Here is a 230686-nt window from a genome sequence, read left to right on the forward strand (position 1 = left end):
GATGGTCCGCGAGGGCTTCTCCGTGCTGCTCGGCGCGATGCCGGACATCGAGGTGGTCGGCGAGGCGGTCAACGGCCGGGACGCGGTCGAGCGGGTCCGCGAGCTTGCCCCGGACGTCGTGCTGATGGACATCCGGATGCCGGAGATGAACGGGATCGAGGCGACCCGGGAGATCGTCGCGGCGGACGACGCCGCGAAGGTGCTGGTCCTGACGACGTTCGACCTCGACGAGTACGTGTACCAGGCGCTGCGTGCGGGAGCCTCGGGCTTCCTCCTCAAGGACGCCTCGGCGCGCCAGCTCGCCGACGGGGTGCGGGTGGTGGCGGCCGGGGAGGCGCTGCTCGCCCCCTCCGTGACCAGGAGGTTGATCACCGAGTTCGCCAAGCTCGCGGATGCGCCCAGGCTCTCGGCCACGGCGCAGGCGGCGTACGGCGACCTCACCGACCGGGAGACGGAGGTGCTCGTCCTGATCGCGCAGGGCCTGTCGAACGCCGAGATCGCGACGCGGCTGTTCGTCGCCGAGTCCACGATCAAGACCCATGTGAGCCGGATCCTGGTGAAGCTGGGTCTGCGGGACCGTACGCAGGCGGCGGTGTTCGCGTATGAGGCACGGCTGGTCACGCCCAGGTGATCGGGGGGTGCGTGCGGTGGTCCGATAAGGGCTGTCGGTGGAGACGGCCCTGGTCAGGGAGGGGCGGGTCGGGCTAGCGTCCGTTCATGGCAGCTTTGGAGACTCCGCAGGCCTTCGACCCGTGGGACCCGGCGTTCTTGGCGGACCCGTACCCCGTGTACGAGGAACTGCGTGCCCTTGGCCGGGTGCAGTACTTCGAGCCCACCAAGCAGTGGCTGGTCCCGCATCACGCGGACGTGTCGGCGCTGCTGCGGGACCGCCGCCTCGGGCGGACGTACCAGCACCGCTTCACGCACGAGGATTTCGGACGCACGGCGCCGCGGCCGCAGGACGAGCCGTTCCACGTGCTCAACGACAACGGGATGCTCGACCTGGAGCCGCCGGACCACACGCGGATCCGGCGGCTGGTGTCGAAGGCGTTCACGCCGCGCACGGTGGAGCGGCTCAAGCCGTATGTGGACCAGCTGGCCGGCGAGTTGGTCGGCCGACTGGTCGCGGCCGGCGGTGGTGACCTGCTCACCGATGTCGCCGAGCCGCTGCCGGTCTCGGTGATCGCCGAGATGCTGGGGATCCCGGAGTCCGACCGGGCGCCGTTGCGGCCGTGGTCGGCGGACATCTGCGGGATGTACGAGATGAACCCGTCGCAGGAGACGGCGGCGAAGGCGGTCCGGGCGTCGGAGGAGTTCACGGAGTATCTGCTGGGGCTGATCGAGGCCCGCCGCAAGGAACCGGGTGAGGATCTGATCTCGGGCCTGATCGCCGCGTACGAGGAGGGGGAGCGGCTGACGGAACAGGAGATGATCTCGACCTGCGTCCTGCTCCTGAACGCCGGGCACGAGGCGACCGTCAACGCCACGGTGAACGGCTGGTGGGCCCTCTTCCGCAACCCCGGTCAGCTGGCCGTCCTTCGTGCCGACCACTCGCTGGTTCCTACGGCCGTGGAGGAGCTGATGCGGTACGACACCCCGTTGCAGCTGTTCGAGCGCTGGGTACTCGACGATGTCGAGATCGACGGTACGACCATCCCCCGCGGCTCCGAGATCGCCATGCTCTTCGGCTCCGCCAACCACGACCCGGCCGTCTTCACCGCCCCGAAGGAGCTGGACCTCTCCCGAGCGGACAACCCGCACATCTCCTTCAGCGCGGGCATCCACTACTGCATCGGTGCGCCGCTGGCCCGTCTCGAACTGACGGCTTCCCTGCGTGCGTTGCTGGCTCAGGCCCCGACGCTCAGCCTCGCCGCCGAGCCGCAGCGCAAGCCTGCCTTCGTCATCCGGGGGCTGGAGGGGCTCAGCGTCGTGCTCTGACCCGTCGGCCGAGGGCCCAGAGTCCCAGTGCGGCAGCCACCCCGCCCAGAACCATCAACGGCAGCTCCGCGTAGACCACACTCCAGTCGGGCCCTTGCTCGAACCGCCGGAACCGTCCCTGCAAGCCGATGGTCCATACCGCCAGCCCCGCCCCCGCACCGACGACGGCGATCAGACATCCGCCGGCGGCCTGCATCCGTTGCCCCATGCCTGTCATGGACGTGTGGCCGGGGGCTCGGGGTTCCCGGGGCACCCGCGGCCAAGGTGAATCGCGTGGGTGAATCGCTGCTGCTTGACGTCTACGGTGTCACGGACCGAGGAGGTCCGTCGGGAAGGGCCTTGTACGAGTGACTCGACGTGAGGTCGGCCGTTGGGTGCGTGCGTGCTGACGTCGACGATCTCTTCCCAGTGCTCCTCCGCCGGCGTGCTCGGCGGACCGTCCTGAGCGAAGGCAGCCATCCGCACTTCGCACATATACCGGTGTTGATTCCCGTGCGGATGACGGCACCCTGCGTCATGGGCGCGGCGAGGCCGTTCGACCAGTCGGCCGTCTCGATGGCGACTTCCCAGCTGTCCATGACGCCGAAGATGGCCTCGTTGACGAACACGTTGTGCGTGGGGGTCATGGCGGATCTCCTTGCTCGTCCCACGGGTCGTGGCGCGCAGGCGCCGCATCGGTCGCGGGGCGGTCATCCCCGGATACGGGAGGGTAGGGCGGGGTGGGAGTAAAAATCCTCAGCCGCTCAAGTCCCGCCTCCGCAACGCCCCCAGCCCCGCCCCCGCCAGCGCTACCGCGACCCCCGTCAGGATCAGCACCGGCGTCCAGGCCATCTCCCCGCCCGGCAACTTCGGAAGGTGCCCGAAGGGGGAGAGGTTCATGACGGTCTGCGGCATGTTCAGGGCGGGGCCGATCCAGCCGAGGAGGAGGGCGAGGCCGGCCGCGGCCCAGGCGCCGGGGGCGAGTTGGGGGGAGAGTCCGTACAGGAGGACGGCCAGGGCGCCCAGGGTCCAGATGGCCGGGATCTGGACGAGGCAGGCGCCGAGGATGGGGCCGAGATCGGCGCCGTACCCGAGGCCGAGGCCGAGCCCGCCGAGCAGCATGATGAGGACGGCGCCGCCGAAGGCGATGACCAGGTGGCCGGAGGCCCAGCGCAGTCGGCCGACGGCCCCGGCGAGGACGGGTTCGGCGCGCTGCGAGGTCTCCTCGCCGTGCAGCCGTAGCACGGAGGAGACGACGTACAGCGCGGCGACCATGCCGAGCATCCCCACCATCGTGGCGAGGAACGCGTCCGTGATCCCGGTCTGCCCGCCCATGCGTTCGATGATCTCGCGGGTCTTGTCGTTGTCCCCGACGAGATCAGCCGCCCCCTTCGTCATCCCGCCGAAGGCGGCTCCGGCGGCCAGGAACCCGAGGCTCCAGCCCAGCACACTGCCCCGTTGGAGCCGCCGGGCCAGCCCCCCTGCGCTGCCCAGGCGTCCCGCCGCGGGTCCCGGCCGGGTGGGCAGGAAGCTCATGCCGACATCGCGCCGCCCGGCGAGTTCGTACGCGACCGCGCCCTGCACGGCGCACGCCGTGACGAACAGGAGCAGCACCCACCAGTGTTCGTCCGCGAAGGCTCTCATCTCCTCCAGCCAACCCACCGGCGAGATCCAGGTCAGTACGGACGAGCCGTCGGTCGTCGCCGAGTCGCCGGCCGCCTTCAGGACGAAGGCCGCGCCGAGCAGGCCGCCGGTCAGCCCCTTCGCGAGCCGCGCGCTCTCGGTGAACTGCGCGACGATCGCCGCCATGGTCGCGAAGACCATGCCGACACCCGCGACCGCGAGCCCCAACGCCAGTGCTCCGGCGCCGCCCTGGCCCGCCAGGCCGCCCGCGATCAGCAGCGCGAGCGCGCCGTTGGCGACGAACGCCGCCAGCAGCGCCGCGGTCAGCGGGGCGCGCCGCCCCACCATCCCGGCGGAGAGCATCTCCTGCCGCCCGCTCTCCTCCTCGTCACGGGTGTGCCGTACGACGATGAGCAGGCTCATGATCCCGGCGAACACCCCGGCGTAGCCGCCGATGCGCCAGGCGGTGAGCCCGCCGAGCGAGTCGCTGAACACCGGTCCGTACGTGGCGCGCAGGGAGCTGCTGGTGAGCATCTGCTGTGCCACGGCGGCGCGTTCGGGCGGGGTGCCGTAAACGGTCTCCAGGGAGTTCGGCATGGAGAGCACCAGCAGGGCGATCACGCCGACCCAGAGCGGGATCATCACCCGGTCGCGGCGCAGCGCGAACCTCAACAGGGTTCCGGTGCCCGCCAGTTGGTCGGATCCCCCGGCCCGTACCGCGAACGCCGATGTGGTGGTGGCGGTCATCGTGCCATCGCCCTCTCCGAAGCGTGTACGTCCTCCTGGTAGTGCCGCAGGAACAACTCCTCCAGCGTCGGCGGGGTCGAGGTGAGTGACCGTACGCCCGAGTCGGTGAGGGAGCGCAGTACGGCGTCGAGCTTGTCGGTGTCGACCTGGAGCTTGACCCGCCGGCCCGTGACGTCGAGGTGGTGGACCCCGGGCAGTGCCGCCAACCCGCCCGGCGGGCCCGCGAGTTCGGCGGTGACGCTGGTACGGGTGAGGTGGCGCAGGTCGGCGAGCGAGCCGGTCTCGACGGTCCGGCCCTTGCGGATGATGCTGACCCGGTCGCAGAGTTCCTCGACCTCGCTGAGGATGTGTGAGGAGAGCAGGATCGTCCGGCCGCGGTCGCGTTCCTCCTCCACGCAGGCCTGGAAGACCTCCTCCATCAGCGGGTCGAGGCCGGAGGTCGGCTCGTCGAGGATCAGCAGGTCGACGTCCGAGGCGAAGGCGGCGACGAGGGCGACCTTCTGCCGGTTGCCCTTGGAGTACGTGCGCCCCTTCTTGGTGGGGTCGAGTTCGAACCGTTCGACGAGATCGGCCCGGCGCGTCCTGTCGAGGCCTCCGCGCAGCCGCCCATACAGGTCGATGACCTCGCCGCCGGAGAGGTTGCGCCACAGGGTCACGTCTCCGGGGACGTAGGCGATCCGGCGGTGCAGTTCGACCGCGTCCGCCCAGGGGTCGCGGCCGAGCAGGTGCGCCGCGCCCGAGTCGGCGCGCAGCAGGCCGAGGAGGATCCGGATGGTGGTGGACTTGCCGGCACCGTTCGGGCCGAGGAAGCCGTGCACCTCACCGGTCTCGACGTCCAGGTCGAGGCCGTCGAGCGCGTGCGTCCTGCCGAACGACTTGTGCAGTCCGGACACTTCAATGGCGCGGTTTGCCTTCGTCATGATCCAGCTTTCGTCATCGCCGTGATGCAGCCTCCGTCACGATTCAGAACGTACGCTTCTTTCAGAAATTTGTGAAGTTAAGGAAACGTATGAACGGCCGATACACTTGAGGGTGGCGCCTGAGCAGGGGAGATGATCCAGGGATGACCGAATCCAGCGGAGCCGGACGGGACCCGGAGGCGGTTTCGAAGTTCGTCGAGGGATTCGCGGCGCAGCTCGTCGAGGCCGGGATGACGCGTATGCCGGCCCGGGTCTTCGCGGCGCTGCTCGCCTCCGACGCAGCCACCCTGACCTCCGCCGAACTCGGCGAACAGTTGCAGATCAGCCCGGCCGCGGTCTCCGGTGCGGTGCGCTACCTCGCGCAGGTGCACATGGTCTCGCGCGAGCGTGAACCCGGCTCACGGCGCGAGCGCTACCGCGTGCACAGCGACCAGTGGTACGAGGCGCTGACCAACCGCGAGGCGATTCTCAAGCGTTGGGCATACGCGCTGCGCGAGGGCGTCGAGAACCTCGGCGCCGACACACCCGCGGGCCGCCGACTCGCCGAGACCCAGGCCTTCTTCGAGTACCTCGACGGCGAGATCGCGCTGATGATGGACCGCTGGCGCGTCCACCGTGACAAGACCTTCGGCCCGGGCTGAACCACCCGCCCGGGCCGAAGGTCGTTGAACTCCGTTACGGAGCTTTGCCGTTGAGCGCCCGTCTCGGTGTCAGACCCGGTTCCTGCGCCGGACCGCGAGCACCAGCGCGCCGCCGATCAGCAGCGCGCCCGCGCCCGAGGCGGCGGCCGCGAGCACGGCGCTGCTGCTGCCGGTGGCGGCGAGGGAGCCGGTGTCGTCGGCTGTGGCGACCGTCTGCGTCCCGGGGGTGTTGCCGCCGGTCCCGGTTGCGCCGGACGGCGAGGCCGAGGCGCTGGGCGTCGGGGTACCGCCGGCGCCGCCCTCGACCTCGACCTTGATGGCCGCGGTGTCGTTGCCGTGCGTGTGGTCGAACGTCATGGTGTTGCCGTAGGCCGTGGTCGCGCGGGCCTCACCGGTGCTGGTCGCGGCGTTCGTGCGGATCCGCAGACCGAACTCGAAGGATCGGGTGTCCCCGACGGCGAACTCGGTGGGGCGGGGGTTGCAGATGTACTGCGGTGCACCCGGCGTCTGTTCGCCGGTACCGGACTGCGCCTCCGCGTTCCACACGCTGCAACGGTCGGGGATCTCCTCCGCCTTGGTCCCGGTGGGCACGGTCACCAGCAGCGCGGGCTGGTCGTCGCTGGCGTTGTAGCCGACCCAGCCCGGGCCTTCGTTGCTCAGGGAGACGGTCACCTGCACCAGATCGCCCGGTTCGCCCTCGGTGGTCTCGCCGCCCGCGACCATGTCGGCGGTGTTGTCGGCGTCGATGTGCTGCCGGTCGATCGCTGTGCCGTCGGTGGCCGCGTCTCCGGCGGCGACGAGGGAGAGCGCGGGACCGTCACCCGACGGTGCGGTGAGGCCGGCACCCGACAGGGGCAGCGCCTCGTGGCTGAAGTACTCGAACAGGGCCTGCTCCGTCACGTCCAGCCCTACCGGCTGATCCAGCCGGTAGCTCTTGCCGGGCTCGATGACCGTGTCGAACGTGCACAGCGCCTGTTCCGTCAGGCCGTAGGCGTCGGCGCTCTCCGTGGAGTACACGCAGTTCGAGAAGCGCTCCGCGTACGCGAGGCCGATGGTGGTGCGCAGTCGCAACCGCACTCCGTCGGAGGGCAGGGTGCCGACGTTGCTGATCGTGACCGGGTTGTCGATCGTGGACCCGGGCTTGTCGCCCTTCCGGGTCGCCAGTCGGTTGACCGTCAACTCGGTGGTGCCCACGGTCACCTTCGCGGTGGTGGAGACCACGGTGCCGTTGGAGGACGTGCCGCTGAGCGTCACCGTGCCGGTGGTGCCGAGCGGGGTGCCGGGCTTGGCGCTCAGGCCGATGAGTGAGCCGGCCGCTTCGCCCTCGGGGACATCGCGGGCGGGCCAGGTGTAGATGTGGTCGGCCGGTACGGGCGCGTCCGTGGTGACCCAGTCGATGACGTTGCTCAGGTCCGCGCTGATGGCGACGTCCTCCGCCGTACCGGGACCGTCGTTGGTAAGGCCCCAGTTCACCATCGCCGGGTCGTCCGTGGTCGGCGGCACGGGCAGTCCCAGGTCGTCGTCCTGGAGATGGATGCGTACGACCGGGCCGTCGGCGGCTTGGGCGGACGTTGCGGGCAGCCATACGGCGATCGCGGCCGTGAAGACTGCCAGCGCGGCCCCGACTCGGTGCCGGCGGTGGGTCACGGTGGCTCCTCTCGGCGGAGCGCCCGTCGCCCCTGCCATGCCACTGAGACACCTCAGGGACGCGAATGGTTGCCCGGGAGTTCACCATCCTGCCGACGTCACATCAGTCACTGGTACCGCACCGGCCACCGGCAGCCCCCACCCCTACCGCTCCTTGGTCTCCTCCAGCACCGTCCGCCCCAGCAGCGCGTACCGTTCCGGAGCACGTCGCTTCAGATAGGTCGCGTACCCGAGGCCGCCCACCGCGACCAGCGCCACGATCCACGGGGTCGCCTTCAGGACCAGCGAGCCGGACTCCGCCCCCGCCGCCGCGCCCATGTTGGAGAGCAGCAGGACGACCACGCCGAGCATCGCGAGGCCGCCGATGAGGGGGGCGGTGAAGGTCTTGAACCAGTGCCTGCTTTCGGGGTGGTGGGTGCGGAAGTAGGCGAGCACCGCGAAGGAACAGACGGCCTGGACGACCAGGATGGCCATGGTGCCGAGGATGGCGAGGAGGACGTACGTACCGGTGTACGGGTCCTTGCCGGCGATCCAGAACGCGCCGATCAGGACGGCGCTGACGACGGACTGGACGAGACCCGCGATGTGCGGGGAGCCGTGCTCGGGGTGGGTCCGCCCGATCGTCCGCTGGAGCGAGGGCAGCACACCCTCGCGCCCCAGGGCGTACATGTAGCGGGCGGCGCAGTTGTGGAAGGCCATGCCGCAGGCCAGCGAGCCGGTGATCATCAGCCACTGCATGACGTCGACGGCCCAGTGGCCGACGTACCGCTCGGTGGGGTTGAAGAAGAGCGCGAGAGGGTTCGAGGAGGAGGCGGCGGCGACCGCTTCGGTCTCGCCGTTTCCGATGATGGCCATCCAGGAGACGAAGACGTAGAAGACGCCGACACCGAGGACGCTGATCATCGTCGCCTTGGGGATGATCTTCTTCGGGTCGCGCGACTCCTCGCCGTACATCGCCGTCGACTCGAAGCCGACCCACGACCAGAAGGCGAAGAAGAGGCCGAGGCCGGCGCTGGTGCCCTGGAAGGCGTTGACCGGGTTGATGGGACCGAAGGTGAAGCCGTGCGGGCCGCCGCCGTGCAGGGCGACGGAGATCGCCATCGCGGCCAGCACCGTCACCTCGGTGGCGAGCAGCACGACCAGCAGCTTCTCCGCGACCGAGACACCGAACCAGGTACCCGTGGCGTTGACCACGAGCATCACGATCGCGAACGCCCACCACGGGATGTCCAGTCCCGTCTGGTCGTTCAGCGTCGTCGTGGCGAAGGTCGAGAAGATGCCGATGAGCGCGGGCTCGAAGACGACGTACGCGAAGGTCGCGAGCAGCCCGGACGCCAGTCCGACGGTGCGGCCGAGACCGTAGGAGATGAAGCCGTAGAAGGCACCGGTGGACGTGATGTGCTTCGCCATCGCGGTGAAACCGACCGCGAAGACGGCGAGTACGGCCATCGCGACGAGGTAGCTGGCGGGGGCGCCTATGCCGTTGCCGGCGGAGACCATGAAGGGCACGTTGCCGGTCATGGCGGTGATCGGGGCCGCGGTGGCGACGGCCATGAAGACCACGCCGAGCAGGCCGATCGCGTTCGGCTTCAGCCGGTGGACGGTGCCTCCGGAAGCCTCGGCGGTATCCGGACCTCCGGGGGCTACGCCCTCTTGAACCGCCATGGGGTGGCCCCTCTCCTCGATCACTGTCTGCTGGTCACTGCCCGCTACTGCTCGTGCTCAATGGGCCGGAATCCTGCTGGCCGAATGATTCGCCCCGCAGGTCGGGGCGTTAAATGTTTGTCAAATAGACCTTTAGACCGGCTGAGGATCGAACGTCTGCGTAAACTCTCCGGCCTGCCATGGACCCCGAGTCCCGGCCCTTCGTACGGTCGCCGACATGACCACCTACACCGCGGCCCTCGGCGGCCGGAGCTACCGGTTCGACGGACTGGCCCGGCTGCTCGCCGCCGCGAGCCCCGAGCGGTCCGGCGACCGGCTCGCCGGTCTGGCCGCCGAATCCGCGCAGGCCAGGGTCGCGGCGCGGTGGGCTCTCGCGGATGTGCCGCTCGCACGGTTTCTCGCCGAGCCGGTGATCCCGTACGAGGACGACGACGTGACCCGGCTGATCGTGGACACGCACGACGCGGCGGCCTTCATGCCGGTGGCCGGGCTCACGGTCGGCGAGTTCCGGGAGTGGCTGCTGTCCGCGACGGCGGACGCCGCGGCCCTCGCCGCCCTGGCTCCCGGTCTGACACCGGAAATGGTCGCCGCCGTCTCCAAACTCATGGGCAACGCCGACCTGGTCGCCGTCGCCCGCAAGGTGCGCGTGGTCACCGCCTTCCGCTCCACCATCGGCCTGCCCGGCCGCCTGGCGACCCGCCTCCAGCCCAACCACCCCACCGACGACCCGGCGGGTGTCGCCGCGGCGCTCCTGGACGGACTCCTCCTCGGCTCCGGCGACGCCGTCATCGGCATCAACCCGGCGACGGACAGTCCCAAGGCGGTACGGGATCTCCTGGACCTCCTGGACGGTGTGATCGCCCGCTACGACATCCCCACCCAGTCCTGCGTCCTGTGCCATGTGACGACGAGCATCGACCTGATGGAACGCGGCGCCCCCGTCGACCTCGTCTTCCAGTCCATCGCCGGTACGCAGGCCGCGAACGCCTCCTTCGGCGTCACCCTCGGCCTCCTCGACGAGGCGCAGGAGGGCGCGAAGGCGCTGGGCCGGGGCACCGTCGGGCACAACGCCCTCTACTTCGAGACCGGCCAGGGCAGCGCGCTGTCCGCCGACGCGCACCACGGTGTGGACCAGCAGACGGTGGAGGCACGCGCGTACGCCGTGGCACGCCGCTACGACCCCCTCCTCGTGAACACCGTCGTCGGCTTCATCGGCCCTGAGTACCTGTACGACGGCCGCCAGATCCTGCGGGCGGCACTGGAGGACCACTTCTGCGGCAAGCTCCTCGGCCTGCCGATGGGCCTGGACATCTGCTACACCAACCACGCCGACGCCGATGACGACGACATCGCGACCATGCTCACGATGCTCGGCGTCGCGGGCGCCTCCTTCGTGATCTGCACGCCGGGCGGCGACGACATCATGCTCAACTACCAATCCGCCTCCTACCACGACGCGTTGTACCTGCGCGAAGTGCTCGGCCTGCGCCCGGCACCGGAGTTCGAGGCGTGGCTGGAACGGATCGGGCTCCTGGACGGCACGGGCGGCATACGCGATGTCTCCGGCACGGCCCATCCCCTGATGACGATCGGCAAGGAGCTGGCGGCGTGACGGATTGCGAATCCCTTGCTGGGAGTGGGCGGCGTGACGGGTTGCGTATCCCTTGCTGGGAGTCGGCGGCGTGACGGGTTGCGGATCTCTTGCTGGGAGTGGGCGCCTGTGATGGGTTGTGGATCAGTTGCTGGGAGTGGGAGCGCATGACGGACCGTCAATTGGCTGAGCTGGTACGGGCCTTGGTGGCGCCCGAGTCCGACGCCGCGATGTGGGCCACCCTGCGCCGGCACACCCAGGCCCGGATCGGCCTCGGCAGGGCGGGCTCCGCCCTGCCGACACGGCACCGTCTGGAGCTCCAGGCCGCGCACGCCGCCGCGCGGGACGCGGTGCACTCACCGTTCGAACCGGAGGTGGTGGCGGCCGCGCTGACGGGAGTTCCGACCGTACGGGTCCGGAGCGCCGCCCCCGACCGGCTCACCTATCTCCAGCGCCCCGACCTGGGCCGCCGTCTCGACGACCTCGACCGGGCCCATCTGCCCCGGGACGACTGGGACGTGGCGTTCGTGGTCGCCGACGGGTTGTCGAGCCGGGCCGTGCACGAGCACGCGGCGCCGGTGATCCACAAGACCACCTCGCTGCTGCCCGGCAGCTGGCGAGTCGCCCCGGTCGTCCTCGCCGAGCAGGCCCGGGTGGCTCTCGGCGACGACATCGCCCACGCGCTGGGTGCCGCGATGGTTGTCGTCCTCATCGGTGAACGCCCCGGTATGTCCGCGGCGGACTCGCTGGGCGCGTATCTCACGTACGCCCCCGTGCCGGGCACCACGACGGACGCCGACCGCAACTGCCTCTCCAACATCCGGCCGCCGCTGGGGCTGTCCCATGCGGGGGCTGCCGCCAAGCTGGCGGCGCTGATGCGGCGGGCGCGCGAGCTCGGGGGGACGGGGGTGGCTCTGAAGGACGAGTCGGACGGGGTGACTGCAAGCCTTTAGCCCGTCCGGCGTTTGAGGACGAGGCCGTCCAGGCCGAAGCGGGGGTCTGGGGGCGGCAGCCCCCAGGAACAAGGGACGGGTAGGGGCGGAGGGGGCGAAAAGCTCCACCGCCCCAGCCCCCAGAAACAAGGGACGGGCAGGGCGGCGGGGGCGAAAAACTCCACCCCCCCAGCCGCCCGCGCCGCCCACTCCCTCACCCCGCCGGCAACGTAAGCCCCCAAGCCCCCTCCCACACCACCCACGTCCGAGTCCGCACCGGCCCCCCGACCACCGCGTCCGCCCGATACCGGAAATCCGCCCCGGAGACGGTCACCCGTCGCCCCACGACCCGTATCGGCGCGACCGCCGCCCCGACGGACACCGGCCGGATCTCGACCTCCGCACCACCGAGAACCCCCGGCGTCACGGAAACCGACTCCACGGGCTGGTCGAGGTCGACGAGGAGCACCCCGTCGACCTCGACCCGCAGCCGCGAAGGCCGCGCGTGCTCGGGCGCGGGAGCGGCGACAAGACGCCCCGGCCGCGAGGCGAGCGTGCGGACCAGCGACTGGCAGGTCCGCAGCCAGGGCGGCCGGACGGCGTCCGACTCCTCGGAGACGGAGAACGGGACCGCGCCCGGAGAGGGCAGGGCAACCGACGGAATCCGCAGCGCCCCCACCACCACCCCGTCACTGTCGTCCACCAGCAGATCCATGCGCCGCTCCACCCCGTCGAGCACGGCGCGAGCCGCCGCGACGGCCCCCATGGGCACCCCGAGCGACCGGGCGAGCGACAGCACACCCCCCACCGGCACGAGGGACACCGCGCACGCCCCCAGCGCCCGCTGCCGGTGCAAAAGCGACACGGCACGCAGCAGCGCCCGGTCGTCCCCGACGACAACGGGCCGCCGGGACCCCCGACGGGCGAGCACACGAGCAAATTCCTCAGGCCCGGCCGGGAGGCACACTTTCGTGGCCGCACCCGCGCTGAGCACGTCTTTTGCGATCCGTACCGACTCACCGTCACTGCGATGGGCGACCGGGTCGATGACCACCAGGAGCTGGTCGGAAGGCGCCACCTCGGTCATGCCTCGCTTCCTCGGGTAGCATCTTTGTGCAAGAGCCCCTTGCGCTATTGCGCCAGGGGCTTGGTCTATTCCGGGGCATCCGGTCCGAAGGTCGCGGCCAAAGAAGGTCGCCGGCATACGCAGCCGTGCACACACATCGGTCGCGTACGTCCCCGACCTTGGACATGCCCCGCCCGGAAGGGGTGTACGCGCGTGCCCGCACTTGTGCTGCTCGGTGCTCAGTGGGGTGACGAAGGTAAGGGAAAGGCCACGGACCTGCTCGGCGGTTCCGTGGATTATGTGGTGCGCTACCAGGGCGGCAACAACGCCGGCCACACGGTAGTCGTGGGCGACCAGAAGTACGCCCTCCACCTTCTCCCTTCCGGAATCCTCACACCGGAGTGCACTCCGGTCATCGGAAACGGAGTCGTCATCGACCCGTCGGTCCTGTTCTCCGAGCTGAACGGACTGAACGAGCGAGGCGTCGACACGTCCAAGCTCCTGATCAGCGCAAACGCGCACGTCATCACGCCGTACAACGTGACGGTGGACAAGGTGACGGAACGCTTCCTCGGGAAGCGGAAGATCGGCACCACCGGACGTGGCATCGGCCCGACGTACGCGGACAAGATCAACCGCGTGGGCATTCGCATCCAGGACCTGTACGACGAGTCGATCCTGACGCAGAAGGTCGAAGCGGCCCTCGACGGCAAGAACCAGCTCCTCACCAAGGTCTTCAACCGCCGCGCCATCGAGGTCGACCAGGTCGTCGAGGAACTGCTGACCTACGCGGACCGCCTCAAGCCGTACGTCGCCGACACCGTGCTGCTCCTGAACAAGGCGCTCGACGACAACAAGGTCGTCCTCTTCGAGGGCGGTCAGGGCACGCTGCTCGACATCGACCACGGCACGTATCCCTTCGTCACGTCCTCGAACCCCACCGCGGGCGGCGCGTGCACGGGCTCGGGCGTCGGCCCGACGAAGATCAGCCGCGTCATCGGCATCCTCAAGGCGTACACGACCCGGGTCGGCGCGGGCCCGTTCCCGACCGAGCTCTTCGACGCGGACGGCGACGCGCTGCGCCGCATCGGCGGCGAGCGGGGCGTCACGACGGGCCGCGACCGCCGCTGCGGCTGGTTCGACGCGGTCATCGCCCGCTACGCGACCCGCGTCAACGGCCTGACCGACTTCTTCCTCACCAAGCTGGACGTGCTGACCGGCTGGGAGGAGATCCCGGTCTGCGTGGCGTACGAGATCGACGGCAGGCGTGTCGAGGAACTCCCGTACTCCCAGACCGACTTCCACCACGCGAAGCCGATCTACGAGACCCTCCCGGGCTGGTCCGAGGACATCACCAAGGCGAAGTCCTTCTCCGACCTCCCGAAGAACGCCCAGGCCTACGTCAGGGCCCTGGAGGACATGTCCGGCGCCCCGATCTCCGCGATCGGCGTCGGCCCGGGCCGCGACGAGACGATCGAGATCAACTCGTTCATCTAGTACGGCGGTTCATCCAGTACGGCTGGTACGACTGTTGGACGCGCCCCCGGTTAGGCTTCGGCCGACCCGGGGCGCGGTCGTCGCCCCGACCGCCAAGGGGGGTCGACCAGATGACCGCGCCGTTTGAACCACCGAAAACGATCCCGGTGCCACGCCGCGTCCTGATGGTGCTCTGGACACTTTGGTTGAAGGCTGGGCGCTGTGTCCGTTGAGTTCGCCACCTGCACTTACCAGTATCGGCGGGGCCCGGTCGTCCTTGACAGGCTCAGCTTCGCCTTCCCCGCGGGCCGCACCGTGTTGCTGGGGCCCAACGGTGCGGGCAAGACCACGCTTCTGGCTCTTGCCGCCTCTGCCTTGAAGCCTCGGTCGGGCACCGTCACCTTCGCGGGACTAGACCCCGCCGTGCGGTCCCAACTGCGTGGCTATCGGCGCCAGGTCGGTTGGATGCCCCAGCAGATCACTCCCGTTCCCGGTATGACGTGCCAGGAACAGGTTGCCTATGCCGGGTGGCTCAAGGGCATGTCACGACGTGACGCGTGGGACGGAGCCTTGGAGGCACTCGAGCGCGTGGGGCTCGCCCAAAAGGCAGGCCAGCAGACGGCATCGCTGTCCGGCGGACAGTTGCATCGGGTCGGCGTGGCCCAGACGCTGGTGCACTCTTCTCGACTCGTTCTGATGGACGAACCGACAGCGGGTCTCGACCCCGCGCAGCGGGGCACGTTCCGGAAGGTCGTCGAGCAGCTCTCCGAGAGCGCCGACGTCGTCGTCTCCACACACCAGACCGAGGACCTTTCCGAGGTCTATGACCACGTCGTCGTCCTGTCGGACGGGATGATCCGATTCAGCGGTACCGTCAAGGAGTTCTACGCCCAGGCCCCGAACGACACGGCGGCGGGCCGAATTGCGGACGGCGCCTACGCGGCTGTTCTCGGCGGGGGCGAAGCGTGGTGATGTTCCGCCTCCACCCACGTGCCAATGCGGCTGTTCTCGTCGCTCCCCTCCTTCTTGGCATCGTTGTCCTCTACGTCTCCTCGGACTACGTCGCCGGGGATCTGGACGGCTACTGGACCGCGGCCACCGCCAAGGCGGCCTCGGCTCTGAACTTCATCGCCCCGGTGACCGCGGCGTGTGCCGCCTGGGAAGCCGGAAGACTCCGCCGCGCCGGAATCGGCGCCGCGACCCCGACCCGTAACGGATGGCAGATCGCCGTAGCGTCCCTCGCGCCGGTCGTGCTGCTGGGTTTTCTCGCCCTCGCGGCGGCACTCGCCGTAGCCCGCCTGCACATGGAGTCGGCTCCGGGGTGGCCGGATGCCCGGATCCTCGCGTCGGCCGGCGTCATCCTGTGCGCCCATGTCATCGCCGGATACGCGATCGGAATGTGGCTGCCCCCGGTGGCCGCCGTCCCCGTGGTGCTGGTCGGGGACTACTTGTGGAACGTGTACCCGCCCGCGCTGGAGCCTCTGTGGCTGCGCCATCTCACTCGGCCGGCCTCCGGCTGCTGTATGAACACCTCCGCAGCCGACCCGGGGGGCATCGTGGCACCTGCCCTCCTGGCTGTCGGCCTGGCCGCCGTGGCCCTCGCTGCCACGGCTGCTTCCCGGCACGCACCCCGTCTGGGGAGCCTGCCCAGATCCGTCCCGTACTTGGGGGCCGCACTGGCGGTGATCGCTGCCTTGGCCACCACTGCTGAGGGTGTCAGCCTTGTGGACAGACTCGGCCCGGATGCGATCGAGGCGCGTCCGCTGTCTGATCTGGTCTGCGCCAACCCCCAGGGCACGCGGGTGTGTGTCTGGCCCGAGCACGCGCCCCGTCTCACCGAGACGGCCCGTACCGTGAGCGCGGCGGTCGAACGCCTCCGTCTCGTCGGAGTGACGCCACCGGATGTCATCACGGAGAGCAGCCAGCAGCCCGGGCAGAAACAGTGGACGGTCACGGTCAGGCAGGATCCCGGCTTCACCAGCCAGGACATCATGACCAGTCTCATCGCCGATCTCACCGTGGTCCTGGTCAACAGCCCACACAACGAGGGCAACGCGAACTGCCCGGTGGACCCGGCCAAGGCCGCACAACAGGCGTTCGACTCCCAGGATGAGCTCAGCAACTGGCTTGCCGTGCGGGCCGGTATGAGTCCGCAGGAAGTCCGCCTCCGCTCCGACCCACGGACCTGGGAACCCGTCGGACACGTCCTCGACTCCAGCCTGACCAGCCAGAAGGATTGGTACCGCGCCACCCTCATTAGGGTGCGGTGCATGCCGCGATGACATGGTGGCTCCACACGCGGCGCGTGACGCTGCTCATGATCGTCACAGTCGGATTCTGGGCCGTGACCCTTGTCCTGGGAAACAGCAGTCTGCCGCTGCCCCAGCTGGGCGGGGCGACATCGGCGAACGTCCCGTTCATCCTCTTCGCCCCACTGGCGCCGGCCATTGCCCTGAACGCGTGCTACGGCACGCCCACAGCCATCGAGATGACAGCGCTACGACGAATCGCCGCTCTCGATTCCCTGCTCGCCGTCGCGATGGTGGTGGTAACGGCCGCTGTGGCAGCCCCGGTCACGGCAGGATGGATCAGCGGTTTCGATGAGTCCACAGTCGAGTCGGCTGTCCGGAACCTGGTCTGTTACACCGGGCTCGCCCTCATCGGCAGAGCGGCTCTCGGCACCCACGCTTCAACAGTGATTCCGACGCTGGTCGCCTTGGCCGTCTCAGTCTTCGGCTACGGACCGGAACAGGCAGCCCACTGGTGGGCGTGGCCTGCGGCGGAATCCTCCGACCTGCTCTCCTGGGCGGGATCCGCCGCCCTCCTCTCGATCGGCCTGTATCGCACGGCCCAAGGAGACTTTCCCCGCCGTTCGTGAAGGAAGGGGCACAGCACCGCTGTCATCTCAACCGCGGTCGGCGAGAAAGGCGGTCCAGGCTTCGCCGGAGACGGTGAGGTGGGGGCCGCCGGGGTTTTTCGAGTCGCGGATGTGGATGGTGTGGGGGCAGGTGGCGACCTCTACGCAGTTGCCGCCGCCGTCGTCGCTGTACGTCGACTTGTGCCAGTCGAGGGCGACTTCCACGCAGTTGCCGCCGCTGCTGTCGCTGTAGCTGGACTTGAACCACCGCAGGGTTCCGGTGCGGGTCATCGTTCTTCTCCTGCCAACCGCTCGATGAGGCTCAGTGACTCGTCGGGACTGAGCGTCTGTGCGCGGATCTTCGCATAGCGGTGCGCCAGTTGGGACACTTCCGGCGGATCGCTGACGAGGATGCCCTGGTCCTCGATCTCCATGTAGACGACGTGGTCGTGCTCCTTGGTCACCACGAGCTTCATGGCGCCACGAGCGCCCGCGTACGTTCCGCGCAGCCCGCGGTCCAGCGGCAGCACCTGCACACAGACATTGTCCCTTGCGGCGTCCTCCACGAGCGAGCGCAGCTGCCCGCGCAGGACCTCCCAACTGCCGAACGGCCGCCGCAGCACACTCTCTTCGAGGATCAGCTCGATCATCGGGGCAGGCTCGCGCTCGAAGAGCCGCCGGCGGACCAGCCGCGCCTCGACCAATTCCTCCCGCTTCTGCTCGGACACCGGCGGATAGCCACCGCCGATCAACGCTCGCGCGTACTCCTCGGTCTGGAACAGGCCGTCGACCACCAGCGTCTCGTACGAGGAGATCGTGACCGCCCCGGCCTCCAGCTCCGAGAAGCCACGGAAGCGCGACGGATACTTCTCCAACAACACGAACCTGCGCGCCTTCTCGAAGACCCCGAGCCCGCTCCCGATCGTCTCCTCCAGCTTGACGAGCATCTTGTCGCTGGCGGGCTGTGCGCAGGTCTCCATCGCGCTGATCGCCGAAGCCGTGTAGCCGGTCTTCTTGCCCAACTCCTCCTGCGACAGCTGATGTTTCTCCCGCAGTGCCTTCGACAGGGCGGCCACCATCTGGGCCGTACCGCTCGCTCCCGCTTTGTTCTCCGTCCGCGCCATCGCGGTCACCCCCGGAACTCGACCGACCTCAACCGAACTCAACCGGACACAACTGGCCTTCAGTGCCCGCGTCGATACGCACACCGTTCCCGATGGTCGACGCAGAGTCATGGAAAACGCTAGCTCCGCCTGCGGAAACTGTCCCCATGGATACACAAAGTCACGAAACAAACCTCGACGAGCCCCCATTCATCCCTGACTGGATCCCGGTCACCGGCATCCAACTCCGCAAGGCGGGCGTCCAGTTCGACGCGGTCCGGGTGGACGGCGACGAAGGCCGAACCCTCGCGGACACCCTCGCGCGGATGACGGGCGGTGACCCCGGCCCGGTGGTCGAGGAGGCGAACGGGCGCCGGGCGGTGTACTTCCTGGTCCCGGTCGGCAGTACGTCGCACCGGGCGTGGCCGGACGGAGTCACCCGCCTCACCGCCGGCCCGAACCACGTCTCGTACGTCCCCGTGCCCGCCCTCAGCGGGCAGACCTGGCCGCTGAGTTGGCGCCATCGGCCAGGCGCCGACGGCCGCCTCGTACACACGCTGCTGCTGCGCTCCGCGCTCCAGTCGCAAGAGTGGGCGTACCTCACATAACGGGCATAGGCTGAAAACGCAAACGCACGTGCGTCGACTGGAGAAGTCGATCAGAAGAAGGTGAGTGCGATGCGCGTCCTGCTCAAGGCCACTCTCGACACGGAGAAGTCGAACGAAGCGATCCGCAGCGGCAAGATGCCGGAGCTGATCAAGGAGATCCTGGACCATCTCAAGCCAGAGGCGGCGTACTTCGCGCCTTTGGACGGCAGCCGAACCTGCCTCCTGGTCTTCGACATGAAGGACAGTTCGGACCTGCCTCCTGTCGGTGAGCCGTTCCTCACCCAGTTCAACGCCAAGGTCGAGATCAGCCCGATCATGAACGCCGAGGACCTTCAGAAGGGCCTGTCCCAGCTCCGCTGACCGCGGGGGCGTCCGATTCACCCCCAGGGATGAAGAACGCGAACTTCCACCTGGGAAAAGGCAGTTGCGGCTTGCTTTCGTCGCTGTGCGTGCCCATAGAGTCACGCCAACGAAACGCCCCCGCGGTGCGCCAACACCCGGGGGCTCGGCACCAGGAGTAAGCCGGAGCTCCCAATGCGCATTCATCGTACGACGCCCACGCGCGCCTTTTCAGTCTTCGCGAACGCCCTCCTCCGCGACCGGAGCATCTCCTGGTGCGCGGTCGGCGTACTGACGTACCTCCTGAGCCTCCCGAACGGCGCCCGCGCCACCATCCGTACGCTCGCCGAGCAGCGCAAGGAAGGGCGGGCGCGGATCGCGGCCGCCCTGCATGAGCTGGAGGAATCCAGGTATCTGCGGCGGGTGCTGCACAAGAACCCGGAGAGCGGCCAACTCTTCACCGTGTACGAGGTGTTCGACACTCCGTACGACGACGAACCACCCTCGGGTGAACCCGAAAAAATCCAGAACCTGGCCTCCGGTGAGTCGGAATCCGCCGCCTCGGGCCCGCTCCCTTCGGGAGAAAAAACCAGGGAACAAGAACCTCCCTCCCCGCCGACGTCGGAGTCGGCAGCGGAGCCGACGCTGACTCCGACGTCGGAGTCGGCACCGCCGCCGCAGAGCGAGCGCACCGCGCTCGCCGCGAAGCTGCTCGGCTCGCTCGGCCGCGCCGAACCCCGGCTCGCGCTCGGCGCGGCGGAGGCGTTGCGGCTCGCGCCGCTGGTGGAGGAGTGGTGGGAGCGGGGCGCGAGCAGCGCGGCGGTGCGGGCCGCGCTGACGCAGGGGCTGCCGTCCCCGGTGTACTCACCCCGGGCTCTCCTCGAGGATCGCCTGCGCCGCAAGCGCCCGGCCGGCGTCCCCGAGTCGGCAGGGTCTCCGGTCACGACCGTCGAGATCCGCAGCACCGTCGAGATCCGCAAACCCGGCGCGCCCGCCTACCGGGACGCCGCGCGCCGGGGCGGCGCACTGGCCCGCGCGCTGCTGAGCGGGCGGGCGGCGCCCGCGTAGGCCCACCAGGACTCCCGGCCGTGCGTCCGTGCGGCCGGGTCGCTCAAGAGAAACGGAGTGTCGATGACCGTCACACTCGTACGCCCAGAGGTGGTATACCGCGAGTATACTTTCCTCATGGCTGACACCACGCTCAAGGTCGACCCCGCTGTCCGAGACCGCCTTCAGGAGCTGGCCCGGGAGCGCGGGATCAGCATGCGGGACCTCGTGGCGGAGCTGGCCGGGGCCACGCCCACCAAGGAAGAGCTGCGCAAGCGGTACGAGGAGACCAGGGCATACGTCGAGGAGCACTTCCTCGGCAGGCCCTACACGGAAGAGGACGAGAAGGCCGGCGAGAAGCTGTGGGCCGACCTTGAGGCGGGGCGTATCGGGGAGGTCCAGTGACGGACGAGGACAGGTACCCGCTGCCGCGTGCCGTCATCTTCGACGACACCGCCGCGCTCGCGCTGGGCGCGGGGAACAGCATGGCCTCCCGGCTCGTCGTCGAGGCCGAGAAGGATCCGGCGCTGCGGGTCTACATCCCGGCGCTCAGCCTGGCCGCCGCCGAGCGTGAACGGGCGGGGGTTGCCGAGCATGTCGGCGCACTGCCGTCGGTCAACATCGAGGGGCTCGACTTCGCGGCGGCGACCGCCGTGGGCAAGCGTCTGCGGACGGCGGCTTCCGGGGACGAGGAACAGAGCGGCAAGGACGAGCCGGACTGGAGTGGCGCCCATGTGCTGCACCTCGCCCTGCCCACTCTCGAGTGGCCGCGTGGCCGTCCTGTCCTGACCCGGACGCCCACCCGGTACCGGGGCACGGGGATCCGGACGATCCGCATCGTCGAGCAACGCTGACGGCTGCCGACGGATGGTGTGGTGCGGTCCAGGCCGCTTACAGCCCGGACCGCACCGCACCACGCCGCCTCAACTGAAGATGATCATCGACCCCTGTGCCAGGCTGCGCGTCGCGGCCGCGTGCAGGCCCAGCCAGACGTGGCGTTCGCGGGCGAAGGGGCTGGCGTCGTAGGGGGCGGGGGCCGCCGGTTCCTCCAGGTCCGTGGGGGCCATGGGGGGCTGGGGGGCGGCAGGCGGGTTGGCCGGGTCGATGCCGATCGACTGGGCCACGAATTCGAGTTCGCGCAGCAGCGTCTGGGAGGAGCCCAGAGGGCCGCCGCCCGCGAGGAGTTCGTCGTTGGCGAGAGGGTGCGGGAAGTCCACCGGGACATACGCGCCCGCGTGGTCGTAGTGCCAGACCAGGTGCGACTGCTGGGCGTTCGTCCCGAACATCTCCAGCAACTGCTCATAGTCGCCGCCGAGTTCGTCCACGGGCGTCACCGCGAGGCCGCACATCTGAAGCAGGTACGCACGGCGCAGGAAGTGCAGGGCGTCGTAGTCGAACCCCGCGACCGGGGCCACGTCGCCGGACAGGCCCGGCATGTACGCGTACACAGGGACCGGCGGGAGTCCTGCCTCCGCCAGCGTCTTGTCGTACAGCGCGAGTTCTTCGGCGAAGGGATTGTCGGGGGTGTGGCACAACACGTCGACAAGCGGGACCAGCCACAGGTCACAGGCCAACAGACGGCTCCTCTAGCTCTTGGTGTGCACGGTGGTCAGGGAAGCGTAATGCGCGCGGCGGTCTTGGTCAGGCCCCCGAGCGCAAGTTGGCTTCCCGGTGGCGGCCCGGGCGGGTCCCGCTCCTCAGTGCTGCGCCCCCCCAAACCCCCGATCGCCCGAAGGGCTCGTCCTCAAACGCGGGACGGTCAAAAGATCTCCGGCCGCGGGCCGCGCAGCCCCCTCATTCGGCGGCGGGGCGCGTCACTCGGCGCCCGGGAGATTCACCGGGCGGCCAGGCGCTCGATCAGCGCGAGCGAGTGCGCGTTGTACGACGTCACGATCGCCTGCGCCTCGGCCGAGTCGCGGCGGGCGAGGGCGTCCACCAGTTCCGTGTGGGCCGACCACAGATGGCCTTTGAGGTCGGCCACCTCGCGCAGGTGCTGGACCGCGCAGGCCCAGGACTGGATGCGCAGCCGGTGCAGGAAGTCGGCGAGGTAGGGGTTGCCGAAGAGGCCGCTCAGCTCGCGCCAGAAGCGGAGGTCGTAGCCGATCAGGATGTTCAGCTCGCCGGCGGCGGCGGCGCGCTGGGCCTCCTCGCCGCGGCGGCGGACGCCCGAGAGGGCGGCGGTGATGCGGGGGTCCTGGGGCCGGGTCATGACGCCGACGGTGATGGAGCGGAAGATGCCGTCCGTGACGAGGCTCCGCGCCTCGATCATGCCGCGGTAGTCGGCCGGGGAGTACTCGTGCACCCGGAAGCCGCGGTGCTGGTCCGCCTCCAGGAGGCCCTGCGCCGACAGGTCGACCAGGGCCTCGCGGACCGGGGTCGCGGAGACGCCGTACTGCTCGGCGATCTCCTTCACCGTGAACGCCTGGCCCGGCTGGAGGCGGCCGGCCAGCACCTCGTCGCGGAGCGCGTCCGCGAGCTGCTGGCGCAGGGTGCTGCGGGTTACGGCGCCCTTGGCGCCGGTGCCGGGCATGGTGTCGGGCTCCCCTTGTCGCGTATGTCTCGGAGTCAGTCACCATACGCCGTGGGGGGTGAGGGGAGAGTTCCTCGCCCCCTCCGCCCCTACCCGTCCCTTGTTCCTGGGGGCTCTGCCCCCAGACCCCGGTATCGCGCTGAACGCGCTCGTCCTCAAACGCCGGACGGGCTGAAACGGGGCGGCGGGGGCGACTGCATCCATCAGCGGCTCCGCCGCGGGCCACCCCTCACACCACGTACGCGTCCGCCACCGCCAGCGCCTCGTCCAGCACCGCGAGCCCCTCCTTGGCCTCCCCCTCGGTGATGTTGCACGGCGGCACGACATGGGTGCGGTTCATGTTGATGAAGGGCCACAGGCCCCCCGCCTTGGCGGCGGCGCCGAACGCGGCCATGGGCGCGTTGTCCGCCCCGGTGGCGTTGTAGGGCACCAGCGGCTCCCGGGTCTCCCGGTCCCGCACCAGCTCAAGGGCCCAGAAGACCCCCGTACCCCGCACCTCGCCCACGCTCGGATGCCGCGAGGCAAGCTCGCGCAGCCCGGGCCCGATGACCGTCTCCCCGACATACGCGGCCTGGTCGACGATCCCCTCCTCCTCCATCACGTTGATCGTGGCGACGGCGGCGGCACAGGCCAGCGGATGCCCCGAGTACGTCAGCCCACCGGGGTAGGGCCGCCGCGCGAAGGTCTCCGCGACAGCCCCGGAGATGGCGACACCGCCCAGCGGCACGTACCCGGAGTTCACGCCCTTCGCGAAGGTCATCAGGTCCGGTGTCACGCCGTAGTGATCGGCGGCGAACCACTTGCCCGTACGCCCGAACCCGGCCATCACCTCGTCCAGGATGAAGACGATCCCGTACCGGTCGCAGAGCGTGCGCACTCCGGCGAGGTAGCCCGGCGGCGGCGTCATGATGCCCGCCGTACCCGGAATCGTCTCCAGGATCACGGCCGCGATCGTGCCCGGTCCCTCGAAGGCGATCGTGTCCTCAAGGTGCTGAAGCGCCCGCTCGGACTCCTGGAGCTCGGTCTCCGAGTGGAAGGGGGAGCGGTAGAGGAAGGGCGCCCAGAAGTGGACGACACCCGCCGCGCCGGTGTCGCTCGGCCAGCGTCGGGGGTCGCCGGTGAGGTTGATCGCGGCGGAGGTGGCGCCGTGGTACGAGCGGTAGGCGGAGAGGACCTTCGGGCGCCCGGTGTGCAGTCGCGCCATCCGCGTCGCGTTCTCGACGGCCTCCGCACCCCCGTTGGTGAAGAAGATCTTGTCCAGATCACCCGGGGTCCGTTCGGCGATCAGCCGGGCCGCCTCCGAACGCGCCTCCACGGCGAAGGCGGGCGCGAACGTGACCAGGCTCGCGGCCTGCTCCTGGATCGCGGCGACGACCTTCGGGTGCTGGTAGCCGATGTTGGTGAAGACGAGCCCACTGGTGAAGTCCAGATACCGCTTGCCGTCGAAGTCCCAGAAGTACGACCCCTCCGCACCGGCGACGGCGAGCGGGTCGATGAGCTCCTGCGCGGACCAGGAGTGGAACACGTGCGCACGGTCCGCGGCCTTCACGGCGGCGCCGACCTGGGGGTTGGGCTGAGGGGTCATGCGGCGAGCGTAAATGTCCACGGTACGGGCGCGACATCGGCGTCTTGTCTGCGGTCGGGGGCTTTCCGCGACAGTCTGTCGGGCTTCGGGCTTCGGAGCTTCAGGGCTTCGGGGCTTCGGAGCGAGGAAGCCCCTCGGGATTTATTGACAGCATGCTGTCGAAATGACAGCATGCTTACATACTCACTTGCGTACCCGGTCAAGGAGGAGCGATGAACCGCAGCACGCCTGAGGTCAAGCCGTTCGAGCCGTTCAAGCCCGTCCACCTCGCCGTGTACGACACCTACGCCGACTGGGAGACCGGTCACACCACCGCCTACCTCGCCCGCGCCGGCCGCGAGATCCGTACCGTCGGCCCCACCCGGGAGCCCGTGACGACGATCGGCGGCCTCCGTATCCAGCCCGACCTCGCCCTCGACGAGCTCCGGCCCGAGGACAGCTCGCTGCTGATCCTCACCGGCGCGGACCTCTGGACTGAGACATCAGCCGCTACCGCGGCGGGCGGCGGCGACCTCGCCCCCTTCGCCCGCAAGGCCCGCGCGTTCCTCGACGCGGGCGTCCCCGTCGCCGCCATCTGCGGCGCCACCGCCGGTCTCGCCCGCGAAGGCCTGCTCGACGACCGCGCGCACACCAGCGCCGTGTCCTTCTACCTCGCCGCCACCGGATACAAGGGCGGCGAACGGTACGTCGACACCGACGCCGTCACCGACGGCAACCTGGTCACCGCGGGCCCCACCGAACCCGTCGCCTTCGCCCGCGAGGTCTTCGGGCTCCTCGGTGTGTACGAGGGCGAGGTCCTTGACGCCTGGTACCGGCTCTTCCACGACTCCGACCCCGCCGCCTACGCCGTACTCGAAAAGGCCGGGCAGTGAGCCGAGCGCGCCAGGACCTGCTGAGCCGCAGCGCACTCGGCGTCTTCCGGCTCAACGGACAGTTCCTTTCCGTGGCCGAGGAGTTGGCCCGGCCCGCCGGACTCACCGCCGCCTGGTGGCAGGTGCTCGGCGCGGTGCTCCGCGAGCCGCTGCCCGTCTCCGGGATCGCCCGCGCGATGGGCATCACCCGCCAGAGCGTGCAGCGCATCGCCGACCTGCTGGTGGCCAAGGGGCTGGCCGAGTACCTCCCCAACCCCGCCCACCGCCGCGCCAAACTCCTCACCCCCACCGAGGAGGGCCGCGCCGCCATCACCAAGGTCGGCCCCGGCCACGCGGACCTGGCCGACCAACTGGCCGAGGCCCTTGGGGAGGACGAATTCGCGGAGACCGTACGGGTGTTGGAACGCCTGTCCGCGACCCTCGACGCCATGACCACGAACAGCGCTCGGGATGTCACAGAAACGGAACACCCCGTTACGGAACCGTAGACACCGCCCCGCCCACCTCCCCGTACGACCGCACTATCCTCAGGCTGTCGCACTGGTACGGGGGAGGGTGGGCGCAGCCATGGACAAGCTGGGAGCGGGGGATCCGCAGCGCATCGGCGCGTATCGGCTGCTGGCGCGGCTCGGTGCCGGCGGGATGGGGCACGTGTATCTCGCCCGGTCCGACCGGGGGCGTACGGTCGCGGTCAAGCTGGTGCGCAAGGAGCTCGCCGAGCAGGAGGAGTTCCGGGCGCGGTTCCGGCAGGAGGTGCTGGCGGCGCGCCGGGTCGGCGGGTACTGGACGGCGCCCGTCCTTGACGCGGACACCGAGACCGAGATCCCCTGGCTGGCCACGGGTTACGTCGCGGGTCCCACCCTGCAAACCGTCGTGGGCCACGACCACGGGGCCCTCCCCGAGCGGTCGGTACGCATCCTCGCGGCCGGGCTCGCCCACGCACTCCAGGACATCCACGCCGCCGGGTTGATCCACCGGGACCTCAAGCCCTCGAACATCCTCGTCACCATCGACGGGCCCCGCGTCATCGACTTCGGGATCGCGCGCGCCCTGGAGACCGTGACCGAGAGCGGCCTCACGCGCGCCGGCGCGCTCGTCGGCTCGCCCGGGTTCATGGCCCCCGAGCAGGTCCGCGGTGACCGCATCACGGCCGCGTGCGACGTGTTCTGTCTGGGCTCGGTCCTCGCGTACGCCACTACGGGCGCCCTTCCCTTCGGCAGCGCCGACTCCGGTGCGCACGCGATGATGTTCCGCATCGCGCAGGAGGAACCCGACCTGGAGGGGATCCCGGAGGGCCTCGTCGACCTCGTACGCGCCTGCCTGCACAAGGACCCCGCCGCCCGGCCCGGCCTCGGCGAGATCCTTGAACTGTCCGGCGCGCAGGACACCGTCTCGGACGGGCGGTCGCGCGATCCCTGGCTGCCGAGTGCTCTGGTGGCTCAACTCGGGCGGCATGCCGTGCAGTTGCTGGACACGGAGGACCCGGACGAGGGGTCGGGGTCGGGTGCCCCGACGACACGACTGGGACGCGTCCCGGCCGCCCCGGCGTCGACTCCGGCTCCGGCCCCGACATCGGCTCCGGTACCGGCTCCGGACCTGTCCAAGCCGCCGAGGTTTGCGACTCCTCCCCAGACCCCTCCGGAGCACGCCCCCGCCCCGTCCGACGAAGGCCCGATCCCGCCTCCGCCGGGAAGGCCGACTCCCGTGGAGCACCAGCCCACGATGATCGCGGGTACGGGTACGGGCCAGGCGTCGCCCCCGCCAGCTCCGCCGACCACCCCGCACCCCGCGTACGGCTATCCCCAGCAGCATCCCCAGCCGTACCCGCATCCGCAGCCGTCGGCGCCCCCCGCCCAGGCCCCGCACCCCGCGTACGGCTATCCGCAGTCGGGCGGCTGGATCCAGCCGCCCGGGACAACACCCCCGTACGGCCCCGGCCCCGGAGTTGCCCCCTTCTCGCCCTTCGCCCCCCAGCCCGACCGCTCGGGCAGAAGCAGTCGCTCCACGGCGGCCCTGATCGTCGTGGCGCTGGTCGTCGCGCTCGGCGCGGGCGGCTCCGTCTACGCGCTGATGAGCGGCGGCGGAGGCGACACGACCGACGACTCCAAGCGGTCGCCCGACTCCAGCGCGCCCGTGACGTCCGGCCCGGCCACACCCGAGCCGTCCGCCACCACGGCAAGCGCCTCGCCGACGACGCAGGCACCCGAGGGCGGCGCGATTGCGGAGGTGTACCTCGGCACCTGGAGTTCCGGCATAGACAACGACTCGGGCTCCAACACCCGCCAACTGGTCATCCAGCAGGGCGAGGTGGGTGACACGGTCCTCTCGCTCACCGCGGACGGCCCGGCCGGCAGCGGCACGTACCACTGTGTCTTCCAGGCCGCACTGGCCAAGACCCCGACCGCCGACGGACCGCTGGAGATCGGCCCCTCCGAGGTCACCGTCGGCGAACCGGCCACCGCCTGCTCCCCGGGCGCCGCCTCCGAGGTCACGCTCCTCCCGGACGGCAGCCTGCGCCGCGTGAACACGGACTCGGGCGAGGCGCTGACGTACACGAAGAGCGGATGACGGCGCCTCAGTAAGTTCACCTGGCGTCTTCCGGACGTTCCCGCTTCGCGCCGTACCGTTTCCGCACCATCGGGCTCGGGGGAGTGGCTCAAGTGGAGTGGCTGAGCGCAGAGAATGTGGTGGCTGTCGGGACCGCCGTGATCGGTGTCGTCGCCTCCGCCGTGATGGTCTGGTACGAGCGCCGGATACCGCGCCGTAAGCGCATCGGCTACCGGGTGCAGATGGACAACCCGGTGGGCGACGACGTGCGTTCGGGGCGCGCGAACGTCCGGCAGGGATGGTTCGACGAGGCGCCCGGCATGGCCGACGCCACACTGGTACTGCTGCGCATAGAGAACGACGGCTCGCAGAGCATCGCGGGCGACGACTACACGAGCCGTGAACGGCACGGTCTGACCGCGGTGTTCACGGACCGCACCATCCGGGGCGTGTCCGTCACCCAGCCGCCCGGCACCGACCATCTGATGGACCACTTCACCCGTGCCGCGGGCCTCGCCTACGAGGGCAACACCCTGCTCATCCCGCGCGTCCCGCTCAACCGGGGCGAGCACTTCAAGCTGCTGGTGCTGCTGTCCGGCGGCGACGTGGGGTCCCCGATACGGATCATCGGCGGTATCAGGGACGGCGAGGTCCGGCCCAACCGCAGTACGACACCGGACGACCGGCCGCCGCTGTTCAGCCGTGCGGCCCGGCTGATCACCGTGCTGCTGACCGTGTGCGTCGTGACGCTCGCGCTGATCGTCGTGATGCGGGACGACACCCGGCCTCCGATCGGATGCGAGACGGGCAGCCTGACGGTCACCGGCTCGACCGCCTTCGCGCCCGTGATGCGCGAGCTGGCCGAGAGGTACCAGGACGACTGCGAGGGCGCCGACATCGCGGTGGACGCGCACGGCAGCCAGGCGGGCATGCGCGAGCTGGACACCGCCGGAGCGCAGTCCAAGAACGGTTCGCCGCCCGTTATCGCCCTCTCCGACGGGCCCAAGCCGAGCGGACTCGACAAGCTGCGCGAGAACCGCGTCGCCGTTTCGATCTTCACCCTGGTCGTCAACGACGAGATCCCCCTCATGAACCTCTCGATCGACGACGCACGCCGCCTCTACCGCGGCGAGATCAAGAACTGGACGGAGCTCGGCGGCCCCGACCTGCCCGTCCTCCTCGTCAGCCGGGACGCCAACTCCGGTACCCGGCAGGTCTTCCAGCGGCGCGTTCTCGGGCGCGGCGAGATCGCGAACTCCTCGCTGGACTGTGTCCACAAGGACGACCCGACCGCTCTGGTCGTGCGCTGCGAACTCGACTCCACCGACCAGGTGTTGAGCACGGTGGCCAAGCTGCCCGGCGCGGTCGGCTACAGCGAGCTCAACAGCGCCAACGACTACGACGGCCTGCACCGGATCGGGCTCGACGGACACGACGCCTCCGTCGAGGACCTCGAACACGGCACCAGCGAGTATCCGTACCGCGAGATCGAGTACGCCTATACCTACGGCGCCCCGCCCGCCGACTCCCTCGCCTCCAGCTTCCTCACCTACATCAGGGGCGCCGGCCAGGACGTGATCCGCACGCACGGACACCTGCCGTGCGACACCCCGGTGGGGTTGAAGATCTGCGGTGCGGGCTGAGCCCGGCTGTCCCTCAAGGGCCGCCTCGACGCCCCCTTGCCCGAGGCTTGTCGCGTACACAACCATTGCGGTGGCAGCCCAGCGGTTGACCTGAGCCCCAGGAGGACGCATGCGCCACAGCAGGAGATCGATCCTGACCGCGACGGCAGCGGGTGCGGTGACGCTGGGGGCGACGGCGCCTCCGGCGCAGGCGGCTTCCCCCGGCCCCGATTCCGGCTCCCGGCCGCCCGCGACCGCCCAGCCTCCCACTCGCGAACTCCACGCCCTCCTCAAGGAGATCGACCGCGCCCGCATCGAGGCGACCGTCCGCAAACTGGTCTCCTTCGGCACCCGCCACACCCTCTCGTCGCAGGACGATCCGGTACGGGGCATAGGCGCGGCGCGCGACTGGATAGCGGCCGAGCTGCGGACGTACGCGGCGGGCTCGGGTGGCCGGATGACGGTCGAACTCCAGTCGTACATCCAGGAACCGGCATCCGGTGTCCCCGCCCCCACCCGCATCACGAACGTCGTCGCGACCCTGCGCGGCTCGGTCACACCGGAGCGCGTGTACGTCGTCTCCGGCCACTACGACTCGCGGGTCACCGACCTCATGGACGCCACTTCGGACGCGCCGGGCGCGGACGACGACGCGTCCGGGGTGGCGCTGGCGCTGGAACTCGCCCGTGTGCTGGCCAGGCGTCGCCCCGCCTCGACGATCGTCTTCGCGGCGGTCGCGGGGGAGGAGCAGGGCCTGTACGGATCCACCTACATGGCGCAGCAGTACAAGGCGGCCGCTGTGGACGTCCAGGGCATGTTCACCAACGACATCATCGGCAGCTCCACCGGGGACGACGGCACGCGGGACCCGTACACCATCCGCCTCTTCGCTGAGGGCGTGCCCAGCTCCGAGACCCCGGCACAGGCCGCGACGCGCCGCTCGGTGGGCGGTGAGAACGACTCTCCCTCCCGCCAACTGGCCAGGTTCGTCAGGGATGTCGCTGACAACGACGCGACCGGGATGCACGTGCGGGTCATCTACCGCCGCGACCGCTACCGCCGGGGCGGCGATCACATCCCCTTCCTCGAACGCGCCTACCCCGCCGCCCGTTTCACCGAACCCGCCGAGGACTTCGCCCACCAGCACCAGGACGTACGCGTCGACGAGAACGGCCAACAGTTCGGCGACCTCCCGGAGTTCTGTGACTTCGCGTTCATCACGCGGGTCGCGAAGGTCAACGCGGCGGCTCTGTGGACCCTGGCCCAGGCCCCGGGAACCCCGCGCGACGCGAAGATCATCACGTCCACCCTGACCAACTCCACCAAGCTGGTGTGGACCCGCGGCACCGAACCGGACCTCGTCGGCTACGAGGTGGTCTGGCGCGAGACGACAGCCCCCGAGTGGACCCACGTGATCCCCGCGGGCGACGTGACGACCCACGAGGCCGACCTCTCCAAGGACAACGTGTTCTTCGGCGTACGGGCGGTAAGCCGGGCGGGGGCGAGAAGCCCGGTGGCGTTCCCGGCACCGCAGGTGTAGAGCTTTCAGCCCGTCCGGCGTCTGAGGACGAGCCCTTCGGGCGACCGGGGGCCTGGGGGGCGGAGCCCCCAGGCACGGGACGGGCAGGGGCGGAGGGGGGCGGGAAAACACCCCACCCCTCACCGCGGCTCCGGCGGCCGCTGCCGAGGCATGTTCGGCCGCGTCCCCGGCGGCAACGGCAACCGCCCAGGCGGTGCCCCCTCGGGCCGGGGAGACCCGGCCAGGGCCGACTGGATCCCCATCGGCGCCGAGCCCGTGCGGAACTCCACCATCCAGTCCGCCGTCTCGGCCCGCACCAGCTCCGTCACATCGTCCGAGAACCGCCGCAGAACCCCAAGACACCGATCGGCGGCCTCACTGGCCGTCCCCTCCGTCGGCCCCAGAACCTCCCGCACACTCTCGGACGCCCAGTCGAACTGGAGCACCTGAAGCCGCCGCTGCACCGCCTGAGCCGTGGCCACGTCCCTTATCCACCCGGACGTCACCCCGAAGAACCGGTCTCCCGCGACGCACGCGCCCGCGAGCAGCAGCGCCAGATACCCCCAGAGGGCCACCCCGCCGACCACGCCCGTGAGGTCGAGCAGCGGCAGCGCGGCCCCGGCGACAGCGCCCAGCGCCGCCCCGCACCGCAGCAGCCGCGCCCCGTGCCGCTTGCGGACCCGGTCCGTGAGATACCAGGAAGCGGTGTCGAGCGCCCCGCGCTCCACCCACCGGTACAGCTCGTCGAGCCGCTCCGCGGGCTCGCCCCAGTCCCCGAGCGGAAACGGCCGCCCGGTCAGGTCGCCGCCCGGCCGGGCCCCCGCGGCGCCGTCGTCGCGCCCGCCCGGCCCGCCCCGGCCGTCCTGGGGCGGCCCCTCGGGCTGCATCTCCGGCTGGCTCACCCGGCACTCCCTACTGACGACGGTGATGACGTTCCGTGACGCCACGTGACGCATGATGCAGGAGCGTCGCACTCTTCTTACCGCCCAATGGGTGGCGATGGCCCTGGTTTCACCGCTTTTCTGATCGGAAGTGGGGCTTGATCAGGTATAGGCTTCCGGACCGTCTCACTCGAAAGAGTGCTTGAGCGACGGGCCCGCGGACCACGTAGGCTCGTGCCGAGAGGGAAAACCCCGTACTCGCAGCCGTACTCGAAGCGGTATGACAACCGCACTCACAGCCGTACGAAACCAGGAGCTGATCGTGATTCCCGGTGGTGGCCAGCCCAACATGCAGCAGTTGCTCCAGCAGGCCCAGAAGATGCAGCAGGACCTCGCGAACGCGCAGGAGGAACTCGCGCGCACCGAGGTCGACGGCCAGGCGGGCGGCGGCCTGGTGAAGGCGACGGTGACGGGCTCCGGTGAGCTGCGGGCCCTGGTCATCGACCCGAAGGCCGTCGACCCGGACGACACCGAAACCCTCGCGGACCTGGTCGTCGCGGCGGTCCAGGCGGCGAACGAGAACGCGCAGGCGCTCCAGCAGCAGAAGCTCGGCCCGCTCGCCCAGGGGCTGGGCGGCGGCAGCGGTATCCCCGGCCTGCCGTTCTGAGACAAGGCGTGCCGATTGAGACACGGCATGCGGTTCTGAGACGTGGCCTGCCTTTCTAAGAAGGGCAAGGGCCAACTACGGTACGTACGTACCGCCGAAGCACGCACGTGAGGGCCCAGGAAAGGCAGTCCGTTGTACGAAGGCGTGGTCCAGGACCTCATCGACGAGTTGGGGCGACTCCCCGGCGTCGGTCCCAAGAGCGCGCAGCGGATCGCTTTCCACATCCTCCAGGCCGAGCCGACGGACGTCCGCCGTCTCGCGCAGTGCCTGATGGAGGCCAAGGCGAAGGTCCGCTTCTGTGCGACCTGCGGGAACGTCGCGCAGGAGGAGCTGTGCAACATCTGCCGCGACCCGCGCCGCGACCTGTCGGTCATCTGCGTGGTCGAGGAGTCGAAGGACGTCGTGGCGGTGGAGCGCACCCGCGAGTTCCGGGGCAAGTACCACGTCCTGGGCGGCGCGATCAGCCCGATCGAGGGTGTCGGCCCTGACGACCTGCGCATAAGGGAACTGCTGGCCCGTCTCGCCGACGGTGTGGTCACGGAGCTGATCATCGCCACGGACCCGAACCTGGAGGGCGAGGCCACGGCCACGTACCTCGCCCGCATGATCAAGCCAATGGGCCTCAAGGTCACCCGCCTGGCCAGCGGCCTCCCGGTGGGTGGCGACCTGGAATACGCGGACGAGGTCACGCTCGGCCGCGCCTTCGAGGGGAGACGACTCCTAGATGTCTGACGCCACGCTTCACGCGACCAGCCAGGACCCGGACGACTTCGTGGTCCAGATCGCGGACCAGGTGGAGAGTTTCCTGGTCGCCGTCTCCGAGGTGGCGAAGGGCGACGAGCCGGACTCGGCGGTCCCCTTCCTCCTCCTGGAGGTCTCCCAGCTCCTGCTGGCCGGCGGCCGCCTCGGCGCGCACGAGGACATCCTTCCCGACGAGCGCTACGAGCCCGACCTGGGCCCGGAGCCCGACGTGGACGACATCCGCGAGCGCCTGGCGGTGATGCTGGAGCCGATCGACGTGTACTCGGAGGTCTTCGACCCCTACGAGCCGCGCAAGGCCCCGGTCCCGGCCCGCATCTCCGACGACCTCGCCGACGTCATCGCCGACCTCCGCCACGGCATGGCCCACTACCGCGCCGGCCGCACCACGGAAGCCCTCTGGTGGTGGCAGTTCTCCTACTTCTCCAACTGGGGCTCCACCGCCTCCGCCACCCTCCGCGCCCTCCAGTCCGTGGTCGCCCACGTCCGCCTCAACCAGCCCCTGGAAGAACTGGACGGCCTCGACACCGACCAGGACCTCGGCGAGGAAGCCCTCGCGGAGGAGGCCGGCAAGGTCATGGCGGAGGAGATCGCGGAGCCGCTGGGGCTGCGGACGGTGCAGTAGCGGTCGTCTTTGATGCGCTGAGGCCCGACCTCCCGATCTCAGATCAGCGCGAGCAGCCGCCCCGCCTCCACGTAAGGCGCCGTAGCCGTCGGTTCGCTGTACCAGCGCAGCGGCCAGGTGTTCCCGTCCAGCGCCGGGATGCCGATGTACGTGAGGGTGAGCGTGCTCCTCCCGCCGAACTGCTGCACGCCCAGGGGCCAGTCGTGCCGTCGCACATCCCCCGGAGCGAGCAGGAAGTACATCCACCGGTACCCGGTCGTCTCGCAGATGATCGGTCCCGCGTCACCATCGGTCGTGTCGATGAGCCGCCCGGCGACCCGTTCCCCTCGGGGGCCCTCGATTCGTACGGCGTCGAAGTAGACGCCGGTCACACGGAGTTGATGCCCGGAGGCGGGGATCCAGTCGGGCGGGTGAATTGCGTTCGTCATGGTCACACGGTGACAGTCGCGAGGCTACGCTCGGTAGTGACCGAGGGGATACACGCCGGGGTGTATCAGTCGGAGGTGGCCGCTGTGTCAGTCCAGTACAACTCCGCTTCGCCGGCGCCGATCAACTGGCGCTACAGCGGCAACCAGTTGAAACGCTGGCGCACCAAGGCGAACGTGACCCGCGAGGAGCTGGCCGCCGCCTCCAATTATTCGCCGGACACGATCAAGTCCATGGAGCAGGGCGTACGGATGCCGACGCCGCGCGTGCTGGACGTGGCCGATGAGTTGTGCCGGGCGGAGGGGTTACTCAGTGCGGCCAAGGAGTACCTCCAAAGGGAGAAGTTCCCAGCGCGGGCGCAGGACTACATGCAGTACGAGCACGAGGCAATCAACCTTTGGTGGTACGAAGTCGCCCTGATCCCAGGGCTGTTGCAGACCGAGTCCTACGCGAGGGCTCTGATCGGCAACCACACTCCAACCCTCGACGAGGAGATCGTCGAGGAGCGGGTTATGGCGAGGCTGGAGCGCCAGGGCATCCACACGCGTAAGCCGTTGGCTGCCTGTAGCTATGCGTTGTACGAGGCAGCACTGCGCGGACCGTACGTGCACAAGGAGCAACTGCTGCACCTCTTGGAAATGGCGAAGGTGCGCAACGTCTCTATCCAGGTGTTGCCCTACGGCAGGGCCATGACCGCCGCGCTCCACGGACCGATGGTGCTTCTGGAGACCAGGGATCACGAGCGCTTCGCCTACACGGAGGCCCCGTCGACAAGCCAGCTGACCTCTGACCCGGCAGTCGTCAGCGCGCAGACCGAGCGGCTTAGCATGATCCGCATGATGGCCCTCGACCCTGACGAGTCGGCCCGCTTCATCGAGCGGATGGTGGATGAGCTATGAACGACGAGCTGAAGTGGTTCAAGGCCAGCTACAGCGACGGTGAGGGCGGCGCCTGCGTCGAAGTCGCTCTCCCTGCACCGACGATGACGATCCACGTGCGCGACTCCAAGGTCCCCTCCGGCCCCGAACTCCGCATCGCGGCCCCCGCCTGGACCGCCTTCATCTCCGCAGTTCACCCCGGAGCTTGAGCCCCGGGACCCGAGCTCTTCCCATGGGTTCCGGGGGAGGTTCGCCTGCAACCTTCCCCCACCAGCCCCTCACGTTCGCCACTCCGGCACGTCATCATGGACGTATGAGCTCAAAAGCAGTGCTGTGGACCGGGATTGGGCTGTGTGCGGCGGGGGCCGTGGGACTGGTCGTCGGGGGTTTGCTCGACGTCGATGCGGCTGATCCGTGGGCGAGTGTGGCGGGAGGGGCCGCGGGGCTGGTGGGGCTTGCGCTCACGTTGTACGTGCTGGTCATGCCGTCGTCGGCGCCCGCGGCGTCCACGTCTTCGGTGACCGCTGGTGGTGAGCGGTCCGTTGCCGCGGGCGGGAGCATTGGATCCGCGACTACCGGAAACGGCACCGCGGCCGCGACTCCACCGGCCATGCCCGGTCCGCCACCGGCCCCCGGCGGGACCGTCACCGCCTCCGGTGAGCGTTCCGTCTCCGCCGGCGGTGACATCGGCAGCGTGTCGACGGGCGACGCGTGAGCGGCGGTTCGGTGGAGGCGTCCGGGGAGCGGTCGGTTGCCGCGGGCGGGGACATCGGGCAGGTGGTGACCGGGGACTTCGTCACGCTGGCCGAGCGGGCGACGGTGTTGCCGGCGGAGGCGTTCACGCTGGGGCCCTGCACCTTTCCGGTGCGGAACGTGCCCCCGCGGGGTGCGCAGTTCGTCGGGCGGGCGCGTGAACTCGCCCTGCTGGACGGGTCGTTCGGCGCACCCGGCGGCGTGGTCGTGCATGCCGTGCACGGGCTGGGCGGGATCGGGAAGTCGACGCTGGCCGCGCACTGGGCGAGCGGCCGGGCGGCGGACTTCAACCCGGTCTGGTGGATCACCGCCGAGTCCCGGACCGACGTGGAGGCGGGCCTTGCCGCCCTCGGCCGTGCTCTTCAGCCCGCCCTGGTCGACCTCCTGTCCGAGGACGCCTTCCGCGAACGTACCCTCCAGTGGCTGGCCGCCAACGACGGCTGGCTGCTCGTCCTCGACAACGTCTCCGACCCTGCCGACATCCAGCCCCTGCTCGCTCGGGTGCCGGGCGGGCGCTTTCTGATCACCACCCGCCGGGGCGCGACGAGTTGGCGGGGGATCGCCGAGCCGCTGGACCTCGACGTGCTCGAACTGGCGGAGGCGGTCGAACTGTTCACGGGCGTCCACCGGGGACGCAACGCGGGTGTCGAGGAGCTGTGCCGCGAACTGGGGTGCCTGCCGCTGGCGGTCGACCAGGCCGCCGCGTACTGCCGGGAAGCGGGGATCACTCCGCGCAAGTACCTGAAGCTGCTCGCCAGTTATCCCGCGGACATGTACGCGGCCACGGCCGAAGGCGGTGACGCGCAGCGCGCGGTGGCCCGCGTCTGGCGCATGACGCTGGACCGGCTCGGTGACACCCCCGAGGCCCGGATGATCCTGTTGGTCACGGCCTGGTGGGCGCCGGACGGCATTCCGCGTACGTACCTCGAACCGCTCGGGAGCCCGCCCCAGGTCACCGAGGCGATCCGGCGTCTCGCGGCCCACAGCATGATCACGCTGCGCGGCGACGGCACGATTTCGGTGCACCGGCTGGTGCAGGCGGTGGCGCGCACGCCGGAGCTCGCCGGGGCGCACCGGTCTCCCCGGCTCGTCGACGCCGGCCGCGAGATCGCCGTACGGCTGCTGGAGGACAGGGAGGCGGCGGACGAGGAGGACGGCGAGCCGGTGGGCTCCCATCGCGTCTGGGCGACGCACGTCGAGGCTCTGGCGTCCCGGTCCGCACCGGAGACGGACACCGAGGTGACCGCGGAGCTCTACGGCACCGCCGGGGTGCAGTACTCGCTGGACGGTCACGGCGTCCGCGGGGTGACGCTGTGCGAGCGGGCGGCGGACACCGCCCTGCGTCTTTGCGGACCGGACCACGAGAGGACCATTGCGTCCCGGAGCCGGCTGGCCCTGAGCTACCGGGCCGCGGGGGAGCTGGACCGGGCTCTCACCCTGATCACGCAGGTGCTGGCGGACTCCGAACGGGCGCTGGGCCCCGATCACCTACAGACCTTCGAGGCTCGTGGCGTCACGGCCGACATGCTCGCGGCGTCCGGCGACCATGAGCGCGCGCTGACGCTGGCCCGCGAGAACGCCGAGGCTGCGGCGCGGGTGCTGGGTGAGGATCACCCCGAAACCCACGACGCCCTGCTGACGTTGCGCTCCATCCAGCGGGACTCCGCCAAGGAAGCGGGAACGGAAGCGGGAACGGAAGCGGGAACGGAAGAAGGAACGGAAGAGGGAGGGGGAGGGGAGCAGGAGGGGGACACCTTCGTTCGTACCCTCACCGACCAGCTCTCCCGTGCGGTGGCGACGTTGGGGGAAGACCATTCCACCGTCTCCGACCTGAGGATGGAGCTTCTCTTCGCGTTGCGGAAGGCCGGTGAGATCGACGAGCCCCTCAGGCTGGTCGCGGAGGCCGTGGCCGTGAACCGGAGGATCCTCGGTGACACCGGCATGCCGACCCTGCACGCCCGTGCTCTACAGGTCGTGCTCCTGCGGGCGGCCGGGGACGAGGCGCGTGCCCACGCGCTGGTACCGGACATCGTGGCGGACATCGAGAGCGCACTCGGCGACGGCCCGTTCGCGGGGACGCTGCTCAGGTCGCTCTTCCCGCAGCCCACTGAGCCTCCCGAGCCACCGGCGCCGTCGGCGGCGCCTCCGGCGTCCCCCGAACCTCCCGCAGCAACTCCGGCATCGACACGGGGCTTTACGAGTTCACCGTGAACCATCACTCCGCTCTGCTTCCGCCCGTGGGCTGACCGTCACGGTGGGCCGCGCCGGCCGGGACTCCCGCTGAATCCCCGGGAAGTCTTGGCCATGCGCTGATCGTTTCCTGGGCGGGTCTTTGCCTGCACGAGAGGAAAGTGGAACCGCTCCCGGAAGGCACCAAGCGGGAGCAACTAACTTAACCTGCACAGGAGTTGTGATGCGTCACATACGGACTCGCGCGGCCATAGCCGCCGCCGCGGCCCTGATCGCCGCGGGCACCATCACCGCCGGTGTCAGCACGGCCAGCCCTGAGGCGAAGAGCACCAAGCCCACCACGGCGGAGATCGCCGGCCTCTTCGACGGCTGGAGAGCCGCGCTGGCGACGGGCGACCCGGAGATCGTCGCCGACCGGTACGCGAGCGACGCGGTGCTGCTCCCCACCCTCTCGCCCGAAATCCGTACGGACCGCGCGGGGATCGTCGACTACATGACGAGCTTCCTCGCCAAGAAGCCCGTGGCCTCGAAGGTCCAGACCGTGATCAAGGTTCTCGACAACAACGAGGCCATCGACACGGGGCTTTACGAGTTCCAACTCACCGACCCCGATACCGGCGTGGTGAGCACGGTCGAGGCGCGCTACACGTTCGAGTACGAGAAGCTCGACGGCCACTGGCTGATCGAGAACCACCACTCCTCTCTGCTGCCCGCCGCAAGCTGACCGCCCCGCACAGGCCGCTCCCGACCCCGGTCGCGTTCCGCAACGTAAGGCCACGGTCCCGCCGTCGTCGGTCATTGGCTGTTTGACGATGGCGAGGCCGAGACCGGAGCCGGAGCGCCCGGTCAGGCCCTGGCCGCGCCAGAAGCGGTCGAAAGCAGAAGCGCTCGAAGGCGCGGGACTTGTCCGCGTCCGACATGCCGGGGCCTGGTCGAGGACCGCCGGCTCCACCGAGTCGGCGCCCGCTGACACCCGTAGGTACGGTGATCGTGGTGCCGTCGGAGGACACCTCCAGGGCGTTGGAGAGCACCTACTCGGCACCTCCGCCGCGGACACCTTCGGCTTGGAGTCCTCCGCCGCGGACACCTTCGGCTCGGACACCTCCGCCTCGGGCACCCTCGGCTCGGATACCTCCGCCTCGGGCACCCTCGGCCCGGGCGGACATGAGCAGGCCGTTCACCAGGCGGCCCATCCCGTACCGCCTCGGTAGTCGCCTGCTCGCCTGCTCACCTGCTCCACATCCTCGTGTACGAAGAAGCCGCCGACTTCCGCCGCAGCGCGCTCGGGTGTGACGCGGCGCACTTTCCGAATGGTGGGTCCCGGCCGCGGGCAGGTGCCGTGCGGAGCGGCCGGAGGACTTCGCCGACCTGACGGACCGGGTGATCACTTCGTGGGCGGGACATCTCACGATGCGATACCCCGGAGGGGAATTCCGGCCGCTCGTTAGACTGAGCCGACCGCAGTTGTGCGGTGCAGAGACGGATTGATCGAGGAGCGCACGTGGGCCTTGTCGTGCAGAAGTACGGAGGTTCCTCCGTAGCCGATGCCGAGGGCATCAAGCGTGTCGCCAAGCGAATCGTGGAAGCGAAGAAGAACGGCCACCAGGTGGTCGTGGTCGTTTCCGCGATGGGCGACACGACGGACGAACTGATCGATCTCGCCGAGCAGGTGTCTCCGATGCCCAGCGGGCGGGAGTTCGACATGCTGCTGACCGCTGGAGAGCGGATCTCCATGGCGCTGCTGGCCATGGCGATCAAGAACCTGGGCCACAGCGCCCAGTCGTTCACAGGCAGCCAGGCGGGTGTCATCACCGACTCGGTCCACAACAAAGCGCGGATCATCGACGTCACGCCGGGCCGTATCCGTACGGCGCTCGACGAGGGCAACATCGCCATCGTCGCCGGCTTCCAGGGCGTCTCGCAGGACAAGAAGGACATCACCACGCTCGGGCGCGGCGGGTCCGACACGACCGCCGTCGCGCTGGCGGCGGCCCTCGACGCCGAGGTGTGCGAGATCTACACCGACGTGGACGGCGTGTTCACCGCCGACCCGCGGGTGGTCAAGAAGGCCCGGAAGATCGACTGGATCGCCTTCGAGGACATGCTGGAGCTTGCCGCCTCCGGCTCCAAGGTGCTGCTCCACCGCTGTGTGGAATACGCGCGCCGCTACGACATCCCGATCCATGTGCGCTCGTCCTTCAGTGGACTACAGGGCACCTGGGTCAGCAGCGAACCGATTCAGCGAGGGGACCAGAAGGTGGAGCAGGCCATCATCTCGGGTGTTGCGCACGACACCTCCGAGGCCAAGGTCACGGTCGTCGGCGTCCCGGACAAGCCCGGCGAGGCCGCCTCGATCTTCCGCGCGATCGCCGACGCCCAGATCAACCTCGACATGATCGTGCAGAACGTGTCCGCGGCCTCCACCGGCCTCACCGACATCTCCTTCACCCTCCCCAAGACCGACGGCCGCAAGGCCATCGACGCCCTGGAGAAGGCGAAGGACGTCATCGGCTTCGAGTCCCTGCGCTACGACGACCAGATCGGCAAGATCTCGCTCGTCGGCGCCGGTATGAAGACGAACCCGGGTGTCACGGCCGGCTTCTTCGAGGCCCTGACCCAGGCCAACGTGAACATCGAGCTGATCTCGACCTCCGAGATCCGCATCTCGGTCGTCACCCGCGCCGACGACGTGAACGAGGCCGTGCGCGCCGTGCACTCCGCCTTCGGCCTCGACTCCGACAGTGACGAGGCCGTCGTCTACGGAGGCACCGGACGATGACCGTCCTCGCGTACGACCTGTACGACTCGTACGGAGGTACGGGCCGCTGATGGCCCGTACCGGTGCCCATACCGGGGCGCGGACCGAACGGCCGACGCTCGCGGTCGTGGGTGCGACCGGAGCCGTCGGCACGGTGATGCTCCCGATCCTGTCCCAGCACGCCGACATCTGGGGCGAGATCCGTCTCATCGCCTCTCCGCGCTCGGTCGGCCGCAAGCTGGCCCTGCGCGGCGAGGAGGTCGAGGTCGTGGCCCTCACGGAGGAGGCCTTCGACGGGGTCGACGTCGCCATGTTCGACGTACCGGACGATGTCGCCGCCCGGTGGGCGCCGATCGCCGCCGCCAAGGGCGCGGTCGTCGTCGACAACTCCGGCGCCTTCCGGATGGACCCGGACGTGCCCCTCGTCGTACCGGAAGTGAATCCGCACGCGGCGCGCGTCCGTCCGCGCGGGATCATCGCCAACCCGAACTGCACGACCCTCTCCATGATCGTGGCCCTCGGCGCGCTGCACGCCGAGTTCGGGCTCCGCGAGCTGGTGGTGTCCAGCTACCAGGCGGTGAGCGGGGCGGGCCGCGCGGGCATCGACACCCTGCGCCAGCAACTGTCGCTGGTGGCGGGTACGGAACTGGGGACCAAACCCGGTGACGTACGGCGTGCGGTCGGGGACAACACCGGGCCGTTCCCGGAGCCGGTGGCGCTGAACGTGGTGCCGTGGGCCGGGTCCCTCGCCGAGGACGGTTTCTCCTCGGAGGAGATGAAGGTACGCAACGAGTCCCGCAAGATCCTCGGGCTCCCCACCCTTCCCGTCGCCGTGACCTGCGTACGCGTCCCCGTCGTCACCACGCACTCTCTCACCGTCCACGCCCGCTTCCAGGGTGAGGTCACCGTCGCCAAGGCGCGGGAGATCCTCGCCACCGCGCCTGGTGTCGTGCTGTTCGACAACCCGGCCGCCGGTGAATTCCCCACGCCCGTCGACGTGGTGGGCACGGACCCGACCTGGGTCGGACGGGTACGCCGCTCGCTGGACGATTCGACGGCACTCGAACTGTTTGTCTGTGGGGACAACCTGCGCAAAGGTGCCGCATTGAACACGGCGCAGATCGCGGAGCTCGTGGCGGCGGAGATCACGCGGGCCTGAGTTCTGCGTTCTGAGTGTCCGGAAGTCGGAATCCTGGTGGCGACAGAAGGATTCGTTTGTAGGATCTGTGTTGGATGTGTGGTGCGAGCATCCGGATGGGCGCGCCGGTCTTCAGGTGACCGGTGGGTCTGGTTGGGCACGCCGGTCTTCAGGTGGTCGGTGGGTCCGGAGGGGCTTTCCGGTGTTCGTGTGGCCGGTGCGGTCGGCCGGATGTGTGGTGAGGGTAATGGTCCACACCACTTGAAACGAGTCATCAAGTCGTTCGAAGATTTTCCTCCCCGTCCTCCGCAACCGTGCGGAGGGCGGGGAGCGTCTTTGCGGTCGCCGTTCAGGGGTGGTCGGACGTCGCGGTAAAACGGGACATAGGGGATGAGCTGGTCGCATGAGGGCATTTGACGCATTGTCAAAAGGGGTGCCTGACGCAAACGCGACGCCTGATGCGTACAACCCTGGCGGGGGGACGCGTGTCCAACTGGCGTGGCAGAGGTACTCGATTTCACAGCGGTACAGACAAGGGGCAGCGCCCTGCGTCCGCCCCGCCGACTCCGTGGCTCCGGTGCGCCCGGTGGCATGCCGGTGATCGCGCCCATGCCTTCAGCGCGGCCCACCCGCATTCCGGACCAGCGCGACGGCGCCGAGGACAGCACGGCCGCCGGAACCACCGTCGACCATCTGACCGAGACCTACCGCGCGCACTACCGCTCGCTCCTGGGTCTCGCGGCACTCCTGCTCGACGACACCGCCTCCTGCGAGGACGTCGTCCAGGAGGCCTTCATCCGGGTGCACTCGGCGCGCAAACGCGTCCGTGACCCGGAAAAGACGCTCGCGTATCTGCGTCAGACCGTGGTGAACCTCTCGCGTTCCGCCCTGCGTCGGCGCATCCTCGGTCTCAAGCTCCTCTCCAAGCCGATGCCCGACATGGCGAGCGCGGAGGAAGGCGCCTACGACCAGTTGGAGCGCGACGCGCTGATCAAGGCGATGAAGGGACTCCAGCGCCGCCAGCGCGAGGTCCTTGTCCTGCGCTACTTCGCCGACATGACCGAGGCCCAGGTCGCCGAGACGCTCGGGGTGTCGCTGGGATCGGTCAAGGCGTACGGCTCGCGCGGTATAGCGGCGCTCCGTGTTGCCATGGAGGCGCCGGTATGAGTGGGTACGACGAGCAATGGCGTCCCGGGGAACCCCGGCGCCCCGAGGACGAGCACAAGCAATCGCATGCTGGGAACGGAATTGTGAACCACGGCCCCGAAACACATGGCCGCGACGGAGCCGGCCCGGAGGAACGGGGCTCGGAGGAACGGGGCTCGGCGGGACTGGGCTCGGGAGGGCTCGGTCCTGACGGACCCGCCTCCGGAGGACTTGGCTCCGTAGGGCAGGACCTCGAAGGGTTCGGTTCGGACGAGCAGGTGCTGCGGCTGTTGCTGCGCCAGGCCGTTCAGGAGATCGAGCCCACCGACGGAACCCTGGACCACCTGCGCCGTGCGGTGCCGGTCAGGCGAGCTCGCAAGCGCCAGGCCGTGGTCGGCATGGCGGCCGCCGCGCTCTTCATCGGCACCGCGGTGCCGGCTCTGCTGCACGTCTCGAACGCCTCGGGATCGAACGACAATCCGTACATCGCGGGCAGCAGCTCGCAGACGCAGGGCGGCTCCGGCGAGGGCAAGACCGCGGACGGGGGGGAACGCGCGGTGGGCGGTTCCTCCGGCACGGCCAGGGACCCGGGCAAAGGAGGCACGACGAGCACGCCGGAGGCGAGCAAGGACGCGGGGAGCGAGGCAAGCACCGGTGGCACCGACGAGACGGTGCCCTCGACGCTGAGCGCGCCCCTGTGCACCGCGGCCCAACTCGGCGGGGCCACCAGCAGCCTCGGCGACCCGGACTCCACCGGCACGGTCTACGGCTCCTTCGCCGTTTCGAACGTCTCCACCACGGCGTGCGCGGTCAGCGGGGCGGGCAGCGTGGGCACCGCCACGCAGGGCGCGGCGGACTCCGCCAAGGTCAGCGTGGTGAACCACGTGACGGGCGACGCGGCCACCGGCCTGCCCGACCCCTCCACGGAGGTCACCTCGCTGGTACTTCAGCCGGGCACCTCGTACGTCGTGAGGTTCGCCTGGGTGCCCTCGGAGACCTGTCCGATCACCAGCGAGCCCTCGCCGGACCCGAGCCCGACGGGCGAGGGCACCACCGGCGGCACCTCCACGGACTCCGGCGGCGCCTCGACGCAGATGGTCACGGAGGACGGGGCGACCGACGGCAGCGTCACCGTCTCGCACACGGATCAGACGGGTACGGCCACGGTGGCCACGACGATCTCCAACGCGTGCGCGGGCACGGTGTACCGCACGGGGGTGCTGGCGGCCGGCGGGACCTGAGCCGGCTCCCACGGGTCTTCGCGAAGGACTGGGGTGAGGACTGAGGACCGGGACTGAGGACCGGGACTGAGGCAGGCCTACGAGACCGGTGCGACTGTGGACCGGGGAAGGTCTACGAGACCGGTGTACGGGCGGTGGTGTCCGGTACCGGCTCCTCGGCCGGGACATCCCGGTCCGGGCCCGGGTCCGGGAGCAGGCCCAGTTCCGAGTCCCGCGCGAACTCCACCTCGCGGCGCAGCAGCCGGAACCACATGAAGAGCACGAAGCCCGCGAAGACGAACCACTCACCGGTGTAGCCGAGGTTCTGGAACGCCTTCAGGTCCAGGCCGGTGTCCTGCGGGGCGGTCGCGGGCACGGCCGTCATCCCGCTGTCGGCCTTGTCGAGAGTGATCCACGCGTCGTACACCTTGTACGGCACCAGGTTCACCAGCGACGCCGCGCTGATCGCGCCGGTCTGGCCCTCGGGCAGCCCGCCGACGGCACTCACCCCGTTCGACCCCGGGCTCTCGGACGCCTGGAGCGCGCCCGTCACCGTGACCTCGCCGCTCGGCGGGGCCGGGACCTTCGCCGGGTCCGCTTCGCCGGGCAGCCAGCCCCGGACGACGGGGAGCGCCCTGCCGTCGTCGGTCCGCAGCAGCGTCAGTACGTAGAAGCCCTGCTTGTCGTCCACGTCGCGGTCCGGCACGAGCAGTTGGTCGGCGTAGTGGCCGGTCGCGATGGCCTGGTTGCCGGACGTGGTCTTGTCCACGGGGAGCAGCTCGGCCAGCGGCCGCGGCGCTTCCGTCTTCGCCGCCTCGACCTGCTTGTTCGCGTCCCTGCTGCTCTGCACCCGGTCCTCGAACCGCCCCAACTGCCAAGAGCCCATGAAGATGCAGAAGGGGATGGCCAACAGCACGAAGACGTTGATCCCCCACCAGCGGGGTGTGAGCAGAAACCGGTACACGCCTTCAAAGGTACGGGGCGGCGGGGCGGGGCCGGGCGTCGGGGTACGGCGCCGTTTCGCAGGACGGCGTCCACGATGCCGGGAAGTTATCCACAGGCTGGGGACCCCGGCAGCGGATTGCCGGGTGGGGCAGGCACTATGGGGCCATGACTGAGAGCAACGGGCCCCTCCAGGGGAAAGCGACCGCAGCGCAGGACGGATCCACGCCGGACTGGGAGAAGCGCTTCAGGGCGCCGCGGGTGTCGCTGCCGGACTGGGCGGAGGACGCACCGCACCGCTCGCTGTTCGTCTCGAACGCGACGGGGACGTATGAGCTGTATGCGTGGGACCGGGCGACGGGGGAGCAGCGCCAGGTCACGGACCGGGCGAACGGCACGACGGACGGGGTGCTCTCGCCCGACGGCGAGTGGATCTGGTGGTTCGACGACAAGGACGGCGACGAGTTCGGTATCTGGCGCCGCCAGCGCTTCGAGGGTTCCGACGCCTCCGGCGGCCCCGACGAGCCCGCGGCTCCGGGCCTTGAGCCCTCCTATCCCGGGGGACTCGCGATCGGCCGGGACGGGCGTACGGCTGTCGTCGGGCGTTCCACCGACGAGGACGGCTCGACGATCCATGTGGCCAGGACCGGCGAGGACCCTGTGGAGATCTACCGCCACCGCGAGTCCGCGGGCGTCGGCGACCTCTCGCACGACGGCTCGCTGATCGCCGTCGAGCACACCGAGCACGGCGACGCGATGCATTCGGCGCTGCGGGTGCTGCGCCCGGACGGTTCGCCGGTCGCGGAGCTCGACGACACCAAGGGCGGCACGGTCGAGCTGGGCCTGGAGGTGCTGGGCTTCGCCCCGGTCGACGGGGACACGCGGCTGCTCATCGGGCATCAGCGGCGCGGCCGTTGGGAGCCCCTGGTGTGGGACGTGGCGACCGGCGAGGAGACGGAGCTGGCCCTCGACCTGCCCGGCGACGTGGGCGCCGAGTGGTATCCGGACGGCTCCGCACTGCTCGTCGCCCACAGCTTCGAGGCCCGCAGCGACCTGTGGCAGTACGACCTGGCGTCCCACGAGCTGATCCCCGTGCCGACCCCGCCGGGCTCGGTGTCGGGGGCGACGGCCCGGCCGGACGGAGCGGTGGAGTACCTGTGGTCGTCGGCGGCCGAGCCGTCGCTGGTCCGCTCGACGACGGGCGCCGTGGTCCTGGACCCGCCGGGCCTGAAGTCCCCGGGATCCGTCCCGGTGGAGGACGTCTGGGTGGAAGGCCCCGGCGGCCGCGTCCACGCCCTCGTCCAGAAGCCGGCGGGCGCCAGTGGCCCCCTCCCCACGGTCTTCGACATCCACGGCGGCCCGACCTGGCACGACAGCGACTCGTTCGCGGCGGGGCCGGCGGCATGGGTGGACCACGGGTACGCGGTGGTGCGGGTCAACTACCGCGGTTCCACCGGGTACGGGCGTGAGTGGACGGACGCGCTCAAGCACCGCGTCGGTCTCATCGAGCTGGAGGACATCGCGGCCGTCCGCGAATGGGCGGTGACGTCCGGGCTCGCCGACCCCGACCGGCTGATCCTCACCGGCGGTTCCTGGGGTGGGTACCTCACGCTTCTCGGCCTGGGTACCCAGCCGGACGTCTGGACCCTCGGTATCGCCGCGGTGCCGGTCGCCGACTACGTCACGGCGTACCACGACGAGATGGAGGCGCTGAAGGCCATGGACCGTACCCTCCTCGGTGGCACCCCGGAGGAGGTCCCGGAACGCTTCGCGGCGTCGTCCCCGCTGACATACGTCGACGCGGTGAAGGCGCCGGTCTACATCTCGGCCGGGGTCAATGACCCCCGCTGCCCCATCCGCCAGGTCGAGAACTACGTCGACCGTCTCGCCGCTCGCGACGCCGTCCACGAGGTGTACCGCTACGACGCGGGCCACGGGTCCCTGGTCGTGGACGAACGCATCAAGCAGGTCCGGCTGGAACTGGACTTCGCGGAGCGGCACCTCGGCGGGTAGCGGGCGGATTTTTCGCCCCCTCCGCCCCTTCCCGTCCCTTGGTTCTGGGGGCTGCCGCCCCCAGGCCCCCGCTTCGGCCTGGACGGCCTCGTCCTCGAACGCCGGACGGGCTGAAAATCTTCAGCCCGTCCGGCGTTTGAGGAGCGGGGTCTGGGGCGGAGGGGGCGAAAAAACCACCCCCACCCCCACCCCCCTCATGCCCCCGCCCGCTCCCGAGCCCGCCTCCCCAGCAACTCCGCCAGCCCCCGCCGCGTCGCCGCCAGCACCACCCGATCCTCAGCTCGCAGCACGTAGGTGGAGGGAAGGTCCCACACCAGCCCAGAGGACGACCGAGGGGACCTCGGCGACGACGGGGGCCTGGCGGACGACGCGGGCCGCGGGTCGGTGTCCAGCGCGAGCACCCGCCACGCCCCCGCCCGAAACGCCTCCCCCACCGTCCGCCCCTCCAACTGCGCATGCCCGCCCACATCCAGCGCCGCGAACAGCAACACCCGCCGCTCCACCGGAATCGCGCCGAGAATCTGCCGCCCCATCATCGCCCCGGCGAACGCGGGCGCCGCCAGATGGGACACACTCCGGCTCCGGGTGAGAGCACCCGGATGCGCGGCCCGCAGCGTCCGGTACACGGCGGTCGCGAAGTCGTCGTCGTACAGCCGAAGCACCACCCGCAGATCGGGCCGCACGGTCCGGGCGTACAACGCGGCCTCCAGATTCGTCGTGTCCGCGCTGGTCAACGCCAGCAGCGCGTGGGCCCGATGGATCTTGGCGGCCTCCAGTACCCCTTCCTGCGTCACATCACCGAGTACCACAGGCACCCGCAAGCGTCGGGCCAGCGCCAGCCCCCGCGCCTCGGGGTCGGCCTCGACGCAGACGACAGGAATGTGCAGCTCACGCAGGCGCGCCAGGACGCGCGTGCCGATCTTGCCGACCCCGAGCAGCACCACGTGCCCGGAGAGACCGCGCGGCGGCCTCCGCAGCGCGGACCCGCTGCGGAAGGTGCCGAGCGCCTCAAGGACGGCGGCGAGGAGCACCGGAAGGAGCAGCAACCCGACGAGCCCGGAAAGGAGTTGAAGGACCTGCTCCCCCATCGGCCGCCCGATCGCGGGGTCGTTGATGCCGAAGAGATCGAGCAGCGTCAGATACGTGGCATGCAGCGGATGCTCCCCGGTGACGAACATCGACGCGACCGCGAGGCCGATCACACACGCCACGAGCCCCGCGAACGACCACCGCAGCCGCCGCGACATCAGCGAGCCGAAGGGCACGACGCTGCGTCCCGGGGACGAGGAGGGCCCGGAGTACGAGACGGTCTCCAGTACGACCGTGCCGCGCCCGGTGGCGGCGGCGATCGCACTCTCGTCGGGCAGCAGTCGGGGCCCCTGCGCGCCACTGCTCTCGGACCCGTCGGCGCCCGCGGGATCGCTGGCGGTGGCGGACAGCAGCGCCAGTGTGCACAGCCCGGGGTCGGCGACCTCTCCGGGAGCGGGCGGCGGGCGTTCCACCGCGCGCAGCATCAGCCCGTCGGTCTGGACGACCTTGCTGGTGCCGGCCACGGCGGTCGCGGCCAGTGCGGGCGCGGCGGTGTCGGCGTCGGACAGGACGGTGGTGGACGCGTCGAACCCCCCGGTGTCCCCGCCCTCGCCGGCGGCGGCCAGTGCCGAGGCCTGGTCGAGGAGGGCCTCGATGTGCTGGCCGAGGCGCCGGTTGTAGAGGCGCAGGACCAGTCGGATCCGGGGGTTGAGCCGCCGGGCGGTGAGCGCGGCCCGGATGTTCCTCTCGTCGTCGTCATGGACCAGCGCCAGCGCGGCGGCGCGCTCGACTCCCGCGTCGGAGAGCACCGCCTCGGTGAGCTCGGCGGCCTCCAACACACGCTCGGTGCCCGGGGGTTCGGCCGCCCGGGCGTTCGCCGGATCGCCGTTCCCGGCGGCCCGGTTCACCGCCGCGGACACCCGGTCGAACAGCGCGGTGGTCCGCGTCCGCCCCACCACCGGCGGAAGCACGCTGCGATGGGCGGGCGGCACGACCAGGGTCACCTGCTCCCCGTACACCGCGCGCAGTTCGGCGGCCAACCGGTGCGCCAGGGCGTCGTCCCCGGACACGATCATGTGCGCGGTGACGTCAGTTGACGAGCCCGATGAGCCCGATGAGCCCGAGGGGCGCGATGTGCCCGGTGCGTTCGATGCGTTCGATGCGCTCTGAGACGGAAGGTTCACCACGGGAGAGAAGACTGCCTCACCTGTACGAGCGGTTCCACCAGGCCTGCCGACGACGACCCCGCACAGAAGGGGCGACACCAACGCGGCATGCCGAGGCCGAGGGCGGTACGCGTACGGCGACGGGCTTCAGGTTCGTCGACCCGGGTGCTGTGGTGGACGCGGCAGGTCTGTGACGGACGTACCGACGAGGAGCGGTCCGGTGGCGGCTGTCCCCGTACCTCAGGCCCGGGCGCGGGCAGTCAACTCCTGCTCCCGGCCGCCCGCGACGGAGACGATGTACTCCCGCAGCCCCTCGGCGTAGAGCCGCATGTTCTTGTACGCGATGTCGGTGGCCGGGTAGCGGCTGGCGAACTGGAGACCCTCGTGGACCCGGGTGAGCCAGACGCACACCTGGTCGCCGTACGAGATCCGGATCAGCCCGTACGCCTTCAGCTCCTGCCACCGCTCCGAGCCCGGGGTGGCGCGTGAGTCGACGAGCGAGACGATCGAGTACAGGTCGGGGGAGGTGGGCCGGAAGTCGGAGCCCAGCAGGCGGAGCACGCGGGCGATGGGCATCCGCGACAGCGGCCGGCTCTCCCGCAGTGCGGCGCGGACCATCCTCAGCGCGCTGTCGAAGTCCGTCGCGCGGGCCACCGGAATCTCGATCGGCGCACCGCCCACGTACCAGCCCATCGAGTCCGACCACGTGGACTTCGCCCGGGTGTGGAACGGCACGACGGTGCGGTACACGTCCTGCCCGCCGATCTCGCGGACGATGAGGGCGGTGGCCGCGAGGATGCCGACCAGGCTGCCGCCGTACGGGCGACAGTAAGCCTCGAAGGCCGCCGCGTCCGCGTCGTCCGCCAGCATCTCGTGCATGAACTTCTGTGCGGGCAAGGGTCCTTCGGGGTCGAGGCCGAGGTCGACGGGGAAGCCGGGCAGTTTCCCGTCGCACTGGGCGATGAACTCCCGCCAGCGGGCGACGATCGCGTGCGTGTCGTCGATCCGGTCGGCCTGCGCGCGCTCGATCGCGCAGAAGTCGACGTAACTGGCGACCGGTGCCGTGTCCAACGCGCGGCCTTCGAGGCCGGCTTCGTAGAGTTCGTGGATCTCGGCGGCGATGCGTTGGAGCGAGTACGCGTCGACGTTGCTGTGGTCGAACGCCATGTAGACGCTCGCGCCGTCCTCCCGTACGACCGCGGTGTAGATGAAGTTCGGCCAGCTGAGCGCGTCGGCCGCGACGTCGAAACGGTCCTGTAGGTACCGGGTCAGCGTGGCCGCTTCGGCGAAGTCGCCGACGTCCTCGCGGTGCAGGGCGACCGCGTCGGCGTCCAGCGTGAACCGGCGCATGTCGTCGCCGACCCAGCGGAACCCACTGCGCAGCGTCTCGTGCCGAAGGGTCCAGTCCCTCAAGGCGTGTTGGAGTACGTCGAGATCGACCTTTCCCGGGATGTCGAACGCGGTGCCCAGCCAGGTGGGCACGAACAACCCGTCCTCTCGCACTGTTCGTGCCGTCCGGACATGCGACTCCTGCACGTACGCGGGTGGTCGGCCGTCCTCCGGCAGTTCGGCCGCTGTCTCGACGGCCTTCGGATGCAAGGTCCACTCCACGAGACATCCGGGCCGGATCTCGCAACGCTGGATGTCGGTCAATCGCACAGAGCTCTCCGTTCGCATGCCCTCGGGATGCTGACAGGTCAGTGGAGGGGCGGACACGACTGGACCAACGATTCGGATGATCGGAAAGAAACGCCGTGGCCGAGCGGGAGGTGAACGAGCGGGCTGACCAGTGGATATGGAGAGGGCGTCGAGGAGGGCCCGAGCCGTGTGGGGGCGCGAGGAGATCAGAGCCGTGTGGGGCGTGGGCCCTTGCTCTTGCTGTCGGGGGAGTGGTCGCCTAGCCTGGATCCGTGAATCTGATGGACCGTCAGATTCGCCGGATTCGAGACGAGGATTCGACGGGCAGGGACAGTCAGCAGGGGGTAGGACGTGGTCAGTACCGAGAGCGGCACCGGGGACCTTCCCAGGGTCATCAGCGTGGACGACCACGTGATCGAGCCCGCGCACCTCTTCGAGACATGGCTCCCGGGCAAGTACCGCGACCTGGGGCCGCAGCCCTTCACCGCCGGTATCGGTGACCTTCAGTACGTCGGCGGGAAGTACCGGTTCACCACGGACCCGAAGGGCCAGATGACCGACTGGTGGAGGTACGAGGGCGAGGTCTTCCCGTACAAACGCATCATCGCGGCCGTCGGCTTCTCACGGGACGAGATGACCCTCGACGGCATCACGCGCGAGCAGATGCGGCGCGGCTGCTGGGACCCGAAGGCGCGCCTGGAGGACATGGACCTCAACCACGTCGAGGCCTCGCTCTGCTTCCCGACCTTCCCGCGGTTCTGCGGACAGACCTTCGCGGAGGCCAAGGACAAGGAGGTCGCGCTCGCGTGTGTCCGCGCCTACAACGACTGGATGGTCGAGGAGTGGTGCGGCGACAGCGGAGGGCGGCTGATCCCGCTGTGCCTCATCCCGCTGTGGGACGTCGACCTCGCGGTCGCGGAGATCAGGCGCAACGCGGCCCGTGGCGTGCGGGCGGTGACCTTCAGCGAGATCCCGACGTACCTGGGGCTTCCGTCGATCCACTCCGGCTACTGGGATCCGTTCTTCGCGGTGTGCGAGGAGACCGGGACCGTGGTCAACATGCACATCGGCTCGTCGTCCCAGATGCCCGCGGCGTCACCGGACGCACCGCCGGCCGTCCAAGCCTCGCTGAGCTTCAACAACGCCATGGCGTCGATGATGGACTTCCTCTTCTCCGGGGTCCTGGTGAAGTTCCCGCGCCTCAAACTGGCGTACAGCGAGGGCCAGATGGGCTGGATCCCGTACGCCCTGGAGCGCGCCGACGACGTGTGGGAGGAGCACCGGGCGTGGGGCGGGGTGAAGGACCTGATCCCGGAGCCTCCCTCGACGTACTACTACCGGCAGATCTTCTGCTGCTTCTTCCGCGACAAGCACGGCATCGCGTCCATCGAGACCGTGGGCGTGGACAACGCGACCTTCGAGACGGACTACCCGCACGTCGACTCGACCTGGCCGCACACGAAGGAGGTGGCGGCGGACCATGTGGCCGGGCTCTCCGCAGAGGTGACGTACAAGCTCTTGCGGGGGAACGCGATCCGGATGCTGCAACTTCCGTTTGACCAGGGCAAGTAGACGGCGGGGCGCGCCGTCGATTCAGTTGATTGCCCGGCCGATTCAGTTAATTGCCCGGCGGGCAGTCAAGTGGGGAAGCCGGAAGTCCGCCGGCTCCCGACCGGCTCGTCGGCCCGCTCCCAGGGACGGCGCCCCCTGGCAACTGGAGTACAAATGAAGGTCTCCGTCGACCGCGACGTCTGCTACGGCTCCGGCGACTGTGCCCACCGAGTCCCCTCCGTCTTCGCCCTGGTGGACCCCGGGTACGGCTCCGTCCTGCCGGGCCGCGAGGACAGCGGCGACGATCCACAGGTCCGGGAGGCGGCCGACTGGTGTCCATCCCAGGCCATCGTGATAACTGAGTAGGACCCGGGGCGCCGGGCTCCGCCGGTGATCCGGGACACCGGGCTCCGCCGGGACCTCGGAGGATCGGCGCGCTACGGTTTCCGCCGGACCTGCGGAGAGGTGAGCGGATGAGCAGTCCCCTTTCGGAGACCCTGGTCACCCTCGGTCGCGGGTATGTGCGTGGCGCCCCGGGCTCGTTCGGCAAGGCGTTCCTGGCCGCGCGCCTCCTCAACCCCCACCTGAGGGAGCATCCGCGCCGCAGGGTCGTCGAGACGCGCTTCGGCGCCCGGTTCGCCGTGGACACCCAGGATCTGATCCAGCGGTATCTGTATCTGTTCGGGGTGTGGGAGCCGCACCTGACGAGCTGGCTCCAGGGCCGGTTGGAGCCGGGGGACGGTTTCATCGATGTCGGAGCCAACATCGGTGTGTTCAGCGTGCTGGCCTCGCAACTCGTGGGCGAGGAGGGCCAGGTGGTCGCGATCGAGGCCTCGCCGGTGTTCCACCAACGGCTGTTGCAGGAGTCCCGGCTCAACGGGTGCCGCAACCTTCGCGCGGTCAACGCCGGGGTCTCGGACAGCCGCCGGACGCTGACGTTCGTGCTGGCGAGCTCGCGCAACATGGGGGCGAACAGCATCGTTCCCTACGACGGCCCGGCGGAATCCACGTTCGAGATCGAGGCACGTCCGCTGCCCGAGCTGCTTGACCCCTCAGAGGTCGCCAGGGCCCGGGTGATCAAGATCGACGTGGAGGGCGCGGAAGGAAAGGTCGTCCGCGGCCTGGCACCCCTCCTGGACAGGCTCCGGCCGGACGCGGAGATCTCGATCGAGGTCACGCCCGACCGGATGGCTCAACTCGGCGACTCGGCCGATGAGTTGATGAAGACGATGGTCGGCGCCGGTTTCCACGTGTACCGGATGGAGAACGACTACGCCTCGTACAGCTACCCGCGTGCGCTGAGCGGCACGCCGCGTGCTCCGGTGCGCCTCCGGGGGCCGCTGCTCGGCGAGAGCGACCTGGTCTTCTCCAGGCGCGATGTCGAGGTGCTGGGCTGAGGGTCGGGCCGTGGGGTTTTTCGCCCCCTCCGCCCCTGCCCGTCCCTTGTCTCTGGGGGCTGCCGCCCCCAGGCCCCCGCTGTCGCCCCCGGGCCCCCGCTGTCGGCCTGGACGGCCTCGTCCTCAAACGCCGGACGGGCTGAAGACCTCTAGCGCCGGCCAGGGGCGGAGGGGGCGAGGAAACACCCCCCGGGGCCCCCTCCCCCTCCCCCTCAGCCGGAGGCCGGGAAGCGCCAGTCGAATGAGGCCAGCGCTCTGGCCCTGGCCTCCACCACGGCCATACGGGCTTCTCGTTCGGCGGGGTCGATGTGCGAGGCCTGTCCCGTCGCCTGGCCTTCCCACTTCCGGTAGAGGAGTCCGACCTCCTGCGAGAACCATCCCCGGCTGACGGCGTTCAGCGCGAGGAGCAGACCGGTGTCCTCGGAGGCCGGCAACGCCATCCACCCGCCGAGCGCGAGGACCAGGTCACGTCGTACGAAGAGCGAGGCCGGGTGCACCTGCGCGCGGAAACCGTTCGACTTCCAGAAGTCGAGCACGGCCCCGCGCTCGACCGGTCCGTTGTCGGGGTCGCCCGGAAAACCGGCGGTGGAGCCGTCGGGAAGGAAGTCCAGGGCCCGGGAGGTCGCCCACCCGAGGGTGCGGTCACCTTCGAGGGCGGCCAGGTCGCGGGCGAGTACGCCCGGAGCGAGCTGGTCGTCGGCGTCCAGCACCTTGACGTACTCGCCGTCGGCATCGGCGAGGGCAAGGGTCCGGGCGATGCCGGGGCCGCCGGGACGGCCTTGGCGGCCCTGGCGGAAGGTCACGCGCGCGTCCTCGGGCACGTGTGGGGCGACGGCGTCGGTCCGCCCGTCCTCCTGGATCACCCAGTGCCACTCCCAGCCGTCCGGGAGCTCCTGTTGGCGCAGCGACTTGTGGGCCTCCGGCAGGAAGCGGGCCGAGGGCCCGTGGACGGCGGTGACGATGATGATGCGCCGGCTCACGGCAGCGGTCACCACCTTTCCGGGGGAGTGGTGAAGAGAGGCTCCGACTCGGGCCTCAGCCTATGACCTCCTCCGGAGGTCCTGGTGAGTGAAAAATTCACGCGGAGGCTGAATTCTTTCGGAGATTTGTTCTGAAATTGATCGGTGACACGCGAGATCGAGGACAGCGGCAGCGACCGGTATCGAAATTCATGGTCGACATGGAAGAACCCGATCGCTGGAGACGGGGGATGCACCAGCGATCGGGTCGGGCACCAGCTTAACAAGGGTCATTGAGGAACGGGAGCCGACTGCGCCACCGTATTGAGGAGTTGTGATCGGGATCACGTGGCACGGCCGGTCTCCGGAGCGTCGGCCGGTGCGGCTCCGCTACTGGTCACACGGGGGATCGTACGAGAGGCGCGGTAGATACTCATGCCATTTCGCCGATGTCAGAACACCCCGAGTGGTCAAGCAAATACGGTGAATTGCCTCGTCGACGTCGAGGTCCCACAGCCGGACGGTATCGGCGCCACTCGATACCCCGAGCATGTGGCTTTTGGGACTGAACGACAAGAAATTGCCCGTCTTGGCGTTGGGGCTCATCGATTGACCGATGGGAGAGGCATCGGAGGGGTCGGCGACGTTCCAGAGCCGGACCGTGTTGTCGTTGCCGCCGCTCGCCAGGGTGTGGCCGTCCTGGCTGAACGTCAGTGACACGACGGCTTCGGTGTGACCGGTGAGGGGCGAGCCCAGCGGCGTTGTCCTGAGGGGGTCGGCGACGTTCCAGAGCCGGACCGTGTCGTCGTCGCTGCCGCTGGCCAGCGTATGGCCGTCCGGGCTGTAGGAGAGCGCGTTGATGGGGCCGAGATGCCCGGTGAGCGGTGCGCCGAGCTGGGTGGCGTGGCGGGGGTCGGCCACGTTCCACAGCCGGATCGTGTCGTCCGCGCTGCCACTGGCGAGGGTGCTGCTGTCCGGGCTGAAGACGAGGGAGTTGACGTAGCCCTTGTGGCCGGGGAGTGGCTTGCCGAGCGGGAGGAGGTGGGAGGGGTCGGTGGCGTCCCAGAGCTGAATGGTGCGGTCCTCGTAGGCGGTTGCCAGTGTGCGTCCGTCCGGGCTGAAGGCCAGCGTGTCCGGGCCGGCGAACCGTGTCCGCAGCTCGACGGGCCCGTACGAGACGGGCCGGGACGGGTCGGTGACGTCCCACAGCTGTACGGCGCCCGCCGTCAGGGCCGCGAGGGTGCGGCCGTCGGGGGAGAACGCCAGTGAACGGACCTCGGTCTCCGCGGGAGTGAGCGCGTCGCCCAGTGCCGCCGGCCGGTCGGGGGGCGCCACGTTCCACAGCCGGACCCTTCCGTCGCGCGCGGCCGTGGCCAGCACCTGACCGTCCGGGCGGAAGGCGCCGATTCGGCCGATCATGTCCGACGTCGGGATCGACCACAGGCGGACCTTGCTGTCACCGCTCCCGGTGGCGAGCGTGCGGCCGTCGGGGCTGAAGCCCAGGGCGTACATCTCGCCGCTGCTCCCCGCGAGGGGCTCGCCGACCTGCGAGGGGTAGGCCGGGTCGCTGACGTTCCACAGGCTCGCCGTACTGTCCGCGCTCGCGGCGGCGATCATCGTCCCGTCGGGGCTGAAGGCCACCGACCAGATGGGACTGGTGTGGCCGGTGAGGGGCGAGCCGAGTTGCGCGGCGTGCCGGGGGTCGGCCACGTCCCACAGTCGGACGGTGTTGTCCGCGCTGCCGCTGGCGAGCGTGCGGCCGTCGGGGCTGAACGCCACGGAGTGCACCAGGTCCGTGTGCCCGGTCAATACCTTGTCGATCCGCTTCGCCCGGCGCGGATCGGCCACGTCCCACAGCCTGACCGCGTCATCGTCGCCGCCGGCCGCCAGCGTCCGTCCGTCCGGACTGAAAGCCACCGAGCGTACGGCGGCCGTGGCACCGGTCAGTTCACCGAGCTCCTTCGCGCGCGCCGGCTCGCGCACGTCCCACAGTCGTACGACGTGATCCTCGTTGGCGGAGGCCAGCGTCTGTCCGTCCGGGCTGAACGCGAGCAGGTAGATCGTGCCGCCGTGGCCGGCCAAGGGCGCACCGAGCGGCTGCGGGTGGCCGGGATCCCGTACGTTCCACAGCCGGATCGTGCCGTCGTCGGAGGCACTGGCCAGGGTGCTGCCGTCAGGGCTGAAGACCGCGCTGCTCACCCAACTCGTGTGTCCGGTAAGGGGTTTGCCCAGTTGCTTGGGTCGCGTCGGTTCTGATACGTCCCACAGCCGTACGGTCCTGTCGTAGCTGGCGGTGGCCAGGATCCGCCCGTTCGGACTGAACGAGGTGAGGTAGACCGCGCCGGTGTGGCCGAGGAGCGGTGTGGCCAGCGGTGCGTTCACGATCGAGATCAGCCGGTTGTTCGCACCCTCGTCGTCGGGCCGCAAGTGGTGGGCTACCAGATCGAGTTGAGCGGACAGCGAGGGGTCCGTGTACTGCACGCGATCGGCTTCTGCGACCACCTGCTCGAACACCGCGTCGTTGCGCTGCTGCCAGGCGACCACCGCCGAACCGACGGCCAGCATCGCCAGGACGACCAGAGCCGCCACCGCGCCGCGGCCGATCCAGACCGTGCGCTTGCGCAGCCTGACCGAAGCGGCCAGGAACTCCACCGCGCTCCGCGTGAGGAAGGTGTCCCCGGCGGACTTCGCCCAGGCACGGGCCTGTTCGAGACGCGAACCCCGGTAGAGGAGTGAGGTGTCGCGGCTCGAACCCTCCCAGGCCCTGCCGTCCTCCTCCAGCCGCTGACGCAGCAGGTTGCTGTTCTTGTCCTCGTCGATCCAGTCGCGCAGGCGCGGCCAGGCGTGGAGCAACGCCTCATGGGTGATCTCCACGGTTTCCGCGTCGAGCGTCACCAACCGCGCCCGGACCAGCGCCTCGAGCGACTCCTCCGTCTTGCCGGGGTCCGTCGACTCCGCCGCCAGTTGACGCCGCGTCCCGCGTCTACGGGTGGCCTGCGTGTCCTCGCCGAGCCGGACCAGCCGCAGCAGGAGCAGTCGTGCGGCCGTGCGAGCCGCCGGGTCGAGACCGGACCAGGCCCGCTCGGCGGTCGCCGCGACCGCTCCCTGGATGCCGCCCGCCGCGCGATAGCCGGCCAGCGTGAGCCGTCCCGCCTTCCGGCGCTGCCAGGTGGCGAGCAGGGCGTGGGAGAGCAGCGGCAGCACCCCCGCGTCGTGCGTCCCGCGGGGGCCGTCGGCGCTCAGCTCGCGGACGATCAGCTCCGCGAGTCCCGGTTCGAGTTCCAGACCGACGGCCCTGGCCGGGCCGGTCACCGCTTCGCGCAACTCCGCGGTGGCCAGCGGCCCGAGCACCATGTGGCGGTGCTGGAGCGCGTCGGCCAGTTCGGGATACCTGAGGCACTGCTCGTAGAAGTCGGCGCGTATGCCCAGGACCACGAGCACCGGGGCGGGGTCGTCGGGGTCGGCGGGCGAGCAGGCGGCGTGCAGGACCTGGATGAACGCGCGCCTTTGCGCTTCGTCGGAGCAGAGGGTGAACGCCTCCTCGAACTGGTCCACGATGAGGACCGGACGGCTGCCGTCGGCTGCCTCGCGTCGGGCCCACGCCGTGACGGCTTCGCGCACGCCGTGCGCGAAGCGCCGAGTGCCGGGGTCCTTGGCCGCCGGTTCCTGCGTGGGGGGCACGACCTGCGCGAGCTCGGGGATCCGGTCGGTCAGCTCCGCGAGGGGATCGCCTCCCGGCACGAGTTGCAGGACCACCCTGGCCGGGCTGTCGTCGTCGCGTGCGCCGTCCCGAAGTGCGGGCACCAGGCCGGCGTTCAGCAGGGAGGACTTACCCGCCCCCGAGGCACCCACGAGCATGACCAGGCCGCCCGTGTCCTCCGCGGCGCCGAGCTGAGCGATGAGGGCGTCCGTACTCCGCTCGCGGCCGAAGAACCACCGCGCGTCTTCCTGACGGTACGAAGCCAGTCCCCGGTACGGGCACACGCCGACGCCGTTCGGGGCTTCGAGGCCGGACTGCTCATCTCCCTCAGCCGATGCCGCCGATGCCGCTGACGTCGCGGCTGCCGAGGCGCGGTCGCCGACGGGGTCGGCCAAGGCCTGCTCCCACAGCCGCTGCCACTGGACGAGGTCGTACAGGCCCGGCGACACCGGCGCGGACCGCGAGCGCCGTGCCTCGGGGATCAGGATTTGCAGCACCGACGCGAGGGCGGCGAACTGGGCGGGCACGTTCCTGGCCCGTCGCCAGTCGCTGATGCGCTGCGCGGACACCCGTACGGGCCGCCCCTTTTCGTCGATCCGTTGCAGCCGTACGACCGCCTCGGCCACGCGATTGAGGGGAGGGTTGCCGGCTTCCCTGTACAGCAGGGCCAGACGCTCCGCGAAGGCCGTGCGTGCCCCTGAGTCGGAACTCAAGGCCTCCACCCCTTACTTTCCCCGCACCTGAACATCCGGACCGGAAAACTCACCTTATATGGCTGACCTGCGGTTACGTAATCACGCCGGTACCGGAACCTCCTCGTCGGCGGTCACAACTGGCAGGATCACGCTGCACCGACGAAACCACCTCGCACCACCCGGACAGGCCACCAGCACGGCGCTCGGAGAGCACCTCATGACGCTGCATGTTTTCGGTCAACTTCGCTTGGACTGACGAGACGGCGCAGAACACCTCGTCGCGTGGCCCGAGAGACCCGCGAACCGCCATCGCACCGACCACGGGCCCGCCCCACTCCTCGATCCGCGCCGGCACGCCACCACGGCAACCCGGCTCGGATCCACCCCGCCCGCACCGTTCGGTACCGGTCCCCACGTGGGGAGGGACCGGTACCGAACGGTGCGGCATTTCGAGCTCGGGCAAGGAGAGGAAACCGGCGATCGCCTGTCCTTGCGTGAGCGCGTCCAGCGAAGTCCCGCGAAAGAACACGACGTGACGTTGGCGTCCTCGCGGTGTGTGAGTGGTTCGTGCAACCAACTCTTTGTCGCGAAGCGACTTGGGTGGGGGTGCTTCCTCGGGGCGGTGGGGCCGCGGGCTGCTGGAATGGTCCGGGGTGTGCGTGGGCGTTCGCCGGTGTCCGTCGGCGTCGTCACGCAGTGAGACGCTCACCCCGCCCGCCGTCCGTCACTGCGTGGTCGGTGGCCCGGAGAACTGGTCGGGTACGGCTGCACTCACCGTCGAGTCCCGCTGTTACCCGCCTTATCCGGTGCGCTTGTGGTGTGGCCCGGTTCGGGAGTCGTTGCAAGGGGAGACGTCTGCGGCCTCGTCCGGCGCCGACGCCTGTGCCAGCGATCTGACAGTTCCCCTGTTGCGACGGACACGGCGGCCATGCCGGCGCAGGTCGGCCAGCTTTTGAGGTCGGCGATGATGATGCCGAAGAGTCGGAGCGCCACTGTCGCCAGACCCCACGAGACAAGAAACCCGGCCAGCGTGCCGATCCATGCGTTTCTGCCGTGCATGGGGGAAGAGTAGCTGTCGTGCCGACGCCCGTCACCAGGTTCCTGGCCTGCAGGGTTCTGATCCGTATCTCTACCGTTGAAGGTCATACGGTCCGAGCTTCGGGTCGACAGGAACGCTGCGGGACGGGTCGCCGCCACCGCCTCGTCGAGGGCTGCCGCGTGCTCGTCCTCAGTGACGGGGCCGTGTTCTCAGATGTGCGTCTGCCAGCTGTGAGGGGCGTGAAAGGGGTCGGGGCGCCAGGGGCTGGAGTGGGGGGAGTCGGGGTCGGGGTCGGTAGAGGGGGTGGTGGGGGTGGAGCGGGTGAGGAGGAGGACGGTGAGGGCGGCCAGCTCCTCGTCGGTGGTCTCGCCCTTTTCGATGCGTATGCCGGGGGTGGTCATGGGAGCCTCCGTCATTGAGGGGGGTTGCCGTGTTTGCGGGAGGGCAGGTCCGCGTGCTTGGAGCGGAGCATCGCCAGGGAGCGGATCAGCACCTCGCGGGTTTCCGCGGGGTCGATGACGTCGTCGACGAGGCCCCGCTCGGCGGCGTAGTAGGGGTGCATCAGCTCGGCCTTGTATGCCTTGACCAGTTCGGCGCGCTTGGCCTCGGGGTCTTCCGCCTCGGCGATCTGGCGGCGGAAGATGACGTTGGCCGCGCCTTCCGCGCCCATCACGGCGATCTCGTTCGTCGGCCAGGCGAAGGTGAGGTCCGCGCCGATGGACTGGCTGTCCATGACGATGTACGCACCTCCGTACGCCTTGCGCAGGATCAGCGAGATCCTCGGCACCGTCGCGTTGCAGTACGCGTACAGCAGCTTCGCGCCGTGCCGGATGATTCCGCCGTGCTCCTGGTCGACACCGGGCAGGAACCCGGGGACGTCCAGGAGGGTGACGATCGGGATGTTGAAGGCGTCACACATCTGGACGAAGCGCGCAGCTTTTTCGGAGGCCTCGATGTCCAGCACACCCGCGAGGGACTGCGGCTGGTTGGCGACGATGCCGACGACCTGGCCGCCGAGACGGGCCAGCGCGCAGATGATGTTGCGGGCCCAGCGTTCGTGGACTTCGATGTGGTCGCCGTCGTCGACGAGTTCCTCGATGACCCTGGTCATGTCGTAGGGGCGGTTGCCGTCCGCCGGGACCAGGTCGTGCAGGACGTCCGAGCGGCGGTCGGCGGGGTCCTCGGACGCGACGCGTGGGGGGTTCTCGCGGTTGTTCTGCGGCAGCATCGACAGGAGGTAGCGGACCTCCGCGATGCAGGTCTCCTCGTCGTCGTAGGCGAAGTGCGCGACACCGGAGGTCTCGGCGTGGACATCCGCGCCGCCCAGACCGTTCTGGGTGATCTCCTCGCCCGTCACCGCCTTGACGACGTCCGGGCCCGTGATGAACATCTGCGAGGTCTCGCGGACCATGAACACGAAGTCGGTCAGAGCGGGACTGTAGGCCGCGCCGCCCGCACAGGGGCCGAGCATCACGCTGATCTGCGGGATGACCCCGGACGCCCTGGTGTTGCGCTGGAAGATGCCGCCGTAGCCGGCGAGCGCGGACACGCCCTCCTGGATACGGGCTCCCGCGCCGTCGTTCAGGGAGACCAGCGGTGCCCCGGCCGCGATGGCCATGTCCATGATCTTGTGGATCTTCGTGGCGTGCGCCTCGCCCAGCGCACCGCCGAAGATACGGAAGTCATGCGCGTACACGAAGACCGTCCGGCCCTCGACCGTGCCCCAGCCGGTGATCACACCGTCCGTGTACGGCCTCTTGGCCTCCAGGCCGAACCCCGTCGCCCGGTGCCGGCGCAACTGCTCGACCTCCTGGAAGGAACCCTCGTCGAGGAGCAGGCCGATCCGTTCGCGGGCGGTCAGCTTGCCCTTGGCCTTCTGTGCGGCGGTGGCCTTCTCGCTGGGGCCGGCGTGGGCCCGCTCCCGTATCTCGGCCAGCTCCGCGACTTGGGACTTCATCTCTCTCCCTGTCGGTTGGCGTTGCCGGGTCGCCGGATGGCAGGGCGGCCTGGCTGATGCGGTGGGGTGTCAGCGGCCCAGCGCGCGCAGGCTGTTGAACTGCAGGACGGCGAACGCGGCGACGACGGCCGCCTGGAGCGGGATCCACACCGTGCCGACCGTGTTCGGGTCGAACCAGCCGAATACGGCGGTGGCGACGCTCGCGACCGCCCACAGAACGTTGGCCTCGATCACTGCCTTGGTGGCGGTGGCCGACGGGACCGGGCGGGACGCGAGCAGGGCGACGAGGGCGCCGTACACAGTGAGGAAGACGCCGATGCCGCGCAGGAAGCCGGGGCTGAGGTCGAGAAGATCTCCGACAGGGCCGGCGGCGACCAGGTAGATCAGGCCGTTCGCGGCGGTGACGGCGGCGTCGAGTGCGAGGAAGGTCCGCAGGGGGCGTGCCGCCGCCGTGCGGTCCGCCGTGGCCGCGAGGGGTGCTGAGGTCTGGCTCGTGGTCATGGAATCTCCCGGTGAGTGGGGGCAGTTGGTGTCTGCTTCCACTGCGATCGTCGCAATCCGGGCTGACCGGGTGCTGACGGCCGGCTTACACGCTCGGGAGCTGGGACGGTTCTGGCGTGTCCGCGGGCGGGACGGCGTCTCAGGCCGTCTGGAGGGCGAACGGGGACACGACTCCGGGCGACAGGGACGGGTCGTGGGAGAGGATCGCGTGCTCCACGCGGCGCAGCGCGGGCGACGGTTCGATGCCGAGCTCGTCCGAGAGGTGCAGCCACACCAGGCGGTAGACGTTGAGGGCGTCCGCCTGGCGGCCGGAACGGTAGAGGGCGATCATCAGCTGCTCGCAGAAGCGCTCGCGCAGGGGGTGGTTGCTGTGGGCCTCGTGGAGTTCGGCGAGGACGGCGGCGTGCCGGCCCAGGCGCAGTTCGGCGTCGAAGCGGAGCTCCATGGCCCGCATGCGGTACTCCTCGTAGCGGGCGCAGGCGAGCTGGCAGAGTGTGCCGCCGGTGAAGTCGCCGAAGACCGGGCCGCGCCACATGGACAGGGCGGTGCCGAGGAGCTTCGCGGTGGCCGCCGGGTCGGTCTGGGTGGCGAGCTCGGCCTGCCGGACCGCGTTGATGAACTCGGCGGCGTCGAGTTCGCCCTCGTGGACGGTGAGGCGGTAGCCGGAGGGGTGGATGGTCACCCGGGCTAAGGTCCGGTCGGGCTCCAGGCTCTTCAGCTTGCGGCGGAGCCGGCTGATGTGGGCCTGGAGCGCGTTGGCCTGGTTCTCCGGTACGGAGTCGCCCCACATCTCCTCGACGAGGCTCTCGCCGGAGATGGACTGTCCCTCGTTGACCAGCAGGGTTTGGATGAGGGTGCGCTGGAGATCTCCGGAGATCTCCGCTGGGCCCAGTACGGTGCGGATCTGGAGCGCACCGAGAATCGAGAAGTTCAGCATGCCGTTTTCCCCCTTGGCGTTCGTGCTGCGTGAACGACGGAACACGGTGGGGGGTCGTCTTGGCCGTCGCGCTGCGGTGGGGCGCGGGCGGGGGCGGCGTCTGGCGATCTCCGGGCTACCTGATGGGGCGAGGGCCTGGAGTTTCCTCCCGGCCAGGATCCTCTCACAAAATAATTCGTTTGAGAAGGTATTTTTTCTTGGAAGGGGGTGCGGTGCGGGTGGGAGGTGTGCTGACCTGTGGAGTGGTCGCCGAGTCGGTCCGTGGGCGGTGGGCGGGGGCGGGGTGTGTCGCCCGACGGGGCGCGCGTCACACCCCGGCGGGCCTCGTCCCTTGGCGGCCCGCCGGGGTGCTCGCTCCGTCGGGAAGGGGGGCTGCCCGGCGGATCCGATGACATCGGTGGCGTGTTCGGGCGGGAATTCAGGAACCCGAAATCCGTAACCTGAAATCCGTAACCCGAAATCCGTAATTCGGCCGTCATCGGAATATGTGTTGCGGAGAGGGCAGGATTCGAACCTGCGTGGGCTTTTGAGGGCCCGACCTTTGAGGCGTGCTCTTGGTCCCCGATTAGCCGCTCCGGGCACCTCTCCTGGTTTGGGGTGGCCGTTGGGTGCGGCCACTTTGCGGAGAGGGCAGGATTCGAACCTGCGTGGGCTTTTGAGGGCCCGACCTTTGAGGCGTGCTCTTGGTCCCCGATTAGCCGCTCCGGGCACCTCTCCTGGTTTGGGGTGGCCGTTGGTGGCGGTCACCTTGCGGAGAGGGCAGGATTCGAACCTGCGTGGGCTTTTGAGGGCCCGACCTTTGAGGCGTGCTCTTGGTCCCCGATCAGCCGCTCCGGGCACCTCTCCTTGTTCCCGGCTTCCGGTTTCCCGTGCCGTTCACGAGAACAACATTGCCAGGGGGTGCTGATGAAGAGCTGACATGTCTCTGACGCGGTATCGGAATTCCTTTGTGCTCTTCCCCTTGACGGGCCGCCGGTGCTCTACTCGCACCTACCAAAAGAGCTTCCGAAAGGGGTACGGGCATGCCCGCAACCGTTACGGACAACCCGATATTCGGGGCGGTCCGAAGTCACACACACAGCGAAAATCCCAGTGCTTTCCTGGCGCTCAACAGCGGTAACAGCACCTTCACCCTCCCCGGCCGGGACGGGGTCGTCGTGTACCGCCGCACCGGCCGGTACGCCGTCCAGCTCGGCGGCCCCTTCGCCGCCGAGGAGGACTATGACACGCTCCTCGACGGCTTCCGCCGGTACGTGCAGGACGAGGGTCTGCACCTCGTCGGCGTACAGCTCCAGCGCGCCGACGCCGAGCGGTACGCCCAACGCGGCTTCACGGTCAATCAGGTCGGCGCCTCCTGGGCCGTACAACTCCCCGACTTCTCGCTGCGCGGCACCCGCTTCATGCAGCTGCGCAACAAGATCTCGCGGGCGCACCGCAACGGCCTGAAGATCCAGGAGGTCGCGGCCGGCGACTGGCAGGACGCGATCGCGGCCATCGACGAGGCCTGGCTCGGCTCCAAGGGGGGCGCCCACGCCCTGGAGTTCCTGGTGGGGCAGATAGGTGGCGAGGCGCAGGCGGAGCGCCGCCTGTTCGCCGGGACCATCGAGGGCACACCGGTCGCGTACATCTCGTACGCGCCCGTCTACGGCGGCAGGGCCGGCTGGATGCACGACCTGAGCCGGCGGATACCGGACGGCTCACCGGGACTGATGGAGGCCATCAACGCGCACGCCATCGAGGTGTTCCGGGCCGAGGGTGTCGAGTGGCTGCACTTCGGGTTCACGCCCTTCACGGGGCTGGACGCGCGTCATGAACTCGACGGTCACAGCCCGGCGTTCCAGTGGCTGATGCACGCCCTGTGGGCCGAGGGTGCGGCGCTCTACCCGGCGCAGACCCAGCTCTCGTACAAGCAGAAGTGGGCGCCCGACGAGCTGATCCCGGAGTACGTCGCCTTCGACGGGTCGCAGGCCTCGCTCGCCGGCTTCGCGCACATCTTCCGTGCCTGCAACGCGTTCTGATCCACCGTCAGGTCCATCGGCTTCCCGACTTGGAGTTGAGAGCAGTGAGTGACAGCGAAGAGACCGAAACCCTCCAGCACGCGATGGTCGAGCAGCTCATGGCCATCATCGGCGCCCCCGACGACGAGGACGTCGCCCGCGCCGCCGACGGCATCGTCCAGGCGCTCGACACGCGCCTGCGCGAGGCACCGACCGCGGCCTGACCGGCCTGACCGGCCTGACACGGCCCTGGCCGGTCCCGGTCCGGCCCTGGCTGTCGAGGTCCGGACAGGGCCCTGTCCGCCCCGGATCGGACCCGCCTGTCGCGGGCCGGACCCGGCTGTCCTGGACCGACCCGGCCTGTCGCGGGCCTGGTCCGGCCCGTCCGTCGTGGTCCGCCCCGGCCGTTCGGGACCGGACACGGCCCCGGCAGTCCTGGACCGGACCGACCCGGCCTGTCGCGGGCTGGGACCGTCCCCGGCCGTCCTGGTCCGGCCCCGTCGGTCCGGGACCGGACACGGCCCCGGCCGTCCTGGTCCGGCCCCGTCGGTCCGGGACCGGACACGGCCCTGGCCGTCTCGGTCCGGCCCGGTCCAGGACCGGGCACAGCTCCGTCCGGGACCGGGCACAGCTCCGTCCGGGACCGGGCGCAGCCCCGCCCGTCCCGGGCACAGCTCCGCCCGCCCCACCCCGTCCCGGACCCGATCAATCAGCCCAGTATCAGTGTCACATCAGCGCGGCACGGAACGCTGGACACACGTTCGCTCGGCGGTCCGGGCGGTGGGGCATCGCATGGTGCTTCGGCGGTCCGGGCGTGCCGGGTGGGTACCACCGCGCCCCGGGAACGCCCGAGCGCGCACCGTCGACTCGTGGCGCCCGCACGTCTGTCGGGCAGCGACGCCGCCGCCCGCTTCGGGCACTTCTCCCAAGGAGAGCAACGTATGCAGCGTCCGCACGTCCAAGAAGCCAAGGACACCACCGACCAGCAGCGCACCGGGGCGTCGGCCACCTTCGCCGAGCTCCTCAAACGCGTCAAGGCGGAAGGTCTCCTCGATCTCGATCCGCGGTACTACATAGGCAGGTTGACCCTGAACACGGCACTGCTGGTGGTCGGGTTCGCGGCCTTCGTTGCCCTGGGCGACTCGTGGTGGCAGCTCCTGACGGCCCTGTGGATGGGCCTGTGCGGGGGCCAGTCCGCCTTCATGTGGCACGACGCGGGCCACAAGGCCATGTTCCGCAGCAAGAAAGCCGCCTCCGCCGTCGGCTACTTCCACGCCAACTTCGTCAACGGGGTCAGTTTCGGCTGGTGGGTCAACCACCACAACCGGCACCACAGCAACCCCAACCACCTGGACATGGACCCGGACATCGGCCGGCGCACCGCGATCTTCGACATCAAGCAGTACCCGACCCGCAGCGGCGTCCAGAAGTTCGTGGTGCGCTACCAGAGCGTGCTGTTCTTCGTGCTGCTGGTCCTGGAGTCCTTCAAGATGCACAAGACGGCGGTCCAGTCGATCGCCCAGGGCAAGACCAAGCGACCCGTACTGGAGTCGTTCCTGCTGGTGGTGCGCGTCGCGGTCTACCTGGCCCTCGTGTTCACGATCCTCTCGCCGGTTCTCGCGGTCGCCTTCATCCTGGTCCAACAGGCCGTCCTGGGCGTCTACTTCGGGCTGATCTTCGCACCGAACCACAAGGGCATGGAGGTCCGCAGCGGAGACGAGGAGACCCTGGACTGGCTGGAGCGGCAGGTCCTCACCTCCCGCAACATCCGTCCGTCCCTGGCCATCGACTTCCTCTACGGCGGCCTCAACTACCAGGTCGAGCACCACCTCTTCCCGGCCATGCCGCAGAAGAACCTGCCGCGCGCCCGCGAACTCACGCGCGCCTACTGCGCCGAGCGCGGCGTGCCCTACCACGAGGTCGGCTTCTGGGCCTCGTACCGCGAAGTCGCCTTGTTCCTGCACGAGGTCAGCGCGCCGGTGCGACGCGGCGACGTCGACGAGCGCATCCGACAGGAATCCGGCCGAGCCGTCTGACCCCATGAGGTGCCCCTCCCCGCACAACTGCCCCGGCCCCCGGGCCCGCATGCCCGGGTCCGCCGGCGCCCGGGCGGCCCCTTCCGACAGGACCTAGGAGCCTCGCCCATGCTTGACACCGCCAAGGCGGTGAGCGGAGTTTCCGCTCCCGCCTCGATCGGGGTCCGTCTGGACCGCATGCCGATCACCCCTACGCATCGCAGACTCACGCTGGTCGTCGGTGTCGGTCTGCTCTTCGACACCTTTGAGAACAACCTGTCGGGCACCATCGCCAAGGTGCTCCAGAGCGACTTCGCCTTCGGCGCGAACGAGCTCAAACTGGTGCTGGCCTCCGCGTTCATCGGCCAGTTCTTCGGTTCGCTGCTGCTCGGCAGGATCGCCGACCGGTACGGCCGGCGCCGCGCCTTCCTGGTCAATCTCGCGATCTACTCGGCCTTCTCGCTGCTCGGAGCCTTCTCGCCCAACGCGGCCTGGCTGATCGCGACCCGGTTCCTGGCCGGTGTCGGCATCGGCGCCGAACAGACCCTCTCCGACACCTATCTGGCCGATGTGCTGCCCGCCGCCAAGCGCGGCCGGTTCATCGCCGGGGCCTACACGCTCGCCTTCTGCGGGGTGCCCGCCGTGGGCTTCGCGGCCCTGTGGCTCGTACCGCTGTCGCCGCTCGGTGTGGACGGCTGGCGCTGGCTCTTCGTCGCCGGGTCGCTGGGGTCAGCGGTGGTGTGGATCCTGCGGCGGCGGCTGATCGAGTCACCGCGCTGGCTGGCGTCGGTCGGCCGCGAGGAGGAGGCCGAGCAGCTGGTGTCCCGCATGGAGGCCGAGGTGCCGCCCGGTACGTCGGCGGCCGGAGCGGACGTCGTACCGACGGCCGGGGACGCCAAGGAGGTCGGTACGACGTCCGGGGTGGTCCGGATGCGGGACGTCCTGAAGCCCGGGCTGCGGCGCCGGACGGTGATGCTCTGGATCTTCTGCGCGCTCTCCGTGGTCGGCTACTACGGATTCGGCTCACTGGCGCCCCAGATCCTGGCGGCCAAGGGGTACGGCATCGTCGCGGGTCTCGGCTACACCGCTCTGTCGTTCCTCGGCTACCCGGTCGGCTCGGCACTGTCGCTGCCCGTCATCGACCGGGTCGAGCGCAAGACACTGGTCGCGGTCTCGGCCGCCGCGATGGCCGCGGCCGGCATGGGCTTCGCCCTCGCGGGCTCCGTCGCACTCATCGTGGTGTTCGGCTTCGCCTACACGCTGTGCAGCAACGTCTTCTCCAGCGTGTCGCACGTCTACCTCTCCGAGCAGTACCCGACGGCCATCCGTGCCACCGCGTCCGGCGCCGCCTACTCGCTCTCCAAACTCAGCGCCGCCGCGCTGCCGTTCGTCCTGCTGCCCGTTCTGGATTCGCATGGACCCGGAGCGCTGTTCGCCGTCATCGCCGCCGCGATGGCCGTGCTCACCGTCACCGTCCTCGCGCTGGGCGACCACACCACCGGCGCCTCGGTCGACCGCGCGCCGACCCCGTGAACCCCTGGACCCCTGGACCCCTGGACCCGAAGAGGAACTAAGGAGTTTCGGATGACGTACGTCATCGCCCTGCCGTGTGTCGATGTGAAGGACAGGTCCTGCATCGACGAATGCCCCGTGGACTGCATCTACGAGGGCCGGCGCGCCCTCTACATCCAGCCCGACGAATGCGTGGACTGCGGTGCCTGCGAGCCGGTGTGCCCCGTCGAGGCCATCTGCTTCGAGGACGACATCCCCGCCGAGTGGGGCGACCACCGTGCCTCCAACGCCGACTTCTTCGCCGAACTCGGCGCACCGGGCGGCGGTGCGGCGCTCGGCGCTCTCGACCACGACTCGCCGCTGGTGGGCGCCCTGCCGCAGGCGGTGACCCGGTCATGAGCGGACTTCTCGCGGGCAAGCGCGTCCTGGTGACCGGTGTCGTCACGGAATCGTCCATCGCCTTCCACGTGGCGCGGATCGCCCAGCAGGAGGGCGCAGAGGTCGTGCTGACCGGCTTCGGCCGGCTCTCGCTGATCGAACGCATCGCGCAGCGGCTGCCCAAGCCCGCTCCGGTGATCGAGCTGGACGTCACCGATCAGGAGCACCTGGACGGGCTCGCGGGCCGGGTGCGGGAGCACGTCGACGGTCTCGACGGGGTCGTGCACTCCATCGCGTACGGACCGCGCGGCGCCTTCAGCTTCCTCGACGGCGACTGGGCGGACGTCTCGACCGCGGTGCACGTGTCCGCGTACTCCCTCAAGTCGCTCACCACCGCCTGCCTTCCGCTGATGGCGCGGCGCGGCGGCTCGGTGGTCGGGCTCACCTTCGACGCGACGGTCGCCTGGCCGCGGTACGACTGGATGGGCGTCGCCAAGGCCGCGCTGGAGTCGACCAGCCGCTATCTGGCCCGCGACCTGGGCCCGAGCGGGATCCGCTGCAACCTCGTCGCGGCCGGGCCGCTGCGCTCCATGGCGGCCAAGTCCATCCCGGGCTTCTCGGAGCTCGCCGACATGTGGCCCGGCCGGGCCCCGATCGGCTGGGACCTCACGGACCCCAAGCCCGCGGCGCGCGGTGTGGCCGCGCTCCTGTCGGACTTCTTCCCGCGCACCACCGGGGAGATCGTCCATGTGGACGGCGGGGTGCACATGACGGGAGCGTGACTCCGGTACGGGACGGGAGCGGGAGTCCGGTACCCGAAAAGGGACGGGAGCCCGGTACGCGAAAGGGGCGGGAGTCCGGGTGTCACACCCGGACTCCCGCCCCTGTCACGTCCGTTGGGGCGGGCCGCTCAGTCGGGAGCGGTCTCGCCGCCCGGCAGGATGCGGCGGAAGCCGGTGTACGGGGCGAGGGCCGCGGGGAGCAGGACCGAACCGTCCGGCTGCTGACCCTGTTCCAGGAGTGCGGCGACGGTGCGTCCGATGGGCAGCGCCGAGCCGTTGAGGGTGGCGACCGGGGCCTTGCGGCCGTCCGGCGACTTGTGGCGGATGTCGGCGCGGCGGGCCTGGAAGGTGCCGCAGTCGGAGACGGAGGAGATCTCGCGGTAGGCGTCGCTGCCCGGCAGCCACACCTCGATGTCGTACGTCATCCTGGCCGAGAAGCCCAGGTCGCCGGCCGGCAACAGGACCACACGGTAGGAGAGTTCGAGGCGCCGCAGGCATTCCTCGGCGTGCTCCACCATGAGTGCGAGCTGTTCCTGGGCGTCCTCCGGGGCACAGACACGCACCAGTTCCACCTTCTCGAACTGGTGCAGCCGCAGGATGCCCCGGGTGTCCCGTCCGTACGCCCCGGCCTCCGCGCGGAAGCAGGGGGTGCGGGCGGTGAAGGCGTACGGCAGGGCGCGGGCGTCGAGCAGCTGCCCGGCCAGCAGGTTGGTGAGCGGTACCTCCGCGGTGGGGATCAGGAACAGCTCGCGGTCGCCGACCTGGGTGCGGAACAAGTCCTCCTCGAACTTGGGGAGTTGGCCGGTGCCCGTCATGGTGTCCCGGCTGACGAGGAACGGCACGGAGTGCTCGGTGTAGCCGTGCTCCTGGGTGTGCAGATCGAGGAAGAAGTCGGCCAGGGCCCGTTCCAGCCGGGCGCCGGCACCGCGGCTGACGCTGAAGCGGGCGCCGGAGAGCCGGGCGGCCGCCGGAGCGTCCAGGATGCCGAGCGACTCGCCGATGTCGGAGTGGTGGCGGGCGTCGGCGGCGGCGCGCGGGGACGGGCCGCCGCGGCGTATCTCCACCGCCTCCTTCTCGGAGTCGCCGTCCGGGACCGTGTCCAGGGGGACGTTGGGGATGCCGAGCAGCAGGTCCGTGAGGTCCTGGCCGGTGGTCCTGGCCGTCGCCTCGGCCCGCTGGACCTCGGCGCGCAGCGCGCGTGCGGCCTCCTTGGCCTGCTCGGAGGGCGGACCCGACCGCCCACCCCCGCGCGAGGTCCGGTTCAGTTCGGTCCGCAGCCGGGTCACCTCGGCCTGGGCCTCGGCCCGGCCGCGCAGGCCTTCGGCGAGGGCGGGCAGGTCGAGGGCGTAGCGGCGACGGGCCAGCCGCCGTGCGGCGGCCGGCCCGTCGTCGAGCAGCTCACGTGGATCGTGCATGACGGTCTCCTGAGGCGCGTTCGGGAAGGCGGGCGGTGGGTATGGACGTGCCTGTTGCCGTGCCCCGTTCGATCGGAGGGACGGGGCCGGGGTCGGCGGTGGTGAGGTGGCGGGCGCCCAGTTGCCGGTAGCGGTCGGGGCGGGCGGAGCGCAGCACGCCGGCGTAGGTGAGGCCGAGGGCGGCCACCGCGACCAGCAGCCACGGCAGCTTCGCGATGAGCGGGTCGGGAGATCCGGTGAGCATGGCGAAGTTGCCGGTCACCAGCCAGACGGAGGCCGCCAGCCCGGCGAAGCCCAGCAGCGGTGCGACGACCTCCCGCCACCAGTGCCCCTGCGGCTGCCCGCGCCGTTGTCGCAGTCGCAGCCCCAGGACGGACAGCGCGGCCATCGCCTGGAGGACGACGATGCCCAGCGTGCCCAGGCCCAGCATGCTGGTGGTGAGATCGGCGTACGGGTCGAGGCCCGCGACCGCGAAGCCGCCGACGACCAGGGCCGTCAGCACGCTCTGGGCGATGCTCGCCCGGTGCGGGGAGCGGTGCCGGGGGTGCTCGACGGCCAGCGCGGCGGGGAGCAGACCGTCCTCGGCGAGCACCTGGGCGTACCGGTTGGCCGCACCGTGCAGCGCCAGGGTCGCGGCGAACAGGCTGGTGCAGAGCAGGATCTGGAGACCGGTGTTGCCCGTGGTGCCGAGGAAGTCGTCACCGAGGACGAAGAACAGGTCGCCCATCCGCTCGGTGGCGGCCTCGCGCACCTTGCCGGTGCCGAGCGCTCCGACCGCCAGCCAGCTGGTGAGCGCGTAGAACACGGTGATCAGCAGTACGGCGGCATAGGTGGCCCGGGGGACACTGCGCCGCGGGTCGCGTGCCTCCTTTCCGTACAGCGCCGCCGACTCGAAACCGATGTAGGAGACGAACGCGAACATCACCGCCACGCCCAGTCCGGGGCCGGTGGCCACCTGCGGGGAGAACGAGGCCGTGGGCAGCGCGGACAGGCCGTGGCGGGCCAGAATCGCCACGTCCAGGGCGAGGAGGATGCCGATCTCGCCGAGCATCAGCAGGGCGAGCACCCGTGCGCTGACCGCGATCTCGCGGTAGCCGAGAACGGCGACCGCGAGCAGGCCGACGGCGGCGCACCACTGCCAGGACACGGTGAACCCGTGGGCCGCAAGCACCAGTTGGGTGAAGTAGCCGAGCGCCCCGGCCAGGCCGATGGTGGCGCAGTTGTAGGCGAGCAGGGCGACGAAGCCCGCGGCGACGGCGGGCGGGCGCCCCAGACCGTCGGCCGTCGAGGCGTAGAAACCGCCGGACCCGCCGGTGCGGCGGGCGCTGACGGCGTACCCCACGGAGAAGCAGAACAGGGTGACGCCGGCGAAGAGGAAGGCGGCCGGGACGCCCGCGCCGTTGCCGAACGCGAATGCGAGCGGCACGGTGCCGACCATCGCGGACAGCGGGGCGGCCGCCGCGACGATCAGGAACAGGATGTGCCGGGTGCCGAGCCGCCCCCGTGGGATGGCCGCGTCGGCGACCGGCCGACCGTCCGTTGGAGGGGAACCGCTCTTGGACATGGGGACTCCAGGTCAGGAGAGGTGGGAGAGCACGGGAGAGCGTGGGTACCGGGGGACGCGGGGCGGCCACCGGGCGGAGGCCGGGGCGGGCCTTTGGCCGGTGGCCGCTGGGGCGGGTCCTCAGGCCGGGGCGAAGGCCAGGACGGTGTTCTGGCCGCCGAAGCCGCACGAGTTGCTGAGGGCCAGGTCGATGGGCATGGAGGTCGCGGTGAGGGCCAGTTTCACTTCGATTCGCGGGTCGGGGATGGACAGGTTGGCGATCGGCGGCACCAGCTCGTGCTTGATGCTCAGCAGCGTGAACGCCGCCTCCACCGCGCCGGCCGCGCCCAGCAGATGACCGGTGACTCCCTTCGTCGAGGTGACCAGGGGATCTCCCTGGAGGGTGCGGCGGATCATGCGGCCCTCGGCGAGGTCGTTGAGCGGGGTGGAGGTGCCGTGGGCGTTCACGTGCTGCACGTCGTCCGGGTCGGCGCCGGCGTCGGCGAGGGCGGCGCGGACCGCCGCCTCGACTCCGGCGCCGTCCGGGTGCGGCGACGTCATGTGGTGGGCGTCCGCGGTGGCTCCGTAGCCGACGATCCGGCCGTGGATGTGCGCACCCCGGGCCCGGGCGTCCTCGACGCGTTCCATGACGAGGATCCCGGCGCCCTCCCCGGCGACGAACCCGTCCCGGTCCGCGTCGAAGGGACGGGACGCGGTGGCCGGGTCCTCCTCCCGCCGGGACAGGGCACCCATCTGTGCGAAGCCGGCCATGACCAGGGGAGTGATCATCGCCTCGCTGCCGCCCGCCAGGACGATGTCGCAGCGCCCCAGGGTGAGCAGGTCCCGCGCCGTGCCGATGGCGGTGCCGCCCGAGGCGCAGGCCGTGGTCACCACCAGGTTGGGCCCGGTGGCCCCGAACTCGATGGCCGTCTGACCGGCCAGCATGTTCGGCAGCTGCATGGGCAGCAGCAGCGGGGACACCCGGGCGGCGCCCTGCTCCCGCAGCACATGATGCTGCTCCTCGACCGTGCCGGGTCCGCCGTCGGCGCAGCCCAGCACCACCCCGACGCGTGCCCCGTCCCAGGTCTGCGGATCGAGGCCCGCGTCGGCGACCGCCTCACGGGCGGCGACCAGGGCGAACTGTACGAACCGGTCCAGGCGGTGGGCCCGCCGGGCGCTCAGCAGCAGCTCGGGGTCGAAGCCCGGCACCCGGCAGGAGATGCGTACCGGATTGTCCGCCAGCGCGGGATCGAGCGCGGCGGCCGACCTGCCGTCACAGACCGCCGCCCAGCTCGCCTCGACCCCGACGCCGCCCGGGGTGACCAGACCGAGTCCGGTGACGGCGATGTCGATGCCGGCCATCAGACCTTCGCGCTCCGCTCCTCCATGAGCCGGACCATGTCGGCCACGGTGGCGGCCTCAAGGAGGTCGTCGTCGCTTATGTCGAGGTCCAGTTCGGACTTGAGCAGCAACGAGAGCTCCACCACGGCCAGCGAGTCCAGCTCGATGTCCTCGCGGGTGGCCTCCGGGGTGATGGACTCGGGCGACACCTTGAGCTTGGTGGACAGGATTTCCTTGAGCTGCTCCAGCATGACGGTTCCTTTCGGGTTGTGTGATGCGGGCGTGCGGTGTGCGGTGTGCGGTATGCGGTGTGCGAGGGGTGCGGCTGTGCGTGGCGCGGGTGTGCGGTGGGTGACGAGGGGTCAGACCGGCTGTACCTCCGGCCAGACCAGCGTGGTCGCGCCCCAGGACAGGCCCCCGCCGAACGCGGTCAGCAGCACCCGGTGCCCGGCGCGGAGCCGGCCGTCGGCGGTGGCCTGCGACAGCAGCAGCGGGATCGAGGCGGCCCCGGTGTTGCCGACCCGCTCGATGTTGGTCAGCTGCCGCTCGGCGGGAACGGCGAGGCGCTCCGCGACCGAGTCGAGGATGCGGGCGTTGGCCTGGTGCGCCGCGAACCGGTCGACGTCGTCGAGCCGCCAGCCGGCGAGCTCGGCCGCCTGCCGTGAGGCGGCGGTCATGCGCTCCACGGCGTGCCGGTAGGTGTCGCGGCCCAGCATCCGGAAGTACTGGTCGTCCGGGTCGGCCGGGGGGCCGGTCGAGCGCTGTCGCGAGCCCCCGGCCGGCACCGTGATGAGATGGCTCAGCTCGCCGTCGCTGCCGAGGACCTGTGGGCCGATCGCCCCCGGCTCGTCCGGCGTACCGGCCCGCAGGACCACCGCGCCCGCCCCGTCCGCGAAGATCACCGCGGTGGTGCGGTCGGCGGGGTTGATGAGCGTGGTGAACGCGTCGGCGGCGATGAGCAGTACGCGGTCGGCCACCCCGGCGGCGATCAGCCCGGAGGCGGTGGCCAGGCCGTAGAGGAACCCGGAACAGACGGCGGCCACGTCGAACGCGGCGACCTGGCCGAGACCGAGCCGGGCCGCCACCTGCGGTGCGGTACCGGGGCAGGGCTGGTCGGGTGTGGTGGTGGCCAGCACGACCGCGTCCACCCGGTCGTCGCCCGCCGACTTCAGCGCGCGCAGCCCCGCCTCGACGGCCAGGTCGGAGGTGGCGGTGCCGGGCGACACCACGTACCGCTCGGCGATGCCGGTGCGCGAGCGGATCCAGGCGTCGGAGGTGTCCAGGCGCTGGGCCAGGTCGTCGTTGGTCACCAGCCCCGGCGGTACGTACGCCCCGATCCCGTCGATCACGGCCGCCCGCCCGGTCGCCCCCGTGCCACCGCTCATGTCCCGGTCCCGGGGCTGCTCAGGACGTCCACGGGCAGGCCCATGTACGCCATGCGGGACTCGGCCATCTCGTCCGTCCAGCGCTCGGCCATGTCGTAGCGCTGGTCCGGGGTGGTGTCGAGCATCCGTACGCCGGGCCAGATCTCGTAGTCGCCGATCCTGTCGGCGTGCTGGGCCATGCCCTGCTGGAAGAGTTCCTCGCGGTGGATGACGAACTCGCGGTCGGGGACCTCGTCCCACAGCTGTACCCCGGCCCGCAGGATCTCCAGGAGGCGCGGGCGGTACTCGGGGTGGCGGGTGGTGTGGTCGCGCAGGATCGTGCTGGCCACGGTCAGATGGCGGATCTCGTCGATGGCGGTGCCGCGGGAGATCTCGCCGGTGGCCGGGGACAGCGGGGTCCACTTGCGCTCGCTGAGCTCGGCGGCCGGGGCGAGCACCCCCTCGATGACGATGGCGAACACGGCGACGGCGCCGGGGAAGTCGGCCTGGTCGCGGACGATGTCGAGGGTGAAGTTCTCCACCGGGTCCAGGACGCGCTTGCGGTAGTCCGCGGCCATGTCGTCGATGTCCGCGAGCAGGGTGTCCGCGGACATCCCCAGTTCCACCAGGTGGTTGCGGAAGACCCGGGCGTGCCGTGCCTCGTCGATCAACTGGGTTGCGTAGAACTCCAGTTCGGGTATGCCGGGGGCGATGGCGACGTAGTGGCCGAGCAGCCGGGTCGCGATCTCCTCGGACAGGCTGCGGAAGCCGAACTCAAGGATCAGCGCGTCGCGCAGTGGACCGGGCTCCCGGAGGAAGTCGGGAACCGTCGCGTCCACGTGGTGCCCGGTCTCGCCCCGGTCGCGCAGCGTGCCCTGCGCCACCGAGGTGAACCAGTAGGCGAGGTTGCACTCCTCGGGGCCGAGCGTGAGCTCCTTCGCGCCGTCGAGCAGACCGGGCGCCTTGTCCCAGTCGGCCTCGGGTGCCACAGAACCGGTCATGATGCCGATGCCTCCTTCGCGGGGCGCAGGGAACCGGCGAACAGCGCGCCGGCGTAGCTGAACAGGGGCGGCACCTCGTCGGCCGTGGCGCGGACGACGTGACCGAGCAGCAGCTCGCTGTCGCCCGCCGGGTGTGCGGAGTGGAACCGGCAGGTGTAGTGCGCGAGCGCGCCCGCGATCAGCGGGGCGTGCGCGTAGGAGTCGCTCGTCCACGCGAGCCCCGCGAACTGCTCCGGGCCATCGGGGCGGCCGCTGTCCGCGAAGTGCCGTGCCACATCGGCCTGTTCGGCGGAGAGTACGTTGATCGCGAACCGGCCCTCGGCGGCTGCGAGCCGTGCGAAGGACGAGTCGGCCCGCAGCACGACCCCGACCAGCAGGGGCTTGCGGGACACCAGCGTGACCGTGCTGGCGGTCGTGCCGTGCGCGGCGCCCTCGTGGCCGACGGTCAGCACCGACACGGGTGATGCCAGGTGGTACAGCGCCCGGCGGCGCTGTTCCGGGTCCTGCCGCACCGCGCGGCGCGCGGTCCGAACCTCGGTGACGGTGGTCATCGCACGGCCTCCGGACTCTTCTGGCGGACCTGCGGCGCGGGGATGTGGCCGACCGCCACCGGGTCCGTGGCGTGCCCGGCCGGCTTCGGGTGGGCGATCCCCAGGTCGTCGAGGAGCCGCAGGTAGCCGGGCTGCCGGACCGGCTCGAAGGGCAGCGCGAAGGACTTCATGAAGTTGCCGAACAGGCCGCGGTCGCCGAAGAGATGGAAGGGCAGCACCAGCAGCGCCCACTCGGGCTTCACCAGCCAGCACCACAGCGCGGCCACCGCGCCCTGCGTGATGAGGCTGTGCATCGTGTTGTAGAGGACGTAGTACGCCTTGTGGATCGGCCGGCCGCCGCTCTGCTTGAAGGCGATCGCGCCGGGGATGTAGCCGATCAGGTCGATGTAGAGGAACAGCGCGATCGCCGGCAGCCAGCGGATCTCGCCGAAGTGGGCGATGATCAGCCCGGTGGTGACGGCGAGGCCCACCAGGTACTCGGCCCGGTGCAGCGAGTACGTCCTTGGTGTCTCGAAGGGGTTCGCCTGGTCCATGGCCGGTCAACTCCCCACGGTGGCGGGTGTGGTGAGCTCGACGCCGCCCAGGAGCCGCACGGCGGGGAACAGTCCGGTCAGCGCCCAGGCGACGGTCTCCTTGATGACCCGCTCGGCGATCGGGTCGAGGATTCCCTCCAGGCTCGGGATACCGAAGTCGAAGTCGGCGGTGAAACGTACGGCGACATCCGCGCCGTCCTGGAGCAGGGACCAGGTGCCGACGAAGGAGTCGAAGTCGCCGTCGGTCTGCTCGAAGCGGATCTCGCCCTGCTCCGGCACGAAGACATCGGACTCGGTCCAGCGCAGCAGACCGCTGCGGAAGTGCAGTTCCCAGCTGGAACTGGCGTTCTCAGCGGGGTAGGTGGCGTGCACCGTGGTCGTGTTCACATGGGGCGCAAGGTCCGGGTACCGCTCCCAGCGCCGTACGGAGTCGTAGACCGCGTCGGCCTGCTCCGCGGGTATCAGGGCATCCAGTTCGACGTGCCGCACGATCAGTTACCGCCTTTCGGCATGGTGGCCGCGCCGCGCACGAGGTCGCGGGTGGCCAGGTCGAAGGAGTTGAGGAGGAACTCCACGTCGGTGTCGCTGAGCACGGCGGGCGGCGTGAACCGCACCACCGAGCTGCCGTTCATGGAGTGGTTGGCGACCACACCGTGGTTGAAGAGCTCGATCAGCAGCTCGCCCGCAAGGCCGGCCTCGACGAGCTCGATCCCGATGAGCAGACCTCGGCCGCGGACCTCCACGACGAGTTCGGGAATGTTGCGGTAGGCGATCTCGGTGATCCGGGGCAGCAGCGCCGCCCCGAGGTCGGTGGCCCGGGTGACCAGCCGCTCCTCCTGAACCGCCCGGATGGCGCCCCGTACCGCCGCCATCAGCACCGGCTGGCCGGAGAAGGTCGAGGTGTGGACGTAGGGGTCCTTGTCGAAGGGGCGGAAGGCCTTGCGCGTCGCGATGGCCGCGGAGACCGGCAGCACGCCGCCGCCGAGCGCCTTGCCTGCGAGCAGTACGTCGGGCACCACGCCCTCGATGTCCGCTCCCCACCACTCGCCGAGCCGGCCGAAACCGGACTGCACCTCGTCGAGGATCAGGAACCCGTCGTGGGCGCGGACCAGTTCCTCGACGCGCTTGAGGTAGCCCCGGGGCGGAATGATGACGCCGCCCTCGCCCTGGATGGGTTCGAGGATGACGCAGACCTCGCCCGGGTGGGCGGCGAGCTCCGCCTCCAGGGCGTCCGCGTCGCCGAACGGCAGATGCAGGAAGTCGGGCACCAGGGGCCTGAACGGCCGCTGGTAGACGTCCTTCGCGGTGGCGGACAGCGCGCCCAGCGTCTTGCCGTGGTAGCCGCCGTGCATCGAGACGGTCCGCTTGTAGCCGCCCGCGCGGGCCAGTTTGAGGCCGGTCTCGACCGCCTCCGCGCCGGACAGCGCGAAGTGCACGCGGTCCAGGCCCTCGGGCATCACGGAGACCAGCGCCTCGGCGGCGCGGGCCACGGTGGGTTCGAGCAGGATGCGGGTGGCGGTGGGGTGGGTACGCAGCTGGCGCTCCACCTCCTCCATCACGATGGGATGGCGGGCGCCCATGATGAACACGCCGTAGCCGCCCGCGTTGAGGAAGCGTTCTCCGTCGCTCGCGGTGAGCCAGGCGCCTTCCGACGCCACCTCCATGTGGCTGCCGAAGAGTTCGGCGAGGGTGGCCCGGCCCTTGCTCAGATGGGCCCGGTACAGGCCGAGGATCTCCGCCTCGGTGTCTGCCGGGGCCTCCTGGATCACGGTCATGGGTATCTCACTCCAAAGAACGGGGTCGGTGGCTCAGCGGTCACCGGGGGCACGACAGCAGGGCGTCCGCTCAGGCCAGCACCAGCGGGCCGCCGTCGAAGTAGCGCAGCAGCGGTTCGGCGGCGGCGCCCCGGGACGGCGGATGGAAGGCGAGGGCGCGCACGGCGGCCGCCGCCAGGGCGTGCGCGGAACCGCTGATGAAGTCCAGACCGCCGAGCAGCTCCAGGGCCCGGGAGGCGATCCCCGGCAGCGCGTTCTGCACGGCGTAGCGGGCGACCAGGACGCGGGCCACCGATTCCTCGTCGCCCGGCTCGGGACCGATCGCCCGCGCGACCCCTTCGAGGAGTGCGAGGGCGGCCTCCAGGTCCACGGCGAGGGCGGCCCGTTCCTGGACGCTGCCGCGCTCGCGCTCAAGGACCTGCTCGACGAGGGCCGCGGCACCGCCCGCGTAGCCGGCCGAGATGAGCAGCTCGAACCAGACGAACCCGGCCGTCTGTAGGTCGTCCAGGCGCTGCGGGTCGTCCGCCCCGGCCCGTACGACCATGTCGGCCGGTACGAACACGTCTTCGAGGCGCACCTCGTCGCTCTCCGCACCCGCCAGCAGGTCGTTGCCCCAGAACGGGTGGACGGAAAGGCCGGGCGCGTCGGCGGGCACCAGGGCGAGTGCCAGCTCGGGGACGCCTTCGTCGCCGTGGATGGCGATGCTCGCGGTGAGCAGGCTCATCGAGCGCGAGAGGCTGCACGGCTTCTTGGAGCCGGACAGCAGATAGCCGCCCTGGACCGGCCGGGCGGACACCCCGGGAGTGAGGATGTTCTGCGCGGTGCGGCCCTCGGCCCAGCCGGAACCCATGACCTGCTGCTCGGGGACGATCCGGTGCAGCAACTCGGTCTGGGCGCCGGTGAGCCGGCCGGCGTTGACGGCCAGGGAGTAGAGCATGGCGGCGGTGAAGTGGTGCATGGAGACGGCCGCGACCAGCGAGGGGGACTCGGCGCCCAGCGCCAGCTGTGTGCGCAGCGCCTCCAGCGGGGTGGCGCCGTGACCGCCGTACTTCTGGGGGATCAGCAGGCCGACGCCGCTGTGGATGCGGAACAGGTCGATCACCGGGCTGCCGGGGTGCTCCCGTGTGGCGTACGGGATCTCCTTCAGCTCCTTGATCAGACCGGGATGGAAGTGCTCGCAGACGGCCCGAGCAGCATCGAGGGAACGCACGGGGAAACCTCCGGTGAGGACGGACGGCGGTGGGGCCCTCAGGCGCCGAAGACCGCGTCGTAGGGACTGATGTCGCGGGCGATGCTCACTCCCTGGACGTGCGAGGTCTTGAGCATCGGGTAGTTGGCCTCGCCGAAGGCACCACCGGTGCGGCCGGTGCCGCCGTGGCTGGGCAGATACGGCAGGAAGCCGATGTGCGAGTCGTTCACCTTCAGCAGACCGCCGTTGACGACGCGCCGGACGAAGGTCTCGATGACGTGGTCGGAGCGGGACCACAGGGAGTTGCGCAGCCCGTATTCGTTGGAGTTGACGAACCGCAGGAACGCCTCCAGCAGGGCGTCGTCGTTCTCGTGCTCCGGCACGATGACGGGGATGAGCGGGAAGAAGGTCTCCTCGCGGACGACGTCGTAGGTGCGGGCGCGGTCCAGGCCGTCCACGCGCAGGACGGTGGGCTGGAGGAAGACGCCGGTTTCCGAGGGGGTGCCGTCGACCTCGGTGCGCCGGCCGCCGGTGACGAGGGTGGCTCCGTTGTCGAGTGCCTGGCGCAGCAGCCGGAAGAAGCGCTCACTGCGGCGCACCGGCGACAGCAGGACGTCCTCCTCCTCGGGCAGACCCGGCCGGATCGCCTTGACCTGCTCCTTCACCTCGGCGATGAGCGCGTCGGCGATGTCCGGGTGGACCAGCACATAGTTGGGCACCATGCAGATCTGGCCGGAGCCGAAGAAGGACTCGGTGACGGCCTCGGCCGCCCACTTCACGTCGGCGTCCTTCCACACCACGATGCCGTCGTTGCCGGCCAGTTCCAGGATGGGCTTCTTGCCGTGCGCGACGCACTGCTGCTCGAAGCGCAGGCCCTCCTGGCTGCCGCCGATGTAGAAGATGTCGTCGATCAGCGGGTCGGTGATCCAGCGGTCCATGGTCTGCTTGGGGTTGCTGCACACCGCGTTGAGCACACCGGGCGGCGCGTCCAGTTCCTCCAGCAGCGGGGCAACGATGTCGCGCAGCAGCCACATGGTGCTCAGCGCGATACTGCGCGGTGCCCTGACGATGACGGCGTTGCCGGCCATCAGCGCCAGTACCGAGAGGGCGGCACTGGGCAGCGGGGCGTTCTGCGGGGGGTTGAACGCCACCACGCCGTCGGGCTGGCGGTGCAGAATCAGCTTGCGGCCCGCGTACTCCTTCTCGACCCGCATCTGCTTCGTGTACCAGCGCAGGCTTCCCGGGGCGTAGATCTGAAGCAGGCAGCTGAGTTCCCAGCGGGCCAGCTTCACCGGGTGCGACTCGGCGACCAGCATCTCGAGGAACTCGTCCTGGTGCTTGAGGAGTTCCTCCCTGAACCGGGTGCCCAGGCGCATCCGCCGCTCCAGCGGAACGGCCGCCCAGTCCGAGGCGGCGGCCGCGGCGGCCTGCGTCGCCATGTCGATGGCGTTGTCGTCGGCGATCGCGCAACGGCCCACCACATAGGGGTGCTGGGCCGCCTCGGACTCCGGGTCCTGCTCCAGCTGGCGTTTGAGGCTCACACTGGTGAACACGTCTTCCAGCAGGGATCGTCCGCTGACGGTGTAGACCCATCCGGCACCGGCGACATCCTTGCCCGCGATATAGAGGTCGTAGCTCCTGAATCCGGAATGTGCCGGAGCACTTTCTTCCTGCGCAGCTCCGTGAAGCATCATCAGCCCTTCCGAGCTTTCCTTGGGGATATTTCCGGGCGGTTCTCTTCCGGTTCGCGTGGCCGTCCGATCCCGGCCCGCTTTTCGGTTAATTGCCTTTCGAAGCAACTCGATCGTGGCAGCCGAATCTGACTCGCCGCTGACACCGGACTGATCCAGCCAACTTCCCGCAGGCTGTCAGCGGGATGTCAGCCGCTGCTGTTTGCATGGCGGCCATGTCATCCACCGACACGACGCTCCAGCGGCTCCGAGAGCTGCCGCGGAACGAACTCGCCGAGGAAATAGAGACGCTGGTCCTGAAGAGGTTCAAGTCAGTTCTCCTCATGGACGAGTCGGAAGACCTTCCGCTCGACATCAGCTATTTCGACCTCGGTCTCACCTCACTGCGACTGACCGAGATACGGCAGAACCTGGAGCAGCTCCTCGATCTGTCTATCAACGCGAACGTGCTGTTCAACGAGCCGACGGTCGCCTACCTCGTGGACTACCTGGCCGACGCCCTGGCCACTTCGCCCTCCCGCTGATCAACCAGGCCCAGGACAGAAGGAGTTGCTCCATGCCGCCTACGGAATCCGGGACGGACCCGGCCCCCGAGCCGATCGCGATCGTCGGAATCGGTCTGCGATTCCCCGGCGGCAGTGACACGCCGGAGGAGTTCGACGCATTCCTGCGTGAGGGCCGCAGCGGAATCGGCCCGATCCCCGAAGACCGTTGGGACGTCGCCGCGTTCACCCCGCAGAGCCCCGACGAAAAGGGGAAGATCCATACGTCCGGTGGCGGTTTCCTCGACCGTATCGACCTCTTCGACGCCGCATTCTTCAATATCTCCCCGAAAGAGGCCCAGTACATGGACCCCCAGCAGCGGATGCTGCTGGAAACGGCCTGGCAGGCGCTGGAGCACGCCAACATCGACCCGACACCCCTGCGCCGCGGCAACGGCGGCGTGTACATCGGCGCCAGTTCCATCGACTACGCGCTGGAGCTGGACTCACTGCCGTACGAGGAGCTGGACGGCCATCTCGCCTCCGGCATCACCATGTTCCCGCTGTCGGGCCGGCTCTCCTACTTCCTGGGCTGGCGCGGTCCGAGCATGAGCATCGACACGGCCTGCTCGTCCTCGCTGGTCGCCCTGCACCTCGCGGTGCAGGGGCTGCGCGCCGGCGAGAGCGACATCGCGCTGTGCGGCGGCGTCAACGCCCTGCACCACCCCCGAATACCGGTGATGTTCTCCAACGCGCAGATGCTGTCCCCCGACGGGCAGTGCAAGACCTTCGACGAGTCCGCCGACGGCTACGCGCGCGCCGAGGGCTGCGGTGTCGTCGTCCTGAAGCGGCTGAGCGACGCCACCCGGGACGGCGACACCGTCCTCGCGCTGGTCCGCGGCACCGCCGTCGGACAGGACGGCGACAGCGCGGGCCTGACCGTGCCCAACGGCCCCGCCCAGGAGAAGGTCATCCGCGGCGCGCTGGCCGCGGCCCGCCTCGCGCCCGAGGACATCCAGTACGTGGAGGCGCACGGCACCGGCACCCCGCTCGGCGACCCCATCGAGTTCGGGGCGATCGGCGACGCCTTCGCCACCTCGCACACCAAGGACGCCCCGCTGCTCGTCGGCTCGGTGAAGACCAACCTGGGCCACATGGAGCCGGCGTCCGGCATCGTCGGAGTCATCAAGACGGTGCTCCAGCTCAGGTCCGCGACCGTCTACCCGCACCTCAACCTCAACACGCCCTCCGGGCGCATCCCCTGGGACCTGTACCCGGTGCGCGTGCCCACCGACTGCGAGCCGTGGCCGGCCGAGGTCCGCCGCGCGGTGGTCAACAGCTTCGGCTTCGCGGGCACCATCGGCGCGGTGGTCCTGGAACAGTCCCCGGCGCCCGCCCTGTCCGAAACGGCCGCGGACGGGGATACGGCCGCGGACGGGGAAACGGCCGCGGACGGGGAAGCCCGCGCGGAGGGGGAATCCCCCGCGTCCCCGGTGTTCACGCTCTCCGCGAAGAGCGCCGCCGCCCTGCGCGAACAGGCCGAGTCCTACCGCAAGTTCGTGTCCGAGCGGCCCGGCGCCGCGGTGGACGCGCTCTGCTACACCACAAACGTCGCCCGCGCCCACCACCCGTACCGGATCGCCGGACCGGTCGCCGACCGCGCCGCCCTCGACACGCTCCTGACGAAGGCCGTGGACACCGACCACGAGGGACCGTCCGGCATCCGCAAGACCGCGTTCATGTTCAGCGGCCAGGGCTCGCAGTACGCGGGCATGGGCGCCGCGCTGTACGAGGGGTTCCCGTTCTTCCGCGACCAGGTGGACGAGTGCGACCGGCTGTTCGCGCCCCACCTCGGCCGCTCGGTCCGTGAACTGGTGCTCGGTACCGCCGCCGACCCGGAGGCCATCGACCGCACCGAGTACACCCAGCCCGCCCTGTTCACCCTGGAATACGCGCTCGCCCGGCTGTGGATGTCCTGGGGCATCCGTCCGAACGTGCTCATCGGGCACAGCATCGGCGAGGTGGTGGCTGCCGCGGTGGCCGGACTCTTCAGCCTTCCGGACGCCGTGACGCTGGTCGCGGCCCGGGCACGGCTGATGCAGGCGGTGCGCGCCGAGGGCTCGATGGCCGCGGTCTCCGCCCCCGCCGAGGAGGTCGAACCACTCCTGGCCGCCCACCCGGACCTCACCCTGGCCGGCATCAACGCCCCTGACCAGGCAGTGATCTCCGGCGGCACGGCCGCCCTGGAGCAGGTACTGGCAGAGCTGCGGGAGCGGGGCGTGCGGGTCGACCGGCTGGCCGTCTCGCACGCCTTCCACTCGCCGCTGATGGCCGAGGTGTACGACGACTTCCGCGCCGCCCTGGACGGCATCACCTTCCACGAACCGTCCATCAGCCTGATCTCCAACGTCACCGGGCGGCTCGGCCGGTTCGCGGAGATCGGCAACCCCGACTACTGGGTGCGCCACATCGGTGAGCCGGTGCAGTTCCTGGCCGGCATCCGGGCGGTGGCCCAGCGCGGCCGGCACGCCCTGATCGAGATCGGCCCCTCGACCGCGCTGACCGCGCTCGCCCAGCGCTGCCTGAACGCCGAGGACCACCTGTGGCTGGCGAGCCTGCGGCGCCGCGACCGCGCGGGCGACACCACGCTGACCGCGCTCGCCGCGTACTACGCCGCCGGGCTGCCGGTGACCTGGACGGCCTACCACGCGGGACGGATCACCCCGGCCAGGACGCCCCTGCCCCCCTACGCCTTCCAGCGCAAGCGGTACTGGCTGCCCTCCGTCAGCCCGAACCGCAAGGGCGCCTCGGGCGGCGCGGCCCGCCATCTGCTGCTCGGCACGGAGGAGCGGTTCGCCAGCGGGGTAAGGGAGTTCACGGCCGAGTTCACCGCCGAGGGCCTGGGCGCGCTCGCCGATCTCGGCGACGGGGAACGGACGACGCTGCCCGCGGGCGCGTACATCGACCTGCTGCTGGCCCTCCAGGACGCGGCCTGGGGGCACACCCGCGCCGCGATCCACGAGCTGCGGCTGCTCGCACCGCTGCACGTGCCCGCCGAGACCACCGTGGCCCTGACCACCCGCCTGCGGCCCCGCGCCGAGGGCGGAGCCGACGTGGAGATCTTCACCCTCGTCGGTGGCGAGGAGGACCTGCACGCCACCGCCAGGATCGCCGGCGAGCGGGAACCGGTCGTGCCCGTCTCGGAGCTCGCGGAGCTGGACGCCGCGCTGCCGCCCGCCGGGCAGGAGATCGACGACGAGGACATCTACACCGACCTCGCCTCGGTCGGCCGCCCGCACGGGTCGCGCATGCGGCTGCTGCTGCGCGCCTCGCGCCACGAAGGCGGCCTGGTCACCGGGGAGTTGACCGGACGGGACGCCAACGCGGTCGAGTACGTGCCGGCGGAGCTGCTGGAGGCCGCCGTACAGGCCGCCGTCGTGCTCGACCCCGAGGGACCGGTGTTCGCGGTCCGCCGGATCGCCTCGGTACGCCACTTCAGGAAACCGCGTGGCGAGCGGCTGCGGGTGCTCGCCCGCGTCCACGGGGACCAGGACCGCCGCGTCGCCGACGTCCTCCTGCTGGAGGGCGGCAGCCCCGTCACCGAACTCCTCGGCGTCGAACTCGCCCGCCCCGAAGGCCGGGTCGGCCGACGCCAGTTCCTGCACCGCCCGGGCTGGGTACGCCGCGCGCTGCCGACCGCCTCCGACACCGCCGGCGCCCGTCATGTCCTGTTGCTCGCCCCGGAGCCCGGCAGCAGCGCCGACGACCTGGCCGCGGCGCCCGGTATCCAGGTGACACGGATCGCGGACACGGACGATCTCAAGGCAGCCCTTGAGGATCCGTCGGTCACCGACATCTGCCGGGTCTGGCGCGGCAGCGACGGTGCGATGTCCGTGGCACGGCTGCGCGCGGAGTGCGAGGACAACTATCGCGAACTGCTCGCGCTGATGGCCGCGTTGGACGCCGCCGCGCGGCCCAGGCCGCCGCGGCTGTGGCTGGTCACCGAGGGGGCCCAGGCGCTGCCGGGCGACCGGCCCGGCGACGGCGGGCACCTCGCCGCCGCCACCCTGTGGGGCTTCGGGAGGGTGCTGCTCACCGAGTACCCGCAGTACCGGGCGAGCCTCGTCGACCTCGCCCCGGGCACCGGCCGCGCGGCCCTGCTCGACGAGTGGCGCGCGGAGGTCCCCGGCGAGTACCAGGTCGCACTCCGGCCGGAAGGCCGCTATGTACGCAGGCTGTTGGCCGGTGACGCCACGCGCACCTGGCCCGGCGGCTTCGAACTGCGCGCGCCCGAGTCCGGCGACCTCTCCGACCTGGCCCTCGTGCCCGCCCAGGACCGGGCGCCGCGCGGTGACGAGGTCCAGGTACGGGTGCGCGCCGTCGCCCTCACCGCCGAGGACGCGCGCACCGCCCTGGACACCGGCCGCGCCGAGCGCGAGGAGGAGGAACCCCCGCCGGTGCTCGGCGCGCTCGCCCACGGCACGGTGGCCGAGGCCGGGGAGCGGTCGGGGTTCGCCGTCGGAGACGAGGTCCTGGTACGCCACCAGGGCACCCTGCGCTCCACCCTCACCGTCCCCGCGGCGACGGTGGCCCTCGCCCCGCAATGGCAACCGGCCGACAGCGCACGGCACTTCCGCCTCGACGAGACGGGCGAGGCTCTGCGCACCGCCGCCGCGGGCCCGGTCCCGGAGGTCTGGGTCGACCTGTCGGGCGACCGCGCGCCCGAGCCGTCCGGCGACGGCACGTCGCAGCCCTCGGGCGCCGGCGTCCGGCCCGACCGTACGTACCTGATCACCGGTGGTCTCGGTGGTCTCGGGCTGGTCACCGCGCGCAAGCTGGTCGCGCTCGGTGCCCGGCATCTGACACTCGTCAGCCGCAGCGGACGGCCCACCGAAGAGGCCGCGCCGGTGCTGGCCGAGCTGGCCCAGGACGCCGAACTCGCCGTCGTACGCGCCGATGTGAGCCGTCCCGGGGACGTCGGCAGGCTGGTCCGCGAGGTGGCGGCGGGACCGTATCCGCTCGGCGGCATCGTGCACGCCGCCGGGTCCTACGACAAGAAACTGATCGCCGAACTGACCTGGGAGTCCATCGACGACCAGCTCGCCGCGAAGGCCTACGGCGGCTGGCTGCTGCACGAGGCCGCCCAGGACTCCTTCCCGGAGCTGGAGTTCTTCGTGACGTACTCGTCGATAGCCTCCGTCCTGGGCGGCGCGACCCAGGGGCACTACGCCGCCGCCAGCGCCGCCCTCGACAGCCTCGCCGAGTGGCGCACCCGCCAGGGGCTGCCCGGGCTCTCGGTCAACTGGGGCGCCTGGGCCAGGGTCGGCATGTCCGCCCGCCTGGAGGAGTACCTCAGCCGGGAGATCGAACGCAGCGGCGTCCGCTTCTTCTCCCCGACCAGGGCCCTGGACACGCTGGCCCGGCTGTGGGGGCGGCCGCGCACCCAGCGGGTGGTGGGCGAGTTCGACTGGGACCGGTATGTCGCCGGCAGTGCGACCGGCGACCAGTTCTACGACCGCCTCGCCCGACGGGAGGAGGCGGAGGACGGCGGGCTCGACCTCGCCGCGCTGGCTGGCCTGCCGAAGCCGGAGCGTACGGCCCTGATCGGCGGGGTGGTCCGCGAGACGGTCGCCGCCGCGCTGCACCTGGCGGCCGACGACGAGCTGGACCCGACGGCCGAGTTCGTCTCGCTCGGTCTGGACTCGCTGATGGCGATGAACGTGAAGTCCGGTCTGGAGCGGGTGTTCCGGCTGCCGCTGCCGGCCTCCCTCACCTTCGACCATCCGACCGTACGGCAGCTCACCGACTTCCTGGACGGGCTGCTCTGCCCGGTGCCCGCGGCATGACGGACGAAGACGAAGGGAGGACGCCATGACCACCGCACCCAAGACCACCGCGCCGAGGACCACCGCACCGAACGCGAACTGGACGCTCACCCACACCTCCCGGGCACACGCCGGGAGCCGCCCCGACCACGCGGCGATCATCTGCGAGGACCGCGTCACGACGTACACGAAGCTGCACCGGGACAGCAACCGGGCCGCGCACGCGCTGCGCGCCCAGGGCGTGGGGCGCGGCGACCGGGTCGCCTACCTGGGCCGTGAGTCGGAGAACTACTACCTCGTGATCCTCGCCTGCGCCAAGGTGGGCGCGGTCCTGGTCCCGGTCAACTGGCGGCTCACCCCGTACGAGGTGGACCACATCCTGCGGGACTCGGGCGCGTCCCTGGTCTTCGTCGACGACGAGTTCTGGGACACCCTCGAAAAGGTCCGCCCGCAGCTGCCCGCCCTGCACACGGTGATCCGGACCGACGGCATGGACAGCGACGGCGAACCGGCCCGCGGCACCGGGCTGCCCGCCTGGTACGCGGACCGGCCGGACACCGACCCGGCACAGGCCGCGGAGCCCGACGACGCGGTCGTGCAGATCTACACCAGCGGGACGACCGGACTGCCCAAGGGCGCCGTACTCGCCCACCGCAGCTTCTTCACCCTGCCGGCCGCCATGCGCGAGCACGGTGTCGCGTGGATCGACTGGCTGCCCGACGACATCAGCCTCATCTCACTGCCGGGCTTCGGCATCGCGGGCATCGGCTGGTTCATGCACACCTTCAACGCCGGTGGCACCAGCGTCGTCATGCCGCAGTTCGACCCGCAGGAGGCGGTGCGGCTGATCCGTACCTACGGCGTCACCACCACCTTCGCCGCGCCCGCCATGCTCCAGGCGATGGCGGCCGAACGAGGCGCCGGGCCCGAGGCCTTCACCTCCCTGCGCAAGATCGCGTACGGGGCGGCGCCGATGTCCGAGACGCTGCTGAAGCGGTGCCTGGAGACGTTCGCCTGCGAGTTCGCGCAGATCTACGCCAGCACGGAGACCGGGAGCGTCGCCGTGTGCCTGCCGCCCGCGGCGCACCACCCCGGCAGCACGGTCCTGGAGTCGGTCGGCCTGCCCTGTCCCGGCAACGAGATCAAGGTGATCGGCCCGGACGGAGCCGAGCTGCCACCCGGTGCCATCGGCCAGATCTGTGTGCGCGCCCCCTCCCGGATGCTCGGCTACTGGAACCTGCCGGAGGCCACCGGCAGGACGCTGGTGGGGGAGTGGCTGTACATGGGCGACGCCGGATACCTCGACGAGCACGGCTATCTCCACCTGTGCGACCGCATGAACGACACGATCATCGTCGCCGGGCAGAACATCTACCCGGCCGAGGTCGAAAAGGCCCTCGCCGCCCACCCGTCCGTCGCGGACGCCGCCGTCGTGGGCCTTCCCGATCAGCAGTGGGGCGAGGCCGTGCACGCCTGCGTCGTGCTGCGCCCCGGAGCCCGCGCCACCCCGCGCGAACTCTTGCTGTCGCTGCGCGGCCACCTCGCCGACTACAAGATTCCGGGCGCGTACCACTTCGTGGAGACGCTGCCCCGCAACCCCACGGGCAAGATCCTGCGCCGCGCGGTGCGCGAGGAGTTGGCCCGACCCCTTTAAGGAGCACTCCATGTCACTCCGGCAGACGGGACACGCCCCCTCAGGGGCGCTGGGCCGCGACGAACACGGCTCCGCCGCGTGGGCGCCGCCGGCCACGCACGGTCCGCAGCCGACGCGGCAGCTGCGCATCGGCGTCCTGCTCCCCACCCGGGAGCAGGCCATCAACGGCACCTTCGCCGCGGCCCCCCTCCTGGAATTCGCCCGCGAGGCGGAGCGCCTCGGCTTCGACTCGCTGTGGGCGGGCGACTCCCTGACCGCCCGCCCCCGCCTCGACCCGCTCGTCGTCCTCGCCGCGGCGGCCGCCGCCACGGAGCGGATCACCGTGGGCACCGCCGCGCTCACTCCCGCCCTGCGCCACCCACTGATCGGCGCCAACATGGTCGCCAGCCTCGGCCATGTCGCCGCGGACCGGCTGGTCCTCGGCCTCGGCTCCGGCTTTCCGATGCCGGAGACGGAGCAGGAGTTCGCCTCGGTCGGCGCCTCCTTCGCCGGGCGCGTCGGCCGTCTCGACGAGATCGCCGACCTGTGGCGCACGGCGTGGCGGGCGGGCGAAGCGGGCCGGCCCACGGACTTCCAGGGCAAGTACTGGCAGGCCGAACGCCTCGACCGGCTGCCCGCGCCCGCCACCGCGGGCGGTCCGCCCCTGTGGCTGGCCGGCAGCGACACACCGAAGGTGCTCGCCCGGGTGGCCACCCGATACGACGGCTGGCTGCCGTTCCTGCCGGACGCCGAGGCGTACGGCAGGGCCCGGCGGCGCATCGCCGAGCTCGCCGAGGAAGCGGGCCGCGGCCCGGACGCGGTGACCCCCGCGCTGTACGCGACGGTCACCGTCAACCACGACCGCGCCGCCGCCAAGGCCGAGCTGGAGCACTACATCACCCACTACTACGGACGCTCCCTGGAGCAGATGTCGGCCCTCCAGGCCTACGGCTGGGGCAGCGCCGAGAGCTGTGCCGAGTGGCTCGGCGGTTATGTCCGCGCCGGCGCCCGGCACCTCGTCATCCGGGTCGGATCGCTCGACCCGCAACCGCAGTTGAAGGAAATCGCCGAGGTGCTGCTCCCCGCGGTACGCGCACTCGGCCAGGCCATCACCGTTGGAGGAGCTCAGTCGTGACCAGCCCCAGTGTCAGCGCCATAGGCCAGGAGATGTCCCGCGCCGGCCAGTGGTTCCACCCCGTGGAGCCCTCCCCGGAAGCCTCCGTACGACTGTTCCTGCTGCCGCACGCGGGCAGCGGCGCCATCATCTACCGCGACTGGGAGAGCCTGCTCCCGACCGACATCGCCCCGCAGGCCATCACCCTGCCGGGCCGCCACAACCGTCGTGACGAGGAGACGTACGAGGACTGGGACCCGCTGCTCGACGCCCTGCACGACGCCGTGCTCGACGACCTGGACCACCGGCCGTTCGCGTTCTTCGGGCACTGCCTCGGAGCCCAGCTCGCCTTCCGGCTGACCATCCGTCTGGAGGCGGAGGGCGGGCCCTCGCCGATCATGGTCGGCATGTCCGGCTGGTCACCCGAGGGCTTCTTCCAGCCGACCGAGGAGCAGAGCCGGATGCCGCAGGCCGAAATGGTCGAGTGGATCAAGAAGTTGGGCTCGTTCCCCTCCGAGATCTACGACAACCCGGAAATGCTCGCGCTGGTCGTACCGGCGCTGCGCGCGGACCTCAGGGTCGCCGCGCAGTACGTCGACGACGGGGCGGCGGTCCGCTGCCCGCTCGCCTCCTACGGCGGCAGGTCCGACCCGCTCCAGGAGCACCCGGACGCCATGACGCACTGGGCCGGGCGCAGTCCCGGGTACCTGGGCCACAGCGAGTACCCCGGCGGCCACTTCTTCATCGACAGCCACGCCCAGTCCGTCACCACGCACTTCGCCCAGCGGCTCCAACGCCTGATCCAGACACCGACGTACTGAGCACTCGGGTCCGGAGCGGAGCCCCGGGGACGGGACCGGGCAGGGGCCGGCGGGCGCGAAAACCCCGCAACACGGTCTTCGCCCGTCCACCCCGACCGCCTCCGCCGCCGCCCCGGGACAGTCGTCAGTCGCGCGTCAGAGTCACGTCAGTACGTCCTGTCACAGTCGTGAGTGCCGTCCCCGAGCCGGTCCGGCCCGGTCACGTCCGAGCCCGGCCCCGTCGCGTCCGGGCCCCGTCCGAGCCCGGCCCGGACCCCGCCCGAGCCCGCTCGATGACCGCCCGGCGCCCCCGAGAAAACGAGGAGTACGCCTGCCATGGCAGCCAGCGCCGCAGTACCCGGCCCCCTCCGCGCCCTCGTCCTGGCCAACCCCGCCTCCGGCAGCCACAGCCCTCAACTGGTCGGTGAGGTCGCCGAGTTGTGCGCCTCCTACCTGGAGGGCACCGAGGTCCACCTGACCACGGCACCGGGGGACGCCACCGTCGCCGTACGCCGCGCCCTCGAACGGCCCAGCCGCGCCCCCGGCCTGATCGTGGTCATCGGCGGCGACGGCACCGTCCGCGAGGCGATCCAGGGGATGGCCGGCGCCGCCGGGCGTGCCGCGCTCGCCGTGGTGCCCGGCGGCACCGGGAACTCCGGCTACAAGATGCTCTGGGGCGAGCGCCCCTGGACCGAGTCCCTCAAAGCGATCCTCACCGACTCGGGCGTGGGCGGCAGCGCCCGGCTGCGCCGGCTGGACCTGGCCCGCCTCGCCGAAACCCGGCAGCACGTGTATCTCGGCGCCTGCTCCGGCGTGATCGCGGACGCGCTGATCACGGCCCGGGACATACCGCTGACCGGCCGGGAACGGTACGCCCGCGCGTTCGCCGAGACGGCGGCCGGGTACGTGCCCTACCCGGGCCGCGTCACCGTCGACGGACGTGTGGTGCACGAGGGCCCGACCGTCCTGGCCAACGTCGGCGGCGGACGCTACCGCGGCGGCCGCTTCCTCGTCCTGCCCGACTCGCTGCTCGACGACGGGCTGCTCGACGTCTGCGTCATCGGCGACGGCGTACCGGCCACCCAGGTGCCGGGGCTGACGCTGAACGCCGACCACATGCGGCATCCGGCGACGGTGTACGCGCGCGGCCGCACCATCACCGTCGAACGCACCGACGGCCACCGGCTGCCCCTGGAGCACGACGGCGAGTACCAGCACGGCATCGGTTCGTCGGCGACCTTCGAGGTGCTGCCCGCCGCGCTCGCCGTCTGGGCCCCGGCCGACCCCCCCGACCCCCGGCGCGCCGAACTGATCTGACGGCATGTCGGCCCACCCGCAACGAACACAAGGAGACATCGTGAGCGACCTCACCAACACCGTCACCCAGTACCTCGCCATCTGGAACGAGGCGGACGCGGACAAGCGCGCGGCGACCATCGCCGAGCTCTTCACCGCGGGCGCCCCGTACGTCGACCCGCTCGCCGCGGTCGAGGGCCACGAAGGTGTCGGCGCCGTCATCACCGGCGCCCGCGACCAGTTCCAGGGCCTCTCCTTCGAGCTGCACGGCGCGATCGACACCCACCACAACCTGGCCCGCTTCCAGTGGGGCCTGGTCACCGAGCCGGGCGCCGAGCCCATCGCGATCGGCTTCGACGTCCTGGTCACCGGCGACGACGGCCGCATCACGGGCGTCTACGGGTTCCTCGACAAGGTTCCCGGCGCCTGATCGGCGTGTGCGGCGGGGGCATCCACCGGGGGCGACCGGTGGGCCTCCGCCGTACGCGTCCGCCGACACCGGCAGGCACACCGACACGGACAGGCACACCGGTACGGACAGGCAGGCACCGGTATGGAAAGGCAAGGTGCGTCGCACCATGACGGCTGTACTCGCCGAGAGCGTGGCCCGAGCCCTGTGCGAGGGATGGGAACCGACACGCCCCGCCCGCTCCCCGGCCCCCACGGACACCTCGCTGCGCGAACTGTCCCACTGGGCCGCGACCCTTCGCCCCGAAGACGTCCCGTGCCGCGTGCTGAAGCTCGCGGCCAGCCAGGTGCTGTCCCAGATCGCCTCCATCCGCGCCGGCCTCGAACACCCGCTGGGCCGCAGGCTGGTGGCCGCGTTCGGCCACCCCATGCAGCGCGACCCGAGGGGCGCGGCGGGTGTCTTCGCCGCCCTCGGCTCCTGGCTCAACCTCGACGACACCGCCTATGCCGGGCACCTGTCCAACTCCACGGTCGCGGTGCCGCTCGCCTTCGCCTATGCACGGCAGCTCGACGGCCTCTCCTTCCTGACCGCCGTCGTGGCGGCCAACGAGTGCGCGGCGCGTATCACCGCCTCGGCGACGCTGGGCCCGTTGCGCGGGCAGAGCGCGGTGCACACCCATCTCGCCGGCGCGGTGGCCGGCCGGCTGCACTGCGACCGGGCGCCCGCCGACCAGTGGGAGAACGCCTTCGGGCTGGCCTTCGCCATGCCCAACTGGCCGCTGATGCGCGCCTTTCTGGCCAGTGACGCCCGGCTGTTCAACACCTTCACGCCGGTACGGACCGCGATGGACGCCTGTGACGCCGCGGCCGCCGGGCTGCGTGGCGCGCCCGACATCATCGAACACCCCGATGGATTCCTGGCCCGGTTCGCGACGGTGCCGCTGCCCCAGGCCGTGGCGAAGGGGCTCGGCAGCCGCTGGCACACCGACACCCTCTCCTTCAAGATGCACCCCGGTGGTCCCGGCATCGACGCGGCGGTGGACTGCGCCGCCGAGATCCACAAGGAGCTGGGTCCGATACGCCCGGACGACGTGACGGAGATCGTCGTGGAGGCCTCCCTGTACACGCTGTTCGCGGGGGAGCGCGCCGCCCCGTACGTCAATGGCCCCAGCTCACCGCTCGGCGCGCTGGTGCTCGACGTGCCCTACCCGGTCGCCACCACCCTGCTGACCGGCGACTTCTCGGTGGACGACTTCTCCCCGCCCCACCTGGACGACCCCGCGCGCTGGTCACTGGCGAGCCGGGTGCGCCTGGAGCACGACACCCGGATGACACGTGAACTCTTCCTGTCCGACGCTCCGTTCGGCGAGGCGGTACGCGAGGCGGGCCCGTTGGCCGTGCCCTGGCTGCGCGGCTTCGGCGGCGAGGAACTGGTCGAACTGCTCGGTCCGATCGAGGCGGCCGGCCGGGACTTCTCCCGCTCCACCAAGGCCACCGGCGCCCGGGTCACCGTCCGGCTGGCGGACGGCCGTACGGTGTCCCGCTCCCGCCTGATTCCGGTGGGCGCGGCGGGTCCGGACACCCGCTCCCGCCACTCCGAGCTGGTCCAGGAGAAGTTCCTCTCTGCCGGCGGCCCCCGCCAGGTCGCCGACACCGTCGGCCGACTGCACCGCATGCGCCCCCGCGGCGTACGCCGGTGGATAGAGGCGGCGTTCCTGGACTAGCAGCGCACCGGACGAAGGACTGCCGACGCCCGTCAGCCCGAGGTCAGCGCCGTGTCAGCGCGCCCTGCCAAGGTAAATGGAAGGTCAAATTCCCTAGTCTCCGGAGGGTTTGCATGTCACTTGACGCCCGGACCGACGTGGTGGACTGGCCGTTCCACCGCACGGAGGACGGTGAACCAGCCCCCATCCTGCACGAGTTACGCAAGTCCCCACCCTGTCCTGTGCGCATCCCGGAGGGCGCGGCCGAGTCCCGGCGGGCCTGGCTGGTGACCCGGTACGCGGATGTGCGCCAGGCGTTGATGGACCCCCGGCTCAGCGCGGACGAGACGCTGCCCGGGGCGCCGGTGCGTATCCAGATTCCGCCCGGCCAGAACCCGAGTTCGTTCCTGCGCCTCGACGACCCCGAGCACGCCAGGCTGCGCGGAATGATCCAGACCGAGTTCACCGCGCGCCGGGTACGGAGGCTGCGGGAACCGGTCCAGCGGCTGATCGATGAACTGCTGGACGAACTGGCCGGGCTCCCGCAACCCGCCGACCTGCATGCGGTGTTCTCACGGACCCTGCCGACACTGGTGATCGCCCGGCTGCTGGGCGTGCCGGAGGAGGACTCCGCGTTCTTCATCGAGAAGACCCGGACCACCATCTCCCAGGAGAGCCCGGCGGTGTCCTACGTCGCGTTCACGGAGATGTCCGACTATCTCGCGGAGCTGGCGCGGCACAAACTGCGGACCCCCGGGGACGATCTGATCAGCCGGCTGGCCGCGCAGCACTACGCGACCGGTGCGATCTCCCTGGACGAGCTGGTCGGGATCGCCCGGCTGGTACTGGTGGCCGGGCACGAGACGACCACCAACCAGATCGCCCTGAACATTCTGGGCCTGCTGCGTGACGACACGCTGCGCGCCCAGGTGGCGGCCGACGACGGGGCCCTCGTACCGAACTACATCGAGGAGTCGATGCGCTACTGGTCCATCTCGCAGGACGCGATGGTCAGGCAGGCGCTGGAGGATCTCGACCTCGGCGGGGTGGCCGTCGCCAAGGGAGACGCGGTGGTCATCTCGGTGCCCGCGGGCAATCACGACGAGTCGGTGTTCGCCTGTCCCGGAAGGATCGACCCGCACCGGGACACCAGCGGGCACCTCCAGTGGGGATACGGCCCGCACTACTGCCAGGGTGCCCCGCTCGCGCGCCTGGAGATGGAGCTGTCCCTGCGGACCCTGCTGCGGCGCTTCCCGGACCTCCGCTCGGCGGCCGACCCGAAGACGGTTTTCCGCAGAGGCACCGTCTTCCACGGTGTGACGCACCTGCCGGTGACCTGGTGACACAAGAACCCGATGAACAACACAGGAGAGCAGTCGGAATGACTTCAGAAGCAAGCCCGCGCGCCGCCGTCGAGGAGCGTGAAGCGGGACCCCCGGCAGAGACCGGCGTCCCCTCGCCCGGTGCCCTTGTGGTGGTGCTGGTGGGAACCTTCATCACCGTTCTCGACTTCTTCATCGCCAATGTGGCCGTCCCCGCCATCCGGACGGACCTGCACGCCGGTTCGACCGAGGCCCAGTTGATCGTCGTCGGGTACGGGGTCGCCTTCACGGCGGGTCTGATCACCGGCGGTCGGCTGGGTGACATCTACGGCCGGCGCCGCATGTTCGTCCTGGGCATGACGCTGTTCATGCTCGCGTCCGCGGGGTGCTCCCTCGCGCAGAGCGTCGACGTCCTGATCGTTGCCCGCATCGCGCAGGGCGCCTCCGCGGCCCTGATGGTGCCTCAGGTTCTCGGCATCATCGGCACGGTCTACACCGGCGCCGCCCGCGACCGCGCCTTCAATGTCTACGGCCTGGTGATCGGACTCGCCGGCGTCTTCGGGCAGTTCATCGGCGGTGCCCTGATCACCATCGACGTGGCAGGACTGAGCTGGCGGACGATCTTCCTGATCAACGTTCCGCTCTGCCTGGCCTGCCTCGCCTTCGTCCGCCGCACGGTTCCCGAGTCGCGCGGCACGGGTGGCGCGCGACTCGACCTGACCGGAGCCGTGCTGATCACGGCGGCCCTGGGGCTCATCGTGTACGCGCTCGTGGAGGGGCAGTCGCGCGACTGGCCGGTGTGGGTCTGGGAGTGCCTGGCGGGCGCCGTCGTGCTGCTGGCGCTGACCGTGCTGCACCTGCGCAGGCGAGCCGCCGCCGGCCGGGGGCCGCTGATCGAGCCGGTGCTGTTCAGGGCGAGGGTCTTCTCCGTGGGGCTCGCCGCCACGGTGGTCTACTTCCTCGCCATGGGCTCCTTCTTCTTCATCCTGGCCCTGTACCTACAGTCCGGCAGGTCACTGTCGCCCCTGGAGTCCGGTCTGGTCTTCCTGGCGGTGGGCGCGGGCTACTTCGGGGCCTCGATCGTCTCGGCGCGGTTCGCCGCCAAGGTCACCGCCAAGACCGTGGCAGGCGGCCCGCTGACGCTCGCCCTCGGCTACGGCCTGGTCGCCTGGACGGCCACCGAGCTCGGTACCACCGGGTCCGTGCTGTGGCTGCTGCCCCCGCTCCTGCTCGCCGGGCTCGGCATGGGCCTGACCACCGGCCCGCTGACCAATCTCGTGCTGAGCGCCGCCGTACCGGAACACGCGGCCTCCGCGTCCGGGCTGCTGAACACCGCACAGGAGGGCGGCGCCGCGGTCGGTGTGGCGATCGCCGGCACGGTCTTCTTCCCCGCGCTCACCGACGCGGGCTCCGCCGATGCCTATCCGCACGCGTTCGCCGTCACGCTGGTCCCGCTCATCGCCTTCTGCGTCGCCGCGGCGGTCATGGTGCTCCTGGCACCCGGCCGAGCCGCGCGGCACTGACGGCGTACCCGCACCGGAGAGACGTCCGCCGACACGACAGGGAGGAAGCACCATGCCGTACGTCAGCACCAGGGACGGTACGCGGCTCCACTACACCGACTGGGGCGACGGACAGCCCGTCGTCCTGCTGGGCACGGCCATGATGGACTCCCGCATGTGGGAGTTCCAGGCGCCCTTCCTCGCCGAGAACGGCCTGCGCTGCGTCACCTACGACCGGCGCGGCTGCGGACGCTCGGACGCACCCTGGAACGGCTACGACTACGACACCCTCGCCGCCGACCTCGCGGACCTCCTCGACCACCTCGACCTGAGGGACACGGTCCTGGTCGGCTATGCGGTCGGCGGCGGGGAAGCCGTACGGTATCTGTCCCGCCACGGCGCCGAGCGGGTGGCGAAACTCGCCCTGGTCGCCTCGACGACACCGTTCATGCTGCGCACGCCGGACAACCCCGACGGGCTGGACCTCGACCTGTTCGAGCAGATGGCTGCGGCCATCCGGCAGGACCGGGCGAAGTGGCTGAGCGGGCTGGCCGTGCCGTTCTTCGGCGGCGGCGGAGCCGACCCGGACGCCCTCCCGGTCTCGCCCGAACTCGCCCGGTGGCTGGTGAGCACCTGTCTGGACGCCTCACCGCGGGCCGGGGTGGAGATCTACCGCACCCTGTTCACCACCGACCAGCGCGCCGAGACCGCCAAGGTCGAGGTGCCCACGCTGGTGATCCACGGTGCCGCGGACCTCGGAGCGCCGTACGCCCTGTGCGGCCCCCGGACGGCGGAGCTGATCGAGGGCAGCACCTTCCTGTCGTACGAGGACGCCGCGCACGGTCTGTTCGCCACGCATGCCGAGCGTCTCAACAACGATCTGCTGGAGTTCGTCAGGAGCTGACGACGACGGTGCCGTGAGGCGGCACCCATGCCGTCGTGCGACCGCCCGGCCCTTTTCTGGGCCGGGCGGTTTCTCAGTGCAAAGGAACGAAGGCCTCGACGACTTCCTCGACCCGCTCCACGACGTCCTCGCGACCGTTCAGCACCCAGGAGATGTGCTGAGCGCCGAACACCGCGGCACCCAGTGCGCGGGCCAGGGCCGCCGGATTGCTGCCCTCCGGGAGCCGTCCGGCCTGGCTGCACTTCTCCAGGAGTTCGGTGAGCACGTCCAGCGTCCCGGTGTAGGGGACGGGCAACTCGGCCTTGATGTAGGCCTGTTCGATCTGTAGCCGGGCCCCGGCGTGGATGAAGGTGTCGTCGTGGAAGGCGTGGGCGAGGCGCATCACCGTGTCCACGACCGTGGCGGGCGAGGCCGGGTCGCCGTTCTCCAGGGCCCCGTCGATGACCTTCTGCATCCGCCGGTAGAACTCGTCCGTCACGGAGACGGCGAGCATCTCCTTGTTGGCGAAGTGGAAGTAGACGGCGCCCTTGGTCATCCCGGCGCGATCCGCGATGTCCTTGATGGTGACCTGGGGAAAGCCGTCCTCCGCGAAGGCGGCGGCCGCCGCGTTGAGGATCGTGGCGCGGGTGTTGATCGCGCGCTGCTGCTTGAGGTGTGAGGTGTCATCGAAGGGTGTGCCCACGGGCAGGTGGGCCGCCGGTACGTTGCGCTCGTTACTCATGACATCCAAATCGTGACGGGCTGATCTGCTGCGACTGAGAGGATCTCTCGGACCCAACCGCCTTACCAGTAAGGAGAGTTGACCACGAAAGCGTACGACGCCGAGGCTTGTAATATACCTTCGCGTAGGTATATTAATGAATCGCCAGAAGGCGCCGCACGTCTGTTCGCTCGCATGGTTGGCTCCAGCCCGGGGAGGCGAAGTTACAGATGTACGTTGTACTCGGTGAGTCCACGCTCGGTGACTCCAGGCTCAATGATTCCAGGTACCCGCAGCCACTAGCAATGGTGTCCGCGAAGGAGACGCTCCGGTTCCTCCAGCCCGTCACACGGGAACTGGTGCACCGCAGCTCCGTGTCCGAGGTGTTCGTCACCGACGGCTTACGCACGGGTGACAGCACGTTCGTGATCGCCGCCCAGTGGCCGCGTGACCACGCGCTCTATCACCCGGACGAGAACGGGCTGAACGATCCGCTCCTGTTCGTGGAGACGCTCCGCCAGGCCCACTTCTACGCGGCCCACACCTTCTTCGACGTGCCCCTCGGGCACCACTTCGTCGGACAGGACATCAGCTTCGAGATCACCGACCACGCCGCGCTGCGGGTCGGAGGGGCGCCGCTGTCGGTGCTGCTCGACGGGACGTGGGAGTGGCAGGGGGGCACCCCCGCGCGCCGGGCCGGTGCCCGCATGAATGTCTCCCTCGTGGTGGACGGCCGGGTCTGCGGGCGCGGCCACGCACGCGGCCTGATCGTGGACGACCGCAGGTACGGCTTGCTGCGCAAGCGCGCGGCCGAGGCCGCGGCCGCGGCCTCGGGGGCAGCGGTGGGTGCGGGGGTGACCGAGGGTGTCGCTGTCCCTGCCCCTGCCCCCGCCCCCGTCGCCGACGTCGAGGTCGTGCCGCCGCACCGGGTCGGCCGGCAGCGCTGGAGGGACTGCGTGCTGGAGAGGGATGTGCCGGAACGGGAGGTGCAGGGGCGGGAGGTGTTGGAACGGGAGGTCCAGGGGCGGGAGGGGCCGGAACGGGAGGTCCAGGGGCGGCCGGACCGCGTGTGGCGGCTGCGGATCGACCGGGATCACGCGGTCCTCTTCGATCACCCCACCGATCACATCCCCCTCATGGTCATGCTGGAGGGCTTCCGGCAGCTCGGGCATCTCACCGTGCACGAGACCGCCCAAGGGGCGCCGCTCGACGGGGCGTTCGTGCTGGCCGGGCTGGCCCTGGACTGCGCCGCCTTCGGTGAGCTCGGGGCGCCGGTCCACCTGACGGCCGTGGACAACACGCCCGACACCGTGCGGGACGGGAGCCGTCGGCTTCGTGTCGAGGCCCATCAGGGCGGCACGCGGCTGGCCGTCGCCGACACGGCGTGGCGGAGTGTGGGCCGGCGGGACCCGCGCCGCCTTGCCGCGTCCCAGCCGCTGTCTGCCGCCTCCCACTAGGGTGTCCGCCTCCCTGTGGGTCGTCGGCGTTCAGCGCGGTGGGGTCGCTCCCAAGGCGTGTGTCAGGGCGTTCCACATCGCCTCGACGAGGTCGCCGGGTTCGGCACGCTCGCCGCCGTACCTCGTGCAGATCACCCCGAAGAGCGCCGCCACGATGAGGTCCGCGAGGGGCCTTGGTGACACCGCGGTGTCCAGGTGCTCCTCCTCCTGCGTCTCGCCCACCAGCTGGAGTACGACCCCGTGGGTGTGCACCAGCAGCGGGATCGGCACGGAGTCGGCCCAGGCCGCCTCCACCGCGAGTCGGAGGGCCGCCAGGGCCCGCGCGTCCGTCTGGAAGAGCCGGCCGAGGGTGAGGACGAGGGCGCGCAGCCGGTTCAGTGTCGGGGTGGATGGCTTGGTGGCATCGGTGAGCAGGGCTTCCATGGCGCCGTCCAGATGGTCGGTGAGCGCGGCGGCCAGCTCCTCCTTGCTGGCGAAGTGTCCGTAGAGCGCTCCCTTCGTCACCCCGATCCGGTCGGCGATCTTCTGCAGATTGGTGTTCGCGTATCCGTACCGGGCGAACTCCTCGGCGGCCGCATCGAGTACGCGGTCGTACGTGCGCATGGCGCGTGCCTGCTTGGCCACGACGCTCACCTCCTTCACTGAGAGCCGCGGTGGGGGCCGGCCCCAAGAAAAATACGTTCAGGAACGAATTCTAATCACCGGGTGAGGTGCTTACCAGACATGATTCAGCTTCAAAACCCGAAGTCCGAGCGGCGAGAAGCCCTTGAGGCGACGTCGGTCGCGGTTCTGACAGCCGCCGAATCGGCGGCCGCGTACGCCTCGACCGCCGACGCCACACGCCGACTGAGCCACCAGACCGTCGCTCTGCTGACCAGTGCGGGCTTCGCCCGCCACTTGGTGCCCCGGGCCTGGGGCGGAACGGAAGGCACGTTCGAAGCCCTGCTCGCGGCCGTGGCCGCCCTCGGCGAGGGCTGTGCCTCCGCGGCGTGGTGCGCGGCCCTGTGGTCGGCCCACGGCCGGTACGCCGCCTACTTACCACCCGACGGACAGCACGACCTGTGGGCGGCCGGCCCCGACGTACGTATCTCCGCGTCGGTCAAGCCGTCCGGCGAGGCCCGGCGCCTCCCCTCGGGCTGGCTGCTGAGCGGCGAGTGGGAGAACGTCAGCGGGGTGGAGTTCGCCCACTGGCTTCTGCTGGCGGCGATGGAGCCCGGCGCGGACGGCCCACGGTGCCGCCTGTTCGCCGTGCCCAGGGACGACATCAGCGTCCGGGACACCTGGCACAGCACCGGGATGCGCGGCACCGGCAGTCACACCGCGGTCATGGAACCCGCGTTCGTGCCCGACCACCGCACCTTCCTCATGGCGGACCTCGTGTCGGGCGTGTCGGGACCGGGGCGGGCCAGGTGCCACACCGTGCCGGCCCACCTCGCGGGCGGCCTCCTGTTCTGCGCCCCCGCGGTCGGCGCCGCCCGCCGCGCCCTGGGCGAATGGTCGTCCTGGGCGGCACGGACCCAGGCCCTGCGGCGCCCGGACGACGACGGCAGCCGTCTGCACCACGCCCTGGCGCGCTCGGCGGACGACATCGACACCGCCCAGCTGCTCCTCCAGGACGCCGCCCGGCGCGCCGACACGGGCACCCGCGCCGACCGGGACGTCCTCAGGAACCGGCGGATCACGGCCGCCGGAGCGGATCTCCTGGTCGACGGGGTCGAACGGCTCTTCCGCACGGCCGGAGCCCACGCCGGCACCGGCGTCCTGGAACGCAGCTGGCGCGACGTCCACATGGCCGCCGCCCACCAGTTGCTGCGTCGCGAGTCGGCGGGGGTGGCGTACGCGACGTCCGTCTTCTCCGAACTCGTCCAGGAGCAGGCCGCCCTCACCGAGCCCGCCACGCTCCAGGAGGTGTCCGCCGGTGAGTCCTGAACGGGGTCGTGAGCAACGTGGTGGGCCGGGTCCGGTGGGTCTTGAACGGGGTCGTGAGCAACGTGGTGGGCCGGGTCCGGTGGGTCTTGAACGGGGTCGTGAGCGACGTGGTGAGTCGGGTCCGGTGGGTCTTGAACGGGGTCGTGAGCGACGTGGTGGGCCGGGTCCGGTGGGTCTTGAACGGGGTCGTGAGCGACGTGGTGAGTCGGGTCCGGTGGGTCTTGAACGGGGTCGTGAGCGACGTGGTGAGTCGGGTCCGGTGGGTCCTGAACGGGGTCGTGAGCGACGTGGTGAGCCGGGTCCGGTGAGTCTTGAACGGAGTCCGGAGCAAGGCTCCGATCCGAGTCCGCGGCGGCTGGTGTTCTGCGATGTGGACGACACCCTCATCCGGTGCACGAGCCCAGCCGATTTCCTCCGCTACTACCTGGCCGGCCGCCACGGCCCCGAAGGGGCGCGGCAGGCCGAGGAGTTCCTGGTGGACCTGTACGGGCGGGTGGCCCGGGGCCTTCCGCGCGAGGAGGCCAACCGGGAGTACCACCGGGCATGGCGCGGCCGGTCGGTCGTGGAGCTGGAGACCTGGGCACGCCGCTGGTACGCGGAACGCAGTAAGGCCGCGGACTTCTACATCGCGGCCACCGCCGCCGAACTGCGCCGCCACCGGGCCGAAGGCGCGGCAGTCGCCCTGGTCTCCGGGACGTTCCCGCCCCTGCTCGGTCCGGTCGCCGAAGAGGTCGGCGCACGGTTCGTGCTCTCTGCCCGGCTGGAGCGCTGCGGCCGGGTCCTGACCGGAGGACTCATCGGCCCACCGGCGATCGGCGAGGGAAAACGAACCCTGGCACGCGAACTCCTCGCCCGCCACCCGCACATCGACCCCGCCGACTGCCACGCCTACGGGGACCACCCGTCCGACCTCCCGATGCTCCGCACCGTCGGCCACCCCGTCATGGTCGCCCCCGACGGCACCCTCGCCCCGCCGGTCTGCTGAGACCCCCGGGGCGAGAACCTCGGGGCGAGAATCCCGAGGCGAGAATCCCGTACCGGCTCCGCGACGCGCGTGTTCCGTCGCGGAGCCCGAAACGGCGCGGTCTGCCTGGGAGGCTTCCGGCCGGCGGAGGCGGATATCGACATCCGTGGTGACGGCGGACAGGTGCTGTGCATCAACTACCGCAACGCGAAGAAGATCCTGGATCCTGGATCCTGGACACGGCGCTCGCCGTCGTCGCAGAGGACGCCTTCGAGGACATCGAAGGCACCCATACGCCAGGGCACCGGGAAGCGGACCTGACCCACCCGGCCGTGGAGGGAACTGCCGACCGGAATGAGTAACGCGCACGACCGCCACCGCTTCCTGCCGGACTGTTCACACGTCGATCGAAGAGGTGCCGAGCTCACAGTCGATCGCCGCAGCTCGGAGGTCGGGTGCTGGTCGGTGCGCCAAGTGGCAAGCACATGAGGGAAGTCGGTCATGGTGACTCCGTCAAAAGTGCCCCCCGGGGCGGTGGCCGGCGTCGGCATCGGTCTGATACCGAACCACGTCACCTTCAGCGACCCCCTCCTGAAGGAGGGGATGTTCTGCACGATGGCCGTGTCATCGCCGAGCTTCGTTGCCCACAGACCCTCTGTGCCCTGCGGGAACCAACCCTCGCGGGGAACGAACCGGAACCAGACCTTGATCTTCTCGACCGTGCTTTCGATGACGGGCATCATGCGCCGCCCGGAGACGGCACTTCTCACTGGGGCCGAGTTGGTTGATCAACCTGCGACTGTCCTCGGTCAGGGTCCATGGGCCGAGGACAGTCGAAGCTGGCCTCAATCGGCCCTGGTGCGGGGCTAGCTTGCGAGTTGGGCTTGGAAGACGGCGTGGTTGAAGTACGCCTTGGCGTCCTGGATGAGGCCGTCCTCGCCGAGTTCGTAGATGTTGATGCCGGACCAGTTGACCGGCTTGCCGTCAAGGGCGACGGCGGCGCCTCGCCAGGAGACGGCGACCCGGTTGCCGACCGTGTGCGCCTCCACGGGGGTGAGGCCGAGGAAGGGCTGGAAGTTGGGCAGTACGGAGGTGATGAAGTCGCGGATGGCGGTGCGTCCGGTGAGGGGCGGTGTGCCGACCGGGTCGTGGAAGACGCCGTCCGCGGCGAATGCCTGGGCCCAGGCATCGGCATCGCCCTGCTGGGAGGCGCGGAAGAACTGGAGTACTGCCAGCGGCATGGCCGGGTATGTCATGAAGGATCCTTCGAATCGGAGGGTGGAGGGGGCGGAGTGATTCGAGGTGGCCGGAGGGGCCCGCGCTGGGGGCCGGTCGCCGCTCACCGGGCCGGCAGTTCGGGCTGTGCCGCAGCGCGTGCCTGCTGCCGACGGGCACCGGTGACGTAGAGGGCGAACGCGAGGAGAGCGAGTACTCCTATGAGTGCGCACACGCCCAGCCAGCTCAGCCGGGCATAGGCACGGATCCCGAGCCAGGACCCGGCGCTGCCGCCGAGGAACGAGCAGGTCATGTACGCGGTGTTCAGTCGGCTGCGGGCCTCGGGATGCAGCGCGAAGATGCGGGCCTGGTTGGCGACTTGGCTGCACTGCACCGCGATGTCGAGCAGTAACAGCCCGGCCACCAGGGCCGCCAGTCCCGTCCAGGAGCCGGCCGCGCCTCCGGCCAGGACGGCCGCTGCGGTGAGGGTGGCAAGGATGCACCACAGGTTCACCCGGTCCGCGCCGTTGCGGTCCACCCACCGTCCGGCGGCCGGGGCGCAGAACATGCTGGCCGCCCCGATCAACGCCAACACGCCGACCACCTGCGTATTGAGGGCGTAGTGAGGGCCGGTGATCAGCAGGGCGAGCGCGGTCCAGGCGGCACTGAAACCGCCGAAGAGGGTGGCCTGGAAAAGGGCCGAGCGCCGCAGGTCCGGCTCGGTGCGCAGCATCCACAGGCCGGCCGCGAGCAGGGCGCTGTAGCGTTCTCGTACGGCCGGAGCGGTGTCCGGCAGGGCGGTGTGGAGCACGATCGCCAGCAGTACGGTGAGCGCGGCCGCGACCAAGTACGGGGCGCGCCAGCCCAGTTGCTCTCCGAGGGTGGCGCCGAAGGTGCGGGCCAGCAGGATCCCGCCGATCAGCCCGCCTTGCAGGGTCCCGATGACGGCGCCGCGCCGGTCGGCCGAAACCAGCCCCGCGGCCATGGGCAGCAGCAACTGTGGCACCACGGTCGCCACCCCGACCACCGCGCCGGCCGCGAGCAGGGCGCCGGTGGCCGGGGCGAGAGCGGCGGCCAGGAGGGCAAGGGCGGTCACGGCGAGCAGCGCGGTGATCAGGGGGCGGCGCGGGAGCCGGTCGCCGAGTGGGACCAGAAAGAAGATCCCGACCGCATACCCGAGCTGCGTCACGGTCGCCACGGCCGCGGCCGCATCCGCCGTGGTGCCGAAGCTGTCGGCAATGAGCGGCGCCAGGGCCTGCGGGAAGTAGACGTTCGCCACGCTGACCCCGCAGGCCAGCGCCATGACCAACGGCAGCCGACGGGACAGGGCCGGTGCGGAGGGTGGTGGCGGATCAGGGCAGGGCATCACAACTCCAAACGAACGAACTAGATGGTTCGGATGCTGAGGAGAGAGTTGCAGACGGCTCTGCGATCGGTCAAACGAACTGGTTCGTTAACATCAGTGCATGGCGTACGACTCGAAGGCGACCAAAGAGCGGATCCTGGCGGCTGCGACTGCGGAGTTCGCCCAGCACGGCATGGCCGGCGCCCGAGTGGACCGCATCGCCGCCGAGGCCAAGGCCAACAAGCGGGCCATCTACGAGTACTTCGGCGACAAGAACAAGCTCTTCGCCGCCGTCCTGGAACGCCTCATGGCCGACCTCGCCCAGGCCGTCCCGCCCGGCGACGAGGACCTGCCCGCCTATGCCGAGCGGCTCTTCGACTACCACCGTGCCCACCCCGAAGCCCTGCGCCTGCTCATGTGGGAGGCGCTCGAACTCGGCGACCAGCCCGTACCCGGCGAAGAGGCCCGCACCCAGCACTACGAGGACAAGGTCCGCGCCACCCAGGCCGCCTCGGACGGCGAAGCCCGCGGCCGGCTGTTCTTCACCCTCGGCCTGGTCGGCTGGAGCCTGGCCATGCCCCAGCTCCGCCGCATGATCCTCGGCCCCGACGGCACCCTCGAACAACTCCGACCCGCCATCGCCGAAGCAGTCCGCACCCTCCCCGGACACAGCGAAACCCCGCCACAGAACTGACGCCACGCAGCGCCCCTCCGCGACAGCGGTCTGCTTGGAAGCCGCACCCCGAAGTTGGCTCTGCTCAGATATTCGAGCAGTGGGGCACCGCAGCGATATCGATTGTGTGCCGCAGCCACAGCTCGCCACTGAGGGGAGGGGCCGTTCGTGTCCGCCCGGCGGGACAGAAGATGCTGCCCGTCATGACGTTGATCTGCGAGGCGAGGCGCAATTGGCCGCGGCCAACGCCCTCTCGGGGTCGATGAAGGCCGCCGTCATCTTGGCTCCGGACATCTCGACCAGGACCGGTTCGTGGGGTCGCATGATGTCGGTTACGCCTTGGAAGACAGCCCGGTGGAAACCCGTACATCGCTGTGGCGGTCGATGGCATGCACCATCAGGTCACGACAGACACGGAGGGCCGCCTGTACGCGGAAGGCGTTTCCCTGGAGGACTACCCCTTCTCTCAGCCGCACCCGCATCCCCTCCCTCAGACATGGCACGCGTGGTGGCAGTTCGCTGTCGAAGACCCGTTCCGGTACCGGGACCAGCGGCAGGGTCTGGGGCAACCGCGCCGCCTCGCAAGACCAGCCCGCTGACCGGCTTTTCAGACGCCCTCTAGCTGCCTGCTCCACGAGTTGGCCAGGGGTGCCCGTCGGGGGACTGGTCCGAGGGCTGGCCCGCTCGAACGAAGTCGCCGTATTCGTCCTGGACGATGTTTTCGTTGACCCACCGCTTCCGCACTGCGCCCGTCGCCTCCTCGGCAGCGGCCACCGCGTTCGACGGGTCCTCGGCCACGGCAACGAGCCGGCCGAACTCTTCTTCGCCCGCGTCGGCGTCGAGCGGTGGAAACTCGCCCAGGTCGAGGAACGCTGGAGATCCGCCGTTCCCAGGATGCGCAGCTGCTGCACTATGGATCGGAGCTGGGCGTGTTCACTGTCGATCTTGCCAGTCTGGTCGTCTCGGTCCGTGACTCGGTCAAGGCGACGGACCAGATGAACGAGCTGCCGCGCCGAGGCGGCACACTCCTTGCATAGGCCGTGGAGCGGCGCGTCCCAACGCACTGCCAGAGCGTGCCGCTTTTCCCAGGTCAAGTGGTGGGTGCGGGTCGGTCCGGCGTGGTGTCGCGGGCGTTCGGGGAGCGGATTGGCTCCCGAACGGCTCCCGGGAGTACTGCGGTGGGCAGCGACGGTCCCACTCCAGTGTCACACCTTTTTGACGACGATCGTGTCCGGCACCAGCTTCTCCAGGTCGTCGACGTCCGAGGTGAGGACGGTGACCTGTCCCTTCTGCTGTCGTGCGATGACGGCGAGTACGGCGTCGATCGCGTACTTGTGGCCGTGCAGCTTGGCGTCGGCCAGGAGCCGGCGTGCCTGGCGGGCCTCGTCCTTCCCGATGTCGACGACCTGGAGCCGGGACACGACCCAGTCCCAGCGCTGTTCGGTCGTTCTGCCGTCGTACGCCTCGACCAGTGTCATCGGGGACGTCACCACCTCGGCTTCCCCTCGCGCCGCGAGGTCGAGCCAGGCGATCATCTTCCGATCACCGCGCACTGCCAGGGAGAGGGCTTCACAGTCCAGGACAAAGACACGGAGCGGCCGCTGTCCACGCTCACCGGCTCGCTTCTTCACGCAGCCTCTCCGGCGTTGCGCTTTCCGGCGCTTCGACGCCGCTCGTGTTCGGCGTCGAGTTCCTCCAGCTCGTCGAGGGCTGCCGCATGCTCGTCCTCAGTGACGGGGCCGTGTTCTTCCTGTAGCCAGCCGACCAGTTCCTGGAGCCGGTCCCGGTCACGTTTGAAGCGCAGAGCCTCGGCGACGTATGCCGACAGGCCCCGCTCTGCCGCGTCCGCTCGGATCTCGTCCAGGAGATCCTCGGGGATCGTCACGGTTACCTTTTTCGTCGCCATACAAGAGACCATACTCTTGGTGTCACGCTCCTTACCGGCGGGTCGCGCGATCGACGCTCGGCCTACTCGGTCAGACGGCCCGCCGGCACGGCGGGAACGATGCACGTCCACCCCGGGCCGACGCCGAAGTGCGACGGGGGAGGCCCAGTTCGCCGGGCGCCCACCAGCGCACATATGCGGCCTCCGTCCGACCGGCACCGCGCCGATCCTGCCGTCGCATCCGCAGAAGGTGCACCGGTACTCATAGGCCGTCGGAACCAGCTCCCGCATCCCGCATCTGTGGATCCCGCCGCCTCCGCCCGGCCGGGAACTGTCCGGCCTCCGTCGGCTCCAGTTCCAGGCCGTCGGCTTCGCACAGGTCGCTGTGGGGCGAAGGCGGGAAGTGCAGGTCGAGCAGGACCCGTGCCATCCGGCCGAGCAGCGACGGCTCGCGCCGAAGCATCTGCACACAGGCAGTGGAAGGTGATCCTCGACGATGGTGCCCTGCTGCTGGTCACGCTGGTGATGTTCTGGTCAAAGATCTGGCCGTACCTCATCGGAACACTCGACTGTCCTGACGGCAACTCGCTACGACGGCTACCTGGCACTGGACTCCGGCGCGGTGTCGCTCGCCAACTACCAGCCGATGCTCGTACGGGGCCCCTCCTCCAGACCGAGGACTACACGCGGGCCGTCATCTCCCAGAATGCGTATGGAACTCACGCCCCTCCGGTGGAGTCCCTGGCCAAGGTCCGCATGGAGCGGCAGAACAGCCGCCTGGGCGGCGAGCACCCCGCCAAGCTCTGGGCGATCCTCGACGAGGCGGCGCCGCGGCGCACGGTCGGCTCGGCGGACGTGATGCGCGACCAGCTGCAGGCGCTGACCGAAGCGAGCGAACTGCCCAACGCCACGGTGCAGTTGCTGCCCATCTCGCTCGGCGCCCACCCCGGCCTGTACGGCCCGTTCGTCATCCTCACGTTCCCTGCACCCACCCCAGCCCTGGTGTGGCTGGAGAACCCCAAGAACTCCGTGTACCTCGAGGCCGACGACGACGTCGACAACTACACGGAGATCTGCGACCAGTTGAGGGCCTGTGCCCTCGGCCCTTCGGAGACCCGCGCTCACATCGCGCAGATCAGCGAGGAGCTCACCCGGTGAACAGCCTCCACCCCGCAGCCCACGCTCAGCACGACCTCGACCTCTCGGGGACGCGGTGGCGGAAGAGCTCGTACAGCGGGGGTGCGAACGACTGCGTGGAGGTGGCGGAGTTGGGGGCGTATGTGGCCGTCCGGGACTCGAAGCGGGTTGGGCTTCGGGCGTTGGTCCTTGGGCGGGGTTCAATGAGGGTGTTGGTGGCCGGGCTGGTTGGAGGAGACGTCTGACGCCGCGGCAGGGCCTCGTCGCGGCTGTGCCTGCCGCCCACCGTCAAGCGGCGTTAAAGTGCGCGTTGGCAAATGAGCGATTCGCATTGAAGGGCTGATGGCTTCCTGCCGGGACTTCATAGTTACCCGATCCGTTCATGTTGATTACATCGGGTGCGGAACGATGTCATGTATTTCAGAACAAACTACGCATAGAGCCGTTCCTGCTTGACGGAAACCCCACTGGTGTCATCACGTGCCCCACAGATAGCGTTGGTTCGCTTGAGTTACCCCCCCACCTCGCCAGGAGTCCAGAGTGAACCGCCCCGCCCGGCTAGCGACAGCCGCGCTCACCGCATCTGCGGCCTTGCTGTTGACCGCCTGCGGCTCCGGAGGGGGCGACGACGCGTCCTCGGGCAAGATCAAAGGGGCGGACGTCGTTGGCGGGAATGCGTCGACGAGCCCCTCCGTGTCACCTTCGCAGGATGGCGTCAGGCGCCCCGAGATCACGCTTCCCAGCGAGTTCCAGGCGGACTTCGAGAGCTGGACGAACAGCGACGCGAAGCTCCAGGCGATCCTGGACGACGGCCGCGAGGAACTGCGCTCGAAGTACGCGGCCGTGATCGAGGCGGATCCGGACTCGGACGCGGTCGCCTTCTACAACTCGGAAGCCACCCTGGCGTCCGCCCGCACGTGGATCAAGCAGTTCACCGACGATGACGACAGTCTCATCGGCAAGGTCACCGTCTTCGACCCCGAGGTCCACATCAACGACACCGGATCGGGCGTGCTCTTCTACTGCGTCGACGAGCGGAAGGCGTCCACGAAGAACCGCAGGACAAGCAAGGTCGTCACCACTCCGGACAAGCCCGAGTCGCTGATCCAGTACCGAGTCACGTTGGACAAGACCGCCCAAGGCGTGTGGAGGTCCGTCTCCCTGACCACCGTTGCGGGAGCGTGCAGCTGATGCCCTCCATTGCGAAGGCATGTGCTCTCCTCGCAGCATCTGTCTCGACCATGATCCTCTCGGGCACGTCGGCCTACGCCATCGGCGATGACAACAATCAGGCACCGCCGCCGGCCGGCCCTTCCGGCGGCACGTCCGGCAGCATGCTGACCGCCGCGGCCACCACTACCAACATCAAGGTCACGCAGGTCAGCGGCGGATCCTCGGGCAGCTCCCTCAAGACGCTCGCCCCCGCCGACCCCAACTGGGAGCCGCCGGCGTGCTGGTACGAGCCGGTGGCCACTCCCCAGCAGCTGAAGGGTGCGGTGGACTCCCTCAAGCAGGGCGGGGGCCTGGTGCCCGTCACTCCCACGCTCAGTTGGGCGAGGAGTTGATGGTGGATCACTACGAGAAGGGCAAGGCTGAGACCGGCAGCGGGGCGGGTTACGAGAACTTCAACCTCGGTGAGGATGGCAAGTTCTGGCGAGGGGTCATCAACACGAACCGGGAGAACGACCCCGAGGCGTACGACTGCGAACGAACCCTGTTCTGGCAGACCGCCAACACCCTCCCCGACAATGACCACGCCCCCACCCCCGGCGTCCTCGCCGCCTACGCCTACGCCTACGACAAGATCAAGGTGCCTGACACCGAGGTCGAGCGGAAGCCCGCGGCCAACTCCACGGTGAACCTGCCGACCTGGGTATGGCTGGACAAGGCCACGTTCACGGAGGTCAAGGTCCGGGCCGAGCTGGCGGCCGCGGGTGTGTGGGCGGAGACCACCGCCAAGCCGGTCGCACTGCACCTGGAAGCGGGAACCGACGACGCCGAGACGTACCCGGCCTCCGGCGACTGCAAGATCAATGACGACGGCTCGATCGGCACCCCCTACACCGAGGGCGATGCGAACAAGACTCCGCCCTGCGGCATCACCTATCTGCGCGCGAGCAGTGGCGAGCCGTACGAGCTGACGGCGTCGATCACCTGGGAGATCTCCTGGGAAGGTTCTGGCGGCGCACAGGGCGACCTACCAGACGGCACCTTCGAGACCACCCAGGACATGACGGTGCAGGAGATCCAGTCCGTCAACCGCTGACAGTCGACACGTGAAGGGCCAACGGCATGTCGAAGGGATCCGATCTTCAGGTCGACTACGACCTGCTGGCGACGAGTGCCAAGCAACTCCGGCAGATCCGCGACGAGTTCAACGGTCTGGAGGAGTGGAAGAAGGACGTCAAGGCGCTCGTCGGTGACTCCCGTGTCCAGAAGGCCATGGTCGACTTCGTGGACAACTGGGACAAGAACCGCAAGCGGTTGATCAAGGAGATTGAAGAGGTCGGGTCGATGGTCAAGACGACCAGTGACGCTTTCAAGGGCCTCGACGACGACCTGGCCAATGTCAACAAGGGGAAGAAGTAGCGCCTCGGGCGTGGACGGACCGACGACTCTTCGCAGGGGGAACATCCATGGCGCGGCCCGCTGACTGGGCACCGCTCGCCGAGGCGGATCCCGTTCCGGGTGACCCGGAGGGGATCCGCGACGAGGTCGAGCACATGAAGAAGATGGCCGAGAAGCTCCGCACGCAGGCCGCGGCGATGAAGGCGATCGGGGACAGCGACGGCCTGAAGGGCAAGTACGCCGACACCTTGGGTGAGAAGGCGCGCGGCCTGTCCAAGAGGCTGGACTTGGCCGAGGACCGCTATCGAGAGGTGAAGGGTCACCTCAAGGGCTGGGCGGACGACATGGACACCGCCCAGAAGAAGGCCGACCGCGCGTTGGAGGACGCGAAGGACGCCCAGCGGATCCTGGACAGCCACAAGCCGGAGAACCAGGGGAAGAAGGGTTCCGAGGAGGAGGGTTCGGACCCGGCAGACGACCCGGCCGTCAAGCAGGCCAAGGAAGACCTGGAGACCGCCCGCGGAAAGTTGAACTCCGCGGTCTCCTTCTACGACGAGCGTGCGGACCACTACGCCGGCAAGATCCGGTCGTCGATCGACGACGACATGGAGGACAGTTGGTGGAACGACTTCAAGGCGTGGGTTGGTGACGCTGACTGGCTGGGGACACTGGCCGAAGTGCTGAGCAACATCACCACCCTGCTCACCTTCGCCGCGATCTTCTTCCCCGCCCTCGGCGTGCTGGCCGGAATCCTCACCGGAATCGTCTTCGGCATCCATCTCCTCATGGCCCTGACCGGCAACGGCTCCTGGTTCGATGTGGTCACCGACATCGCAGCGTTCAAGATGGCCAAGAACGGCATCAAGGCAGCCAAGGCGGTCAAGGCGCTACAGAAGGAAGGGCGAGGCATCTCGAAGGACCTCGCGGAGCAGCAGGCGAAGCGCGCGGCCCGAATGAACCGTGCGGCCGACGGACGGGGTGGCAGCGGACGCCTGGGCCGACTCCGCAGAACTGCGGACAATCAGCGGGGGCGGGCGGCGGGCGTGAAGACCCGGGACGAGGCCGTGCCGGAGGTGACGCGGAAGGAGACGTACAGGGCCCTCGGGGACAAGCGCATGGCGGAGCAGGTGAAGGACGTCGAGCGCATGAGCGGCAGATATCCGGACAATCAGCGACTGAGCGAAATCGCCTCGGAAGCAGCCCGCCAGAAGGGTGTCTCCCAAGCCTACTGGGGGACGAGTACGGCACTTGACCTCGGCGGAAGAGCCGGAGACGCATGGTCTCCTACTTATGTGAATGCCAAGGGAAACATGACGGCGCCAGGAGCAGGGATCGGGTCGCAATGGTGAGATCGAAACCGGAGAAGCGGAGAAGCGGCCTCACGGAGAGCGCTCGCACCCGGCAGGCGCGTCAGGCTCAAGAGCGCGTCCGTGCCGCAGCAGATCAAGACCTTCGCGGGTCTGCGCGGCCTCCGCGTCGAGTGGAAGACCATGCCGGAACCGATGCCGCCAGCTCCGGAACAGATGCGTCCGGCTCAGGAGACGAGAGGTTCCTCAGGCAGGCAGCCCAAGTGCGCTACGTGCTGCTCGCCATCGCCCTCGTCATGCTGCTGTGGTTCATCGTCGCGATGCAGAACCACACGACATGGGGACTGGAACTGCCCATGCCCACATGGGCGTTGGACATCGCAGCGCTCAGCCCGCTGCTGGTGCTGATCCGGTTCTGGAACGCGGAGATCAGGAGGAAGAGCGACACCCTGGAATTCGACCTACGGGTCATCAGCGGTCTCTACTTCCTCATGGCCCTCCTCGGAGCCGCACTCGGCGGATACTGGCAGCTGTGGTCAGGGGTCGCGATCAGCGCCGCGGTACACGCGGGCATCTGGTACACGACCAGGCGGACCCGCAGCCATGACTGACCCCGTGACCGAACCGGCCTCGCCGCCTACCAGCTACGGGTTCCTCCTGCCCGAGGACTGGGTGCAGATCCCACTCCGGCAGGGGGACGCAGAGGACGCCGTACGTTCCATCGTCACGTCTGCCTTCGCCCGCGTGCCGGCTGACGTGCCGCGCGACAAGCTGACGCCGCTCCGGCTGGAGCTGGAACGCAGGCTGCGGGCAGCCGTTGCCGAGGCTCGCAGGGCCGAGGCGCTGGAGATGTATCTGCCGGTGAAGCTGGCGGGGGAGGTGAATCTCGGGGCATCGTTCACCGTTTCCAACGCGCGCCTACCGGCGCGCTCCGGGCCTGATGGTGCCTCGAGTGAGGTGTCCGACCCTGCGGAGATCGCTGTGCAACTGCTCTCCGCTGACGGTATGGCGAGTGCCTCGGAGATGGACCTGAGCAGCGGCGAGGTCGATGGAACCCTTGCGGTTCGCCGAGAGCGTGTCGTTCCTGCGGCCCCGGAGCGTGGTGCGGAGCTTGGCAGCCGCAGGGTGGAGTACCTCGTGGCGGTACCCGGTGACCCCAGCCAGTGGCTCGTGGCCGCTTTCTCCACGATCGGCGCTGGGAACCCCCGAGACGACCTGGCTGATGCGATGGTCGAGTGGTTCGACGCCCTGATGACGACCTTCCGGTGGAGGTGGACATGACTGAGCCCCTGGTTGAGCTGGAGCACGAGTTCAGCCTCGACATCGACTACGACCCGAGCCGATGGCTGGAGCTTCCTCCGCGCTGGGACACCGAGGAGTGGCAGGACATCGACGTCTGGACGCGTTCGTGTGCCGAGCTGTTCTGGCGGTCGTACGGACAGGATCCGGGCGAGTCAGGTATCGCCTTCCTCGCGGGTGTGCTGCGGCGCTTCGCGGAAGCCTTCGCGCCGGAGCCCTTCGATACGCGGGTGCTGCTGCGTATGTGGGAACCGACGAGCATGCCTCTCCAGGTCTTCACCATGGTCAAGCCCGCGCAAGGTGGCCGCGAGGAGACATTGCGCTTCCTCGTCGGAGCGGAGGACCCGGACGCCGTTGAGGCGCCGGTCGTCGAGCCCTTTCACACGGAACCACTCGGGGAAGGGCTGCGGGCATTCCGCTATCTCCGGCAGGACGACACCCCTGAAGTGATCGCCGCACTCCGCTACGCCTGGCGCGACGAGGAGGTCGGCGCCGATGTGGTGCTGTGGACCGTAACCGACGACACCGCACGGGTGATCCGCGCCGCCCAGGACATCGAAGAACTGGCGCACAAGGTGAGCGTGGCGGTCTGGGATCTCGAACCGGAGGAGGGCGCCGCCTCGCCGGACGCGCCGTCCTAGTCGCCGCCACCTCGCGTTCGCCACGCCCCTTGCCGAAACCCCGAGCCCCCTCCACGGTGCTATGCAGCCCTTCGGAGAGGTCAGCCTCTGATGCTTCTTCTTCGCGCACCGTGATGTCCGAGAGCGGATCCGCATCGGGGAGGCGCGGCTGCCGGGTTGGCGAGGGCAGTATCAGGCTCCGCCGATGACGGACCCGAACCGATTCAAAATGTCCTTCGACGGGCGCTCGGACACCCTGGAGATCGACGGTGTCGACGTAAGCGAGTACGTCGCTGCCATCGACGTTCATGCCGATGCCAGAGTCCAGCCCAGCGTCGTACTGCACCTCTCGCCGACCAGGACATGGCCCGCCGAACTCGATCTCCCGGCGCACGTCCAGGTCGGCGTTCCGCCTGAACCCGGTCCCGCTGCCGCGTCATTCCTCGAAGCCGTGGACGCGCAGGAGGTCGAGCGGGCCGCCCTCGCTCGGCCTGACCTGGAGTCCGTGCCGGGTGGCGACACCGCTGCCGTGCTGCGGCAGCTCGCGAAGTGGGCATGTGACGCTTGACCTCTCCGGGGTGCAGCGCGTGGTGGAGGGCCTTCCTGGCCGACGCGGTGGAGTTGTGGCGGGACGTACGCGGGGAGGCCGATGACGTGCTTGATGAGGTGTCTCGAGCACTGGGGCCCGGGGAGCGTGCGGGAGTTGATCTGGCAGGGGGCCGGGGCGGTGGTGCTGCCAGGAGGCCCGCCGATCGCGTCGCCTCCTCTGGACGGCGCCGTAGCGCAACTGCCTTCGGATGCCGTGTACCAGGGGATGCTGCCGCTCAGGATGCCCGCCGTACGGGTCGACGATCACCTCACGGTGGTGAAGTCGGCTCGGGACGCCCAACTCGATGGCTGCCGCTTTCGGGTCACAGGAGTCGCTTCGGGCTCTTTCACCGTGGTGCGAATCGTGCGATTGCAGTTGCTCGGCCAAAGTTGCCGTCCAGGGCTGGAGCAGTAGCGGAAGGGGCGCCGCAGGAGCCACAGTTGAGAGCGAGCGCGGCGTCTGGTGGTGTCAGGGCACATTCCACTGGCCGGTGTTGCCGGAGAATCCGCTGTTCAACGCGAACTGCACTTTGGCGATCTTGGAGGCTGTCGGAACCTCGAAGGTGATGAACCCTAGCCCGGTGTCGCCTGACGCGACAGTGACACTTCCGGGGAATGAGGGGCCAGCGGTTGTGTCCTCGATCGTTGCGTCGAACTGCTGGCCCTGGGTGTCCACGACCTTCGCGCCGTTGCTTGGAGAGTCGTCGTAGACCGCGGTTCCGGTGTTCTTCAGCCGGAACTGGACCGCCACGAACCGCGTGCCTGCCTCCGGAGTGGAGAACTCGTTCTTTGCACCAGCCGGATCGACCACCTTCACCACGGTGACAGCCAACTGCTCGCCGTCGCCGTTGCCGGTGAGGTCGAGAGTGTCTCCCACGGCGGCGGAGGATGCCGGTGACGGCGTGGGACTCTCCGTGGATATCGGTTGTTCCGTTGCAGGCGTCTCTTGTACCGGTGCGCTGCTCACCGGCGTAGTGGTGACCTTCTCGTCCGCGGAGCAGGCCACCGCGGCGGCAAGGAGCCCGGAGAGTACAAGGGCGAGCGCGCGACGCATCGGACCTCCCCTTGGGGCAACGCGCCCAGAAGCGCGCGGACAGTAGAGGCGAGATAAATGATCCCGCTGATCACCAGGATGCGCACTTCGAGAAGTGAATGCTTGACGTCGACCTTCGAGGGCAAAGCTCTTAGGCTCCGCCAACGACGACGCTGGTAAACCCCCGTCCCCACGCCCATCCGGACGCAACCGCCTTCCGCGACTTCGGTCGTGCTGGCCACCGCGCTCACGCGGATGGGGCCGGCAGTACCTCCCGGACGCGGGCGATCACGCGGCATCACGCCATGTTGCTGCGGGTCCGCATCCAGAAGAACTCCGCGGGGCGGCCGGGACCGAACGTGCCGCGCTGCCGTTGGCCGTACGGGAGTCGGGCGCGGCCGCCCAGATCACCGCCGCCCGTGGGCAGGGCGCCGCGGGCGCGATGACGCTGCTGGAGAAGCAGACCCGGCAGACCGCTCGCGCTGTACGACGCGATGGCACCGGGCCCGGAGTACGTGACCCGGCTCATGACACGAGGTCTGTCCAGCGCGACGCCGTACCTCGTCGCGGCGATCGAGTACGGGCGTGACCTGGCGACTCCTACGACATGCCCTCGCGGAGAACCTCTGGATGCTCATCAAACCCGAGTGCATCCGCAGCTGTACCTTCACCACCCGGCTGAAGCCAACCTTGCGCTCTTCGAGTACATCGACAGCTCCTACAACTCCCGGCGCATCCAGAAACGGCTTGGCTACCTCAGCTCCATCTAGTTCGAGGAGAAGCACTACGCCCACCAGGCAACGGCCGAGCGAACGAACCTGAAACCCCGTCAACCCTCCCTGACCAGCTGACCAGCACCTCCCACACGCCGGGGGAACCTCGACCCGCAGCGGTGAACCGCTTGATGCGGCCCGCGTCCGGCGCGACTTCAAGGCGATCGTGAAGAGGACGGGGCTGAACCCGGAGTTGACCCCACGGGAGCTGCGCCACAGCTTCGTGTCTCTGCTCTCCGATCACGGCATCCCCCTGGGGACGATCGCCCGGTTGGTCGGTCACAGCAGCCGGGCCACCACGGAAGCGGTCTACCGCAAGCAGCTCCGACCCGTGATCATGAAGGAGGCTGAGGCGATGGACGATATCTTTGCCGAAGATCAAGAAGAGGGTGAGGCGGTGGCCCGACTTAATTCGTTTGGCCCCCTGTTTGGCCTCCCGGGCATGAAAGAGGCCCATTCGCGATCATGCGAATGGGCCTCTGACCAGTGTCGGGGTGGCGGGATGTGAACCCACGACCTCTTCGTCCCGAATGGGGGTCGTTGCCGTTCTTGCCAGCGAGGATCGTATTTGCGCTGGTCAGAGGCATGGTTCCGGTTGGTCTCGGGTGGCGTGGAAGGGCGCTTGGGAGCAGGTCGGCTCCCAAGCGGCTCCCAGAGCACTTTGGTGGGGGAGCGCAGTCACACATCAGCTGCTGAACGCCCCTCGGTGCGGGCCCGCATGGGCGTCTTCCGCCTTGACGACACAGGGCAGGAAGGCGCCGAAGGTCTGTCATGCCCCAGCGATCTCCACGCCGGGGCATGACACACATCACGACGTGGCTAGAAGATGCCCTTGTAGCTCTGCCAGCCGGTGGCGATCTTCACGCGCGTGGCGAAGGACCCGTTGCCGTTACCGGCCTGCCGGAAGAGATTCCCGGCGGTGTCCCGTGCGATCAGGTCGGCTTTGCCGTCGCCGGTGATGTCCCCGACGCCGACGACCCCGTTGTATGAGGAGCCCCAGCCGGTGGCGATCTTCACACGCGGGGCGAAGGTGCCGTTGCCCTTCCCGAAGTACCGGTACAGGTTGTTCGACTTGTCTTGCGCGATGAGATCGCCGATCCCGTCACCGTTCAGATCCCCGGCCCCGACGACCTTCTTGTACGTCTTCCAGTTGTCGTACAACTTCACGCGAGCGGCGAGCTTGCCGCCGCTCGCGCCCTTGTACAGGTACACCGCCCCGGTGGAAGCATTGCGGGCGATCACGTCGGGGCGTCCGTCCTTGGTGATGTCACCGGGGGAGGTGAGGACGTCGTACTGGTTCCAGCCGGTGCCCAGCGTTGTGTACGACGTCGTCGGCTTCAGCGCCGCCCCGCAGGCCGGCTTGTACAGCCGCAGGGTGCCGCTGCCCAGTCGGACCAGGACGTCGTTGCAACGATCCCCGCTCAGGTCCCCGACGGGCACCGGACGGATACTGGTCGCCCAGCCACTGCCGCTGACCACCCCAGAGAACGTGCCCTTGCCCGTGCCTTGCTGGAACGTCAGCGTGCCGGAGGAGTTGAGCGTGAGCAGGTCGCCGATGCCGTCCCTTCCTGCGTGGTCCCGCAGGACCGGCGCCGCGAGGGAACCGGCGGTGAGGATATGGATGCGCTCGTCGGCGTCCACGAACGCCACCTGGTTCCCGTACGGGTCGAGGGTCCAACGGATCCGGCGGTCCGAGGTCGTGCCCTCCGGCCAGAGGCTGGACGGGGCGGGCAGATCGGCCACGTCGCCGGTGACCGCCTGCCCGGAGCGGACGTCGGTGCGCACCAGCTTGCCGCGGGCGTTGTCGTGGCGGACCAGGAAACCGTTGGCCAGCAGGGCGTCACCCGTCGGCACGGCCATCGATCGCCCTCGGGAGCGGTCGAACACTCCGGCCTTACTCTGCGCGGCGCAAGCCCAGTACACAAAGCGGCCGTTGACCTGCAACTCGCTGGGTACGCACGCCGAGCCGATGTTGACATCGACCGCCGCAACAGTCGATCCGAGGCGACTCATCGACAGGTGCCCCGCGGTGGACGTCGTGGTCCACAGCTGCCCGTCCCACAGGGCGGCGGCGTTCGCCGTGCGCGTCGCCACGACCTTGGACTGCGTCCAGTCGACGACGAACTGCTTCCTGTTCGTGCCGCCGGACAGAAGCGCGTACCGCCCCTCCGCGGCCTCGACCTCGCCGTAGAAGCCGGGCACCGTCAGCGTCTGGACCTCACCCGTGGGCGTGCGGCGGTGGACCCACTGGGTGGGGTCCAGGTCGTTGTAGACGACGGATCCGTCACCGGCCCCGACCAGCTGGACGCAGCCGTAGTTGACCTGACACGGCTTCACCCATCCGCCCGCCTGCCGGACCGGTCCCACCTGGGGGACCGCGTCGGCGGACACAGTGCGCGTGTTGAACATGACGTCGTAGGCCGGGGACGAGGTCTGGTCGGTCCAGGCCAGGGTGCCGCCTGCCAGGGACAGTCCGTCGACGGGCGCGGGCACCGGCGGCAGGTCCATCAGCTCCTGGGCGGCGATCTGTCCGTCCGGCGCCTCGGAGAGCCTGTGCACGCCCCAGTCCGCCTTGTCAGGACCGCCCGCCACGATGGCCGATCCGTCCGCCGAAGGCCAGATCCAGCCGTCCATCTGCGGGAGCAGCGTGCGCCACTCGCCGGCGTCGGTCAGGGGTCTGGTGAGCACGGCACGGGTGTCGCCGCCGTACGTGGCCACCACGACGTCGTCGCCGATGACCGTGAACTCGGTCTTCCCTTCGGTGCCCTGGCCCGGAACCGCGGTCATCGGTCCGTCGAGCGCGTCGCGGCGCAGCAGCCGCGCGCCGCTCCCCGGGTACCACCAGCCGACGTAGTCCGCGCTCAGGAAGAGCGACCGGGCCGAGCCCGCCTTGTAAGGGCTGAATACCTTGGCCCAGGATCCGTCGCGGACGTCGACGAGGACGAGTTGGTCGAGGAAGACCGCGGGGTCCTCCGTGGGCACGCGGTAGCGCATGAGCAGCGAGCGGTCGTCCCGCTCACTCACTGCGAGGAGCTTCGCGTCGGCGGGCCAGCCGGTCAGCATCGTGTCGCTGGTGCCGCCCTCGGCCGCCGCCTTCAGCAGGTGCACTTCGCGCACGTTGGCGGAGCTGCCCAGGTAGGCGACGACGACGCCCTCGCCCGCGGTACCGGCGTAGGTCAGGCCGGTCGGGACAATCACCGTGCCCTTGTCCGCGCCGGAGCCGATCGCGCGGAACTGGACAACGCGTCGCCCCTCGGCGTCGGTCGACAGGCTGTAGGTGGTGTCCGACTGGGCGAGCCCGTTAGGTGGCTGCGCGCCGGCGAACTCGGTCACGTTCCTGGTCTGGCCCGTCGCGTAGTCGGTCCAGCGCAAGCCGACAGTGCCTTCGGGGTTCGACAGCACACCGGTGTCGCCGAAGCCACCGAACGCCGGGTTGCGCGTGGCGGTCCGGTCCGCGGCGGGCAGGACGATCCCGTCCTCGCCCACGGTCGGCGCCGCCCCCGCAGGCACGGCAGCCAGGGCACCTGCGGCCAGAGCAACGGCCGCCGCCATGGCCGTGCCCCCTCGGCCGAACAGACGACGGCGTACGATCTTGCAGCCCTGCACGGAACCCCCCGGTCCCTCGACTCTGATAGCTGTGACCCCAACAGCCCCAAATGACCTGTGCATGTCTTGTGCGCTGGGAGCGTATCAGCGTGCGGTGGTCCGAAAGCGCGTGCCGAGGGGCCATCCAGTACAGACGACGACGTCGCCCAGCACCAAGCAGCTGCGACAGACGATCATGTCCTGGTTTCGGGGACGACTTGTGGGGGCCTGGTTCAAGTTCCGAGAGCTGGCTGCGTGCTGTAGTTGCCGATCTCGCGTAGTTTTCTACTTCCCCGGACGCCTGGCAGGCAACTGACCGAGGAAGCCAGTTTCGTGACGGTCAGGCCGCGTTCCTCGGTCCATTCCACCAGATCCAGCGCGGCACGCTGTCGTGTGGTCCCGGGGCCCGCAGACCGCACACCTCGTGCAGTGCGGTTCCCCGTTTGGAGCCCCGTTCCAGGAGTGCGGTCAACTCCTGCTGGATCATTTCGGGATCGCTGCTGTTACCGATGAGCCAGACACCGGCGGGCGACGGCTCCGGGTCTCGGCTGGAGACCTCCTCCCGCACACGCGGTCTGCTGTACGCGGCGGGCGCGATCCGCGCCGCCACCGCGCACGGGGTGGGTACCGTCCACATCCCCGAGAACGGCCAACTCGCCCTCAATCCGCCGCTGACAGCAGCACGTTCGGCCGCTTGCTCCACGCGCTCCGTGCACCCGCGGACGCTGGCCAGTCTCAATGCCTTGGTGACTGCCGTGAGTGACACGGAGAGTGCGGTGCAGGTGGTCAACCCCTTGGCACAACTCACGAAAGGCGAGGTGTGCAAGGCCGGACGTGACGCGGGGCTCACCCCGTCCGACCTGGAGTCCACCCTGAGCTGCGGCAAGCCGCCAACCCGCCGAAGCGGCGGCCCTCCCATCGCCAACTGCGGCGTTTGCTTTCCGTGCCTCGTGCGCCGCTCCGGGCTACTCCACGCCAACGGCATCGACGGCACCCAGTACGAGGCATTGGCGTGGGCGGACGGCCTACCGCTTGACCGGGGTGCCGACTGGCGCGCACTGCAGCGGTGGCTGCTCGGCCGATACACCCTTACTGATGTCTTCACCGATACCCCGCTGCCGCCGGACACGGACCCGGCGGTGGCGTTCGATTTGATCAGGCGCGGGCGGGAAGAGTTGGCCCGGCTGCTTCAGATTGCGGATGCGACGGAGGCAGCTGCCGCGGCGTAGGCGGCGCAGGCGAGATCCGGCTCGCACCAGACCGCTTTGGTGGTCACGGGACGGCATCGTCGAGGTGTCGTGGACGCAGTACCTGCGCAGAGCGTCCACTGATCTGGGTCAAGGCTTTCACCTACCCATTCGGATTGGGAGTCGAAGGCCCGGACACACCTCCTCGCCGACTCGCTGTCTTGAATCCCAAACGACGTGCACTCGCTCAAAGTGCTTGAATCCTGAGCGCGCGCCTAGAGAAATCCCAAACGGCGTGCACCCCGCAGCGCGCGGCCTACGTCTTCTACTGTCCTTCCTGAAGCCAGGGATCACCAGCTCACTCTCCACTGGGAGATCCCCCGACCTCAGGAAGGAACCACGTGCAGCTAAGGCTGATGTACGTGATCATCGCGGTCCTCGCGGCGCTTGTCGCCGCTCTGGCCGGCAGCGTCGTGACCGTCGTCGAGGGAGGGCGTCCCACGGCGGCCTTCAAGACCGGAGCATTGACCTTCGCCGGCTCCCTGACGCTCCTCATCGTGGTCATGTGCGCCCTGGGTGTGGTGGGCTCGTGAGTGACATGAGTGCCCTTGGAGGGCACGTGCAGGCCGAGGGTGCCTCCTCGCTCGACGAGGTGCTCGCGAAGGTGCGCCGACACCGCACGCACCTCTCGCGGCTGATGAACGCCCACGACGCGACTCGCCTCGTCCTCGGGCTGCTGTACCTGAGCCGGACCGCGCACGCCGCTCCCGGCGCCGGCGTACCGACATGGTCGTGGTTGCTGGGTCAGCCGGCAGGGCGCGATTCGGGAATCCGCGCTGCGGTGAGCAAGTGTCTGAGCCACTGGCTTCCCGCAGCCGATGAACAGGGCGCCGATGCGGGCACGGGGAGCCTGATGCCCGTTCCGCCCTCCGGTTCCGAAGGATCACTTCACGCTCTCGTCCAGGCCATCGGTTCCACCCAGCGGGTCGGGTCCCTGCTTGAACAGTGCCTCCGTGACCTCTCGGCGAACCAGCCCCAGGCTGACGGCAGTCACTACTTCACGCCGGGTGACATGGCGCGTCTCATGGTCGGTGCGGCTGTCCCCCGCGACGGGCACAGAGTGCTGGACCCGGTCTGCGGTTCAGGGGGACTGCTCGTCGAGAGTTACTGCTATGTCCGCGAACGCGTCGAGCTGCACCCGACTATGTCCCTGCAGGGGAAGGAACAGCACGCCCACACCTCACAGGTGGCCCGCATGAACTTCGCGGTGCGGGGGATCACGGCTCACGTCTTCCCGCCCGGGGACAGCCTCGCGGAGCCCGAACCCGAGCCCCACGACATCGTCCTGGCCAACCTTCCCTTCAACCAGCGCGACTGGGCACCGGAGGACAAGACGGAGCAGAGTACCCGCCGGTCGGATCCCACGCTGCCTGTCGATCCCCGGTGGACGGAGGAACCGCCGTCCCGAGGGTCCGCCAACTCCGCCTGGATCCAGCACATCGCGCACGCGCTGGCTCCGACCGGACGTGCCGTCTTCCTGATGGCCGACAGCGTGGCCAACAGCAGACAACCCGTCACCCGAAGGTTCCGCGAACGCCTCCTGCGTGACGATGTAGTCGAGTGCGTGATCGCTCTGCCGCCTCGCGTGTTTGGTCACACCAAGGCCCCCGCCTGTCTGTGGGTGCTCAACAAGGACAAGCGCGCGCGCCCCGGCTGGGGTGTCCGGGACCGTCGCGAGCAGGTGCTGTTCGTCAACGCGCGGCGAGCCTTCGAACCGGTCCCGGATTCGAGAGCACGGAGGCTGGGCGACAAGAACACGGCATTGATCCTGGCCACCCTGGCGGCCTGGCGTGGCCTCTTCGAGAACGGTGCCACGGCCGCGCCGTACAACGACGCAGCTGGCTGGTCCCGAAGCTGCTCCACCAAGGAGATCGCCGACCGCGAGTCCAGCCTGATGCCGACTTCGTACGCCGTGGAGCCTCCCAGCACCGAGCGGGACACACGGAGCCGGGTCGAGCTGCTCAAGCTCGAACTGGCCGATCAATTCGACCAGATGCGCGACCTGGAAATCCGACTGCTGGACATCTTGGAGGAGATCTGATGGAAGCCAATGCCGACCAGGTCGCCTCGGGTAAAGCGGCTTGGCAGACGACCTCCATCAAAATCGAGCGGATCCGCAGGCGCATCCACACCACTTCCGGTTTCCTCGACGACGCGGCTGCTGATCAGGCTGGGGGAGTCGTCAGCTCGACGTTCGTCCAGGACGGCAGGATCCTCTCGCCCAGGGCCAACGAGTGTCGGCCGGGCGCGTCCCCGCCCAACCGGGCAACCCTCAGGGAGGGCGACCTGGCTGTCGTACTCGTCCGACGGGTGGGCGATTCCGCACTTGTCACCGCCGAGCACGCGGGATGTACAGCGACCAGGTCGATCGGCATCATTCGCGCTGAGCCGCACATAGTGCGGTGGCTGCGTATCTGGCTACAGACACCCACGGCGAAGGCCCACATCGACGAGGACGTGACGGCACATGTCGAGCCCACCATCAGTCTCGACACCCTCCACCGCATGCTGTTTCCGCTGCCCCCGCCAGACATCATCACTGCATACCACCGAGCCTTCGGCCTCATCGAGGAGATGGCCGCCCTCTACCAAGAGACCGCGCGCAAGGCGGTGGAACTGGCCGACGCACTCCATGACGACTGGGCGTCGACGATTCCACAGTGGGAGACACGACCGCTTGCGAAGGTCGCCAAACCGAAGACGGGCAGAGGTTCCGAACGCTCGCTTCCCCCGTTGCCCACAGAACCCAGCACCGATGTGACCGATGTAATCGCCCCTAAAGATCTCTACGACCTTCCTGTGCCCCATGTCCAGAGGTTCCGTCTGAGCAGTCCAGTGAACGACGGCGAGGTACATCCTCCCGGCACCTTGATGCTGAGCACCCGTTCTGACGGCGCACACATCGCTGTTCCGCGCCGACCAGCGACACCTCTCAGAGGCGTCGTGGCCGTACAACCTATTGAGGACGAGGACAGTTGGTGGCTGCTCCACGAACTCAGGAGTAGGAGCAGCGACATCGCACGGCTGGCGCAGGGCCAGAACGGCCGGGAAATCTCCGCCGGTGCCCTCAAACGCCTGGAGGTCACCTGGCCGGATCGGTTCACGCGCACCGACTTCCACACGATGGCCGACCCCCTGCACGCCGTTGCGCGGCTCCTGGTCGCCAAGATCGCGACGCTGCACACCATGCGGGACGCGCTCCTGCGCGACATCTCAGCGAAGGCCGGCGTCCTCCGGGAACCGACAGCCGAGCCGGAGGAGCAGGGCACTCCTGTTCCTCGCCCACCGCGGGCCCGCGCCACGGGGCATGACCGGCAATGAGCTCGGATGGTCCCCGGAGACGGACAGGCACCCGCGTGAGAACTGTGGAGATATGAACGCCAGGCCGCTGCTGAACCGATGGCTGGGCGGACTCGGGACGACGATCTTCGCGGAGATGTCGGCACTGGCGACAGTGACGGGCGTGATCACCTGGGCTAGGGCTTCCCTGACACGGACGGCCCTGAAGAGATCGGGGAGGCCGCCGTCCGCGCCCTGCGGGAGGGGAAGGGCAACCAGTACCCGCCCGGACCGGGCATCCCGGAACTGCGCGCCGCGATCTCCGACCACCAACAGGGCTTCTACGACCTCTCCTTTAACCCCGACACCGAGGTCCTGGTCACCGCCGGCGCGACCAAGGCCATCGTCGCCACCATGCCAGCACTGCTGGAGCTGGACGACGAGGCCATCGCCTTCGACCCTGCTACGACTCCTACGCCGCCTGCATCGCGATGGCTGGTGCGAAGCGCGTACCGCCCACCCTGCGTGCGCCGTCCTTCCGCCCGGACCTGGACGTGCTGCGCGCCAAGATCACCCCACGGACCTGTCCGTCTCACCGTCGACCTACTGGCCACGCTAAACGTGTGACGCCTCCCGCCGCATACCCGATGTGGCGGGAAGCCATGACGACCACCCGGCTCAGGGCCGGACGGTGGTCCTTCTGGTGCAGGGCCGGCAGGAAGGTGCGTCAGTCGTCCGGCATACCGGGATGGTCGGCGCTCACTCAGTCTTCTTGTCGCCTTGCTCGTCGTTCCCGCGCAGACGACGCGCTCGCTCGGCGATACCGCTGGAGAGCTTGTTTTTCACCGAGTTGGCCCGGTCGAGAGTCTCGTTGCCAAGGCTTCGGGCAGCACCAACACCATTTACTCCCTTTTCCAACGCTCTGTCCCTCACCTCCAGGGCAGCTTCCGTCCATCGCCTCGCCTCAGATGAGTCGCCACCGGACTCGATTCCGAGCCGCACGTGAAAGTCATGGACGCCGGTCGCGACCTGTTTGCTCGACTGGACCACAGCCGGGGATGTGGTCGGGTGCAGCAACACCTTCGCGTTGGCCACGCCAGCAGCGGCGTTCATCCTGGCCAGCAGAGTTTCGGTGCTCCGCGAGATGTGCTCCAGCCGGCCCTGCCGGGCGGCCTTCAGGCCCAGGCGATGCCCGTTGAGCTCATCGGGGGACGCGTCCAGCACCCTGTCGAGTTCGAGTACAGCGACCGCGTCCTGCAACTGGAAACAGCGAGCCAGAACGGCGAGCCATTCTCGAACGATGCCCTCAGCCTCCTTGACCATCGTGGCGAGATCTCCGATCTTGGTCTGACGCTCCATGTTCTCCGCGAGCGCGTCGAGTTGACGCAGCGCGTACGCCTGCGTCTCCGCGATCGTCGCCGGCGCGGTGTGCACCTTCGACCAAGTGACTTCGTCGACCCTGCCCCGCTTCTCTCGGATGGTCATGGCCTCCTCGATCACGAAGCCCACTCCGATCATGCGGGCCAACACAGCGTCCCTCTGCGCACGCAGTACGTCGTCGACCTTCTTGTCGATCGCTGCGAGATAGTCAGTGATCTCGTCCATGGTCTGTTGCATCGCAACCTGCGCCATGAACTTCCCGGCGTTTGCAAGAGTCGCCGGGTTGGACAGGAGCGATCGGGGCGCGTGCGCGAACTCGAGGAATCCCTTGATCTGACCCTTCTGCCCCTTCAGCACACCCGTGCTGAGCCCCGTCTTCGCGCTCTCCCTCAGGCCATACCTCTTGAGAAGCAGCGCCGACTTCGGGGTCAGCTTCACCCAGTGAGCGGAGTTAGCGGTGATCTCCGATCCTGCCTCGGCGACTGCAGCACCCGTGGCGAAGACGGACTTATACCATCGCGGTCCGAGGCTCTTGGACGGCAGTCCCTCCGAAGCGAGGAAGTTTTCGACATCCTTCGCGCTCCCCATGACTGTCAGCCCATCCCCGTCGCTGATCAGCTGAATCTCGTTGTCCATGGTCCGCTCCTGCAGTGGCTTCTCGCCGTCGAAGGTGCTCGGGGTTCGCAGAGTGATCGCCGGGCCGTGGCCGAGGTCTTCCGAAGGCGGGAGACCTTGGCCGCGACACGGTCGGGATGTAGGTGCACTGCTCTTGCGCCGACGTGGCCGCGCGGGCTCAGCTGTCCGGCATACCGGTAGTGGCCCACTCGTCGGCGGCTCCATCTGCTTCAGGACCAGCTTCACCGCCTCCGCACGGCGGTCCGGCGGGTATCCGTGGCGGGCCAGCAGGCGCTTGATGGCGCTCCGGAGACCGGCACGGACCGGCTCGCGGGCGATCCAGTCCGGCTTGAGCTTCTTCTGGACCTCCGCGACGAGGTCACGGGCGATGCTCGCCAGGATCTCGTCGCCGGTGAGTTCCTGAGCCGTGCCGTGCTCGGCCACAGCGTCGTAGAAGGCGAGCTCGCGCCAGTTCAGCGGCGGATCGAACTTCTCGCCGCGCCGAGCGTCTTCAACCACTTTCTTGGCCATCTCGACCAGCTTGGCGATGAGTTCGGCACTCGTGTACTGCTGCCGCGTGTACCGGATCATCAGGTCCTGCAGACGGTCGGAGAAGGCCGTGCGGCGGACGATGTTGTGACGCGTGACCTCGCGCATCTTCTGCTCGATGAGCCGCCGCAGTGCCTCCGCCGCAAGGTGGGTTGAGACGCTCGCATCTGTGCAAGGCGTACCCCTCCTCGACGTGGTAGACGTGCTACTTGAATGCATGGCTGAAGACCACCCAGTACCTAGTTACTCCTCGTCCATCCGCTCAGGCATGGGTTCAGTCCTAAACAGGATCCTCGACGAAGGCGGCTCTGCATACCGGGTCAACGAAAGCCTGGACGGTCTCGAAGAACGAGTTTCCGCCTCCATGCGTGACGCGGTCCGTCAGACTCCCGCCGATGCATCGCGTAGTCCCGCAGCTGACCATCTCGCGGCAGCGTGGAAGGCAGCGTACGGGCGGAACCCGGAACCCGAGAGGGCATACAGCGAGGCGATCAAGGCGGTTGAGTCCGCCGCGCACGCCATCGTCGAGCCAAACAACACGAAGGCGACGCTTGGGACCATGTTGAGGGCTATCCGCAATGCCCCTACGAGGTTCGACACCGTGCTCTTCGCCCCGGCGGGGAAGGAACCAATCACCCCGGTTGAGGCGATGATGCGGGCGTTGTGGGAGGGGCAAACATCCCGACATGGCGCGCAGACCGGCACTGTGCCGGAGACTCTTGAGTCCGCACGCGCCGGTGTCCATCTCGCCGCTGCGCTTGTGCAGTGGATCACGTCGGGTGCAGTCAGCCGCAAGCCTTGAGGCAACGGTAGGGGAGCAGGAGGAGGGCGACGCGGTGGCCTGACTCAATCCCTTTGGCCCCTTGTTTGGCCCCTCGGGCATGAAAGAGGCCCATTCGCGATCATGCGAATGGGCCTCTGACCAGTGTCGGGGTGGCGGGATTTGAACCCACGACCTCTTCGTCCCGAAGCAACTTGGGTGGGGGCTCTGCCTAGGGTTGCTGTGCCTGTCGCCTGCGTTGATGGTCCGCTGACGTCCGCCGTTGTTCGCGGTTGTGCGTCGTGGTTGTCACGCAGTTAGACACTCAGCGCTGAGGTGGTGGTGCCGGCGCTCTCAACCTCCGTAGCGGTTGCGTAGGTCAGTCGTGACGCCCGACATGATGCTCATTGCCTGATGTGGAGAGGTCTTTGCCAACGGCATCATAGGCAGTAAGGCCAGTCTCCTTCTCCACTAGCGCGGAGAGAGCGAAGAGCTTGCCGAGCACTGTTGCAGCACGATCACCGGTGTGCCAGTAGGGCACCGTGATGCTGACTTCGTCATCGAAATGTTGGGCGGTGCTCAACAGCGTCTCGCGGTGTACCCGCAGCCAGGGTTCATAATCGAGCAGCAGATCCCCCGTGACGTGACGGGGGCTTACGAGTGGTTGCGGGCAGAAGGGTTCACGAGCCGCCTGGTATCGACACCGGCACCTTAGAAACTTCAACCTAGCTAGGTGGGGCGGCCGACGAGTTCCTCGTAGTAGCTGACCATGTCTCGAACCCTCTCGTCTTGAGGAGTTGGATCATGTGACGCACTATCCAGCAGTTCACGAGCCTTAGCCAGGTCGCCGTCCTTTAGCGCCAAAAAAGCAAGCATGTGAGAGGCAGGCTCACCCGATTTAGTTGCCTCCGTCAAGTATTTACGTGCTTTCCCGTAATCTCGCTGATTGAGATAGAGCTGTCCCAGGTGATAGAGCGCGTGGGTTTCGCCATTATGGGCTGCTTGAGCGTACATTTTAGCTGCAGCCTTGGTTTTACCTTGCCTTTCGTATAGATACCCTAGAGCTGTAGCCCCTCGATATTGATCAGAATCTATGGCGCGTCGGTACCATAGCATGGCCTTATTCGGCTCCTCGAGTGCCTCTTGAACCATGCCCATCTCGATGAAGTATTCGGGCTTTCCGGAAGATAGAGCTTGGTTGATCCACGAAAGAGCTTCGCGCGGTTTCCCCCTCTTGCGACAGCGAGTAGAAAGATTGGCCATTGCTCGCCGGTCTCCGCCCGCAGCCGCCTCACGAAATAGAATGTCAGCTTCCTCATCGCGGTCGACCTCTTGCAACATTAGGGCCAGGTTATTTTTGGCGTACTCCGAGCCCATTGCAATTGACTTTTGGTACAGCTCTTCTGCTTCAGCGAAGCGCTTAGTCTCTGATAGCAGGTTGGCTAGGTTGAACGCAGCATACTTATCGTCTTCCTGAGCCAGACGCTCCCGGTAGAGAGATTCCGCCTCCTCTCGCTCACCTAGCTTATCGAGGACCCCGCCCAAGTTATTGGCCGCTTCACCGTCACCCGCCCTTATCGCGTGCCGGTATGAAGAGGTAGCTGACTCCAATTCATTATTTTTTTCTTGCGCGACACCCAAGAGAAACCAGGCTGCATCGTCGCCTTCGTCGACCGCTTGCTGTAGCCACTCTTTGGCTTCTCGGTAATCCTTTCGATGCACGCAAAGTCGCCCCATCATGGTCTTTGCGGCGGGCGATTCTTTCTCTATAAAGGTAAGGAATAGCTCTTTCGCCTCGGCCAATTGGTCGTGCGTCAAGAGATAATTTCCGAGGTTTCGCATCGCGTAAACGTCGCCCTCTTGGGCGGCTTCTAGAAACCAATACGATGCGTCGTCTTCGCGGCCGGAGCGCGCCAATACAAGGCCTAGATTATTCTTGGCTTTAAAACTCCCTTGTGATATAGCCTTGCGATACCAAAACTCGGCATCCTCCAACTCGTCGCGTTTGGCCGAGATGTAGCCCAAGTGGAATGAGCCGTCGGGAATTCCAGCAGCAGCTAGACGCTCATATGCCTGCAAGGCGAAATTATACTTCTCCGCCTTTTCGGCGCGATGTCCTACACTGTGAGTAACCTCCAGCGAGAATTCGTCGACAGCCGAAGCCCACACCTGATCCGGTAGCGAGCGGTCTTTTCTGTCGCGGGCAAGAGCTCCCGCAAGGTATTCGAAAGCCCTGAAAGTATCGTCCCCTACTGGCACTAACAAGCTGCTAGTCGCATGCAAGGGTTCAAGTGCCCAATGAATCGCATCAAGGAGGGGCTCGGGACGTAGGCGAGATCCGCCGCGCTCATCAAGATAGATGCCATGCAAGCGCTCTATTAGTTCCCTAGCAACGGGTTCCTGAATCCCGGCGCGTCTCAGATCTACCGCGGCTGAAACCAGGGCAGCGCCGCGAGGGTGAAGGCCTGGCGACCAAGCGTTCTGCCATTCCCGATATAGTTGTGGACCGGCAGCCAGATATTCTGCGATGCCGTACTCGGAAGCATATTGACTTGCGTCTTTTACTCGCGGATCTTCAGATCTACCCGCACGCGCTACCTCGTCAGGGCTCCACTGCCTATCTATATAAAGAATGTGCGCCCTTGCAGTGACGCCTCTGGCTGCTCTGACGAGGGTTCTAGTCTCGGAGTTGTGCCCTCTTTCGTGCCGAGGTGATAGCACATCCAATTCATCCGCGCGCATAGTCCCAATCAAGATGGCGCCAGATCGCAACGCATCATCTAGCGACCCTGTTGAGATAGATGGGCGAGTTAGGAATCTATCGAGTTCGTCAAGCCAAATTACTTTATCGCGAGAACGCGCAAAAGCCACACATTCTGCAAACTCCAGCCCATCCTCGGGTTGAAAAGCCAGATGTCCAGGAAATTTGGTTCTGACGGCTTCGAAAGCGGTTCGCGACTTCCCGGACGTAGGATCGCCTACGAGCAAGACGAACGCGCCCGGCCGCAACACGGCATAAAGATCCTCGTCAATGTCCCGGCGTACGTACTCAGGATATTGAGTATTATTCCACGTGGAGGCCGGATGCACGCCAAAAATCACAGGATCACGGTGCTCGTGGAAGCTGAGCGTTCTATCCAGCGCCAGCAAGTGCGCAGTATTGGTCAGCTCTTCCGGTGAACTGGTACCGCGGCTGGCGTAGTAAATTTGAACGCCGTGATTTTGCTGGAATGCTGTTCCGTGATCGTGAACGTCAGCAGATTGAGATAAGTTAGCGGGCTCGGCAGCTTCCAATTCGACTCCAGATTCCATTCTAACTCGAACCGTAGTTCTGGGTGCCGCTAATCTGCTGAAAATTCACGCCATTGTCGCGAACCGTCGCATTCTGATGAATCTTCTCAGCGTCAATCGACGCGGAATTGGCTTCCACCTCGTTTAGAAGTTCCCTTAGGGGCATAATTGCATCGGGGTCTCTAGAAATGACTGCGCACAGTAGGGCAAAGACTTCGCTTCTTCTTTGCTCGCGGGCTTCCGGCGAATCGTCCGCGATTGCTCGCTGGCGAAGGTCATCAAGGCTCTGCCCGGCCGATTGGGGGTCCCCTCCCCTTCCGGAAACGATGCGAACAAGACGCCCTTTAACGAGCTGCCACCCGTCAGTGAGCATTGTTGTCAGGAGTGTTTGTGCTGCTGGCGCTGCAAACTGAGCAAGTTCCAACTCGTTCACGCTTCCCCCTACCTACACGGCTACCTAGACGAGGCTAGCGCCGAGGTAGCGGCGTGTCGCGTGATCGGGCAAAGATACACAGTCCGCCGGGCCGGGCTTCGACTCACCATCGGCGATTCGATACGTTGCCCAATCAGATCCGGTCAGACTCCAACTGAACTGGAGATCACTCAACACTTGATCCCTCCCCTGTGATCGTCTGCGGAGACGGTACATAGCTCCCTGACCCACCACTCACCCCCAGCTCCCATCCCGTCTGCCGTCGACCCACACACCGTGGAGCGGGCGTGGTTCAGGGCGTCAAGGTGGAGCGCGCCACTGTACGAACGACCTTGACGCCCTGGGCCGCGACTGCTCGGCTCTGCCTGGGTCGATGGCGGACGGGATGGGAGCACCCCACGCACGCCACTACGCGGCCGGCACTCGCGAACGGCGCCCCCGCCATCTCGGAGCCTGAGCGCCCCCGCCGGAGGCACTCCTTTGCCCGCGGTCGTGCCTATGCGGTGCTCGACTCATGGCTACCCGGCCCTATCCATATGTGGGCGCGCGTCGGCGGCGGCAGCGCCGAGCGGGCCGAAGGCAGGAGCGCGGGAGCAGCCAGAGCCGGGAAGCGCGCCCGGCGGAGCGGAGCGCAGCCGGGCCTTGAACCAGTAGAGAAAGTTGTAACTCAGCTGGACGCGTGGGGCTTGAAGTCGTATGCGCAGGCTGGGAGTTCGGCGCCCTGTCGGTGAGCGAGTGGTAGGAAGAGCACCGGTCGGATCGTCCACGTGATGCGGGTAGTCCCGTGGGTCACGGCGACCGTGCAAGGCTCTCCACGCAGGAGTGCGTGCCGTGTGGCGATACGGCCTTGATAGAGCCAGACCCACGCTTCGTCGGAAGCCTCGGGGTCGAGCGCTGGTGAGATCGTCCGCAGTGCGACAGCAACCCACCTGTCCGCCTGGGGAGGCGAGTACGCGTCGAAGGACGCCCGGAGTGCGGGTCGAGCCTCCTGCGCTTCGAGGTTCTGAGTCCAGCACTCGCACCAGAACCCTGGCCGCATGCCGTTGGTCAGCATGGGTGTCCTCCCCGGTGCGTGTCCGTAAAGAGCTCCGCGGTGACCGTGTGGCCGCCGTCGCTGTCGTGGACCACGACCCGGTGTGCGATCGCGCTGACCATGCCCAGCCCCCGCCCGTGCTCCGCCTCCTGGTCTTGGTGCTCGACCTTCGGAGCCGTACCGACTCCCCCGGCATCCGTCACCGACAGGGCAACCACCTGCGAGGACACCGCCAGGGCCAGATGGAAGCTGCCCGCCTCCCGACCGCTCGCCGTGTGCAGGATCGCGTTCGCGCTCAGCTCGCTCACGATCAGCTCGGCGTCCTCGGCCAGCGGTGAACCGCACAGGATGTCGCGCGTCCAGCGGCGGGCCCGGCTCACCTCTTCTGGGAAACCTGGGCAAGTGAGGCCCCAGACCCGCGCAGTGCTCGTATACTCGTGCATACAAGTTCCTTTTTGCTGGTAGGCCGCCATGTGTAGCGGGTTCGGGCTAGACGAGTTTCACGCCGTCGTGGGCGCGGATGGCCGGCGGGGATGCCCCGTCGAGGGAGTCAAGTGCGTCCAGGACGCGGATTGCGTATGCCTCGTCGGCGAGTTCGATGACCTCTTCGCGGGTGGCCCAGCGCAGCGCGCGGGTCTCGTCGCCGGTGGTGGGCGTGCCGTTGGCGGCTTCGCAGCGGAAGACCAGGGAGACGATGAGGCCCGTCATGTTCTTGTAGACGCCGGTGAGGGTCGCGGGAAGTGCGATCTTGATGCCGGTTTCTTCGAGGACTTCGCGTTGGAGTGCCTCGGGGATGGTTTCGTCGCGTTCGAGGACGCCGCCCGGGGGTTCCCACTGGCCGTTGTCGCGACGCTTGATCAAGAGGGCCCGGCGCTGGTCGTCGATGATGACTCCGGCAACGCTCACGGAGTGCGGACGGTCAGTGCTCAAGTTCCTCGGCCCTCTCGGATGGCTAGGCTCTCCACCGTAGCAACAACACTCGCCCACTCGTCTAGATACCTAAAGGAGTAAACGTGACCTCACTTCCGACCAGCCAGCTCGGCGATCTGGACCCCACGAGCGATCGTGCGGTGTTCCGGCAGATCGCCGACCAGCTGCGCGAGGCCATCGACCGTGGGCGATTCACAGAGGGTGAAAAGCTGCCCTCGGAAGCCGAGCTCGTCGACCATTACGGGGTTTCCCGTATGACGGTCCGAAACTCCTTCTCCATCCTCCAGGGCGAGGGCCTGGTGCACGCGGAGCACGGCAAGGGCGTCTTCGTACGGCCGCGCCCGCCTGTCCGCCGGCTGGCCTCCGACCGGTTCGCCCGGCGCCACCGCGAGCAGGGGAAGTCCGCGTTCATCGTCGAAGCGGACGCCGCGGGCAGTCACCCCCAGGTCGACGGCCTTGAGGTCAAGGAGGAGAAGGCCAGCCAGGACATCTCCGCCCGGCTGGGTTCCGTACGACGCGTGCTTGCGCGACGGCGCCGGTACCTGCTCGACGGGAAGCCGGTCGAGTTCGCCACCTCGTACCTCCCGCTGGACATCGCCCGGGACACCCCGATCGCCGAGCCCAACCCAGGCCCCGGCGGCATCTACGCCCGCCTTGAGGAACTCGGCCACCGCCTCGACCACTTCGAGGAAGAGATCAGGGCCCGGATGCCCTCGCCCACCGAGGTAAAGACGCTCCGGCTGGCCGCAGGCGTGCCGGTCATTCACCTGATCCGTACCGCGTACGACACCGAAGGGCGGGCTGTGGAGGTCTGCGACACGGTCATGGCAGCTGACGCCTACGTGCTGTCGTACCAGCTCCCGGCGACGTGACCGCATGACCGGCGGTGGTGCGCGAGGCTCCTTCTCCGAACTCGTACGCCCCAACAGGCATACTCGTATAGACGAGTGGGCAAGTTGTGTGGCAGGGTGGTTGTCGTTCCCGGAGATCGGGTTCGAAGGCTGCATCTTGTATAGACGAGTAGATAGGAAGAAATCTTGCGCACCATCCGTGTGGAGACCTCCGCCGCGACGATCCTGCTGACCGAGGCTCCTGAGCCCAAGGTTCGCGACCGTCAGACCGGTGAGATCGCCAAGGACGTCGTCAGCGGCGAGGCGTTGATGACGCTCGGCGTCGTCTACATCGAGGAGGGGGAGTCCTCGCTCATCAAGGTCACCGTTCCCGAGAGCGGTGTCTCCGAGGGGCTCGCCCTCGGAGCTCCCGTCTCGCTGCCGGGGCTGGTCGCCCGGCCGTGGGAGAGCGTGTTCAACGGGCAGCAGCGGCACGGCATCGCGTTCCGCGCCGCCGCTGTCACTCCGGCGGCCTTCCCGGCCGGCATAGGGGCCACGGCCTGATGACCGACCTGACGACGCTTCTGGAGGTGGGTGGTCCTGTCGCCGCGCTCGGCGGCGGGGCTGCCTACGCCCGGGCCCAACACCCCGGCATCTACTGGTCCACGGTCGGCCTGCCGATATCAACGGCCCGGCTGCTCAGCTCCTACAGCTCGGTCATGGAAGCATGCGGCCTGACCGTGGCTCCGTCCCGACTGCGAGTGATGGCGGTCAAGGCCACCACCCGCCGCGAGGTCCGCCCCGTACCGCCCCGTCGGGGCATCATCCGGCCCACCTCGACCGGGCTGCGGTTACGTCTGCGGCTCGCCCCCGGGCAGGAACCCACCGACGTCGCCGCCTCGGCCGAACGGCTGCGGCACGCCTGGGGAGTTCACGCCGTCTACGTCACGACCGTCAAGCCGGGTGTGGTCGAGCTGCGGCTCGTCGGCTTTGACGTGCTGCGGAACGTGAAGATGCCGCGTAAGGCCGTGTCCGGGCTCCTCAAGGTCCCCGTAGCTCTGCGCGAGGACGCCACCCCCTTCGTACGGGACTACCGGACCGTTCCGCACCAACTCACCCTCGGCGCAACGCTGTCCGGCAAGTCCATGTACCTGCGCCATCTCGTCACCGGACTCGCCCGGCAACCCGTTGCCCTGGTCGGCATCGACTGCAAGCGGGGCGTGGAGCTGGCTCCGTTCGCCTCGCGGCTCTCGGCACTGGCCACCGACCCGGAGCAGGCGGCCGAACTGCTGCCCGCCCTCATCAAGGAAATGGAGGACCGGTACGACCTGATCAAAGCCCGGCAGGGCATCGCGTCCAGCATGCCCGCCGAGGAGATCACCTCGGACGTCTGGGGCCTGCCCGAACACGAACGCCCCGTGCCGATCGTGCTGTTCGTCGACGAGGTCGCCGAACTCTTCCTCGTCGCCACACGCAAGGACGAGGAACGGCGGGACGAGATGGTCACTCAGCTCATCCGGCTCGCCCAGCTCGGCCGTGCCGCCGGGATCTACCTGGAGGTCTGCGGGCAGCGGTTCGGCGCCGAGCTGGGCAAGGGAGCGACGATGCTTCGGGCCCAGTTGACCGGCCGTGTCTGCCACCGCGTCAACGACGAAGCCTCCGCCAAGATGGCACTCGGCGACATCGCCCCCGAAGCGGTCTCCGCCGCCTGCGGCATCGCTCCCGAGCGGCCCGGCCTGGCCGTGGCCGGTGACACGTCCGGCGGCTGGTCCCGCATCCGCACGCCCTACCTGTCCCTCGGCGATGCCGCCGAGGTCTGCCGGGAGTCGGCGCACCTGGTGCCCGACCTGCCCGCGCTCAAGCCCTTCCGGCCCGACGTGCCCGTACGACCTGTCGAGTCGCCGAAGCCGGTCGTCCAGCCGCGTCCAGTGACCGACTGACCTTCCCCTCCCAACCCCGGTCGGCGTGACCGCCCTCGCGCCAGCTCCCTACCCCTGCCATGCCTGAACCCGGAAGGAGCCGCAGCATGCGCGCCCAACTCGCCCGTGTCGACGCGGTGCTCGTCCAAGCGGTCATCGCCGCAGCGCTGTCCTTCGCCCACCTGCACGACATCGCTGCGGCGGCCGGTCAGGGCGGATGGAAAGCGTGGGCGTATCCCATCTCCGTCGACCTGCTGCTCGTCGCTGCCTGGCGCCGACTGCGGACCGGTGACACGAAAGCGGCCGGGTGGTGCTGGTTCGTCATCGCGCTGACCGCGTCCCTGGGCGCGAACGTCGCCACCGCCGGACTCCTCGACATGAACCAAGTGCCGGCCTGGCTCCGCATCCTCGTCGCGGGCTGGCCCGCGGTCGCCTTCCTCGGCGGAACGCTCCTCGCCCACTCGGCGCCGACAACCGCTGAGGACGCCGTGGCCCAGGAGGACGACGCCGAACCCGTACCCGAGCCACCCGCGCAACCCGCCGTGGATCCGACACCCGTCCCACCCGTCGTGCCCGTCCCGGCCGCCCTGGTCGAGCACGCCCGAAAGGTCGCCGCCGAGCACCAGACCCGTACGGGAGCGGTCATCGACATCCCGACCCTCCGCGCCCGACTCGGCGTCCCCGCACCCATGGCCGAAGCCATCGCCGCTCACCTCTGAAAGGAGATCCGCGTGACCGCCAACCGCCGCTTCCGCTCCGTCACCCGTATCGGCCCCGTTCAGGTCGGCACGTCCTACGACGGCCGGGGCCGTGAGAAACACACCGCTGCCTGCACCGCTCCGCGCTGCGGCTTCTCCGCCGACTACGACAGCCGCGCCGCCGCCGAACTGGCCGCTCGCACCCACCAATGCCGCGTGCGCTGAAAGGACTTACCCCTTGACCGTCAGCCTGCCGCTCGTCGTCGTCCTCGGCTTCTTCGCCTGGGGAGCGGTCAAGTTCCTCGGCGTCCGTACCTGGATCGTCGTCCTGATCGCACTCTTCGGCTTCTGGCTCTCGCAGACCTTCATGGCTCCGGCCATCGAGTCCGGCACGCGCTCCGGCGTGGACGTCATAAACGGTTCACACGACTAGACGAGTAGATGAGAAGGGGTTCGCCGTGTTCCTGCCCAAGTATCCCGACAACCCGACCCCGCCGCCCGCGCACATCCACACCCCGGCCGATCCGGCACCCGTGCGACGTGCGGCCCCGCAGATCTCCATCAGCCCTGGTGCGGTCGCGGCCGTCCTCGCCGGCGGAGTCGTCCTGACCGCGCTCCTGGCGGCCGTCGCCGTCACGGCCATATCGGTCGCCATCGCCGCCGTGGTCCTGCGCTCGATGCTCCGCGACCAGCACCGCCGCTGAAAGCCGCTGATCAGCAGACCCCCGGGACCGCCTCGATACCGCCAAGCATCCGCCGCCCCGGGGGCCCTACCCCTCCTGACCGAAGCCAGAAGGAGAAACCCATCATCACCCGCGCCACCCCGCCCCCGCTGACCGAACTCGGAGAGCTGGCCGTGCTCGGCACCATGCCCGCACTGCTCCGGCAGCTGTCCGGCCTCGGCGGCTGCACCCACCCGATCCGCCTCGACGGCCACCGCACCGAGTACGACGTGAACACCCGAACCGGCGAGATCGGCAACGTCCTCCACCGCCTCGACTCCTCCACCCTCCCGGCCGGTCACCTCCTGGTCCGCTGCAACAACCGCCGTACGACCCGCTGCGCGGCCTGCGCCGAGGTCTACCGCCGCGACACCTTCCACCTGATCACCTCCGGCCTGCGCGGCGGCAAGGGCACCCCGGAACGCGTCGCCGCACACCCTCGCGTCTTCGCCACCTTCACCGCACCCAGCTTCGGCCCCGTCCACAACCGCCCGACCGGCTCGGCCGGTTCGGTCCGCCGCTGCCGGTGCGGCGTCCACCACGACCAGGACGACGCCGCGCTCGGCACCCCGCTCAACCCGGACACGTACGACTACGAAGCGGCCATCCTCTGGAACGCGCACGCCGGGGCCCTGTGGCGACGCTTCTCGACCTACCTGCGCCGGGAGGTCGCCAAACGGGCCGGACTCTCACAGCGAGCATTCCGCGAGCACGCTCGGGTGTCCTTCGCCAAGGTCGCCGAGTACCAGAAGCGCGGCGCCGTCCACTTCCACGCCGTCATCCGCATCGATGGGCCCGAGGGCGGCGACACCCCGCCTCCCGCCTGGGCAACCGCCGAGCTGCTCACCGACGCCATCGGTGCCGCTACTGCCCACGTCCGCGTAGACGGTCCGGTTATCGACGGACGGGCGCACACCTTCACGTTCGGGCGGCAACTCGACGTCCGCACCATCCGCAGCAAGGACTTCGACGGCGGCCAGGAACTGACCGACCGCGCCGTAGCCGCGTACATCGCGAAGTACGCCACCAAGGGCGCCGAGACGGCGACGGGAGCTCTCGACCGCCCGCTGAAGTTCCTCGCCGAGCTGGCCCAGCTCGACATCAGCGACCACGCACGGCAACTCATCCGCACCGCATGGACCCTCGGCGCACGCAAAGAGCTCGAAGACCTCCGCCTCCGGGCCTGGGCCCACATGCTCGGCTTCCGCGGCCACTTCTCCACCAAATCCCGCCGCTACTCCACCACCCTCGGCGCCCTCCGCACCGCCCGAGCCGAATGGCGCCGCGAGCAGGCAACAGCAAACGGCCCCGAGCCGGAGACGACGTACGTCCTCGCCCACTGGGCCTTCGCCGGAACCGGCCTCTCCTCCGCCGAGGCCTGGCTAGCCGAATCCCTCGAACCCGCGCCCGGAACTGAAGGAGAACCGACGCATGCGTGACGACGAACTGCTCACCGTTGTGGAGGTGATGGCCCGGCTCCGGCTTGGCCGCTCCAAGGTCTACGACCTGATCCGTACGGGGCGTCTGTCGTCGGTCACCATCGGGCGGTGCCGGCGCATTCCCGCTTCCGCCCTTGGCGACTTCATCGAGGGACAGATGGAGCGTGCTGCCTGATGACCATGCGTCGGAGTCGTGGTGACGGCGGTCTGCACTGGGACGAGAAGAGGCAACGGTGGATCGCCACCGCGAACCTCGGCTTTGATCCGAGCGGGAAGAGGATCGTCAAGCGGGGGAGTGGCAGGACCAAGACGGAGGCGAAGAACAAGCTCAAGGAAGTGTTGCGGGACCACGAAGACGGTCTCGCCATCGCGCCCACCAACTACACCGTCAAGGACGCGGTGACGGACTGGCTTGCGTACGGCTTGGCGGGCCTCGACCCGAGCACGGTCGAGACCTGCACGCTCCTGAGTCAGAAGCACGTGATCCCATCTCTTGGCGCGCGGAAGCTCCGCGACCTGAGCGCGGAAGACGTAGACCGCTGGCTCGCCGTCAAGGCCAGGGCGCTGAGCACTCGTACTCTTCAGTCGCTCCACTCCTGCCTGAACCGTTCCGTCAAGCGGGCCATGGCCCGGGACAAGGTGAAGCGCAACGTCGTCGAGCTGTGCTCGGTACCCCAGGGAAAGGCTGGGCGGCCGTCCAAGGCGCTCACCTTCGCCCAGGCGGAGGCCGTATTGAAGGGGGCTGAGGGGACCTCCATGCACGCGTACATCGTCCTAGCCTTGCTGACCGGTGCGCGCACCGAGGAGCTACGAGCACTCACCTGGGACCACGTTTTCCTGAGGGCCACGCCGGACGCCGATCCGCCGCAGCCTCCGCACATCGCGGTGTGGCGCTCGGTCCGGCGCGGCGGGGACACCAAGACTCGGAAATCCCGACGCACACTCGCTCTGCCGGCGCGCTGCGTCGAAGCGCTCTGGAAGCAATTCGAAGACCAGGGCTGGGAACGGCTCGCCGCCGACGACAAGTGGGAGGAACACGGAATCGTCTTCTCCTCGGCCGTGGGCAAGCCGCTTGATGCGACCAACGTCCGGCGTGCCTTCCGCCAGGCGCTCAAGGACGTTGACGGGATCAACGTCGATGAGTGGACGCCTCGGGAGCTCCGGCACAGCTTCGTGTCGCTGCTCTCCGACCGGGGCGTCCCGCTGGAGGAGATCTCCCGGCTTGTAGGCCACTCGGGCACGGCCGTGACTGAGGAGGTCTACCGGAAGCAGATCCGGCCCGTGATTCAGACCGGTGCCGTGGTCATGGACGGCATCTTCAAACGCACGCAGGAGCGGTAGTCACGCAGTTAGACACGCAGCAACGTCAGAGGGCCCAGTGCAACTTGCACACTGGGCCCTCTGATCTGCGTTTTCAGCTGTCGGGGTGGCGGGATTTGAACCCACGACCTCTTCGTCCCGAACGAAGCGCGCTGCCAAGCTGCGCTACACCCCGATTGTCGCTGCCGTGGCGGCGACGTCGTTTACTTTAGCCCACCGGTGGCTGGAGACGAAATCCGGTTTTCGGGGCGTCTGACCCGGCGGCGGACCGGGTCGGGGCGTATGTGGTCGAGGGCGACGAGGAGGATGGCGAGGGCGTAGAAGGCGAGGCCGAGGAGCAGGGCGTTGGCGAGAACGCTGGGGTAGCCGTGCTGGTCGACGTCGATGAAGGGGTACAGATAGCGCGCCGGGGTTCCGGGGGACATCATCGCGCCGCGGGCCAGGGAGAAGGTCAGGTAGGCGATGGGGTACAGGAGCCAGGTGGCCGCGTGGCGGAGGGCCAGTGGGGCGGGGCGGGTCAGCAGGAGCCAGTCCGCCGCGGCCGCGATCGGCGTCACCGTGTGCAGGAGGTGGTTGGCCACCGCCTGCCAGCCGGTGAGCGGGGCGGCATCCCCTGTCATGGAGAACACGCTGGACTGGTTCACCAGGATCAGGTGGTAGACCAGGCCCGTGATCGAGATGTACAGCAGGGTGCCGCCGGTCACCGCGCCGGGCAGCGGTCGCCGAGCCGTCCATGCCCGCCCTGCCGACGCGACGAAGACCACAGCCACGAGCACGCTGCTCTGGATCGTGAAGTAACTGAGCACGCGGAGCGGGCTGCCCAGCATCAGGTCGATGGCAACACCCGTCGCCGCCGCGAGGGCCACGAGGATGCGGAAGGTCGCCACCACCGGGCGGCGTATGGGGGCCACCACGGCCCTCGCGGGGACGATGGAGGGGGCCGGCGCGGGGATACCCGGTATCGCGGGGAGGTCGGGTATGTCCTTGGGGATCGGGGCGATCATGGCCCCACGCTAAAGCGGATCGACGAATCGGGCGATACGGGTCACCTGGGTGGGTTACGGATCGGCCTGACGTCATCAGATCTGGACGTCATCAGATCTGGACTCCATCAGACCCCGGGCTCCATCAGACCCCGGGCTCCATCAGAGCGCGGACTCCATCAAACCCTGGCCAGCCCCTTCAAGAGCTAGCCCCCAGACCTAGCCCCTTCCAGACCCAGCCCCCTCCAGATTCACCCGGCAAGCTCCGCCCTGCCCGGGCCCGCCCCCGGCGCGGTCCAGTCAGCGCCAGTCGACCACGACCCCGCGCCACCACCTACGCGCCCGCGTCCCCGCCGACGTACCCCGCACCCCGCACCCGCGCCACCACCCGCACGCCCCGCGTCACCGCCGCCACACCCCCGCACCCCGCGCCCCCAACCCCCTACTTCCGCTCCACCAGCGTCAGCAACGAAGCCTCCGGCGGACAAGCAAACCGCACCGGCGTATACCGGTTCGCCCCGCAGCCCGCCGAGACGTGCAGGTACGACGTCCGTCCCTGCGCCGTATGCGTGGACAGGCCCTTCACGCGGTCCGTGTCCAGGTCGCAGTTGGTGACGAAGGCGCCGTAGAAGGGGAGGCAGAGCTGGCCGCCGTGGGTGTGGCCGGCCAGTATCAGGGGGTAGCCGTCGGCGGTGAACGCGTCGAGCGTGCGCAGGTACGGGGCGTGGACCACGCCCATCGAGAAGTCGGCGGACTCCGACGGGCCGCCGGCCACGCGCTCGTACCGGTCCCGCTTGATGTGCGGGTCGTCGAGGCCGGTCAGCTCCACCGACGCGCCCTCGATCTTCAGCTCCCCGCGGGTGTTCGTCAGATTGAGCCAGCCCGCGGTGTCGAAGGCGTCACGCAGGCCCTCCCACGGGTTGTGGAGGGCGCCGACCACCGGCGTGTTGCCGTTCAGACCGTGGCGGCCCTGGGTCTTCTCGAACAAGTACAGGGCGGGGTTGCGGAGTTTGGGGCCGTAGTAGTCGTTCGAACCGAAGACGTACGCCCCCGGGAACTCCATCAGCGGACCCAGCGCGTCCAGCACCTCGGGCACGCCCTCCGGGTCGGAGAGGTTGTCCCCGGTGTTGATGACGAAGTCGGGGCGCAGGCCCGCCAGTGAACGCAGCCAGCGCTGCTTCTTTCGCTGGCCGCTCACCATGTGGATGTCGGAGACCTGGAGAACCCGCAGCGGTCGCATGCCGGGCGGCAGCACCGGCACCGTCACCCGTCGCAGCCGGAAGGAACGGGCCTCGAAACCCGCCGCATACAACAGACCGGCGGCGCCCACCGCCGTGATTCCCAGGGGTACTCCGTATAGCGCGCGCATACGTCCATCGTGTCAGACCGCGGCAACCCGACGTGCCCCCCTGTGGACAACCTTGCCGCACACGACGTACGCCCCCCGAAATCAACAGGCAACCGTCTCACCACACCTGCGACAATCGACGGCATGACCACGCTTAAGTCGAAGCTCAAGGAAGACCTCAACGCCGCCATCAAGGAGCGCGACGAGCTCCGCTCCTCGACGCTCCGGCTGACCCTCTCCGCGATCACCAACGAGGAGGTCGCGGGCAAGACCAAGCGCGAACTCTCCGACGACGAAGTGCAGAAGGTGATCACCCGCGAGGCGAAGAAGCGTCGCGAGGCCGCCGACGCCTTCGCGCAGGGTGGGCGTCCGGAGTCGGCCGAGCGCGAGAAGGCGGAGGGCGAGATCCTCGCCACGTACCTTCCCAAGCAGCTGTCCGACGACGAGCTCCGGCAGATCGTCGCCCAGGCTGTCGAGGAGGCGAAGGCGGCGGGCGCCGAGGGGCCGCGTGCCATGGGCCAGGTCATGAAGATCGTGAACCCGAAGGTGGCCGGCCTGGCGGAGGGCGGCCGCGTCGCCGCCCTGGTCAAGCAGCTTCTCGCGGGCGCCTGAGCGACCTCGCTCACCGTACAAAGCGAGCGCACGTACAAAGCGAGCGCACGCACCCAGCGAGCGCACGCACCCAGCGACCTACCCAGACGCCGGTGGGGGCGCCCCTGGTAACCAGGGACGCCCCCACCGGCGTATCAAACCCAGGGCCCGAAACCGTCAGGTACGCAGGCTAATCCCGCCCACCCGTCCCGTTCCCACCATTGCTCTGCCCCTGGAGGAAGCCCTCCGGGACGGAGAAGGACGGCGTCGGGACGGTGCCGCCGCCGGTGGTCGCACCGGTCGTGGTGAGGCCGCCGTTGTCGTTGTTCCCGTTCGCGTTGCCGTTGTCCCCGTTGCCCCCGTCGTCATTGCCCTTGTCCTTCTCCTTCGGGGGGTCGGGGATGTTGACGAGGTTGAAGGACGGGGAGTCCCTGCCATCGAGGGCGCCGGTCATCGCGTCCTTCCAGATGGGACCCGGGACCTGGCCGCCGTAGACCTTGTCGTGCCAGACGCCGCCGATCGTGATGTTCTCCATCTCGACCTTCTGCGTGGCGCTGCCGACCCAGACCGCGCCGGCGAGGTTCGGCGTGTAGCCGACGAACCAGGCGTTCTTGCGGGAGTCCGTCGTACCCGTCTTACCGGCGTTGGCGCGGTCGGTGAGACCGGCCGCCTGGCCCGTGCCGGAGTCGATCACGCCGCTCAGGAGGGTGTTGACGGTGTCCGCGGTCTTCTCGGACATCGCGCGCGTGCAGGTCGACTTCGGTACCGCGAGGGACTTCTGACTTTCGCCGACCTTCTGCGTGATCGACTCGATGGCGATCGGGGTGCAGTACGTGCCGCGGGCGGCGAAGGAGGCGTACGCGGAGGCCATCGTCAGCGGCGAGAGACCCACCGCGCCGAGGGCGATGGACGGGTTCTCCGGCAGCTTGTCTCCGTTGCCCTGCGTGACGTGCAGGTTGTCGGTCATGTCGACCACGGGGCACAGACCGATGTCGGAGATCATCTGCACGAAGTAGGTGTTGACCGACTTGGCCATCGCGTCCTTCAGCCGGTACGGCCCGACCTCCGACTCGGCCTCGTTCTCCACCGTGTCGTTGCCCGTGTTGACCCACGGTTTGCTGTTACAGGTCTGGACGGGACTCGGGTAGTCCATCTCGTACGGCGACGCGTACTCCTGGGTGGCGGGCCGGCCCTCCTCCAGCGCGGCCGCGGCGACGAAGGGCTTGAACGTCGAACCGGTCGGGAAACCGAAGTTCGAGCCGCCCATGTCGTAGTTGACCGAGTAGTTGTACTCGGTCTCGTTCTTGCCGTAGCCGTACGGTGTCGCCTGGCCCATGCCGACGATCTTGCCCGTGCCTGGTTCGACCAGGGTGGCCGCCGCGGTGACCGTGTCCGTCTGGTTGACGTGGTCCTTGAGCGAGGCCTGTACGGACTGCTGTGCCTGCGGGTCGAGCGTCGTACGGATCGTCAGGCCGCCCTGGTTCCAGATCTTCGCCCGCTCCTCCTTGGTCTTGCCGAAGACCGGGTCGCTGAGGAAGACCTTCTCGACGTACTTGCAGAAGAAGGCCGCGCCCTCGACCGCGGTGATGCAGCCGTTGTTCGGCTTGCTGACCTTCAGACCGAGCGGCGCCTTCATGGCCTTGTTGGCTTCCGCCTGCGAGATGTCCTTCGTCTCGGCCATGCGCTGTAGCACGGTGTTGCGGCGCTTGGTGGCCTCCGCCTCGTCGTTGACCGGGTCGTACCGGCTGGGCGACTGGACGATGCCCGCGAGCAGCGCCGACTCCTGGAGGTTCAGGTCCTTGGCGGGCTTGGAGAAGTAGCGCTGGGCGGCGGCCTCGATGCCGTAGGCCTGCTCGCCGAAGAACGTGATGTTCAGGTAGTTCTCGAGGATCTTCTTCTTGCCGAGCTTCTCTTCCAGCTGGATCGCGTACTTGAGCTCGCGGACCTTGCGGCCGAGGGTCTGCTGGGTGGCCTGGGCGACCTTCGTCGGGTCGTCGCCGGCCTCTTCGACGAAGTAGTTCTTCACGAGCTGCTGGGTGAGCGTGGAGGCGCCCTGGGACACTCCGCCGCTCTGCGCGTTCTGGTTCAGCGCGCGCAGGACGCCCTTCAGGTCGACCGCGCCGTGCTCGTAGAAACGTGAGTCCTCGATCGCGACGATCGCCTTCTGCATGTACGGCGAGATGTCCTTGAGGTCGACCACGGTCCGGTCGCGCGAGTAGACCGTGGCGATCTGGCCGCCCTCGCTGTCCAGGATCGTGGTCCGCTGGCTCAGCTGCGGGCTCTTCAGCTCATCCGGAATGTCGTCGAAACTCTGGACCGAACCCTTGGCGGCGAGACCGAGCGCGCCCGCTGCGGGCAACGCGATTCCGGCCATGACCGCACCTGCGAGCACGCTGACACCGAGGAACTTGGTGGCCTGCTGAAATGGCGACAGACCACCGCCCGAGCGCTTCTTTGGCATGGGGGCAGCCTACGTTCTCAATCGCCGGACACGCGTATAGGCCTTGGCCTAAGCTGCTCACAACTGTCACAGCAGTGCGGCCATGTATCAATACGTCCGGCGACCCCGAATCGTTCCGGAGGTGGCCCAACTCTTGTTGGGGGCGTGTCCGAATCCGCCTTGTGTGTCATCCGGTGTCCGTTGTGACTCAGCTGAACTGTCCCGCTTTGCCGGGAAGATCACGCATGTCGCCAGGTCACTCCCCCGGGTGATCTGCCGCTTACGCATAGTCCGTTCGGGCCATTCAAGATTGGGCCCGAAGGGGGTGTTGCGCTGTGCCCACCTTCCGTAACGTCCTCAACTGGCGGCGGTGAATATGCCGCTGCCGCCGTGGGGGAGCCTCGATTCGGGAGAGGACGGCGCCGGTATGGGCTGGGTAACCGACTGGAGTGCGCAGGCGGCCTGCCGCACTACCGATCCAGATGAGCTGTTCGTTCAAGGAGCAGCACAGAACAGGGCGAAGGCAGTGTGCACCGGATGTCCGGTACGCACGGAGTGCCTCGCCGACGCGCTCGACAATCGCGTCGAATTCGGCGTGTGGGGTGGCATGACCGAGCGGGAGAGGCGCGCACTGTTGCGCCGGCGGCCCACCGTCACCTCGTGGCGACGCCTGCTCGAAACCGCGCGCACGGAGTACGAGCGCGGCGCGGGCCTGCTGCCCCTCGACGAGGAAGAGGTGTACGAGCGTTACTTGGCGGTGGGCTGAGGGCGTTTCCTCAGACCACCGCGGGCCTCTCAGGACACCGAGGGCGCCGCGCCAGGTCAGAACACGCAAGGCGCCGCGTCAGGCGCTGGTTTCGGGCAGCTCCGGCCGACCGGCCGCGAGCCGGTTCCCGATGTCCCGCAGCCCTGCCAGGTCGTGTACGTCGCCGGGCAGCGCCGCCACTTCGGCCACCGCCACCTCGGGGTGGAGGGCGGTGAAGCGGTCACGTGTGCGCTGCTCGCGGGAGAGCAGTTGCATGCGCTCGGCGTGCAGCCTCAGCAGGCCTGCGGTGAGTTGTTCGACGGTCCGGCCGGTGTCGGCGGCGGCCCCGTGCGCGGCGACGTTCCCGTTCGCGGTGGCAGTTTTGTCCGTGGTGACGGTCCTGTCCGTGGCGGCGGGGGAGCCTTGGTCGGGATCGTCGGGCGCGGCGGGAGCCGGTGCTTCGGAAGCGGGAGATTCTGAACGGTCGTACGTGTCGGGAGCGTTACGAAGTCCAGCCTTCCCGCCCCCCTGATCGACAATGCGAGCCTCGTCAAGATTTTCCGCGCCTTCGAGGTCGTGATTCTCCGCGGCGACCGGTGCGGCGTTTTCCGCGGCGAGGAGGTCATGATTCTCCGCGGCGACGAGTCCGAGGTTCTCCGCGGCGGCGAGCGCCCGCTCGGCCGACAGCTGAGCGGCGCCGCTTCCGTGCACCCGGTTGAGCACCAGGCCGGCGAACGGCATGTCCTCGGCCGCCAGCCGCTCCACGAAGTACGCCGCCTCACGCAGTGCGTCCCGCTCCGGGGCCGCCACCACCAGGAAGGCCGTGCCGGGTGCCTGGAGCAGCTTGTACGTGGCGTCCGCGCGCGTACGGAACCCGCCGAAGGTCGTGTCCATCGCGGCCACGAAGGTCTGTACGTCCTTGAGGAGTTGTCCGCCAAGCAGCTTCCCCAGGGTGCCGGTCATCAACGACATCCCGACGTTCAGGAACTTCATCCCCGCGCGCCCGCCCAGCTTCGCCGGCGCCGTCAGCAGGCGGATCAGCCGTCCGTCCAGGAAGGAACCGAGCCGCTTGGGCGCGTCCAGGAAGTCGAGGGCCGAGCGGGACGGCGGGGTGTCGACGACGATCAGGTCCCAGTCGCCCCTGGCCCGCAGCTGCCCCAGCTTCTCCATCGCCATGTACTCCTGCGTGCCTGCGAAGCCCGCCGAAAGCGACTGGTAGAAGGGGTTGTTCAGGATCGCGGCCGCTCGGTCGCGGTCCGCGTGCGCCTCGACGATCTCGTCGAAGGTGCGCTTCATGTCGAGCATCATGGCGTGCAGTTCGCCGTCCCCCTCGACGTCCTTCACCCGGCGTGGGGTGTTGTCCAGGGAGTCGATGCCCATCGACTGGGCGAGGCGGCGTGCGGGGTCGATGGTGAGCACGACGACCTTGCGGCCGCGTTCGGCGGCGCGCAGCCCCAGCGCCGCCGCCGTGGTCGTCTTGCCGACGCCGCCCGAGCCGCAGCACACCACGATGCGGGTCTTCGGGTCGTCGATCAGCGGATCGACGTCCAGGAGGCGTGCGGCGTCCAGCCCGCGGGAGGAATCCTGCGCGTGGGCGGATTCCTGCGCGTGGGCGGAATCCTCCGTGTGGGCGGTGTCGTGTGCGCGGGCCGGGTCCGAACTCATGAGATCCCTTGCTGACGCAGTTCCTTGGCAAGTTCGTACAGGCCCGCCAGGTCCATTCCCTCGGCGAGCAGTGGCAGTTCGTGCAGCGGCAGGCCCTGTTCGGTGAGCACGGCCCGCTGTTCGCGCTCCAGGGTGTGCCGCTCGGCGTACTCGGCGGCCTCTTCGAGGAGCGGGTCCACCAGCCGCTCGGCGAGCCCGCCGCGACGGGCGCCGCCGAGTCCGGCCGCGGAGAGCGACTTGGCGATGGCGGTACGGGGGGCGGCGGCCGTGAGTTCCAGATCGGCGTCGTCCAGCAGCGCGGGACGCACCATGTTCATGATGATCCGTCCCACCGGCAGCTTCGCGGCCCGCAGTTCGGAGATGCCGTCGGCGGTCTCCTGGACGGGCATCTCCTCCAGGAGCGTCACCAGGTGAACGGCCGTCTCCTTGGACTTGAGGACGCGCATGACGGCCTGTGCCTGATTGTGTATCGGGCCGATCTTGGCGAGGCCCGCCACCTCGTCGTTGACGTTCAGGAAGCGGGTGATGCGTCCCGTGGGCGGCGCGTCCATGACCACGTAGTCGTACGCGAACCGCCCGCTCTTGTCCTTGCGGCGGACGGCCTCGCAGGCCTTGCCGGTCAGGAGAACGTCGCGCAGACCGGGCGCGATGGTGGTCGCGAAGTCGATGGCGCCGAGTTTCTTGAGGGCGCGGCCTGCGCTGCCCAGTTTGTAGAACATCTGGAGGTAGTCCAGAAGGGCCAGTTCGGGGTCGATGGCCAGGGCGTACACCTCCCCGCCCCCGGGAGCGACGGCGATTTTCCGCTCGCCGTAGGGCAGCGCTTCTGTCTCGAAGAGCTGCGCGATGCCCTGTCTGCCCTCGACCTCGACGAGGAGAGCGCGCTTGCCCTCCGTCGCGAGGGCGAGCGCGAGGGCGGCGGCTACCGTGGTCTTGCCGGTACCGCCCTTGCCGCTGACGACCTGGAGCCTGCTCACGTATTCGAGCCTAACCAGTCGGCCGCGGTACTAAGCAGGAGGCTGTGGACAAGGTGTGGGTAAGGCGGCGTACGAGGCCCGCGGAAGGGCGCCCGTGACAGCCGCTACAGTCGCCCGTATGACCAAGTGGGAATACGCAACCGTGCCTCTGCTCGTCCATGCCACGAAGCAGATTCTGGACACCTGGGGCGAGGACGGCTGGGAGCTCGTCCAGGTCGTGCCCGGGCCGAACAACCCCGAGCAGCTGGTGGCCTACCTGAAGCGGGAGAGGGCATGAGCGGCGCCGTCGAGTCCAAGCTGGCGGAACTCGGGCTGACGCTGCCCGACGTGGTCCCGCCACTGGCCGCGTACCAGCCCGCCGTGCAGTCCGGCGTGTACGTCTACACCGCGGGCCAGCTCCCGATGGTGGAAGGCAAGCTTCCGCTCACCGGCAAGGTGGGCGCGGAGGTCACGCCGGAGGAGGCCAAGGACCTGGCCCGCATCTGCGCGCTGAACGCGCTCGCCGCGGTCAAGTCCGTCGCCGGAGACCTGGACCGCATCGCGCGTGTGGTGAAGGTCGTCGGCTTCGTCGCCTCCGCCTCCGACTTCACCGGCCAGCCGGCCGTCCTCAACGGCGCCAGTGAACTCCTCGGCGCGGCCCTCGGCGACAAGGGCGTCCACGCCCGCAGCGCGGTCGGCGTGGCGGTCCTCCCGCTGGACGCACCGGTGGAGGTCGAGATCCAGGTGGAGCTTTCCAGCGCGTCCGGCGTTTGAGGACGAGCGCGTTCAGCGCGAATAGGGGATCTGGGGGCAGAGCCCCAGGTACCAGGTACGGGTCGGGTAGGGGCGGAGGGGCGAGAAAACTCCTGGTCCCGCCCCGACCGCCGGGCAGACGGATCCCCAAGGGTCACTCGAACATCCGCCCGGCTCGGGATAGCCTCCGCCCATGGCGAATGGGCAGTGGTTCCCACCGGAGTGGCCCGACCGCATCCGCGCGCTCGCGGAGGGCACGCTCACACCGGTCACCCCGAAGCGGGCGGCCACTGTGATGCTGCTCAAGGACGGGCCGACCACCCCCACCGTCCACATGCTGCGCAGACGCGCCTCCATGGCCTTCGCCGGAGGCGCGTACGCGTATCCGGGCGGAGGCGTCGACCCACGCGACGACGAGCAGCACATCCGCTGGGCGGGCCCCACGCGCGCGTGGTGGGCGAAGAGGCTCGGTGGCGACGAGACCTCCGCCCAGGCCATCGTCTGCGCGGCGGTCCGGGAGACGTACGAGGAGGCGGGCGTCCTCCTCGCGGGCGCCACCCCTGACACGGTCATCAGCGACACCACGGGCGACGAATGGGAGGCGGACCGCGCCGCCCTGGTCGCCCGCGACTTCTCCTTCGCGGAGTTCCTGGACCGCAGGGGACTCGTCCTCAGGTCGGACCTGCTGGGAGCCTGGGCCCGCTGGATCACCCCGGAGTTCGAAGCCCGCCGCTACGACACGTGGTTCTTCGTGGCCGCCCTCCCGGAGGGGCAGCGCACCCGCAACGCCTCCACGGAGGCCGACCGCACGGTATGGATCCACCCGGCGGACGCGGCAGCCTCGTACGACAAGGGCGAGCTGCTGATGATGCCGCCGACCATTGCGACCCTTCGCCAGCTCACCGCGTACGACACCGCCGCCGACGCCCTCGCCGCGGCGCCCGCCCGCGACCTGACCCCCGTCCTGGCCAGGGCCCGCCTGGAGAACGGCGAAGTGGTCCTCTCCTGGCCCGGCCACGACGAGTTCACCAAGCACATCCCGACCGGTGGAGCCCCCGCATGACCGACGCAGCCGCTCTCCCCGGCCAGCCGCGGGGCGGGGTGCTCTCCGGCCCCGCCACCACGCGAGCCGTCAACGTCCTGGCCCCCAACGCGTCCGCGATGACCCTGGACGGCACCAACACCTGGATCCTGGCCGAGCCGGACTCCGAACTCGCGGTGGTGATCGACCCGGGGCCCTTGGACGACGTACATCTGCGCAATGTCGTGGATACGGCGGAGAAGGCGGGCAAGCGGATCGCGCTGACCCTGCTCACTCACGGGCACCCCGACCACGCCGAGGGGGCCGTACGGTTCGCCGGACTCACGGGGACGAAGGTGCGGGCGCTGGATCCGGCGCTGCGGCTCGGGGACGAGGGCCTTGGCGCGGGCGATGTGATCACCACGGGCGGCCTTGAGCTGCGTGTCGTGTCCACCCCCGGTCACACGTCCGACTCGCTGTGCTTCCATCTCCCGGCCGATCAGGCGGTCCTGACCGGGGACACCGTCCTGGGCCGCGGTACGACCCTGGTGGCCCACCCTGACGGTCGGCTGGGCGACTATCTGGACTCCCTGCGGCGCCTGAGGTCCCTGACGGTGGACGACGGCGTCCACACCGTCCTGCCGGGCCATGGGCCGGTCCTCGAAGACGCCCAGGGCGCCGTCGAGTTCTACCTCGCCCACCGCGCCCACCGCCTCGCCCAGATCGAGACGGCGGTCGAGAGCGGCTACCGGTCGACGTCCGAGGTCGTCGCGCACGTGTACGCGGACGTGGACCGCTCCCTGTGGCCCGCGGCCGAGTTGTCGGTACGCGCCCAGCTGGACTACCTGCGCGAGCACGGGCTCATCTAGGGACCTACTCCTGGTCGGGCCTCGGGGCTTTGACGCCGTGCACGCGCGCGTACTCCTCGACGAGCCATGGCCCGAGGTCGTCGACGTAGGACCGCAGGACGGCGAGGTCGCCGCTGGGCTCGTACCCGAGGACGGCCGCCTCTCGCATCCCGTCGGCCCGCTCCGGGTAGTACGCGGCGAACGCCTCGGCCATCTCCCTCAGGTCGCTGGTCCAGCCGTTCCAGCGCGGCATGACAAGCGTGAATCCGGTCCGTACGAGATGGCGCGACATGTAGCGCACGAGCGGTCGCCGGGCCTCCTCCGCATCGGCGGCACCGGCGATCCGCTCGCGCCAGCGCGCCAGGAACAGCGCGAGGTCGCCGTTCGTCTCGCGGGCGAGCAGCGAGTCGGGGCGGTAGCGCGGCAGATACTCGGCCAGGTCCTCGCCCAGGAGGCGCGTACAGAGGCATGCGACGAACCAGCCGAGGTCGTACGTCTCCAGGTCGCTCAGCAGCCGTGTACGGCTGACCAGGAGCGTTCCGGAGCCGTCGATCTGTGGGAACTCCTTGTCCAGCGCACCGTCGAGCGAGCGGGCGTCCGCACGGTCCTCCTCGGTGGGCTCCTCGCGCAGGACGAGCAGCAGGTCGAGATCGCTGCGCCCCACGCGCGCGGTGCCGCGCGGAAGCGACCCGTAGAGGTACGTGCTGTTGAGCCGCGCCCCGAAGGTGTCGAGGAGCCGGTCGCGTGCCGTGGCCACCACGGGCCGGAACTCCCTCGGAATCAGTCCGAGAGCGCCCTCGGGCGCGATGTAGCCCTGGGCGTCGAGCCCCTTGTTCCGCATGGCACCACTGTGCAGCCGACCGCGGTAGGGGGTCATGTCATTTCCAGCGGAACACGCGTACGCGCCGGGTGGTGCGCGGCGCTGTGCAGACCACGGCGAGGCAGTCGCCGGAGACGACGAGGCGCGCCCGGAAGCTGTGGCCGGGCAGCGAGCGCTCGGCCACGACCCGGCCGTCGGCGGGATCGAGCACCGTCGCCCGGTCGCCGTAACCGTTCAGGACCAGGAGGTAACCCCGGCGGACCAGCGGGAAGATCGTGCCGCCGTACGTGCTGGACCACGACCAGCGGAACTCGCCCGTGGCGGTGGAGAACACGCGGAGGCTGCTTCCCGTGTGCTCCTGGCCGTCCGGCCGGGGCGGGACGAGTTCGCGACGGCGAGCGCATCGCCGACGGTCACCGGGTGCTCCCCGAACGCCTCGTACGGGGGTACGTGGGCCGGTGGCGGTCCCTTGTGCGGCCGGGGCAGTTCGACAGCCCGCTCCGCGCTCGCGCTCATCACATGGAGCCTGCGGGGAGCGGGATCCGCGGGGCCGACGGTGGACACGACGACGGGCTCGGCCGCCAGGACGGAGGCGTCCGCCCAGCCTTCCAGGAGTGGCCGCTCCCACTGGAGGTCTCCGGTGTGCGCGTCGAGAACCCGGATCGTGGTCTCCGTGTCCCCGGCGCGGCTACGGGCGGTCGCGACGCGGCCACCGCCGAGCACCACTTCGCGGGCGTCCGCGGAGACGGACCCCAGCTCGTCGGCGCGCTGCGCGCGCGTCCAGACCGCCGAGCCCGTGCGGAGGTCAAGCCCGGTGAGGTGGACGTGCCACGCGTCGCTGGTCTCGTCGTGGCCGGCCTTGTCGCCGTGGTGCAGTACGACAGCCACGCCGTCCGCGGTGTCCTGCGAGACGTGGGCGACCACGTGGTCGCCGTCGCCGGGCGGCTGCCGGCTCCACAGGGCTTCACCGGCCGTCAGCCCGTACGCCCGTACGCCCGTACGCCGTCGAGGCGGGCCACCGTGAGGGTCCCGTCCACCGCCCAGGCGCCCAGAGGCGCGCCCGGGTTGCCCTTCTCCCGCCCGCCGCTCCACAGCTGCTTCGCCGCCGCCGGTCCTCGCCGCCACCGGCGTTTCGCCGGCTGCCCCGTCCAGACCGACTCAGGCGCCCTGTCCTCGTGCACTCCCGCCCCCTTGCTCCCCACCCGGCGATACAAGAAGGGCCCCACCGTGCGGCAGGGCCCTTCAGTAAGAAGTCGTGCGACAGACGTACGACAGACGTGCGACAGAAGTACGGCCGGTGTGACGCGTATGGCTAGCGTGACCGCTTCGCGAGCCGCTCCACGTCCAGCAGGATCACGGCGCGTGCCTCCAGGCGGAGCCAGCCGCGGCCCGCGAAGTCGGCGAGGGCCTTGTTGACCGTCTCGCGGGACGCGCCGACCAGCTGGGCCAGCTCCTCCTGCGTGAGGTCGTGCACGACGTGGATGCCCTCTTCGGACTGCACGCCGAAGCGGCGGGAGAGGTCGAGAAGCGCGCGGGCCACGCGGCCGGGCACGTCCGAGAAGACCAGATCGGACATCTGGTCGTTGGTCTTGCGCAGGCGCCGGGCGACGGCGCGCAGCAGGGCGGCGGCCACCTCGGGCCGTGCGTTCAGCCAGGGCTGGAGGTCGCCGTGGCCGAGGCCCAGCAGCTTGACCTCGGTCAGCGCGCTGGCCGTGGCCGTGCGCGGACCCGGGTCGAACAGCGACAGCTCGCCGATCAGCTCACCGGGGCCGAGGACGGCCAGCATGTTCTCGCGGCCGTCGGGTGAGGTGCGGTGGAGCTTCACCTTGCCCTCGGTGACCACATAGAGGCGGTCCCCGGGGTCGCCCTCATGGAAGAGAGCGTCACCGCGCGCGAGGGTCACCTCACTCATGGAGGCGCGGAGCTCCGCGGCCTGCTCGTCATCGAGCGCCGCGAAGAGCGGGGCGCGCCGCAGAACGTCGTCCACGAGTTCTCTCCTTGTCGACCTGCTCAGGGGATCTTGCTCCCCCTTGGTACCAGGGGACCGTGTTCCCCATCTTGCCGGACGGTCCAAACAGTGTGATCAGTCACAAGTCTGCCGCACTGGAGTCCCGGGCAGTGCGGCAGGGGGCCAATTGGGGGCCGATCTTCAGGGTCCGCGGCGGATGTCAGTACCGGGCTTTAGGCTGGCCGGGTGTCCAAAACGCCGGTGAGAGCACAGGCCAAGGGGGCTGGGCGGGTGGTTGTACGTCGTGATTCCGCTGTGGGCGAACAGCCCACGGACGGTACCAAGAAAACGACAAAGGAGGCAAAGCGGGCGCCGGCAACGGCAGACGCGCCCGCCAGGAAGCCTGCCCAGAAGGCGACGGCAGCCGCCAGGAAGGCGACGCCGGCAAAAGCGACCCCTAAGAAGGCGACGATTACGACCAGCAAGCCGGCGGCCGCCAAGAAGGCAACGGTTACGGCCAAGAAGCCGGACCCCGCCAAGAAGGCGACGACTACGACCACCAAACGGGCCTCCGCCAAAAAGGCGACCCCCGCCAAGAAGGCACCCCCTGCCAAAAAGGCGACCCCAGCCAAGTCCCCGCAACAGGCCCCCGCGCCAGACACCGCTCTCGTCCGCCGAGCCCGCCGCATCAACCGCGAACTCGCCGAGGTGTATCCGTACGCCCACCCGGAGCTGGACTTCGAGAACCCCTTCCAACTGGTCGTCGCCACCGTCCTGTCGGCGCAGACGACCGACCTGAGGGTGAATCAGACGACCCCGGCGCTCTTCGCCAAGTACCCGACCCCCGAGGACCTGGCCGCGGCCAACCCGGAAGAGGTCGAGGAGATCCTGCGCCCCACGGGGTTCTTCCGGGCCAAGACCAAGTCGGTGATAGGGCTCTCCAAGGCCCTGCGGGACGATTTCGGGGGCGAGGTCCCCGGCCGTCTCGAAGACCTCGTCAAGCTCCCTGGAGTGGGCCGCAAGACCGCTTTCGTGGTGCTCGGCAATGCCTTCGGGCGTCCCGGAATCACCGTGGACACCCATTTCCAGCGCCTGGTGCGCCGCTGGCAGTGGACCGAGGAGACGGAGCCCGACAAGATCGAGAGGGCCGTCGGCGCGCTCTTCCCGCAGAGCGACTGGACGATGCTCTCCCATCACGTGATCTTCCACGGCCGCCGTATCTGCCATGCCCGCAAGCCCGCCTGCGGCGCCTGCCCCATCGCGCCGCTCTGCCCGGCGTACGGAGAGGGTGAGACGGACCCGGAGAAGGCGAAGAAGCTCCTGAAGTACGAGAAGGGCGGCTTCCCCGGCCAACGCCTCAACCCCCCGCAGTCCTACCTGGACGCGGGCGGCATCCCGGCGCCTCCGCTGGGCACACCGCAGGGCACCGGATGACGGCTCTCACCGGAGAGATCGCACGGCACCGGGGGACGGCCATCACTGGAGACACCCTCCGGCACCGCATGACGGAACGAACACGGCACCGGCAGGCGTTGGGATCAGCAGAACGGGGGTGGCGATGACGCACGCGAGCAACACGCACGACGGTCGCTTGGAGAGCGATACGCAGGGCGCCCCGGTGGCGCTGAGCAAGGACGGCCTGCCCGACTGGCTCGACCCGGTGGTGCGCGCCGCCGAGTCGGTGGAGCCGCTCCAGCTGAGCCGCTTCCTGCCGCCGAGCGACGGCGCGGGGCGCCAGTCCGCCGTGCTCATCCTGTTCGGCGCGGGCGAGCGCGGCCCCGAGCTGCTGCTCATGGAGCGCGCCACCTCCCTGCGATCCCACGCAGGACAGCCCTCCTTCCCGGGTGGCGCCCTCGACCCCGAGGACGGCGACCCGCAGACCGACGGGCCGCTGCGGGCCGCTCTCCGCGAGGCCGAGGAGGAGACCGGGCTCGACCCGAGCGGCGTCCAGCTCTTCGGCGTGCTGCCCAAGCTCTACATCCCGGTGAGCAGCTTCGTCGTCACGCCCGTCCTTGGCTGGTGGCGCCGCCCGACACCGGTGGGCGTGGTCGATCCGAACGAGACGGCGCGGGTCTTCACCGTCCCCGTGGCGGATCTCACGGACCCCGCCAACCGCGTCACCGCCGTGCACCCGAGGGGTCACCAGGGTCCGGCATTCCTGGTCGAATCCGCCCTCGTCTGGGGCTTCACGGCGGGCATCATCGACCGGATCCTGCACTACGCGGGCTGGGAGCTGCCCTGGGACCGCGACAAGCAGGTCCCGCTCGACTGGCGCGCATGACAGGGTGGCCCCCGTGCTGTGTCCTCCTGGGGGACGCCGCACCCGTCAGCGGCTGTGCCGCGGGCCAGACCCCCAGCCGAGACGGAGTGACCGCAGAGCGATGAGGCGAGGCTGGAAGCAGTGAACGTGCTGGACATCCTGTTGCTGGTCGCCGCCGTGTGGTTCGCGATCGTGGGCTATCGCCAGGGCTTCGTCGTCGGCATCCTCTCCGTCATCGGCTTCCTGGGGGGCGGCCTGGTCGCCGTCTACCTGCTCCCGGTCATCTGGGGCGCGTTCACCGACGACGCCGAGGTCAACACGACGGCCGCCGTCGTCGCGATCGTCGTCGTCATCATCTGCGCCTCCGTGGGCCAGGCCCTCACCACCCACCTCGGCAACAAGCTGCGCCGGTACATCACCTGGTCCCCGGCCCGCGCCCTGGACGCGACGGGCGGCGCCCTCGTCAACGTCGTGGCGATGCTTCTGGTCGCCTGGCTGATCGGCTCGGCCCTTGCCGGGACGACGCTGCCGACGCTCGGCAAGGAGGTCCGCAGCTCCAAGGTGCTGCTCGGGGTGTCCCGTGCCCTGCCCAACCAGGCCGACACCTGGTTCGCCGACTTCTCCTCGGTCCTCGCGCAGAACGGCTTCCCGCAGGTCTTCAGCCCGTTCGCCAACGAGACCATCACCGAGGTCCAGCCCCCCGACCCGGCCCTCGCCGACAGCCCCGTCGCCGCGAGCGCCCAGAAGTCCATCGTCAAGGTGATGGGCACCGCCCAGAGCTGCGGCAAGGTCCTCGAAGGCACCGGCTTCGTCTTCGGTGACCGTCGCGTGATGACCAACGCCCACGTGGTCGGCGGAGTCGACGAGCCCACCGTCCAGATAGGCGGCGAGGGCAGGAAGTACGACGCCAAGGTCGTCCTCTACGACTGGCAGCGCGACATCGCCGTACTCGACGTACCGGACCTGAACGCGCCGGCCCTCCGGTTCACGACCGACGACGCGGTCAGCGGCGACAGCGCGATCGTCGCCGGCTTCCCGGAGAACGGCGCGTACAACATCCAGCCCGCGCGGGTGCGCGGCCGCATCAAGCCCAACGGCCCGGACATCTACCACCGGGGCACGGTGCGCCGCGACGTCTACTCGCTCTACGCGACCGTCCGCCAGGGCAACTCGGGCGGCCCGCTGCTCACGCCCGAGGGCAAGGTGTACGGCGTGGTCTTCGCGAAGTCGCTCGACGACGCCAACACCGGGTACGCGCTCACCGCGGACGAGATCCAGGAGGACATCACCAAGGGGCGCACCGCGAACCAGCAGGTGGACAGCGACAGCTGCGCGCTCTGACACCGGTCAGCCGGCGACCGATGATCCACCCGCAGCCCGCAGCCCGCAGCCCGCAGCCCGCAGCCCGCAGCGCGTCCCCGGCCCAGCCCGGCCGAGAGGCTCGTACGCGGTCCGGTCGTGAGGTGTGTCGGTGGTTCAGCCGCGAGGATGGCGCAGCCGCACCGAGACCCAGCGGGCTCGGCGCCGCAGAATACGTGGGATCCCCACTCGGAGGTCCGTGCCCGGCAACGGCGGGGTGCTCCTCTGCTGGGAGCTCAGGCCCGCGGCCGAGCGGCGAGTGCGTGCTGTGTCACTGAAGTCGTGCGTCCAGCCCATACCCCGACGTCTGCCCCCGCCCCAAGGTCGATAACCACCCCCAGGGCCCCCAATTGGCCTATGCGTAAGGCATTTGGCTGTTCGTAGGACAAGCGTTCCGGTTCGGATGCCGGGCACCCGAGCGGCCCAGCCCGGACGGCCTCACCGGTCGGGCTCGGGATCCTTCAGCCAGTTGACCAACTCGGTCGAGAACGCCACCGGGTCCTCCTCGTGCGGGAAGTGTCCGAGCCCGTCGAACAGCCGCCACCGGTACGGCGCTTCGACGTACTCGCCGGAGCCCGCGGCACTGCGCGTACGCATCACCGGGTCGAGCGAGCCGTGCAGATGCAGCGTCGGCACCCGAACCGGCCGCTTCATACGCCGGTTGAACTGGATTCCGTCCGGGCGGGCCATGGACCGCACCATCCACCGGTACGGCTCGACCGCGCAGTGCGCCGTGGAGGGGATGCACATGGCCCGGCGGTACGTCTCCACGGCCTCGTCGTCCGGCAGGCTCGGCCCCGACCAGTCCCGTACCAGACGGCCCACCAGGGCGCCGCCGTCCGCGACGAGTTGCCGCTCGGGAACCCACGGCCGCTGGAACCCCCAGATGTATGAACTCGCGGTCGTCTGCTTGACGTCGGAGAGCATGGCGTTGCGCCAGCGCCGGGGATGCGGCATCGAGGAGACCGCGAGCCGGCGTACGAGCTTGGGGCGCATCACGGCCGCCGTCCACGCCAGATACCCGCCCAGGTCATGCCCGACCAGCGCGGCGTCGGGCTCGCCGAGGGACCGTACGACCCCGGTGATGTCGAGTGCGAGGTTGGCGGGGTCGTAGCCGCGAGGCGTGCGGTCGCTGCCGCCGACGCCTCGCAGGTCCATGGCCACGGCGCGGAAACCCGCGTCGGCGAGCGCCACCAGCTGATGGCGCCAGGTCCACCAGAACTGCGGAAAGCCGTGCAACAGCAGGACGAGCGGCCCGTCGCCCATCTCGGCGATGTGAAAGCGCGCGCCGTTGGCGGCGACGTCCCGGTGGATCAGTTCCTGTCCGCCGGGGATGTCGAGGCGTACGACCGAAGTGGGTTGCGCCGAAGGTGTGGCGGGGTCCGTCATGAGGACGAGCGTGCCACAGCCTCGATGGCCTCGGGCGCACGATCCTGTGCGGGCAGCTCGCGGGGGTGCGGCTTGGCGTTCTGCAGGACGCCCGCCGTCTCCTTCACCGAGGCCGCCACCTTCTGCGGGCCCTTGCTCTTCTTGGCCTTCTTCGCGAAGACCACGCCGATCAGCGCGAGCCCTACGGCGAGGAGTACGTTCGCCGCGAAGGAGAGCAGGAAGCAGAGCGCCAGATTCCAGTGACTCCAGGTCCGGATGCCGTACGCCAGGGCGAAGCTCAGCATCGGCAGCGAGAAGATCAGCACCGCGCCCGCCACCGCGAACGCGCCACCGCTGATCGCCCCGCGCTTCACGTCCTGCTTGAGCTGCGCCTTCGCCAGCGCGATCTCGTCGTGCACCAGCGAGGACATCTCGGTCGTCGCCGAGGCGAACAGTTGGCCGATGCTGCGTTCGGCGCCGACCGGACTGCCGTCGGGTGCACTCATCGCGGTCTCCCTCTCCTGCATGTTTGTACGGTCGTGTCAGATCATGCCGGACCGTCGTCCTCCTCGCTTGCCCCGCCCGTCACTTCGGCAAGCCTTCGGTGCTCGGCGGCCTTGCGCTCGTAGATCTCGGCCATGCGCAGGTGGTACTCCGGCTTGTCCTGCTCGTAGATGTCGGGGATGCCGTCGAGGTCGTCGTCGCGCTCCTCGGCCTCGACCAGCCCCCGGTACTTGGCGTTGCGTACCTTCAGCAGCGTTCCGGCGCACACGGCCGCGATGAGGGAGCCGACGAGCACGGCGGCCTTGACCTCGTCGGTGAGCACCGGGTCGCCGTCGAAGGCGAGTTCGCCGATCAGCAGCGAGACGGTGAAGCCGATGCCCGCGAGGGAGGCGACGGCGAAGACGTCCGGCCAGGCCAGGTCGTCGCTGAGCGAGGCCCTGGTGAACCGGGCCGTCAGCCAGGTCCCGCCGAAGATGCCGACCACCTTGCCGATGACCAGCCCGAGGACGACACCGAGCGTCTCGGGCCGCTGGAAGACATCCCCCAGTACGCCTCCCGAGACCGCGACCCCGGCACTGAACAGCGCGAACAGCGGCACCGCGAGCCCGGCCGACAAGGGTCGTACGAGATGTTCGACGTGCTCGCCGGGGGAGTGCGGCTCGCCCTCGTGCCGGGTGCAGCGGAGCATCAGGCCCATCGCGACCCCGGCGATGGTGGCGTGGATGCCGCTGTTGTACATCAGCCCCCAGATGACGAGGGCGAGCGGAACGTACACGTACCAGCCGCGTACGCCCTTGCGCAGCAGCAGCCAGAAGACGCCGAGGCCGACCACCGCGCCGGCGAGGGCGGCGAAGTTAAGGTCGGCGGTGAAGAAGACCGCGATGATCAGGATCGCGAAGAGGTCGTCGACGACGGCGAGCGTCAGCAGGAAGGCGCGCAATGCCGACGGCAGGGACGTACCGATGACCGCGAGGACGGCGAGCGCGAACGCGATGTCCGTCGCGGTGGGCACCGCCCAGCCGTCCAGGGAGCCGCCCCCCAGCACGTTCGTGAGGGTGTAGACGAGCGCCGGGACGGCCATCCCGCACACGGCGGCGGCGACCGGCAGCAGGGCCGCCTTCGGGTCCCGCAGATCTCCGGCCACCAGCTCGCGCTTGAGTTCGATACCGGCGACGAAGAAGAACACGGCGAGCAGTCCGTCGGCGGCCCAGTGCTGGAGGGAGAGGTCCAGCCCGAGCGCGCCGGGGCCGACGTGGAAGTCCAGGACGGTCCGGTAACTGTCCTTGAGCGGTGTGTTCGCCCAGATCAGCGCCGCGATCGCGGCCACGAGCAGCAGTACGCCGCCGACGGTCTCGGTGCGCAGCGCGTCCGCCACGAAGGTCCGCTCGGGCAGGGACAGCCGGCCGAGGAACTTGCGGTTGGGGCTGTGGGGCGCGGGGGCGGGCACGAGGAGACCTCCGGTCGGGCGGGCAGGGCGAAGCACATGCCGACCAGACTTCCCGGCGCACCTTGAGGATCTTGTCGCGTCGTTGACGCGGTACTCAGCCTACCCAAGGTGCGGCGGGACCTATCCGGTGATCTTCACGGTAGGGGGAAAAGGGGGAATCGGCGCGTCTGTCGCCGGGGGACGTGGCTGTGGGGACGCCGCACGGCGCCCCCACACCAACGAGGCGATCAGTCCTCGGTGGGCGCCGCCGGCAGCTTCGCCTGGATGAGGTCCATCACCGTGGAGTCCGTGAGCGTGGTGACGTCACCGAGCTCCCGGTTCTCCGCGATGTCACGCAACAGACGCCGCATGATCTTGCCGGAGCGGGTCTTCGGCAGCTCGGCCACCGGCAGCACCCGCTTGGGCTTGGCGATCGGCCCGAGGACCGTGCCCACGTGATTGCGAAGGTCCGCCACCAGCCCCTCGTCCTCGGCGGAAGCGGTGCCTCGCAGGATCACGAAGGCCACGATCGCCTGCCCGGTCGTCTCGTCCGCCGCGCCCACGACCGCCGCCTCGGCGACGGAGGGGTGCGAGACGAGCGCCGACTCGACCTCGGTCGTCGAGATGTTGTGCCCGGACACCAGCATCACGTCGTCCACGCGGCCGAGGAGCCAGATGTCCCCGTCCTCGTCCTTCTTGGCCCCGTCCCCGGCGAAGTACTTCCCCTCGAACCGAGACCAGTACGTGTCGAGGAACCGCTGGTCGTCACGCCAGATGGTCCGCAGCATCGACGGCCACGGCTCGGTGAGCACGAGGTAGCCGCCACCCCCGTTGGGCACTTCCTGCGCCTCGTCGTCGACGACGGTCGCCGAGATACCCGGCAACGCTCGCTGCGCGGACCCCGGCTTGGTCTCCGTCACGCCCGGCAACGGCGAGATCATCATCGCGCCGGTCTCGGTCTGCCACCAGGTGTCCACGATCGGCGTCCGGTCGCCCCCGATGTGCTTCCGGTACCAGATCCAGGCCTCGGGGTTGATCGGCTCACCGACCGAGCCGAGTACCCGCAGCGACGACAGATCGAACTTCGCGGGGATGTCGTCGCCCCACTTCATGAACGTACGAATGGCCGTCGGCGCCGTGTACAGGATCGTCACCCCGTACTTCTGCACGATCTCCCAGAACCGCCCCTGGTGCGGGGTGTCCGGCGTGCCCTCGTACATCACCTGCGTCGCGCCGTTCGAGAGCGGCCCGTACGTGATGTACGAGTGCCCGGTGACCCAGCCGATGTCGGCCGTGCACCAGTACACGTCGGTCTCCGGCTTGAGGTCGAAGACGGCGTGATGGGTGTACGAGGCCTGCGTGAGGTAGCCGCCCGAGGTGTGCAGGATGCCCTTCGGCTTCCCGGTCGTCCCGGACGTGTAGAGGATGAACAGCGGGTGCTCGGCCTCGAACGCCTCTGGCGTGTGCTCGGCGGACTGCCGCTCGACGATCTCGTGCCACCAGACGTCACGGCCCTCGGTCCAGGCGACCTCCTGCCCGGTACGACGCACCACCAGCACCTTGTCGACCCCGTCGACCCGGCTGACCGCGTCGTCGACGGCGGGCTTGAGCGCGGCCGGCTTGCCGCGCCGGTAGCCACCGTCGGAGGTGATGACCAGCTTGGCGTCCGCGTCCTGGATGCGGGTCGCGATCGCCTCCGCGGAGAACCCGCCGAACACGACCGAGTGCGCGGCGCCGATCCGGGCGCACGCGAGCATCGCGACGACGGCCTCGGGGATCATCGGCAGATATACGGCGACCCGGTCGCCCTTCTCGACTCCCAGCTCGGTCAGCGCGTTGGCGGCCTTGCTGACCTCGTCCTTCAGCTCGGCATAGGTGATGGCCCGGCTGTCCCCGGGCTCACCCTCGAAGTGAAGGGCGACCCGGTCGCCGTTCCCCGCCTCCACATGCCGGTCCACGCAGTTGTACGCGACGTTCAGCTTGCCGTCCTTGAACCACTTGGCGAACGGCGGATTCGACCAGTCCAGCGTCTCGGTCGGCTCGGTGGCCCAGGTCAGCCGGCGGGCCTGCTCGGCCCAGAAGCCGAGCCTGTCAGCCTTGGCCTGCTCATACGCCTCCGCCGTGACGTTGGCGTCCGCGGCCAGGTCGGCGGGCGGCGCGAACCTGCGCTCTTCTTTCAGCAGGTTGGCCAGGCTTTCGTTGCTCACGACATCTCCCTTTCCCAGGGTGTCCGTTGTGTCCCAGGCCACAGCTCATCAGACCCGGGGGCCCGATGACAAGGGCCGATCGTAAATTGGTTTAGACCTATTGAGGGCCAGCGGGCTGGAGGGGCCGGCGGCCGGGTGCCCTTCAGGAGGCCGCACTCTGGATCACGTACGGCCCAGCGGTCGGGTTCACCCGGTAACGCTTCCCGGGCCTCGGCCCAAGAACAGCCGAAGTGCCCCTGAAGCGAAGGAGACCACGAGTGGAACGGATACGGGGCGGCCCCGCCGCCGCGGCACGTGACCCACAGCTCTTCGAAGAGTTCTACCGGTGCCACGTCGACGCGGTGACACGATTCGTGGCCCGGCGTGTCGCCGACCCGCACACAGCCGCCGACCTGACCGCCGAGATCTTCCTCGCGGTCCTGGATTCCGCCCACACCTACCGGCCGGGCCTCGGCAGCGAGATCGCCTGGCTGTACGGCATCGCCCGCAACGTCGTGTCCTCGGAGCGCCGCCGGATCGCTCGGGAGACCCTCCGTGATCAGCGGATCTCGGGCCGGCGTCTCCTTGACGCCGACGACATCGCCCGCCTTGAGGACAAGCTCGACGCCGAGAGCCCGGGCCGACGCGCACTCGCGGCGCTCGACCGGCTCCCGGAAGGCGAACGGGCCCTCCTGGAGCTGATCACCGTCGACCAACTCACCCTCCCGGAGGCCGCGTCCGCACTCGGCATCCGTCAGGTCACCGCCAGAGTCCGCCTGCACCGAGCCCGAAAGCACCTGCGCGCGGAGGACGATTTCGCCGCTGATCCCACACCCGAGTCCACACCCAAGGCATCACCTACGTACGTATCCGAGGCAACAGGGGGAGAGGCATGAGCACCAGGACGACCTTCGAGGACCGACTGCTGAACGAACTCCAGCGCGAGATCGAACTGCGCGAGGCCGGACCCGGCGAGCTGGGCGCCGGTGAGGTCCGGCTCCGCGCAGTCGGACTCCGGCTCGGCGAGGCCGTGCCGAGTGAGGCGCCCGCCCGGGTGCGTGGTCTGGTCACCCGGCCGCGCATCGCCCTCGCCGCCGGGGCCTGCGCGGCCGCCGCGCTCGCCGTCGTACTCGTACCCGGCTCACCCGCCGACTCCACCGCGTACGCGGTGGAGAACCACGACGACGGCAGCGTCTCGCTCACCCTCAACGACCTCTCTCCCGGACGCGGCGCCCAGCGCGAACTCGCCGAACGACTGCGCGAGAACGGCATCCACGTCGACATCCAGGACCTCGACGACACTCACATCTGCGAGCAGCCGCGCGGCCAGTCCATCCCGGGGAACTTCGACATCCGAGGGGCCACGGAAGGCGGGGCCCACATCAAGGAGGGGGGGCCCGAGGCGGGGGTGCGCGCCGCATCCCACCTGGACGCCTGGAAGATCACGCTCCACCCCGGTGACACCCTGGCCTTCGAGAACCACGCGTACGACGCCCCGAAGGGCAGCATGGTGTTGGCCGCGAACTTCTACGCGGTCAAGGGCACCATCAAGCCCTGTGTACCGGTGGAGACCGCCAAGCCCGCCCTGGAAGGGGTGGACGTCCACTCATCCGCGACCCCGCCGGGACGGTAACCGGTACGTGGTGCGCGACCCCGCAGACCGGGGCGGGGCCGCGCACCACGGTGAGGCCCTGCGGGACTGCGGACGGGGCATCCCTGAGGCGGCGGACGAGGTCACGTGTCGCGGTGGGCGAGCCACCTGAGGCGGCGGACGAGGTCACGTGTCATGGCGGGCGAGCCACCTGAGGCGGCGGCGGAGGTCACGCGGGATGCCGCAGTTCCTCCTCCACCACTCCGACGTGGTCGAACAGCTCGGCCCCCTCGCGGTCGGTCAGCAGATACGCCTGCGCCTCGCCCACGTGGAAGTACATCCCGTGCAGTTCGAGTGCGCCCTCCCGCAGGGCCTGCGCCACGGACTCGTACGCCCGCAGATGCTCCAACTGCTGCACCACGTTGGTCAGACAGAGCTGCTCCACCGCGTCGGCGGGTGCCCGCCCGGCCAGTCGTGCCCACGGCCGGTCCTTGGCGGCCATCCGCTCCAGGCTCGGCAGCCCGTGCCGCAACCACCGCTTGAGCGGCGTCACCGCCCCTCCCGGCTCCGCGTTCATCAGGGCCTGCATCGCACCGCACCCGGAGTGCCCGCACACCGTGATGGACCGCACCTTCAGCACGTCCACCGCGTACTCGATCGCCGCGGCCACCGAGTCGTCTCCGCTCTCCTCCCCGGGCAGGGGCACGAGATTGCCCACGTTCCGTACGACGAAGAGGTCGCCCGGGCCACTGGAGGTGATCATCGACGTGACGAGCCGCGAGTCGGCGCAGGTCAGGAACAGCTGCGCCGGCCGCTGCCCTTCCCTGGCCAGCCGCGCCAGCTCACCCCGCACCAGGGGCGCGGTGTTGCGCTGGAACGCGCTGATCCCGCGCGCCAGTTGGTGCCCACTCGGACCGTTCACCCCGGAGGGCCCGGAAGGTCCAGAGGGCCCGGTGGAGTCCTCCGTTCCAACCGTTCCAACCGTTCCAGCCGGTTCACCCGGAGGCGTGGACTTCGGGCTCGCGGAGGTCTCGCAGTGGTGGTTGCGCCAGGGCGTCCAGGGCCGGCAGCGGCAGTGGGCGGAGCCCGTGGGCTCGGTGATCCGGCTGCCGGTCCGTCCGGTCAGCTCGACCGTGCCGCCCTGTGCGCAGTGTGCGTTCTGCCAGTCCTGCAACGTCTCGTACGCCGCGTGGTCCATGAAGGAGCTGTCCAACTCCACGAACGCGTCGGCCCCGTGAGGCACCTGATGCAGGGCACGGCTGAGCCGCGGCACCGCGAGGAACGTCAACTGCCCTCGTACGTGTACGTAATGGGTTCCCTCCCTCTCTTCGTGCGTGATGCGGGTGCGGGCGAGGCGGTGCATGGCGACCACGATTCCCACCGCGACCCCGAGGACGACGCCCTCCAGAACGCCGAGGAGGACGACGCCGGCGGTGGTGACCGCGTACATCAGCACCTCACGGTGGCGGGTGACCGTGCGGATGTGGTGCAGGGACACCATCTGGATGCCGACGGCCATCACCAGGGCGGCGAGCGATGCGAGGGGGATCAGCTCCAGGATCGGGACCATCAGCAGCGCGGCAATTACTACGAAAACGCCGTGCAGCATCGTGGAGTTCCGGCTCACGGCGCCGGCTTGGACATTCGCGGAACTTCGTACGGCGACCCCGGCGACCGGCAGTCCGCCGAGCGCGCCGGAGACGATGTTGGCGACGCCCTGCCCGCGCAGCTCCCGGTCGAGGTCGGAGCGGCCCACTCGCGGCCGCACCTCGGGCCGCCTCGCCACCAGCTTGTCCACGGCCACGGCGCCGAGCAGCGACTGCACACTGCACACGAGCGTGACGGTGAGGACGGAGGCAGCGATCCCGAGCACCGGTCCCTCGGGCAGCCCGGCCAGTGCGTGGCTGCTCCAGGACGGCAGGTCGACCTTGGGCAGGGTCAGCCCGGCGAGCGAGGCGGTCGCGGTGGCCCCGGCGACGGCGACGAGCGCCGCCGGGATCCTGCGCAGCAGCCGTCCCACCCGCCCGGGAATCCGTGGCCAGGCGAGGAGGAGCGCCAGGGTCAGCGCGCTCATCGCCACCGCCGCGGGATGGACGTTCGCCAACTGGTCCGGCAGTGCGCGGACGTTGGCCAGGACGGAGCTCTGCGGAGTACCGCCCAGCACGATGTGCAGCTGGGCGACGGCGATGGTCACGCCGATGCCGGCGAGCATGCCGTGCACGATCGCGGGGCTGACGGCGAGCGCCGTACGGGCCACCCGTAGGTGGGCCAAGCTCAGTTGGGTGATGCCGGCGAGGACGGTGATGGCACAGGTCGTGCGCCATCCGTAGAGATGGATGAGCTCGGCGGTGACGACGGTGAGCCCGGCGGCGGGCCCGCTGACCTGGAGGGGTGAGCCGCCGAGCCGTCCGGCGACGAGTCCGCCGACGGCGGCGGCCACCAGGCCCGACTGGAGCGGCGCGCCGGTGGCGAGGGCGATGCCGAGGGACAGGGGCAGGGCGATCAGGAAGACCGCGATCGAGGCCGATAGATCGGCGCCCGCGATACGGAATCGGCGGGGCGGCGTCGGCGGGGGGCTGTGGGGCTGGTGGATGCGCTTCGGCCGAGTCGAGTCGGCGGCGCGGGTGGGGACGCAGGCAGTCATGGTTCCCGTCTCCTCCGGGGCAGCGCGGTCGCGGAACAGGTGGTCCTCCGCCGGGGAGGCGGAGGGCGGGTCGCGGCCGTGGGTCACGGCGTGCAGCGGCGGGATTTTCAACGCTCGGTAAACGGATCGTAATGCAGAGTAAAGGCTTCGTGCGGAAAATTATGGCAAATGGGGCATTACTTCACCCCCTGGAGTGAAGCAGGCAATTGATCGGCTTGTCGTACTTATTCAATCTCGGCCTCATGCGACCTTGACGGCACTGTCGGCACATAGCCGCGCAGAACCCCAGAAAACGCTCATCAGCGTTGCCGAGACTGAAGGAAGAAGGCGGGCGGAAGATGGCCGTCACCCAGAGGATCGCCGCGGGCGTAGCACTCGCCGCGGCCTGCGCCACGGCGCTCGCCGGTTGCGCGCTCGACACCACCGGTTCCCAAGCAGGCGCGCACGGCGCGAAGAAGGCGGCGGGTGCCCCGGCACCCAAGAGCGCGGTCCGCCTGATCGGCGACGGCTCCACCGCCTACACCGGCGCGCAGCCGTATCTGCCGCGGCAGGAGCGGCTGAAGCCCGGGCAGAAGCCCCCGCAGTTCGTGGTCTTCTCGTGGGACGGCGCCGGCGAGGACAGCCAGAAGCTCTTCTCGCACTTCCGGAAGGTCTCCAAGGCCAACAAGGCCACGATGACGTACTTCCTGAGCGGCGTGTACATGCTGCCGGAGGACAAGCGTGACCTCTACAAGCCGCCGCAGCACTCAGCGGGCAGCTCGGAGATCGGCTTCAACGACGAAGCGGGCATCGAGGAAACCGTGAAGCAGCTGCGCGGCGCGTGGCTGGAGGGCAACGAGATCGGCACGCACTTCAACGGCCACTTCTGCGGCACCGAAGGCGGGGTCGGTAACTGGTCGGTCGCGGACTGGAAGGACGAGATCGCCCAGGCGAAGTCGTTCGTGAAGTCCTGGAAGACCAACACGGGAATGAAGAAGGCGTCCCCGCTGCCCTTCGACTACGACAAGGAACTCGTCGGCGCCCGCACGCCCTGCCTGGAAGGGCAGAAGAACTTCATGAAGGCGGCCCGCCAACTGGGCTTCCGCTACGACACCAGTGGTGTCAACGACCAGGTCTGGCCCAAGAAGAAGGAGGGCCTGTGGGACCTGTCGATGCAGCTCGTGCCCTTCCCCGGGCACTCCTACGAGCAGCTGACCATGGACTACAACTTCATGGTCAACCAGTCGGGCACCACCACCCAGGGCGACCCCGACAAGCACGAGTTCTGGGGCGACCAGATGCGTGACGGCCTCCTCAAGGGCTTCAGCCGCGCCTACGACGGCAACCGCGCGCCACTGATCATCGGCAACCACTTCGAGTCCTGGAACGGCGGCACGTACATGCGCGCCATCGACGAGGTCATCGAACGCGTCTGCACCAAGTCCGACGTGCGCTGCGTCTCCTTCCGGCAGCTCGCCGACTGGCTCGACGTCCAGGACCCGGCCGCCCTGGACAAGCTCCGCGGCCTCAAGGTCGGCGAGACCCCGAAGCAGGGCTGGGCGTCCCTCCTCTCGGGCCGCCCCGCCCCGGCCCCGAAGGGCGTCCCCGGAGCGCCGGCGGTCAAGCCGTAGCGGTCCCGGTTCCCCTGCGGGCTGTTGCTCAAGCCGTAGCGGCTATCCGCGGGTCGTTGCTCAAGCCGTCGCCACCAGTCCCTCACCGAGTACGAAGCCGGGGTCGACCTGTGCCGCCAGGTCCGCCCCGGTCCTCTCGTTGCCCCAACTTCCGGCGTTCTTCAGGTGGAAGTGGACCATCTGGCGCGTGTAGCGCTCCCAGTCGCGCAGTTCGTACATGGCGTCGGCGGCGCTCTGCAGCGTGTGCAGGGAGCGGCGGTTGGCTTCCTCCAGGAGCTCGAACCGGGGTGAGCGGCCCTTCTCCATGGAGCGCACCCAGTCCGAGTGCCCGACGGTGACCAGAAGGTCGTCACCGACCTCGGCGCGGAGGAAGTCGATGTCGTCCTGGCCCTGCACCTTGTTGCCGATGACCTTCAGGGCGACTCCGAAGTCGCGGGCGTACTCCTTGTACTGGCGATAGACGGAGACTCCCTTCCGGGTCGGCTCGGCGACGAGGAACGTGAGGTCGAAGCGGGTGAACATGCCGGACGCGAAGGAGTCCGAGCCCGCCGTCATGTCGACGACGATGTACTCGCTCTGGCCGTCGACGAGATGATTCAGGCAGAGCTCCACTGCACCGGTCTTGGAGTGGTAGCAGGCCACTCCCAAATCGGCCTCGGTGAAGGGGCCGGTGACCATCAAACGGATGGCGCCGCCGTCGAGTTCCACCGGCCGTGCACAGGCGTCGTACACCGGATTTTCTTCGAGCACCCGCAGCAGCCGCGACCCCTCGCCGGGCGGGGTTGTCTTGATCATCGTCTCGGCGGACGTGATGCGGGCGTTGGTGCCGCGCAGGTATTCCTTGATCAGCGGCAGCCGCTCGCCCATCGCCGGCAGCTCGGCGGCGACCGCCTCGTCGAGGCCCAGCGCTGCTCCCAGATGCTGGTTGATGTCGGCGTCCACCGCGACGACCGGCGCCCCGGAGGCGGCGAGGTGGCGGATGAAGAGCGAGGACAGCGTGGTCTTGCCGCTGCCGCCCTTCCCAACGAAAGCAATTTTCATGTTCACAAAGAATAGTGGGGTGATCGCCCCGGCCGCACTGCTTGCGTGAAGAAGACCACTCCTTCGTGGGGCGGGGTGCAGGGGTGCGTAATGTCGTACTCATGAGTACGACAGACGCGACCGCCGATCCGCTCGCGGCCCTGGGCTCGCTGCCTGGGGTGACGGACTCCGTGGAGTCCGTGCGCAAGGCCGTGGACCGGGTCTACGGACACCGGATCATGCGTCGCCGCAGCAACGAGATCACCTCCGAGGCGGCGCTGCGCGGTGCACGCGGATCCGCGGCGCTGTCCGGCGCCGACTGGGGCCTCGAAGAGGTGCGCCGCCGCACCGACTTCAGCGCGGACCAGGAGGGCCGTACGGTCGGCGCGGCTCTCCGGCTGACCGCCGAAGCGGGCCAACTCCTGTCCATCTGGCGCCAGTCGCCCCTTCGCGTACTGGCCCGGCTGCATCTGGTGGCGGCCGCGGACAAGGGCGACGAGGTCGGCCGTCCGCGCCGGGACGGTGAGCCGGTGGACGAGCCGCTCATCGAGCTCCCGCTGCCGGACGCCGACGAGGTCGCCGGCCGTCTCGAAGGCCTCTCGCGGCTGATCATCGCGGGCAGCTCGGCCCCCGCCCTGGTGACGGCGGCCGTGGTCCACGGCGAACTCCTCGCCCTGCGCCCCTTCGGCTCCCACAACGGCCTGGTCGCGCGCGCCGCCGAGCGCGTCGTCCTGATCGGCAGCGGCCTCGACCCGAAGTCCGTCTGTCCGGCCGAGGCCGGCCACGGCGAACTGGGCCGCGCGGCCTATGCGGCGGCATTGGACGGTTATGCCTCCGGTACCCCGGAGGGGATGGCGGCATGGATCGCCCACTGCGGCAGGGCGGTTGAGCTGGGAGCCAGGGAGTCGACGGCCGTCTGCGAGGCGCTTCAGCGCGGGGCGGCGTAAGACTCGTAAGGTCGCGGGGTCGTAAGGTCGCGGGCCTGAAAAACGCCCTCTCCTAAGAGGGCGGAAAACTCTCTGAACAGGGTTGCGGCGGTACGAGAATTCGTACCGCCGCTGGCATGTTCACCTGGTTACCAAGCGTCCTCGAATGTTGCCCATCAGGCCGGGAGCTGTGGCCCGTTTCCTGGTGCGGCTGGCCCGTAATCGACGGGTCGACGTCGCGTGGGTACCTGGTGTTCATGCTCGGTCCGTGGGGCCTTGATTGCGTTTGAAGGTGATCCTCTCGGATGTCCTTGGTCTCGCGGGCCGTTAACCCCTTTGTACTCCGGGTCCTGAGGAAGCGGAACCCCTGGATGCACTTCTTTACTTTTAGGTTCAAACAGGATGGAAACGGGCGGGAGGGTGCTGCCCTCCCATGTGTGACGTCAGTCGTGGCCCGATCACGCCACCGTCGCGCGCCGCCGGTTCGCGTACCAGACGAGCCCCGCCGTGGCTGCCGCCGCTCCTATCGCGGCCGCCATCACGAGCGCCGGACGGGGCGGTACGGACAGTGTGGGCAGTCGCTGCTTCAGCCGGACCGGACGGTTGAAGTCCAGAATCGGCCAGGAGCGTGCGAGGGCCTCGCGGCGCAGCGCGCGGTCCGGATTCACCGCGTGCGGATGGCCGACGGACTCCAGCATCGGCAGGTCGGTCGCCGAGTCGCTGTAGGCGTAGCACTGCGAGAGGTCGTATCCCTCGGACTCGGCCAGTTCCCTGACCGCCTCGGCTTTCGTGGGTCCGTAGGCGTAGTACTCCACCTCTCCGGTGAAGCAGCCGTCCTCGCCCACGACCATGCGGGTCGCCACCACGCGGTCCGCGCCGAGCAGTTCACCGATCGGCTCGACCACCTCCGCACCGGACGTGGACACGATCACGACGTCGCGTCCGGCGGTGTGGTGCTCCTCGATGAGGGACGCGGCCTCGTCGTAGATGATCGGGTCGATCAGGTCGTGCAGGGTCTCGGCGACGATCTCCTTGACCTGCTGGACGTTCCAGCCGCGGCACATCGCGGAGAGGTACTTGCGCATCCGCTCCATCTGGTCGTGGTCGGCGCCGCCGGCCAGGAACACGAACTGGGCATATGCGGTACGCAAGGCGGCCCTGCGGTTGATCAGGCCGCCTTGGTAGAACGACTTGCTGAACGTGAGCGTGCTCGACTTCGCAATGACCGTCTTGTCCAGATCAAAGAAGGCTGCTGTGCGAGGCAAGGAGTGGTTTTCCACGAGCATGAGCATAGGCGCCCACCATTCGGCGTAAGGTGAGGCGCGTGGGTTTGCCTGAGAGGCCTCTCGGGTACACCATGGAAGTCACGGATCGTTCGCGACCGTGCTAACCCGGTCTGGCTCCTCCCCCCCCCGAGTCGGACCGTGGGGACGACCCCCGCTCTCCCCCCCGGCGGGGGTCGTCGCATGTCCGGATGCGTTTTCTCCCCCCATGCGGGGCCCTCGAACCCTGTGCCCGTGGCTGAGGCCGCGGGCTTTCGCATGCCCATGATTCGTCACCGTGCGTAGCTGTGGGACTGCTCTGTGGAAGTCGTACAGGCGTCACCGGTAAGGGTGAAGGCGATATTCACAGCCCCTGAGTTGTCCACAGAAATCGACCAAGATCCACACGATTTCCTGGATCGCTGCACCGTGATTCCAACGCGCTCCGCTCGCGGCAAGTTCATGGCCGGTTCGGTTTGTTGAGCGCGTTTGGCCGGTTCGTATCGGCCGTTCATATGGAGGCCGGTTGCCGGTTCTCCATACGAGCGGGAATCAGCGGGGCCGAAGAGGGCCCCGCGAAGGAAGCAGCGAAGGGGGCTGGAGATCGTGGCGGGAGCCATCACAGACAACCGGCCGCCCGCCGCCGAGGGGCGGCAGGGCGGACCGTTGATCGTCACGGAGGACGCCGTACTACTGGACGACCTGCTGCGCCTGTGCGCGGCGGCGGGTGCCAGGCCGGAGGTCCATCACGGGGTGCCGGAGCGCAGAGGCAGTTGGGAGGCCGCGCCGCTCGTGCTGGTCGGCGACGACGCGGCGCGGCGGGTGCGCGGCGCCGCGCGCAGACGCGGAGTGGTACTGGTGGGTCGGGATCAGGACGATTCCGGTGTCTGGCGGCGGGCGGTCGAGATCGGCGCCGATCACGTCCTGATGCTGCCCGATGGCGAGCAATGGCTGGTCGACCGCATCGCCGACGTGGCCGAAGGAGTCGGCAGACCCGCGCTCACCGTCGGCGTCCTCGGTGGGCGTGGTGGGGCCGGAGCGTCCACGCTGGCCTGCGCGCTCGCCGTCACCTCGGCGCGCGAGGGGCGCCGCACCCTGCTCGTGGACGCGGATCCGCTCGGTGGCGGACTCGATGTACTCCTGGGCGGCGAGGCCGCCGAAGGCCTGCGCTGGCCGGCGTTCGCCGCCTCGCGCGGCCGGGTCGGCGGCGGCGCCCTGGAGGAGTCCCTGCCCGAACTGCACGCGCTGCGGGTGCTGAGCTGGGATCGCGGCGACTCCGTCGCCATTCCGCCACAGGCTGTACGGGCAGTCCTGGCCGCCGCCAGACGGCGCGGCGGCGCGGTGGTGGTCGACCTGCCACGCCGCGTCGACGAAGGCGTCGCCGAGGCCCTCGCCCAACTCGACCTCGGGCTGCTGGTCGTCCCCGCCGACCTGCGCGCCATCGCGGCGGCCAAACGCGTCGCGTCCTTGGTCGGCATGGTCCTGCGCGATCTACGGGTCGCGGTACGCGGACCGTACGCGCCTGGCCTCGACGACCGCCAGGTGGCACGGCTGCTCGGGCTGCCCCTGGCGGGTGAAGTGCCCGCCGAACCACCGCTGTTGGACGGCGGCGTGCCCCCTGGTGGATCGGCGCGAGGGCCACTCGCCCGGTTCTGCACCGCCTTCTGGCAGCGGGTTCCGGTGGAAGGCGGGGGCGTATGACCTGGGACGCCGGTACGGGGAGGGACTGCGGCGCCGGTCTCGGCGGGAGCACGGGCCTGCTGGACGGCGTACGGCAGTGGCTCGCGGAGAGCGGCTCCGAAGCCACCCCCGCGCGCGTGGCACAGGCGCTGCGTGAGCAGGGGCGGGTGCTCGGGGACGCCGAAGTCCTCGGTGCCGCCGAGCAACTGCGCTCCGAACTGGTCGGCAGCGGCCCGCTGGAACCACTGCTCGCCGACCCGTCCGTCACCGACGTACTCGTGTCGGCGCCGGACCGGGTGTGGGTGGACCGGGGCGGCGGCCTGGAGCTGACGGCCGTCTCCTTCGCGGACGCGGCGGCGGTACGACGGCTCGCTCAGCGCCTCGCAGCCGTGGCCGGGCGAAGGCTGGACGACGCACGGCCGTGGGTCGACGCCCGGCTTCCTGACGGCACACGCCTGCATGCGGTACTGCCGCCGGTCGCCGTCGGTTCGACCTGTCTGTCGCTGCGGGTCGTACGGCCGCGCGCCTTCACGCTCGACGAGTTGGTGGCGGCCGGGACGGTACCGCCCGGCGGGGACAGGGTCTTGAGAGCACTGCTGGACGCCCGGTTGTCGTTCCTGGTCAGTGGCGGAACCGGGAGCGGGAAGACGTCACTTCTGAGTGCCCTGCTGGGGCTGGTCGGCCCGGGGGAGCGGATCGTTCTCGCCGAGGACTCGGCGGAGCTGCGGCCCGACCATCCTCATGTGGTGCGCCTGGAGGGGCGACCGGCAAACCAGGAGGGTGTCGGGCTCGTCGCACTCCAGGACCTGGTCCGCCAGGCCCTGCGGATGAGACCGGACCGGCTGGTCGTCGGCGAGGTGCGCGGGCCGGAGGTCGTGTCCCTGCTGGCCGCGCTGAACACCGGCCACGAGGGCGGCTGCGGGACGGTGCATGCGAACGCGGCGGCGCAGGTACCGGCCCGCCTGGAGGCGCTGGGCACGGCCGCCGGGCTCGACCGGGCCGCACTGCACAGTCAGTTGGCGGCGGCGTTGTCGGTGGTCCTGCATCTCGTACGCGACCGGGCCGGGCGGCGGCGGATCGCCGAGGTGCATGTGCTGGAGCGGGATCCGTCGGGGCTGGTGGTGACGGTGCCCGCGCTGCGGTGGGGCGCGGAGGCGTTCGTGTACGAGCGGGGGTGGGAGCGGCTGCAGGGGCTGCTTCGGGACGGGACGGAGGGGCGGCAGTGAGGGCTCGCAGTCGGGGTGGGAGCAGCAGGGATGGGAGCAGCAGGGATGGGAGCAGCAGGGATGGGATTGGGGAGTGGCATGGCGGTCGGTGAGATGTCCGGGACGTCGTTCGGGGTGGCCATGGTGTGTGCCGGGGCGGCGGCCTGGTTGACGGGCGGGTGGGACTCGGGGGCGCGCAGGGCGCGGCTGATGTTGGCGGGTGGCGAAGTGGTGGGGGCAGGTCCGCCGCCTTGGGAGAAGGCGCTCGTCGGATGGCGGCGGCTGCGTGGGCGGTTGCGGGTCGAGGGGTGGTCGCTGGTCGCCGGACTGGTGATCTCGGTGGTTGGCGCGTCTGTGGTGCCGCTTCTCCTCGGGCTGGCCGGAGTGCCGCTGCTCGGGAGGGTGCGGCGGGCGGCGGAGGCTCGGCGGGAGCTGGAGCGGCGGGGGGATGCGGTGATCGGGCTGTGCGGGGCGCTCGCCGGGGAGGTGCGGGCCGGAAGACAGCCGGGTGAGGCACTGCTCCGGGCGGCGCGGGAATCGCCGGGGCTCGGTGAGGCGCAGGCGGTGGTGCTGGCGGCCGCGCGGTTCGGCGGGGATGTGCCCGGCGCGCTCACCGACGCCGCACGGCAGCCGGGGGCCGATGGGCTGGTGGGGCTCGCCGCGTGCTGGCGCGTGGCCGTGGACCGGGGCGCGGGGCTTGCCGCGGGGCTCGACCGGCTGGAGGGGGCGTTGCGAGCAGAGAGAGACCAAAGGGCTGATCTACGGGCTCAGTTGGCCGGATCGCGGTCCACGGCGGTGATGCTCGCGGGGCTGCCGGTCCTGGGGCTCCTGCTCGGTACCGCCTTGGGCGCCGATCCGCTGCACGTGCTGTTGCACACCGGCCCCGGCTTGGCCTGTCTGCTGATCGGCGGGGTGTTGGAGGGCGTGGGGCTGTGGTGGGCACTGCGGATCGTACGAGGAGCGGAGGCCGCATGAGCACGGAAGTTGTCCACAGGTTGGGGGTGGCCGTGTGTGGAGTGCTGGCCTTCGGCTGGCTGGTGCGGTCGCTCTGGACGGCGCGTCGCGAACGGCGGGTGCGTCGGAGGCTGGCCACGTTACTGGCCCTGGAGGCTACGTCCAGCGCGCGGCGCTTCGAGTTGGGGGGTGTGGGTCGGCAGTGGCTGCCCGTCGTGGGGGCCGTGTGTGTCGGCTGGGTGCTGGTCGGGGGCTTCGTCGGGAGCCTGGTGGGTCTGGCGGCCGGGTTCGGGGTCTGGTGGTGGCGGCAGCGGCGGGGCCCTGGCCCTGTCGAGGAGTACGACGAGGCGCAGGCGGCGCGACAACTCCCGCTTGCCGCTGATCTGTTGGCGGCGTGCATCGCGGCAGGCGCAGGCCCCGTGGTGGCTGCCCAGGCCGTGGGCGAGGCGCTGGGGGGACCGGTGGGGGAGCGGCTCGCACGGGGTGCGGCAGAGGTGCGCCTCGGGAGTGAACCGGTCGCGGCGTGGCGGAGGCTGGCGTCGATACCGGGTGCCGGGCCGCTGGCGCGGCTCCTGGAGCGCGCGGGCGAGTCGGGCGTACCGGCGGTCGTGCCAGTCGGTCGCCTTGCTGCCGAGGCCCGCGCGGAGTGGGGGCGCACCGCCACGGCACGGGCACGCCGGGCGGCCGTCATGGTCACCGCGCCGGTCGGGTTGTGCTTTCTGCCCGCGTTCCTCGCCATCGGCGTGCTGCCTGTGGTGATCGGGCTGGCGGGCGGTCTGTTGGGAGGTGGCGATGGATGACGGGTGGCGGGTGACGGATGACGGATGACCGGTCACCGGCCACCGGCCACCGGCCACGGTGTGCGGTGAACGGCAAGTGAGCAACGGCAAGTGATCAATGGGCATGGACCTTACGGGGGTTGAGATGGGCAAGGCAGTACGGGTGCGGATGCGGGCAGGGCTCCTCGGGCTGGTGCGGAGGGACGCGGGAATGGTCACCTCCGAGTACGCGGTGGGGATCATCGCGGCGGTCGCCTTCGCGGCCGCGCTCTACAAGGTGTTGACGAGTGGCCAGGTCAGCGCGGAGCTGCAGGGGATCGTGGAACGGGCGCTCAATGTCCAGATGTGAACGGCGGGCGGAGGCGGAGCGGATTGCGTCGGTGAGGAGGCCTGCTCCGGCCGGAAGGGTAGTCCGGGGGCCGCTCCGCTGCCGGGACCGGGGATTCGTGACCGCCGAGGCCGCCGTGGTGCTGCCCGCGTTGGTGCTCGTCGCGATGTCGCTGGTGTGGGCCCTGCTGGCCGCCTCCGCGCAGATTCAGTGTCAGGACGCGGCGAGGGCGGGCGCCCGCGCGGCGGCCCGCCAGGACTCGCCCGACGCGGTCCTGACGACGACGCGCCGCGCGGCACCGCGGGGCGCGCGGGTCGAGGTGAGCCGGGAGGGGGACCTGGTCCGGGTGACGGTCACGGCGAGCGCCCCGGGTCCCGACGAGCTGACCCTGGAGCTGAGCGACGAGGCGGTGGCTCTGGCGGAGGAGACGGTGGGGGTGAGCGGAGGATGACGGGAGGTGGCCTGCCCGCGGCGCTGGGGCGGCCCCAGGAGAGTTGGCGGGGCGGGCGCGGCAGGTGGTTCCACCCGTCGGGCACGGAGGGCAGGTTGGCCGCATCGCACAGGTCTGGCATACCGGCTGGGTCGGACAGAGGGTCGGCGACCGTCTGGTCGGTCGGGGTGATCGCCGTGCTGTGTGTGGTGTTCGGGGTGGTGCTGGCCATGGAGCAGGTCGTCCTCGTCCGTCACCGGGCGGCGGGAGCGGCCGACTTGGCTGCGCTCGCGGCGGCGGACCACTGGATGGACGGCGCAACGGCCGCCTGCGGCGAGGCGGACCGAGTGGCACGGGCCCAGCACGCACGCCTCGTCCGGTGCACGCTCGGCGGCGAGATCTCGGACGTCACGGCGGCGTCGGGGCGGGGGCCGTTCGCGGCGGAGGTCAGGTCGAGGGCGGGGCCTGCGGGGCCGGTCGGGTCTACAGGGCAGATGGGATCAGCGGGACCCATGCAGTCTGCGGGGTCTGCGGGGTCTGCGGGGTCTGCGGGACCTGTGGGGCTTGCGCAGTCAGCGGCACCTGCGGAACTGACGGATCTGCGGAACTGACGGGACCTGCGGAACTGACGGCACCTGCGGAACCGACGGCACCTGCGGAACCGACGGGATCTGCCCAGCAAGCGCGACCCGCTGGGCTTGCGGGGTCGGCCGTGCTTGCGAGATTGACCGAGCTTGCGGGGCCGGCGAGGTCGCTGGGACCCGCGCAGCTGGCGGAGGGCACCGGGCCAGTTCGGTGCGGCACTCCGCAGGGGAGACCCGCCGACCCCGGCGCCCCCGGTGGCCGAATCAGCCCGCCCAATACCGATATACCGATCCCGAGTAGTGGATCATGGTCGGCTGATATACGTCGCCACGAACTGGCCGATGCGGAGCGGTAGTTCGTCCGGCTGCAGCTACTCGCCGCAGAGGCAGCCGGGGCGGATGCCCGCCCCGGCTCGACCAGGAGCTCTACAGGCGGCACAACATCGCGGAACGGCGCCTCGACCGCCTCAACCGACTCAGTCACCCCAACCACCCCAACCACCCCCGGCCGCATCGACCCTTCGGCGTCCACACGCAGCAGCCCGCCGGTGTCCGTGAGCCGGAAACCGCCGGGGTCCTCGCTCACCACGCCGAGCATGGTGAGGTAGCGCAGCAGGGTGGCCAGGTTCGGCGCGAAGGCACCGACGTCCCGCGCGAGTTCCGCCACGCCGATGCCCCGTTCCTCGTCCATCGCGTCGGCCACCCCAAGCCGTGCGAACGTGGCCAGGGCCTGTGTCGTCCATGCCCCGGTCAGCAGGCGCAGCAGGGTCTCGGCGGGCTGCCGCTTGCGGTGCTCGTCGAGGTGGGAGGCGAGGATGTCGCGGTGGTCGCCGGGACGTACAGCTCGACGCGCCCGTACCCGGCCTTGGCCGCGGCGGGCGTGGTGAAGTAGAACACCGTGCCGTTCTCGTGCGGTTGTAGCCGCCGCCGTCGGAGGTAGCGCCGTACCGTCCGAAGGCCGTGCAGGCCGCGCAGTACCAACGGGTCCGGTGCCTCGACCTCGAAGGCGACGTGCGCCTCGTGCTGCCGTTCCCGCTCGTGCGCGGCGACCGGGTCGAGGTCCGACCCCGGCGGCACGGTCAGCGTGAACACCTCGACCATGCGCCGCGCCCCGTCCAGGGAGTCCACCGCGGGGCGCAGGATGCGGACGTCGAGCTCCGCCGCACACCGCTTGTGCCGTACGGCGAGACGCTCGCGCACGACGGCGCTCGGCCGCGGCCGAGCGTCCGCGACGAGCCCGCAGTCGGCGAGGGTGGCGTCCAGTGCCGCCTCGTCGGGCGGGAAGACGAGCAGCGCCGCGTGCGAGAAGGCGCAGCGCTCCACCAGCGCCCGCAGCTCCGGGCCGTCGAGCCCGGGAAGCAGGAGCAGGAGCGGGAGCAGCGTGGCGGTGTCCTGTTCCTTGACGAAGTCGACCGTCGCGCGCACGCGGGACGTATCGCCCGACAATGCCGTGACATTGCGGGGGGTCCTCATTCCGGGGTTCGGATGCACGTATGCACACCGATGTATGCACACCGATGTATGCACACCGATGTATGCACACCGATGTATGCACACCGATGTATGCACACCGATGTAGGCATACGGATGTACGCGGGGCGGAGCTGGGCGGGGTGACGGGCTGTACGCGACGGGCGCTACGCGACGGGCTATACGCCGACGTACTGCTCGGCGAACCAGTCCTGGTGGCTGCGCGAGGTGCGCAGCGAGGTGAGGCGGGAGCGGCGCAGGGAGTTGTGGAACAGCGACTCGCCGTCCGCGCCGGACGGGCCGTGCAGCAGCCCGATCATCCAGTGCGAGAACTCCTGCGCACGCCAGATGTGCGTCAGACACCGTGCCGAGTAGGCGTCGAGGCCCTGGGGGTCCGCGGCCCTGAGGTCGTCTGTGAGGGCGTCGGCCAGGACCGCCGCCTCGAGGACCGCGAGATTGGCGCCCTTCGCGGCGGACGGGCTGATCAGACCGGCGGCGTCGCCCACGAGGAACAGCGCGCCGTGGCGCAGCGGTTCGAGCACGTCGGACTCCAGGTCGACGACGGAACGCTGCACGATGCGTCCGCGGCGCAGCGGGCCGTACTCCCGGGCCCGCATCCGCAGCTCCAGCTCGTCCCAGATCCGCTCCTCGGACCAGGCGTCGGCCGGGGTGCCGCGCTCGCACTGCAGGTAGTAGCGGGTGACTTCGCTGGTGCGAGCCATGTGCCCGGCGAACCCGCGCTCGTGCACCGCGTACCCGACGGCGTCCAGACTGGGCGGCGCCTCGGCGAGCAGACCGAGCCAGGTCACGCCGTGATCGCGGTGGTGGCGGACCGCGTCGGGCGGCAGTGAACGCCGGGCGACGCCGTGCCGTCCGTCGCAGCCGGCCACGTACCGCGCCCGCCACCGGTCCGGCCGCCCGTCGGTGTCGCGCACGGTCACCTCGGGCCGCTCGCTGTCGGCGTCGCGCACGGCCACGGCCTCGGTGCCGAAACGAATCTGCCCGCCACGTTCCAGGAACCGCGTCAACAGGTCGGTCACCAGGTCCTGTTGGGGGTAGACGGTGTGCCGCTCCCGCTGCCCGAGCCCGCTGTAGTCGAGCCGGAACCGGCCGTCCTCGGTACGGAACTCGCAGGTGCTGTGGATCTGCCCGTGCCGGTTCAGCCCCTCGGCGAGACCGTGCCGTTGCAGGATCCGTACGGTGTTGGCGGCCAGGAACCCGGCACGTGCCCGCGTCTGCACATGCGTGCGCTCGGCCCGCTCCAGGACGACGCAGTCGATCCCGCGGTCCACCAGGATGTTGCCGAGCACGAGCCCGGCCGGCCCGGCGCCGAGGATGACCACATCGGTCACGTGGTCGGCCGGTCGCCGCAGGCTCTTCCCGTCTGTCACGGAACCAGATACTAAGTAGAAGTAGCTCAACAATCCGTGGTCGTACCGAAATCACCTGAATGCCCGGCCGGAACGGCAAAGAGATCGCCAGGCCGGACAGGCCCCGGGCGCTGTCGCCGTCCACAACCTCCCCGGACGGAAGACCTAGGCCTCCGGTGCTTCCCGCAGTAGTTCCGTGAGCAGTCGCACGGCGCCCCGTTTGTGCAGGGGGTCGTTGCCGTTGCCGCACTTGGGTGACTGGATACAGGACGGGCAGCCGGCGTCGCATTCGCAGGAGGCGATGGCCTGGCGGGTGGCCGTGAGCCAGGCGCGGGCGGTGTGGAAGGCGCGCTCCGCGAAGCCCGCACCGCCCGGGTGGCCGTCGTACACGAAGACCGTGGGCAGCAGGGTGTCCGGGTGCAGCGGGACGGAGACGCCGCCGATGTCCCAGCGGTCGCAGGTGGCGAAGAGCGGCAGCATGCCGATGGAGGCGTGCTCGGCCGCGTGCAGGGCGCCGCCGAGGATCTCCGGGTTGATCCGGGCCGCGTCCAGCTGATCCTCGGTGACCGTCCACCACACGGCTCGGGTACGGAGCGTACGAGGGGGGAGGTCGAGCTTCGTCTCGCCCAGGACCTCGCCGGTGATGACACGTCGACGCAGGAAGGAGACGACCTGGTTGGTGACTTCGACGGAGCCGAAGCACAACCGGCCCTGGCCCCAGGGGACTTCGACGTCCGTCTCCAGGACGGAGATGGCGGTGGTGTCCCGGGCGACCGTCGAATACGGCGGGTTGGCCTCCTCGACCAGCGCGACGGAGTCCTCCAGGTCCAGCTTGCGCACCAGGTAGGTGCGGCCCTGGTGCAGGTGGACCGCGCCCTCGTGGACCGTCGTGTGCGAGGCGCCGGCGTCGACCGTGCCGAGCAGCCGGCCCGTTCCGGCCTCGACGATCTGTATGGGCGTGCCGCCCTCTCCCCTGATGTCGGTCAGGTCGGCGGCCCGCTCCCGGCGCGTCCAGTGCCAGGCCTTGGTCCGGCGGCGCAGCAGCTTGGCGGCCTCCAGTTGGGGGAGCAGTCCGGGCGCCGCAGGGCCGAAGAGCTTCAGGTCGTCGTCCGTGAGCGGGATTTCGGCGGCGGCCGCGCACAGGTGCGGGGCGAGGACGTACGGGTTGTCGGGGTCGAGGACGGTGGATTCCACCGGCTGGTCGAAGAGTGCCTCGGGATGGTGGACCAGGAAGGTGTCGAGCGGGTCGTCGCGGGCGACGAGGATCGCCAGCGCGCCCTGCCCTGAGCGCCCGGCGCGGCCCGCCTGCTGCCACAGGGAGGCCCGGGTGCCCGGGTAGCCCGCGATGACGACCGCGTCGAGGCCGGAGATGTCGATGCCGAGTTCGAGGGCGGTGGTGGCGGCGAGGCCGAGGAGTTCGCCGGAGTGGAGGGCGCGTTCGAGGGCGCGGCGTTCCTCCGGGAGGTAGCCGCCGCGGTAGGCGGCCACGCGCCGGGCCAGTGAGCGGTCGATCTCGGCGAGGCGTTCCTGGGCGATCACCGCGACCAGCTCGGCGCCGCGGCGGGAACGTACGAAAGCGATCGAGCGCATGCCCTGGAGGGTGAGATCGGTGAGGAGGTCGGCGGTCTCGGCGGTGGCGGTACGGCGGACGGGGGCGCCCTTCTCGCCGTGCAGCTCGGTGAGAGGGGGTTCCCAGAGGGCGAAGACCAACTCGCCGCGCGGGGAGGCGTCGTCGGCGACCTCGACCACCGAGAGGCCGGTCAGGCGGCGTGCGGCGACCGAGGGCTCGGCGGCGGTCGCGGAGGCCAGCAGGAAGACGGGAGAGGCGCCGTAGTGGGCGCACAGACGGCGTAGGCGGCGCAGGACCTGCGCGACATGGGAGCCGAAGACACCGCGGTAGGTGTGGCACTCGTCGATGACGACATAGCGCAGGGCGCGGAGGAAGGAGGACCAGCGGGGGTGGGAGGGCAATATGCCGCGGTGCAGCATGTCGGGGTTGGTCAGGACGTAGTTGGCGTACTGGCGCACCCACTCGCGTTCCTCGAAGGGTGTGTCCCCGTCGTAGGCGGCCGGGCGTACGGCATTCCCCAGAGGTTGTGAAAGTTCCTTCACAGATCGGCGCTGATCTGCGGCGAGGGCCTTGGTCGGGGCGAGGTAGAGGGCGGTCGCGCCGCGGCCGTTCGGGGCCTCGGAGCCGTCCAGGAGGGCGGAAAGGACCGGTACGAGATACGCCAGGGACTTGCCGGAGGCCGTGCCCGTGGCGACGACCACCGACTCGCCGTCCAAGGCGTGTTCGGCGGCCAGTGCCTGGTGGGACCAGGGGTGTTCGATACCCGCGGCCTGCACCGCGGCGATGACCTCCGAGCGGATCCGGTCGGGCCAGACGGCATGGCGGCCCGCACGAGGGGGCAAGTGCTCCGTATGAGTGATGCGCGAAGCCCGACTCGGCCCCGAGGCGAGACGGTCCAGGACCGTGCTCGGCGAGGGGCGGGAAGCGGTGTCCGTCGAGGGTCGATCGGATCGGTGATTCTTGGCCATCGGCATCGAGTGTGTCACCGGCATGACGGACAATGGAGCCAAGGCGTCGTGCACGCCTGCCGGTAAGTGATTGAATGCCATCGCGGCTGGCGAACCGTCCCGGGGGCTCCGCCGAGGTGTCCCGTGGGGCGACCGCTCGATAGCAAGGTGCTGGAGGATTCGTGGACCTGTCTCTGTCGACTCGCAGTGTGTCCGGCCCTAACGGCGACCGTACGGTCGTCGAGGTCGGTGGCGAAATCGATGTATATACCGCGCCCAAGCTGCGCGAGCAGCTGGTCGAGCTGGTGAACGACGGCAGTTTCCACCTCGTCGTCGACATGGAGGGCGTGGACTTCCTCGACTCCACCGGGCTCGGCGTCCTGGTGGGCGGCCTGAAGCGGGTGCGTGCCCACGAGGGCTCGCTGCGTCTGGTCTGCAACCAGGAGCGCATTCTGAAGATCTTCCGCATCACCGGCCTCACCAAGGTGTTCCCGATCCACACCTCGGTGGAGGAAGCGGTGAACGCCACCGACTGACCCGTCCGCGGGCCGCGAGCCGGAGAACGGCGGAAGTCGCGCGCCCATGACTGCAGAAGCAACAGAGGGGGGACCGGGCCTCGGTGGCCCGGCCCTCCGACAGCACGCCCGTAGCTGAGGGGGATGCATGGCCACCGTTGAGCTCCGCTTCAGCGCGCTGCCCGAGCACGTCAGGACCGCCCGACTGGTGGCGGCAGCGGTGGCGCGCAGGGCCGGAGTGGACGAGGCCGTACTCGACGAGGTCAGACTCGCTGTCGGCGAGGCCTGTACCCGTGCCGTCGGGCTGCACCAGAGCAGCGGCATCTCGGCGCCGGTGCGGGTGCTGCTGATCGAGGAGGAGAAGCTGTTCTCCATCGAGGTCGGCGACGAAGCGCCGCGTACGGCTCCCGGTGAGTCGGTGCCCGGCGCATCCCACGGCGACTCCGACGCGGAGACCGAGGAGGACGAGATGGGGCTTGCTGTCATCAGCGGCCTCGTCGACGACGTCGAGGTCACCGCCGGGGAGAACGGCGGACTGATCAGGATGAGCTGGCCGACCACGCCGCCGGCCACGCTCGCTCCCTGAGCACCTCCCCGTAGCCCCTCGTACGTGCTCAAGTAAGCAAAAGGGCCCTGCTGAGCAGGGCCCTTTTTGCATGCCCGGTACTCCTGTCGTCCCCTCACGCGCCTTTCGTGAATTGGTTCACGATCAATCGCGCGATTATTTGATCAAGCGTCAACGGTTTTGGGGCATTAGCTCATTTGGGGCCCGTGGGCACCGGGCGATCATTTGCTGAAGAGCATGTGAAGACTAATTCCGTTTACCGCCCACTGTTTTGATCAGGTTCCGGTACCTACAATCCGTCCACATCTTGAGCTCGGTCCAAGCGTCAAGGAGGACGAATGGCGGGGCTTTCTACCCCTCAGAAGTTTGACCAGTCCACAACCTTCGCAGCCGCAGTACTGACCGACGACAACCGTCTCATCGTGATGGTCATCGGGGTCGTCGCGCTCGCGGCGCTCGTGGTCGCCGGGGTCCTGGTACGCCAGGTGCTCGCGGCGGGCGAGGGCACCGACAGCATGAAGGAGATCGCAAAGGCGATCCAGGAGGGCGCGAATGCCTACCTGGGGCGGCAGATGCGCACCCTCGCGGTATTCGCCGCCGTGGTGTTCTTCCTGCTCATGCTGCTTCCTGCGGACGACTGGAATCAGCGGGCCGGACGGTCGATCTTCTTCTTGATCGGCGCGGCGTTCTCGGCGACCACCGGTTATATCGGTATGTGGCTCGCCGTACGGAGCAATGTCCGCGTGGCCGCCGCGGCAAGGGAAGCGACTCCGGCGGAGGGTGAGCCCGAAAAGGATCTCACCGCCGTCTCGCACAAAGCCATGAAGATCGCATTCCGCACGGGCGGCGTCGTCGGCATGTTCACGGTGGGGCTCGGCCTGCTGGGCGCCTCCTGTGTGGTGCTGGTGTACGCGGCCGACGCGCCGAAGGTCCTGGAGGGCTTCGGCCTCGGTGCCGCGCTGATCGCGATGTTCATGCGCGTCGGCGGCGGCATCTTCACCAAGGCCGCCGACGTCGGCGCCGACCTGGTCGGCAAGGTCGAGAAGGGCATTCCGGAGGACGATCCGCGCAATGCCGCGACCATCGCCGACAATGTGGGCGACAACGTCGGCGACTGTGCCGGTATGGCCGCGGACCTCTTCGAGTCGTACGCCGTGACGCTGGTCGCCGCGCTGATCCTCGGCAAGGCGGCGTTCGGCGACGCCGGGCTCGCGTTCCCGCTGATCGTGCCCGCGATCGGCGTACTCACCGCGATGGTCGGCATCTTCGCGGTGGCGCCCCGGCGCTCCGACCGCAGCGGCATGTCCGCGATCAACCGCGGGTTCTTCATCTCCGCGGTGATCTCGCTGGTGCTGGTGGCGGTGGCCGTGTACGTCTACCTCCCGGGGAAGTACGCCGACCTCGACGGCGTCACGGACGTCGCGATCTCGGCCAAGGACGGCGACCCGCGGATCCTCGCGGTCATCGCCGTCGCGATCGGCATCGTCATGGCCGCGCTGATCCAGCAGCTCACCGGCTACTTCACCGAGACAACCCGCCGTCCTGTGCGGGACATCGGCAAGAGCTCGCTCACCGGCGCGGCCACCGTCGTCCTCGCTGGTATCTCCATCGGTCTCGAATCGGCCGTCTACACCGCCCTGCTGATCGGCCTCGGCGTGTACGGGGCCTTCCTGCTCGGCGGTACGTCGATCATGCTGGCGCTCTTCGCCGTGGCGCTGGCCGGCACCGGTCTGCTCACCACGGTCGGCGTGATCGTGGCGATGGACACCTTCGGGCCCGTCTCCGACAACGCGCAGGGCATCGCCGAGATGTCCGGTGACGTCGAGGGCGCGGGCGCCCAGGTGCTCACCGACCTGGACGCCGTGGGCAACACCACCAAGGCCATCACCAAGGGCATCGCCATCGCCACCGCCGTACTCGCGGCCTCGGCGCTCTTCGGCTCCTACCGCGACGCGATCCTCACGGCCGCGAACGAAGTGGGCGAGAAGGTCTCGGGACCGGGCGCGCCGATGAACCTGATGATGGACATCTCCCAGCCCAACAACCTGGTGGGTCTCATCGCGGGGGCCGCGGTCGTCTTCCTCTTCTCGGGGCTGGCGATCAACGCGGTCTCGCGGTCCGCGGGGGCCGTGGTCTACGAGGTGCGGCGGCAGTTCCGCGAGCACCCCGGGATCATGGACTACACCGAGAAACCCGAGTACGGGCGCGTCGTCGACATCTGCACCAAGGACGCGCTGCGCGAACTGGCCACGCCCGGTCTGCTCGCCGTACTCACGCCGATCGCGATCGGGTTCACGCTCGGCGTCGGCGCGCTCGGCTCGTTCCTGGCGGGAGCGATCGGCACCGGCACGCTGATGGCGGTCTTCCTCGCGAACTCGGGCGGTGCCTGGGACAACGCGAAGAAGCTCGTCGAGGACGGTCACCACGGGGGCAAGGGCAGCGAGGCCCATGCCGCGACGGTGATCGGCGACACGGTCGGCGACCCGTTCAAGGACACCGCGGGACCCGCGATCAACCCGCTGCTGAAGGTGATGAACCTGGTGGCGCTGCTCATCGCGCCCGCGGTCGTCAAGTTCTCCTACGGCGACGACAAGAGCGTGGGTGTGCGGGTGCTGATCGCGGTGCTCTCGTTCCTTGTCATCATCGGCGCGGTGTACATCTCCAAGCGGCGCGGGATCGCCGTTGGTGACGAAGGCGACGCGGAAAGGGTGACCAAGCCGGCTGACCCCGCAGTGGTGTCGTAGTGGTGTCGTAGGGGTTTCTGGGGAGTCCGGTGGCGCCTGGCCTCACACCTGGTCAGGGTTCCAAAGGGTTCCCATGGGTTCCGCACAAGGGGCGGGCGGATGGCGCGTACACACGTGCCGTCCGCCCGCCTTGGGCGTGTCCACACCTTCTCCGTGAGCCTTCTCTCGCTTGGTGCAAATGGCTTCAAAGGGTATTCAAGCCGACATTCGACGTGCGAATGTCGCGCGCATGCCGTGTATGTTCCGGGGCCGAGAGCCATGGAAGGGACCAATCCGGTGAACAAGAAGCTCGCGGCCGCACTGTCCGGCGGTGCGGTACTCGTACTGGCGCTGTCGGGATGCAGCAGCGACGACGGCAACGACAAGCTGAACTCCTGGGCCAAGCAGGTCTGTGACGCGGTGCAGCCGCAGATCCAGAAGATCGCGGCGGCCAACGCCCAGATCCAGCAGGAGACCTCGGACGACAGCACGCCGGAAGAGGTGCAGAAGGCCGACTCCACGGGCTTCCAGGACATCTCCGACGCCTACAAGACGATGGCGACCGACATCGAGAACGTCGGGCCCCCGGACGTCGACGACGGCACGAAGAAGCAGGAGGACGCGGTCAAGGAGCTCAACGGCCTCTCCACGTCCTACGCCGACCTGGTGAAGCAGTCGGACGCCCTCGACACCAAGGACCAGGCGAAGTTCGCGGACGGACTCAGCGGGGTCGCCGAGCAGTTGGGTGAGCTGAGCAAGAGCGGGAACGACGCCCTGAAGAAGCTCGAAGAGGGAGACGTCGGCAAGGCGATGGCCACGCAGGAGAGCTGCAAGTCCGCCCCTGCCTCCGCGTCCGCCTCGCCTTCTTCGACCCAGGGATGATTCGGGCGACGCCGGTTCTCCCGGGGTGATCCCGGGAGGGTGATCGTTCGTCAACCGAAAGATGGCCCGGTACGCGCGCGTGCCGGGCCATCGGCGTGGGCTGTGGGGCGCCGGGGGCGTGGGCTGTGGGGCGCGCCCGCGCCGGGGGCGCGGGCTGTGTGCTGCGCGTGGCGCCGAGGGTGTGGGCCTGTGCGGCGCCGGTTGTGTGCTTTGTGTGGCGCCGGCTGTGTGGCTTGCGGGGGCGCCGACTGTCCACAGGCCTACGGCGGGGTCGGTACAGACTTGTCCACAGGTGTGCGTGGCGGTCGGCAAGGCTGTCCACAGCCGCACGCGCCCGTCGGCGCGAGCGGCCACAATGGGGGACGTGAGCCACACCAGCCAGTCACCCTTGCCCTCGTCCGACCGCACCGACGTCGCCACCCGGTTGCGTGACGCCCTGCTCGGGGCGGCCTTCACCGCCGATGGCCTGCTCGATCTGCTCGGCGCTCCCGCGTACGCGGCGCTGGCGCGCAGCGAGACCGTGCCCGCGCTCCGGGCCACCCGGGGGGACACGCCTCTGGAGACGCTCGTACGGCTCTTCCTGTTGCAGCAGCCCGTGCCGCACGCACGCGTGGCGGACGTTCTCCCGGTCGGGGACTGTGTGGAGAGCGGCTGGCTGGCGCGGGTGGGCGGGGACGAGGTCGCCGCGACCGTGGACATCCGGCCCTACGGCGGCTCCGACGGGCAGGACTGGTTCATCGTGTCCGACCTGGGGTGTGCCGTCGGCGGCGCGGGTGGCATCGGCAGCCGGGACGAAGGCGTCGTGCTCGGCGTGGGCGGCGCCTCCACGACCCTCGCGGGCATCACTGTCCGTACGCCGGTGGAGTCGGCCCTCGACCTCGGCACCGGCTCCGGGATCCAGGCCCTGCACGCCGCTCAGCACGCGACCCGCGTGACCGCGACCGACGTCAACCCGCGCGCGCTGCACATCACCGCGCTCACCCTCGCCCTCTCCGGCGCCCCTGCCGCGGACCTGCGGGAGGGTTCCCTCTTCGAACCGGTCGCCGACAAGACGTACGACCTGATCGTCTCGAACCCGCCCTTCGTGATCTCGCCGGGCGCCCGGCTCACCTACCGCGACGGCGGCATGGGCGGGGACGATCTGTGCCGGACGCTCGTTCAGGAGGCGGGGGAGCGTCTCAGGGACGGGGGATACGCGCAGTTTCTGGCCAACTGGCAGCACGTGGAGGGCGAGGAGTGGCAGGACCGGCTCCGGTCGTGGGTGCCGCGCGGCTGTGACGCGTGGATCGTGCAGCGCGAGGTCCAGGACGTCACGCAGTACGCCGAGTTGTGGCTGCGCGACGCGGGCGACCACCGGGTGGATCCCGCCGAGTACCAGGCGCGGTACGACGCCTGGCTGGACGAGTTCGAGGCGCGCAAGGTGAAGGCGGTCGGCTTCGGGTGGATCACGCTGCGCAGGGCCGCGGCCGCCCAGCCCTCGATCACGGTCGAGGAGTGGCCGCATCCAGTCGAACAGCCCCTCGGCGAGGCCGTCCGCGCGCACTTCGACCGGGTCGACTATCTGCGGGCGCACGACGACGCAGCCCTGCTCGCCGAGCACTTCAGGCTCGCGGTCGAGGTCGTCCAGGAGCAGGTCGGGCTGCCCGGCGCCGAGGACCCGGAGCACGTGGTGCTGCGTCAGAACCGCGGCATGCGCCGGGCCACGAAGGTCGACACGGTCGGCGCGGGTTTCGCCGGTGTGTGCGACGGCACACTGAGCGCCGGCCGGATTCTGGACGCCATCGCCCAACTGGTCGGCGAGGATCCGGTGTTGCTGCGGGACCGGACGCCCGCGCAGATCCGGCTGCTGGTGGAGCAGGGGTTTCTTGAGCCTGCGGGGTGATGAGGGATCAGGGCTGAGGGTTGAGGGTGAGCCTGCGGCATCGCGCCCGAGGGCGTCTCCGTACCGCTGAGTTCGTACGACTCCTGATCGTTGGGTACGTACGACCCCCGATCGCCGAGTGCGTACGACTCCCGGGATTCCGGAGCCCGGAAGCAACAAGTTCGAGACGAGTTGGTTCGGCGGCCCGTGACGCACCGTGCCCTACCCGGGGAGCACGCGTGGCGCGGCCGGAGGAGCCCATGGGGTGTCGGCCGCCCGGTGTTCACCGGAGGTTCGTGTGTCCGCCGCCGGGGCCTGTCAGCGTCCCGACCCTGAAGACTCGGGCGGAAGGACAGAACCGTGGAAAGCGGACCGGCGATCTTCGCGGGGGCGGTGTTCGTGCTGTTCGGAGGCGGACTGCTGGCCTGGACCGCGACCAGGCTGCGTCGCGGCGAGCCAGTCGCCGTCGGTGTGAACCACGTCGCATCGGCGGCGCTCGCGAGTGTCGCCGGAGTGGGGGCATTGGTGCTCGCGATCTGGTGCATCACGCGCGCGTGAGGGCGACGACTTCGGTAACTGGGAGGTCACACTCCGGATAGGGCCGAAATGGCTGGTCGACACTCCGGGCGGCAGGAATGGCGGTAGTCGGGTTACCGTTCGAGTGGCCGTTGCGGGCTTTTCCCGTTTGACACGGGGGCGGGATGTACCGTCACACTCCGCAGCGTCAGCACCATCCGACCCCCGGGAGCAAGGCCTGGGGAGATTCCCCGCGTCGACCGGAGAGAAGAGCGAAGTTGTCCCCGACCAGCGACACCGCACACGGCGGCCGCCGACTCGTCATCGTCGAGTCGCCTGCCAAGGCGAAGACGATCAAGGGCTATCTCGGCCCCGGCTATGTCGTCGAAGCGAGCGTCGGGCACATCCGTGACCTTCCCAACGGCGCCGCGGAGGTGCCGGAGGAGTACACCGGCGAGGTGCGCCGCCTCGGCGTGGACGTCGACAACGACTTCCAGCCGATCTACGTGGTCAACGCTGACAAGAAGGCCCAGGTCAAGAAGCTCAAGGACCTGCTGAAGGACTCCGACGAACTCTTCCTCGCCACCGATGAGGACCGCGAGGGTGAGGCCATCGCGTGGCACCTCCTCGAAGTCCTGAAGCCCAAGGTCCCGGTCCACCGGATGGTCTTCCACGAGATCACCAAGGACGCGATCCGCAGCGCCGTCGCCAACCCGCGCGAGCTCAACCAGCGCATGGTCGACGCCCAGGAGACCCGCCGCATCCTCGACCGTCTCTACGGCTACGAGGTCTCGCCGGTCCTGTGGAAGAAGGTCATGCCGCGGCTGTCGGCGGGCCGTGTGCAATCCGTGGCGACCCGTCTCGTCGTCGAGCGGGAGCGCGAGCGCATCGCCTTCCGTTCCGCCGAGTACTGGGACCTGACGGGCACTTTCGGCACCGGCCGCACCGGGGACGCGTCCGACCCCTCGCAGCTGGTCGCCCGCCTCTCGGCCGTCGACGGCAAGCGCGTCGCCCAGGGCCGCGACTTCGACTCGCTCGGCCAGATCAAGGGCGCCAACACGCTCCACCTGGACGAGACGAACGCCCGTGCGCTCGCCGCCGCCCTGGAGAACACCAACTTCGCGGTCCGCTCGGTCGAGTCAAAGCCGTACCGCCGCTCGCCCTACGCCCCCTTCCGTACGACGACGCTCCAGCAGGAGGCCTCGCGCAAGCTCGGCTTCGGCGCGAAGGCCACCATGCAGGTGGCGCAGAAGCTGTACGAGAACGGCTTCATCACCTACATGCGTACGGACTCCACGACCCTGTCCGAGACGGCGATCTCCGCCGCTCGTACGCAGGTCACGCAGCTCTACGGCGCCAACTACCTGCCGGACAAGCCGCGGACGTACGCCGGGAAGGTCAAGAACGCGCAGGAGGCGCACGAGGCGATCCGCCCGTCGGGTGATCGTTTCCGCACTCCGGCCGAGACGGGCCTGACGGGCGACCAGTTCAGGCTGTACGAGCTGATCTGGAAGCGGACCGTCGCCTCCCAGATGAAGGACGCGGTCGGCAACTCCGTCACCGTCAAGATCGCGGGCAGGTCCGCCGACGGCCGCGACGCCGAGTTCAGCGCGTCCGGCAAGACGATCACCTTCCACGGCTTCCTGAAGGCGTACGTCGAGGGCGCGGACGACCCGAACGCCGAACTGGACGACCGCGAGAGCCGGCTGCCGCAGGTGGCCGAGGGCGACCCGCTGTCCGCCGAGGAGCTCACGGTCGACGGGCACGCCACCAAGCCCCCGGCCCGCTACACCGAGGCCAGCCTGGTCAAGGAGCTCGAAGAGCGCGAGATCGGCCGCCCGTCGACGTACGCGTCGATCATCGGCACCATCCTCGACCGCGGCTACGTCTTCAAGAAGGGCACGGCTCTCGTGCCGTCCTTCCTGAGCTTCGCCGTGGTCAACCTGCTGGAGAAGCACTTCGGGCGGCTCGTCGACTACGACTTCACCGCCAAGATGGAGGACGACCTCGACCGCATCGCGCGGGGCGAGGCGCAGTCCATTCCGTGGCTGCGGCGGTTCTACTTCGGCGAGGGCGACGCGCGGGGTGCCGCCGAGGCCGGGAACGGCGACGGCGACCACCTCGGCGGCCTCAAGGAGCTCGTCACCGACCTGGGCGCCATCGACGCCCGCGAGGTGTCGTCCTTCCCCATCGGCAACGACATCATGCTGCGCGTCGGGCGCTACGGCCCGTACGCCGAGCGCGGTGAGAAGGACTCCGAGAACCACCAGCGCGCGGACGTCCCCGAGGATCTCCCGCCCGACGAGCTGACGGTCGAACTCGCCGAGGAGCTGCTCGCCAAGCCGAGCGGCGACTTCGAGCTCGGTGCCGACCCGGTGACGGGTCACCAGGTCATCGCTCGCGACGGCCGCTACGGCCCGTACGTCACCGAGGTGCTCCCCGAGGGCACCCCGAAGACGGGCAAGAACGCCGTCAAGCCGCGTACGGCCTCGCTGTTCAAGTCGATGTCGCTCGACACGGTGACGCTGGACGACGCACTGAAGCTGATGTCGCTGCCGCGGGTGGTGGGCAAGGACGCCGAGGGCGTGGAGATCACCGCGCAGAACGGCCGCTACGGGCCGTACCTGAAGAAGGGCACGGACTCGCGGTCCCTCACCGCCGAGGACCAGCTTTTCAGCATCACGCTCGAAGAGGCGCTGGAGATCTACTCCCAGCCCAAGCAGCGCGGTCGTGCGGCCGCCAAGCCGCCGCTGAAGGAGCTGGGCGCGGACCCGGTCAGCGGGCAGCCCGTCGTCGTCAAGGACGGCCGTTTCGGGCCGTACGTGACCGACGGCGAGACCAACGCGACCCTGCGGTCCGACGACAGCGTCGAGGAGATCACCCCGGAGCGCGGCTTCGAGCTGCTCGCCGAGAAGCGCGCCAAGTCGCCGGCCAAGAAGACCGCGAAGAAGGCTCCCGCCAAGAAAACGGCCACCAAGAAGGCCCCTGCCAAGAAAACCGCTGCCAAGAAGACGACGACTTCGAAGACGGCTGCCAAGAAGGCACCCGCCAAGAAGGCCGTCGCCAAGAAGACGGCGGCTTCGGAGGGCTAGCAGGTGGCGGGAGCCCGGTGCCTTCCTGGCAACCGTCCTTCGTGTGTCTGACGCGTGTGCGCCCCTACACCTTCTGGTGTGGGGGCGTCCGTATGTTCGGCCTCCCCTTCGGGGAGTCAGTGGGTCCGGATAGGCTGTCAGGATGACGCGAGCCGAGCAGCCAACGGCCCACAATCCGGCCCCCGACGACGCCCTGGTCGCAGATTCCCGGGAGCGCGCCGTGCGCGCTCTGCTGCGCCAGCCGCAGCTGAAACGGCTGTGGAGCGCCCAGCTCGTGGGAGGTGTCGGTGACGCCCTGGCCCTGCTGGTCCTGGTCGTCCTGGCCTTGCAGGCGGCGATCTCCGAGGGTTCCTTCGGCGGTGGCTACCGCGGAGTCGCCCTCGCGGTGGCGGCCGTCCTTGGGACACGCGTTCTCGCGACGGTGCTCTTCGGAGCCGTCCTCCTGGGTCCGCTCACCTCGTTGACGTCCCATGAAGGGCTGCTCGACCGGCGCTGGACCATGGTCGGGGCGGACGGTCTGCGGGCCGCGCTCCTGATCGTCGCGCCCCTGTGGATCGACTGGACGCCGGACGACGCGCTCGCCGCCATACTCGTCGTCGCCTTCGTGACCGGTGTCGCCGAGCGGTTCTGGACGGTGTGCCGGGAGAGCGCGGCGCCCGCGCTGCTGCCCGCGCCGCCGCTGGAGGGTGCCACGGTGCGCCCGCTGCCGGACCACATGGACGCCCTGCGGCGCCTGTCGCTGCGTACGGCATTCCTGGCGGTGCCGATCGCGGCCGCCGCCCTCGTCGTCGTGTCCCTCGTCAACAACCTGCTCGGTACCGGAATCGCCTGGTTCGGCCAGCACCAGGCGGCGCTGGCCTCGTACGTCGCCGCAGGGCTGTTCGCCGCCTCGCTGTCCGTGCTCACCTTCCTCGAACTGCCCGACGCACGCACCCCGCGCGCGCGGTCGCCGCTGGAGGGCCTGCGCCGCCCCCGGACGGGCACGGCCGTCGACACGGGCCGTACGGGTGCGATTCCGCTGCTGGTCCTGGCCTGCGCCGCCGTCGCCGCGGCGATCGCGGCCGCCGTCGCCGTCTCCGTGCTGCACGCCAAGGACCTGGGCGGCGGACCGGTGACGTACGGGCTGCTGGTGCTGGGGCTGACCGGCGGTGTCGTCATCGGCATCCGTGCGGCCTCTTCCGTGCTGCCGACGCTGTCGCGGCGGAGGCTGCTCGCGCTGGCGATCGCCTTCACCGGCGTCGCGCTGCTGGCTGCCGGGCTGGTCCCGGATGTCACCACCGTCCTGGTGCTCGTCGGCCTCGCGGGCATCGGCGCGGGCGTCGCGGCCAACACCGGGCACGCGCTGCTCGACCAGGAGGCCGAGGACTACCGGCGGGCGCGGACGACCGAGCATCTGCACGCGGTCGTACGACTGTTCGTGGCACTCGGCGCGCTGGTGGCACCCCTGGTGGCCGCCGCGATCGGTCCGCACCGCCTGGAGAGCGGCAAGTTCGTGTTCGCGCACGGGGGCGCCGCCTTCACGCTGATGCTGGTCGGCGCGCTGCTGCTGCCGGTCGCCGCGCTGGTGCTCGCCAAGGCCGACGACCGCTCCGGAGTGCCGTTGCGGCACGACCTGCGGGACGCGCTGCGGGGCGGCGACGATCCGGTGCAGGCACCGGCCGTCTCCGGGTTCTTCATCGCCCTGGAGGGCGGTGACGGGGCCGGGAAGTCGACCCAGGCGGAGGCGCTCGCCGAGTGGATCCGTGCCAAGGGCCACGAGGTCGTGGTGACCCGGGAGCCGGGAGCGACCCCGGTCGGCAAGCGGCTGCGGTCGATCCTGCTGGACGTGTCGTCGGCCGGTCTCTCGAACCGGGCGGAGGCGCTGCTGTACGCCGCCGACCGCGCGGAGCACGTCGACACGGTGGTGCGGCCCGCGTTGGAGCGGGGCGCCGTCGTCATCTCGGACCGGTACATCGACTCCTCGGTGGCGTACCAGGGAGCCGGGCGTGATCTGTCGCCGACCGAGATCGCGCGGATCTCGCGGTGGGCCACGGACGGGCTGGTCCCGCATCTGACGGTGCTCCTTGATGTCTCGCCGGAAGCGGCGCGTGAGCGGTTCACGGAGGCGCCGGACCGGCTGGAGTCCGAGCCGGCCGAGTTCCACGCGCGCGTGCGGTCCGGTTTCCTGACGCTCGCCGCCGCCGACCCGGGGCGGTACCTCGTCGTCGACGCCGCGCAGGAGCCGGAGGCGGTCACCACCGTCGTCCGGCACCGGCTCGACGTGATGCTGCCCCTCTCCGAGGCCGAGGTGAAGGCCCAGGAGGAGGCCCGCAAGGCGGCCGAGGAAGAGGCCCGGCGGAAGGCCGAGGAGGAGGCCGCGCGCAAGGCCGAGGAGGAGCGTCAGGAGCGCGAGCGCCAGGAGCAGCTTGCCCGCCTGCGCGCGGAAGAAGAGGAGCGCAAGCAGCGCGAGCTGGAGGAGGCCCAGCGACGCGAGGCCGAGCGCCAGGCGGAGGAGGCCCGCCAGCGTGCCGAGGAGGCCCGCCGCCGTGCCGAGGCGGAGCAGGCCCGCAAGCTCGCGGAGGACCAGGCGCGGGCCGTGGAGCAGGAGCGTCTGCGCAAGCTGGCCGCCGAGGAGGCGCGGCTGCGCGCCGAGGCGGAGGAGCGCCGGCTGGAGAAGCAGCGGAAGGCCGAGGAGGCCTTGCTGCGGGCGGAGGAGGCTCGGAGGGGGGCGGAGGAAGCGGCGGCTGCTTCGGCTGCGGCGGAGGCTGCCGCGTTGGCTGAGGCTGCGGAGACCGCCGGGTCGGCTTCGGCCTCGGCTGGGGCTGGGGCTTCTGGGGCGGCTGGGGGTTCCGGTTCGGCTTCGGACTCGTCGGCTGCTGCTTCGACTTCGCCCTGGCCTTCGCCCTCGGACTCGTCTTCGTCATCGTCTTCGCCTTCATCTGCGGCTCCGGCTCCGACTGCGGCTCCGTCTTCGTCCTTGGCGGATAGCGAGACGACCGTGCCTACGCCGGTTGTGGCGCCGCCGGGCGGGTCGGCTGGCGCGGTGGATGACACGGCGGTGCTGCGGCCGGTGCGGGCTGATGAGGGTCCGGGCGGTGCGCGGTCCGACTCCGGGGCGGGTGGCCGTTCCGGGGCCCGGTCCGGTTCCGGGGCGGAAACTCGCTCTGGCTCCCGGCCCGGCTCTGGGGCAGAGACGCGTGGTGGCTCCGGGGCAGAGACGCGTGCTGGTTCCCGGTTCGATGCCGAGGAGACGGCCAAGCTGCCGCAGCCGCCTGCGCCTGAGAGGGATGCGGACGAGACGGCCGTACTGCCGCCGGTCACTCCGGGCGCGGCGGACGAGACGGCGGTACTGCCGCTGGTGGCCCCGGGTGCGGCCGATGAGACGGCCGTGCTGCCGCCGGTTCGGGACGCGGGTGCGGGTGCGGGTGGCAGTTCCACGGGTGATCCTGCGGGTCGGGTGCCTCCGGGCTACTTCCGGGACGAGCGTCCGGCGCAGACGCAGCCGTCCGACGAGTCCACGGACCGTACGCGCGAACTGCCCCAGGTCGATGCCGAGGGCACTCCGCGTCGACGCCCTCGCCCCGACTGGGCGGAGGAGACCCCGCTCGACGATCTCCCGACGCTGGCGGACGAACTGCTGGGCCCGCGTGAGCGCGATGACGACGAATGGGACGAGGAGCGGGGGAAGGGCGGCCGTCGCCGTTGAAATCGGGCGGCCGCCGGTGCTGAAATCCGGCGGTCGCCACCGTTCGTCCTCGGCCCGGGGACCCGTTGTCAGTGGCGACCCGCACAATGGACGCGGTAGGGCGAAGTACGACGGAAGGGCGGTGCCCCATGCCCGTATGGGACGACCTGGTGGGCCAGGAGAAGGTGAGCGAACAGCTCGCCGCCGCTGCGCGCGACGCCGACACCCTTGTCACGGCGATCGCCTCGGGCACCCCGCCGCCCGAGGCGTCCAAGATGACGCACGCCTGGCTGTTCACGGGTCCGCCCGGCTCGGGCCGCTCCACGGCGGCGCGGGCGTTCGCGGCCGCGCTCCAGTGCGTGAGCCCCGACCGCGCGCTGGGCGGCATCCCCGGCTGCGGGTTCTGCGACGGCTGCCACACCAGCCTGATCGGCACCCACGCCGATGTGCAGATCGTCCGCACCGACATGCTCTCCATCGGTGTGAAGGAGACCCGCGACCTGGTCCGGCGCGCGCAGCTGTCCCCGGCGACCGGCCGCTGGCAGGTCATCGTTCTGGAGGACGCGGACCGTCTCACGGAGGGCGCGGGAAACGTTCTGTTGAAGGCCGTGGAGGAACCGGCTCCCCGTACGGTCTGGCTCCTGTGCGCCCCGTCCATCGAGGACGTCCTGCCCACCATCCGCTCCCGCTGCCGCCTCCTCATCCTGCGTACCCCGCCCGTGGACGCGGTTGCCGACATCCTGGTACGGCGTGACGGCATCGAGCCCGGCGTGGCAGCGGTGGCCGCCCGCGCGACGCAGGGCCACATCGGGCGGGCCAGTCGCCTTGCCACGGACCAGCGCGCCCGCGAGCGGCGGGCGGCCGTCCTCAAACTCCCTCTTCGGGTCGACGACATCGGCGGCTGTCTCAAGGCGGCCCAGGAGCTGATCGACACGGCGTCCGAGGACGCCAAGCAGCTTGCCGAGGAAGTCGACGTCAAGGAGACCGAGGAGATGAAGGCGGCCCTCGGTGCGGCCCAGGGCGGTCGCATGCCCCGCGGTACGGCGGGTGTCATGAAGGAGCTGGAGGACAACCAGAAGCGCCGAAGAACGCGGACGCAGCGCGACGCACTGGACCTGGCCCTGATCGACCTCACCGGGTTCTACCGCGACGTCCTCGCCCTCCAGTTCGGCTCCCGCGTGGCCCTGGCCAACACGGAGGCCGAGGACACCCTGGAGCGGCTGGCCCGCGGCAGCTCACCGGAGGCGACCCTGCGCCGCATCGACGCGATCGCCGGCTGCCGCGAGGCCCTCGACCGCAATGTGGCCCCGCTGCTCGCGGTGGAGGCGATGACGATGGCGCTGCGGGCGGGCTGACGGGGTGGGGCTTCTGAGCCCTTGGGGCTCGGGGCTTCTGAGTCGGGCTACCGGCTTTCCGGGCTACCGGCTTTCCGGGCTACCGGCTTTCCGGGCTTCCGGGTTTCTGAGCCTCCGGGTTTCCGGGCCTCCGGGTTTCTGAGTCAGGCTCCGGGCCTCCGGGGTTTCTGAGTCGGCTTCGGCTCTCCGTACCTCCTCCTCTCCGTACCTCCGAGTGCCTCCGGCGTGGTCCGGGTGGCCGGTGATGCCCTCCTGGCCTGCGTGACCAGTTGACCGTGTCACTCGTACGAGCCCCATTGGCAACTGATGGTGATCAATTGATCGCGCAAGGTTACGCTCGCGGGATGTACATCAGGCGCACTCCTCGGTCGGCCCCGTCCGGCCGGCCGATCAGTTCCCCTAGGCAGTCCGGTACACCGTCCCGGACCCTCCGTGTGAGCGGCGTGCTGCTGGCCGCCACCGCGTTGCTCGTGTCGGCCTGTTCCTCGGGGAGTTCGACCACGGCGGGGGCGGCGGACGCGGTGCTGGCCGCGCTGCCCAGTTCCACGCCGTCGACGCTCGCGCCGTACTACGGGCAGAAGCTCACCTGGCGTACCTGCGGTGTGCCCGGCTTCGAGTGCGCCACGATGAAGGCGCCGCTCGACTACGCGAAGCCGGCCTCGGGCGACATCAGGCTGGCCGTCTCCCGCAAGAAGGCCACGGGCCCGGGGAAGCGCCTGGGTTCGCTGCTGGTCAACCCGGGCGGGCCGGGCGGCTCGGCGGTCGGCTATCTCCAAGCGTACGCCGGGATCGGCTACCCGGCGGAGGTCCGCGCCCGCTACGACATGGTCGCCGTCGACCCGCGCGGCGTGGCCCGCAGCGAGCCGGTGGAGTGTCTCACCGGCCGTGAGATGGACACGTACACGCAAACGGACAACACACCGGACGACGAGAAGGAGACGGACCAACTGGTCGACGCCTACAAGCAGTTCGCCGAGGGGTGCGGGCAGCGCTCGGCCGAACTGCTGAGGCACGTCTCCACGGTGGAGACGGCCCGGGACATGGACGTGCTGCGGGCCGTGCTGGGCGACAAGAAGCTGACGTACGTCGGGGCGTCGTACGGAACGTTCCTCGGGGCGACGTACGCCGGGCTCTTTCCCGACCGGGTGGGGCGGCTGGTTCTGGACGGTGCGATGGATCCGTCGCTCAGCGCCCGCGAGCTGACCGAGGGGCAGACGGCGGGTTTCGAAACGGCCTTCCAGTCGTTCGCGAAGGACTGCGTACGCCAGAGCGACTGCCCGCTGGGCGGCGCGGGCACCAGCGCGGACCAGGTCGGCAAGAACCTCAAGGCCTTCTTCCAGCAGCTCGACGCGGACCCGATCCCGGCGGGCGACGCGGACGGTCGTGAGCTGGGCGAGGCGCTCGCGACGACGGGCGTGATCGCGGCGATGTACGACGAGGCGGCCTGGCCGCAGCTGCGCGAGGCTCTCACCTCGGCGATGAAGGAGAAGGACGGCGCGGGTCTGCTCTCCCTCTCCGACAGTTACTACGAGCGCGACGCCGACGGCAGGTACGCGAACCTGATGTACGCCAACGCGGCCGTGAACTGCCTTGACCTCCCGGCCGCCTTCTCCCGCCCCGACCAGGTGGAGACCGCCCTCCCCTCCTTCGAGAAGGCGTCACCCGTCTTCGGGGAGGGCCTGGCCTGGGCCTCCCTGAACTGTGCGTACTGGCCGGTGAAACCGACCGGCGAACCCCATCGCATCGAGGCGAAGGGCGCCGCCCCGATCCTCGTGGTCGGCACCACCCGCGACCCGGCGACCCCGTACCCCTGGGCCCAGGCCCTCGCCTCCCAGCTCTCCTCCGCCACCCTCCTCACCTACGTCGGTGACGGCCACACCGCCTACGGCCGCGGCAGCGATTGCATCGACTCCACGATCGACCGCTACCTCCTCCAGGGCACCCCCTCCGCCAAGGGAAAGCGCTGCTCATAGCCCTGCCGCACGCCCCGGAAGTGACCCCCCGGGGCGTGTTCTGAGCACCCACGGAAACTGTGTAGACTTACCGGCGTTGCTGATCGCACCATGGTGCGGACGGCGCGCCGCCTTAGCTCAGATGGCCAGAGCAACGCACTCGTAATGCGTAGGTCTCGGGTTCGAATCCCGAAGGCGGCTCTGAGGAACCCCAGGACTCACTCGCCGTGACCTGGGGTTTCTTGTTTCAGGTGACCTTGGAGTCGATGCAAATCGGGTGACGGTGGTCTGTGCATCGTAATGCGTAGGTCGGAGATACCGTTTCCGTGACGGCACCCAGGTGCTGAGCCCACCTGACCTGGGGTTTTACGTGTTCCGTCTGCAGCTGCCGGCACATCTGAACGGTCTCCGGTGGACGAGCGGTGGACAGTCGTGCAGCGGGCGTGCAGTCCTGCGCGGATCCCGACGGGGAATGCTGGCCCCTTGGCTCATGGCGGCACCGCTATCCGTGGTCCGACGCTCTCGTAGGCATCCGACAATGATGGTGCCCTGCACCTTTCGCGACGCGTACACCGCCATGGGCCGCCGACGCCCGCTGGGCTGGTAGGGACCGGACGGCACGACCCGGCTGGTGGTGGCTACAGTTGGTCCTGCCGCGCTGCCGGACAAGGCCACCTAGAGCACGGCTTGGTCGGGCGGTCATGCCTGCTATTTGAAGTGCTGGGTGAGGTGCTCGAAGGTGGTTCAGGCCCGGGGGCGTCCCCTGGGATGTAGCGGTGTAGGGCTGAGAGGCGGGTCCGGCAGGGGCGCGGTCGATGGTGCCGGCCCTGTCGCTGCCGACTGTGAACGCGACGGGAATGGGCGGGGCTTCGAAGGACATCGAAACTGTGGGGTCGCGGCGGGCCCCAGGCCCGCTTCCTCCTCGAACGGAACCCCTTCAGCTTCGGACCAACAACAGGCGCAGGTGGAATTCGGCCATTGTCGTGGATGAGGCGTGGGGTCAGCCTGCTGTGACGCCATCTGCGATCGACGTCGCCGCGCAGGCTCCGGATGAGCCGTCGGCTTGCAGAGCTCGACCCGCCCTGGCCCTCAAGCTGCCCCAGATTTGCCGGAAGTTGAGGAGGCAGCCGACTGCCGCGCCGGCTTCGGTAGCGGCTGGCCGCTGCGGCCGGTTCCTTCGTTCGTGCCGTGGCGGAAGGTACACAACGCGCCACCACGCGTGAGCAGCTGCCTCGAAACTCCTTGACGGTGGATGGTCAATTCGAGTTGGCTCATGCGACTTGTGGTGAAACTGTGACTCTGGGGTGGGGACTGTGGAGTTGGGGCGGGGGCGGCGTGTGTGTGCCGTGAAGAAGAGGCGTGCGGGCAGATGTACCGCGGCGATGGCCGTGATCGCGGCCGCGCTGACGGTTTCGGCACTGTTGGTTCCCGTGGCGCATGGGGTGCCCGTCGGCGTGACGGAAGCGCTGCCGGAGGATCAGCAGGCGTTGGTGAAGGCCACGGAGACCGGTGAGCGGGTCGAGGTCGTCGGTGAGCGCACCGAGTACGCGACCGTCTACGCCAACCCTGATGGTTCGTCACTGACCCTTGAACAGTCCGTGGCTCCGGTGAGGGTCAAAGATCGGGACGGGAACTGGGTGAAGCCGGATCCCTCTCTTGAGTTCCGGTCGGACGGCACGGCCGGCCCGAAGGCCGCCGCCGTCGACCTGACGTTTTCTGGGGGCGGAGAAGACGCCCCCCTGGTGCGTGTTGCGCGTGAGGGCCGGTCGATCGCCCTCGGTTGGCCAGGACAGCTGCCGAAGCCGGTACTGGAGGGCGCCAGTGCCGTATACGCGGAGGTGCTTCAAGGTGTTGACCTGCGCATGACGGCGACGGCTGAGGGGTTCCGGGAACTGCTCGTGGTCAAGACGCCGGAGGCAGCGGTCAGTCCGGACCTGAAGCGGATCGAGTTCTCGCTCTCCTACGCCAGGTTGAAGCTCTCCGAGACGCAGGCGGGGGGTCTGTCGGCCACCGACGCCAATGCCACCGAAGTCTTCACTGTTCCCGCTGCCCGGATGTGGGATTCCGCGGGGCAGGAGCCGCAGGCGACGGTCACCTCTGCCGTCTTCACCGGGGCGTCCGAGGCCGATCCGAATCTGCGGAACGATCCGGATGACGGGCCCGGACCTGGCGATGCGCAGGTGGAGCTGCCGGTGCAGATCGAGGACGGCGCGTTGGCCGTCGTACCGGACGTCGACATGCTCAACGAGACCGACAGCTCGGACTTCCCCCTCTACATCGACCCGACCCTGACGTGGGGTGAAAACGAGCGCACGCTGCTGCGTTCGGACGGCTACGAGGACTACGCCTGGGGAAACGGGGAGGACGATCAGGGCAAGGGCGTCGGTGAGTGCGGCACCTGGAACGGCTACTACTGCGGACCGGGCTACGTCCAGCGGCTCTACTTCGAGTTCTCGCCGGCCAGCCTCAAGGGCAAGCACGTCCTGGACGCGACGTTCCGCATCACGGAGCCCTGGGCGTTCCAGTGCGATCCCCGGCAGGTCGACCTGGTCCGCACCAACCCCATCTCCTCCTCGACGACCTGGACCGGCCGTCCCAAGGAACTGGACTGGATGGTGGACGTGAACGTCTCCGCCGGTCGAGGATCGGCATGTGACCCCGACCAGCCGGTAGCGCCGATCAACTTCAACGACAACCCGGCGGAGACGAACGAGAACCTCACCCCCACCGTGCGGGACTTCGCCGCGGGCAAGTTCGCGCGGCTCGCGCTGGAGCTGCGGGCCCACAACGAGAGTGACACCAGCGCCTGGAAGCGGTTCCGCAACGACGCGTCTCTGGTCGTGGACTACGTCGGTCTGCCCGCCAAGCCCACCGGAATCGGCATCAAGGTGGGGGACGCCAGGGTGTGCGAGACGGACTCCGCCGACCCCGCCATCGTCGACAGCCCCAAGCCGACCATGATGGCCACCCCGCAGACCGTCTCGGGAGGCGAGTCAAGCGCCATGCTCAGGGGTGCGATGGCGATCGAGAAGAAGGCCACGGACAGCACGTGGTCGGATGCCTTCCCCACCCTGGAGCGGCCGACGACCGGGCACGTAGGGGACAACGTGCCGGTGTCGACCACCACGCCGATCGCATTGTCGGAAAACGTCCTGTACCGCTACCGGGCATGGACGCGCTCGTACTACCACAACTACGCGGATTGGCTCGCCGGGCCGTCGAACGCGGCGACCATGGACTGGTGCTACTTCAAGATCGATACGAGTGCCCCGAAGGCACCGCAGATCACCATCGGCACGCCCTATACGGCCTGCACCAGCACGAGCTGCCTGTCCAAGGGCGGGCCCGGCCAGGGAGCGGTCTTCACCTTCGCCCCGTCATCGGGCGACACCAACGCCTCGTACGTGTACAAGGAAGACAGCCAGACCAAGTGGTCGTCCCTCATCAAGGGCTCGACCGTCAAGCCCACGATAATTCCCCAGGAGCCGGGGACGTACCGGCTGTGGGTGCGGGCGACGGACGGTCTGGGCCGCCCGGGGGCCATCGGCCAGGTCGAGTTCCTCGTCGCCGAGGGCGATGGGCCGGTGGGTCGCTGGCACTTCGACGAGGATTCGGGGCAGGCCGTCGATTCCTCGACCACCAACGCGGCCGACCAGGACAACGCCACCCTGACCACTGGCGCCGAGCGTGACAACCGGGGCCGTCGGGGCGAGATCTGGTACGCCGACGACGGCACCCCGCTCGACCAGCCGAAGGTCGACAAGGGCATCAGCATGAACGGCACCGCCGGTTACGCCGCCACGACGAGCACGGTCCTGGAGACACGTTCCTCCTACACCGTCGCCGCCTGGGTGAGAGTGTCGCCCACGGCCACCAAGACCGTCACGGTGCTCAGTCAGGCGACAACGGCCAGCCCGTGGAGCGTCAAGTACAGCCCGTTCTACATCTCGTACTCGGCGGGTGGAGCGAAGACCTGGAGCATGCGGATGCTGTCCACCACCCAGGTCGGCGGCTCCTTCACGCAGGAGATCAAGGCCCAGCACCCCACCCCGGTGGGGGCCTGGACCCATGTGGCGGGCGTCTTCGACTCCACGGCCGACACCATCAGCCTCTACGTGAACGGGCTGCTCCAGGGCAGAACCGCCGTGGGTGCCGCGTGGAGGGCGGACGGTGGCCTGCAGATCGGTCGCACCCTCTACGCCGACACGTACACCGACCACCTCAACGGCTCGGTCGACGAAGTGGCCGTCTGGCAGACCGCGTTGACGGACAAGCTGATCGCCACCGAGGCCAAGTCCGCGTCAAGCAGGTCCGGCTTCGAGGACCTGGAGATGGTCGCGTCCTGGAATCCGGCGGCCGCGAGCGGCCGCACGCTCGCCGACACCGAGTCGGGCTACGACGGGTCGTTGACCCTGCAGGGCGGGGCAGCGCTCGACGCGTCGGAGATCGTGCTGGACGGCGGTGACGGCGCCGCCGTCACCGCCGGGCCAGTCGTGGACGAGAGCGGCTCCTTCACCGCCACCACCCGGGTCGAACTGAACAAGGACGAGATCTTCAAGAAGCCCGACGGTTACACCGCGCAGGTGCTCGGTCAGCGCACCGCCGACGGGTCGTCATGGGGGCTGTGGTTCCACCTCACCAACAGAGAGACGGTCTTCGATCCGGAGACCGAGACCGAGGTGACCCGGCCAGTCGGGTACTGGAGGTTCGGTCGTCTGTCGGCGGGCGGCACCTTCACGGCCGTCAGCTCCGCGACGGCCGCGGCCCTGGACTCACCGGTGCGGCTGACCGGGGTGTACGACGCCCTGGGCGACACCGGTCCTGCCATCCGGCTCTACGTCGGCTACACCCAGAACGACGCCGACAAGAGCTACACCGCTCTCGCCGGATCAGGGGACCTGGCCGTCGGCAAGGGCTTCAGCGCCACGGCGTGGAGCCACTTCCTGCCGGCCCGGATCAGCGACATCCGCATCTGGGCGGGTGCGGCCGGCAGCTCCGAGCAACTGGAGACCGTACTGGGCGACTAGGGCGGGCGCCGTACCCGGAGGCGGGACCGCTCCGGGCACGGCGCCACGCTCAGGACGTCCGAGATTTCCTTCGTGTGCACTGCCGAGACAGACGCGTACGCACGGCCGACCGGTCGAGTGTCAGGTGCGCGACATAAGTTCCGTGCGTTCGTGTGGGGGTTGGGTCATGAGTTCCGGTCTGCAGGCTTCCTGGATGACACAGACGCTGACGAGCGGGTTCCCGAGTCGGTGGCGTGCTCGACGGCGTGACGGCGGCCGTCGGGGCTGTATGGTCACAGCCGTACTCGCGTTGGCGTTGAGCGTGCCCGTCGGACTGGCGCCCGTGGCACAGGCCGACGAGCCCGGGCCGGGCGTCCCGGCCGCGGCGGAGCAGCGGGTGAGCAAGGTCCGAGCGATCGATACACCGCAGGCCAAGAGTGCCCGCGAGCGGGTCGCGACGGCCGAGAAACGCAATGACGCGCAGGCCGCGAGCGCCGCGGCCGCGCGGCAGACGTCCTGGCCCAAAGGCGGACGCGCCACCGTCGATCTGACCGCCGGAGCGTCGGACAGGCAGAGCGGCGCGGCCAACCCCGGCGGACTGCCCGTGACCATCCGCCCCACAGGCAAAACCGCGGCGGTCGGAAAGGCCCACATCCAGGTCCTGGACCAAAAGGTCGCGCAGACCGCCGGAGTGCGCGGAGTGGTCTTCACCGTGCGCACCGACAGCCCGGGCACGGCGAAGGTCGACGTCGACTACCAGGCGTTCGCCTCCGCCTACGGTGGCGGCTGGTCCGAACGCCTGCGCCTCGTTCAGTTGCCGTCCTGTGCGCTGACGACCCCGGAGTTCGATCGGTGCCGCACACAGACTCCGCTCGGCTCCCGCAACAGCGCCACAGACCAGACGGTCTCCGCGACTGTGCGGGTGCTCGCCGCACCGACGTCCAAGACGGTTCTGCTGGCCGTGACGGCGGCCGCCGCGGAAGTGCCCACGGGCGCAGGCGACTACAGCGCCACACCTCTGTCCGCCTCGTCCGCCTGGGAAGCCGGCGGCTCCTCCGGCTCCTTCACCTGGTCGTACCCCGTCGACCCGGCCAGGCCCACGGCTGGCCCGACGCCCTCGCTGTCCCTGTCGTACGACTCGGGAAGCACGGACGGACTCAACGCATCCACCAACAACCAGGGCAGCACTCTCGGCGAGGGTTTCCAGTCGGCGGCGCAGTCTTATGTGGAACGCCAGTACGGCGGTTGCGAGGAGGACGGCCACGATAAGCAGTACGACCTGTGCTGGAAGTACGACAACGCCACGCTTGTCCTCAACGGCAAGGCCACCGAGTTGGTCAAGGACGACACCACTGGCAGGTGGCGGCTGAAGAACGACGACGCCTCCGTCGTCCTGCAGGGCACCGGCGCCACCAATGGCGACGACAACGGCGAGCACTGGACCGTCATCACCGGTGACGGCACCAAGTACGTCTTCGGACTCGACAAGCTCCCCGGCGCCGACACCCAGCGCACCAACTCCGTGTGGAGCGTCCCGGTGTTCGGTGACGACTCCGGCGAGCCCGGCTACACCAAGGGAGACGCGTTCGCCGACCGCTGGCTCACTCAGGCCTGGCGCTGGAACCTCGACTATGTCGAGGACACCCACGGCAACGTCATGACCTACTGGTACACAGCCGAGGACAACCAGTACCGCAAGAACAAGGCGACGACGGCCAACACCAAGTACACGCGCTCCGGTTACTTGACCAAGATCCTCTACGGGCAGCGGGCCGGCGCCCTGTTCACGGCCGACGCCCCGTGGAAGGTCGACCTCGCCTACAAGGAACGATGCACCGCCGCGGACTGTTCGGAACTGACCGAAAGCACGGCCAAGAACTGGCCCGATGTGCCCTTCGACGCCATCTGCTCCTCGGGCGAGAGCGACGCCGACTGCCCGGGCGAGAGCCCCACGTTCTTCACACGCAAGCGCCTGGCCCAGATCGAGACGTCTGTCCTCACGGGTACGGACTACTTGAAACTCGACACCTGGGCCCTGTCCCAGCGCTTCCTCGCCAACGGTGACATCGCCAACAGCACCGACCAGAGCCTGGTCCTGGAGAGCATCCGGCACACGGGCCAGGTCGGCACGCCCATCAAGCTCGACCCGGTGACCTTCACCTACCAGATGCGGCCCAACCGCGTGGCCGGCGGCACCCAGCCCGGTGGTGGCAGCATCCTGCCGTTGAACCGTCCCCGCATCGAGACCGTCACCTCCGAGACCGGGGCGATCACCACCGTCTCCCTGAACGAGCCCGAATGTGTCCGCGGTTCGAACATGCCGACCGCCGAGGACACCAACACCAAGTCCTGCTACCCGCAGTACTGGAACATCAACGGGGCCACCGAGGCCTCACTGGACTGGTTCCACAAGTACCGCGTGCTGGCAGTCAACACGGCCGACCCGGTCGGCACCAACGACCTCGTCGAGTACGCCTACTCGTACGAGGGTCCGGCCTGGCACTACAACGACAGCCCCTTCGTGCCAGACGACGAACGCACCTGGTCGATCTGGCGCGGTTACCAGAAGGTCACGGTGTACACCGGCGCCCTCGACCGCACCCGGTCCAAGACGGTCACCACCTACATGCAGGGCATGAACGGGGACCGCAAGAAGGATGGCACCACCCGCTCCGCCACCGTGCCCGGCATTGATCCGCCCGGCCTGAACGTCCCCGACCTTGCCGACTCCGAGCCGTACGCGGGCTTCACCCGCCAACAGCTCGTCTACGACGGCGACATCGCGGTCAGCGCAACGGTCAACGACCCGTGGACGTCCAGAACCGCCACCCAGCACAAGTCGTACGCCGATGTCGAGGCCTACTACCTGCGCACCGGCAAGACGTCCACCCACACGCACCTCACGGTCACTGGCACCTGGCGCACCGCCACCACCTCGACCAGCCACGACTCGTACGGCATGCCGACGAAGGTCGACAGCACCGGCGACACCGCCAAGACCGGCGACGAGACCTGCACTCGCACCTGGTACGCGCGTAACGACGACGGGACCAAGGACACCAAGGGCATCACCAGCCTCGCCTCCCGCACCCGGACGGTCTCCCGCACCTGCGCCACCGCGGAAGCCTCGCTGTCCCTGCCCGCGAACGCCGACACCAACGGCGATCTGGTGTCCGATACAGCGACCGTCTACGACAACCCCAACACCACCGCTTGGTCCGCGTCCCAGACTCCGACGAAGGGCGAAGCAGCCTGGACGGGCCGGGCGAGCGCCTACCCCACGACCGCGACGAACGGCGAGCGGTTCCCCACCAGTTGGCAGCGCACCGCCACGACGACCTTCGACACCCTCGGCCGTCCCGCGACGGTCACCGACGCCGCCGGCAACCTCACCCGCAGCGACTACACGCCGACGGGCGCCGGCGCCCTCACCAAGACCGTCGTCACCGTCCCCAAGACCCAGAAGACCACCACGTTCTACGACGGCCAGCGCGGTCTGCCGCTGCGCACCTATGACCCGAACAACAAGAAGACCCAGCAGACCTACGACGCGCTCGGCCGCCTGACCGGTGTGTGGATGCCCAACCGCAGCAAGGACGGCGGCCAGAGCGCCAACACGACGTACACATACACCCTCGAACGCGGCAAGGCGCCCTCCATCGCCACCTCGACGATCAAGTCCTCGGACACGGTCAGCACCAGCTACGAGATCTTCGACGCGACACTCCGGCCGCTGCAGAAGCAGATCCCCACCCCGCAGGGCGGCCGTCTGCTCACCGACACCCGCTACGACTCCCGCGGCCTGGCCTACGAGACCCACGCCGACATCTTCGACAACACCACCAATCCCAACAGCACCTACACGCGGGCCATGTACGGCGAGAGTCCCAAGCAGACCAACACCGAATACGACGGAGCCGGTCGCGCCACCACCAGCACCTTCCGGGTCTACGGCATCCAGAAGTGGTCCATCACGACCACGTACACTGGCAACTCCACTGCCGCGACTGCCGCCGACGGCGGCCAGGCCCTGCGCACCATTACCGACGCCCTCGGCCGCACCGTCGAGCGCCGCGAGTACGCCGGCACCTCTCCTGCCGACCCCGACTTCGCGGGCACCGGTCCCGGCACCCCGTACACCCGCACCGCCTTCGGCTACACCGCGGATGGCAGGAAGAGCACCGTCACCGGGCCGGACAACGCCCAGTGGTCCTACACCTATGACCTGTTCGGCCGCGAGACCTCGGCCATCGACCCGGACAAGGGCACGACCACCACCCGCTACACCGCCCTCGACCAGATCGACTGGACCAAGGACTCCAGCGGTCATCACCTGCTGTACGGCTACGACGTACTCGGCCGGAAGACCGACCTGTGGTCGAAGGAACGCTCCGACGGCACGAAGCTCGCCCACTGGGACTACGACACGCTTGCCAAGGGCAAGCTCGACGCCTCCATCCGCTACGACGGCGGCGCCACTGGCAAGGCCTACACCAGCCGGGTCCTGGCCTATGACGATCTCTACCGGGCGACGAAGACCGAGCTCACCCTCGACACCGAGGACTCCCTCGTGGCCTCGGGCGTCGTCGCCCCCAGCTACACCACCGAACAGGCCTACAACCTCGACGGCACCCTGAACTCGGCCACCGAGCCTGCCGCCGGAGGCCTGGCCGAGGAGACCGTCGAATTCGGCTACACCACGACCGGGCAGGTCAGTTCGGTCTCCGGTACGAGTGGTTACCTGCTGTCCGCCGGCTACTCCTCACTCGGCCAGGCCGAACGCCTCGTCGTGGGAGTCTCCGCCGCCGCCGACGCCAAGAGGACGTACATAGACAACCACTTCGAGGAGGGCACCGACCGCCTCACCCGCTCCCTGGTCACCACTCCGGCGACCTCCCCCTACAAGCCGCAGGACCTGGCTTACACGTACGACGACGCCGGCAACGTCATCAAGATCGCAGACACCCCGAACGCGGACACCGGCCTGAGCGTCGACACTCAGTGCTTCACCTACGACGGCTATCGTCGCCTGACCGCGGCCTGGACCCCCGCCGCCGGCGACTGTGCCAACACGACGGCAGTTCTCGGCGGCCCCGCCCCCTACCGCAGCACATACGGCTACAACAGCTCCGGTCTGCGAACCACCGAGACCTTGCAGTCCGCGGGAACCACCACCAGCCGCACCTACTGCTACAACAAGCCCGAGCAGCCGCACACGCTCACCGCCACGGTGACCGGCAGCACCTGCACCAGCGCGCCCGTCCAGTACGAGTACGACACCGCCGGAAACACCACCAAGCGCCCGGGCCAGAGCCTGACCTGGAACCCGGAAGGTCGCCTCGACAGCGTCACCGAAGGCACCCAGAAGACCGGCTACCTCTACGACGACGACGGCACCCTGCTCATCCGGCGGGCAGAAGGCGGCGGTGAGAGCGTCCTCTACCTCGGAGCGACGGAGATCCACAGCAAGGCGAGCGGTACCACCACCAAGACCTGGGCCACGCGCTCCTACAGCGCCGGGGGGACCGTCATCGCCGTGCGGAGCAACGAGACCGGCAGTCAGAAGGTGTCCTTCCTCGCCTCCGACGCGCACGGCACCTCCACGATCGTGCTGGACGCCACCACCCAGGCCGTCACCAGGCGGTACTTCACCCCGTTCGGAACCGAGCGCGGCACGGGAGCCACCGGTTGGCCCGACGACAAGGCCTTCCTCGGCAAGCCCGCCGACAAGGCCACCGACCTCACCCATATCGGAGCCCGCGAGTACGACTCCCTCATCGGCCGATTCCTGAGCGTCGACCCGCTCCTGGAAACCGACAAGCCGCAGTCCCTCAACGGCTATACCTACGCCGAGAACAACCCGGTCACCTGGGCCGACCCGTCCGGCCGGGGCTCCATCAAGTGCGGAGGGCCCGGAAACCCGCCCTGCTCCCCGGAGGTGATCGCCTCGGAGGAGACCACAGCTCCGCCCTTCACCCCGACCGGTAACACCAAGACCAACTCGGGAACCAGCGCCACGAGCAGCAGTGGCAACACCTGTGACGCGGCCTGCCTCGCCGCCTTCTACTTCAGGCAGTGGCAGGTCATCAAGATGCAGCGGGAGCGCGCCGCACTCATCGCCTGGCGCATGGGACTCGGAGCCGCCTACCAGAACCCGGGGATCTTCGAACATATGCCGGGCAAGGACTGCAAGCAGAAATGCCTCGCAAAGCTCTCCGATCTGAAGGCGGACTATTTTGACCAGATGTCAGGTCCGGACACCCCGACGGAGGAGACGAAGCACCTGGATGACGTCGTCGGCGATGTGCTCTCCGGCATCGACAGCGTCAACAGCAAGGTGGAAAGCTGGGCCGTCGGCACGTTCTACTACCAGCTCGCCAAGTCGACCGGTGCGAAGTGCGGGGCGACGAAGGACATGATCGTGTGCCAGACGTCGCTGCCGATATACGGCAGAGGCGGCACGACCGTAGGACACACATACGTCACGGGTACCGACCCGGACTATGTCAGCAAGGAACGGCTCAAGCACGAAAGGGTGCACACCGAACAGTGGGACGAGTACGGCGCGGACTTCGGACCCAGGTACTTCAGTGAAGGCGTGGACCCATGCCAAAACAAGTACGAGAAAGAGGCCGGTTGGAAGGACGGTGGGTACCCATGCTGATCGGGAAGCGGGCGGCTAGTGCGGCCATCGGAGCTGTCGGCCTCCTGCTGATGTCGGCATGCACCTATCCAGGGCCCAATCCGCCGGAGTTCGGCTACAACACGACGGGAAGCGGTGACATCGTCATCGCGTACCCGCTGTGCCCTGGGTACACGGTATCCGGCGCTTCGGTCTACGTTCGTGCTGACAGTGACGGGGGGAATTTCGACTTCAGGACTCTGTGGCAGGCCGTCGGTCCTGCCTCGAAGGCCGCCGAATCCGGGCTATTCACCGTAGGGACGTCGGCAAGCTTCCAGACCGTGAAGCTTCCGTTGAAGGGAGACCTGCCCAACGGTTTCTACGTCGAAGTTGGCGAGACGTTCCAGGGTCGGGAAGCTGACGGCAGGGACGGCTGGATCGACTTGAAGCACCTGACGTCCGCGCATCTCAAGAGCGGTGAATTCATGACAAGTAAGGGGAAAGTAATGACGCGGGATCAAATATCCGCCCAACTGACCTGTAGCAGCACCAGCTCGACAGGGTAGGCGTCTCGACAGGGTTGGTTCTCGGGAGCGATCGCGCGCAGGGAGCAGAGTCGGGACTGCAGGGACCAACTGAACTGCGGGAATTTTTCAACGAGCGCCTCGGCGCTCTGCCGCCGACCAGCGAAGCAACCCCGCCCCGGCCACCGACCGCCTTCCAGGGCTTCCTGGACCGGCGCGAGATTCCTCGACTGAAGTCCTGGCGGGCCGTCAGCGGCTGACCTCGACGACGGCAAGATCCCCGACGGAGTCAAGTTAAGGCGAGGCCTACCTGGAGAGCATCCGCGGATACCCCTGGAGGGCGGCCTGTAGAGGTCCGACAGTGACCTCCGCTCGCTTCTCCGGCCGGTCGGCAGCATTGCCGGCGGCCCAGCGACAGTCTCGTCGGCGGGCTGGTGAGAACCCCACCGGTGGACAGCCGGTGGACAGACGCCTTTGGACGGTGCATCACGGGGTGGCACGGACTAACCTGCCGCACACCCTCTGATCAGGCAGAACGTCACTGGGTAGCACGACGAGGCACCACTCGACACGATCACTCACGGTCTCGTAATGCGTAGGTCTCGGGTTCGAATCCCGAGGGCGGCTCTGTAGAAGCCCCAGGATTCTCACTCGCCGTGACCTGGGGCTTTTGCTTTTTCTTGACTTCTAAGCTGGCGGAGCGCTGGGCCGGGAGCAGACCGGGCAGGGCGTCGATGACATCCCCAAGAACGCCGGCCTGGTAGTCGCCCCAGCTGCGTTCGACGAAGACCTGTGCCTGATCCGGCTGAGGCAACTGCCGCTCCGCCGTACGACCGAACAGCAGCTTGGAGAGACGCCGGGGGCTCGTCAGCGCATCGCGGACGGCTGACACGTCGTCCATGTGTTTCTCATCGTCCTCCAGGAGGACGGGCTGACCCATCAAGTCGCCGAGCGGGACCCGCAGTGCACGGGCGAGTTCGGTGAGCTTGTCGATCCTTGGCGGCTTGCGCACACCTCGCTCGATCTTCGGCAGCCAGTCGGTGCTGTGCCCGACGAGCCCGGCGAGCACAGGCTGCGTATAGCCCCGGCGCTCGCGGTAGAACGCGATCCGCTCTCCGACGCTGAGGTGATCCCCAGGACCACGCATGCGCGCTGCCTCCCCGACGGTTGGTCCGTCATCCACGTTAGCGGTCGGGCAGGACCGCGAGATCGGGGAGCGATTCGGGTTGCCGTGCCGTGCTCAACATCCGCTATCGGGCCCAGAATGGGCCGGACACTCTGTCCGGCTACACCAACGAGTCCACGAGCAGTCAGACCGTTGCACGTCCGCGGACAGGTACCTGCACGACAGCCAGGCGACGGACCTGAGGCCCGAGTAGTTGGTGGAGTCATTGGGGAGGCGGTGCCCTGACCGCGCCCCGTCGCCTCGCCCCGTCGGAAAATCACGGGCGCAGCCTGTGTACACGCGGGACCATGAGGCATGCGCCCGGATGACTGGCACCTCATCGATGACGTCGACAGCTTCCTAGCCCGCGCAGGAGACTTCCTGCACTCGCGCCCGGCCCTGCACACCATCCCCCTGACAGTGACCGAGGCGCTACGCACGCGCGGAGCGCACGCATACGGCGCCGAAGCCCCCGCCTTCGGCATGCTGGAGAGGGCGGGTGGGATCTGCGCGACCTTCTTCCGGACCCCGCCCCACCGCTTGAATCTCACCCCTCTCACTCCAGAGGAGGCCGACACCCTCGCCACCCATCTGGCCGGCCTTGGCCGCACCCTCCCTGGAGTCGGTGCAGACCACGAAACCGCCACCGCCTTCGCCGAGGCTTGGCAGCGGCACACCGGCGCGACACCGACGCTCCACGAGCAGCAGCGCCTGTACCGCCTCGGCACGCTGACCCCGCCAGAGCCGCATCCGGAGGGCCGGGGCCGAATCGCTGGCGAACAGGACCGCGAGCAACTCACCTGCTGGTACCAAGAGTTCGTCGCGGACATCGGAGGAACTGCCTCCGCAGACGCCAGCTCTTGGGCCGACACGCGCATCGCTCACGGACGAGTCACGTTCTGGGAGACCCCGGACGGCACCCCCGTCTCCATGGCAGGCATGACCCCGATGGTCGCAGGCCAGATCAGAGTGACCCCCGTCTACACCCCGGCCCACTTACGAGGCCGCGGCTACGCGGGCGCCGCGACGGCCGAGGTCAGCAGGGCGGCACTGGCGGCAGGCGCGGCGGAGGTACTGCTGTTCGCCGACCTGGCCAACCCCACCAGCAACGGCCTGTACCAGCGGATCGGGTACCGCCCCGTGACGGACTTCGCGGTGTACAACTTTTAGGCACGGTCCGGGCGGTCAGCGGCAGCTTGATCTGTTTGCCGATGAGTGACGCGTAACTCAACAACGACGGCACGACGTACGCCCTGTACGACGCGCTGCTGCGCCCGCGCCAGACGCAGACCCCGGCGCCGGGCGGTGGCCGTGTCATCGCCGAAACCAAGTACGACAGCCGGGGGACGGCGGTCGAGGCGGACGCCGACTACACGGACACGAGTTCGCCCTCCGGCACCTTGGCGAACATCACGTCGGCGGTCCCGGCGCAGGCCCTGACCACCTATGACGGCGCGGGCCGCGCCACCGCGGAGGGCTTCTACGCGCTGGGCACCAAGCGCTGGACGACCTCGACGGCGTACGGCGGCGACCGCGTCACGGTCACCCCGCCCAAGGGCGGAATCGCGACGACGACGCTGACCGACACGCTCGGCCGCACGGTCGAGACCCGGCAGTACGACAACGGCACACCGTCGGGCCCGTACACCTCGATCAAGTACACCTACGACCGGAAGGGCCAGCTCAAGGAGGTCGTCGACGACGCGGGCAACACCTGGTCGTACGGCTATGACCCGATGGGCCGCAGGACCAGTACGACCGACCCCGACACGGGGACGACGAACACGGCGTACAACGAGCTGGACCAGGTCGCCTCCACCACGACCGCGCTCGGCACCTCCGACGAGAAGACGCTCAGCCACTCCTACGACATCCTCGGCCGCAAGAGCGACCTGTACGACGGCACGACCAAGGACGCGGCGCACGAACTGGCCAAGTGGACCTTCGACTCGGTGGCCAAGGGCCAGCCGACGTCGGCGATCCGGTACGTCGGCGGCAGTTCGGGCTCGGCGTACGTCACCCAGGTCGGCGCCTACGACTCGCTGTACCGGCCGACGCTGACCCGAGTGGTCAGCCCGTCGGTCACGGGCGAAGAGGCGCTGGCGGGCACGTACTCGTCGACGACCGGCTACAACCTCGACGGCACCGTCCAGGTCACCTCCGACCCGGCCGTCGGGGGCCTGCCCGCCGAGTCGCTGGAGTACGGCTACAACGACCTGAGCATGCCGACCACGCTGAGCGGCGCCACCGGCTATGTGCAGAACACGAGTTACTCGAAACTCGGCCAGATCAACCAGCTCACGCTGGGGGTTTCCTCCTCGGACACCGCCAAGTGGCTCCAGATCATGAACACTTACGAGGACGGCAGCCGCCGCCTCCAGCGCGAACTGGTCACGGACGACGCCCAGAGCGCGCCCGTGCAGGACACGTCGTACACCTACGACGACGCGGGCAACCCGACGAAGGTCGCCACACACGCCGACGGCATGGACGACGTGCAGTGCTACCGCTACGACGGCCATGACCGGCTGAGCGAGGCGTGGACCGGGACGGACGGCTGCTCGGCCGACCCGTCGACGGCGGTCCTCGGCGGCCCGGCGCCGTACTGGCAGAGTTTCTACTACGACGACCTGGGCAACCGCGGTACTCAGACCAACCACGCGACGGCGGCGGGTGGTTCGGACGCCACGACATCGTTCGTCTACCCACCCAAGGGCACGGCGCAGGCGCACACGCTGACGTCGTCGAGCACCGTCGTGGGTTCCACGACGACCACGGACTCGTACACCTACGAGGGTTCGGGCCAGACCCACACCCGCACCCTCAACGGCAAGACCCAGACACTGGACTGGGATTCCGAAGGCCATCTGGCCAAGGTGACCAACGCGGACGGGGCGTCGGCCTCCTACCTGTACGACGCGGACGGCGACCGGCTGCTCTCGCGCGACGACTCGGGTACGACGCTGTACCTGGGCGACACCGAGGTGCACCTGGCCAAGGGAGCGACCACCACCACGGGCGCGCGCTACTACGAGTGGGGCGGCCAGACCATCGCGGTGCGCACGAGCTCGGGCGCCCTCCAGTGGCAGGTCACCGACGCGCACGACACCGCCGAGACCGCGGTGGACGCGACGACGCAGACGGTCACGCGGCGGCGGCTCGACCCGTTCGGCAACACCCGTGGCGCACAGCCGACTTCGAGTACGTGGCTCGGTGACAAGGGCTTCGTCAGCGGGGTGCAGGACGCCGTCACGGGCCTGACCCACCTGGGGGCGCGGGAGTACGACTCGACGATCGGCCGCTTCGTCTCGGACGACCCGGTCCTGGAGCTCACCGACGCCCAACAGATCGACGGGTACACGTACGCGGCGGACAACCCGATCACGGGCAGCGACCCGACGGGCCTGGACGACTAGTACAACGACCCGACGATGAACACGTGCGCCGTCGACTGCGGCAGCACACCCGCCCCGGCGACGACCACCACGACGACGACCACGTCCTCGCACAGCGGTGGCGGAGGCGGCGGTTCCTCCCACCACAGCTGTGGCTGGTCCCTGTCCTGCTACGCCAAGAAGGCGTACCACGTCGTGGAACGGCACCCGGTGATGGCGGCCGTGGTCGCCACGGCGGTGGTGGTCGGCGCGGTCGCCTGCGTGGCGGCGACGGCGGGCGCGTGCGGCGCCGTGCTCGTGGCGGGAGCCGAGGGCTTCACCGCGGGTGCCGAGATGGGCGGCCTCGGGGCGGCGGTGACGGGGGCGGCTGCCGGGGTCATAGGCGAAGGCGGCGCAGTCGTCGCCGGCGCCGTGGGGATCGCGGGAGCGGGGGTGGCGGCCGTTTCCAAGGGCGCGAAAACCGCTGCCACATCCGAAGCCGCTCATGAAACGGGCGCCGCGTCCGCGAGCGCCGACGCCGCTGAGATGTCCGCTGCGCCGCTGCCGACAATTACACCCCTGGTGGCGGCGCCGTCAGCCACACACATACGTCGACATCCATCGGATCGGACTCGGCGACCATGAGCGTACGAGAGCACGCCAAGAACGCGGTCCATCATGACGTGATCGTGCATGGATCGACACGCGGAGTGCTCGGGGTGGACGGGCAGGACACGAATCCCCTCCAGATCGTCGAGGCAGTCAGAGGAAATCCGCATTACGAGGGTGGATGTGTGAGACTCCTTGTCTGTCATTCCGGTGTATCCGGTGTGGGGCAGGATGTCGCCAATGGTCTGGGCGTGCCGGTCTGGGCTCCCACCACCAAGGTCGTCGTCATGCCGAGTCTCGGGTCGCAGGAACCGTTCCTGGAGCCTGGGGGGCCTGGCGGATGTTCCTTCCCATGGCGGGAGGTGCACACTAGTCATGCTGAGAGTCGGGTTTGTACACGAGTTCTTCGAGGTCCCGGTCGACCTTCCGGGGATCCATGAAGTCGCGTGCTCGGACTCCAGGGAATGGCAGGGGATCGCGGCCTTCGTCGGCGCGTACCTCGCCGACTCCCCGGTGGTTGCCGAATTCACCGAGACCGAACAATGCCTGCTGGGCTGTGGCGAGAATCTCGTAGGCTGCTCGTCATTGTTCACCGATGGGTCTTGGGTCTGGCGCCGCGACCTCGGGCATTACGTGGGACGCCACGGCGTGATGCTGCCGTCGGAATTCGTCGAGCGGATGCGAGGGTTCGGCTGGAAGCCGCCTCTGGATGTCGTCGACGGGTCGTTGGCGCGCCTGGCATTGCAGACCGCCTGGCAGGTCGCTTGATGTGTTCATCGGTATGACGGGTCGGAACACGGATATCAGCCGCCACGGGAATTCGTCGGCGAGGTACTGAGGATGGGGACAGGGAAGTGACCGGCTCACCGCGGAACGTCGTTCCGCCGGCACCCAGACCATGCCGGACTTGTTGCTGTGCTGGACATGGGTCCGGCGCCGCACACCCGCGCGGGACATCGCCGACTTCGACGACGGGCAGCCGCTGCGGGTCGTCGGGTTCACGCAGAGCATCGGCGGGGCGGTCAAGGTCTCGGTCGGCAAGGGCAAGCAGGTAGCACGGCTGAGGCAGGGCTACCTTCGGCTCGCCGCGGGTGAGCCGCCGCACTGGAAGGACGCGCGTGGAGACCGGAGCGCGACCCTTCAGGCGCCGTTCCGGCTGAAGTCGGCGGGCGGGAAGGTCCGGCTGGCGCCGAAGTTCGAGCGGTACGAACTCGTCACGGACGCGGGGACGTACGACCTCGCGGTGCCGAAGAAGGACGCGGAACTGGTGCGGCACGCGTTCGGCGGCGGGGCGGGGCCTCGGTGAGCGCCGGGTGAGTCCCGCGCGGGCCAGGGTGGTGGGGGCGAGGCACCGGCGTGGCTCGCGCGGCCGACCGAGGGTGTCCGCGACCGCCGGGCTGGTCGAGCGGGTCACTTGAGCCCGGTGATGGCCGTGCCCGTGATGATGCCGCGCACGATCGACCATGCTCGGGGCACGTGCCCACCTCGCCTCAGTCGCTTCGACTCACCCCAGCGGACCCGGCTCTGCCGTTAACGTGATGCGTTCCGCACGCCGGTCGCGCCTTCCTGTTCCGGATGACACAGGGTGTCACGGTGGAACTGGTCGCATGTGCTCTGACCAGGCAGAACAACACCGGGCGGCAGGCGGGCCGCGCATCACCCTCACCTTCCCCGGCCCCCCCCGGGCGCCCGCACCTGACGGGTGGCATCGGACAGCTCGCGGCGGTTCATACCTCCGATGTCCGAGCGGTGTCGGACGGCTTCGAGCGCGGAAAGGGCACCCGGAGGGGCGTACCTCGGCGCAGTCATCGGAACTGTCACGCCTGCAAGGGGATTGGCGTGGCCCCTGTGGTCGCAATACAGTCCAGGCGTCCTCCTCCCCCCACCTCAGGATGACCCCCTTGCGACGACACGCGCGCTCCATCAAACGTGAGGCGGTCCTCGCGGCCGCCGCGCTGGCCATCGGTACGTTCGCCCTCATGCCCATGCCCTGGGCGTCCGCCGCCGGCAAGCCCCCCGCCTCGCCGGCCGCCACACCTGTCGCCGACGGCTGGAACGGCAGCTGGTCGGTGTCGCCGCAGAGTGGCGGCCCCTCGTACGCCAACCAGACACTCCGGCAGATTGTGCACACCAGCATCGGCGGCACCTCGGCCCAGGTACGGATCTCCAACGTCTTCGGCACCGCGCCGCTGACCGTGCAGAACGTGCACGTGGCGCAGCGCAGCTCGGGCTCGTCGGTGAACACCGGCACCGACAAGGCGGTGACCTTCGGTGGCCAGACCTCGGTGACCATCGCCGCGGGCCAGTCGGCGGTCAGCGACTCCACCGCGTTCACGGTGGCGGCGCTGTCCGACGTGGCTGTCAGCTTCTATCTGCCCAACTCCACCGGTTCGGCGACGTACCACCAGCAGGGCAACCAGACCAATTACGTGGCCAACGGCAATGTCAGCGCCAGCGCCACCCTCAGCGGAGCTGTCACCAACGGCAGTTACTCCTTCCTCACCAACCTGGACGTGCAGAACACTGCCGCCACAGGCTCGCTGGTCACCCTCGGCGCGTCCCTCACCGACGGCGTCGCCTCCGCCTCGGACGACAACCGGCGCTGGCCCAACGACCTGGCGGTCCGCCTGCAGAACAGCGGTCGTACGGTCGGAGTCCTCAACCAGGGCATCAGTGGCAACAGGCTGCTCGTCGACGGTGCCGGGCAGAGCGCGCTGAACCGCTTCGACCGGGACGTTGTCGGCCAGTCCGGAGTGCGCTGGGTGATTTTCTCGGACGACCCGATCAACGACCTGGGCAGCACGAACCCGCCACCGACCTCGGCTCAACTCATCACCGGAATCCAGCAGTTGATCTCCAGGGCGCACTCGGCGGGCCTGCTGTTCCTGTGCTCGACCCTCACTCCCTACCAGGGCGCGAGCTACTGGACGCAGACCGGCGAGACCGCACGTGAGGCGGTCAACGCGTTCATCCGCGGCTCGGGCAGCGGCTGTGACGGCGTGGTGGACCAGGACACCGCCACCCACGACCCGGCCAACCCCACCTACCTCCTGCCCGCGTACGACAGCGGTGACCACCTGCACCCCAACGAGGCGGGCCTACAGGCCATCGCGGACGCGGTGAACCTCAGCCTCTTCGACTCCACGAGCACGCCGCCCGCGAGTTCCACCGTCATGCTGCGCGCGCACGCCAACGGCAAGTAAGCGGCCGCGGACAACGCGGGCGCCGACCTGCTGATCGCCAATCGGGACACCGTGGGTCGGGCGCGTCCAGGCGTGCGGCCTCCCACGAGATCCTCACACCCTCACCCCGGCCGGGGAATCCACCGCGAACTCGTGGTCAGCCCTAGGGTGATGTGCTCTCAGGGAAGCATCCTTGGAGGAACTCACTGGCGGATGGCTTGTATGAATGCCCGAAGCTGCTGCACCGCGTCGCTGATGATGTCATGGGTCGAACTCGGCGTCAGTTTTCTCGATCCGCGTCCGCGATCTGTTCAGCCGTTGAGGATGCCCGGCAGGGTCAGCGATGCCAGGAGGGTCGTGCCCGCCAGCATCCAGGCCACGTAGTCGCCGACGTGACCGGACTGTAGGCGTCGTAGGGGAGCCGTCCATGACCGCTCACGGAGCAGCTTCGGGCGGGTCACGGCGAGGGTGGCAAGGCCGAGGGCCAGCAGCGTCGAGGTGAGGCCGAGGAGTGTCCCGGCGGGGGTCCAGTGCGGCGTGGGGGCGGCCCCGCCGGATACCGCGTGTCCGACCTCGGTGGCGAAGCCGGGTACCGCTCCCACGGCGAGGGACGCGACGAGGAGCACGGCGGGGACCGCGGTCATCGTGTCCGGCACCCGGTTCAGCCGGTGCCGGGTCTCCGGTTCCTCCCCCGTGCCGGTGGTCTCGTACGAGGAATCGTCGCCGGTCTGGGGTCCGAGTCCGAAGAACACCCGTGCGGCGACCCGGAGCACCGCGCCCGCGGTCACCGCCGACACGGCGACGAACAGCGCGGTCATCGGGCCGCTGAGTGTCTCCTCGATCACGGCTTTCCCGAGCCCGATGCCGAGGGGCGGCAGGCCGGCGAGGCTCAGTGCGCCGACGACGTAGAGCACGGCGACTCCGCGCAGCTTGTGGGCGCGCCCGTGCAGGGTGTGTTCGTCCACCGAGCCGTACCGGTCGAGGAGGACGCCGGTGCAGGCGAACAGGGCGGCCTTCACGCCGGCGTGGCCCAGGATGTACAGCGCGACCCCGTCGTCGGCCTCGGGGCTGAGGCTGCCGATCCCGATGAGGAAGAGTCCCATGTGGGCGACGGTGGAGTAGGCCAGCAGCCGTTTGATGTGCCGCTGGTGCCAGCACATGACCGCGCCGACCACGGCGGTCAGCACACCGAGGACGACGAGGCCACGCTCCAGGTCGGACGCCGGGATGCCGCCCGGGCCGGAGAAGACGGTCCGGTAGACCCGCCAGACGCCGTAGGCGCCGAGTTCGACCATCACCCCGGACAGCAGCATGCATACGGGTGTGGGCGCGACCGCGTGTGCGTCGGGTAGCCAGAAGTGGAACGGTACGGCCGCGGCCTTCACCAGCAGGCCGGTCAGGACCAGTACAAAGGCCGCGAGGGTGAGGGCGTCGGGACCGCCGTGCTGGTCGAGACCCTGGCCGATCTTCACCATGGCGAGTTCGCCGGTACGCGCGTACAGCAGGCCGATGCCCATCAACATGGCGTACGCGCCAAGGGAGTTGAGGATCCCGAAGGACAACGCGCCCTGTACGGCCTTTGCTTCCTCGACGCGATGACCGGTCAGTGCGTACGCCACCACGCTCATCAACTCGAAGAACACGAAGGCGTCGAACAGGTCCCCCGCGATCGAGAAACCGCACATGCCGCCCTGGAAGAGCAGCATCAGGGCGGGGAAGGAGCCCGCGTGGCGACGGGGTGGTTCGTCGAAGTAGTGCCAGGAGTACGCCAGCGCCGCCACCGTCAGCAGCGAGGCGAGCGTGGCCATGCCCAGCCCGGCTCCGTCCCCGACGAGAACGATCCCGACGCTCTCGCCGCCTTCGGGAGTCCAGCCGCCCACCCATTCGGTCATGGGCGGCGAGGAGTTGAGGAGCAGCAGGATCGCGAGTCCTGCCGTGCCCCCGGCGAAGACACAGCCCACCGTCTCGGCGGCGACGCGGGACAGATGGCGCCCGCCGGCGACGAGGAGAGTGGCTCCGAGTAGAGGGGCGGTGACGAGTACCGGCAGGAGGTGGTGCATCAGCCGCGCAGCTCCGAGAGTTCGTCGGGGTCGACCGTGCCGTGGAGTTTGGCGATCTGTAGGACGAGGGCGAGCAGCACGGCGGTCACCGTGGCGCCCACGACCACGTCGGTGAGGGCGAGAGCTTGGACCACCGGGTCGACCACAGGGCGGGAGCCGGGCTTCAGGTCGGAGAAGACGGGTGCGGTGCCGCCGTCGCGGTAGCCGACGGCCAGCAACAGGACGTAGGTGGCGGACTGGCAGACCGCCAGGCAGCCCACGGCGTGGATGAGGTTCCGGCTGGTCACCAGCCCGTAGCAGCCGACGAGGAACACCCAGGCGGCGACGAGGTACGGCAGCACCGACATCAGTTCCCGTCTCCCTTCTCGATCTCCACGGCCTGATCCAGGAAACGGGCGAGCAGTACGACGACCGCGCAGGTGACCTCCATGCCGATGGCCGCGTTCAGCAGCGGGACGGTGCCGCCCGAGGACAGGGTGTTGAAGGTGCCGTACGGGAGGAAGTTGGAGAGGAAGGCGGTGCCGGCGACGAGTCCGGAGAGGCCCAGTACGAGGTAGGCGGAGGCCGCCAGGGCGTCGACGACCTGGTAGGAGCCGACCGGTCGGATGCGCTCCAGGGCGCGGTAGTCGGCGCCCAGGTAGAGCAGGTGCAGGGCGGTCGCCACGACGACGCCGCCCTGGAAGCCGCCGCCCGGGCTGAGCTGGCCGTGCGCGATCACGTACAGGCCGGTGAGGACGGCGACGGGGAGGACGAGGAGCGCGTACCGGCGTACGGGGAGCGCGACCTCCTCGGGTTCGGGCGCGGCGCGGTGTTCGTCGCGGGTCTGGCGCAGCAGGACGACGGTGCCGAGGACGGACGCGAAGAGGATGCTCATCTCGCCGAGGGTGTCGAAGGCGCGCTGGTCGAAGTTGACGGAGGCGATCGTGTTCGCGGTGTGCCGGGCGAGGGAGGCACGTACCACCCGGTCCCCGTACGGGTGTCGGTCCCCGCCGAAGCCCGGCAGATCGAAGCAGGCGGCGACCAGCAGCGCCGCGAGGCCCGTACCGCCGATAGCCATGACGATCAGCCGCACCTGCCGGGTCATCGCTGCGTTTCCTTCCGCCGTTTCGGCCGTCGGACCTTGCGTACGGACAGCATCAGCAGCAGGGGAGTGAGAGCGGAGCCCACGGCCAGCTGGGAGAGTGCCACGTCGGGGGCCTGGAGCACGGTGAACAGAACGGCCAGGACCGTTCCGAGGACGGCCAGGACGAGCGCCTGCCGCGAGGGGTCGCGGGTAGCCACGGCGGCGGTCGCGGACGCGGCGACCAGCAGCAGCGCCACGACGATCAGCGGATCATTCACGTCGGCTCCCCGCGAAGCCGCCGGACAGGGCACGGGACGCGGTGAGGTTCCCGCCGATCAACAGGGCGCCGACGACCAGGAGTTTCACCAGCGCACGGCCCGGCCCCGTGGCTACGCACACGGCGACCACGACGGCGGCACCGAATGCCGCGACCGTGTACGTGAGTCCCCATGCCTGCGGGGGATCCTTCGCCAGGTCCTCCGCGAGCAGCCGCGCGAAGACGAGGGTGCCGACGGGGCCCAGCAGGGCCAGGAGCAGGGCGACATCGACGTACGACGGACGGTCGTAGCCCTGGGACAGGAGGAGCAGGGTGGGACAGGCCAGCGATGTGGACAGGTTCTGGGCCACGACCCGGCGCCGCAGCGGGCCCGTGGCGACGCCCCAGACCGTGGCCCCGACTCCCGCGGCGAGCGCGGCCGTCGCGGCGACGGTCCAGCCGTTCACCACTGGCTCACCGCCCGACGCGCACCCCACGCGGCGAACGCGCCGACCAGCGCGGCGGACGCGCCCACCACGAGTTCCAGTGTGTCCACCGCGCTGATGAAGACCAGCCACAACAGGGCGAGGACGGCCCACCATGCCAGGACCTCGCCCGCGCCGAAGAGTGCCTTACGCCGGTTCACATGGCACCTCCGCCGAGACCAACTCACCGCATTTGACTGGTTATTTCGGTTTCGTCATCCAAGCATCGCTGCTCCTCCACCGGGTGGCGGCGCGCGATGACCTGGCATCCGAAGTGCCCTGAGAGGGCGAAAGGAAACCGGTCACGGAGATGGCGAGTGGCACGCAGGGGGTCTCAGGTCGCGCTCCGCATCACCTGATCACGCAGTCGGTCGCAGCAGAGGCTGATCGGACGGGAGGCGCGCCTCTGTGAGATGTCGAGCTGCTTGGCGGTGCTGCTGCTCTGCGTCATGTCGCCGAAGAACCTGAGGCGGGCCGGCGTCGAGAAGCTGGGGAGAGCCGTGTGCGATCGACGGGGCAGGGATTCGGGGCGAGGGTGCGGGACTCCCTGTCGGGACGGGCTCGGTCGGGGCGGCGGCCGGTGCCGGTCGGGCGGTGTCCTGCTCCGCGAGCAGCAGTTCCTCGTATCTCCCCAGTGCGAGCAGCAGGCCGAGCATCAGGGGCGGGATGAGCATGGCGAGCACTGCCATGGCATGTCCTTCTCCGGAAAGGTGCACGGTGGCGGAATGCGGGTGTCCTCGGACTGAGGGGACAAACCTCTGTGTCGGCGTCCCGTCCTCGGGTACGCGATAGCCATGCCTGAAGATCCGGGCAAAGCGTCGCGGGCCGTTGTCGCCGCTGCTGACGGTGACGGCCCGGTGACCTGGGGTGCTCAGGCGGATGTGGTGCGGGAGATGTGGATGTGGTGCGGGAGATCGAGATCGCCGCGCCGTCCGGCCTTCGCCCGACTCGCACGCTCGAACGCTCCAACGCCGGGGAGAACCGTGTGACCTCGCTCCACACCTGCACGGGACCGGCCGAACAGATCCTCTACTGGGAGGCGAAGGCATGAGTGGCCAACGCAGCCGGGTCGCCGGGATCGCCGTCCCGCGTTCGGGATCCGACGTCGGCGACGCGACGACCCACCACCTCCTGTACGGGCTCCTTCCCGGCTGGTTCACGCCGGGCCCGGCCGACGGGGTGACGCACCGGCGCACCCGGATCGAGCAGCACATCCACCGCTTTCTCGGATCCCTGCCCCTCGCGCGCTCACCTCCCTGATGTGCCCGCACAGAGATCAGGCCGAGTGCCTTCTGAACGGCGGACGTTCGGACCCGAGCGGCCGGCGGATCGTGCCGCGCCGACGACCACCCTCGCGCGGACATCTCGCGGGCATCGCCGCCGGGATCGGCGCCGGATCGGCGTGTGCGTGCTGCTGCCGTACGGGGAGGAGCTGCCGCGCTGCCGCCGGGCGGCCGGGACAGGTGGAAAACCGGCCCAGGACCAGACCACATGGCAAACCGCACAAGGAGATCGATCACCATGCGCATCGCATTCCTGATGGCGCCCGAAGGCGTCGAGCAGATCGAACTGACCGAGCCGTGGCAGGCGGCCACCGAACAGGGCCACGAGCCGGTCCTCGTGTCGACGGAGCCGGGGCAGATCCAGGCGTTCGACCATCTGGACAAGGCAGACGTGTTTCCCGTGCAGCTGGTGGTGCGCGAGGCGCCGGCCGAGACGTTCGACGGCCTTGTCCTCCCGGGCGGGGTCGCCAATCCCGACCTGCTGCGCACCGACGAGGACGCCGTGTCGTTCGTACGTGCCTTCTTCGACCTGGGCCGTCCGGTCGCCGCGATCTGCCACGCTCCGTGGACGCTGGTCGAGGCGGACGTGGTCTCGGGCCGCACGCTGACCTCGTGGCCGAGTCTGCGCACGGACATCCGCAACGCGGGCGGGACCTGGGTCGACGAACAGGTACGTATCTGCGGCCACGGTCCCAACACACTGGTCACCAGTCGCAGGCCAGACGACCTGAAGGCGTTCTGCGAAGCCTTCCTCATCGAGTTCGCCAAGGCCAGGAAGCCGGCGTGATGACTCGTGCAACCCCTCCGATCCCCGACCTGACGTTAGCCCCCGCGATCACCGGGAACCCGTCCCACGGCATCCGAGCGGCGTCGGGGCGTCCGTAGAGGGGAGTCGATGGTGGTCGAGGCACAAGGACCGGAGACGG

206 protein-coding genes, 2 tRNA genes and 9 pseudogenes (2 of these 217 cut by a window edge) are annotated in these 230686 nt (G+C 69.4%); 132 read left to right on the plus strand and 85 right to left on the minus strand.

Annotated elements, in window-relative coordinates; translation table 11 throughout:
* Both ACIPC1_RS15390 and ACIPC1_RS15395 read left to right on the plus strand, forming a co-directional pair.
* On the plus strand, positions 1-631 hold the 3' portion of the coding sequence (locus ACIPC1_RS15390; protein ID WP_402517024.1) for a response regulator. The gene continues 62 nt to the left of window position 1, outside the view; only the last 631 of its 693 coding nucleotides appear in the window; its start codon lies beyond the left edge, outside the window; its stop codon occupies positions 629-631.
* Positions 632-717: 86 nt separating this feature from the next.
* Positions 718-1938 (plus strand): cytochrome P450, encoded by a 1221-nt coding sequence (locus tag ACIPC1_RS15395; RefSeq protein WP_402517025.1) that lies wholly within the window; start codon positions 718-720, stop codon positions 1936-1938.
* Here the strand turns inward: ACIPC1_RS15395 and ACIPC1_RS15400 are convergent.
* The 3 genes from ACIPC1_RS15400 to ACIPC1_RS15410 form a co-directional block, all read right to left on the minus strand.
* A complete protein-coding gene (locus ACIPC1_RS15400; RefSeq protein ID WP_402517027.1) occupies positions 1922-2146 on the minus strand; it encodes a hypothetical protein in 225 nt (74 codons plus the stop codon). The genes ACIPC1_RS15395 and ACIPC1_RS15400 overlap by 17 nt on opposite strands.
* Positions 2147-2673: 527 nt before the next feature.
* Positions 2674-4287 carry an ABC transporter permease gene (locus tag ACIPC1_RS15405; RefSeq protein WP_402517028.1) on the minus strand — a complete coding sequence of 538 codons (1614 nt, stop codon included), beginning with the start codon at positions 4285-4287 and terminating at the stop codon, positions 2674-2676.
* Positions 4284-5207: an ATP-binding cassette domain-containing protein gene (locus tag ACIPC1_RS15410; RefSeq protein ID WP_402517031.1), complete on the minus strand. Its 924-nt coding sequence runs from the start codon at positions 5205-5207 to the stop codon at positions 4284-4286. The genes ACIPC1_RS15405 and ACIPC1_RS15410 overlap by 4 nt, the downstream gene beginning before the upstream one ends.
* Positions 5208-5350: 143 nt before the next feature.
* Between ACIPC1_RS15410 and ACIPC1_RS15415 the strand changes: the two genes are divergently transcribed.
* Positions 5351-5848 (plus strand): GbsR/MarR family transcriptional regulator, encoded by a 498-nt coding sequence (locus tag ACIPC1_RS15415; RefSeq protein ID WP_402517032.1) that lies wholly within the window; start codon positions 5351-5353, stop codon positions 5846-5848.
* Positions 5849-5917: 69 nt separating this feature from the next.
* Here ACIPC1_RS15415 and ACIPC1_RS15420 read toward each other — a convergent pair whose 3' ends face one another.
* Both ACIPC1_RS15420 and ACIPC1_RS15425 read right to left on the minus strand, forming a co-directional pair.
* Positions 5918-7495 carry an LPXTG cell wall anchor domain-containing protein gene (locus ACIPC1_RS15420; RefSeq protein WP_402517034.1) on the minus strand — a complete coding sequence of 526 codons (1578 nt, stop codon included), beginning with the start codon at positions 7493-7495 and terminating at the stop codon, positions 5918-5920.
* A 144-nt stretch (positions 7496-7639) separates the two neighbouring features.
* Complete coding sequence (locus ACIPC1_RS15425) at positions 7640-9160, minus strand: APC family permease (RefSeq protein WP_384381385.1); 1521 nt, start codon at positions 9158-9160, stop codon at positions 7640-7642.
* Positions 9161-9377: 217 nt separating this feature from the next.
* Between ACIPC1_RS15425 and ACIPC1_RS15430 the strand changes: the two genes are divergently transcribed.
* A complete protein-coding gene (locus tag ACIPC1_RS15430; RefSeq protein WP_402517036.1) occupies positions 9378-10772 on the plus strand; it encodes an ethanolamine ammonia-lyase subunit EutB in 1395 nt (464 codons plus the stop codon).
* A gap of 146 nt (positions 10773-10918) precedes the next feature.
* Positions 10919-11704, plus strand: a complete 786-nt coding sequence (gene eutC / locus ACIPC1_RS15435) for an ethanolamine ammonia-lyase subunit EutC (protein ID WP_402517038.1) — start codon at positions 10919-10921, stop codon at positions 11702-11704.
* Between the two features lie 193 nt (positions 11705-11897).
* Here the strand turns inward: eutC and ACIPC1_RS15440 are convergent, their stop codons facing one another.
* Positions 11898-12770: a diacylglycerol kinase gene (locus ACIPC1_RS15440; protein WP_402517040.1), complete on the minus strand. Its 873-nt coding sequence runs from the start codon at positions 12768-12770 to the stop codon at positions 11898-11900.
* Positions 12771-12962: 192 nt separating this feature from the next.
* On the opposite strand from ACIPC1_RS15440, the gene ACIPC1_RS15445 reads away from it, so the two are divergent.
* The 4 genes from ACIPC1_RS15445 to ACIPC1_RS15460 all read left to right on the plus strand — a co-directional run bounded on the left by ACIPC1_RS15445 (position 12963) and on the right by ACIPC1_RS15460 (position 17103).
* Positions 12963-14246, plus strand: a complete 1284-nt coding sequence (locus tag ACIPC1_RS15445) for an adenylosuccinate synthase (protein ID WP_402517042.1) — start codon at positions 12963-12965, stop codon at positions 14244-14246.
* Positions 14247-14447: 201 nt separating this feature from the next.
* A complete protein-coding gene (locus ACIPC1_RS15450) occupies positions 14448-15197 on the plus strand; it encodes an ATP-binding cassette domain-containing protein (protein ID WP_402517044.1) in 750 nt (249 codons plus the stop codon).
* Positions 15191-16507, plus strand: a complete 1317-nt coding sequence (locus ACIPC1_RS15455; protein WP_402517046.1) for a hypothetical protein — start codon at positions 15191-15193, stop codon at positions 16505-16507. Before ACIPC1_RS15450 ends, ACIPC1_RS15455 begins: the two co-directional genes overlap by 7 nt.
* A gap of 35 nt (positions 16508-16542) precedes the next feature.
* The gene (locus ACIPC1_RS15460) at positions 16543-17103 is read left to right on the plus strand and encodes a hypothetical protein (protein WP_402517047.1); all 561 of its coding nucleotides are present in this window, start codon (positions 16543-16545) and stop codon (positions 17101-17103) included.
* A 27-nt stretch (positions 17104-17130) separates the two neighbouring features.
* On the opposite strand, the gene ACIPC1_RS15465 is transcribed toward ACIPC1_RS15460, so the two are convergent.
* The gene (locus tag ACIPC1_RS15465) at positions 17131-17373 is read right to left on the minus strand and encodes a DUF397 domain-containing protein (RefSeq protein ID WP_402517048.1); all 243 of its coding nucleotides are present in this window, start codon (positions 17371-17373) and stop codon (positions 17131-17133) included.
* Complete coding sequence (locus ACIPC1_RS15470; RefSeq protein ID WP_402517049.1) at positions 17370-18215, minus strand: Scr1 family TA system antitoxin-like transcriptional regulator; 846 nt, start codon at positions 18213-18215, stop codon at positions 17370-17372. Before ACIPC1_RS15470 ends, ACIPC1_RS15465 begins: the two co-directional genes overlap by 4 nt.
* Before the next feature lie 137 nt (positions 18216-18352).
* Here ACIPC1_RS15470 and ACIPC1_RS15475 point away from each other — a divergent pair, with 137 nt between their 5' ends.
* The 5 genes from ACIPC1_RS15475 to ACIPC1_RS15495 all read left to right on the plus strand — a co-directional run bounded on the left by ACIPC1_RS15475 (position 18353) and on the right by ACIPC1_RS15495 (position 21033).
* On the plus strand, positions 18353-18793 hold the full coding sequence (locus tag ACIPC1_RS15475; protein ID WP_402517051.1) for a hypothetical protein: 441 nt from the start codon (positions 18353-18355) through the stop codon (positions 18791-18793).
* 69 nt (positions 18794-18862) lie between these two features.
* Positions 18863-19153, plus strand: coding sequence for a hypothetical protein (locus ACIPC1_RS15480; RefSeq protein WP_384381363.1), 291 nt, complete (start codon positions 18863-18865; stop codon positions 19151-19153).
* A gap of 174 nt (positions 19154-19327) precedes the next feature.
* On the plus strand, positions 19328-20200 hold the full coding sequence (locus ACIPC1_RS15485; RefSeq protein ID WP_402517052.1) for a hypothetical protein: 873 nt from the start codon (positions 19328-19330) through the stop codon (positions 20198-20200).
* A 117-nt stretch (positions 20201-20317) separates the two neighbouring features.
* Positions 20318-20584 carry a hypothetical protein gene (locus ACIPC1_RS15490; protein WP_402517053.1) on the plus strand — a complete coding sequence of 89 codons (267 nt, stop codon included), beginning with the start codon at positions 20318-20320 and terminating at the stop codon, positions 20582-20584.
* A complete protein-coding gene (locus ACIPC1_RS15495; protein ID WP_402517054.1) occupies positions 20581-21033 on the plus strand; it encodes a hypothetical protein in 453 nt (150 codons plus the stop codon). The genes ACIPC1_RS15490 and ACIPC1_RS15495 overlap by 4 nt, the downstream gene beginning before the upstream one ends.
* A 69-nt stretch (positions 21034-21102) precedes the next feature.
* Here the strand turns inward: ACIPC1_RS15495 and ACIPC1_RS15500 are convergent, their stop codons facing one another.
* The 3 genes from ACIPC1_RS15500 to ACIPC1_RS15510 all read right to left on the minus strand — a co-directional run bounded on the left by ACIPC1_RS15500 (position 21103) and on the right by ACIPC1_RS15510 (position 24294).
* Positions 21103-21753, minus strand: coding sequence for a hypothetical protein (locus ACIPC1_RS15500; RefSeq protein WP_402517055.1), 651 nt, complete (start codon positions 21751-21753; stop codon positions 21103-21105).
* 260 nt (positions 21754-22013) lie between these two features.
* Entirely contained in the window at positions 22014-22709 is a 696-nt protein-coding gene (locus ACIPC1_RS15505; RefSeq protein WP_402517057.1) for a GntR family transcriptional regulator, read from the minus strand.
* A 229-nt stretch (positions 22710-22938) separates the two neighbouring features.
* On the minus strand, positions 22939-24294 hold the full coding sequence (locus ACIPC1_RS15510; protein ID WP_402517060.1) for an aspartate aminotransferase family protein: 1356 nt from the start codon (positions 24292-24294) through the stop codon (positions 22939-22941).
* Between the two features lie 212 nt (positions 24295-24506).
* Here ACIPC1_RS15510 and ACIPC1_RS15515 point away from each other — a divergent pair, with 212 nt between their 5' ends.
* The 5 genes from ACIPC1_RS15515 to ACIPC1_RS15535 all read left to right on the plus strand — a co-directional run bounded on the left by ACIPC1_RS15515 (position 24507) and on the right by ACIPC1_RS15535 (position 30875).
* Positions 24507-25166 carry a type 1 glutamine amidotransferase family protein gene (locus ACIPC1_RS15515; protein WP_402517062.1) on the plus strand — a complete coding sequence of 220 codons (660 nt, stop codon included), beginning with the start codon at positions 24507-24509 and terminating at the stop codon, positions 25164-25166.
* Positions 25163-25654, plus strand: a complete 492-nt coding sequence (locus tag ACIPC1_RS15520) for a MarR family winged helix-turn-helix transcriptional regulator (protein ID WP_402517064.1) — start codon at positions 25163-25165, stop codon at positions 25652-25654. The genes ACIPC1_RS15515 and ACIPC1_RS15520 overlap by 4 nt, the downstream gene beginning before the upstream one ends.
* A 79-nt stretch (positions 25655-25733) precedes the next feature.
* Positions 25734-27734 (plus strand): serine/threonine-protein kinase, encoded by a 2001-nt coding sequence (locus tag ACIPC1_RS15525; protein ID WP_402517067.1) that lies wholly within the window; start codon positions 25734-25736, stop codon positions 27732-27734.
* Positions 27735-27826: 92 nt separating this feature from the next.
* Complete coding sequence (locus ACIPC1_RS15530) at positions 27827-29356, plus strand: substrate-binding domain-containing protein (protein WP_402517070.1); 1530 nt, start codon at positions 27827-27829, stop codon at positions 29354-29356.
* Between the two features lie 109 nt (positions 29357-29465).
* On the plus strand, positions 29466-30875 hold the full coding sequence (locus ACIPC1_RS15535; RefSeq protein WP_402517072.1) for a M20/M25/M40 family metallo-hydrolase: 1410 nt from the start codon (positions 29466-29468) through the stop codon (positions 30873-30875).
* Between the two features lie 119 nt (positions 30876-30994).
* Here the strand turns inward: ACIPC1_RS15535 and ACIPC1_RS15540 are convergent, their stop codons facing one another.
* A complete protein-coding gene (locus tag ACIPC1_RS15540; RefSeq protein ID WP_402517074.1) occupies positions 30995-31756 on the minus strand; it encodes an SLATT domain-containing protein in 762 nt (253 codons plus the stop codon).
* 301 nt (positions 31757-32057) lie between these two features.
* On the opposite strand from ACIPC1_RS15540, the gene ACIPC1_RS15545 reads away from it, so the two are divergent.
* From ACIPC1_RS15545 to ACIPC1_RS15555, 3 genes are all read left to right on the plus strand, one after another.
* Positions 32058-32402: a YbaB/EbfC family nucleoid-associated protein gene (locus tag ACIPC1_RS15545; protein WP_384381551.1), complete on the plus strand. Its 345-nt coding sequence runs from the start codon at positions 32058-32060 to the stop codon at positions 32400-32402.
* Positions 32403-32534: 132 nt separating this feature from the next.
* A complete protein-coding gene (gene recR, locus ACIPC1_RS15550; protein WP_365429881.1) occupies positions 32535-33134 on the plus strand; it encodes a recombination mediator RecR in 600 nt (199 codons plus the stop codon).
* Positions 33127-33786, plus strand: a complete 660-nt coding sequence (locus tag ACIPC1_RS15555; RefSeq protein ID WP_384381349.1) for a DUF5063 domain-containing protein — start codon at positions 33127-33129, stop codon at positions 33784-33786. Before recR ends, ACIPC1_RS15555 begins: the two co-directional genes overlap by 8 nt.
* A gap of 38 nt (positions 33787-33824) precedes the next feature.
* Here the strand turns inward: ACIPC1_RS15555 and ACIPC1_RS15560 are convergent, their stop codons facing one another.
* A complete protein-coding gene (locus ACIPC1_RS15560; protein WP_402517076.1) occupies positions 33825-34220 on the minus strand; it encodes a hypothetical protein in 396 nt (131 codons plus the stop codon).
* Between the two features lie 78 nt (positions 34221-34298).
* Between ACIPC1_RS15560 and ACIPC1_RS15565 the strand changes: the two genes are divergently transcribed.
* The 10 genes from ACIPC1_RS15565 to ACIPC1_RS15610 all read left to right on the plus strand — a co-directional run bounded on the left by ACIPC1_RS15565 (position 34299) and on the right by ACIPC1_RS15610 (position 44316).
* A complete protein-coding gene (locus ACIPC1_RS15565; protein ID WP_402517078.1) occupies positions 34299-35111 on the plus strand; it encodes a helix-turn-helix domain-containing protein in 813 nt (270 codons plus the stop codon).
* The gene (locus ACIPC1_RS15570; RefSeq protein WP_402517081.1) at positions 35108-35299 is read left to right on the plus strand and encodes a DUF397 domain-containing protein; all 192 of its coding nucleotides are present in this window, start codon (positions 35108-35110) and stop codon (positions 35297-35299) included. The genes ACIPC1_RS15565 and ACIPC1_RS15570 overlap by 4 nt, the downstream gene beginning before the upstream one ends.
* Positions 35300-35403: 104 nt before the next feature.
* A complete protein-coding gene (locus tag ACIPC1_RS15575) occupies positions 35404-35805 on the plus strand; it encodes a hypothetical protein (protein ID WP_402517083.1) in 402 nt (133 codons plus the stop codon).
* Positions 35802-38054, plus strand: coding sequence for a tetratricopeptide repeat protein (locus ACIPC1_RS15580; protein ID WP_402517085.1), 2253 nt, complete (start codon positions 35802-35804; stop codon positions 38052-38054). The genes ACIPC1_RS15575 and ACIPC1_RS15580 overlap by 4 nt, the downstream gene beginning before the upstream one ends.
* 199 nt (positions 38055-38253) lie before the next feature.
* The gene (locus ACIPC1_RS15585; protein ID WP_402517087.1) at positions 38254-38757 is read left to right on the plus strand and encodes an SgcJ/EcaC family oxidoreductase; all 504 of its coding nucleotides are present in this window, start codon (positions 38254-38256) and stop codon (positions 38755-38757) included.
* Between the two features lie 340 nt (positions 38758-39097).
* Positions 39098-39244 (plus strand): hypothetical protein, encoded by a 147-nt coding sequence (locus tag ACIPC1_RS15590; RefSeq protein WP_402517089.1) that lies wholly within the window; start codon positions 39098-39100, stop codon positions 39242-39244.
* 290 nt (positions 39245-39534) lie between these two features.
* Positions 39535-40812 carry an aspartate kinase gene (locus ACIPC1_RS15595; RefSeq protein ID WP_402517092.1) on the plus strand — a complete coding sequence of 426 codons (1278 nt, stop codon included), beginning with the start codon at positions 39535-39537 and terminating at the stop codon, positions 40810-40812.
* A gap of 49 nt (positions 40813-40861) precedes the next feature.
* Entirely contained in the window at positions 40862-41950 is a 1089-nt protein-coding gene (locus tag ACIPC1_RS15600; RefSeq protein ID WP_402517094.1) for an aspartate-semialdehyde dehydrogenase, read from the plus strand.
* 570 nt (positions 41951-42520) lie between these two features.
* Positions 42521-43096 (plus strand): SigE family RNA polymerase sigma factor, encoded by a 576-nt coding sequence (locus tag ACIPC1_RS15605; RefSeq protein WP_388673917.1) that lies wholly within the window; start codon positions 42521-42523, stop codon positions 43094-43096.
* 83 nt (positions 43097-43179) lie between these two features.
* Positions 43180-44316, plus strand: coding sequence for a hypothetical protein (locus tag ACIPC1_RS15610; RefSeq protein ID WP_402517096.1), 1137 nt, complete (start codon positions 43180-43182; stop codon positions 44314-44316).
* Between the two features lie 112 nt (positions 44317-44428).
* On the opposite strand, the gene ACIPC1_RS15615 is transcribed toward ACIPC1_RS15610, so the two are convergent.
* Entirely contained in the window at positions 44429-45259 is an 831-nt protein-coding gene (locus ACIPC1_RS15615) for an SURF1 family protein (RefSeq protein WP_402517097.1), read from the minus strand.
* 146 nt (positions 45260-45405) lie between these two features.
* On the opposite strand from ACIPC1_RS15615, the gene ACIPC1_RS15620 reads away from it, so the two are divergent.
* Positions 45406-47250, plus strand: a complete 1845-nt coding sequence (locus ACIPC1_RS15620) for a prolyl oligopeptidase family serine peptidase (RefSeq protein WP_402517100.1) — start codon at positions 45406-45408, stop codon at positions 47248-47250.
* A 194-nt stretch (positions 47251-47444) separates the two neighbouring features.
* On the opposite strand, the gene ACIPC1_RS15625 is transcribed toward ACIPC1_RS15620, so the two are convergent.
* Together ACIPC1_RS15625 and ACIPC1_RS15630 are read right to left on the minus strand one after the other, a co-directional pair.
* On the minus strand, positions 47445-49355 hold the full coding sequence (locus ACIPC1_RS15625; protein WP_402517102.1) for an NAD-binding protein: 1911 nt from the start codon (positions 49353-49355) through the stop codon (positions 47445-47447).
* 330 nt (positions 49356-49685) lie between these two features.
* The gene (locus ACIPC1_RS15630) at positions 49686-51098 is read right to left on the minus strand and encodes a condensation domain-containing protein (protein ID WP_402517639.1); all 1413 of its coding nucleotides are present in this window, start codon (positions 51096-51098) and stop codon (positions 49686-49688) included.
* Between the two features lie 336 nt (positions 51099-51434).
* Here ACIPC1_RS15630 and ACIPC1_RS15635 point away from each other — a divergent pair, with 336 nt between their 5' ends.
* From ACIPC1_RS15635 to ACIPC1_RS15645, 3 genes are all read left to right on the plus strand, one after another.
* Positions 51435-52655, plus strand: a complete 1221-nt coding sequence (locus ACIPC1_RS15635; protein ID WP_402517104.1) for an amidohydrolase family protein — start codon at positions 51435-51437, stop codon at positions 52653-52655.
* Between the two features lie 153 nt (positions 52656-52808).
* Entirely contained in the window at positions 52809-53000 is a 192-nt protein-coding gene (locus ACIPC1_RS15640) for a ferredoxin (RefSeq protein ID WP_384381319.1), read from the plus strand.
* A gap of 107 nt (positions 53001-53107) precedes the next feature.
* Entirely contained in the window at positions 53108-54031 is a 924-nt protein-coding gene (locus ACIPC1_RS15645; RefSeq protein WP_402517105.1) for an FkbM family methyltransferase, read from the plus strand.
* A gap of 212 nt (positions 54032-54243) precedes the next feature.
* Here ACIPC1_RS15645 and ACIPC1_RS15650 read toward each other — a convergent pair whose 3' ends face one another.
* The 9 genes and pseudogenes from ACIPC1_RS15650 to ACIPC1_RS15690 all read right to left on the minus strand — a co-directional run bounded on the left by ACIPC1_RS15650 (position 54244) and on the right by ACIPC1_RS15690 (position 64665).
* Positions 54244-55011 (minus strand): glycosyltransferase family 2 protein, encoded by a 768-nt coding sequence (locus tag ACIPC1_RS15650; RefSeq protein WP_402517106.1) that lies wholly within the window; start codon positions 55009-55011, stop codon positions 54244-54246.
* Positions 55012-55380: 369 nt separating this feature from the next.
* The gene (locus ACIPC1_RS15655; protein ID WP_402517108.1) at positions 55381-59412 is read right to left on the minus strand and encodes an AAA family ATPase; all 4032 of its coding nucleotides are present in this window, start codon (positions 59410-59412) and stop codon (positions 55381-55383) included.
* Positions 59413-60633: 1221 nt separating this feature from the next.
* Positions 60634-60825 carry an acyl-CoA carboxylase epsilon subunit gene (locus tag ACIPC1_RS15660; protein ID WP_402517109.1) on the minus strand — a complete coding sequence of 64 codons (192 nt, stop codon included), beginning with the start codon at positions 60823-60825 and terminating at the stop codon, positions 60634-60636.
* A gap of 11 nt (positions 60826-60836) precedes the next feature.
* On the minus strand, positions 60837-62381 hold the full coding sequence (locus ACIPC1_RS15665; RefSeq protein WP_402517112.1) for an acyl-CoA carboxylase subunit beta: 1545 nt from the start codon (positions 62379-62381) through the stop codon (positions 60837-60839).
* A gap of 69 nt (positions 62382-62450) precedes the next feature.
* Positions 62451-62882: a hypothetical protein gene (locus ACIPC1_RS15670; protein WP_402517114.1), complete on the minus strand. Its 432-nt coding sequence runs from the start codon at positions 62880-62882 to the stop codon at positions 62451-62453.
* A 139-nt stretch (positions 62883-63021) separates the two neighbouring features.
* Positions 63022-63819, minus strand: a complete 798-nt coding sequence (locus tag ACIPC1_RS15675) for a BTAD domain-containing putative transcriptional regulator (RefSeq protein WP_402517116.1) — start codon at positions 63817-63819, stop codon at positions 63022-63024.
* A gap of 493 nt (positions 63820-64312) precedes the next feature.
* Positions 64313-64407: pseudogene (locus tag ACIPC1_RS15680) on the minus strand.
* A gap of 34 nt (positions 64408-64441) precedes the next feature.
* Positions 64442-64536, minus strand: a pseudogene (locus ACIPC1_RS15685).
* Positions 64537-64570: 34 nt separating this feature from the next.
* A pseudogene (locus ACIPC1_RS15690) lies at positions 64571-64665 on the minus strand.
* Between the two features lie 176 nt (positions 64666-64841).
* Between ACIPC1_RS15690 and ACIPC1_RS15695 the strand changes: the two are divergent.
* The 6 genes from ACIPC1_RS15695 (at position 64842) to fabI (ending at position 70503) form a co-directional block, all read left to right on the plus strand.
* Positions 64842-65837: a DUF2156 domain-containing protein gene (locus ACIPC1_RS15695; RefSeq protein WP_402517119.1), complete on the plus strand. Its 996-nt coding sequence runs from the start codon at positions 64842-64844 to the stop codon at positions 65835-65837.
* Positions 65838-65881: 44 nt separating this feature from the next.
* Positions 65882-66040, plus strand: coding sequence for a hypothetical protein (locus ACIPC1_RS15700; protein ID WP_402517121.1), 159 nt, complete (start codon positions 65882-65884; stop codon positions 66038-66040).
* 717 nt (positions 66041-66757) lie between these two features.
* Complete coding sequence (locus ACIPC1_RS15705) at positions 66758-67852, plus strand: fatty acid desaturase family protein (RefSeq protein ID WP_402517642.1); 1095 nt, start codon at positions 66758-66760, stop codon at positions 67850-67852.
* A gap of 108 nt (positions 67853-67960) precedes the next feature.
* On the plus strand, positions 67961-69364 hold the full coding sequence (locus ACIPC1_RS15710) for an MFS transporter (protein ID WP_402517123.1): 1404 nt from the start codon (positions 67961-67963) through the stop codon (positions 69362-69364).
* 51 nt (positions 69365-69415) lie between these two features.
* Positions 69416-69742, plus strand: a complete 327-nt coding sequence (fdxA, locus tag ACIPC1_RS15715) for a ferredoxin (RefSeq protein WP_384388837.1) — start codon at positions 69416-69418, stop codon at positions 69740-69742.
* A complete protein-coding gene (gene fabI, locus ACIPC1_RS15720) occupies positions 69739-70503 on the plus strand; it encodes an enoyl-ACP reductase FabI (RefSeq protein ID WP_402517125.1) in 765 nt (254 codons plus the stop codon). The genes fdxA and fabI overlap by 4 nt, the downstream gene beginning before the upstream one ends.
* Before the next feature lie 128 nt (positions 70504-70631).
* Here fabI and serS read toward each other — a convergent pair whose 3' ends face one another.
* The 12 genes from serS to ACIPC1_RS15780 form a co-directional block, all read right to left on the minus strand.
* Positions 70632-71918 carry a serine--tRNA ligase gene (gene serS, locus ACIPC1_RS15725; protein ID WP_402517128.1) on the minus strand — a complete coding sequence of 429 codons (1287 nt, stop codon included), beginning with the start codon at positions 71916-71918 and terminating at the stop codon, positions 70632-70634.
* Positions 71902-73482, minus strand: a complete 1581-nt coding sequence (locus ACIPC1_RS15730; protein ID WP_402517129.1) for an APC family permease — start codon at positions 73480-73482, stop codon at positions 71902-71904. Before ACIPC1_RS15730 ends, serS begins: the two co-directional genes overlap by 17 nt.
* Before the next feature lie 120 nt (positions 73483-73602).
* Positions 73603-74823, minus strand: a complete 1221-nt coding sequence (locus tag ACIPC1_RS15735) for a beta-ketoacyl-[acyl-carrier-protein] synthase family protein (protein ID WP_402517131.1) — start codon at positions 74821-74823, stop codon at positions 73603-73605.
* Positions 74823-75053, minus strand: a complete 231-nt coding sequence (locus ACIPC1_RS15740; RefSeq protein ID WP_384388852.1) for a phosphopantetheine-binding protein — start codon at positions 75051-75053, stop codon at positions 74823-74825. Before ACIPC1_RS15740 ends, ACIPC1_RS15735 begins: the two co-directional genes overlap by 1 nt.
* Positions 75054-75164: 111 nt before the next feature.
* The gene (locus ACIPC1_RS15745) at positions 75165-76187 is read right to left on the minus strand and encodes a beta-ketoacyl-ACP synthase III (RefSeq protein WP_402517134.1); all 1023 of its coding nucleotides are present in this window, start codon (positions 76185-76187) and stop codon (positions 75165-75167) included.
* Entirely contained in the window at positions 76184-77167 is a 984-nt protein-coding gene (locus ACIPC1_RS15750; RefSeq protein ID WP_402517136.1) for a VlmB-like protein, read from the minus strand. The genes ACIPC1_RS15745 and ACIPC1_RS15750 overlap by 4 nt, the downstream gene beginning before the upstream one ends.
* Positions 77164-77718 (minus strand): flavin reductase family protein, encoded by a 555-nt coding sequence (locus ACIPC1_RS15755; RefSeq protein WP_402517139.1) that lies wholly within the window; start codon positions 77716-77718, stop codon positions 77164-77166. The genes ACIPC1_RS15750 and ACIPC1_RS15755 overlap by 4 nt, the downstream gene beginning before the upstream one ends.
* Entirely contained in the window at positions 77715-78251 is a 537-nt protein-coding gene (locus tag ACIPC1_RS15760; RefSeq protein WP_402517141.1) for a hypothetical protein, read from the minus strand. Before ACIPC1_RS15760 ends, ACIPC1_RS15755 begins: the two co-directional genes overlap by 4 nt.
* A 6-nt stretch (positions 78252-78257) precedes the next feature.
* Positions 78258-78740, minus strand: coding sequence for a type II toxin-antitoxin system RatA family toxin (locus tag ACIPC1_RS15765; protein ID WP_384388866.1), 483 nt, complete (start codon positions 78738-78740; stop codon positions 78258-78260).
* A gap of 2 nt (positions 78741-78742) precedes the next feature.
* The gene (locus tag ACIPC1_RS15770) at positions 78743-80026 is read right to left on the minus strand and encodes an aspartate aminotransferase family protein (protein WP_402517143.1); all 1284 of its coding nucleotides are present in this window, start codon (positions 80024-80026) and stop codon (positions 78743-78745) included.
* Between the two features lie 70 nt (positions 80027-80096).
* Positions 80097-81236 carry an acyl-CoA dehydrogenase gene (locus tag ACIPC1_RS15775; RefSeq protein ID WP_402517146.1) on the minus strand — a complete coding sequence of 380 codons (1140 nt, stop codon included), beginning with the start codon at positions 81234-81236 and terminating at the stop codon, positions 80097-80099.
* A gap of 38 nt (positions 81237-81274) precedes the next feature.
* Complete coding sequence (locus tag ACIPC1_RS15780) at positions 81275-82906, minus strand: aldehyde dehydrogenase family protein (RefSeq protein WP_384388954.1); 1632 nt, start codon at positions 82904-82906, stop codon at positions 81275-81277.
* A gap of 215 nt (positions 82907-83121) precedes the next feature.
* On the opposite strand from ACIPC1_RS15780, the gene ACIPC1_RS15785 reads away from it, so the two are divergent.
* The 11 genes from ACIPC1_RS15785 (at position 83122) to ACIPC1_RS15835 (ending at position 99895) form a co-directional block, all read left to right on the plus strand.
* Complete coding sequence (locus tag ACIPC1_RS15785) at positions 83122-83430, plus strand: acyl carrier protein (RefSeq protein ID WP_402517149.1); 309 nt, start codon at positions 83122-83124, stop codon at positions 83428-83430.
* 32 nt (positions 83431-83462) lie between these two features.
* Positions 83463-89234 (plus strand): SDR family oxidoreductase, encoded by a 5772-nt coding sequence (locus ACIPC1_RS15790; RefSeq protein WP_402517152.1) that lies wholly within the window; start codon positions 83463-83465, stop codon positions 89232-89234.
* A gap of 25 nt (positions 89235-89259) precedes the next feature.
* Positions 89260-90867 carry a fatty acid--CoA ligase gene (locus ACIPC1_RS15795; RefSeq protein ID WP_402517154.1) on the plus strand — a complete coding sequence of 536 codons (1608 nt, stop codon included), beginning with the start codon at positions 89260-89262 and terminating at the stop codon, positions 90865-90867.
* A 10-nt stretch (positions 90868-90877) separates the two neighbouring features.
* A complete protein-coding gene (locus ACIPC1_RS15800) occupies positions 90878-91981 on the plus strand; it encodes an LLM class flavin-dependent oxidoreductase (protein WP_402517156.1) in 1104 nt (367 codons plus the stop codon).
* Positions 91982-92013: 32 nt separating this feature from the next.
* Complete coding sequence (locus tag ACIPC1_RS15805) at positions 92014-92781, plus strand: thioesterase II family protein (protein WP_402517645.1); 768 nt, start codon at positions 92014-92016, stop codon at positions 92779-92781.
* A gap of 315 nt (positions 92782-93096) precedes the next feature.
* Positions 93097-94077: a diacylglycerol/lipid kinase family protein gene (locus ACIPC1_RS15810; protein ID WP_402517158.1), complete on the plus strand. Its 981-nt coding sequence runs from the start codon at positions 93097-93099 to the stop codon at positions 94075-94077.
* A 40-nt stretch (positions 94078-94117) separates the two neighbouring features.
* The gene (locus tag ACIPC1_RS15815) at positions 94118-94486 is read left to right on the plus strand and encodes a nuclear transport factor 2 family protein (protein ID WP_402517160.1); all 369 of its coding nucleotides are present in this window, start codon (positions 94118-94120) and stop codon (positions 94484-94486) included.
* A gap of 148 nt (positions 94487-94634) precedes the next feature.
* A complete protein-coding gene (locus ACIPC1_RS15820; protein WP_402517162.1) occupies positions 94635-96188 on the plus strand; it encodes an MmgE/PrpD family protein in 1554 nt (517 codons plus the stop codon).
* A gap of 113 nt (positions 96189-96301) precedes the next feature.
* Positions 96302-97510 carry a cytochrome P450 gene (locus ACIPC1_RS15825; RefSeq protein ID WP_402517163.1) on the plus strand — a complete coding sequence of 403 codons (1209 nt, stop codon included), beginning with the start codon at positions 96302-96304 and terminating at the stop codon, positions 97508-97510.
* 38 nt (positions 97511-97548) lie between these two features.
* A complete protein-coding gene (locus ACIPC1_RS15830) occupies positions 97549-99012 on the plus strand; it encodes an MFS transporter (RefSeq protein WP_402517166.1) in 1464 nt (487 codons plus the stop codon).
* A 52-nt stretch (positions 99013-99064) separates the two neighbouring features.
* The gene (locus ACIPC1_RS15835; RefSeq protein ID WP_402517167.1) at positions 99065-99895 is read left to right on the plus strand and encodes an alpha/beta fold hydrolase; all 831 of its coding nucleotides are present in this window, start codon (positions 99065-99067) and stop codon (positions 99893-99895) included.
* 73 nt (positions 99896-99968) lie between these two features.
* Here the strand turns inward: ACIPC1_RS15835 and ACIPC1_RS15840 are convergent, their stop codons facing one another.
* The gene (locus ACIPC1_RS15840) at positions 99969-100616 is read right to left on the minus strand and encodes a ScbR family autoregulator-binding transcription factor (RefSeq protein WP_384388901.1); all 648 of its coding nucleotides are present in this window, start codon (positions 100614-100616) and stop codon (positions 99969-99971) included.
* A gap of 284 nt (positions 100617-100900) precedes the next feature.
* Here ACIPC1_RS15840 and ACIPC1_RS15845 point away from each other — a divergent pair, with 284 nt between their 5' ends.
* Positions 100901-102052, plus strand: coding sequence for a ScbA/BarX family gamma-butyrolactone biosynthesis protein (locus ACIPC1_RS15845; protein ID WP_402517169.1), 1152 nt, complete (start codon positions 100901-100903; stop codon positions 102050-102052).
* 30 nt (positions 102053-102082) lie between these two features.
* Here the strand turns inward: ACIPC1_RS15845 and ACIPC1_RS15850 are convergent, their stop codons facing one another.
* Positions 102083-102676, minus strand: a complete 594-nt coding sequence (locus tag ACIPC1_RS15850) for a TetR family transcriptional regulator (RefSeq protein ID WP_402517171.1) — start codon at positions 102674-102676, stop codon at positions 102083-102085.
* Positions 102677-102775: 99 nt separating this feature from the next.
* Here ACIPC1_RS15850 and ACIPC1_RS15855 point away from each other — a divergent pair, with 99 nt between their 5' ends.
* Genes ACIPC1_RS15855 through ACIPC1_RS15865 form a run of 3 tightly spaced genes read left to right on the plus strand, consistent with a single transcriptional unit; the run spans position 102776 to position 104966 of the window.
* Positions 102776-103981 carry an acyl-CoA dehydrogenase family protein gene (locus ACIPC1_RS15855; RefSeq protein WP_402517174.1) on the plus strand — a complete coding sequence of 402 codons (1206 nt, stop codon included), beginning with the start codon at positions 102776-102778 and terminating at the stop codon, positions 103979-103981.
* A gap of 8 nt (positions 103982-103989) precedes the next feature.
* Positions 103990-104289, plus strand: coding sequence for a hypothetical protein (locus ACIPC1_RS15860; protein WP_402517176.1), 300 nt, complete (start codon positions 103990-103992; stop codon positions 104287-104289).
* Positions 104290-104339: 50 nt separating this feature from the next.
* Positions 104340-104966, plus strand: a complete 627-nt coding sequence (locus ACIPC1_RS15865) for an HAD family hydrolase (RefSeq protein ID WP_402517647.1) — start codon at positions 104340-104342, stop codon at positions 104964-104966.
* Between the two features lie 513 nt (positions 104967-105479).
* On the opposite strand, the pseudogene ACIPC1_RS15870 reads toward ACIPC1_RS15865, so the two are convergent.
* The 3 genes and pseudogenes from ACIPC1_RS15870 to ACIPC1_RS15880 all read right to left on the minus strand — a co-directional run.
* Positions 105480-105688, minus strand: a pseudogene (locus ACIPC1_RS15870) (DUF4265 domain-containing protein); the annotation flags it as partial.
* 123 nt (positions 105689-105811) lie between these two features.
* Complete coding sequence (locus ACIPC1_RS15875; RefSeq protein ID WP_402517179.1) at positions 105812-106201, minus strand: nuclear transport factor 2 family protein; 390 nt, start codon at positions 106199-106201, stop codon at positions 105812-105814.
* 83 nt (positions 106202-106284) lie between these two features.
* Positions 106285-107526, minus strand: coding sequence for an MFS transporter (locus tag ACIPC1_RS15880; protein WP_402517182.1), 1242 nt, complete (start codon positions 107524-107526; stop codon positions 106285-106287).
* 100 nt (positions 107527-107626) lie between these two features.
* Between ACIPC1_RS15880 and ACIPC1_RS15885 the strand changes: the two genes are divergently transcribed.
* Positions 107627-108199 (plus strand): TetR/AcrR family transcriptional regulator, encoded by a 573-nt coding sequence (locus ACIPC1_RS15885; protein ID WP_402517185.1) that lies wholly within the window; start codon positions 107627-107629, stop codon positions 108197-108199.
* Positions 108200-109383: 1184 nt separating this feature from the next.
* Here the strand turns inward: ACIPC1_RS15885 and ACIPC1_RS15890 are convergent.
* From ACIPC1_RS15890 to ACIPC1_RS15900, 3 genes and pseudogenes are all read right to left on the minus strand, one after another.
* Positions 109384-109809, minus strand: a complete 426-nt coding sequence (locus ACIPC1_RS15890; protein WP_402517188.1) for a PIN domain-containing protein — start codon at positions 109807-109809, stop codon at positions 109384-109386.
* Positions 109806-110084 (minus strand): CopG family transcriptional regulator, encoded by a 279-nt coding sequence (locus ACIPC1_RS15895; protein ID WP_402517191.1) that lies wholly within the window; start codon positions 110082-110084, stop codon positions 109806-109808. The genes ACIPC1_RS15890 and ACIPC1_RS15895 overlap by 4 nt, the downstream gene beginning before the upstream one ends.
* Positions 110085-110241: 157 nt before the next feature.
* Positions 110242-110523, minus strand: a pseudogene (locus ACIPC1_RS15900) (restriction endonuclease); the annotation flags it as partial.
* A 23-nt stretch (positions 110524-110546) separates the two neighbouring features.
* Here ACIPC1_RS15900 and ACIPC1_RS15905 point away from each other — a divergent pair.
* The 12 genes from ACIPC1_RS15905 to ACIPC1_RS15960 all read left to right on the plus strand — a co-directional run bounded on the left by ACIPC1_RS15905 (position 110547) and on the right by ACIPC1_RS15960 (position 117997).
* Positions 110547-111221, plus strand: a complete 675-nt coding sequence (locus tag ACIPC1_RS15905; protein WP_402517192.1) for a DUF5753 domain-containing protein — start codon at positions 110547-110549, stop codon at positions 111219-111221.
* A gap of 101 nt (positions 111222-111322) precedes the next feature.
* The gene (locus ACIPC1_RS15910; RefSeq protein WP_402517649.1) at positions 111323-111445 is read left to right on the plus strand and encodes a DUF397 domain-containing protein; all 123 of its coding nucleotides are present in this window, start codon (positions 111323-111325) and stop codon (positions 111443-111445) included.
* Positions 111446-111893: 448 nt separating this feature from the next.
* Positions 111894-112391: a hypothetical protein gene (locus ACIPC1_RS15915; protein WP_402517194.1), complete on the plus strand. Its 498-nt coding sequence runs from the start codon at positions 111894-111896 to the stop codon at positions 112389-112391.
* Positions 112391-112765 carry a hypothetical protein gene (locus tag ACIPC1_RS15920; protein WP_402517197.1) on the plus strand — a complete coding sequence of 125 codons (375 nt, stop codon included), beginning with the start codon at positions 112391-112393 and terminating at the stop codon, positions 112763-112765. The genes ACIPC1_RS15915 and ACIPC1_RS15920 overlap by 1 nt, the downstream gene beginning before the upstream one ends.
* Positions 112765-113466: a hypothetical protein gene (locus tag ACIPC1_RS15925; protein WP_402517200.1), complete on the plus strand. Its 702-nt coding sequence runs from the start codon at positions 112765-112767 to the stop codon at positions 113464-113466. Before ACIPC1_RS15920 ends, ACIPC1_RS15925 begins: the two co-directional genes overlap by 1 nt.
* Before the next feature lie 26 nt (positions 113467-113492).
* The gene (locus ACIPC1_RS15930; RefSeq protein ID WP_402517203.1) at positions 113493-113789 is read left to right on the plus strand and encodes a WXG100 family type VII secretion target; all 297 of its coding nucleotides are present in this window, start codon (positions 113493-113495) and stop codon (positions 113787-113789) included.
* A 47-nt stretch (positions 113790-113836) separates the two neighbouring features.
* Complete coding sequence (locus ACIPC1_RS15935) at positions 113837-115117, plus strand: putative T7SS-secreted protein (protein WP_402517205.1); 1281 nt, start codon at positions 113837-113839, stop codon at positions 115115-115117.
* 221 nt (positions 115118-115338) lie between these two features.
* A complete protein-coding gene (locus ACIPC1_RS15940; protein WP_402517208.1) occupies positions 115339-115686 on the plus strand; it encodes a hypothetical protein in 348 nt (115 codons plus the stop codon).
* A complete protein-coding gene (locus ACIPC1_RS15945) occupies positions 115679-116356 on the plus strand; it encodes a hypothetical protein (protein WP_402517211.1) in 678 nt (225 codons plus the stop codon). The genes ACIPC1_RS15940 and ACIPC1_RS15945 overlap by 8 nt, the downstream gene beginning before the upstream one ends.
* Positions 116353-117015 (plus strand): hypothetical protein, encoded by a 663-nt coding sequence (locus ACIPC1_RS15950; protein WP_402517214.1) that lies wholly within the window; start codon positions 116353-116355, stop codon positions 117013-117015. The genes ACIPC1_RS15945 and ACIPC1_RS15950 overlap by 4 nt, the downstream gene beginning before the upstream one ends.
* Before the next feature lie 184 nt (positions 117016-117199).
* The gene (locus tag ACIPC1_RS15955; RefSeq protein WP_402517216.1) at positions 117200-117562 is read left to right on the plus strand and encodes a hypothetical protein; all 363 of its coding nucleotides are present in this window, start codon (positions 117200-117202) and stop codon (positions 117560-117562) included.
* A gap of 93 nt (positions 117563-117655) precedes the next feature.
* On the plus strand, positions 117656-117997 hold the full coding sequence (locus tag ACIPC1_RS15960) for a DUF6093 family protein (protein ID WP_402517218.1): 342 nt from the start codon (positions 117656-117658) through the stop codon (positions 117995-117997).
* Positions 117998-118051: 54 nt separating this feature from the next.
* Here the strand turns inward: ACIPC1_RS15960 and ACIPC1_RS15965 are convergent, their stop codons facing one another.
* Together ACIPC1_RS15965 and ACIPC1_RS15970 are read right to left on the minus strand one after the other, a co-directional pair.
* Positions 118052-118636, minus strand: a complete 585-nt coding sequence (locus ACIPC1_RS15965) for a DUF4352 domain-containing protein (RefSeq protein WP_402517221.1) — start codon at positions 118634-118636, stop codon at positions 118052-118054.
* A gap of 277 nt (positions 118637-118913) precedes the next feature.
* Complete coding sequence (locus ACIPC1_RS15970) at positions 118914-119144, minus strand: hypothetical protein (protein ID WP_402517224.1); 231 nt, start codon at positions 119142-119144, stop codon at positions 118914-118916.
* A 118-nt stretch (positions 119145-119262) separates the two neighbouring features.
* Here ACIPC1_RS15970 and ACIPC1_RS15975 point away from each other — a divergent pair, with 118 nt between their 5' ends.
* A complete protein-coding gene (locus tag ACIPC1_RS15975) occupies positions 119263-119385 on the plus strand; it encodes an IS3 family transposase (protein ID WP_402517227.1) in 123 nt (40 codons plus the stop codon).
* Between the two features lie 127 nt (positions 119386-119512).
* A pseudogene (locus ACIPC1_RS15980) lies at positions 119513-119896 on the plus strand (tyrosine-type recombinase/integrase); the annotation flags it as partial.
* A 311-nt stretch (positions 119897-120207) separates the two neighbouring features.
* Here the strand turns inward: ACIPC1_RS15980 and ACIPC1_RS15985 are convergent.
* Complete coding sequence (locus ACIPC1_RS15985) at positions 120208-122940, minus strand: FG-GAP-like repeat-containing protein (RefSeq protein ID WP_402517229.1); 2733 nt, start codon at positions 122938-122940, stop codon at positions 120208-120210.
* 542 nt (positions 122941-123482) lie between these two features.
* On the opposite strand from ACIPC1_RS15985, the gene ACIPC1_RS15990 reads away from it, so the two are divergent.
* From ACIPC1_RS15990 to ACIPC1_RS16010, 5 genes and pseudogenes are all read left to right on the plus strand, one after another.
* Complete coding sequence (locus ACIPC1_RS15990; protein ID WP_402517232.1) at positions 123483-124202, plus strand: 7-cyano-7-deazaguanine synthase; 720 nt, start codon at positions 123483-123485, stop codon at positions 124200-124202.
* Between the two features lie 359 nt (positions 124203-124561).
* Positions 124562-124753, plus strand: coding sequence for a hypothetical protein (locus ACIPC1_RS15995; protein WP_402517235.1), 192 nt, complete (start codon positions 124562-124564; stop codon positions 124751-124753).
* 5 nt (positions 124754-124758) lie between these two features.
* Positions 124759-126261 (plus strand): N-6 DNA methylase, encoded by a 1503-nt coding sequence (locus tag ACIPC1_RS16000; protein WP_402517652.1) that lies wholly within the window; start codon positions 124759-124761, stop codon positions 126259-126261.
* Positions 126261-127541 carry a hypothetical protein gene (locus ACIPC1_RS16005; RefSeq protein ID WP_402517236.1) on the plus strand — a complete coding sequence of 427 codons (1281 nt, stop codon included), beginning with the start codon at positions 126261-126263 and terminating at the stop codon, positions 127539-127541. Before ACIPC1_RS16000 ends, ACIPC1_RS16005 begins: the two co-directional genes overlap by 1 nt.
* A gap of 52 nt (positions 127542-127593) precedes the next feature.
* A pseudogene (locus tag ACIPC1_RS16010) lies at positions 127594-128083 on the plus strand (aminotransferase class I/II-fold pyridoxal phosphate-dependent enzyme); the annotation flags it as partial.
* A gap of 175 nt (positions 128084-128258) precedes the next feature.
* Here the strand turns inward: ACIPC1_RS16010 and ACIPC1_RS16015 are convergent.
* Positions 128259-129515 (minus strand): hypothetical protein, encoded by a 1257-nt coding sequence (locus ACIPC1_RS16015; RefSeq protein WP_402517654.1) that lies wholly within the window; start codon positions 129513-129515, stop codon positions 128259-128261.
* Positions 129516-129773: 258 nt separating this feature from the next.
* Positions 129774-130151: pseudogene (locus ACIPC1_RS16020) on the minus strand (type I restriction enzyme endonuclease domain-containing protein); the annotation flags it as partial.
* Here ACIPC1_RS16020 and ACIPC1_RS16025 point away from each other — a divergent pair.
* A complete protein-coding gene (locus ACIPC1_RS16025) occupies positions 130138-130845 on the plus strand; it encodes a hypothetical protein (protein ID WP_402517237.1) in 708 nt (235 codons plus the stop codon). The pseudogene ACIPC1_RS16020 and the gene ACIPC1_RS16025 sit on opposite strands and share 14 nt — an antisense overlap.
* A gap of 337 nt (positions 130846-131182) precedes the next feature.
* Here ACIPC1_RS16025 and ACIPC1_RS16030 read toward each other — a convergent pair whose 3' ends face one another.
* From ACIPC1_RS16030 to ACIPC1_RS16055, 6 genes are all read right to left on the minus strand, one after another.
* Positions 131183-131386 (minus strand): hypothetical protein, encoded by a 204-nt coding sequence (locus ACIPC1_RS16030; protein WP_402517240.1) that lies wholly within the window; start codon positions 131384-131386, stop codon positions 131183-131185.
* A gap of 146 nt (positions 131387-131532) precedes the next feature.
* Positions 131533-134115 (minus strand): tetratricopeptide repeat protein, encoded by a 2583-nt coding sequence (locus ACIPC1_RS16035; protein ID WP_402517242.1) that lies wholly within the window; start codon positions 134113-134115, stop codon positions 131533-131535.
* Position 134116: 1 nt separating this feature from the next.
* Positions 134117-134527, minus strand: coding sequence for a hypothetical protein (locus tag ACIPC1_RS16040; RefSeq protein ID WP_402517245.1), 411 nt, complete (start codon positions 134525-134527; stop codon positions 134117-134119).
* A 667-nt stretch (positions 134528-135194) separates the two neighbouring features.
* Positions 135195-135581, minus strand: a complete 387-nt coding sequence (locus ACIPC1_RS16045; RefSeq protein WP_402517247.1) for a hypothetical protein — start codon at positions 135579-135581, stop codon at positions 135195-135197.
* On the minus strand, positions 135575-136003 hold the full coding sequence (locus ACIPC1_RS16050; protein ID WP_402517250.1) for an ATP-binding protein: 429 nt from the start codon (positions 136001-136003) through the stop codon (positions 135575-135577). The genes ACIPC1_RS16045 and ACIPC1_RS16050 overlap by 7 nt, the downstream gene beginning before the upstream one ends.
* Before the next feature lie 46 nt (positions 136004-136049).
* Entirely contained in the window at positions 136050-136466 is a 417-nt protein-coding gene (locus ACIPC1_RS16055) for an NUDIX hydrolase (protein ID WP_402517252.1), read from the minus strand.
* Positions 136467-136573: 107 nt separating this feature from the next.
* Between ACIPC1_RS16055 and ACIPC1_RS16060 the strand changes: the two genes are divergently transcribed.
* From ACIPC1_RS16060 to xerC, 10 genes are all read left to right on the plus strand, one after another.
* Positions 136574-137362, plus strand: a complete 789-nt coding sequence (locus ACIPC1_RS16060) for a GntR family transcriptional regulator (RefSeq protein WP_402517255.1) — start codon at positions 136574-136576, stop codon at positions 137360-137362.
* Between the two features lie 165 nt (positions 137363-137527).
* On the plus strand, positions 137528-137884 hold the full coding sequence (locus ACIPC1_RS16065; protein ID WP_402517257.1) for a hypothetical protein: 357 nt from the start codon (positions 137528-137530) through the stop codon (positions 137882-137884).
* On the plus strand, positions 137884-139260 hold the full coding sequence (locus ACIPC1_RS16070; protein ID WP_402517260.1) for an FtsK/SpoIIIE domain-containing protein: 1377 nt from the start codon (positions 137884-137886) through the stop codon (positions 139258-139260). The genes ACIPC1_RS16065 and ACIPC1_RS16070 overlap by 1 nt, the downstream gene beginning before the upstream one ends.
* 86 nt (positions 139261-139346) lie before the next feature.
* On the plus strand, positions 139347-139958 hold the full coding sequence (locus tag ACIPC1_RS16075) for a DUF2637 domain-containing protein (protein WP_402517262.1): 612 nt from the start codon (positions 139347-139349) through the stop codon (positions 139956-139958).
* Between the two features lie 12 nt (positions 139959-139970).
* On the plus strand, positions 139971-140162 hold the full coding sequence (locus tag ACIPC1_RS16080) for a mobile element transfer protein (protein ID WP_402517264.1): 192 nt from the start codon (positions 139971-139973) through the stop codon (positions 140160-140162).
* 13 nt (positions 140163-140175) lie between these two features.
* The gene (locus tag ACIPC1_RS16085; protein WP_399210969.1) at positions 140176-140370 is read left to right on the plus strand and encodes a hypothetical protein; all 195 of its coding nucleotides are present in this window, start codon (positions 140176-140178) and stop codon (positions 140368-140370) included.
* Positions 140371-140395: 25 nt separating this feature from the next.
* On the plus strand, positions 140396-140641 hold the full coding sequence (locus tag ACIPC1_RS16090) for a SpdD protein (RefSeq protein ID WP_402517267.1): 246 nt from the start codon (positions 140396-140398) through the stop codon (positions 140639-140641).
* 164 nt (positions 140642-140805) lie between these two features.
* Positions 140806-142098 carry a replication initiator gene (locus ACIPC1_RS16095; protein WP_402517270.1) on the plus strand — a complete coding sequence of 431 codons (1293 nt, stop codon included), beginning with the start codon at positions 140806-140808 and terminating at the stop codon, positions 142096-142098.
* Entirely contained in the window at positions 142091-142273 is a 183-nt protein-coding gene (locus ACIPC1_RS16100) for a helix-turn-helix domain-containing protein (protein ID WP_389625924.1), read from the plus strand. The genes ACIPC1_RS16095 and ACIPC1_RS16100 overlap by 8 nt, the downstream gene beginning before the upstream one ends.
* Positions 142273-143439, plus strand: coding sequence for a tyrosine recombinase XerC (xerC, locus tag ACIPC1_RS16105; RefSeq protein WP_402517272.1), 1167 nt, complete (start codon positions 142273-142275; stop codon positions 143437-143439). Before ACIPC1_RS16100 ends, xerC begins: the two co-directional genes overlap by 1 nt.
* Before the next feature lie 80 nt (positions 143440-143519).
* On the opposite strand, the gene ACIPC1_RS16110 is transcribed toward xerC, so the two are convergent.
* The 3 genes and pseudogenes from ACIPC1_RS16110 to ACIPC1_RS16120 all read right to left on the minus strand — a co-directional run bounded on the left by ACIPC1_RS16110 (position 143520) and on the right by ACIPC1_RS16120 (position 145770).
* Positions 143520-143593 (minus strand) — tRNA-Pro (locus ACIPC1_RS16110).
* 33 nt (positions 143594-143626) lie between these two features.
* Positions 143627-144422 (minus strand): annotated as a pseudogene (locus tag ACIPC1_RS16115) (Pr6Pr family membrane protein).
* 421 nt (positions 144423-144843) lie between these two features.
* Positions 144844-145770: a metallophosphoesterase gene (locus ACIPC1_RS16120; protein ID WP_402517275.1), complete on the minus strand. Its 927-nt coding sequence runs from the start codon at positions 145768-145770 to the stop codon at positions 144844-144846.
* A gap of 123 nt (positions 145771-145893) precedes the next feature.
* On the opposite strand from ACIPC1_RS16120, the gene ACIPC1_RS16125 reads away from it, so the two are divergent.
* Positions 145894-146361, plus strand: a complete 468-nt coding sequence (locus ACIPC1_RS16125) for a GatB/YqeY domain-containing protein (protein ID WP_384392584.1) — start codon at positions 145894-145896, stop codon at positions 146359-146361.
* Between the two features lie 169 nt (positions 146362-146530).
* Here the strand turns inward: ACIPC1_RS16125 and ACIPC1_RS16130 are convergent, their stop codons facing one another.
* Entirely contained in the window at positions 146531-148801 is a 2271-nt protein-coding gene (locus tag ACIPC1_RS16130; RefSeq protein WP_402517278.1) for a transglycosylase domain-containing protein, read from the minus strand.
* A gap of 406 nt (positions 148802-149207) precedes the next feature.
* On the opposite strand from ACIPC1_RS16130, the gene ACIPC1_RS16135 reads away from it, so the two are divergent.
* A complete protein-coding gene (locus ACIPC1_RS16135; protein ID WP_365430232.1) occupies positions 149208-149546 on the plus strand; it encodes a WhiB family transcriptional regulator in 339 nt (112 codons plus the stop codon).
* A 78-nt stretch (positions 149547-149624) separates the two neighbouring features.
* Here the strand turns inward: ACIPC1_RS16135 and ACIPC1_RS16140 are convergent, their stop codons facing one another.
* Together ACIPC1_RS16140 and ACIPC1_RS16145 are read right to left on the minus strand one after the other, a co-directional pair.
* Positions 149625-151190 carry an ArsA family ATPase gene (locus ACIPC1_RS16140; protein WP_402517280.1) on the minus strand — a complete coding sequence of 522 codons (1566 nt, stop codon included), beginning with the start codon at positions 151188-151190 and terminating at the stop codon, positions 149625-149627.
* On the minus strand, positions 151187-152164 hold the full coding sequence (locus ACIPC1_RS16145) for an ArsA-related P-loop ATPase (protein WP_402517282.1): 978 nt from the start codon (positions 152162-152164) through the stop codon (positions 151187-151189). The genes ACIPC1_RS16140 and ACIPC1_RS16145 overlap by 4 nt, the downstream gene beginning before the upstream one ends.
* Positions 152165-152282: 118 nt before the next feature.
* On the opposite strand from ACIPC1_RS16145, the gene ACIPC1_RS16150 reads away from it, so the two are divergent.
* From ACIPC1_RS16150 to ACIPC1_RS16165, 4 genes are all read left to right on the plus strand, one after another.
* Entirely contained in the window at positions 152283-152441 is a 159-nt protein-coding gene (locus ACIPC1_RS16150; protein ID WP_073492664.1) for a DUF4177 domain-containing protein, read from the plus strand.
* Complete coding sequence (locus ACIPC1_RS16155) at positions 152438-152917, plus strand: RidA family protein (RefSeq protein ID WP_402517285.1); 480 nt, start codon at positions 152438-152440, stop codon at positions 152915-152917. The genes ACIPC1_RS16150 and ACIPC1_RS16155 overlap by 4 nt, the downstream gene beginning before the upstream one ends.
* Before the next feature lie 172 nt (positions 152918-153089).
* On the plus strand, positions 153090-153959 hold the full coding sequence (locus tag ACIPC1_RS16160; RefSeq protein ID WP_402517287.1) for an NUDIX hydrolase: 870 nt from the start codon (positions 153090-153092) through the stop codon (positions 153957-153959).
* A complete protein-coding gene (locus tag ACIPC1_RS16165) occupies positions 153956-154786 on the plus strand; it encodes an MBL fold metallo-hydrolase (RefSeq protein ID WP_402517290.1) in 831 nt (276 codons plus the stop codon). Before ACIPC1_RS16160 ends, ACIPC1_RS16165 begins: the two co-directional genes overlap by 4 nt.
* A gap of 4 nt (positions 154787-154790) precedes the next feature.
* On the opposite strand, the gene ACIPC1_RS16170 is transcribed toward ACIPC1_RS16165, so the two are convergent.
* The 5 genes from ACIPC1_RS16170 to ACIPC1_RS16190 form a co-directional block, all read right to left on the minus strand.
* Entirely contained in the window at positions 154791-155606 is an 816-nt protein-coding gene (locus tag ACIPC1_RS16170; RefSeq protein ID WP_402517291.1) for a nucleotidyltransferase domain-containing protein, read from the minus strand.
* Positions 155607-155643: 37 nt separating this feature from the next.
* Complete coding sequence (locus tag ACIPC1_RS16175; RefSeq protein WP_402517294.1) at positions 155644-155796, minus strand: hypothetical protein; 153 nt, start codon at positions 155794-155796, stop codon at positions 155644-155646.
* Positions 155797-155819: 23 nt separating this feature from the next.
* A complete protein-coding gene (locus tag ACIPC1_RS16180; protein WP_402517656.1) occupies positions 155820-156629 on the minus strand; it encodes a PQQ-binding-like beta-propeller repeat protein in 810 nt (269 codons plus the stop codon).
* Entirely contained in the window at positions 156560-156766 is a 207-nt protein-coding gene (locus ACIPC1_RS16185; RefSeq protein WP_402517676.1) for a hypothetical protein, read from the minus strand. The genes ACIPC1_RS16180 and ACIPC1_RS16185 overlap by 70 nt, the downstream gene beginning before the upstream one ends.
* 131 nt (positions 156767-156897) lie before the next feature.
* Positions 156898-157572, minus strand: coding sequence for a Crp/Fnr family transcriptional regulator (locus ACIPC1_RS16190; RefSeq protein WP_016642758.1), 675 nt, complete (start codon positions 157570-157572; stop codon positions 156898-156900).
* A gap of 276 nt (positions 157573-157848) precedes the next feature.
* On the opposite strand from ACIPC1_RS16190, the gene nth reads away from it, so the two are divergent.
* The 3 genes from nth to ACIPC1_RS16205 all read left to right on the plus strand — a co-directional run bounded on the left by nth (position 157849) and on the right by ACIPC1_RS16205 (position 161134).
* The gene (gene nth / locus ACIPC1_RS16195; protein WP_402517295.1) at positions 157849-158967 is read left to right on the plus strand and encodes an endonuclease III; all 1119 of its coding nucleotides are present in this window, start codon (positions 157849-157851) and stop codon (positions 158965-158967) included.
* Positions 158968-159091: 124 nt separating this feature from the next.
* Positions 159092-159814, plus strand: coding sequence for an NUDIX hydrolase (locus tag ACIPC1_RS16200; RefSeq protein ID WP_402517298.1), 723 nt, complete (start codon positions 159092-159094; stop codon positions 159812-159814).
* A 120-nt stretch (positions 159815-159934) separates the two neighbouring features.
* Positions 159935-161134, plus strand: a complete 1200-nt coding sequence (locus ACIPC1_RS16205) for a MarP family serine protease (RefSeq protein WP_402517301.1) — start codon at positions 159935-159937, stop codon at positions 161132-161134.
* 135 nt (positions 161135-161269) lie between these two features.
* Here ACIPC1_RS16205 and ACIPC1_RS16210 read toward each other — a convergent pair whose 3' ends face one another.
* The 5 genes from ACIPC1_RS16210 to acs all read right to left on the minus strand — a co-directional run bounded on the left by ACIPC1_RS16210 (position 161270) and on the right by acs (position 166699).
* On the minus strand, positions 161270-161449 hold the full coding sequence (locus tag ACIPC1_RS16210) for a hypothetical protein (RefSeq protein ID WP_402517303.1): 180 nt from the start codon (positions 161447-161449) through the stop codon (positions 161270-161272).
* Positions 161450-161590: 141 nt separating this feature from the next.
* Positions 161591-162541, minus strand: coding sequence for an alpha/beta fold hydrolase (locus ACIPC1_RS16215; RefSeq protein ID WP_402517306.1), 951 nt, complete (start codon positions 162539-162541; stop codon positions 161591-161593).
* A complete protein-coding gene (locus ACIPC1_RS16220) occupies positions 162538-163026 on the minus strand; it encodes a phage holin family protein (protein ID WP_384392627.1) in 489 nt (162 codons plus the stop codon). The genes ACIPC1_RS16215 and ACIPC1_RS16220 overlap by 4 nt, the downstream gene beginning before the upstream one ends.
* 41 nt (positions 163027-163067) lie before the next feature.
* Positions 163068-164471, minus strand: coding sequence for a Na+/H+ antiporter NhaA (gene nhaA / locus ACIPC1_RS16225; protein WP_402517309.1), 1404 nt, complete (start codon positions 164469-164471; stop codon positions 163068-163070).
* Between the two features lie 227 nt (positions 164472-164698).
* Positions 164699-166699, minus strand: a complete 2001-nt coding sequence (gene acs, locus ACIPC1_RS16230; protein ID WP_402517311.1) for an acetate--CoA ligase — start codon at positions 166697-166699, stop codon at positions 164699-164701.
* A gap of 215 nt (positions 166700-166914) precedes the next feature.
* On the opposite strand from acs, the gene ACIPC1_RS16235 reads away from it, so the two are divergent.
* Together ACIPC1_RS16235 and ACIPC1_RS16240 are read left to right on the plus strand one after the other, a co-directional pair.
* Entirely contained in the window at positions 166915-167532 is a 618-nt protein-coding gene (locus ACIPC1_RS16235) for an RNA polymerase sigma factor (protein WP_402517313.1), read from the plus strand.
* Positions 167529-168269 (plus strand): hypothetical protein, encoded by a 741-nt coding sequence (locus ACIPC1_RS16240; RefSeq protein ID WP_402517316.1) that lies wholly within the window; start codon positions 167529-167531, stop codon positions 168267-168269. Before ACIPC1_RS16235 ends, ACIPC1_RS16240 begins: the two co-directional genes overlap by 4 nt.
* Positions 168270-168456: 187 nt before the next feature.
* On the opposite strand, the gene ACIPC1_RS16245 is transcribed toward ACIPC1_RS16240, so the two are convergent.
* Positions 168457-170871 carry a bifunctional SulP family inorganic anion transporter/carbonic anhydrase gene (locus tag ACIPC1_RS16245; RefSeq protein ID WP_402517319.1) on the minus strand — a complete coding sequence of 805 codons (2415 nt, stop codon included), beginning with the start codon at positions 170869-170871 and terminating at the stop codon, positions 168457-168459.
* Positions 170872-171209: 338 nt separating this feature from the next.
* Here ACIPC1_RS16245 and ACIPC1_RS16250 point away from each other — a divergent pair, with 338 nt between their 5' ends.
* On the plus strand, positions 171210-172481 hold the full coding sequence (locus ACIPC1_RS16250; RefSeq protein ID WP_402517321.1) for a hypothetical protein: 1272 nt from the start codon (positions 171210-171212) through the stop codon (positions 172479-172481).
* Between the two features lie 60 nt (positions 172482-172541).
* Here ACIPC1_RS16250 and ACIPC1_RS16255 read toward each other — a convergent pair whose 3' ends face one another.
* The gene (locus ACIPC1_RS16255; protein ID WP_402517324.1) at positions 172542-173522 is read right to left on the minus strand and encodes an ATP-binding protein; all 981 of its coding nucleotides are present in this window, start codon (positions 173520-173522) and stop codon (positions 172542-172544) included.
* 101 nt (positions 173523-173623) lie between these two features.
* Here ACIPC1_RS16255 and ACIPC1_RS16260 point away from each other — a divergent pair, with 101 nt between their 5' ends.
* A complete protein-coding gene (locus tag ACIPC1_RS16260) occupies positions 173624-174448 on the plus strand; it encodes an oxidoreductase (RefSeq protein ID WP_402517326.1) in 825 nt (274 codons plus the stop codon).
* A 437-nt stretch (positions 174449-174885) separates the two neighbouring features.
* Here ACIPC1_RS16260 and ACIPC1_RS16265 read toward each other — a convergent pair whose 3' ends face one another.
* Positions 174886-175719 carry an HAD family hydrolase gene (locus ACIPC1_RS16265; protein ID WP_384383643.1) on the minus strand — a complete coding sequence of 278 codons (834 nt, stop codon included), beginning with the start codon at positions 175717-175719 and terminating at the stop codon, positions 174886-174888.
* Between the two features lie 576 nt (positions 175720-176295).
* On the opposite strand from ACIPC1_RS16265, the gene ssd reads away from it, so the two are divergent.
* From ssd to ACIPC1_RS16300, 7 genes are all read left to right on the plus strand, one after another.
* Positions 176296-177390 (plus strand): septum site-determining protein Ssd, encoded by a 1095-nt coding sequence (gene ssd / locus ACIPC1_RS16270; protein ID WP_402517329.1) that lies wholly within the window; start codon positions 176296-176298, stop codon positions 177388-177390.
* Positions 177387-178595, plus strand: coding sequence for a TadA family conjugal transfer-associated ATPase (locus tag ACIPC1_RS16275; protein ID WP_402517332.1), 1209 nt, complete (start codon positions 177387-177389; stop codon positions 178593-178595). The genes ssd and ACIPC1_RS16275 overlap by 4 nt, the downstream gene beginning before the upstream one ends.
* Before the next feature lie 78 nt (positions 178596-178673).
* Positions 178674-179549: a type II secretion system F family protein gene (locus tag ACIPC1_RS16280; RefSeq protein ID WP_402517335.1), complete on the plus strand. Its 876-nt coding sequence runs from the start codon at positions 178674-178676 to the stop codon at positions 179547-179549.
* On the plus strand, positions 179546-180328 hold the full coding sequence (locus ACIPC1_RS16285) for a type II secretion system F family protein (RefSeq protein WP_402517337.1): 783 nt from the start codon (positions 179546-179548) through the stop codon (positions 180326-180328). The genes ACIPC1_RS16280 and ACIPC1_RS16285 overlap by 4 nt, the downstream gene beginning before the upstream one ends.
* Positions 180329-180452: 124 nt before the next feature.
* Positions 180453-180656 carry a DUF4244 domain-containing protein gene (locus ACIPC1_RS16290; protein ID WP_402517339.1) on the plus strand — a complete coding sequence of 68 codons (204 nt, stop codon included), beginning with the start codon at positions 180453-180455 and terminating at the stop codon, positions 180654-180656.
* Positions 180643-181086, plus strand: coding sequence for a TadE family type IV pilus minor pilin (locus ACIPC1_RS16295; RefSeq protein WP_402517342.1), 444 nt, complete (start codon positions 180643-180645; stop codon positions 181084-181086). The genes ACIPC1_RS16290 and ACIPC1_RS16295 overlap by 14 nt, the downstream gene beginning before the upstream one ends.
* Before the next feature lie 95 nt (positions 181087-181181).
* The gene (locus tag ACIPC1_RS16300) at positions 181182-181676 is read left to right on the plus strand and encodes an Rv3654c family TadE-like protein (RefSeq protein ID WP_402517345.1); all 495 of its coding nucleotides are present in this window, start codon (positions 181182-181184) and stop codon (positions 181674-181676) included.
* A 723-nt stretch (positions 181677-182399) separates the two neighbouring features.
* Here the strand turns inward: ACIPC1_RS16300 and ACIPC1_RS16305 are convergent.
* The 3 genes from ACIPC1_RS16305 to ACIPC1_RS16315 form a co-directional block, all read right to left on the minus strand.
* Positions 182400-183074, minus strand: a complete 675-nt coding sequence (locus ACIPC1_RS16305; protein WP_402517347.1) for a hypothetical protein — start codon at positions 183072-183074, stop codon at positions 182400-182402.
* 224 nt (positions 183075-183298) lie between these two features.
* On the minus strand, positions 183299-184462 hold the full coding sequence (locus ACIPC1_RS16310; RefSeq protein WP_402517658.1) for a 4-hydroxybenzoate 3-monooxygenase: 1164 nt from the start codon (positions 184460-184462) through the stop codon (positions 183299-183301).
* 192 nt (positions 184463-184654) lie between these two features.
* Entirely contained in the window at positions 184655-187108 is a 2454-nt protein-coding gene (locus tag ACIPC1_RS16315; RefSeq protein ID WP_402517350.1) for a DEAD/DEAH box helicase, read from the minus strand.
* 80 nt (positions 187109-187188) lie between these two features.
* Here ACIPC1_RS16315 and bldG point away from each other — a divergent pair, with 80 nt between their 5' ends.
* From bldG to ACIPC1_RS16385, 14 genes are all read left to right on the plus strand, one after another.
* Positions 187189-187542 (plus strand): anti-sigma factor antagonist BldG, encoded by a 354-nt coding sequence (bldG, locus tag ACIPC1_RS16320; protein WP_266457251.1) that lies wholly within the window; start codon positions 187189-187191, stop codon positions 187540-187542.
* 127 nt (positions 187543-187669) lie between these two features.
* Positions 187670-188107, plus strand: coding sequence for an ATP-binding protein (locus ACIPC1_RS16325; protein ID WP_402517353.1), 438 nt, complete (start codon positions 187670-187672; stop codon positions 188105-188107).
* A 317-nt stretch (positions 188108-188424) separates the two neighbouring features.
* Entirely contained in the window at positions 188425-190830 is a 2406-nt protein-coding gene (locus tag ACIPC1_RS16330) for a sodium-translocating pyrophosphatase (RefSeq protein ID WP_402517356.1), read from the plus strand.
* Between the two features lie 258 nt (positions 190831-191088).
* Positions 191089-191691: a small secreted protein gene (locus tag ACIPC1_RS16335; protein WP_402517358.1), complete on the plus strand. Its 603-nt coding sequence runs from the start codon at positions 191089-191091 to the stop codon at positions 191689-191691.
* Positions 191692-192046: 355 nt separating this feature from the next.
* Entirely contained in the window at positions 192047-193573 is a 1527-nt protein-coding gene (locus ACIPC1_RS16340) for a methyltransferase (RefSeq protein ID WP_402517361.1), read from the plus strand.
* A gap of 339 nt (positions 193574-193912) precedes the next feature.
* Positions 193913-194110 (plus strand): hypothetical protein, encoded by a 198-nt coding sequence (locus ACIPC1_RS16345; RefSeq protein ID WP_402517364.1) that lies wholly within the window; start codon positions 193913-193915, stop codon positions 194108-194110.
* Between the two features lie 236 nt (positions 194111-194346).
* Positions 194347-197160 (plus strand): type I DNA topoisomerase, encoded by a 2814-nt coding sequence (gene topA / locus ACIPC1_RS16350; RefSeq protein ID WP_402517366.1) that lies wholly within the window; start codon positions 194347-194349, stop codon positions 197158-197160.
* 142 nt (positions 197161-197302) lie between these two features.
* Complete coding sequence (gene tmk, locus ACIPC1_RS16355) at positions 197303-200845, plus strand: dTMP kinase (RefSeq protein ID WP_402517369.1); 3543 nt, start codon at positions 197303-197305, stop codon at positions 200843-200845.
* Positions 200846-200973: 128 nt separating this feature from the next.
* Positions 200974-202179, plus strand: a complete 1206-nt coding sequence (locus ACIPC1_RS16360) for a DNA polymerase III subunit delta' (protein WP_402517371.1) — start codon at positions 200974-200976, stop codon at positions 202177-202179.
* A gap of 344 nt (positions 202180-202523) precedes the next feature.
* Complete coding sequence (locus tag ACIPC1_RS16365; RefSeq protein WP_402517372.1) at positions 202524-204152, plus strand: alpha/beta hydrolase; 1629 nt, start codon at positions 202524-202526, stop codon at positions 204150-204152.
* A 106-nt stretch (positions 204153-204258) separates the two neighbouring features.
* Positions 204259-204332: transfer RNA gene (locus ACIPC1_RS16370), tRNA-Thr, on the plus strand.
* A gap of 1181 nt (positions 204333-205513) precedes the next feature.
* Positions 205514-209158, plus strand: coding sequence for a LamG domain-containing protein (locus ACIPC1_RS16375; RefSeq protein WP_402517373.1), 3645 nt, complete (start codon positions 205514-205516; stop codon positions 209156-209158).
* Positions 209159-209426: 268 nt separating this feature from the next.
* Positions 209427-215801: an RHS repeat-associated core domain-containing protein gene (locus ACIPC1_RS16380; RefSeq protein ID WP_402517375.1), complete on the plus strand. Its 6375-nt coding sequence runs from the start codon at positions 209427-209429 to the stop codon at positions 215799-215801.
* Complete coding sequence (locus ACIPC1_RS16385; RefSeq protein ID WP_402517377.1) at positions 215795-216325, plus strand: hypothetical protein; 531 nt, start codon at positions 215795-215797, stop codon at positions 216323-216325. The genes ACIPC1_RS16380 and ACIPC1_RS16385 overlap by 7 nt, the downstream gene beginning before the upstream one ends.
* Before the next feature lie 532 nt (positions 216326-216857).
* Here the strand turns inward: ACIPC1_RS16385 and ACIPC1_RS16390 are convergent.
* Positions 216858-217430, minus strand: coding sequence for a helix-turn-helix domain-containing protein (locus tag ACIPC1_RS16390; protein WP_402517378.1), 573 nt, complete (start codon positions 217428-217430; stop codon positions 216858-216860).
* A 333-nt stretch (positions 217431-217763) separates the two neighbouring features.
* On the opposite strand from ACIPC1_RS16390, the gene ACIPC1_RS16395 reads away from it, so the two are divergent.
* From ACIPC1_RS16395 to ACIPC1_RS16420, 6 genes are all read left to right on the plus strand, one after another.
* Positions 217764-218618, plus strand: coding sequence for a GNAT family N-acetyltransferase (locus tag ACIPC1_RS16395; protein ID WP_402517379.1), 855 nt, complete (start codon positions 217764-217766; stop codon positions 218616-218618).
* 230 nt (positions 218619-218848) lie between these two features.
* The gene (locus tag ACIPC1_RS16400) at positions 218849-220864 is read left to right on the plus strand and encodes an RHS repeat-associated core domain-containing protein (protein ID WP_402517381.1); all 2016 of its coding nucleotides are present in this window, start codon (positions 218849-218851) and stop codon (positions 220862-220864) included.
* Between the two features lie 15 nt (positions 220865-220879).
* Positions 220880-221467: a hypothetical protein gene (locus ACIPC1_RS16405; RefSeq protein ID WP_402517382.1), complete on the plus strand. Its 588-nt coding sequence runs from the start codon at positions 220880-220882 to the stop codon at positions 221465-221467.
* Positions 221468-221806: 339 nt separating this feature from the next.
* Positions 221807-222199: a hypothetical protein gene (locus tag ACIPC1_RS16410; RefSeq protein ID WP_402517384.1), complete on the plus strand. Its 393-nt coding sequence runs from the start codon at positions 221807-221809 to the stop codon at positions 222197-222199.
* Positions 222200-222329: 130 nt separating this feature from the next.
* Positions 222330-222737, plus strand: a complete 408-nt coding sequence (locus ACIPC1_RS16415; RefSeq protein WP_402517386.1) for a hypothetical protein — start codon at positions 222330-222332, stop codon at positions 222735-222737.
* A 595-nt stretch (positions 222738-223332) separates the two neighbouring features.
* Positions 223333-224634: an SGNH/GDSL hydrolase family protein gene (locus ACIPC1_RS16420; protein ID WP_402517388.1), complete on the plus strand. Its 1302-nt coding sequence runs from the start codon at positions 223333-223335 to the stop codon at positions 224632-224634.
* 290 nt (positions 224635-224924) lie between these two features.
* Here ACIPC1_RS16420 and ACIPC1_RS16425 read toward each other — a convergent pair whose 3' ends face one another.
* From ACIPC1_RS16425 to ACIPC1_RS16450, 6 genes are read right to left on the minus strand one after another with little or no spacing between them, the layout of a single operon-like run.
* Positions 224925-226673, minus strand: coding sequence for a complex I subunit 5 family protein (locus tag ACIPC1_RS16425; protein WP_402517390.1), 1749 nt, complete (start codon positions 226671-226673; stop codon positions 224925-224927).
* Positions 226673-227020, minus strand: a complete 348-nt coding sequence (locus ACIPC1_RS16430; RefSeq protein WP_402517392.1) for a sodium:proton antiporter — start codon at positions 227018-227020, stop codon at positions 226673-226675. The genes ACIPC1_RS16425 and ACIPC1_RS16430 overlap by 1 nt, the downstream gene beginning before the upstream one ends.
* Complete coding sequence (locus ACIPC1_RS16435) at positions 227020-227757, minus strand: MnhB domain-containing protein (RefSeq protein WP_402517395.1); 738 nt, start codon at positions 227755-227757, stop codon at positions 227020-227022. Before ACIPC1_RS16435 ends, ACIPC1_RS16430 begins: the two co-directional genes overlap by 1 nt.
* On the minus strand, positions 227754-228014 hold the full coding sequence (locus tag ACIPC1_RS16440; RefSeq protein ID WP_402517396.1) for a Na(+)/H(+) antiporter subunit B: 261 nt from the start codon (positions 228012-228014) through the stop codon (positions 227754-227756). The genes ACIPC1_RS16435 and ACIPC1_RS16440 overlap by 4 nt, the downstream gene beginning before the upstream one ends.
* Complete coding sequence (locus tag ACIPC1_RS16445) at positions 228007-228459, minus strand: MrpF/PhaF family protein (protein WP_402517397.1); 453 nt, start codon at positions 228457-228459, stop codon at positions 228007-228009. Before ACIPC1_RS16445 ends, ACIPC1_RS16440 begins: the two co-directional genes overlap by 8 nt.
* Positions 228456-228638 (minus strand): hypothetical protein, encoded by a 183-nt coding sequence (locus ACIPC1_RS16450; RefSeq protein ID WP_402517400.1) that lies wholly within the window; start codon positions 228636-228638, stop codon positions 228456-228458. Before ACIPC1_RS16450 ends, ACIPC1_RS16445 begins: the two co-directional genes overlap by 4 nt.
* A gap of 740 nt (positions 228639-229378) precedes the next feature.
* Here ACIPC1_RS16450 and ACIPC1_RS16455 point away from each other — a divergent pair.
* The 4 genes from ACIPC1_RS16455 to ACIPC1_RS16470 form a co-directional block, all read left to right on the plus strand.
* The gene (locus ACIPC1_RS16455) at positions 229379-229528 is read left to right on the plus strand and encodes a hypothetical protein (RefSeq protein WP_402517403.1); all 150 of its coding nucleotides are present in this window, start codon (positions 229379-229381) and stop codon (positions 229526-229528) included.
* Positions 229525-229737 (plus strand): hypothetical protein, encoded by a 213-nt coding sequence (locus ACIPC1_RS16460; RefSeq protein WP_402517405.1) that lies wholly within the window; start codon positions 229525-229527, stop codon positions 229735-229737. The genes ACIPC1_RS16455 and ACIPC1_RS16460 overlap by 4 nt, the downstream gene beginning before the upstream one ends.
* Positions 229738-229998: 261 nt before the next feature.
* Positions 229999-230547, plus strand: a complete 549-nt coding sequence (locus tag ACIPC1_RS16465; protein ID WP_402517407.1) for a type 1 glutamine amidotransferase domain-containing protein — start codon at positions 229999-230001, stop codon at positions 230545-230547.
* Positions 230548-230655: 108 nt separating this feature from the next.
* Positions 230656-230686, plus strand: the start of a protein-coding gene (locus tag ACIPC1_RS16470) for an FAD-binding and (Fe-S)-binding domain-containing protein (protein WP_402517409.1). 3047 nt of this gene lie beyond the right edge of the window; only the first 31 of its 3078 coding nucleotides appear in the window; its start codon is at positions 230656-230658; the stop codon falls past the right edge of the window.

The organism is Streptomyces sp. NPDC087263 (genome assembly GCF_044744645.1).
GTDB lineage: Bacteria > Actinomycetota > Actinomycetes > Streptomycetales > Streptomycetaceae > Streptomyces.

Bases quoted from the DNA above. Each gene is read 5' to 3' on its own strand.
- ACIPC1_RS15395 (WP_402517025.1), top strand. From the start codon at position 718: ATGGCAGCTTTGGAGACTCCGCAGGCCTTCGACCCGTGGGACCCGGCG.
- ACIPC1_RS15400 (WP_402517027.1), bottom strand. From the start codon at position 2,146: ATGGGGCAACGGATGCAGGCCGCCGGCGGATGTCTGATCGCCGTCGTC.
- ACIPC1_RS15405 (WP_402517028.1), bottom strand. From the start codon at position 4,287: ATGACCGCCACCACCACATCGGCGTTCGCGGTACGGGCCGGGGGATCC.
- ACIPC1_RS15410 (WP_402517031.1), bottom strand. From the start codon at position 5,207: ATGACGAAGGCAAACCGCGCCATTGAAGTGTCCGGACTGCACAAGTCG.
- ACIPC1_RS15415 (WP_402517032.1), top strand. From the start codon at position 5,351: ATGACCGAATCCAGCGGAGCCGGACGGGACCCGGAGGCGGTTTCGAAG.
- ACIPC1_RS15425 (WP_384381385.1), bottom strand. From the start codon at position 9,160: ATGGCGGTTCAAGAGGGCGTAGCCCCCGGAGGTCCGGATACCGCCGAG.
- ACIPC1_RS15430 (WP_402517036.1), top strand. From the start codon at position 9,378: ATGACCACCTACACCGCGGCCCTCGGCGGCCGGAGCTACCGGTTCGAC.
- eutC (WP_402517038.1), top strand. From the start codon at position 10,919: ATGACGGACCGTCAATTGGCTGAGCTGGTACGGGCCTTGGTGGCGCCC.
- ACIPC1_RS15440 (WP_402517040.1), bottom strand. From the start codon at position 12,770: ATGACCGAGGTGGCGCCTTCCGACCAGCTCCTGGTGGTCATCGACCCG.
- ACIPC1_RS15460 (WP_402517047.1), top strand. From the start codon at position 16,543: ATGATCGTCACAGTCGGATTCTGGGCCGTGACCCTTGTCCTGGGAAAC.
- ACIPC1_RS15465 (WP_402517048.1), bottom strand. From the start codon at position 17,373: ATGACCCGCACCGGAACCCTGCGGTGGTTCAAGTCCAGCTACAGCGAC.
- ACIPC1_RS15475 (WP_402517051.1), top strand. From the start codon at position 18,353: ATGGATACACAAAGTCACGAAACAAACCTCGACGAGCCCCCATTCATC.
- ACIPC1_RS15480 (WP_384381363.1), top strand. From the start codon at position 18,863: ATGCGCGTCCTGCTCAAGGCCACTCTCGACACGGAGAAGTCGAACGAA.
- ACIPC1_RS15485 (WP_402517052.1), top strand. From the start codon at position 19,328: ATGCGCATTCATCGTACGACGCCCACGCGCGCCTTTTCAGTCTTCGCG.
- ACIPC1_RS15490 (WP_402517053.1), top strand. From the start codon at position 20,318: ATGGCTGACACCACGCTCAAGGTCGACCCCGCTGTCCGAGACCGCCTT.
- ACIPC1_RS15505 (WP_402517057.1), bottom strand. From the start codon at position 22,709: ATGCCCGGCACCGGCGCCAAGGGCGCCGTAACCCGCAGCACCCTGCGC.
- ACIPC1_RS15510 (WP_402517060.1), bottom strand. From the start codon at position 24,294: ATGACCCCTCAGCCCAACCCCCAGGTCGGCGCCGCCGTGAAGGCCGCG.
- ACIPC1_RS15515 (WP_402517062.1), top strand. From the start codon at position 24,507: ATGAACCGCAGCACGCCTGAGGTCAAGCCGTTCGAGCCGTTCAAGCCC.
- ACIPC1_RS15525 (WP_402517067.1), top strand. From the start codon at position 25,734: ATGGACAAGCTGGGAGCGGGGGATCCGCAGCGCATCGGCGCGTATCGG.
- ACIPC1_RS15535 (WP_402517072.1), top strand. From the start codon at position 29,466: ATGCGCCACAGCAGGAGATCGATCCTGACCGCGACGGCAGCGGGTGCG.
- ACIPC1_RS15555 (WP_384381349.1), top strand. From the start codon at position 33,127: ATGTCTGACGCCACGCTTCACGCGACCAGCCAGGACCCGGACGACTTC.
- ACIPC1_RS15570 (WP_402517081.1), top strand. From the start codon at position 35,108: ATGAACGACGAGCTGAAGTGGTTCAAGGCCAGCTACAGCGACGGTGAG.
- ACIPC1_RS15575 (WP_402517083.1), top strand. From the start codon at position 35,404: ATGAGCTCAAAAGCAGTGCTGTGGACCGGGATTGGGCTGTGTGCGGCG.
- ACIPC1_RS15600 (WP_402517094.1), top strand. From the start codon at position 40,862: ATGGCCCGTACCGGTGCCCATACCGGGGCGCGGACCGAACGGCCGACG.
- ACIPC1_RS15605 (WP_388673917.1), top strand. From the start codon at position 42,521: ATGCCGGTGATCGCGCCCATGCCTTCAGCGCGGCCCACCCGCATTCCG.
- ACIPC1_RS15620 (WP_402517100.1), top strand. From the start codon at position 45,406: ATGACTGAGAGCAACGGGCCCCTCCAGGGGAAAGCGACCGCAGCGCAG.
- ACIPC1_RS15625 (WP_402517102.1), bottom strand. From the start codon at position 49,355: ATGATCGTGTCCGGGGACGACGCCCTGGCGCACCGGTTGGCCGCCGAA.
- ACIPC1_RS15640 (WP_384381319.1), top strand. From the start codon at position 52,809: ATGAAGGTCTCCGTCGACCGCGACGTCTGCTACGGCTCCGGCGACTGT.
- ACIPC1_RS15645 (WP_402517105.1), top strand. From the start codon at position 53,108: ATGAGCAGTCCCCTTTCGGAGACCCTGGTCACCCTCGGTCGCGGGTAT.
- ACIPC1_RS15660 (WP_402517109.1), bottom strand. From the start codon at position 60,825: ATGACCACCCCCGGCATACGCATCGAAAAGGGCGAGACCACCGACGAG.
- ACIPC1_RS15665 (WP_402517112.1), bottom strand. From the start codon at position 62,381: ATGAAGTCCCAAGTCGCGGAGCTGGCCGAGATACGGGAGCGGGCCCAC.
- ACIPC1_RS15670 (WP_402517114.1), bottom strand. From the start codon at position 62,882: ATGACCACGAGCCAGACCTCAGCACCCCTCGCGGCCACGGCGGACCGC.
- ACIPC1_RS15675 (WP_402517116.1), bottom strand. From the start codon at position 63,819: ATGCTGAACTTCTCGATTCTCGGTGCGCTCCAGATCCGCACCGTACTG.
- ACIPC1_RS15695 (WP_402517119.1), top strand. From the start codon at position 64,842: ATGCCCGCAACCGTTACGGACAACCCGATATTCGGGGCGGTCCGAAGT.
- ACIPC1_RS15705 (WP_402517642.1), top strand. From the start codon at position 66,758: ATGCAGCGTCCGCACGTCCAAGAAGCCAAGGACACCACCGACCAGCAG.
- ACIPC1_RS15710 (WP_402517123.1), top strand. From the start codon at position 67,961: ATGCTTGACACCGCCAAGGCGGTGAGCGGAGTTTCCGCTCCCGCCTCG.
- fdxA (WP_384388837.1), top strand. From the start codon at position 69,416: ATGACGTACGTCATCGCCCTGCCGTGTGTCGATGTGAAGGACAGGTCC.
- fabI (WP_402517125.1), top strand. From the start codon at position 69,739: ATGAGCGGACTTCTCGCGGGCAAGCGCGTCCTGGTGACCGGTGTCGTC.
- serS (WP_402517128.1), bottom strand. From the start codon at position 71,918: ATGCACGATCCACGTGAGCTGCTCGACGACGGGCCGGCCGCCGCACGG.
- ACIPC1_RS15730 (WP_402517129.1), bottom strand. From the start codon at position 73,482: ATGTCCAAGAGCGGTTCCCCTCCAACGGACGGTCGGCCGGTCGCCGAC.
- ACIPC1_RS15735 (WP_402517131.1), bottom strand. From the start codon at position 74,823: ATGGCCGGCATCGACATCGCCGTCACCGGACTCGGTCTGGTCACCCCG.
- ACIPC1_RS15740 (WP_384388852.1), bottom strand. From the start codon at position 75,053: ATGCTGGAGCAGCTCAAGGAAATCCTGTCCACCAAGCTCAAGGTGTCG.
- ACIPC1_RS15745 (WP_402517134.1), bottom strand. From the start codon at position 76,187: ATGAGCGGTGGCACGGGGGCGACCGGGCGGGCGGCCGTGATCGACGGG.
- ACIPC1_RS15750 (WP_402517136.1), bottom strand. From the start codon at position 77,167: ATGACCGGTTCTGTGGCACCCGAGGCCGACTGGGACAAGGCGCCCGGT.
- ACIPC1_RS15755 (WP_402517139.1), bottom strand. From the start codon at position 77,718: ATGACCACCGTCACCGAGGTTCGGACCGCGCGCCGCGCGGTGCGGCAG.
- ACIPC1_RS15760 (WP_402517141.1), bottom strand. From the start codon at position 78,251: ATGGACCAGGCGAACCCCTTCGAGACACCAAGGACGTACTCGCTGCAC.
- ACIPC1_RS15770 (WP_402517143.1), bottom strand. From the start codon at position 80,026: ATGACCGTGATCCAGGAGGCCCCGGCAGACACCGAGGCGGAGATCCTC.
- ACIPC1_RS15780 (WP_384388954.1), bottom strand. From the start codon at position 82,906: ATGCTTCACGGAGCTGCGCAGGAAGAAAGTGCTCCGGCACATTCCGGA.
- ACIPC1_RS15785 (WP_402517149.1), top strand. From the start codon at position 83,122: ATGTCATCCACCGACACGACGCTCCAGCGGCTCCGAGAGCTGCCGCGG.
- ACIPC1_RS15790 (WP_402517152.1), top strand. From the start codon at position 83,463: ATGCCGCCTACGGAATCCGGGACGGACCCGGCCCCCGAGCCGATCGCG.
- ACIPC1_RS15795 (WP_402517154.1), top strand. From the start codon at position 89,260: ATGACCACCGCACCCAAGACCACCGCGCCGAGGACCACCGCACCGAAC.
- ACIPC1_RS15800 (WP_402517156.1), top strand. From the start codon at position 90,878: ATGTCACTCCGGCAGACGGGACACGCCCCCTCAGGGGCGCTGGGCCGC.
- ACIPC1_RS15805 (WP_402517645.1), top strand. From the start codon at position 92,014: ATGTCCCGCGCCGGCCAGTGGTTCCACCCCGTGGAGCCCTCCCCGGAA.
- ACIPC1_RS15810 (WP_402517158.1), top strand. From the start codon at position 93,097: ATGGCAGCCAGCGCCGCAGTACCCGGCCCCCTCCGCGCCCTCGTCCTG.
- ACIPC1_RS15820 (WP_402517162.1), top strand. From the start codon at position 94,635: ATGACGGCTGTACTCGCCGAGAGCGTGGCCCGAGCCCTGTGCGAGGGA.
- ACIPC1_RS15825 (WP_402517163.1), top strand. From the start codon at position 96,302: ATGTCACTTGACGCCCGGACCGACGTGGTGGACTGGCCGTTCCACCGC.
- ACIPC1_RS15830 (WP_402517166.1), top strand. From the start codon at position 97,549: ATGACTTCAGAAGCAAGCCCGCGCGCCGCCGTCGAGGAGCGTGAAGCG.
- ACIPC1_RS15835 (WP_402517167.1), top strand. From the start codon at position 99,065: ATGCCGTACGTCAGCACCAGGGACGGTACGCGGCTCCACTACACCGAC.
- ACIPC1_RS15840 (WP_384388901.1), bottom strand. From the start codon at position 100,616: ATGAGTAACGAGCGCAACGTACCGGCGGCCCACCTGCCCGTGGGCACA.
- ACIPC1_RS15845 (WP_402517169.1), top strand. From the start codon at position 100,901: ATGGTGTCCGCGAAGGAGACGCTCCGGTTCCTCCAGCCCGTCACACGG.
- ACIPC1_RS15855 (WP_402517174.1), top strand. From the start codon at position 102,776: ATGATTCAGCTTCAAAACCCGAAGTCCGAGCGGCGAGAAGCCCTTGAG.
- ACIPC1_RS15875 (WP_402517179.1), bottom strand. From the start codon at position 106,201: ATGACATACCCGGCCATGCCGCTGGCAGTACTCCAGTTCTTCCGCGCC.
- ACIPC1_RS15880 (WP_402517182.1), bottom strand. From the start codon at position 107,526: ATGCCCTGCCCTGATCCGCCACCACCCTCCGCACCGGCCCTGTCCCGT.
- ACIPC1_RS15885 (WP_402517185.1), top strand. From the start codon at position 107,627: ATGGCGTACGACTCGAAGGCGACCAAAGAGCGGATCCTGGCGGCTGCG.
- ACIPC1_RS15895 (WP_402517191.1), bottom strand. From the start codon at position 110,084: ATGGCGACGAAAAAGGTAACCGTGACGATCCCCGAGGATCTCCTGGAC.
- ACIPC1_RS15920 (WP_402517197.1), top strand. From the start codon at position 112,391: ATGCCCTCCATTGCGAAGGCATGTGCTCTCCTCGCAGCATCTGTCTCG.
- ACIPC1_RS15925 (WP_402517200.1), top strand. From the start codon at position 112,765: ATGGTGGATCACTACGAGAAGGGCAAGGCTGAGACCGGCAGCGGGGCG.
- ACIPC1_RS15930 (WP_402517203.1), top strand. From the start codon at position 113,493: ATGTCGAAGGGATCCGATCTTCAGGTCGACTACGACCTGCTGGCGACG.
- ACIPC1_RS15935 (WP_402517205.1), top strand. From the start codon at position 113,837: ATGGCGCGGCCCGCTGACTGGGCACCGCTCGCCGAGGCGGATCCCGTT.
- ACIPC1_RS15945 (WP_402517211.1), top strand. From the start codon at position 115,679: ATGACTGACCCCGTGACCGAACCGGCCTCGCCGCCTACCAGCTACGGG.
- ACIPC1_RS15950 (WP_402517214.1), top strand. From the start codon at position 116,353: ATGACTGAGCCCCTGGTTGAGCTGGAGCACGAGTTCAGCCTCGACATC.
- ACIPC1_RS15955 (WP_402517216.1), top strand. From the start codon at position 117,200: ATGACGGACCCGAACCGATTCAAAATGTCCTTCGACGGGCGCTCGGAC.
- ACIPC1_RS15960 (WP_402517218.1), top strand. From the start codon at position 117,656: ATGAGGTGTCTCGAGCACTGGGGCCCGGGGAGCGTGCGGGAGTTGATC.
- ACIPC1_RS15965 (WP_402517221.1), bottom strand. From the start codon at position 118,636: ATGCGTCGCGCGCTCGCCCTTGTACTCTCCGGGCTCCTTGCCGCCGCG.
- ACIPC1_RS15970 (WP_402517224.1), bottom strand. From the start codon at position 119,144: ATGAGCCGGGTCACGTACTCCGGGCCCGGTGCCATCGCGTCGTACAGC.
- ACIPC1_RS15985 (WP_402517229.1), bottom strand. From the start codon at position 122,940: ATGGCGGCGGCCGTTGCTCTGGCCGCAGGTGCCCTGGCTGCCGTGCCT.
- ACIPC1_RS15990 (WP_402517232.1), top strand. From the start codon at position 123,483: ATGAGCCAGACACCGGCGGGCGACGGCTCCGGGTCTCGGCTGGAGACC.
- ACIPC1_RS16000 (WP_402517652.1), top strand. From the start codon at position 124,759: ATGAGTGCCCTTGGAGGGCACGTGCAGGCCGAGGGTGCCTCCTCGCTC.
- ACIPC1_RS16005 (WP_402517236.1), top strand. From the start codon at position 126,261: ATGGAAGCCAATGCCGACCAGGTCGCCTCGGGTAAAGCGGCTTGGCAG.
- ACIPC1_RS16015 (WP_402517654.1), bottom strand. From the start codon at position 129,515: ATGGACAACGAGATTCAGCTGATCAGCGACGGGGATGGGCTGACAGTC.
- ACIPC1_RS16035 (WP_402517242.1), bottom strand. From the start codon at position 134,115: ATGGAATCTGGAGTCGAATTGGAAGCTGCCGAGCCCGCTAACTTATCT.
- ACIPC1_RS16045 (WP_402517247.1), bottom strand. From the start codon at position 135,581: ATGCTGACCAACGGCATGCGGCCAGGGTTCTGGTGCGAGTGCTGGACT.
- ACIPC1_RS16050 (WP_402517250.1), bottom strand. From the start codon at position 136,003: ATGCACGAGTATACGAGCACTGCGCGGGTCTGGGGCCTCACTTGCCCA.
- ACIPC1_RS16070 (WP_402517260.1), top strand. From the start codon at position 137,884: ATGACCGACCTGACGACGCTTCTGGAGGTGGGTGGTCCTGTCGCCGCG.
- ACIPC1_RS16075 (WP_402517262.1), top strand. From the start codon at position 139,347: ATGCGCGCCCAACTCGCCCGTGTCGACGCGGTGCTCGTCCAAGCGGTC.
- ACIPC1_RS16095 (WP_402517270.1), top strand. From the start codon at position 140,806: ATGCCCGCACTGCTCCGGCAGCTGTCCGGCCTCGGCGGCTGCACCCAC.
- ACIPC1_RS16100 (WP_389625924.1), top strand. From the start codon at position 142,091: ATGCGTGACGACGAACTGCTCACCGTTGTGGAGGTGATGGCCCGGCTC.
- xerC (WP_402517272.1), top strand. From the start codon at position 142,273: ATGACCATGCGTCGGAGTCGTGGTGACGGCGGTCTGCACTGGGACGAG.
- ACIPC1_RS16120 (WP_402517275.1), bottom strand. From the start codon at position 145,770: ATGCGCGCGCTATACGGAGTACCCCTGGGAATCACGGCGGTGGGCGCC.
- ACIPC1_RS16125 (WP_384392584.1), top strand. From the start codon at position 145,894: ATGACCACGCTTAAGTCGAAGCTCAAGGAAGACCTCAACGCCGCCATC.
- ACIPC1_RS16130 (WP_402517278.1), bottom strand. From the start codon at position 148,801: ATGCCAAAGAAGCGCTCGGGCGGTGGTCTGTCGCCATTTCAGCAGGCC.
- ACIPC1_RS16135 (WP_365430232.1), top strand. From the start codon at position 149,208: ATGGGCTGGGTAACCGACTGGAGTGCGCAGGCGGCCTGCCGCACTACC.
- ACIPC1_RS16140 (WP_402517280.1), bottom strand. From the start codon at position 151,190: ATGAGTTCGGACCCGGCCCGCGCACACGACACCGCCCACACGGAGGAT.
- ACIPC1_RS16150 (WP_073492664.1), top strand. From the start codon at position 152,283: ATGACCAAGTGGGAATACGCAACCGTGCCTCTGCTCGTCCATGCCACG.
- ACIPC1_RS16155 (WP_402517285.1), top strand. From the start codon at position 152,438: ATGAGCGGCGCCGTCGAGTCCAAGCTGGCGGAACTCGGGCTGACGCTG.
- ACIPC1_RS16160 (WP_402517287.1), top strand. From the start codon at position 153,090: ATGGCGAATGGGCAGTGGTTCCCACCGGAGTGGCCCGACCGCATCCGC.
- ACIPC1_RS16165 (WP_402517290.1), top strand. From the start codon at position 153,956: ATGACCGACGCAGCCGCTCTCCCCGGCCAGCCGCGGGGCGGGGTGCTC.
- ACIPC1_RS16170 (WP_402517291.1), bottom strand. From the start codon at position 155,606: ATGCGGAACAAGGGGCTCGACGCCCAGGGCTACATCGCGCCCGAGGGC.
- ACIPC1_RS16200 (WP_402517298.1), top strand. From the start codon at position 159,092: ATGACGCACGCGAGCAACACGCACGACGGTCGCTTGGAGAGCGATACG.
- ACIPC1_RS16210 (WP_402517303.1), bottom strand. From the start codon at position 161,449: ATGGGCTGGACGCACGACTTCAGTGACACAGCACGCACTCGCCGCTCG.
- ACIPC1_RS16215 (WP_402517306.1), bottom strand. From the start codon at position 162,541: ATGACGGACCCCGCCACACCTTCGGCGCAACCCACTTCGGTCGTACGC.
- ACIPC1_RS16220 (WP_384392627.1), bottom strand. From the start codon at position 163,026: ATGAGTGCACCCGACGGCAGTCCGGTCGGCGCCGAACGCAGCATCGGC.
- ACIPC1_RS16240 (WP_402517316.1), top strand. From the start codon at position 167,529: ATGAGCACCAGGACGACCTTCGAGGACCGACTGCTGAACGAACTCCAG.
- ACIPC1_RS16245 (WP_402517319.1), bottom strand. From the start codon at position 170,871: ATGACTGCCTGCGTCCCCACCCGCGCCGCCGACTCGACTCGGCCGAAG.
- ACIPC1_RS16250 (WP_402517321.1), top strand. From the start codon at position 171,210: ATGGCCGTCACCCAGAGGATCGCCGCGGGCGTAGCACTCGCCGCGGCC.
- ACIPC1_RS16255 (WP_402517324.1), bottom strand. From the start codon at position 173,522: ATGAAAATTGCTTTCGTTGGGAAGGGCGGCAGCGGCAAGACCACGCTG.
- ACIPC1_RS16260 (WP_402517326.1), top strand. From the start codon at position 173,624: ATGAGTACGACAGACGCGACCGCCGATCCGCTCGCGGCCCTGGGCTCG.
- ACIPC1_RS16265 (WP_384383643.1), bottom strand. From the start codon at position 175,719: ATGCTCATGCTCGTGGAAAACCACTCCTTGCCTCGCACAGCAGCCTTC.
- ACIPC1_RS16275 (WP_402517332.1), top strand. From the start codon at position 177,387: ATGACCTGGGACGCCGGTACGGGGAGGGACTGCGGCGCCGGTCTCGGC.
- ACIPC1_RS16280 (WP_402517335.1), top strand. From the start codon at position 178,674: ATGGCGGTCGGTGAGATGTCCGGGACGTCGTTCGGGGTGGCCATGGTG.
- ACIPC1_RS16285 (WP_402517337.1), top strand. From the start codon at position 179,546: ATGAGCACGGAAGTTGTCCACAGGTTGGGGGTGGCCGTGTGTGGAGTG.
- ACIPC1_RS16290 (WP_402517339.1), top strand. From the start codon at position 180,453: ATGGGCAAGGCAGTACGGGTGCGGATGCGGGCAGGGCTCCTCGGGCTG.
- ACIPC1_RS16295 (WP_402517342.1), top strand. From the start codon at position 180,643: ATGTCCAGATGTGAACGGCGGGCGGAGGCGGAGCGGATTGCGTCGGTG.
- ACIPC1_RS16315 (WP_402517350.1), bottom strand. From the start codon at position 187,108: ATGGCATTCAATCACTTACCGGCAGGCGTGCACGACGCCTTGGCTCCA.
- ACIPC1_RS16325 (WP_402517353.1), top strand. From the start codon at position 187,670: ATGGCCACCGTTGAGCTCCGCTTCAGCGCGCTGCCCGAGCACGTCAGG.
- ACIPC1_RS16330 (WP_402517356.1), top strand. From the start codon at position 188,425: ATGGCGGGGCTTTCTACCCCTCAGAAGTTTGACCAGTCCACAACCTTC.
- ACIPC1_RS16335 (WP_402517358.1), top strand. From the start codon at position 191,089: ATGGAAGGGACCAATCCGGTGAACAAGAAGCTCGCGGCCGCACTGTCC.
- ACIPC1_RS16340 (WP_402517361.1), top strand. From the start codon at position 192,047: ATGGGGGACGTGAGCCACACCAGCCAGTCACCCTTGCCCTCGTCCGAC.
- tmk (WP_402517369.1), top strand. From the start codon at position 197,303: ATGACGCGAGCCGAGCAGCCAACGGCCCACAATCCGGCCCCCGACGAC.
- ACIPC1_RS16360 (WP_402517371.1), top strand. From the start codon at position 200,974: ATGCCCGTATGGGACGACCTGGTGGGCCAGGAGAAGGTGAGCGAACAG.
- ACIPC1_RS16365 (WP_402517372.1), top strand. From the start codon at position 202,524: ATGTACATCAGGCGCACTCCTCGGTCGGCCCCGTCCGGCCGGCCGATC.
- ACIPC1_RS16375 (WP_402517373.1), top strand. From the start codon at position 205,514: ATGGCCGTGATCGCGGCCGCGCTGACGGTTTCGGCACTGTTGGTTCCC.
- ACIPC1_RS16380 (WP_402517375.1), top strand. From the start codon at position 209,427: ATGGTCACAGCCGTACTCGCGTTGGCGTTGAGCGTGCCCGTCGGACTG.
- ACIPC1_RS16385 (WP_402517377.1), top strand. From the start codon at position 215,795: ATGCTGATCGGGAAGCGGGCGGCTAGTGCGGCCATCGGAGCTGTCGGC.
- ACIPC1_RS16390 (WP_402517378.1), bottom strand. From the start codon at position 217,430: ATGCGTGGTCCTGGGGATCACCTCAGCGTCGGAGAGCGGATCGCGTTC.
- ACIPC1_RS16395 (WP_402517379.1), top strand. From the start codon at position 217,764: ATGCGCCCGGATGACTGGCACCTCATCGATGACGTCGACAGCTTCCTA.
- ACIPC1_RS16405 (WP_402517382.1), top strand. From the start codon at position 220,880: ATGAACACGTGCGCCGTCGACTGCGGCAGCACACCCGCCCCGGCGACG.
- ACIPC1_RS16410 (WP_402517384.1), top strand. From the start codon at position 221,807: ATGCTGAGAGTCGGGTTTGTACACGAGTTCTTCGAGGTCCCGGTCGAC.
- ACIPC1_RS16415 (WP_402517386.1), top strand. From the start codon at position 222,330: ATGCCGGACTTGTTGCTGTGCTGGACATGGGTCCGGCGCCGCACACCC.
- ACIPC1_RS16425 (WP_402517390.1), bottom strand. From the start codon at position 226,673: ATGCACCACCTCCTGCCGGTACTCGTCACCGCCCCTCTACTCGGAGCC.
- ACIPC1_RS16430 (WP_402517392.1), bottom strand. From the start codon at position 227,020: ATGTCGGTGCTGCCGTACCTCGTCGCCGCCTGGGTGTTCCTCGTCGGC.
- ACIPC1_RS16435 (WP_402517395.1), bottom strand. From the start codon at position 227,757: ATGACCCGGCAGGTGCGGCTGATCGTCATGGCTATCGGCGGTACGGGC.
- ACIPC1_RS16460 (WP_402517405.1), top strand. From the start codon at position 229,525: ATGAGTGGCCAACGCAGCCGGGTCGCCGGGATCGCCGTCCCGCGTTCG.
- ACIPC1_RS16465 (WP_402517407.1), top strand. From the start codon at position 229,999: ATGCGCATCGCATTCCTGATGGCGCCCGAAGGCGTCGAGCAGATCGAA.